Source organism: Rossellomorea pakistanensis (genome assembly GCF_016908495.1).
GTDB lineage: Bacteria > Bacillota > Bacilli > Bacillales > Bacillaceae_B > Rossellomorea > Rossellomorea pakistanensis.
Window position 1 is genome coordinate 865,072 of the sequence record NZ_JAFBDZ010000002.1, and the last position, 230,686, is coordinate 1,095,757.

The window sequence follows — 230,686 nt, forward strand, 5'->3', positions numbered from 1 at the left end:
CAAAAGGTAGCATTATGGTAAACGGCATTGATCTTGCAAAATTAAAAAGAAGTAGAGTGCCGTATTTAAGAAGAAATATCGGAGTTGTTTTCCAAGACTTCAAACTACTACCGTCCCTAACAGTCTATGAGAATATCGCATTTGCTCTTGAAGTGATTGAAGAGCAGCCGAAAAATATAAAAAAACGTGTTATGGAAGTACTAGATTTAGTTGGATTAAAACATAAAGCTAGAATGCTTCCAAATGAACTATCTGGTGGAGAACAGCAGCGTGTATCACTTGCCCGTTCGATCGTCAACACGCCAAAGGTTGTGATTGCGGACGAGCCTACCGGTAATCTTGATCCAGAAACATCCTGGGAAATTATGAACATATTTGAAGAGATCAATACCCGTGGAACAACTGTCGTAATGGCTACTCACAACCGTGAAATTGTCAACACAATTAAACATCGAGTGATTGCCATTGAAAACGGCAGAATTGTCCGGGATGAACTGAGAGGTGACTACGGCTATGAAAGCTAGAACAGTTGGTCGCCACTTCCGAGAAAGCTTTAAAAGTCTAGGGCGTAACGGTTGGATGACATTTGCTTCCGTTAGTGCTGTAACCGTCACCCTGTTACTTGTTGGTGTGTTCGTGGTATTAATGTTAAACATGAACAAAGTCGCAACAGATATTGAAAAAGACGTTGAAATACGCGTTTTAATAGAGTTAGGTACAGAGCAAGCCCAGATTGATGCAATAGAAGAAAAGATAAAAGTGATAAAAGGCGTAGAGAGTGTTGAATACTCTTCCAAAGAAGAAGAGCTTAGACATCTTGTAGAAGATATGGGAGAAGATTTCCGCCTATTCGAACAAGATAACCCTCTTTATGATGTCTATATAGTAAAAGCAGAAAATCCACGTGATACGAAGAGAATTGCTCAGAATATCGAAACGTTTAAATATATAAATGATGCGGTTTATGGAGAAGCAAAAATAGAAAAACTATTCAGCTTCCTGCAAATGAGTCGCAATGTTGGTTTGGTACTGATTATCGGACTTCTTTTCACGGCAATGTTTTTAATCTCCAATACTATCAAGATTACAATCGTTGCTAGAAGAAAAGAGATTGAAATTATGAAACTAGTAGGAGCGACAAATTGGTTCGTAAGATGGCCATTCATCCTTGAAGGATTATGGTTAGGAATTCTCGGAGCAATTATACCAATAGCTCTTGTTACATCAGGCTACTATTATGCCTATCAGTTCATTGAACCAAAATTGCGAAACCATTTTATTCAGATACTAGACTTTACCCCGTTTATTTTCCAAGTAAACGCTCTGATCGTGATTATGGGCTGCTTAATTGGGGCTTGGGGAAGTTTTATGTCCGTCCGTAAATTCTTAAAAGTTTAATAGGTTTATTGAGATCGAAAGGGGTATGCAGCTTGAACAGGAAAACATTGGTAACTTTGTCAATTGCCGCAACACTGACAATCGGAACGTTTGGCACGGCAAGTGCTCACTCATCTTTATCCGAATTAAAGGAAAAGAAAAGTAATATCCAACAAGAGAAAGCACAAGTAAACGAGAAAATTGATAGTAAAACTTCTGAAATCAATCAAAACATTACTAGACAAAATGAGATCCAAGCAGAAATTGCTGCTATCGATAAAAAAATTCTTGATACAAACGCAAAAATTCAAGAGAAAGAAGCAGATATTAAAAAGACAAATGATGAAATTGAGAAACTAAAGGTAGAAATTGAAGCTCTTAAGAAGAAAATCGAAGAGCGTAATCAGTTATTAGAAGAGCGTGCTAGAGCAATGCAGGAAAAAGGCGGTTCTTCCAACTACCTTGACGTTTTATTAGGTGCTGATAGCTTTGGAGATTTTATCAATCGTGTAACAGCGGTCAATACAATCGTAAATGCTGATAAAAAAATTATCGATGAACAAAAACGTGATCAAGCAGAACTAGAAAAGAAACAAAAAGAAGTAGAAGATAAACTAGCAGAACTTGAGAAATCAAAAGAAAATCTAGTTTCTCTTAAAAAAGACCTTGATAGTCAAAAAGGTCAAAAGAATGCATTATTTGACAAACTTGAAAAAGAACAATCAAAATTAAATGTAGAAAAAGAAGAGCTTGAAGCAAGTGCAAATGAATTAGAAGAGCTGGAAAAGCGAATTGGTGGGGAAATCCAAGCCGAGCAATCTAGATTAGCTGAACTAGCTCGTCAAAAAGAAATGGAACGTAAAAAGGCACAGGCGGCAGCTGCTCCTCAAGCTACAAGCAATTCTTCATCGTCAGGAAGTAGTAATTCATCTGCTTCTGTAGATGCACCAAGCGTGAGTGCGGGAACTTGGACAAGACCTGCAAATGGAGTTATTACGACTAATCATGGACCTGACATTTTAAACGGTAAGCCACGTATGCACTATGGAGTGGATATTGCTGCAAGAGGCAGTGTTCCTATCGTAGCAGCAGCTGATGGTTATATTATTAAAAGTGAGTATAGTTCAAGCTATGGTAATGTTGTTTATATGACACATTCTATCAATGGTCAGACCTTTACTACTGTTTATGCACATATGTCGTCATCACTTGTAAGTGGCAGTCAATATGTACAAAAAGGTCAACAAATTGGTTACATGGGTGACACAGGTTACTCTTTTGGACAACATTTACACTTTGAACTACACGCAGGCCCTTGGAACGCTTCAAAATCAAATGCTGTCGATCCAAGAAGATATATTAGTCTCTAATATTAATAGATTCCTGAATAATCATAAATTATGAAAAACACAACCTATTGATGACAGGTTGTGTTTTTCATTTTAATGGAACCTAGCACGTTAAGTGATGAATCATTCTAAAAGCACCATCTAAGCCTATAAGTTTAATAACTAGTCTCCTATTCCGATCCAAAATATGAAGAAAAAGATGGTATTCTTTGTCTTAAAATCAGTCCCAAACCACCACCGAATCACTTTTCTCCGTTATTTGAAGTGATAAAAATATCCTCTGCTTTTTTATTTTTTCCACTGATACCCGATTCCCCAAACCGTTTTTAAATGCTTTTCGATGGGGAAATCGGATCTTTTTAATTTATCTCTTAGATTGCGAATATGGGAGTCTATCGTGCGTAGCTCTGTATTCGTGTTCATATCCCAGACAACTACTAATAATTGCTCCCGAGTATAGACGCGGTCAGGATTTTTCATTAATACATTAAGAATCATAAACTCCTTAAGGGTTAGTGAAATAACTTTCTCGTTATATTTCAATGTATAAGACCCACTGTCTAGGATGAAATTTTCTCTTATTTGGTGACGGCTATCAATTTCAGACTGATGATTATGTCTGCGGAATATAGCATTTATCCTAGCTAGAAGTTCGCCTTCATCGAATGGTTTAGTGATATAGTCATCTGCCCCATGATTTAGTCCCTTAACGACATCTGTCTTATTGTTTCTAGCTGTCAGAATAATAATAGGAACAGTCGAGAAAGCCCGGATTTTTTCGCATGTTTCCCATCCATTCATTTCTGGCATCATGAGATCAAGGATAATTAAATCTATCGAAGCATTTTTCAACTTATTTAAAGCATCGTACCCACCCGTTGCTTTTAGACAAGAATAACCATTAGGTTGCAGGTACAGCTCTAATAGGTTTAACATTCTCATTTCATCATCTACTAGTAAAATTGTTTTCAAAAATGTAATCCTCCCTTGCTTTTTCGAATCTAATCTCGACACATGTCCCTTGATTCTCTTTACTGGTAATGGACACACTGCCACCATGAGCATCCATCAATTCTTTGACTATAGATAACCCCAGGCCAGAACCACCCAGCTCTCTTGAACGCGATTTCTCTACTCGATAAAGCCTATTAAAAAGATGAGGAATTTCTTTTTCCGGGATTCCGATCCCTTGATCTTGAATTGAAATTCTCACTTCTTCTTCTAATTCCTTCACCGAAATTTCAGTAGATGTATTAGGGTGTGAATACTTAAGAGCATTATCTAGTAAATTCATAATGATTTGCTCTAATCGCAAGGGGTCTGCGTTTATTAATAGTTCATTTTTGCAAATGAAGAGTATATCGATATTCTTACTTTTAAAAGCAGGTGTCACCTTCACTATCATCTTTTTAAGAAAGGGACAAATCATGATCGGTTCTTTTGAAATCGAAAAATTATTTTCATCGATTTTTGCCAATTCAAACAGATTCTCTATTAACGTCACGATTGTTTTCGATTCTTCCTGGATGATTTCTAAGTACGCTTTTCTCTCTGTATTCTTAATATCCTCTCGTAAGGCAACGTTCGTATATCCTTGAATATACGTTAATGGTGTTCTTAGTTCATGAGAGATGCTAGCAAGAAACTCCACTCTATCTTTCTTTATCATCTCTAGATCATTAGAAAGCATTTGAATAGATTGAGAGAGTTCCCCTAGTTCATCTTTACCTAATTCGGGTAATTTAACAGCAAAATCCCCTTTGCTTAATTTCTCTGTTGCTTCTTTCATTTTGATTAAAGGGCGGGTCAAAATCTTTGATAATAGAAAATAGATGATACCTAAAATAACCAAACTAGACAAACCTGCAAGTAAAAAGTGGACATTCAAGCGGTCAATCAATGTTCGTAAAGGTCCTGTATTTTTAAACATGTAAACATAACCATCTTCTGCTTCTGTACTGAACTCCGTCACAGTAGCAAGATAGTTTATTTCCTTCCAATTTGACTCTATTAATAAGCCGTTTCTATTTAATTGGTCAGGAGTGTAGCCGCGAATAATCTCTCTCATGCCTTTGGAAGGCTCTTTCGAACTAGCAATGATTTCTTTTTTAGAATTTGTTATGACAACTTCAGTATTTGTCTTCGTTTCCATCAGTGCGATATGATGGAGAGTCCCCTCGGAGTAGGTATCTTCTAGTACATCTCGATGACTATTTCCCCTTGAAATTAGTGATTGGAATTCCTCTTTCACCCGATTATCGACAATATTATCATGGAGATAAATCATTAATAACGACTCCATAATAAAAACAGCTATCGTGAAATATAAAGCCAATTTAGTAGAGATTTTTCTCATTGAGACGAATCCTCATTTCTATTCATTCTTCCATAATAGTATCTTAAATGTTTGAAGAAAATATGCAGAAAACTATTTTTTCATTCTATTAATCTCTAATTTATCAAAAGAATCTTTTTTAATCGATTAGTACGAAATAGGGAAAAGAAATTATATGAATCTTTTTACATAGAAGAAGGGATTTCACTAAAAATATCCAATACTTATTCTGGAACACTTTTTCTGGAGAGGAAGGAATAACATGGATATAAGAAAAGAAATTATAATTAATGCTGAGTTAAGCCTCGTATGGAAAGCTTGGACAGAGTCAGAGCGAATCATTAAATGGTTTGCACCTGCAGCGGAAATTGATCCGAGGGAAAATGGGAAATTTGAATTGTATTTTAGCCCGGATAATAAAGATATGATGAGTACTAAAGGCTGTCGAATCCTTCAATACAAAGAGCCGACATTACTAGAGTTTGAGTGGAAGGGACCTGATCCGTTTGCTGGTGTGATGAACGATGAGAACAATCTAACAACGGTTTCGGTTGAATTTGAATCTTTAAATGAAATGACGAAAGTAACTTTAATTCATCAAGGCTGGAAAGATACCGAGGAATATTCTCATGCAAGGGAGTGGCATGTGCAAGCATGGGAACAGATGTTAAAGAGCTTGAAGTCAAATATGGAATCAGGTGAAGGAATTCTTTGTTGTCAGTAATACTTAATGTGGATCCCCCTTGTGCTGGAGTTATTCGGTATAGGGGGGGTTTTTAGCTTTAAAGTGTAGTCTCCCAAGTTATTTTTAAACAAAGAATGGAATGATTTTTAGGATCGTTCTTATACTTTACCTGAATTGAGAAGTCGAGAGAAATCTGAGGAAAAGATAGAGTCGAGACGCTGAAACGGACTATATTCACGACTCCATCTATTTGATTGACTTTTTAATAAAAAATGAGATTATAGAGTATATTACTTTTATAATTTTCTGAAGTTATAAAGGGATGATCTTATGGATGGGTATTCCATTGGTGCTTTTACATTTCCAGCTTCATGGCTGGTTATTCTTATTGGATTGATCTTTACGGAGATATTTAGAATGCTATTTGGAAAATCAGCTTTATAATGGTTAAAGACATGGTCTAGCAGCTGGAAATAGTAAATCATTTAATACGGTAGTTGGATAAAGTATAATATGGGACAAAGTGAATAAAAGGCACGCTTACTATAGGGAGGGAAAAGACAGTATGAAGTTTGGCACAAAAGTAGTACATAGTTCATTATCACCAAACAAGCAAGTAAAGAGTAAGACAACACCGATCTATCAAACCTCGGCTTTTGCCTTTTCCTCATTAGAAGAATTAGAAGGCTTTTATCAAGGGGAGTCTCCCTATCTCTATTCACGTGTGGGGAACCCAAATACAGATGAATTAGGGATGACAGTCGCCCAATTAGAAGGGGCACCCGCTGGGGTGGCAGCTTCATCAGGTTTAGGTGCGATTCTTTCTGGTGTTGTGGCGCTTTGCGGACAAGGTGATCATATTGTGGCATCAGAGGATCTCTATGGGGGTACCTATCAATTATTAAAGGAAGAGCTCCAATCCTTTGGAATCACAACAAGCTTTGTTGATTTTAGCGATCAGCAAAAAATTGAGAAAGCCATCACTCCACAAACAAAGCTGTTATTCAGTGAAACGATTACAAATCCATTTCTTAGGGTAGAGGATATTGAGAATCTCGTTGCATTTGCCAAAACCCATCATTTGAAAACGATGATTGATAATACATTTGCGACTCCTTATTTACTACAGCCTTTTACAATGGGGGTCGACTTGGTGGTTCATAGTGCAACAAAATATATTGGCGGACACAGTGATATTACAGCAGGTGTCATCGTCGGTGCGGAAGAAATCATAAGCGCCGTAAAAACAAAAGTAGTGAATATGGGTGTCAATCTAAGTCCGTTCGAGGCATGGTTAACCTGTCGTGGGAATAAAACATTGGCTCTTAGAATGTCCAAGCAGTCAGAGAATGCTGAAAGGTTAGCAACCTATTTCCAACCCCATCCTCAGATTGAAAAAGTATTCTATCCGAAAAATGTCTCACTGAAAGGAAATGGAGCAATTGTTACGATTGAACTTTCTCGTGATTGTGATATTAGTACTTTCTTTCGTTCTCTTGGTTGGGTGAAAATTGTCCCTACTCTCGCAGGCGTTGAAACATCGGTTTCCTATCCTTTAGGAACGTCACACAGAGCACTTCCTCCACAGGCACAGGAAAAGCTGGGAATTACGACACATGTAGTAAGAATATCTGTTGGAATTGAAGAATTAGAAGATATTATTGAGCAATTCAAGCATGCATTAACATCTTCTCTCAAATAAATTTTTAAAAAATATCGAAAATTATGTTGACGTTTCAAAAAATTCTCGTTATAATCCAAAACATAGTCAATACAGTTTAATGTATTAAGCAAAAGTTATATCTCTTATCTAGAGTGGCGGAGGGACTAGGCCCGATGAAGCCCGGCAACCTTCAAGCAGTATTACGCTTGAAAAGGTGCCAATTCCTACAGATCCTAATGATCTGGAAGATAAGGGGAGGAGCCATTACTAATTAAGCCCTCTTCTTAGAGAAGAGGGCTTTTCTGCGTTTTATCCCTCTCTTCCTTCTTTCATTCATTTTTTCAGAAAAAATCTTTTCCTAATGGATTTGTTACCAGTAAACCTAGTATTCATATCTATTTAATAAAAATTTAGGGGGAATTTTTTATGACAGCGAATCAATACGATCTTGAAACTTTATTACTACACGGAGGGCAAGCGCCAGATCCGACAACGGGTTCAAGAGCTGTACCCGTTTACCAAACCACTTCCTACGTTTTCAATGACACGGACCATGCCCAAAACTTATTTGGTTTAGAAGAACCGGGAAATATTTATACAAGAATTGGAAATCCGACAGTAGATGTTTTTGAAAAAAGAATTGCTTTATTAGAAGATGGGGTTGCCGCTGTAGCTACCTCTTCGGGAATGGCTGCCATCTCTCTGGCCATTCTCAACATAGCCGGTGCAGGTGATGAAATTATTGCGGCTACAAATCTTTATGGAGGAACCTACAACCTATTTGCCGTAACCCTCCCGAAATATGGAATCAACGTGAAGTTTGTTGACCCAGAAGATCCGGAGAATTTTAGAAATGCGATTACTCCGAATACGAAAGCATTCTTTGCTGAAACGATCGGAAACCCAAGCCTGCATGTTCTTGATATAGAAGAAGTAGCAGATATCGCACACGAAAATGGAATTCCACTCATCATCGATAACACCTTTGCCACTCCATATGTTTCACAGCCGCTTTCATGGGGAGCAGATATTGTCGTTCATTCAGCAACAAAATGGATCGGTGGTCATGGGACAGCAATCGGAGGAGTTGTCGTCGATGGTGGGCGATTTAACTGGAACAATGATAAATTTCCAGGATTTACAGAGCCAGACCAGAGCTACAACGGAATTCGTTATGCTAATGATTTTGGAACACTTGCTTTTGCAACAAAATTACGTGTTCAATTACTTAGGGATTTCGGGGCGTGTTTGAGTCCACATAACGCATTCCTTTTACTGCAAGGCTTAGAAACACTTCATCTTCGAGTACCAAAGCATAGCGAAAATGCTTTAGCCGTTGCTAAATATTTAGAGGATCACCCATCTGTAGAATGGGTATCGTATCCAGGGCTTGAAAATCATCCAGCCCATCACCTTGCCAAAAAATACTTAAAGGATGGCTTCGGATCGATTGTTATCTTTGGAATTGTTGGGGGCAGGGATGCAGGAAAGAAAGTGATAGATAATGTCGCTCTTTGGTCACATGTTGCGAATGTCGGTGATGCTAAATCACTGATTATCCATCCCGCTTCCACTACACACCAACAATTAAGTGGAGAAGAACTAAAGCAAACAGGAGTAACGGAAGAGCTTATTCGTCTGTCCATCGGGTTAGAATCTGTTCAGGATCTAACAAATGACCTAGATCGTGCCATTTTTGAAGCGACAGGACAATCAAAAAATGGGAGTGCGAAAACGGAAATAACCGTAAATGATGAAGGAGTCATTCGTTGGGCACTTCAATCTCCTTTTGATCGCGAAGAGCAAAATGGGGGAGTCGTTCAACGTCAAAAAACTTTAGCCATCGTTGGTTTAAGCAGTAATCCTGCCCGTCCCAGTAACCGATTGGCGAGAAAAATGCAGCGATTAGGGTATAAAATCATTCCTGTAAATCCAAGGGAAACCGAGGTATTTGGGGAAAAGGCCTATCCAGACTTATCCTCCATTCCAGTCGAGATTGACATTGTTCAGGTTTTTAGAAGTCCAGAAGCAGCGATTGAAATTGCGATCGAAGCCGCTGCAGTACGACCAAAGATCTTCTGGCTGCAAGAAGGAGTCATCTCGGAAGAAGCGGCACAAATTGCAAAAGATGCAGGACTTGAAGTGGTTCATAACCGTTGCACCTATAAAGAAGCACAACGATTAAGAGGCACAATCGAGACATATGCAGCAGAGGTGAAATGAAGAAAAACTCTGAATGGGTTTATATAGAACATACGCTTAAATGATACTAGAAATAACAAAAGGAGGAAGACAATGAAGCACACAAGTACTGAACCATTGAAAAACCCACCCTATAACATTATAAAAGATGAAAAATTGGTTTCCTCCTTTCAATGGAAAAATTTTAAGAAGAGAGTTGAAGGCGAGTGAGCTTAAATAAATCGCTGTTACCTCATAGAGTCCATGAAACAGGGAAGGTGTTTATTGGGAATTTGGCACTTGAATCAGGTCAGGAGCTAGAAGAAGTTGAATTGGCCTATGAAAGGTGCGGGGCAGAGGGTGCTCCTGCTATTCTTATTTGTCATGCACTAACAGGAAATCAATATACAGTTGGAACGGATCAGGAACCTGGCTGGTGGCACGGATTGATCGGCGTGAACAAAGCAATTGATCTAAATAACTATCAAGTCGTGACATTTAATGTACTTGGAGGCTGTAATGGTTCAACAGGCCCGCTCTCAATTAATCCCTCTACAGGTGAAAAATATCGTACAAAATTTCCTAAGATAACGATTCGAGATATCGTAAATGCTCAACGAAAGGCACTGGAGAATCTAGAAATTGATGCATTATTAGCCGTCATAGGCGGCTCGCTTGGAGGAATGCAAGCATTAGAATGGGGTCTTCTTTACCCATCTTTCGTAGAGAAGATTATCGTATTGGCTGCAACTTCACAGCTAAGTGATTATGGAATTGCTTTTAATACGATTGGAACCACTGCAATCGAAAACGATCCAGGTTGGAAAGGCGGATATTATACACAACCTGAAGATGTGAAGGGATTAGAGGTCGCTCGTATCGCTGGAATGGTCACGTATCGTAGCCCGTATTTATTTGATCAGAGATTCCAGCGAAAAGAAAAAGAAAACTCTACTTTCGAAGTGGAATCCTATTTAAAATACCAAGGGGAAAAACTGACAAGGAGGTTCGACCCTAACAGTTATTTATATTTACTTCAAGCCATGAATTCACATGATATTGGCAGGGGAAGGGGAGGAATCGAAGAAGCGGCTCATTCATACAAACCTGAAGTGATTGGGATTGGATTTCAGCATGATCTAATTTACCCCCCAAATAAGATAAAAGAATTTACCGAACGTACCCCAAGAGGAACCTATTACTATATTCCAACCCAATTTGGACATGACGGGTTTTTAGTAGAGTTCGAGAGGTGGGCATCGCTTTTATCATCACATTTGGCAGACCATACAAGACAAAGGGAGGCTTAGGTAATGGGAACAATAAATGTTGCACTCCTCGGCTTTGGAACTGTTGGCCAAGGAGTCTATGAAGCAATCGATTCACATCAAGAACGACTGAAAGAATTATTAGGTAAAGAAGTAAGAGTAAGAGCGATTTTAATTAAAGACCCTTCAAAAGAAAGATTTGTAGACCCATCGATCACCTTAACAACTCAGTTTCAAGATATTCTTGAAACGCCTGATTTAGATTTCATTTTCGAGGCCATTGTTGGAGAAGAACCGAGCTATTCCTACTTATCTCAAGCCATTGACAAAGGAATCCACATCGTAACGGCTAACAAAGCGATGTTTGCAAAATATGGGCCGACACTTCTTGAAAAAGCAAAAGGGAAGAATGTAAAGTTGGGCTTTGAAGCGACAACAGCTGGTGGAATTCCAGTTATCGGTGCTATTAAGGAATTATTGAAAGTAAATGAGATTGAAAGAATACAAGGAATCTTAAATGGTACATCAAATTTCATCCTTTCCCAAATGAGAACAGGGGGACTTTCATTTGAAAAAGCACTCAAGCTTGCTCAAGAAAAAGGATATGCTGAGGAAGACCCAACAAGTGATATCGAAGGTTATGATGCTTTTTATAAATTATTAACCTTAAGTCAAACAGCCTATGGCCGCCAGCCATACCTATCAGATATTACGCGAAAAGGAATCACCAGTTTAACGAAACAATGGCTTCAAGCAGCCGACTCATTTGGTCTGCGATTCAAACATGTTGGTTCACTAGAACGAGATGAAGAAAACAATATCTATGGAAGTGTTGAGCCAGTTCTCGTCCACAATTCCCATCCTTTTTATGGAGTGGAAGAAGTGGAAAACGCCATTTCTCTCAAGGGGAGTCTGGTAGGAAGAGTGACACTCCTTGGGCCAGGAGCAGGAAAATTCCCAACAGCAAGTGCAATACTCGAAGATTTTCTTTCATTATTATATCAAGACCCAGCTCGCCAACAAGCTGAAAGCAAAACGGCTCAGGAACTCGAAGAAGAGGAATCTATAAGTGAATGGGTTGTCAAAGCTTCCAAACAGGAATCCGTTTTTGAATTATTGGAAACACATTTTATAATAAAAGATCGAATAAACCTAAAAGAAGAATTGTTCTTATTAATAGCAGGAAAGGATACTGACATCGAAACCATCCTCTCCTCCAAAAAGGAAGTACAGGCAATTCCAGTACTAAAAGAAATCCCCCTAGAAAACAAAGTAAAAAAGGTGGTCACCAGCAAATAAAACATAACCGAGTGTGCCAGGTACACATCTTTGGAACACATTTCCCTCTTTATATGAGGAATAAATGCAAGAGATAACTGGATAATTTCCTCGCGAATAATCATAACTTGTCCTTCTCCCACATATAGTGAGAGTAACAAAGACACCGCACCGTTTTTGTGTGGTGTCTTTGTTATGAAGAAAACCGAACAGTGTTTGATATGGAAAAGAGTGTGTAGTGGAGTGTGAATAGATGTCTCTGGAGACGGTATAAGGCAAAACAGGTAGGGTTTGGATCAGGCGTAAAACTGTGGAAATTGTTCCAGTCACAAAGAGGAGAAATTGTGCCAGGTACAAAAAGGCCAAAATGTACCAGGCACTAAAACACAGGTTCGTACCTGGCACAATCTTCTGCAGAGCATCTTCCATCAATCCGACACGCCACTACGACAACATATTTTCGGCACTTTGTGACTTCGACTTGGAGGGGGATATATGGAACAGAATGGGAAAAGGGTTTTAATATTTGTTATCATCGCTTTTCTGATCGGTGCGGGGGGCATGTACGGTGGAGTGAAGACATGGAATCTCGTGAGTGCTAGGGATGATGACGCGACTGCTAATGAGGAGACGGTATCAGATAGGCTTCATAAAGTAGAAGTAGCCTATGATTTGATAGCGGATAAATATTTTCAAAAAGTGGATAAGGGACAGCTAGTAGAAGGCGCGATTGAAGGGATGCTTCAAACTTTAGAGGACCCGTATTCTGTTTACATGAATGCTAATACAGCTAAGCAATTTAACAACTCTTTAGGATCTTCATTTCAGGGGATCGGGGCAGAAGTGACCGTGATGGATGGGAAGCTTTTGATTGTTGCTCCATATAAAAATTCTCCTGCTGAAGAGGCTGGTTTAAGACCAAATGATCAGATTTTAAAAGTAGATGGAGAAAGTGTAGTTGGATTAGACCTCTATGAAGCTACGACAAAAATACGCGGTAAAAAAGGGACGACCGTTCAATTGGAGATTGCTAGAGAAGGAGTTTCGAAGCCAATTAACGTCAGCGTGAAACGAGACGAAATTCCAGTAGAGACCGTCCATTCTGACTTGAAAAAGGACGGAAGTAAACCGGTTGGGTACCTTGAAATTACATCCTTCTCTGAAAACACATCAAAAGAGTTCAAGAAACAGTTATCCAAATTAGAGAAAAAGAATATCACGGGGCTTATTATTGATGTCAGAGGAAACCCAGGTGGTCTTCTGTCTAGTGTTGAAGAAATACTAAATGAGCTTGTAACGGAAGAGAATCCATTTGTCCAAATCGAAGAACGAAGTGGAGAAAAAATTAAATATTTTTCTGATAAAAAGAAGAAAAAGTCTTATCCGATTGCCGTTTTAGTTGATGAAGGAAGTGCTTCTGCTTCAGAGATTTTAGCAGGCGCATTACAGGAGGCGGAATCCTATCCACTCATTGGTATGAAGACATTCGGAAAAGGAACGGTACAGCAAGCCGTTCCTATGGGGGATGGAAGCAATATTAAATTGACCATGTTCAAATGGTTAACCCCAAATGGTCATTGGATCCATCAGAAAGGAATTCAGCCGGACATTCCTGTTCGTCAACCGTCTTATTTCTACGCACACCCTATTGAAGTAGAAAAGGAACTAAAGCAAGAGATGAACAATGACCAGATAAAAAATGCTCAAGAAATGCTGCAAGGCCTCGGCTATTTCCCAGGCCGAACAGATGGGTATTATAGCGAAAAAACAGAGGAGGCCGTGAAAGCCTTTCAATCTAAGAATAAGCTTGAATCGACTGGAATCATTGACGAAGAAACAGCTAGCAAGCTTCAAGAAGAAATTTTTCACTCAATAAAAAATGAAAAAAATGATTTGCAGTTTCAAGCAGCAATGGATTATCTAAAACGAGTGAACTAATGCTTTGATGGGGGATGTTTCGAGACATCAGCATTAATGAAGCGTTTCTCCAGTCTTTCTATGTGAAAACATCCTTCATCAGCTAAGTGAAGGGTGTTTCTCTTGCCTTCCTACAGATTTAGTCCTTCATAGGCTTAATGAAGGACATTTTTCTGTTTCCCTCCATGATTGTGTCCTTCATCGGCTTACTGAAAGTCCCAATCAATTTTTTGGGGACTATTTATTTCGTTTAATAATAAAATGGATTTATTTTACCTAAAATAAAGTTATATTTTTCATTTCTAACTAAAAATCTATTCAATTTGGGGTAATTAATTCCATCTAAAGATAGATGACAAAAGAAATATAACCATTATCTTCATTAAGAATCCGTGGATGAACGTTTTCTTTTTCCATCCTTACTAGGCCTTGTGACCCTTTTTTAATTGGGTGATTCTTCAGAAATATCCCAATTTACATACTATTTAACTACTGTCATGATAGAAGTAGAAACGAATAGAAAGGAGAGAAATAATAGAATCTCACCAACCATTCCCAATACCTAGAGTGATCGACTATAGAAAGGTGGGAAAACAAAATGAAAAGTAAATCATTGAGAAGAGTCGGACGAATCCTTTTGATTTTAGGTGCTTCCTTAGTAATCTATATTTTTTTCACCATCTATCAGTCCAATAAAACACCTGGGAAGCTCCCAAGCTTTTTTGGCTACACACCTCTGACTGTTCTCTCAAACTCTATGAATCCTCATTTAGAGAGTGGAGATTTAACGTTTGTAAAGAGGGTAGCTTTTGACGAAATATCAGTCGGAGATGTCATAACGTTTAGAGTAGAGACTGATAAGTTTATTACACATAGAATAATACAAAAGACCGAAAAAAATGGACAAGCAGCCTATGTTACAAAGGGTGACAACAACAATGCGGAGGATGCAAATCCAGTTCTAAAGGAACAGCTAATAGGCAAGCAGGTTTTCACGATACCCAAGGTTGGAATTCTTACACAGTTTATGTCAAAACCGTTAGGCTTTATGTTGTTCTTAGCAGTACCGTTTACAGGATATATTTGCTTGTCTGTTTATGAAAGACTGGCAAGAACAAGAAAAACTGAAACGAATACAATAGGGGGATCATAATATGAAAATAGTAGCGGCGAAAAAAGCACTTTTGGGTACTACATTAGCAGGAGCAATTGCTGTAGGAGCAAGCTTTGGAACTTATTCTTGGTTTACATCTGAGACGGCGGCAACAGGTGAAATTACGAACGGTGTCCTAGAAATAAATAATGGTGAAGATATAAGTGAAAAAATTGTAAACATTGATGAGTTTGCTCCATCTCAACTTATTTACGGAGATTGGATGACCTTGGATAATACGGGGTCAATGGACGCACATTTACAGGCGACCTTGCATCAAGCCATTGATAAAGAATTATCAGTCGATACATACAAAATGGGGTATGTAGCACTTAAATACAAAGTAAAGCCATCAGGTGATGTTCTGAAAAAATCGCAAATGATGCTTGAAGAACTTTTTGATGGCACGACGAATGAAGTAGGGAAAGCTGTCAAATCTGGAACTGAAATTGCGCCTGGAGTTGAAGTCATCACAGGTTATATCAATAGTCCTGGGGCCGGGCAACGTTCTGCAAATATTGGGGAGAAAACAGTCGTTCTTGGAGACGGAGCAGAGAGTGGTAACATCAATAAGTTCTGGCAATTAAAATCAGATGAGTACATTGATCTTTCCTTTGCGATTAAACTTGACGAACATGCAGGGAATGATTATCAAGGTGTTAAATACGACGCAGAACTTACTGTTAAAGCGAAACAAACGGATGACGGTTCACAGTACGAATAAATACTAAAAGAGTGTAATCGTTGGGGAAATCCCCTGATTACACTCTTATATTTTTCAAAAATTCATGTCACATGATAAAGTAAACTTACCTAATAAAGATATGCAGGGAGTGGATCAGGTGAGTGAATTAGAAGTTATTGTGTTAAATGAAGAAGATGCAAGGGTAGCGGAGGCTAGTGGGGCAGACCGGTTGGAGCTAGTAACAGCGATTGGTGAAGGTGGATTAACCCCTAGTTACAATGTGATCGACAAAGTTGTGAACAGAGTGAAGATTCCTGTGCAAGTAATGGTACGACCACATAGTTTCTCCTTCGTTTATAGTGAAACAGATATTCAACAAATGAGGAAGGATATTGAAATAGTCAAGCAGATTGGAGCGAATGGGATTGTCTTTGGTTCATTAACAGAAAATGGAGAGCTGAATACCTCCATGTTAAAGCAGGTTCTTGAGTTTTCAGATGGACTTTCGGTTACCTTTCACCGAGCGATCGACGAAGCAAATGACCCGGTGGCACTGTATAAGGATTTACAGTCCTCACATATGAAAGTCGATCGTATTCTCACATCCGGAGGGGCTGCTAATGTGAGAATGGGACTACAAAAGCTTAAGGCCATGCTAGAATCACAACAAAATGGAGGTCCTACCGTTATGCCTGGGGCGGGTTTAACATTAGATAATATTGAAGACATTCATGGAGAACTAAAGGCTAGGGAATATCACTTTGGTTCAGGGGTTCGAAAACAAAATCATTTTCAATTCGGAATTGAGCCAAAGAAAATAGAAGAGATAAAGGGGATTATTACGCAAAGGTGACTGTGGTTTATTTGAAATTACCATGATCATGTTGGGGTGTGAAAGAATAGAATAATGCAAATGGAAGGAACGGAGATGGAAGAAGACATGAATACATCCATATTTGTTGATCCTGATATTGATTTAAGTAGTAATGGGACCGTTTCAGTAATTGTTCATTTCAAAACGCAACCTGCCCGTGTTGCGATGGCGCTAGCAAAGGAGAAGGGTTATATGCTCTCTTTTGAACAAGCGGCACAGGAGGTTGAAAACAGTCATGCACGCTTCCTTAACGAGCTTGAACTAGGCTTATTAGGAAATCATGTAGAATATACAATCACACGTACCTATAAAACCGTTATTAATGGAATGGCGATGAAACTTCCTGCTAAATCAATCATAAATTTAATGAAATCATCGGAAATTGCCGCTATTTATGCGAATCAAGAAGTCCAGCTTGACCCACCCATTCAGTTCTATTAATCATTAGAAATATAGTGGGTCCGACATCATTCTTGGTGCCGGACTTGCCATTTTCACTCTAAATCATAATAGCTTTTTTCACTTATCATTCTATCGGCTGCTAGTTGAAACGCTTTTTCTTTTTGGTCTGTTTTAACATAATATAGAAAGAGCTTTTTTTCATAATGCTGCTTCATAAACTGATCCCCGTTGGCAATAAAATTGGGAAGGGCTGTCTTTTCAATATACTCATATAGTTCCTTCTCACTTTGATTGATCGTATGGAGGTGGATAACAAAATCGCTCAGTTTAGGATCCTGATTTTGCTTGGCCATTTTCAATCCTTTTTTCGATAAGTTGATAAGCTCTGCCTTGGGGAGGAGACCACCTCTATAGCAAGTGGAAATATATCCACTAAGCGAAATTAAATAATGGGGGGCTTCCTCTGTTATAAGCTCAAGGGCTTTTTCATACGCTTGTTTTGCCTCAGAGTATCGTTTTCTCCTGAAATATTCAAATGCTAGATTGTGATGGATCTTGGACGCCCGATCAATCGAGTTGACAGATTCACAGACTTTCAATAGCTTTTCATATTGTTGTTTGGTTTCTTCCATATCATGAGGTTCTTTGGAATTAAGCTGAACCAAGATTAAGGTTTCTGTATCAATGATTCGTAATATATTTAATGTTTTTTGGAAAAATTGCAATGCTTTCCTTCCATAATAATAAGCAAAAATATTTGAGCGAATCGAGTGGTAAGCGATTGCTAGATGATAGTAGAATTCTTCGTTTGGATAATCGTGATCAATTTGCTTTAAAATTTCAATGCAGGATTTAAAATTTTCCATTAGAAAAAGGTAAATTCCCTCGACATGTTTCAAGAAGTTCTGTTCATAGGGAGATAGGAGACTATACTGATCTTTGACCGTTTCTAATATTTCCTTTGTTTTCGACTTTTCATTTACAAATAAATAATATCTTGCCAGTATTAAATTGTATTGAATTTTAAAGTCAGCTAGAAATCGTAAAGGCTCTATCTCTATTTCGTTTTTAAGCTGGTGAATCTCATTTGAACGGACCATTATGATTGCGTTGTTCCATTTTTCCAGCTTTTCTTGTAAAAGACGATAACGAGAACGTTCACTATCCATGGTGATTTCAAGCTTATTTGCAAGCAAATCGGTAATTTCATGAGAATACTCTGTGATCCCACGTTCTATTTTGCTTAGGTGTGTAACCGAACAAATACCTTGAGCAAGCTGTCCTTGAGTTAATCCTGCCTCTTCGCGATGAAATTTAATCAATTTTCCCTCAATCATAATTCACCCCAAGTAAACGTTATTCTATCTATTATAGGAAAGACTATTTATTTATTCTATAGCGGAAAAGGAAGACGGAGGTCTGATGGCAAAAAAAGACATTCCTCAGTACTACAGGTGAACGGAATTCGTTTATATAATTCTGAAAATTATGATAAAATCACATTAATTCTGATAATTATTGACGACATTTTTTATATTTCCCGGGAAAGAACATTATTGCTGTCGAAAGAAGACAAAATTTCCTAACAGTTTGTGACAAATAGCAATAGGTTTTCCTAGTAGCTTTTGATAGAATGATTAAAAAGACTAGTTATTGGAGGATGGTGACACACATTGTTGCAGCTTTGGTTCCTCGATTTAGTAGAATCAGTTGGGAAATTTTTTATCCATCCCATTTTCTACTTTTCTATTATATTGGCATACATATTAGGGCTTGGACGTGTAAAACAGGAAAGGAAGCATTTTCATACGAGAGTATATGATCTTTATCATGAACTTCGATTTCTCTTTCCTTTAGGCTTACTGCTAGGGATTAGTTTTTCCCTTATTACAATCGCAACAGGATTAACAACTTCTATGGGAGCAATCATGTTAATAGCGGTTGTTACGCTGTTAATGGGAATCACTTTACGATTCCGACTACTTACACCTGCAATAACAATTGGGATTCCTTTTTTTGTGTTATTTATCTTAAAGCAATTTGAAATAAAGGTTCCCGTTTTTAGTCCTTATTTCAATCGTATCGATGAAAGTCTTTTAATTTCAGTAGGGATATTAACAGGGCTCCTTCTCCTAATCGAAGGAATTCTAATTAAGTCGAATGGTTGGAAAAAGACGACTCCGCTGCTTATTAAGAGTCCAAGGGGGTTAAACATTGGAGCGCATCGTGGAAAAAAGCTATGGATGGTCCCAATGTTTTTAGTGATTCCAGGTGGAGAGTTATCCATTCCATTTGAATGGTGGCCAGTTATTTCTGTTGGGGAACAATCCTATTCTTTAGTGCTGGTTCCATTTTTAATCGGGTTTCAACAATTAGTTAAGAGCACACTTCCTCAGATTTCCATCAAATACCTCGGAAATCAGGTGTTCTGGCTAGGAGCGTTTGTCATTACGTTAGCCATCATCGGTATATTTGTACCGTTGTTTATGATTTTTGCTGTCGTTACAGCGATCATCGGAAGAGAGTGGATTTCATTCCGTCACCGCTCAGAAGAAGAATCCAAGAGTTTCTATTTTTCTCAAAGGGAGAAAGGCTTAACGGTCTTAGCCGTCATTCCAGGATCGCCAGCCGAAAAAATGACCCTTGAAGTTGGAGAGGTTATTGAAAAAGTGAACGGTATCGAGGTTCATACGGAGAGAGGCTTATATGAAGCCATCCAGAATAACCGTGCTTATTGCAAACTGGAAGTAATCGACGTTAATGGACAAATACGTTTTGCTCAAGGGGCATTATATGAGGATGACCATCATGAGCTGGGGATTGTTGTCGTTGGTGAAGGGAAGAAGTGGTCGAGGGATGCTGTATGATTTTGATTAATCACAAGAAGCTGATTTAATTTTGATGGGAAAATTGATTAAAGAGACTTTGAATTAATTGAATTAAGTATTCTTTTAAAGATTGAGGAGTTAAAAATGGTCCAGAGCAATGGATAGGTATAATGCACTTACATTGGAAGACATTTAAAGAGAATTGGGTATTGAATAATCCTTAAGTTAAAAAGTTGGCTCATAGATCGTTGACCCGAGCCAACTTTTTTTATTGCTTTCATTTATAAAACTTGAACTATTTAATTCTATATTAGGTTGAGAGCTTAATAGATATAGATAACCCATGTATAATGAAAGTAAGTATAAAGGGGGAAGTGTTAAGATGTCTATCGGGAGGATTATCTACTACCATCGAAAAAAGCAAAATAAAACACAAGAGCAGCTTTGCCAAGGAATATGCTCACCGACCCATCTAAGTAAGATTGAGAATAATTCCAAAGAGGGAAATCTCGAAACCATGGAAATGCTTTGCTATCGACTTGGCATTTCAATTGAAGAGGAAAACAAGAAAACCCAATACTTAAAGAGGCAACTGGCTCAATTTTATGAAGCGATTGAGAGACTAAATAGAGATCATGCAGAAAGACTATATCAAGAGTTAGTTACATATAAAGAGTATATTCAATGTACAGAAATGGTTTACTTATATGAGCTTTATATGCTTAGGTATTTCCTATTTACAAATAACATTGCTGAATTTGAACATGTGTCCTATACGATGAAAAAAAACAGAAATAAATTCTCATCTTTTGAAAAATATCTTTGGGAATTTTTCCAAGGGATCTATTACGCTCAAATTCAGCAATATACTCAAGCGATTGAAATTCTAGAGAAAATTGAAGAAAAAGCTGAGCTATATAGCGAGAAAGTAACGGATTACTATTATTATAAAGCGGCCATCCATGGATACTTAAAACATTTTACCTTGTCTCTTCATTATGCCTATAAAGCTCTTCGTATCTTTCAGAATACAGGTAATATTTTACGTATTCTGCATGTGAAAATTGGGCTTGCTGTTAACTCTATCTACATTAATGATTTAGAGCGAGCAGAAACAATGCTTGATACAGCTCTAAACGACGCAGGAATGTTACGGGACAAAACGACAAAAACAACCGTCCTCCATAACCTAGGGCTATTATATAAGAAGAAAGAAAGACTTCAAGAATCGTTAGAATATTTCTTTCAATCTCTTGAATTAAAATCAAAAAATACAATTGGTTATTACAATACAGTGGTTGAAGTTGCACAGGTTCTCATAGACTTAAATGAAAACGAAAAAGCAGTAAATCTTATACAAGAAGTTCTAAAAGATTTTAAAGATGAGCAGTCTACTAAATATGTTGAATTGATGGTCTTGTATTTAGAAGCTATAAAAGATTTTAAAAGGCTAACCGATTATTTAATCAATCGTGGCCTCCCTATGATGAAAAAATTAAACCTTTATCAGGCGATAAAATATTCCGATCGATTAGCAGAGTACTTTAGAGAGAAAAATGACCTATCAACTGCTAATCAATACCTTAAATTATCAAATGAACTTTTAAAGAAATTACTCTTTAACCAAAATCATATTTGAAAATTACCTTTAAATAGTAACTGTTGTAACTGTTACTAGCAGGTACTTTTTTCATAATATTGAATTTTAATAGGACTTTTTACTTTATTCCAGCAGGGGCGAAAGGACTTTTTTAGAGTAGAAATGTCATGCTAAATAGGTATATTTTCTGTTATCTATAAAACTTTCCCAACTTTCCTGATCATCTTTTATATTGAATAGGTATTTATACACTAGTGAAGTTTTATTTCATCTTATTTTATATATAATTTTCCCAATTAACAAACTTTTTATTAAACAATAGAATATAGGTTGTATTTAAATTTATAACTTGGATTAAGGAATCAGAGGGGGAAGTTTATGAACAAGAAGAGTTCTGCAAGAATGTTGATCGTCGCACTGGCTACCAGTTTAATAGGAGCATCAGGAATTCCCATGAACGTGATGGCGGAAAGTACGCCTGGATTCAAACAAGTGAAAGACGTAGAGAAAGTTTTGATAAATCTATCAGATGAACAAAGAAAGGCCCTTAAACAGATAGAAGCAAAGCCTAACTTTGAAATCGCACCTACTATTAATACTAATAGTGACGGACTTGTCGATGTCATTGTTGAATTTAACCAAGCTCCAGCAAAGGTTGAAGTAATGAAGCAATCTGCAAAGGGAGTGCGTACCACGACGAAAGCAGCTGCTGCAAAGGTTGAGAAAGCACACCATGAATTTAAGGAAAGCTTCAACTCTATGAAAAATAAAAAAGGTGCCAGCCCTCAATTAAAAGAGGCAAAAATTACGAAGGAGTACCGCTCAGTGATCACAGGTGTGGCGATGACGATTCCAGGTAATGAGATTGAAGGACTACTTGCTTCTGGAGTAGTAAAACGCGTTTGGAAGGATGAAGTGGTTCAGCTTGATCTTCCTTCCAAAAAAGAGTATGCTTCTAAATCCAAAATGATGGATAGTATCCCACAAATCAATGTGGACAAGCTTCATGCAGAAGAAGTGACAGGTGAAGGCATTAAGGTTGGGGTTTTGGATACAGGAATCGACTACAATCATCCAGATTTACAGGATGCGTATGGTGGGTATAAGGAATCAAGTGATTCTGACCCTAAAACAGTTGATCCAGAAACGGTAAAGGGCTGGGACTTTATCGATAACGATGCAGACCCAATGGAAACTACATACGATGACTGGAAGAATTCAGGTCAGCCTGAAATCAATCCTTCATCTGGCACCGTCTATTATACAGAGCACGGTACCCATGTATCAGGTACCATAGCCGGAGAACAGAAAAACAATGTAGATTATGCGGTAAAAGGTGTAGCTCCAGATGTAGACCTATACGGCTATCGTGTTCTTGGGCCTTATGGTTCTGGAGCGACATCAGGTATTCTTGCTGGTATTGATAAAGCCATCGCGGACGAAATGGATGTCATTAATCTTTCGTTAGGAGCAGCTACAAATGATCCATTATATCCGACATCCGTTGCCGTTAATAATGCCATGCTTTCTGGAGTGGTAACGGTTGTAGCAGCAGGAAACAGTGGACCAAATGAAAAGACCCTCGGTTCTCCAGGTGCGGCTGCCCTTGGTATTACGGTTGGAGCAAGTGACTTTGCGATGAATATACCAACTTTTGAAAGCATGAGTGCAAATAGGCAGACATTCGAAAATGTTATGTTGTTAGGCAAGAACTTAACAGATGATTTAAAAGCTCTTCAAAACCAGTCGAAACAAGTTGTTTTTGCCGGCCTAGGATATGCTGATGATTTTGAAGGAAAAGATTTCAAAGGGAAAATCGCCCTGATTCAACGTGGAGAAATAGCTTTTGTTGATAAAATGAACCATGCGAAAGAAGCGGGAGCAGAAGCTGTTATCATCTACAATAACGTAGACGGAGAGATTCAGGCTTATATAGGGGAAGGATCAGAATTTATCCCGACCTTCCGCATGACAAAAGCAGACGGAGAGCGTTTAAAAGGGTTAGGTAATAACGTATCCCTTACCTTTGGAGAATTAGCAAGTGTTCAAACAGAGGGGGATAACCTGGCTGGATTCAGCTCAAGAGGGCCAGTTAATGGAAGCTATGATATTAAACCTGATGTTGTCGCACCCGGAGTAGCGATCTTCTCTACCATTCCGGAATACATCAATAGTCCTGAAGAGGGAGATAATTATACAGCAGCCTATGCTCGCCTACAGGGAACTTCTATGGCGACTCCACATGTGGCAGGAGTAGCAGCATTAATGCTTCAAGAGCATCCAGAGTATTCTCCATTTGATGTAAAAGCTGCATTAATGAACACAGCAGAGGACTTAAACGGTGACGTTTCTGTTTACGAACAAGGGGCTGGACGTGTAGATGCATATGATGCCGTTCGCACAGATGTATCCATTAAAGTGATGGACAAAACGGAGAATCTCGAAAACGGAGAAGTAGTAGAAATTAAAGAGGAAACAGCTTCTATCTCCTTTGGGAGTCATTATAAAACCGGAGACGCGATTCAAGACAGCAGTAAAGTGATCATTGAAAACCGTGGCAATGAAGAAAAGTCATTCAAGGTAGAAGTGGAGTATCATGGTGAACGCACGGGCATTAAAGATGGGGAGAAAAATGGTATTCAAGTAGAAGTGCCAGAGAGCCTCAAGATTAGTGGTGGTGGATCTAAGGAAGTATTACCAAAGATAACAGTACCCCAAAATGCCGAGGAAGGGCGTTATGAAGGCTTCATTCATATGACCAATACCAATGGCTCGAGTGAAACGTACCAGATTCCTTTTGCAATTCGTGTCACAGGAAAAGGGTTCGAATATTTCGAAACAGACAGACCTGCTGTAGCAAATAATACACCGAAGTGGCAGTATTACAATCCAATAGTAATGGGTACATTTGAAATGAAAAGTCCAATTAACATGATAGACATTATTGTGAAGGATAGTCAATCAGGTGAAGCTATAGGGCTTGTGAGTACCATCAAAGATGATACAGCAAAGCCTGATCAAAGATATTTCCTTAACCCTGCCTTCACAGGAGTTGTTTTTCCATTCACTAATGACCCAGACAATCCAATAGCAGAAGAGTATATAGAACTGCCTGAAGGAGAATATGTATTAGAGATTATTGGTCATGATAAGGAAGGTGGAACATATTCTGCTGACACACCTATAATTGTCGATAATACAAAGCCTGAAGTAAACTTTGACAAGGCTCCTGGTGTGTATGAAATAAGTGAAGAGATGTACACAGAAGAATTTGGGAAAAAAGCGTTCTGGATCCATGGAAATGTGCAGGATAAAACAGTGGATGTATTACAATCAAAAGGATTGGAATATGATCAATCTTCGAATAAATTTTTAATTGCTACTGGCTTCCGTGAGTACTTTAATTGCTGTTTCCCTCCAGCGGATTCAAAAGGGGATACAGAATTCGGTATTGAACCAACTGATATTGCTAACGGACCATTAAGATTAAGTCTAGCAGCTACTGACATAGCAGCGAATGTAAATTATCAAAGATATATTTTCATGCAAGAAGGTACTGAATACCTTACTTCTGATTACAACAAGAAAGAAGTAAAATTAGGCGATTCGGTTACGATGACGCTGAGCCTGAATAATGTAAAGAACCTTGTATCTGGAGAGTACTCTGTCGAATTTAAAGGGGAACAATACTCTTTTGAAACAGTCGAGTTGAATGATGCAGTGATGAACTATGCAAAAGAAAATGGACTGGAAGCATCGCTTAAAGAAGCTGAAGTGAAAGAAGGTAGTTTTTACTCAACAGTAAACGTCGGGGCTGAGATAAATGGGGAAGGATTTACTGGGCTGAATGAAGACATGCCGTTCTTAGATGTTACATTTAAAGTCATTAGGGATGATTGGTTCTATGGAAATGACAAATTAAAAGTAACAAATTCCAATTACACTAAAGCAGGTGAATCCGATCCAGTTTCTCTACCATATTATAGTACATCTTACTTTGATTTCGTATCTGAACATTCAAAAATAGAAGGGTATATTAAACCAGAAGCATTCCTGAAACCGGGTTCAATTACTTTACCATATGGTGTTGCCGAAGAAATTGGAGCAAAGGTATACGCTTTATCGCCAGATGGTGAGAAATATGAAGGTACGATTGACTCACGTGGAAAATACATTATTTTAGGTGTACCTGCTGACGGTAAGAAGTACAATGTAGTAGTAGATGTTCCAGGACACTTGAAAACATACACAAGTTTCACATCTGGATATTCATATAAAGGAAATCATTATGGAAAATTTATTTCAACAAACTTCAAGATAAACCTTGCTGGTGATGTTGATGGAAACAGTATGATTGATATTAGTGATGCCATTATTTCCGTATTTTCTTATGGTAAAGAAGGCGTCGGTGTAAATAAAGGGGACATCAACCAAGACGGAAAAGTGGATGAAATAGATATTCGTTTCATTGAGAAAAATTTCCTAGAAAAAGGACCAGATGCGAAAAAGAATAAAAAGCCAAAAGAAAAACATGGAAACGTGACATTGGAAAAATTATTGCGTTCAATTGGTCTAGATTTAAAAGGATAAATAAAGATGTCCTTAATGATTCTCAGAATGTGGAGAAACCTTTGCCGTTTCTCCACACTTTTTAATTTTGACTGTTTTAGATCGTTTATGAGTAAGTTTTACAACTAAAAGAATATCAGGACTAAAGAAACTCTGGATAAGATCTTCTAGGATATGAGACTTTTTACACAGCCTAAAAGTTTTTTCTTCACCTTATCCATCATCTTGTTTTCTAACGTAATTTTCATTTGCCAAAGTCATATAGTAGATTTTCATTCATTCGTCACTGGTCGACCGTACGATTGATTTTACTCTAGATGTAAAGCCATTAGCTAAAAATTTACCATTCCATTTATGGGTTTCTACGGTGAGTGGGATTCAATTGACAATATTGATGAGAGTTCTATTCAAAGGAGTTCCGTTCCTGGGATATACGGTTCTATGGAATGATTTTTTGAACTTGCCAATGGGTTACGACGCTTCAACAAATACTTACCATAAAGAGAAGGTTGGATATTCAGCAAGAGCCATTCCAACTGGTATCTATCTTTCATTCACTGCATTTCGTAATTTGAAAGAAATGTCTCTAAGTATTCAAGATGAGGATGGGAATACTTTTACAACCATCACCAAATTTAGTGAATTTACTGAAGATGGCAGTCCCTGTTCCTTTAAAAAGAATATCATGAGCTATGGGGATAATAATTATAAATTTGATAGTGTGTTTTGGAGTGGTAAGGATGATAAAGGAAACACTCTGCCAAACGAGAGTCCATTGAATTATGAGGGAGCAGAGCCTTAGCAAACAAAAATTCCTATTAAAATCGACTCAGTCTAACCTGTGGTAGAAAATCTTAAGGCAGAAGAGGAACAGGATGGCAAATATAAAATTACGTGGGATGTAAAAGAAGAAGGCAGCGGTTATATCGGAAGCATGATTTGGGTAAATGGAAAATCTCACAGTCTAGCTTCTATTAAAAATGAGTATGTTTCAGATGTTAAACCTGAGATTGTCATGGTTTCTGCTATTGATTATTTCCGCAATGTTGGAGACGAGGAATTGCTACATGCAGATCCATTTATCAATTATATTAGCGTTTCCGGTACGAATGTAAATGAAACAAAGCCTGTCTCCATCTTGGTATTTGGTTATAAAAGGTTGGATTGGTACACTGAGATTTCAGGTGCAGAGGGCAATGACTTAGATTATGAGGATATCAAAAATGATTAAAATGGTACCCAGATGCAGAATATCCAGGTGGAGATTACTTTGTAACCGTAACGGGGACGGATGAAACGGGATTATCGTTAACATCTGAGCAGAAGAAAATAACGGTCAAACATTAATAAAAATCAAAAACATGATTTATGAGCCCCTTTGTAAAAAAAATTTTAAAAAACTAAGCTGCTATAGAAAGATGACCTCTGTAATGAACAGGGGTCATCTTATTTAAATTTCATTGATATCTATAGTGGCTGTAATAAGCCTTATTGCTTTTTAGAAATGGTTGAACCCAAATTAATATTTATCGATATTACTTTAGTGGGTATGATTCTTTATGAAAATGTCGTCTTTTTGTATATCGAAAAACAAATGCCTTTTTGGAGAAGGAATATTCAATTTTTCACTACATCAATTTCCGAGTGTCTAAACATACGAGATCCGAAAAGGGCTGCCCAAGGCTGTTTTCTATTTTTAAAGAAGAAACGAATCGGTTCATCTTTGTTCTTCATGACGAGAGTATCTGGACCACTTGCTCTCAGGTCAAATTGCCTTCCATCTGATTCAGCTTTTAGTGTATCTCCATCTAAAAGTATCGTAAGTTCTCCTTGCTCTTCTGTCCTATATGTACCAACAAAGCGTTGTAGCTCTTGTAAAGAGGCATCATAGTGTGGTTCAATGCTTCGCTTTTGTTCTATCGGTAACCCTAATGCTGTATTTATGGCAGTAAGCCAAATTTCACTTACAGGAACAGCTGATCCATTCGTTAACACTGCTGCCACTAATTGTTTCTCAGGCACAAATCCAAAGTGAGAAGACACTCCAGGCTGGCTGCCACCATGTTCGACCAATGTTAGGTTGGAATAATGAGGTGTCATTCTTAAGCCATATCCATAAAATGTATTTCTACCGACCTGGTGAACGGGATTCCACATTTCTTTTAAATCTTCTTTGTTTAAGATGGATGCATCATTTGAACTTCCATTAACAAAACGTTGACCATATTTCAACAAATCTATTACCGTGGAACGAATCCCTCCACCAACTTCATAATTTCCTAAAGGTGGCCACGAACAGCATTCTAATTTTTCGGTTTCCGCATTCCATTCGTATGGTACAGACACATTGTGAAACTTCGACACTTCTTCAAGACTAAATGTCGAACGGTTCATGCTCAAGGGTGTTAACACTTGTTCTGTAACATATCTTCTAAAGAGCCGGCCTGTCAATCTTTCAATAATAGCTCCTAATAATAGAAACGTGTCATTACAATAGCTAAAATACTCTCCCGGCTCCCCTAATAGTTCGTACTGTTTTGTTGCTAAATATTCGAGGTGTTCATCAAACTTATTCAACTCTTCTCTACGTTTCATAGGGGGCAGTCCAGTTGTATGAGACAGTAGATGATGGACCTTAATGCTGGTTAAATCTTCTACCCCATGCAATTTGAACTCTGGAAGAAAGTTTGTTACCGGATCGTTGACTGAAAGCATTCCCTGTTTGGCTAGCTGCATGATCACCATTGCGGTAAATGATTTTGTAATCGAGGCTATGCCAAAAATGGTATCTGGTGTGACTCGTTGTTTAGTGATGATATCTCTCACACCAAATCCTTTTTGATATATGACTTCTCCGTTTTGTGAAACAGCAACTGCCGCGCCTGGTATGTTTTCCTCTCTCATTAACGTTTGTAGATGTTCTTCAAAATGATTCCATTTAATATTTTGCATAATTCCCTCCTATTTCCCTCTACTCTTCTCAAAATTATACAGTACGAACAGGGGTAACTAAGTACTTATTTATCCAGGTTATATTTTTCTGAAAATAATTCCATTAGACTATCAGGTTGATTAGGATTTTTTTGACAAAATTTGCGAACAGTTTCTTTAAAACACTAACGATAAATATAGGGGAATCCCCCTATATAAAAATCATTTTCTAAATATTACTATTAATAAGACAAATACTTTGTCTAAAGGGATTCATTTGAGTAGTACAAACTTTTTGAAGGAGGTCTTCTCATGAAATCACATTTTAAAGTAATTATTGTCGGGGGCGGGACAGCGGGTATTACTGTAGCTGCTCGCTTGCTACGACAGTCTAAAGCTTTTGAACAGGACATTGCTATTTTTGATCCGGCAGAGAAGCACTATTATCAGCCGTTATGGACACTTGTTGGGGCAGGTGTGGCCAAAAAGGAAACGACTTGCCGTGATATGAAGGGCTTAATCCCAGAAGGGGCTCATTGGATTCGACAAGCGGTATTTTCATTTGAACCAGAGGAAAACCAGATCACGACAACTAGTGGTGAAAGCTATACTTACGATTATTTAGTTGTAGGAGCAGGAATTCAGGTTAACTGGGATGGGGTTACAGGGTTAAAAGAGACTCTTGGGAAGAACAACGTATGTAGCAATTATTCATATGAACATGTTGATTATACTTGGGAGACGATTCGTAATTTTTCAGGCGGTAATGCCATTTTTACTCATCCGAATACTCCGGTCAAATGCGGAGGGGCTCCTCAGAAGATTATGTATTTAGCGGAGGATTCCTTTAACCGATCAGGAGTACAAGATCAGTCTACTATCATTTTTGGATCCGCGAATCCCGCCATTTTTGATGTTCCGAAATATCGAAAGGCGTTGGAAAAGGTCGTGCAACGAAAACAAATCGATCCTCATTATCGTCATAATTTAATAGAAGTACGTGGAGAACTAAAAGAAGCGGTTTTCGAAAATCTAGATACAGGAGAAACGAAAACATTAAGCTTTGATATGCTTCATGTCACTCCGCCTATGCAAGCGCCGGCATTTATAAAAGAAAGCCCGTTAGCGGATGAAAACGGGTGGGTGGATGTCCATAAGTATACATTGCAGCATCATCGCTATCCTAATGTTTTTGGACTTGGAGATTCTAGTAATCTTCCAACTTCGAAGACGGGTGCTGCGATTCGCAAGCAGGCACCTGTCGTGGTAGAGAATCTAATGGCAATCATCAAGGGTCAACCAATCAGTGCTCGTTATGATGGATATACATCCTGTCCTTTAGTGACGGGATACAACAGTCTAATATTAGCAGAGTTCGATTATGAGAAAAATCCTAGTGAATCAATGCCTTTTAATCAAGCAAAAGAAAGAAAATCTATGTATTTTCTTAAAAAGGATATGCTTCCTGTTATCTATTGGGATGGAATGCTAAAGGGTGTTTTATAATAACAAGTAAGGAGGGGATGTCATGGCTCCAGGCTATGCGGATCAAACACAGTCATATGAATGGTTAAATGAGCTAGAACGTCCAGAGGTACAAGAATCCTTAAAGAAATTAATTCAAAAATTACCTGAGATCCAGAGGTCAATGGATTCGGTAGGGAATCTCATTCAGTTCAGTGAATCTGTTGTGAAAGATCGTGAAACCATCGACAAACTCGAACAGCGCTTAACCTATTCATCCATCAATGCAGAGTCTATAGAAGCCCTAGTTCAATTGCTAGGGAAATTACCTGTTCTTCTTAAACTAGTGGAAAGGCTAGAGCAAGTAACCGTATTTCTAGAAAGTGTTTGGAAGGATAAAGAAACACTGGACCAGCTTTATCATTCCGCAATGGATTTCCCAGTAGTAGAGCGTGGGAAAGAAACGCTAGAGTTAGTCGATCGTATTAAGGAAAAAGCAGAATCTCAGCCACAGCAGCAAATCTCAATTTTTACTGTATTGAAGTGGATGAAGGATCCAAATGTCCAAAAGGGGTTACATTATATTCAGGCTACTTTAGATACGATTTCTGAAAAGAGTCGATAAGTGATTGTGAAGGGGGATTGTAGATGTTATTAAAGTACTTTTATGATGAGAAGCTGGCTCATGCCTCCTATATGGTGGGGTGCCAAGCTGTTAAAGAAGCGGTCATTGTTGATCCGGGACGTAATGTGGATCCATATATAAAAGCGGCGGCAAAAGAAGGGATGAAACTAGTTGGGGCGCTAGAAACCCATATTCACGCTGATTTTGTTTCAGGCTCTCGGGAATTGGCCGAGCGAATCGGTGTGAAAATGTTCCTTTCGGATGAAGGAGGCTCTGATTGGAAATATCAACATATTGATCACCTCCCTCACACACTCCTAAAAGATGGTGACATTATTAAAGTAGGGAATATAACGTTTGAAGTGATACATACTCCAGGGCATACGCCAGAGAGTATATCCTTTATCCTGATAGATGAAGGAGTCAATGCCGATATGCCGATGGGAATCTTTACAGGTGATTTTGTCTTCGTTGGAGATGTAGGACGCCCTGATTTATTGGAAAAAGCGGCAGGGGTTAAAGGGACATCTGTAACAGGTGCTTACGAAATGTTTGAATCTTTAAAGCATTTTAAGGAGTTACCTGAGTTTATGCAGGTTTGGCCTGCTCACGGGGCAGGAAGCGCTTGTGGGAAGTCTTTAGGAGCGATTCCTTCTTCGACTGTCGGATATGAGAAGCGGTTTAATTGGGCGATGCAGGATGAAGAGGCCGACCGCTTTGTAGAAACGTTATTAGAAGGACAACCAGAGCCACCGAAATACTTTGCTAGTATGAAGCACGTGAATAAAGTTGGAACCACTAGTGTGAGTGAATTACCTTCACCGGCCATTATTAAGAGTATAGAAGAGCTGGAAACCTTGATTCAAGAAGGGGCACAGGTAATCGATACGAGGAGCTCTAATGAATTCTCTCATTCTCATCTACCTGGAACAATCAACATTCCCTTCAATAAATCGTTCACAAATTGGGCTGGCTGGATTGTTGATTACCGTCGTCCGCTATATCTATTAACTGAACCGGAAACGACCGAAGAAGTCAAGATTGCTCTTCAATCGATTGGCGTTGACCAACTAGAGTCACATATGGATGTGAATAAGGCCATTCAATCAGCCTCCATGCTGGAATCCTATAAAAATATAAAATCCAATGAAGCGGAACACCTAATTAAAAATCGCGAGGTAGCCGTTCTTGATGTCCGGAGTCAGTCTGAATGGGATGCAGGTCATATTAATGGAGCCAAACACATTATGCTCGGAAATTTACTAGATCGTATTGAAGAAGTTCCGTTAGATATTCCTATATTGATCAATTGCCAAGCTGGTGGAAGGTCAGCGATAGCGGCAAGTATCCTCCAGTCTAAAGGGGTTAAGGATGTTCTTAATCTTACTGGAGGCTATACAGATTGGCAAACAGAAGTGAAGAAACAGAACGTTTAAATAGTTAAAAAAACTGGTTCCTTTCGTTCCAGTTTTTTTCATTAGCCTAAAAAAGTAAAATGGAGAAAACATGAAATGGATGGAGCGATCATCAACATGAAACCTTTTAATCTCGAAAATAAATATTTGCAAACCATTTTTGAGAGTATCCAGGATGGGATTATCATTATGAATCATGAGCGTGAGATCTTATTAATGAATCCAGCTGCAAAGCAAATGACGGGTTGGTTATTGCACGATAGTGTTCCATACTGCTCTTTCTGTGAAAGACGGACGCTTGCAGAAGGGGAGAATAAATGCTATTTGATTGCCAGAGAGGAAGTTCCCTATTTCCTCTCGGACATGCCGACTTATCATGGAAAGAAAATCAATGTGGAGATGAGCACTGCTCTCATGTATGAGGATGATGAATCCAATCAAAAGGAATACCTTTTAGTGTTAAGGGATCAGACGGTAAAAAGGAAAAAAGAAGAGGCGCGTGTTTCAAAGTTAATGATTCAAAGATTAATAGAAGCGAAGGAAACGGAACACAAACGTCTTGCACAGGAATTGCATGACGGTGTCGGTCAGTCGCTGTACACGATTTCTGTCGCCCTACAAGCAATTGAATCCTATGTTAAGGATGAGAGGCTGCAAAGTTATATTGATGAAGTCCGTAACGAGCTGGATCATGTGATGAATGACATTAAAGCCTATTCCTATCAGCTTCGTCCTCAAAGTCTGGATAGATTAGGACTCATCGCTGCTGTTCAAGGGCTGATTATAACGATTGAAAAAAGTAATCCGTCTTTGACCATCGACTTTCTCTCTAATATTGAGAATCGGTTACCAGCAGCCGTTGAAATTAATCTCTACCGCGTCATCCAGGAAGCGATGCACAATATTTCTAAATACGCGGAGGCGAAGCATGTTGCCATTCAATTAATGGAATATCGGTATAAAATTGAATTGCTTGTGATGGATGATGGGCAAGGCTTTGAGACGAAGCGAATCGATGAACGAGGACTAGGTCTTCAACATATGGAGGAGCGACTCGATCAATTAGAGGGCTCGTTTGTCATCGAATCAACTCTTGGAAAAGGGACAAAAATTGTAGCCTCCATTCCTAAAGGGGAGGGGTTTCTTTGATCCGTGTTTTAGTGGTGGATGACCATGTATTGATTCGTCGTGGAATTGTTTTGTTGCTAGAATCCTACCCGGAAATCGAAATTGTCGGCGAAGCAGATGGTGGGGATGAAGCAATCGTCATGGCGTCTAGTAAACGTCCTGATGTGATTTTAATGGACATTTCAATGCCAAATGGCCTTGACGGCTTTACAGCTGCTGAGGAAATATTGAGCTTTTATAAAGATATACGGGTTGTCTTATTATCCATGCATGATGAGGAAGTCTATATTCAGAAAGCTATTCAGCTCAACGTATGCGGTTATATCTTGAAAAAAAGTCAAGGCGGTGAATTGTTTGAAGCGATTCAAACCGTTCATCAAGGACGGCGCTACTATAAAGTAGGGATCCCAGACAAGCAAGTCGAAAAGCTTTTTCAACAACGGGAAAAGGAACGTTCGATTTTATCGATTCGAGAGAAGGAGATTGTCCGTTTAACGATCCTTGGCTACTCAAATAAGCAAATTTCTGAACGTCTCATTATTAGCCCTAAAACCGTTGAAAACCATAAAGCGAATATCATGAGTAAGCTTAATTTGAAATGTAAATCAGAGATGATTCAGTATGGGATCAACAATCATTATCTTGATATTAAGGCATAAGGCTGTCTCTATGTTATGTCAGAAACCACAGCCTCTGGACAAATCATGTGGTTTCGGGCATGTTCGGGACAGCTTATTTAAGGGGGAAACATAGTGGATATTGGATTTATCATGACCGTTTTTTTAATCGGGTTTATCGGTTCATATATTTCCGGGATGCTGGGAATTGGCGGATCGATTATTAAATATCCAATGCTTCTTTATTTCCCGCCATTAGTTGGAGTAGCGACATTTAGTGCCCATGAAGTTTCTGGAATCAGTGCTGTTCAAGTGTTTTTCGCTACCATTGGTGGGGTATGGGCATACAGGAAAGGTGGGTACTTAAACAAAACATTAATTGGCTATATGGGTGGAAGTATTTTGATAGGTAGTTTTATTGGAGGGTATGGTTCTAAACTAATGTCGGAAGCTGGGATAAATTTAACGTATGGAATCCTAGCGTCGATTGCGGCAGTGATGATGTTTATTCCTAAGAGGGGAATTGATGATATTCCACTAAATCAGGTTCGTTTCAATAAATGGCTTGCAGCATCCCTTGCTTTAATCGTTGGGGGCGGAGCGGGAATTGTAGGGGCAGCTGGTGCCTTCTTATTAGTTCCCATCATGCTGGTGGTGTTGAAAATTCCAACAAGAATGACGATTGCCACCTCGTTAGCGATTACCTTTGTCTCATCAATAGGCTCCACAATTGGAAAGGTATCGACAGGGCAAGTGGATTATTTGCCAGCTATGGTTATGGTGATTGCGAGTTTAATAGCCTCACCCTTAGGGGCGAATGCGGGTAAAAAAGTGAATACAAAAGTACTGCAAGTCATTTTGGCTGTATTAATATTCGCGACTGCCATAAAGATTTGGATAGACATATTAGCGTTTTGAATCCAGTGACAACCTGTCGAAATGGGAAAATTCAAAAAAAGGCATTGGATTTTTTCTTCAAAAAAGTTAATCTTAAATTAAAGAGAATGATGGGAAAGGGGGGAGATTGAAATGGGAGATAAGAAGGTAAATTGCTGTTCGGTGAGTAGAAATAATCATTCAGGTACTGATAAAGCAGTTGGCTTAAAGGACGTAGTCTCTAAATCTATTACTCAAAAAGATAATATGATTCTACTTCCTAGTGGAGAATTTCTGATGGGGACCGACGATCAAATCGGTTTTCCAAATGACGGAGAAGGACCTGTTCGTCATGTGAAAATAGACTCTTTTTATATCGATGCCTATGCTGTAACGAATGAACAATTTGCCGAGTTTATAAAGGAGACTCACTATGTAACGGAAGCCGAGCGATACCGTTGGTCATTTGTCTTCTATTTGTTTGTTCCTGAAGAAAAGAAGAAAGTGTCCAAGCAGCTTCCACAAACACCTTGGTGGTATGCGGTTGAAGGAGCTAATTGGAAATGTCCTGAAGGGGAAGGCTCTACAATTGAAACTAGATTAGATCATCCTGTTATTCATATTTCATGGAATGACGCTGTTGCTTATTGTCAGTGGGCGGGAAAACGACTTCCAACTGAAGCTGAATGGGAATATGCGGCACGAGGAGGTCTCCATCAGAAAACCTATCCATGGGGAAATAAATTAACCTATAAAGGAAAATATCAATGTAATATCTGGCAGGGCGAATTTCCTGTACGTAATAAAGAAACTGATGGATACGTAGGAACAGCCCCCGTAAATGCTTTCGCACCGAATGGTTTCGGACTCTATAATGTTTCCGGAAACGTATGGGAATGGTGTAGTGATTGGTTTAGTCCAACCCATGCTAGTAAAGATCATTATATGAATCCGAATGGCCCTTCAAGTGGTAAGGCAAAAGTGATCAAAGGTGGATCCTATCTCTGTCATAAATCATATTGTAATCGTTATCGGGTTGCTGCCCGATCCTCCAACACCATAGACAGCTCCACTGGAAATATGGGCTTTCGCTGTGCTGCAGATGCATGATTTTTAACCTTCGGCGACTTCGTTCATCATGCCAATATAATTTAACTTGATGGGTTGACAGGTTATCACGGGTGAGTGTATATTTTAAATAATTAAAACTTTCTGTAACATTTTTTCGGAATTCATTCATTAAAAGGGGAGGAGATATTTTTTTAGATTAACTTGTACCTACAACCCATTAATTGAGCGGAGCCAAAACTCACCCTTCGTTTACCTTAAAATAATGGAATATTCAAAAAGTAAAGCAGACAGATAATGATTTTTGTTATTCTAGGAAGTAAGCGTTTACTTTAATAGATTAGGGGAGTTTGACGAGTGACGAGATTAAAAGACATTGCAGAACATGTTGGTGTATCGATATCTACTGTATCAAGAGTGATTCAAAATGATCCAACTCGAAATGTAAATTCAGAAACAAAAAGGAAAATTTGGGATGCGGTGAAAGAGTTAGGGTATGTCCCTAATCAGAATGCAAGAAACTTAGTTACCAATAATCATCAAAAGAAAAAAAGAAGAACGATGAAAATTGGGTGGGTAGCAGACCCGAAGCTAGCAGAATTTTATCCGTATTTTTCAAGTGTATATGCAGGGATAAGCGAAGGATTAGTGCAAGCAGATTATACGTTAGTAAATATTTATAAGGAAGAGCTCCAAAATGAGGCATCCCTTCACAAGGCGATCCATGAATCTGATATTGAGGGCCTCATTTTAATTGATAACATCGATGATAGCATTTTGCAATACATCATGAAATTCCTGCCGGTAGTAGGGGTGGATTTCAATTATACAGATAAGGATATGACCGTTATCGATTTTGATCGTGAAGGGGCTGTTCGTACAGCAGTAAACCATTTGATCCAGTTAGGACATAAAGAGATTGGCTTTATCGGTGGCGGCATTGGTGGAAGTTTGCATGACGAAAAAAGATATACGGGCTACCGACATGCAATGGAAGAAGCCAAACTAGAGATACGTTTACAATGGGTTTTCAATACAGAGTGGGCGCTTAAGGAAAGCTATAACAGCATGAATAGACTTCTAAAAGAAAGCCGACATAGCTTACCAACAGCAATGGTTTGTGCAAGTGATATGCTTTCGATTGCTGCGATGAGAGCTGTTGTAGAGAATGGCATGCGAATCCCAGAGGATATTGCCTTTATTGGAGTAGATAATATTGAAATGTCACAATATTCATCTCCGCCACTTACAACCATTGATATTCCTAAATATGAAATTGGAGAGATGGCAGCGAAAGTGATGATCGATCAAGTGGAAGAGAAAATTACGCTTCCTATCAAAACGATTGTGCCTTATAAACTCATCGTAAGAGAGTCTACCTAAACCAAAAAGGTAAGATAAAATTTTTTATTAAATAGCGGAAAACGTTTGGATGGTCCTTTGGAAAACTAAACCAAATCTTGTAATCTGTTTGGTTTGATGTCATCAGATTATTTTATCATTCGACATTGGAAAACGTTTGGATAAAATAAGGAAACTTTTTTCCGATTATCATAGGGAGTGATTTGCCTAGTTTTCTGAAGGTGATGGAACCGAATTCTTTTCTAGAGTTACCATTTTTATGAATAGGAGTGAAATACAATGGAAAAAGTCAGAATCGGAATCATTGGAGCTGGACTTCGTAGTGGGATCGCGAAATACTGGCATGATCCTGATGGGAAATCAGTGGTTGTCGGTGCAGCAGATGTTTCAATGGAAAGACTTAAAGAGTTTCAAAAGAAAATCAATGAAGACGCTTATATTACAACCGATTATCAAGAACTGTTAGCGCGAAAGGACATTGATGCCATTGCTGTTTTGTCACCTGACCATTTACACGAAGAACATGCGATGGCAAGCCTTCAAGCAGGAAAGCATGTCTACTGTGAAAAACCATTGGCGATTACAGTAGAAGGCTGTGACCGAATCATGGAGACGGCAAAAAAGACAGGAAAGCACCTAATGGTTGGTTTCAATATGCGCTATATGAGTATGTACCAAACGATGAAGGGAATCATTGACTCAGGCGTGATTGGAGATTTAAAAGCAGTTTGGGTTCGACATTTTGTAGGCTTTGGCGGTTACTTCTATTATCACGATTGGCATGGAAACTCTAAGAATACGACATCATTATTATTGCAAAAGGGTTCACATGATTTAGATGTCATCCATTGGATTACTGGAAAGTATACGAAAAAGGTTTCTGCATTCGGAGGTCTCGATTATTTTGGCGGATCACAGCCTAATACCTTAACATGTCCAACTTGTGATATTAAGGATACTTGTCCAGAGGCGAGCCTACATACACTGACACAATGCGCGTTCCGTGAAGAGATTGATGTAGAGGATAATAATATGGTGATCATGGAACTAGAAGGCGGAATTAAAGCATCCTACTTACAATGCCATTTCACTCCAGATTACCAACGTAATTATACGTTTATTGGCACAAAGGGAAGAGTGGAAAACAATGATCAAGAAGGTAAAGTATACGTTCGTACTAGAAAATCAAATTCCTGGCATGAACACAGTGATGTAACCTACGATATGAAGCAGGAAAAGGGAAGTCATGGCGGAGCAGATCCAAAGATTACAAATGATTTTGTTGAATTAGTGTTAAATAATAAACAGCCGCTTACAACACCGTTTGCCGGAAGAATGAGTGTCGCAGTTGGATGTGCGGCAACAGAATCGATTCGCTCAGGCGGGAAGGTAATCGACGTCAGTCCGGGTCCAAGTATGACCTATGTCTAGTTAGAATTGCTAGGAGAAGGGGGGAGAGAGTTTGAGTAAAATTGTTCAAAATACACCTAGTATACAACCAGCTAGCGTTGCAGAATCAAGTATAAATACTTCTGTGTCAAAAATGACCAAGCTGAAGAAATCATTCCGTAAAAACTGGGATCTTTATTTATTAATCACCCCTGTTATTGCTTACTTTATTATCTTCCACTACGTCCCGATGTATGGGGTTCAAATCGCTTTCAAGGATTTTATTGCTACACAAGGAATTTGGGGGAGTGAGTGGGTAGGCTTAAAACACTTTGACCGCTTCTTCGATAGTTATTATTTTTGGAGACTTATCAAAAATACGTTAGGAATTGGTCTTTATACATTAGCTGTTGCGTTTCCGATCCCGATAATTGTTGCACTTATGCTTAATGAAGTAAGAAATTCAAAGTTTAAAAAGTTCGTTCAAACGGTCATTTATGCTCCCCACTTTTTATCTACTGTTGTTGTAGTCGGAATGATGATCTTGTTTCTGAAGCCTGATGGATTAGTGAATCAGCTGATTACCTTACTTGGAGGAACGCCGATTAGCTTTATGACGGAGCCTGCTTGGTTTAAATCGCTATATGTGATGTCTGATGTTTGGCAAACGATGGGATGGAGTTCGATTATTTATCTTGCGGCATTGACCGCTGTCGATCATTCCCAGCACGAAGCTGCCATGATTGATGGTGCTTCAAGGCTTCAGAGGATATGGCATATTAACATTCCGGCAATCATGCCGACCATTGTGATTTTATTTATCTTAAATGCCGGAAATGTTATGTCCGTTGGCTTTGAAAAAGTATTTCTAATGCAGAATACGCTGAATATGTCCACTTCAGATGTGATTTCAACCTTCGTTTATCGAAGCGGGATATTAGATGCTCAATATAGTTTTTCTGCTGCGGTTGGTTTGTTTAACTCCGTCATTAACTTCATCTTACTTGTCATGGTGAACCGTTTTGCCAAGAAAGTGAATGAAACAAGTCTTTGGTAGGTGGTGATTAAGATTGCAGGATACAAAGTCAGATAAAGTGTTTAGTTTTTTTAACTATTTTTTACTAGTGATTGTCGCACTGCTCGTAATTTACCCATTAGTGTTTGTTCTAAGTGCCTCTGTCAGCAATCCAGCTCAAGTGCTCAGAGGGGACATGTGGTTGATCCCTAAAGGATTCAATTTAGATGCTTATATTAAGGTGTTTAATAATGAAGATGTTATAAATGGCTTTATTAATACGATTAAATATACGACCTTTGGAACAGCTATAAACGTTGTGTTGACGATTATGGCCGCCTATCCACTTTCGAGAAAAGACTTTTATGGGCGGAACCTAATCATGGGAGTATTCGTCTTTACGATCTTTTTTAGTGGAGGATTAATTCCAACGTATTTACTGATTAAAGATCTTCAAATGCTTGATACGTTTTGGGTAATGGTAATTCCTAATGCCGTAGCTGTTTGGAATATCATCATTATGCGAACATTTTTCCAAACGACGATTCCAGATGAGCTTCGCGAGTCCGCTATGATTGACGGATGTGGAAATATTCGAATATTGCTAAAAATTGTCCTGCCATTGTCCATGCCGGTTATCGCAGTAATGGTGCTATTTTACGCAGTAGGACACTGGAATTCCTATTTTCAAGCTTTAATTTATCTCCAAGATCGAGAGAAATTCCCGCTTCAACTAATTTTGAGAGAAATTCTCATTCAGAGTCAAACAGACGATATGATTCAAGCTACCAGTGAAAGCTTTGCAAAGCAACAGTTAGCCGTAGAAGGGTTGAAATATGCAGTCTTAATCATTTCAACGATTCCAATGTTGATTTTATACCCATTTTTACAAAGGTTTTTTGTGAAAGGTTTTATGATTGGCTCTATTAAAGGATAACGAAGGGGGAATTCGAATGTTTGGTAAAAAGTATGGGAGAAAGTATTTAGCAGGTATTGTTGCTGGGGCATTATTTTCATCATTATTGTTAAGTGGGTGCTCTGATGAAGAGACATCTAAGAAGGTAGAGAAAAACCTCGATAATGTGAATAAAACAGGAATGCCAATCGTTAAGGAGAAAGTTGAAATTGATGCATTTGGGGCAAAGTTTTTTGCTTCACAGGATTGGGACGACCTTATGCTATGGAATAAATACGAGGAAATGACAAACATTGATGTGAATTGGGAAACCGTTCAAATTCAAAGCTTAGAAGAAAAACGTAACCTCATGTTGGCAAGTGGAGACTACCCTGATATGATTTTCGCAGCCGCATTTAGTCGATCTGATATTGCGAAATATGGGAAGCAAGGAGTGTTTCTTCCGCTGAATGATCTCATTGATGAATACGCTCCGAACTTAAAGAAGCTTATGGAAAAGTATCCTGTCATTGAACAAGGAATCACAATGGCAGATGGAAATATTTATTCACTTCCAGCTTTTTATGACCCAGAATTTATTGGGCTTTCAACGGGAACTTCGTGGATTAAAAGTGAATGGTTAGATAAATTAGGTTTAGAAGAACCTAAAACATTAGATGAATTTTATAACGTCTTGAAAGCATTTAAAGAACAGGATCCAAACGGGAACGGAAAAGCGGATGAAATTCCTTGGGGGGGAGGATATGGAATCGATCCATTAATCAATGAACTAGGCGGAGCTTTTGGAATTAACTCCCGAGGAACATCGAACAAGCATATTGACCTTGATATCGAAACAGATGAAGTAAGGTTCGAACCGACTTCAGACGACTATAAAGAATTATTGCAATATTTAAATAAGTTATACAAGGATGGACTAATCAACCAAGACATCTTTACAACGGAACCACATGAATTTAATGCAGCTGCTGGAAGCGGAAATTATGGGGTGCTTAGCTCTATCGATCCTAAAACACTGCTTGGACTCGATGGTTACGTTGGAATTCCTGTATTAGCCGGCGAGGATGGAAAGCAATTGCTCACTGGAGTCGGATCACGTTTAGGAAATATCGGTATGTTCGTGATGACGGATAAAAACGAAAATCCTGCTGCTACTTTAAGATGGATGGATCATTTTTATGGGGACGAAGGGTCGAAAATGTTCTTTATGGGCTTTGAAGGCGTAACTTTTGAGGAGAAAGATGGAGAGTTTGTATACACGGAAGAAATCACGAATAACCCTGATGGATTAAACCTAGACCAAGCGATTAGTAAATATTTAACATGGCCGGGTGGATACTATCCAGGATTCGTTCAAAAGAAGTATTTCCAAGGTGCCGAAGCAAAAGATGCACAGACAGCCAATTCTGAAAAAGCATTGCCGCATACCCTTAGCCAGGATAAAATATGGCCTGCTTTTAACTTTACCATTGAAGAACAAGATCAAATCTCGACGATGTCTACAGATATTGACACATTTGTGGAAGAATCCACAGCAGCATTTATTACCGGAGACAAGTCTTTCTCTGAATGGGATCAATATGTGGAAACTTTAGAGAAAATGGGCTTGAAAGATTATTTGAAAATTTATCAAGCGGCATACGAGAGATATAAAGAACAGAAGTAAGGACGAACTCTTACAGTTGTCCCAATTCTAAGGTGTCTGGAATTCCAAATACTAAATGGACATTTGTGATTCCAGACCCCATTTGGACAACTGTAGGAAGATTCTCTTATTATCTGCTTGAAAGGAGAAACCATCATGAATGTGCTAATGGAAAGGTTTTACCGCTTTTCGGAAATAATAATGAAAATCGCCCTTTTTCAGATCCTTTGGTTTGTCTTTTCCCTTTGTGGACTATTCATTTTGGGAATCCTGCCAGCTACTGTCGGACTTTATACGGTTATTCGTAAATGGCTGATGGGTAATGAGGGGAATCGTTCGTTGATGAAAATTTATTGGCGTACATTCCGTAAAGAATTCTGGAAAGCAAACGCGTACGGCTTTGCTTTATTTTCTATTAGTTTCTTACTCTATCTCAATTTTTCTCTCATTAAATTTACAGAAGGTCTATTCCATATCTCCCTTTTAGTTGGCCTATGCACCCTAAGTATTCTATTTATCATCCTCGTAATCTATTTTTTTCCAGTCTATGTCCACTTCCGTTTAAAGAAATGGACTCAGTATTTTACCATGTCTCTTTTAGTAGGAATATCGTTTCCTTTCCATACAATGGCTATGTTAATCGGAGGAATTGTCTTATATATGCTGTTTATGTGGATCCCTGGATTGATTCCATTTTTCTGTGTCAGTATGTTCGCTTTATTATTCATGTGGATGACTTTAAAGGTGTTTAGTAGGATGCAGGATCATCTAACCGCAAATAGAAAAAATGTTGAAGGATTTAGTAATACTGCTATACCTTCTAAAAACATGATGAATGAATGATAAAATTTTTTTAGAAAGGATCATCGAAATGAAGAAGCCGAATATTTTACTCATTACAAGTGACCAGCAGCACTTTGATACCATTGGGGCTTATAATGATGAAATCTCTACGCCGAATCTTGATCGGCTGGTGAAGGAAGGGACGACGTTTACCCGTGCCTATTGTCCAAATCCAACCTGTACACCGACCCGTGCCTCCATCATTACAGGTAGTTATCCGAGTCAGCATGGGGCGTGGACACTTGGAACAAAGCTGATGGAAAATGTTCATACCGTAGGGGAAGATTTTATCGAAAATGGTTATCGAACCGCTTTAGTAGGAAAAGCTCATTTTCAGCCAACAAAATCGACAGAAGAATATCCTTCCTTAGAGGCTTTACCACTCCTACAGGATATTGAATTTTGGAAGAACTATCAGGAAACCTTCTACGGATTTGAAAAAATTGAGCTGCTTCGAAACCATACGAATGAATATTGGGTTGGACAACATTACGTAGCATGGATGGAAGAAAAAGAATTTGATTGGAAACCGTACTATTTACCACCTGCAGGAACGATGGATAAAACGATCAAATACAAATGGGATCTCCCAGAAAAGTATCACTATAACGCGTTTATTACCGAGAAAACCAATGAGTTACTTCAACAGTATCAAGAAGAAGATGAGAGCTTTTTCCTTTGGGCTAGCTTTCCAGATCCACACCCTCCTTACCTTGTCCCTGAACCGTGGGCGTCGATGTATGACCCAGAAAAATTAACAATACCTGAAATGGTAGAGGGTGAACATGAGAATAATCCACCACACTTTAAAATGACGCAAGAAAAAAGCCCTGATTTCTCTGCTCTACGAGAAACAGGTGAGGGAATACATGGATACCATTCTCACCTGATACCGGATGAAGATAGAAAAAAACTCGTCGCAAATTATTATGGAATGATTAGCTTTATGGATAAGTATATCGGTCAGATTCTCGATAAATTAGAAGAACTTGATATCGCGGACAATACGATTGTTGTGTTTACAACAGATCACGGTCACTTTTTTGGACAGCATGGCCTGCAGTATAAAGGTGGATTTCATTATGAGGATTTAATTAAACTCCCTTTTATTGTTCGTTACCCAGGACATATTCCAGCCAATCGTCAAAGTGATGCTCTCCAATCCCTAGTGGACTTAGCTCCAACTTTCCTATCGTTTGCTAATATCGACATTCCTTGTTCGATGACAGGAGAAAACCAAATGGAGGTATGGTTGAATCAAGTAGAAAGAAAAAGGGAGCATGTTCTTTGTGAATTCCGTCATGAACCAACAACCATCCATCAAAAAACGTATGTAGATGACCGTTATAAGCTAACAGTTTATTATAATCAAACATATGGAGAGCTCTTTGATTTACTAGAGGATCCTGGAGAGGTGAATAATCTTTGGGATAACCCAGACTACCTACCCCTTCAAAAAGAGCTGCTGTTAAAATATGCATGGGCTGAATTGCACAAAGAGCCAATGCCAATGCCGCGAATCACACACGCATAAGGAGGAAGCCATGAAATCGACTATCTTCACTAATGCGCGAATTGTTTTAGAGAATGGGATAATGGAAGATGGGTATATTGGTATACAAGAAGATAAAATCAAAGAAATAGGAAGAATGCAAAGCTGCCCGACTCTAAAGGACTTCCACCAAGTCATAAACTGTGAAAATAAAGGATGGCTGCTCCCAGGTATGATTGATATTCATATCCATGGGATCGGAGGTAGTGATGTAATGGACGCTTCAATAGAGTCATTAGATAAGATGACGCATTTGCTTCCCCAAGAAGGGACGACAGCATTTCTAGCTACAACCATGACGAATCCAATCGATAAGATTGAAAAGGCAATTGAGAATGTTACGGAGTACATGGAGAACCATTGCCATAAAGGGCAAGCTGAAGTGCTAGGTATTCACCTCGAAGGACCATTCATTCATCCCAAGCAAAAAGGAGCTCAGCCTGAAAAGGACATAATTCCTCCAAATATTGAGCTTTTTAAAAAGTGGCAAAACCTTGCCCATCAACATATTCGTTTAGTTACGCTGGCACCCGAGCTAGATCCGAAGCATACTTTGATTCGCTATTTAAAGGAAACTGGAGTGATAGCATCAATGGGGCATACAGATGCCACATACAATGAAGTGAAAAAAGCGGTAGGGGCAGGATTAAGTCAGGCTACTCACCTATTTAATGGTATGCGTGGTTTACATCATCGTGAACCAGGTGCTGCTGGTGCTGCACTTTTATTAGATGAAATGACAATTGAAATCATTGCAGATGGTATTCATGTCAATCCTGCGTTGATGAAGCTGATTTATCGACTAAAAGGACCGGAAAATATGGTTCTTATAACCGATTCAATCCGAGCGAAATGCTTGAAAAACGGTACCTACGATCTTGGTGGTCAGGAGGTAGAAGTAACGGATGGAAGAGCATGGCTTACTGCACAAAATTCATTGGCTGGAAGTGTATTAAAGCTCCATGAAGGAAGGAGAAACATGGAGGAATGGCTAGATCTTGGGATTCAGGAGCTCATGAGGATGACCTCTTCAACTCCGGCCAAAAAACTAGGAATCTATGATCGCAAAGGCTCACTTACTGTTGGAAAGGATGCCGACCTCATCTTACTGAACGAAAAAGGAGATGTCCAATTAACTGTTTGCAGAGGTGAAATGGCCTGGTCATCCAGTCATAAATTCCTCAAACCAGTTTAGAAACTTGATGGATTGACACAACAACTATAGATAGATATAATTTAATTAAATTTTCAATCGATTTAAATAAATACAACATAGAGCCTTGTGAAAATGAGAATGAAGATGTGGAGGAAAGAAAAAACGTATGAAGCCTTTGCAGCACGATAGTGTAATCCCCTTATACCACCAGTTGAAAGAGCGACTGAAGGAATCAATCAAAAGTGGTAAATGGACATCCGGAGATAAAATTCCGTCCGAGAATCAACTAATGGATCAATATAATGTCAGTCGAAATACAGCAAAAAAAGCAATTGAGGAGCTAGTTCAAGATGGAGCCCTTTATCGAATTCAAGGAAAAGGGACCTTTGTAGCAAAGCCTAAGCTTCAGCAATCCCTTATGGGCTTTTACAGCTTTAGTAAGGTTCTGAAAGAAAAAGGAATGAATCCAAAGGACATTATACTTAACATTAGTGAGGTCAAACCATCGACGAAAGTCAAGAATGGCCTTCAGCTAAAGGATGATGAAAATGTAATCGTCATGGAGCGCCTGCGCTGTGCAAATGATGAGCCATACATCCTTGAATCATCTTATATGCCTAAAAGTATTGTTCCTGATATCGAGCCATTAAAAATGGTTGGACAAATTTCGCTTTATGATTTACTAGAACAGCAATTCAATGTTGTCGTAACTCGCGCACGAGAAGCTTTTGAACCCGTTTTAATTCGCGCTGATGAAAGTAAACATTTACAAACGGAGGAAGGTCTTCCAGCACTATTATTAGAACGTACGGCATATAATGATAGTGGATTGCCTGTAGAGTTTTGCCGCTCGATTGTTAGAGGAGATCGCTGTCGTTTTTACACAGAATTAACCTAAAAACGAATGCTCATAGCGAGGGATAAGCTATGAGTTTTTCTTCACATCAACTTGTACCAACAACCCATTGATAGGAGATGATGAAACATATGGCATTAGTATCGACGAAAGAAATCCTACAGGATGCATATCAAAATCATTATGCTGTAGGTGCATTTGGTGCGCATAATCTTGAAATCATTAAAGCCGTTATAGCTGGAGCAGAAAAAATGGATGCTCCTGTTATCCTGCAAACGACTCCCGGAACGATTAAATATGTTGGAATCCACTATATGAAAGCAATGGTTGAGGCAGCAGCAGAAACGGCTAAAGTCCCAATCGCAATTCATCTTGATCATGGCGACTCCTTTGATATTGTAATGAAATGTATTCGTGCCGGTTATACCTCCGTAATGATAGATGGTTCACACTTACCTTTCAATGAAAATCTTCAACTAGTAAAAAAAGTAGTGGAAGCTGCCCATGCCGCAAATGTACCGGTTGAAGCAGAACTCGGAACGATTGGCGGAGTAGAAGACGATCTAGAGGTAGAGGAAAGTTCAGCCTTTTACACAGACCCGGAATTAGCGGAACAATTTGTATTAGAAACACAAATTGATTCATTCGCACCAGCATTTGGAACGGCACATGGGATGTACAAACAAGAGCCTAAATTACAGTTTGACCTCTTAAACAGTATACACTCACGTATAGATTGCCCACTCGTAATGCATGGAGCTTCGGGTGTCCCAGCTGAAAGTGTTCAACATGCCTTAAATTATGGAATCGCTAAAGTCAACTTTTCTACAGAGTTAAAAGACGTTTTCGCAGAGGCTTTACGACTTTACTTTAGGGAAAACCCGTCACAAAATGATCCACGTAAATACTTTGTGCCGGCTTCAAATGCTGTGAAAGAGATTGTAGTAGAAAAAATATCGATGCTGCAAAGCCCCCTTAAGGTGTAATCCTATGATTACAACGATCACATTAAATGCTGCATTAGATACGACGTATTACCTTCCCTCTTTTACTTTAGGGCAAACAAATAGATTAAAAGATTTACATGTTGAGCCGGGTGGGAAAGGGATTAACGTAGCAAAGGTTCTTGATTCACTTGGAGAAAAAGTCGTTGCAGGCGGTTTTGTTGGAGGTAGTAATGGCAAGAAGATTGCTCATTTACTAGCCCATAGAAATATTCCCCATGAGTTTGTGACGATTCAAGGTGAATCACGAGTTTGCCTAACTATTCTCAATGAAGAACTTAAGGAAGAAACAGAAATATTAGAGCAAGGTCCCATGATTTTAGATGAAGAGTGGCTTAAGATTTGTGAGTTTGTAAAGAAGGCAGCTATGGAGAGTAAGATTATCACTTTATCTGGAAGCCTTCCTAAAGGAGTTCCCGTTAATGGCTACAGCCAATTAATTGAAATCATCCAGCAAAATGGAGCAAAAGCAATTCTTGATACAAGTGGTGAACCATTACGACATGGTTTATGTAGTGGACCATTTGCGGTCAAACCAAATGAACAGGAGTTAAAGCAATTAATCAAGAAAGAAATATTGACGCTAACAGATGCGATTGATGCGGGTAAGAACATACTGAAACAAGGTGTTCAATATGTATGTATTTCCCTGGGTAGGGAAGGAGCATTGCTCATTAACAAGGATGAAGTTTTTCATGTGAAAGCACCAGAAATAGAGGTAGTTAATACCATTGGATGTGGAGATGCCATGCTAGCAGGATTAGCATCAGGGTTTGAGAAGGAACTTCCAATCGAGGAAATCCTATCATTAGCTACAGCCTATGGAACGGCCAATGCTTTACAGCCTTTTGCAGGAAAGGTTGACGTAAAGGATATAGATTATTTACTGAAGGATATCGAAGTGTATAAGTTGAATCATATATAATCGATTAAAGGAGAATGTCAAATGTATACGTATCAAGAAATAGTAAATCAAGCAGAGCAATTACAGAAAACTTATGTAGAGGTCAATCAACAAACTTTTCAAGAGCAGCCATCAGATGTTTATCTTTTTATTGGCTGTGGTACTTCTTTTTATCTAGCTTCTTCAGCAGCTCGTTACTTTCAAGCAGTTACAGGAAAAATAGCTCAAGCACTTCCTGCATCGGAAATTTTTATCCATCCCGAATCATCTATTCTTGAAAAGAAAAATTATCATGTTATAGCGATATCACGATCAGGAACTACTTCAGAAGTAGTGGAAGCGCTGAAATTCTTACAAAAGCAAGCAAATGTAAAAACACTCTCTGTCACCTGTCATGGTGATAGCCCAATGGCAAAGCTTTCAGATCAAACAATATCATTAGATCATATTAACGAAAAAAGTGTCGTGATGACGCAATCCTTTACCAATATGCTTTATGCTCTTCAAATCTATGCGGCTAAATTAGTCTCTTCCGATAAGGACCTACATGAACTGGCAGAAGTACCGAGTTTGACTAGTGAACTTTTGAAAGATTGGGAGAACACAAAAGCTATAACAGATAACAAATCCTATAAACGCTTTATTTTCTTGGGCTCTGGAATTTACAATGGTATTGCGAAAGAAGCGACATTAAAATTAAAAGAGATGACACAGACAGAATGTGAGAGCTATTCAAATCTAGAGTTCCGTCATGGTCCCATCTCTGTTGTAGACGAATCGACCATTGTCGTCTTCATGACACAGGCGAATTCAGAAGGTTTGGATCAGGAGCTGGTTAAGGATATTCAGAGATTAAATGGGGAAGTATTAGCTATTGGTCCATTCTCTGAACAATTTTCAGCAGATCATCGTATTCGCCTTGATCCAAGCTTATCAGACCGTAATCGATTAGTCCTTTTTGTGCCCCACTTACAACTGCTTGCCTATCATAAAGCTTTGAGTTTAGGCTATAATCCTGATCAGCCGAGAAACTTAACGCAGGTCGTGACTTTGAATCTTTAATAAAAGGAGTGTAGCCTTTGCCTAATCTATTAATAGCAGATATCGGCGGAACGAAAATCGCGGCAGCATTAGCAGATCTTGATGGAGGAGTAAAACATCAATTACAAGTGAAAAGTGCCGTCCGTGATCCTGAATCTATGTTTGAGAGCCTTTGTATGTCTTTCTATGAACTTCTAAATCAAGAAGGAGCAAGCCCTAGGGATATAAAAGTAATCGGTTTAGGTGTCCCAGGTAAAGTGAACCCGGAAAAAGGGATTGCAATCTATCAAAATAATTTGCCATGGAGGAATTTTCCGCTAGCTTCTAGGCTGAAAGAAGTATTCCCCAAAGCAGAGGTCATCATGGACAATGATGTGTACTTGGCTGCATATGGGGAATGGCAGGCGAGAAATCTTAATGAAGAAACCTTTGTCTATTTTACCGTTAGTACAGGAATTTCCTCCTGCATTATCCATAAAGGTGAATTTATCCGTGGAGCTGGCATGGCCGGTGAAGTGGGTTTGACGATTCTGGAGAATGATCAATCAATAAGAACGTTAGAAAGTCTTGCTTCAGGACCTGCTATCGAAGCTGAGGCAAGACGACTATTAAAGGATCCAGTGATTACAACGAAACAGTTAATGGATTCACAGGATTCTCAATCCGTTTCCCTTATTCAAAAATCAGCAAAGCATATTGCTCAGGGGCTTCATCAAATCTTTTCAATCGTTGATCCTCATGTAATCGTTATGGGTGGAGGTGTCATCCATAACCAACCTGCATTTTTAGAGTTGATACAAGCTGAGCTTAAAGCACTTGTGCAAAATCCGGTTCATGAAGGGATTTTCGATCGAATTCAAATGAGCAAGCATAAGGGGGAAGCGGGTCTTCAAGGAGCACTTTACCTTGCCCTAATGCATAATAGAAAAAATACAATTGCTTAACTATAAAAAAGTCTTTAGAAAATAAGGGCTAGAATACTAGGCTAATAAGCACAATGCCAAATGGACAAGAGGACCGACCTAATGTATATAGAAAGGCAGGGGCCATCAAAATGAAACCGAATATTGTTCTAATTATGGTGGACCAAATGCGAGCAGATTGTTTAAGTATCCAAGATCATCCTGTAGTAGATACCCCGAACCTTGATCAGCTTGCAAGAGACGGCGTTTTGTTTCAAAACGCTTATTCGTCTACACCTACTTGTGTACCGGCAAGGGCAACAGTGCTAACAGGAATGTCGCAAACATCAACAGGAAGAGTTGGGTATCAGGATCAAGTTCCGTTTAACTATGAGCATACGCTTCCAGGAGAGTTAGCACAAGCTGGGTATCATACACAAGCTGTTGGAAAAATGCATGTCTATCCGGCAAGAAATCTATGTGGGTTCCATAACGTCGTTTTACATGATGGATACCTGCATTATAATCGCAATAAAAGCTGTAATTTGGAATCTGAATCGTTTAACCATAGTGGTGACGATTACCTCCCTTGGTTCAAACAGCAGGCAGGTTCTCAAGCTGACTTAAACGATTTAGGCCTGGATTGTAATGCTTCGACAGTTGCTAGGCCATGGCATCTTTCAGAGGCACTACACCCGACAAACTGGGTAGTAAGTGAATCGATTGATTTTCTTCGGAGGCGTGACCCTTCAAAACCATTTTTCTTAAAAATGTCATTTGTTCGTCCACATCCGCCATTCGATCCACCACAAGTGTTTTTTGATATGTATAAAGATTTAGACCTACCTGATCCAGCGATTGGGGATTGGGCGGAGTTAGAAGATCCAGAACAAAACGGGTTAAATCCAGTTACATTAAAGGGAAATGTACCAAGAAATCGATTTAAACGGGCACAGGCAGCTTACTATGCACTCATTACGCATATTGATTATCAAATAGGGCGATTTATGCAGACAATGGCAGAATATGGGGTAATGAATAATACGGTCATTCTCTTTGTATCAGACCATGGCGAACTGTTAGGCGATCATAACCTTTTCCGTAAAGCTCTGCCATATGAGGGCAGTGCTAACGTTCCCTTTATTTTATCTGACCCAGGAAATGTATTAAAGCTTAAGAAAAACCAATCAATTGAAGAAGTGGTAGAGCTGAGAGATATTATGCCAACGATATTGGATGCAGCAAATGTGGAAATTCCAAGAAGTGTCGATGGAATGAGTGTACTCCCACTATGCACAGGTGAAAAGGCAAAATGGCGTGAATATATACATGGCGAGCATGCATATGGAGCTAGTTCACATCAATTTTTAACAAATGGAAAAGAAAAATATATTTGGTATTCCCAATCTGGGGAAGAGCAATTGTTTAATCTTTTAAAAGATCCCAGTGAAACAATCAATTTAGTAAACAACCCAGAATATATAGACCGGTTAGTATTTTGGAGGGAAATCCTTATAAGAGAATTACATGGTCGCGAGGAAGGCTATACAGATGGTAAAAGGCTGATTGCTGGTAAAAAAGCGAAATCAACTTTGGAGCATTTATTAGTGTCTGTAAAGGAAACAGCTTATAACTAAAGCATCAACTATAAAGGGTTCAAGACTAGGTATTGATAAATAGTCTTGGATCTTTTTTTATGGAATAAATTAAACTGAATACAGAGCTAACGTTAAAGTCAATTTAGATCTGGAAACGGTGAAACTTGTCGTTACATGTCGATTGGTCAATAAATAGTAGATTTTGGACAAATAAACATAGATGACGGACAAATTAATGGAGTATTTGGACAAATAAATAACCAAACCGGACAAATGAATGCTCTAAAGGACTCTTAATATAGTTGAAACGGTAGACAATTAGATTGCTATTCCACTGAGTGTCTACTATTCTGATATCAAGTACATATTAGTTCGACTCTTTTCGTGAAGGTTTGTTTTAGAAGTTGAGGTTTTATAAATAAAGCGATTGGCAAATCGCCAATTGCCACGAGTCCGGGCGATCACTCCGACATCAAGCCCGCAAAGCGTTACAGAAGGCAATAATATTGGCGAAATAGCCTAAATAAAAGAGGTGTCTTTTATGAAAAACATTCTTGTTGTAGATGATGATCAGCATGTTAGGCATATTGTAAGAGACTTATTGGCAAAAGAAGGGTATCACGTCTTAGAAGCAGAGGAAGGGATAACCGCTCTTGACCTTCTTCAAAAAGAGGACTGCAACCTAGCGATTGTCGATATCATGATGCCTCATATGGATGGCTATCACCTGACAGAAGAAATTAGAAGAGATTATGATATACCGGTAATTTTATTAACTTCTAAGGGGGAGCTTGAAGATAAGGAAAAAGGCTTTTCCTCAGGTACAGATGATTATGTCGTAAAGCCATTTGAGCCCAAAGAGTTATTATTCAGAGTCAATGCGATTTTGCGTAGATATGGGATGGTTCATGAATCCAGTATAAAATTAGGGGATTTGTATATTGATAAAAAAAGCTATGAAGTGAAAGTGAATGATAAAACCTACATATTACCGTTAAAGGAGTTTGAGTTACTAGCATTATTGGCGTCACATTTAAACCAAGTATTCTCAAGAGAACTAATCATCGAGAAGGTATGGGGGCTGGACTATGAAGGGGATGATCGAACGGTGGATGTCCATATAAAAAGGCTAAGAGGGCGCTTTTCCTCCTATCAGCATTGCTTTTCGATCAAAACAGTCAGAGGGGTTGGCTACTGTATGGAGTTGAATGAAAATGAAAAGCCTTTACTTTAAATTTGCCGTCACAACGATTTCCATTATGCTCTTGAGTGGACTGATCTCTTTCCTTTTATCTAATTTTTATTACCAGATTAACTTAAAACAGAAAAATGATGAAAAGATTACGAACTTTGCCTTAGAGGTTTCCGAATACATAAATTATCATAATGAAATCGATTTAACAAAATACTTAGAGCATATTGGGTTATTAGGCTACCAGATTTATATCGTAGATGAACAAGGAGAAAGTCGATTCTTTGGGGCCACTTATCGTGATAAGAATCTATCTTCAACTACCGTCCAAAAGGTTTTAAATGGAGAAACGTATCACGGGATAAACCATTTCCCCCATACCCTATTTGTGACAGGCTTTTTTGCTAATGAACTTAAAAACACAGTCGGAGTGCCATTCGAATCTGAAGGAAAGGATTATGCCTTATTTATCCGGCCTGATATTAAATTGTTTTTTAACGAAATGCATTTATTATTCGCCTTTATGCTGGTATTAACAATTGCTTTAAGTATTGTGTTAGTCCTTGTCATCACAAAGTATCTCATTCGACCTATTAGTAAACTGAATAGTGCTACTAAGGATATTGCGAATGGGAATTTCTCGATATCACTTGATATTAACAGAAAAGATGAAATCGGTGATTTGGCAGCAAGCTTTGACGATATGACAAAGAAATTAGCCAAGGTAGAAGAGATGAGAAAAGAATTAATCTCTAATTTATCCCATGATATTCAATCGCCGCTTTCTAATATGAGAGGGTATGTTAATCTTCTAGATGCCCCAAGTGCTAAAGAGCGAAGCCGTTATATTGATATCCTAAATTCTGAAATGAATCGCTTATCAAGTTTAACAAAACAGATGCTTTTACTATCGACTATCGAAAGTAAAAAGGAAATCATGGAAGTTAAGGAATTTAATTTAGGGGGACAATTGAAGAAGGTTATTAACCAATATCAGTGGCAATTAAGTGAGAAAGGTATCATGGTGAGCTATTCATCGTATAATGTCATGATAAAGGGTGACCCTTCACTTCTCTATACCGTTTGGGAAAACCTACTCACCAATGCGATTAAATACAATCATGAATTTGGTGAAATTGAGATTTCTATAGAAGAGGACACTTCAAGTGTTCTCGTCAGTATGAAGGATACCGGAATTGGGCTCGAACCCAATCAACTGAAGAGAATTTATGACCGCTTTTATCGGGCAGATCATTCAAGAACACGCTCCGTTGATGGAACGGGCCTTGGATTATCTATTGTTCAATCCGTTATAGAGATGCATAATGGAGAAATTCAAGTCGAAAGTACGAAAGGAGAAGGGACGGTATTTAACGTTTCTTTGCCTAAATTGTAACTTGTTCCCAAGAGTGGACATAAACGGGTTGAAGTTGTGGTCCTTGAGTAGTACTTTTATGATAAATACTATATAAAAATAATATTGAAGATAATAGGAAAAGGCTGTTTTCTAATGGATGGTTGTTTTTTGATATTGTATATTTTTGTAAAAAGGTTAATTAGAGCGGAAACCTGCTAACTCCATCTCAAAACGAAAACACCCTAGGAAAATGATAGACGGGTTAACACAATAAATTTTTTCAAGGAAATTTTGAGGACACAGTAATCGTTTTCGTAATGAAGGGATTATTATAAAGTCAGGGTCCTAGCTTGGGGTTGATAAAGCTATGATCCTGGTTTTTTATTGTTAAATTATAAAATGAAAACATCTAAATAACTTTGAAAAGAGGTAGAGTAATCTAGCTCCAGCGCCCAACCCATCTATGGTCTAGCCGAGTCATGGAGGAAGGGAAAAACCATCCTTCCTTCATGACTCGTCTTATGCTTGTCGGGGCTAAACGGGGGCGCTTAAAGTTGTTCATTCCTAAATCGACTGGCTTAGAAACAATGAATTATTTTTGAGCCGTTTATCTTTTTAACTTCTCCAGAGATTGGGACAAAAAGTCTCCATAGAAGATCAGAGAAAAAAACATAGGAACGTTGTAAAGTTCATCTATAAACAATGAAAGCGCTTCATATCTTTTCTCTCAAAAAAGGACCGTTGACCTGCCATCAATGGCATCTTATAATGTTAAAATATTCAGATTAAACATACAAAGGTGAGGGATGTTTTGTGACTCGAGTTGCTAATTTTTCCGCAGGTCCGTCCGTTTTGCCAGTATCGGTTTTGGAGAGAGCTCAAAAAGAATTGCTGAATTATAATGGAACAGGAATGTCTGTTATGGAAATGAGCCATCGATCCCAGGATTTTCAAGAGATTATGGAAGAAGCAGAGGCATTATTGAGAGAATTATTAAAGATTCCGGACAATTTCCATGTTCTTTTTTTACAAGGCGGGGCATCTCTGCAATTTAGCATGGTTCCTTTCAATCTGCTTACTACGAACCATAAAGCAGATTATATTATGACAGGCTCTTGGGCGAAGAAAGCCATTGCAGAAGCAAGTAAGCTTGGGGATATTACTATCATTACCCCAACTAATCCTTTAACAGAGATTCCTTCTTATAATCAAGAATCCTTTCAATTCGATGCTGATTATGTACATATCACAACGAATAATACGATTGAAGGAACACGTTTCTCAGAACTACCTAACACAGGAACGATTCCGCTTGTCGCTGATATGTCCTCACATATATTATCAGAAGAAATTGACGTGAATCAATTCGGTCTAATCTATGCTGGTGCACAAAAAAATCTGGGTCCAGCAGGAGTTACCGTTGTCATTGTAAGAGAGGATCTTACAAATAAAGCCTTTACTAGTTGTCCAACAATGCTGAACTATCAAACATATGTCAAGAATCAATCCCTATTTAATACTCCTCCAACTTTTGCCATTTATATCATGAAAATGGTATTGGAATGGATAAAAGAATTAGGTGGAGTGACGGTGATTGAGCAACAGAATAAGAAAAAAGCAAAATGGCTTTATGACACCATTGATCAATCAAAGCTTTTTAACAATCATGTCCATCCAAAAAATCGATCCATTATGAATATCCCATTTACAGCAGATTGTGAAGATCTGAATAAAGAATTTTTACAGAAGGCAGATGAAAAGGGATTGAAGAACCTAAAAGGGCATCGTTCCGTTGGAGGGATGAGAGCAAGTCTTTATAACGCCATGCCTTTTGAGGATGTGAAAAAGTTAACAGATTTTATAAAAGAATTTGAACGAACTTATCAACAGGTGCTTACTTAATCATGTGGGTAAAATCAAAGACGATTAATATCCGTTTTAGTCATAAATGTTTAGTTCAGTCTCATTATAGGAGGGGTAGAGATGTATTCAATCCAGGCATTTAATGCGATTGCTGATGCTGGTTTAAAGTTAATTGAAGAAGATCTTGATTTTGTACTAAATTCTGAGACTCAGGAGCCAGATGGTTATATTGCTAGAAGCTTTAATTTTCATAACTATGCAATTGGGGAACAGGTGAAAGGAATTGCAAGAGCGGGTGCGGGGGTTAATAACATTCCAGTGGAACATTGTACGGAACGCGGAATTGTTGTGTTTAATACTCCAGGTGCTAACGCGAATGCGGTTAAAGAATTAGTTCTTACCTGCATTATGGCTTCCTCTCGAAATCTATTTGATGCCGTTAAGTGGACAGCGGAAATTGAAGATCGTGGTAAAGAGATTCCAGAGCTTGTGGAGAAAGGGAAAAAGCAGTTTGTAGGGACAGAAATTAAAGGAAAACGATTAGGGGTCATTGGAGTTGGTGCGATTGGAGTTCTTGTCGCGAACGATGCCCTAGAATTAGGAATGGAAGTTGTTGCGTTTGATCCTTTCATTTCGGTTGAAACCGCTTGGCGTTTATCCCAAAATGTGAGACGAGCGATTACCCTTGAAGAAATCTTCTCTACTTGTGATTACATCACTATGCATGTACCACTTAATGACAAAACAAAGGGTCTGCTAAATGAAAATGCCTTTAAACAAATGAAAGATGGAATTCGGATTCTTAATTTTTCACGAGGAGAGCTTGTCGATGAGCAAGCGTTGAAGCTAGCAATTGAAGAAGGAATTGTTGAAAATTATATTACCGATTTTCCAAATGAAAATATATTAGGCACCAATAAGGTCATCGGTGTTCCTCATCTAGGTGCATCCACTAAAGAATCTGAAGAAAACTGTGCCGTCATGGCTGCCCGTCAGCTTAAGCATTATTTGAAAACAGGTAATATTAAACACTCGGTGAACCTGCCAGATGTAGAAATTCCATTCTCAGGAAAAAGAAGACTCGCCGTTATGCATAAAAACATACCGGGAATGGTAGGGAGAATGACAGGGATTCTAGCTAAATTTGAAATGAACATCGCAGACATGATCAACCGAAGCAAAGATGCCTGGGCCTACACAATCATCGATATTGACAACGAAATCGATGAAACTACCGAACAAAACATCAAAAACAGCGTAAACGAAATTCAAGGAACCGTCTCAGTAAGACTGCTATAACCATCGCCTTTTCACCCAAGCCCTTTACCAATTTAAAGCACCGCGGGACGGTTCTCGAGTGGTTTAAAGGGATAAAGCGTTAATGCATCTTAAGAAAGACATGACCAAATTAAATAGATTTTTTTAAGGTTGACTAGATGATGAGTTTGGTACTACTTATACCGCAAACGCAAAAAGCTATTTTATGCTTAGATTGTGTCAAGTTAGTACCTCCTCACATTTGTCATCCTTTTTTTAAACTTAATGTGTATTTTTTATGTGTTTGCAAACAATAAAGAGTAGTTTGCAAACGAAGGAAGTGGATAAGATGGGGTATTGTACGTTTTTGCATAGACAATTATTCTTCGAAGACATGGGGGAAGGAACTCCCATCATCATGATTCATCCTCCTGGCATGGGGCGTAAAACGTTTATATATCAAACCCCACTTGCCGAAAAGTTTCGATTGATTTTACCTGATTTAAGTGGACATGGAGATTCTATTAATGAACATTCATTTGTAAGCATGGATACATACGTAGAGGAAATGAAAGCCATTGTGGACCATTTACAGCTAAAAAGCTGTATACTACTCGGATATTCCGCTGGCGGCATTATCGCGCAGGAATTTGCTCATAAATATCCTGGTTTTGTACAGGCCATTATTTTAGCTGGTGGATACCCTCGAGTCAAAACGATGAAGCTGAAACTCATGCACTTATTAGGAATGAGAATGGTAAGGGAGAGGCCTCAGCTTCTCATTAATACCTTAGCCAAAACACATGCTCATAACGAAGAAGAAAAGTTGATTTTTAAAGAGCATTTGGAGAAGGCGAACAGACGAATTTGGTACCATTTTTACAAACAATCTCTATACTATAATCGAGAAAAGGATCTAAAAAACTTAGATACACCGGTCCTTCTCATTTATGGTGGTAAATCTCAATGGATTAACAAACACTTGCCATTGTTTAAAGATCTACCACAGTATGAGATTGAAATGATCGATAAGGCATCACATCAATTACCAACAAAATATTCGGATGCATTTAATGAAATTATTTATTATTATGTTAAGAAAATAAATAACGGGGAAGTATGAAGGATAGTGAATTCAATAAGAAGGGAGAGGTCTTATGGGAGTCCATCACTATTTTAAAAGTTTGTCAGACTTAGAAAAATTATTTCGTTGTCCAGGTCGTTTTAAATATCATGAGCATAGTGTCGCTAGCCATTCTTTTAAAGTAACCAAAATTGCTCAATTTCTCGGGACAGTTGAAGAAGAACATGGTGAAGAAATTGACTGGAAGGCCCTTTACGAAAAGGCACTCAACCATGATTATGCTGAAATTTTCACGGGTGATATTAAGACACCTGTTAAGTATGCATCAGAAGAATTGAGGAAATTATTTAGTCAAGTGGAAGAAGAAATGGTAACAAAATTTATCGAACAAGAGTTTCCTCCTCAATTCCAGGATATTTATCATAATCGCTTTAAAGATGGTAAGGATGACACGATTGAGGGCAGAATTCTTTCAGTGGCTGATAAGATAGATTTATTGTATGAGTCATTTGGTGAAATTCAAAAAGGCAATCCAGAGTCGCTATTTTTTGAAATTTATCAAGAAGCACTATCGACGATTCTAAAATTCCAAGAGATGCATTGTGTTCAGTATTTCTTAGATACAATCCTACCTGACATGCTGGCTGAAAAGTTTATTCCTCATAGCCAGTTAAACGATATCACCAACAAGATCATTGATGATTCTCAAAAATAGCTTTTTCACTAAGATGATTTCAGTTAAGATAGAAGAAAAGGTTCAAAAAATGAGGAGAGAATGAAAGAATGGTCTCTAAAGTAATCCTGGCCCTATTTTTGCCGGCACTTCTAGTCGTTTTATTTACAAGAGTTACCTATAACCATTATGTTGGACTCATCTTAACAGTTGCTCTAATAACAGCATCGGTCTATAAAGGATACACGAACACATGGCTCCTAATAATCATTGACGCTGCATCACTAACCCTCGGGTTTTGGTATTCAAATCAGATGATGAAAAAGGCAAAAAAAAGTGCCTAAGAGAGATATATATACCTTATTCAAAAAGTTCTGAATTCTGAAGCGGTTAGCTAAGGCATTCGGAACTTTTTATTTGTGTACTATTGTGGTGCCTGGCACGCCCAGGTTTTTGTCGTACTATGTCATATAGCGGCATGATTAATCTTCTGCGAACTTTATTAAATATTTACATACTTAATAAAGATAATAAGATATGTGGATAACCTGGGTTTTCCCACAAAATTTATTCTGTAAATAACATTTATTCACAGGATTTATTATATTTATCAACAGAAATATCCACTTACTCACAAATAAATAAAATTATTCACATAATTACTCACAATTCTATCCACAGATTAAAATTAAAGTATTAATTCTCTAATGAAAGTCAATAGATATAAGAGATATCAGTTGAACTGGACAGCTAGTTTGTGGATAAATAAATATAGAATAGAACGAACTTTTGTTCGCTTTTTGTTGGTTAATCCTGTAGAATATGTGGTAGAATGTGAATAAAGAAAAACACAGAACGACGAAATTTACATAATAACACATATACGTTTTTGAATGGGAGGGAAAACGGTGAATAATCAGTTTCAGCTTAAATCAAAGTACATGCCTCAAGGTGATCAACCGCAAGCAATTCAAACCATAGTTGAAGGTATTAAAGAAGGAAAACGACATCAAACTCTTCTTGGAGCAACAGGGACAGGAAAAACGTTCACGATGTCTAATGTTATTAAGGAAATCAATAAACCAACGCTTGTCATCGCCCACAATAAGACCCTTGCCGGCCAGCTTTATAGCGAATTTAAAGAGTTTTTTCCTGATAATGCTGTTGAGTACTTTGTCAGTTATTATGATTACTATCAACCAGAAGCCTACGTTCCTCAGACAGATACGTTTATTGAAAAAGACGCCAGCATTAATGATGAAATTGATAAGTTAAGACACTCTGCGACATCAGCGCTTTTTGAACGTAACGATGTTGTGATCATCGCGAGTGTTTCTTGTATATATGGGTTAGGTTCTCCTGAAGAGTACCGTGACCTTGTAGTTTCTTTAAGAGTAGGGATGGAAATTGAACGAAACCAATTATTAAGAAAATTAGTCGATGTTCAATACGCACGTAATGATATTGATTTCCAACGTGGAACCTTTCGTGTAAGAGGAGACGTAGTCGAAATCTTCCCTGCATCTCGTGACGAACATTGTATGAGAGTTGAGTTCTTTGGGGATGAAATCGATAGAATTAGAGAAGTGGACGCTTTAACAGGAGAAATACTAGGCGACCGTGACCACATTGCCATATTCCCAGCTTCCCACTTCGTAACCCGTGAAGAAAAAATGAAACTGGCCATCGTAAACATAGAACAAGAACTAGAAGAACAACTTGAATTATTGAGATCTGAGAATAAACTACTAGAAGCGCAACGACTCGAACAACGAACGCGATATGATCTTGAAATGATGAATGAAATGGGATTCTGTTCCGGGATTGAAAACTATTCTCGTCACTTGACACTAAGACCTTCTGGATCTACCCCGTATACGTTACTTGATTATTTTCCAGATGATTTTTTAATTGTCATTGATGAATCTCATGTATCAGTTCCGCAAATTAGAGGGATGTACAATGGCGACCAAGCACGAAAAAAGGTCCTTGTAGATCATGGTTTCCGGCTGCCATCTGCAATGGATAACCGTCCGTTGCGTTTCGAGGAATTCGAAGGGAAAACCAATCAAATCGTGTATGTTTCAGCGACACCAGGCCCATACGAACAAGAGCATAGTCCTGAAATGGTGGAGCAAATCATTCGGCCGACAGGCTTGTTAGATCCTACATTTGATATACGGCCAATCGAAGGTCAAATCGATGATCTATTAGGAGAAATTCAAGAACGAACAAAGAATAATGAACGTGTACTCATTACGACTTTAACGAAAAAAATGTCAGAAGATCTCACAGATTATCTAAAAGAAATTGGGATAAAAGTTCAATACCTTCATTCTGAAATCAAGACATTAGAACGAATTGAAATCATTAGAGACTTACGATTAGGAAAATTTGATGTTTTAGTCGGAATTAACCTGCTAAGAGAAGGATTGGATATACCAGAAGTTTCTTTAGTAGCGATTTTGGATGCGGATAAAGAAGGATTCCTCCGATCCGAACGTTCATTAATTCAAACGATGGGAAGAGCCGCACGTAATGCCAATGGACACGTCATTATGTATGCTGATAAAGTGACAGATTCCATGCAAAAGGCAATGGACGAAACAGAACGTCGTCGATTCATTCAGCAAGAATATAATGAAAAACACGGAATTACACCACAAACCATTAAAAAAGAAATACGTGATGTTATTCGTGCCACTATGGCTGCTGAAGATCAAGAAGAATACGACACACCGAAAACAAAAGCCTCCAAAATGTCTAAACCGGAAAGAGAAAAGCTTATCACAAGCTTAGAGATAGAGATGAAGGATGCAGCAAAATCGTTGGATTTCGAGCGTGCTGCACAACTTCGAGATACGATATTGGAGTTAAAAGCGGAAGGATGACCGAGTAATGGCAATAGATCAAATTATCGTCAAAGGAGCAAGAGCTCATAATTTAAAAAATATTGATATAACGATACCAAGGGATAAACTTGTCGTATTGACTGGACTGTCAGGCTCTGGGAAATCCTCTCTTGCATTTGACACTATCTATGCTGAAGGACAGAGAAGATATGTTGAGTCACTTTCAGCCTATGCTCGTCAATTCCTTGGTCAAATGGACAAACCGGATGTAGATGCTATTGAGGGATTATCCCCGGCTATCTCCATCGACCAAAAGACAACGAGCCGTAACCCACGTTCTACGGTAGGGACCGTTACTGAAATTTATGATTATCTAAGGCTTCTTTTTGCAAGGGTAGGTCGACCGATTTGCCCTGTTCATGGTGTGGAGATTAGCTCTCAAACGATTCAACAAATGGTGGATCGCATCCTAGAATACCCAGAACGAACAAAGATTCAGGTTCTGGCACCTATTGTTTCTGGACGAAAAGGGACACATGTCAAAACCTTGGAAGATATAAAAAAACAAGGATATGTTCGTGTCCGAGTTGATGGAGAATTACGCGATCTTTCCGATGAAATTGAGTTAGAGAAAAACAAGAAACATTCCATTGAGGTTATTGTCGACCGAATCGTTATAAAAGATGGAGTAGAATCAAGACTATCCGATTCATTAGAAACGGCACTAAACCTTGCTGATGGCCGAGTTATTATTGATGTTATTGGTGAGGAAGAACTTCTCTTTAGTGAGCATCATGCTTGTCCACATTGTGGGTTTTCAATTGGTGAGCTTGAACCACGTATGTTTTCTTTTAATAGTCCTTATGGGGCTTGTCCAGAATGTGATGGATTAGGTACAAAATTAGAAGTAGATGAAGACCTGGTCATTCCAGACTGGGATCGAAGTCTAAATGAAAATGCATTTGCACCGTGGGAACCATCTAGTTCTCAATATTATCCACAGCTTCTTCAGTCTGTGTGTAATCATTATGGTATTGATATGGATGTGCCATTGAAGGATGTTCCAAAAACATTATTAGATAAAGTCCTTTATGGATCAAAAGACGAGGAAATTTATTTCCGGTATGAAAATGATTTTGGGCAAGTAAGAGAGAATTATATTGAATTTGAAGGGGTTATTCATAATGTAGAGAGGCGCTATAAAGAAACTAGTTCAGACTACATTCGTGAACAAATGGAGAAATATATGGCCCAGCAGGATTGTCCTCAATGTAAGGGCCATCGTCTCAAGCCCGAGACTCTCGCAGTTAAAATTGATTCACTTCATATTGGCGAGGTAACAGCATTTTCTATTGAAGAAGCTGATCAATTCTTTCGTAATCTTGATTTAACTGAGAAAGAAATGAAGATCGCTAATATGATTTTTAGGGAAATTCGTGAGCGTTTAGGTTTCCTTGTCAATGTAGGATTAGAATACTTAACACTTAGTCGTGCAGCAGGGACACTTTCAGGTGGTGAAGCACAACGGATTCGCTTAGCAACCCAAATTGGATCGCGTCTTACGGGCGTTCTTTATATATTAGATGAACCTTCTATTGGACTACATCAAAGAGATAATGACCGATTAATTGATACGTTAAAAAATATGAGGGATATCGGCAATACTCTCATTGTTGTAGAACACGATGAAGATACTATGCTTGCAGCTGATTATTTAATAGATATCGGTCCTGGTGCAGGGGTGCATGGCGGGAATATCGTTTCAGCTGGTGCTCCAGAAGAAGTGATGAATGATGCTCATTCATTAACTGGACAATATCTAGCAGGGAAAAAGTTCATCCCATTGCCAATTGAACGGCGAAAGAGCGATGGGCGTTTCATTGAAATTGTAGGTGCGAAGGAAAACAATCTTAAAAATGTAAAAGTAAAGCTGCCATTAGGAGTATTTACTTCTGTAACCGGAGTATCTGGCTCAGGGAAAAGTACATTAATCAACGAGATTCTTCATAAATCTCTTGCGCAAAAACTTCATAGGGCAAAATCAAAGCCTGGTCAACACAAAGAGATTAAAGGGATGGAACACTTAGACAAGGTCATTGATATTGACCAATCACCAATAGGGAGAACTCCGAGGTCGAATCCTGCTACTTATACCGGCGTTTTCGATGATGTTCGTGATGTTTTTGCCTCCACCAATGAAGCGAAAGTACGCGGTTATAAAAAAGGTCGATTTAGTTTTAATGTCAAAGGTGGACGTTGTGAAGCCTGCCGAGGAGATGGCATTATTAAAATTGAAATGCATTTCCTTCCAGATGTTTATGTTCCGTGTGAAGTGTGTCATGGAAAACGATATAATCGAGAAACCCTTGAAGTTAAATATAAAGGGAAAAACATATCAGATGTATTAGAAATGACAATTGAAGCGGCACTGGATTTCTTTGAAAATATTCCAAAAATAAACCGTAAACTACAAACCATTGCCGATGTTGGGTTAGGCTATATAAAGCTTGGTCAGCCAGCTACAACCTTATCGGGAGGAGAGGCTCAGCGTGTTAAGCTTGCGTCAGAGCTGCATCGGCGTTCTACGGGCCGATCCCTATATATTTTAGATGAACCAACGACTGGACTGCATGTTGATGATATCTCCCGCTTACTAACCGTTCTTCAACGACTTGTAGAGAATGGTGATACCGTTTTAGTCATTGAGCATAATTTAGATGTCATTAAAGCATCCGATTATATTATTGATCTAGGACCTGAAGGTGGAGACAAAGGTGGAACGATTGTCGCTCAAGGTACACCTGAAAAAGTGGCGGAAGTAAAGGCTTCTTACACCGGAAGGTATCTAAAGCCGATATTGGTAAGAGATCGAGACAGAATGAATAAACGGATAAAAGAAAAAGAGGAAGTAACCAGTTCTTAAAATATGGTTTCCTACGTGGGGAAGTGAGCAATTGCATGCCACTCCCATGTTAGGAGGCCATTTTTTATACCCTCTTTTTATAGTAAATCAACTAACGCTCAATTCTAGCTTGATTAAAAACACAGCTTCAAACCGATTTTTATTCCGTCTCTGGTAGGAGGGAGAAAGGTTTGATATGTGTAAAAATATTTATAAGTGAAATTGGAAAACTGATCTGCAAAATTTTCAACTCATTGAAACCTTCTTTAATGCGTAACGTAAATAGTAGTAAAGGAGTTGAAGTTGTAATGGAGACGAACAAACTACTATCTTCTCTCTGTTATTTCAGTATATTTTTCGCTGGTTTCATTTTTCCGATTATCGTCTATTTTATTGCCGAGGATCCAGAGGTCAAGAATCACGCGAAGGTTGCTTTTCTTTCTCATTTGCTGCCTGTAATAGCTGTTCCGTTGGTCATAGCTGGAGTGTTTTTTGACATTGGTATTCTTGCGACGGGAAGCGGTTTTCCGTTCTTTATGAGTATGGGGATAGGAATATCGATTTTATTGAGTATCGTAGTGATGATTTGGAATATTTATAGAGGAATTAAGATTCTACTTTAATTGGAGGAGTTAAAATATGAGTGAACAACGTAAACGTATATTGGAATTAGTGGAAAAGGGAACCATATCCGCACAAGAAGCATTAGCGCTTTTAGAAGCATTGGATAAGGAAAAAGCGACAGAAGAAGAAAAAGAGAAAGACCTCTTTAATGAATTGGTTGCGGATGCTCATGAAGAAAAGAAAAATGAAGAAAAATCAGAGAAGACTTCCTCACATAAGCAAAAGGATAAGCTCATGGATTTCATGCAATCGGCACTCAATAAAATTAAAAACTTTGATTTTGATTTTCAAATCAATCATTCTGTTGAAGTTTCACATGTTTTTCAACAATCAGAAGTGTTACTAAGAGAGGTTTCAGTGGATGTTGCCAACGGAAAGGTTGAGCTTTATCCGTGGGATCAAGATGAAGTGCGAATAGAATGTAAGGCAAAGGTTTATCGAACAGACGATGAGGAAGCAGCAAGAAGGAGTTTTCTAGCGAATACGACATTCTCGATTGAAAATGGCACTCTCCGCTACGGAACTGAATTAAAGTGGATGAAGGTTGATACGAAAATATACTTTCCTCAGCAGCAATATGAAAAAATGTATGTAAGAATTTTTAATGGGGGGATCAAAGCCAATACGCTTGATACCGAAACTCTTAAACTCAAAACAGCTAATGGCAGAATCGATGTAAATGGATTAAAAAGTAAAAAAGCGGAGATTGATACGTCAAATGGAGCGATAAAATTATTAGATGTTGTATCAGAAAAGATGGAAGTGGAATCGATTAATGGCAAAATTCTTGTTGAAGGAGATATCCACTACAGCGATCTCCAATCTTTAAATGGAAATGTTGTCCTCTCATTAACAGGTGAAAAAGCAGATACGATTCACACCAAAGCGGTTACAGGGAATATCGACTTGTATGTTCCTGAACATATGACGATTGAAGGGGAAGCGAAATCGAATTTGGGTAGTTTTAAGATGGCGATGAAGGGAATAGAAGTCATAGAGGAAAAAAATGAAGTCGTCCAAAAACACATTCGTTTTTCAAAACAAGGAGATTTAGCAGATAAGCTTCATATTTTTGCAGATACTAAAACAGGATCGGTCCTCATAAAAAAGTATGAACCGACAAATGATATATATGATGAAGCTTAAGAAATAGAAAGGTTGATGGTCATGAGAAACAAATTAGCTCGATCACGTTCAAATCGAAAGGTTGCAGGAGTATTGGGAGGGCTATCACATACTATCGGTATCAGTGCAACGATATTAAGGGTTATTTTTATTATTGCCCTGTTTCCAACAGGATTTTTTCCACTAGTCATTGTCTATGCTCTCTTAACCTTTGTGCTCCCGAATGAGGAGGATCAGATAGTCGAATGAGATGGATCATTGGGATTATTATTAATGCTGTATTGTTTTTAGCTATTGCTGGGTATTTCGAAGGGTTTGAAGTATCCGGCTTTGGTTCAGCAATTATCGCCAGCTTGATTTTATCTATATTGAACGTTTTGGTAAAACCCATACTCATTATCTTAACCCTACCTGTTACGATCTTGACTCTAGGTTTGTTTCTGTTCGTGATTAATGCCATTACACTACTGATTACTGATGGAATAATGGGGAGCTCATTCGAAATAGACGGATTTGGAATGGCTCTGCTGGCATCAGTCATTTTAGCACTTGTCAATTTAGTCATTCAAAAAGCGGTTATAGAACCGATGAAAGAAAAATAAAAAGAGTTGGCCTGTTATTTGTGGTCAACTCTTTTTTATTAACAAAGAACTCAAATCTTCAGCTCTTCTTGATAAAAGCATCAAATCCAGCATTTTTTAATTTTTTTAAAAGCGCCATGGCATTTTCGTAATTAGAAAAAGCACCTGTTTGAACCCGGTAAAGCTTGGTGGATTTCGTTAATGAATAGGTTGAGGCGATTCCCTTTACAATTGCTTCTGCACACAATTTTCTATAGGCACCTGATTTTAATAATGTGGCCTCATGTTTATTTGTCATAAAACCACACTCTACTAAGATAGAGGTCATCTTCGTTTCTCTTAAAACATGGAAATTAGCTCTTTTCACGCCGCGATTTCGTAGTCCTGTATGCTTGATGAGTTCATTTTGAACGTTCTTAGCAAGTCGTGATGCTTCAGCGGTTGGGGATGGATAGACATATGTTTCAATCCCACCAACGCCATTCCAACCTCGACCATAAGCATTGGCATGAATAGAAACAAAGCAACGTGCTTTCAAACTGTTTGCAAAATCTGTCCTTGTTTGAAGTGGAACATCGAGGTGATCAGAGTGTGTTATATTAACTTCAACATGATTATAGGATTCTAGTTTCTCCTTTGCATATTTTGCTACAGCCCTATTGAATTCGTATTCCCTCATTCCATCTGGTGTCCGCTTTCCAGGAGTCATTAAGCCATGACCCGCATCTAAGACAATAATCATTCCATCTCCTCCTTTTTGATCTTCATTTGTTATATAGAGAAGTGAACAAGAATTGGGACACCTTTAAAAAATCAGCAGGACTGGTCGTTTGAAAGGGAATAATGCTAAAATAGGAAAGTACTTAAACATATATAGATTTTTACCCTCATTAGAAGAAAAAGGAGGATGTCCCTTGGCGAAGGTCCGTACAAAAGACATATTAGAAAAATTCAATCTTGAACTTGTGAGTGGTGAAGAAGGATTACACCGACCAATCACTACGAGTGATATTTCAAGGCCGGGACTAGAGATGGCTGGGTATTTTAATTACTATCCAGCTGAGCGAATCCAGATACTTGGAATGACTGAGCTTTCTTTCTTAGAATTATTAAGTGATAAAGAAAGAGAAATACGAATGGAAGAGTTATGTACTGATATTACTCCGGGAATTATTATTTCGAGAGGATTAGACATTCCAGAAGAATTAATCACCGCATCTGAGAAACATTCTGTGCCAGTCTTGCGTTCTCCGATGAAGACTACTCGTTTCTCTAGTAGATTAACGAATTTCCTTGAAAGTAAATTAGCCCCTACAACGGCTGTACATGGAGTGCTTGTCGACATCTATGGGATTGGGGTCCTTATTACGGGGAAGAGTGGAGTAGGTAAAAGTGAAACGGCACTCGAGCTTGTGAAAAGGGGACATCGTCTTGTAGCAGATGATTGTGTTGAAATTAGACAAGAGGATTCTGACACACTCATTGGAAGTTCTCCAGAATTGATCGAACATCTATTAGAAATTAGAGGTCTTGGGATTATCAATGTGATGACTTTGTTTGGTGCTGGAGCAGTGAGAAGTTATAAACGAATCACTCTATGTATAAACTTAGAGCTATGGGACCAAACCAAACAATATGATCGTTTAGGTCTTGAAGAAGAAACAATGAAAATCATTGATACGGATATTACGAAATTAACGATCCCAGTTCGTCCAGGTCGAAATCTTGCCGTGATCATTGAAGTGGCTGCAATGAACGTCCGACTAAAGCGTATGGGAGTTAATGCAGCGGAGCAGTTCACAAATCGACTGAACGATGTCATTATAGATGGAGAACACGAAGACTTATAAGAAAAGGAGAACAGATAATGGAACAGACTATTACCCCGCTGAACCCAATAGCCTTTGAACTTGGACCTATTCAGGTGCACTGGTATGGGATTATTATTGGTCTTGGAATTGCACTGGCTCTCTATTTGGCTGTAAAAGAAAGTAAGAGGCTTGGGATGCCTGAAGATACGTTTATTGATTTAGTTGTATGGGCAATTCCTGCTGCGATTATTTGTGCGAGGATTTATTACGTTGCCTTTGAATGGGAGTATTATGTAGATAATCCTGGTAGTATTATTGCGATATGGAATGGTGGAATCGCCATCCATGGTGCTTTAATTGGGTCTGTTATTACAGCATTGATTTTTGCAAAGGTAAAGGGATTGTCTTTCTGGAAATTAACCGATATTGCGGCCCCAAGTATCATTCTAGGGCAAGCAATTGGTCGTTGGGGAAATTTTATGAATCAGGAAGCCCATGGTGGGGAAGTCACTCGTCAGTTTTTAGAAAATCTCATGCTTCCTGACTTTATTATTAATCAAATGTATATTGATGGTGCTTATTATCATCCAACCTTCTTGTATGAATCACTTTGGAATCTAGCTGGCTTTATTCTTCTGTTAATTTTGAGACGAAAGGTTAATTTACGTCGAGGAGAGCTGTTCTTAACCTATATTATTTGGTATTCGGTCGGCCGATTCTTTGTCGAAGGGCTACGAACAGATAGCTTGATGCTTACAGAGTATTTACGGGTTGCTCAAGTCCTCTCCATTGCTTTAATTGTTGTAGCTGTGGCCATTTGGATTTACCGTCGTACAAAGGGGCATGCCGCTAAAAAATATAATGAAATCGATGCATAGCCTTTAAGTTAGGAGAGAATCTTTTAAAGAGGGAGTAGGGAGAAATGCTTGGAACATCTGTGAAAAATGGTACCGTTGTTGGTTTAAAAACAACGTGGTCGCTCGGGAAAATAATTTTTCCCGTCACGCTAATTGTCGTTATCTTACAGTATACTCCAGTTCTTCCATGGGTGATGAAAGTGATTTCTCCTTTTATGAAGTTGCTTGGCCTTTCGGGAGATGCTGCAATACCGCTTGTACTCGGGAATTTTTTGAACTTATACGCGGGAATAGCTGGAATCCTTTCACTAGAGCTAACGGTGAAAGAAGTATTTATAGTGGCTGTAATGCTATCGTTTTCCCATAATCTTCTGATTGAATCGGGTGTTGCCACTAAAGTGGGCGTTAAAATGTGGGTCATTCTGCTTGTTCGGCTTGGATTAGCGTTTTTCTCCGCCATTGTGATTAATCTTGTATGGGATGGTGGAGGTGAGCTTGCGCAATATGGAATGGTTCCTCCACAAGAATCGATCCCAGATGGATGGGGAGAGATCTTATTGGTGGGTCTACAAAAAGCAGGATACGGAGTAGTGCAATTAGCGTTAATTGTGATCCCGCTTATGATTGTGATCCAAATTATGAAGGATAAGAAATGGCTTGAAGTCTTTTCAAAATGGATGTCTCCGTTTACAAGAGCGCTTGGAATGAATGAGAACACATCGACAACATTAGCTGCAGGATTGCTTATAGGATTGGCTTATGGGGCTGGTGTCATGATTCAAGCTGTTAAAGAGGATGGTGTAAGTAAGAAGGATGTCACCATTGCCTTTATTTTTCTTGTATCCTGTCACGCAGTTGTGGAAGATACCCTTATCTTCATCCCGTTAGGTATTCCAGTGCTTCCATTACTCATCATTCGACTAGTAACAGCTATTCTCTTAACACTAGTGGTCGCGTTTGTCTGGAGAAAACTAGAAGTGTCAAAAGGAAAGGAAGCAACATTATGAAGAAGCAAAACATTACAACGATTTTATTTGATTTAGATGGAACCTTAATTAATACGAATGAATTAATTATTTCCTCTTTTTTGCATACATTAGATTATTATTTTCCAAATAAGTATGGAAGAGATGATGTCCTCCCGTTTATGGGTCCGCCTTTAGAGGAGTCCTTTCAAAAGGTAAATCCTGATACGGTTGATGAAATGGTCAAAAGGTACCGTGCGTATAATTTGGAGAATCATGATTTGTTAGTTACGGAGTTTGAAGGGGTTTATGAAACGGTAAAGACTTTATATGAAAATGGGTATAAGCTGGCAATTGTATCTACAAAAACAAGGAATGGTGTCTTAAAAGGATTAAAGTTAACAAAATTGGATAAATTTTTTGATGTCGTGATTACCTTGGATGAAGTTGAACATGCGAAGCCGCATCCAGAACCAATTGAGAAAGCTTTGGAACAGCTTGGGGCTTCAGCAGGTGAAACCATTATGGTTGGTGATAACCATCATGATATTCTAGCTGGGAAAAATGCTGGGACTTTTTCTGCGGGTGTCGCTTGGAGTGCAAAAGGCCGTGAGCATTTAGCCGGCTTCGAGCCTGATTTTATGTTAAAAGAGATGGCTGATTTATTAGATGTTGTCGGAGTCGGACACTAATGAGAAGAACCACTCGGTACCCGGTCAGTGGTGGTAATTCGTTGTGGCATGTTTATAAAACAGTCCCTTTTGTAAAGGTCGTGAAAAATTTTGTTGTGATCCAACTGGCCAGGTACACCCCTTTTCTTGGAATGAAGAATTGGCTGTATCGGAATTGTTTAAAGATGAAGGTAGGCGAGCAGACCTCGTTTGCTCTAATGGTTATGGTAGATGTCATGTTCCCCGAAAAAATTTCAGTCGGTCGAAATACGGTGATTGGATACAACACGACAATTTTGGCCCACGAATATTTGATAAAAGAGTACCGTTTGGGGGAAGTGGAGATTGGCAGTGAAGTGATGATCGGTGCGAATACAACGATTCTTCCAGGTGTGGAAATCGGTGACGGGGCCATTGTATCTGCGGGCACTCTTGTACATAAGGATGTTCCTTCAGGCTCCTTTGTTGGAGGGAATCCGATGAAAGTGATTTATACACCTGAAGAGCTTTTAGCAAGATGGAAAGATGATCCGATTTATGGTAATGAAAAGGGATAGAAAGCCGTTCTCTGTGCATAATGCATGGAAGGACGGTTTTTTTGTATTTTTAGAGTTAAATGAAGTTGGGGAATTTTGGAGTGGTTTAAGGGAAGAAAGGTTTGCAGTGGCAAGCATAAGCGCCTAGCTCCTCGAGACATATGCCAAATCGTATAGAAAGGGAAAGATTACACCTTCTAGGTGACTCGACTTATGCTTGTCAGAGGCCCACAGGATGTGGGTTAGAAAGGCGTTGCCAAAGGAAGTGGAAAACTTAGCCTTTCATCCTCTATACGAGGCGCTTCTACTTTTCTGGTGTCCGACAAATTCCGGGTGGTGCCTTGAACCGTTCTATGTTAAACTACTAAATAACTTCAGTTCATTAGCGAAGTAAAGGATTTTGAATATTGGATATATACCAATCTCTAGATAAGAGAAAATTGATTAATAGAGAGTGGATTCTTTAGAGTAAGGTGGTCATTATGTCGAAGCTATTTATGTTTGAGAAGCCATTAGGGATGAGAGATACCTTTCCTCATTTATACGAAGCAAAACACACATTGAAAAAAATAATGGAAGAAACCGTAAATGGCTGGGGCTATCGTTTTATTGAGACCCCAACATTAGAATATTATGAAACGGTCGGCGAAGCATCAGCCATTCTTGATCAACAGCTTTTTAAATTACTAGATCAGCAGGGACATACACTTGTCTTAAGACCGGATATGACCGCACCCATAGCAAGGGTAGCGGCTTCAAAATTATTAAAGGATGAACGACCGCTCAGATTAGCTTATACAGCAAATGTTTTTCGTGCCCAACAGCGAGAAGGTGGCCGACCTGCTGAGTTTGAACAAGTAGGGATTGAATGTATTGGAGATGCATCCGTCAGTGCAGACGGAGAGGTCATTGCATTAATGGTATCTGTCCTGAGGGAAACGGGATTGAAGAATTTTAAGATTTCGATTGGACATATTGGATTTGTACACGCTCTGTTTAAGCAAATTTTAGGAACAGAAGAGCGAGCAAATATTCTAAGAAGATACTTATATGAAAAAAATTATGTTGGATACAGACGACATATAGAAAATCTTTCGCTTTCATCGATTGATAAGAAGCGCCTATTATCCTTCTTAAATTTGAGAGGAGAACAGGCATCATTAGATAAGGCTTTCCCATTATTAGAAGGAAATGAAGAAGGAAGAAAGGCTCTGGCACAGCTCCAAGAACTATGGGCCATTTTATGTGATTTTGGTGTTGAGGACTTCGTGAAATTTGACTTAAGCCTTGTCAGTCATATGAGCTATTATTCTGGCATTCTTTTTGAGGTATATGCCGATAATGTTGGCTATGCGATTGGGAATGGAGGACGTTACAACAAGCTTCTTGAGAAGTTCGGCAAACAGTCAGGGGCAACCGGATTTGCATTAAGAGTAGATTACACGTTAGAGGCATTAGGAACGTTATCTTTTGAATCTGATTTAGAGTGTGTCCTTTTTAGCGCTGAACGGAGAAAAGAAGCGATTGAACTGGCAGGTATACTACGTAAACAAGGTAAGAAGGTTGTCCTTCAAGATTGGAAAGGAATTGACGAGGTCGATGACTTTTCAAAACGGTTTAGCGATGTGCACTACTTTATCGGAAGAAGTCAAAGGCAGGTGGATGATGATGCGTGATTTAACGATTGCGATGCCGAAAGGGAGAATTTTTGAGGAAGCAGTTGAATTATTACGTAGATCCGGATATCAATTGCCCCCTGAATTTGAAGCTTCTCGAAAGCTCATTATCGAAGTGCCGGAAGAGAATTTACGATTTATTTTAGCGAAGCCAATGGATGTTCCTACATACGTTGAGCATGGGGTAGCAGATCTCGGGATAGCAGGGAAAGACGTGATGCTTGAAGAGGAACGGGATGTTTACGAGCTTTTAGATTTGAAAATTAGTGCCTGTTATTTAGCGGTGGCTGGACTACCAGGAGCACGGCTCAATGAAGTAGCTCCTAAGATTGCCACTAAATATCCGAATGTAGCATCGACGTATTTTCGTGAGCAAGGGGAGCAAGTAGAAATCATTAAACTGAATGGCTCGATTGAATTAGCACCATTAATAGGGTTGGCTGATCGAATTGTAGATATCGTGTCGACAGGCAGAACATTAAAAGAAAATGGATTAGTAGAAACAGAGAGAATTGTCGAAATTACTTCTAGGTTAATCGTTAATCCTGTTAGCTACCGAATGAAGGACGAAAGAATTGAAGAAATGGTGAATCGATTAACAGATGTGATAGAACAAAATGATTAAAGAAAAGGAGGGGACCAATGAAAATCCTACAAGTGAACGATCAAATTTCAATTAAGAGATCTGTTGACAATGGCACAGGTGAACAGCGTAAAAGTGTTGTCAACATTTTACAAGAAGTGAAAAAATCAGGTGATAAGGCATTGCATCATTTCACTTTGCGATTTGACGGTGTAAGTATAGAGAGACATAGGGTAACCGAAGTTGAAATAGAGAAAGCATTCGGTGAAATTGATTCGGAAATGATCGGAATTATTGAAGAGGCCGCCAATCATATTGAAGATTTCCACCGCATGCAAAAACGAGAGTCATGGTTTAAAACTTTAGATAACGGAACATTGTTAGGGCAAAAAATGACCCCGCTTGATTCAGTTGGCGTGTATGTTCCCGGTGGCACAGCGGCCTATCCGTCCTCTGTATTAATGAATGTTCTTCCAGCAAAGGTCGCGGGTGTAAAACGGATTGTCATGGTTTCTCCTCCTGATCAAGATGGAAAGATCCCTGCTGGTGTGTTAGTGGCGGCAAAGGTTGCTGGTGTAGAAGAAATCTATAAAGTCGGTGGGGCTCAAGCGGTTGGAGCCTTGGCATATGGAACAGAGTCAATCAAACCGGTAGATAAAATTGTCGGGCCTGGGAATATTTATGTTGCACTTGCTAAGAGAGAGGTATTCGGCGATGTTGATATTGATATGATCGCGGGTCCGAGTGAGATTGTCGTGTTGGCGGATGAGACGGCATCACCCGTTGAGGCGGCTGCTGATTTATTGTCACAGGCAGAGCATGATGAAAATGCTTCTGCAGTGGTGGTGACGACTTCTGAAGAGTTAGCTGGAGAAATTTCTAGGGAGGTTGACCGACAATTAGAAGATCTTCCAAGACGAGCTATTGCCGCAAAATCAATCGAACAGTTTGGAGCCATATATGTCGTTAAGGAGCTAGCGGATGCCATTGAGGTTGTGAATCAGTTAGCTCCCGAACATCTTGAAATTTTGACAGTAGATCCAATGGATGTAATGGCCAAAATCCGTCACGCCGGGGCGATCTTTCTGGGCCGTTTTAGCTCAGAGCCTGTAGGAGACTATTTTGCTGGGCCAAATCATGTATTGCCGACAAACGGAACGGCCCGTTTCTCAAGCCCGTTGAATGTAGACGATTTTATAAAAAAATCAAGCATCATATCCTATAGTAAAGCAGCATTGGAGCAAAATTATAAAAAAATCGCCGCCCTTGCAAGACTCGAAGGCCTCGAAGCCCATGCGAGAGCTGTGGAAGTAAGATTTACAAAAGATTAAACCGGGGATTTATTTATGTAACGCATTAAAGCGATCGGGGACGGTTCTCGATTGCATTAAAGCAATCGAGAACCGTCCCGCAGGACGTTAAAGGAGTGAAGTGGAATGGAGTTTGTGGATCGGAAATATGAGTTGTCGAGGAAGACGAATGAGACGGATATTAATTTGGCTTTTTCCGTTGATGGGGAAGGATTTTCAGATATTGAGACGGGTGTTCCGTTTATGAATCACATGCTGGACCTGTTTACGAAGCATGGTCATTTTGATTTAGCAATTGATGCTAAGGGAGATATTGAGATTGATGATCATCATACTACAGAGGACATTGGGATTGTCCTCGGACAGGCCCTGCTTCATTCACTAGGGGATAAACGCGGGATAAAGCGTTATGGAAACGCATTTGTCCCTATGGATGAAGCCCTTGCCCAAGTGGTTGTCGACTTGAGTAATCGTCCTCATTTAGAGATGAGAGCAGAATTTCCTTCTCAAAAGGTGGGGACATTTGATACAGAATTAGTTCATGAATTTTTATGGAAACTAGCCCTTGAAACGAGAATGAATCTTCATGTCATCGTTCACTATGGACATAACACACATCATATGATTGAAGCGGTTTTTAAGGCACTTGGTCGTGCTCTTGATGAAGCAACGATGATCGATCCTCGGATAAAAGGAGTACCTTCCACGAAAGGGATGTTATAGATATGATAGGCATCATTGATTACGGCATGGGGAATTTGTTTAGTGTCAGTAAGGCTCTTGAAAGGCTTGATATTCCTTATTTCTTAAGTGATTGTCCAAAAGAACTGGAAAAAGCGGATGGGTTAATTTTGCCAGGAGTAGGTGCATTCCGAGATGCCATGAAGCTTTTAAAGGAACAAAAGCTTGATCAATTTCTCCAGGATTATACGGCAGAAGGGAAGCCCTTGCTTGGAATTTGCCTGGGGATGCAGCTGCTTTTTGAAAAAAGTGAGGAAAATGGAGAGTGGCAAGGACTTGGTCTCCTACAAGGAAGAATTACAAGAATCCCTAGAAAAGAAGAACAATTGAAAATCCCTCATATGGGGTGGAATAAGATTACTTTTACACACGAATCGGCTATTTTAAATGAATTAGCAGAAGGCTATGTTTATTTTGTTCACTCCTATTATGCCTCTGATATGGAACAAAGGGATCAAATTGCAGTAACTTATTATGGAGAGGAAATCCCTGCTGTTGTGGGAAGAGGGAATGTTTTTGGAATGCAATTTCATCCGGAAAAAAGTAGTGAACTTGGAATGGGGCTGCTCCAAAACTTCACGAATATTGTTAAAGGATTGGAGACGATAAAATGAGCTTTACGATTTATCCTGCCATCGATATGCGTGGAGGTAAGTGTGTACGGTTAATCCAAGGTGATTATAACCAAGAAACAATCTACGGTGATTCCCCTTTTGAAATGGCAAAGCGTTTTGTAAATGAAGGAGCAGAATGGATCCATATGGTAGACCTTGATGGTGCGAAAGATGGGAAGCGAGTAAACGATGCTTTTGTGATCAAAGTGGCAAAGGAGCTTCCGGCTAAAGTGCAAATTGGAGGCGGGATTCGAATGAAAGAGGATATTGATCATTATTTAGAAAATGGCGTTGATCGCGTTATTATAGGAAGTATTGCCGTTTCACAACCGGACTTGGTAAAAGAGTGGTTAACCATTTATGGTGACAAGCTAGCGATTGGCCTTGATGCAAAAGATGGCTATGTCGCCACCCATGGCTGGTTAGAAACTTCAGGGGTCAAGGCCGTCCAGTTAGGAAAAGAGTTTGCTGAAGCCGGAGCTGAGACGTTTATTTTTACCGATATTGCAACAGATGGAATGCTTTCAGGACCAAACGTTCAGGCCGTAAAAGAACTTGCTCAGCATACTGGAAAAGAAGTGATTGCTTCAGGAGGAGTTAGTTCTCTGGATGATTTAAAAATGCTAAGGAAGTATGCTTCTGATGGAGTGGGAGGCGCTATCGTTGGAAAGGCGATTTATACGGGTAAAGTGTCTATTCGACAAGCGATTGAAGAGGTGAGGTCATCATGCTAACGAAACGGATTGTTCCATGTCTTGATGTCAAAGATGGACGTGTTGTGAAGGGGATACAATTTGTTGAACTAAGAGATGCTGGTGACCCAGTGGAACTGGCTAAAATCTATGATCACCAAGGTGCAGATGAGCTTGTTTTCCTTGATATTTCTGCGTCACATGAGGGTAGGAAAACGATGGTAGAAGTCGTTAAATCCGTTGCTTCTCAACTGGCGATTCCCTTTACGGTAGGTGGGGGAATTAATTCTGTTGACGATATGAAAAGAATTCTAAGAGCAGGTGCAGACAAAGTATCTTTGAATACAGCTGCTATTTTAAATCCGGTTTTAATCAAAGAAGGAGCCGATTATTTTGGTTCCCAATGTATTGTCGTGGCCATTGATGCGAAATACGATGGTAAGTCGAAAACTTGGAAAGTTTTTACTCATGGAGGTCGGAATACAACAGGGAAAAATGCCGTTGAATGGGCAGCCGAAGCGGAGAGATTGGGAGCAGGAGAGATTCTGTTAACGAGTATGGACAGCGATGGCGCCAAAAGTGGTTTTAACCTTGCGCTTACAAAAGCGGTAGCAGAAGCGGTGTCACTACCGGTTATTGCTTCTGGAGGGGCTGGGAATGCTGCGCATTTTGCTGAAGTTTTTACAGATGGAAAAGCGGATGCTGCTCTTGCGGCTTCGATTTTTCATTACAAGGAAACGAGTGTAGTGCAAGTGAAAAATTATTTAACGGAGAAAGGGGTACATGTTCGATGAAGGAAAATGTGCTAGGTAAGATTAAATGGGATCAAAACGGACTCGTACCCGCCATTGTTCAGGATGTATTGACGAAAGAGGTGCTAACCCTTGCCTATATGAATGACGTGTCATTAGGAAAGTCGGTAGAAAGTGGGGAAACTTGGTTCTATTCTCGCTCCCGTCAAGAGCTTTGGCATAAGGGGGCGACAAGTGGAAATACACAAAGAATAGTAGAAATGAAGTATGATTGTGACCAGGATGCTATACTCGTTCTGGTAAGTCCAATGGGCCCAGCCTGTCATAAGGGGAATAATAGTTGTTTTGAAGAGAGTATTTATCGGGGGGATGATGAAGTTTCCGGGTTTGACAGCTTCATGATTTTGCAAAAGCTTGAGAGGATTATCGCAGAGCGTTACGAGAAGCGCCCTGATGGAGCTTATACCACCTACTTATTTGAAGAAGGTGTCGATAAAATCTTGAAAAAAGTGGGAGAAGAATCAGCAGAAGTCATCATAGCAGCGAAAAACCGTGACAAGGAAGAGCTCAAATGGGAGGTAGCAGATCTTTTCTACCACACCCTAGTCCTCCTAAGGGAACAAAACCTCCCACTAAAAGAAATCTTAAACGTCCTGCAAAAACGCCACCAAAAATAACCTCGGGGACGGTCCTCGACCACTGTACCGCGTCACCGCACCCGGGGACGGTTCTCGATTGCGTTAATGCGCTAAATAAAATAGAATAGACGACATCAAATTCTGTGGGGATTGCCTGATTAAGTAAAATTTTTATTAACCAGACGATAACCTAAATGGCACTTAGTAGAAAACTAATTAAGGGACGGTTCTTGGTTGCGGTAAAGCTTTACCGCAACCAAGAACCGTCCCCGAGTGCTTTAACGCGTTATTGCATTTGTTTGCCTTGTTTGTCCATTACTTTGTTGTTTCGGAAGGTAATGTAGATGAAGGATTGTCCGCCTTTGTCTCCATCCCAAACGTATGCAAATTTGTGGTTGTTTGTTCCTTTACCGGATTCTTTAAATAATTTACCATCGCTCCCAATGATCTCTTTCACCTCATCGTAGCTCATTCCTTTTTCAATCGCTGCAAATTCCTTCACAGATGCAGTTGGTTGATTTTCCTCTTGAGCTGGTGATGTACAAGCTCCCATTATGAAGCCAGCCAACACAATCCCAGTAATCGCCATCCTTTTCAATTCCCACTCCCCCTTTTAATAGATGAAACGTTAGCAATACAAAATTTGTTTCACTTTAGGAATCAACATTTCCAAAAATTATCCTTTATAAGTGGTTTAGGAACACATCTATATGTGATATACTTTTGTAGTTAAAATTGTACGTTCGGAGGACTTTCATGAGAAAAGGTTCAAAGGCAAGACAGCAAAATACGAAGATATTGTCTTTTGTTCCTACGGGAGAATATTATTTTCACAAAGGAATGAAGGCGTATCAACGAAGAGAATTAATGAAGTCAAAAAAATACCTGCACCGGGCTCTTCAATTAGAACCTTTGGAACCAATGATTGCTTGTCAGTTATCCATTGTCTATACAGAGATCGGAGAATATAAACAATCTAATGAGCTGCTTCACACTATAGTGGATGATTTAGATCCTCATATGATTGAATGTCACTATTTCCTAGCAAACAACTACGCACATCTAGGTCTTTTTAAAGAAGCTTACAAACATGTAAGCACGTATCTGGAAAAAGAGGAGTTTGGGGAATTTTCAGAGGATGCAGAAGACTTGTTGGAATTACTTGAACTGGATTCGGATGACCCTCTTGAAGCGGTTTATGAACAGGACGAGTTAATTGTTAAACAAGAAAAAGCACGGGAACTTCTAGAGTCAGGAAACTTTCAAAGAGCGGTTGATTTACTACAAACGATTATTCAAGAATATCCTGAATTCTGGTCTGCTTATAATAATTTAGCCCTCGCTTATTTTTATCTTGGGGAAGTGCAGAAAGCGACAGATACTCTTGAAGAGGTCTTGGAAAAAAACCCTGGAAATCTCCATGCTCTTTGCAATACAGCCGTATTTTATTTTTACCAAAAAAGAAATGACGAGCTTGATGAACTAGTAAAGGGATTAGAAAAAGTCCGACCAATGCTACAAGAGCACCGTTACAAGTTAGGAGCGACATTTGCATTGATCGGGCAATATGAAAAGTCGTTTACATGGCTGAAGGCTTTGCAAAAACAAGGTTTTGAAGGAGATAACAGCTTTAATTATTGGTTATCTCATGCTGCCCACCATACGGGTCATACACAAACAGCACAACAGGCTTGGAATAGAGTTCTCAAAGAAACTCCTGAAAAAGAGGGGATGGAGCCTTGGAGTTCCGAAGACCATCACCCAGATGGGTTTGAAAACCATACCCCATCGATTTTGAAGAAGCTGAAAAGCGAATATATTGAAGAGAGACTCTTCGGCTTGTTTTTAATTTCTGTTTCACAAAACCCCAAGGAAATTCTGACCCATGCTGATTTTCGGGACATAGAGGAGTTTTCCTTGATGGAAAAGCTCTATTTGGCGGAGATATTGGAAGCGAACGCTAGAAAAGAGTTTAAGGGAAGTAATGAAATCAAATTGATTCATGAGACGGCGAAAATTCTCTATCAACAACATCATCCCATTGGTGCAGTCGACTCAGGCTTGTTTTTAACCTGGTTTGCAACAGGCTATCGCGGATTAAAAGAGGGAGAAACGTTTCAAAATACAAAAGCACTTGCAGCTGCTACAGAATTTGTTTGGAGTCGACTTCGTAGTGCGAAAAAAACGAAAAAAGAAATTTCCGCTCTATATCAAATATCAACAAGCACTCTTAATAAATATATTGGTATTATCGAGACCTATTTACCGTGAGCATATTTTTGGACGAATGAGCTCATAATTTTATAGGATATGGATAGGCAGGAAATACTATATAGAGTCGAAGGAAAATGATCAAGAAAGGGGATAACACCAGTAGGAACACGGCAAAATACTGTAGTTCCTTCTGAGTTATCTTCTGACTTAGACTCAGTTTTGAAGGAGTGTCGGATTGTGTCTGAAGAACAAATTTATGATGTAATTATTGCTGGTGCTGGTCCAGCCGGTATGACAGCTGCAGTTTATACATCTCGTGCAAGCTTATCTACTCTAATGATTGAGCGTGGAGTACCTGGAGGTCAAATGGCGAATACGGAAGAGGTTGAAAACTACCCTGGTTTTGACCATATTCTAGGCCCTGACCTCTCTAACAAAATGTTTGATCATGCTAAGAAATTTGGCGCTGAGTATGCTTATGGAGATATCAAGGAAATTGTAGATGGCGAAGAGTACAAAATCGTTAAAGCTGGATCGAAGGAATACAAAGCACGTACGGTCATCATTACAACAGGTGCTGAATATAAAAAAATCGGTGTTCCAGGTGAAAAAGAGCTTGGAGGTCGTGGAGTATCTTATTGTGCCGTATGTGATGGGGCGTTCTTTAAAGGGAAAGACCTAGTGGTTGTAGGTGGAGGAGATTCAGCTGTTGAAGAAGGAGTTTACTTAACTCGCTTTGCTAACAAAGTAACGATTGTTCACCGCCGTGATGAATTGCGTGCACAGAAAATCCTGCAGCAACGTGCATTTGATAATGAAAAAGTTGATTTTATCTGGAGTCATACAATTAAAGAAATTAATGATAAAGATGGTAAGGTAGGAAGCGTGACATTGGTTTCTACAAAAGACGGTGAAGAAAAAGAATTCGAAGCAGACGGTGTCTTTATCTATATTGGAATGCTTCCTTTAACAAAGCCTTTCCAAAACCTAAACATTACAAATGATATGGGCTATATCGAAACAAATGAGCAAATGGAAACACGAATTCCTGGGATCTACGCAGCTGGAGATGTTCGAGAAAAGTCGCTGCGTCAAATTGTCACAGCGACAGGAGACGGAAGCATTGCCGCTCAGGCAGCTCAGCATTATATCGAGGAATTAAAAGAGAAGTTGAAAGTTTAATCTAAAAAGGTAGGGGTCTGTAACCACACTTGTATTCATCTCATCTTTAAGGTTGATTTGAAAAATAAAGTGGTGGTTTAGACCCTTTTTTAAAGTCTTCAACAGTTGGTACATATTGGATTAACTTAGTGTGATTTATTTCGACAATGCTTGTCTAATCATTAGAGGAATTGTTGAGAAATGGTTAACAAAATCGTAACTGCCTTTTAAACCTCCTGTAACAATAGTGAAACAATTTTAGGGTATTATAGAGAATAAGAAATTGACCCCCTTTTAAGTAATAAATCCCGTTAACGACACAGGAATCGCCTGTGTCAATTTTTTTTGCCATTACTTTAGTGCGTTAATACGTTACTGAAATCGAGAACCGTCCCGCGGTGCGTTAATTCGACAGAGTCCTAAAGCCTGTCCATGCCTTTTAATGTTCATAGTTCTTTAACATTCTACCGAACGCGGAAACATTGTAGCTGTTCTTTAATCATAGTATAATAAGAGGAATGATAAGAGGTCTTGAGTCAAAATGAAGCGCCAGAGATCATAACGTCCAAAAATAGGCGGAATCTAACCTATTCAAAGACATTATGAAAGGTTTATAAAACCTTTTGAGGCAAGCCCTGATCGGAAGCTGAAGATTGAGGTGAAATAGATTGCAACGAGTGACGAATTGCTTATATTTAAAAGAGAATAAAGTACTCCTTCTCCAAAAACCGCGCAGGGGTTGGTGGGTCGCTCCTGGTGGGAAAATGGAACAAGGAGAATCGATTCGAGATGCTGTGATTCGTGAGTATCGAGAGGAAACAGGAATCTATTTACGAAATCCAAATGTCAAAGGGATTTTTACCTTTATCATCAAGGATGGAGACCAGGTAATCTCTGAATGGATGATGTTTACCTTTTTTGCTACAGAAGCGGATGGTGTTAATCTTCAGGAATCCGAAGAAGGAACCATTGAATGGCATAGCTTTGACGATATTAAAGACCTTCCGATGGCAGAAGGAGATTATCATATTCTAGATTATATGATCCATGGAAAAGGAGTCATATATGGTACTTTTACTTATACACCTGATTTTAAATTATTATCATACAAATTAGATCCTAGTTAAGTATATAGATAAAGGGGGAAGAGAGATGAGCAGCGGATCAACAAATGATGTTCAACTAGTAGTCATTACAGGTATGTCAGGAGCAGGAAAAACAGTGGCCATTCAAAGTTTTGAGGATTTAGGTTTCTTTTGTGTGGACAACCTACCTCCCACCCTACTTCCTAAATTTCTGGAACTGATGAAAGAGTCTGGGAATAAAATGAACAAGGTTGCTCTTGTCATGGATCTCCGTGGACGTGAGTTCTTCGATCATCTATTTCAAGCATTGGATGAATTAGCGGAAACCTCATGGGTAACCCCACAAATATTATTTCTGGATGCTGAGGATTCAGCTCTAGTAAGGAGATATAAAGAAACAAGACGTTCACATCCATTGGCTCCATCAGGTCTTCCTCTTGAAGGAATTAAGCAAGAACGTCAATTATTAGAGGAATTGAAAGGACGCGCCCAAACCATCTATACCACATCTACAATGAAGCCAAGAGAATTAAGGGAGAAAATCCTCACAGAATTCTCTGTTAATAAACAATCCATTTTCACTGTAAATGTTATCTCATTTGGATTTAAACATGGTATTCCTATTGATGCGGATTTAGTGTTCGACGTTCGATTTCTCCCTAATCCCCATTACATTGACCATATGAGACCTAAAACAGGATTGGAAGAAGAGGTTTCAACCTATGTACTCAAATGGACGGAGACTCAAAAGTTTATTGAAAAGGTGACCGATTTATTATCGTTTATGCTTCCACACTACAAACGAGAAGGAAAAAGCCAGCTCGTGGTGGCAATAGGATGTACAGGAGGACAGCATCGTTCCGTCACTCTTGCTGAATATATTGGCCATTATTTTGAAGAGGATTATCATACAAAAATTTCTCATCGTGATATAAAGAAGAGAAAGGAACCGACAACATGACCTTACAGAAACAGCCTAATGTTGTCATTATTGGAGGAGGAACAGGACTGCCGGTCTTACTCAGAGGGCTGAAAAAATTCCCTGTGGATATTACCGCTATTGTGACAGTTGCGGACGATGGCGGAAGTTCTGGCCGATTACGAGATGATCTACAGATTCCGCCTCCAGGTGACATTCGAAATGTATTAGCCGCTCTTTCAGAAGTCGAACCGCTAGTTGAACAAATGTTTCAGCATCGCTTTGAAACATCCAATGAGCTAGCAGGTCATTCCCTTGGTAATTTAATCATTGCTGCCTTAACGTCGATTACAGGTGATTTTGTTCATGCCATCCAAGAAATGAGCAGGGTATTGAATGTGAATGGGAAAGTTCTTCCGGCAGCAAATCAAAGTGTCATTTTAAACGCAGAAATGGAAGATGGAACAATCGTGTCGGGCGAATCTAAAATCCCATTTTCGGGTAAAAAAATAAAAGAAGTTTTTTTAACTCCGAAAACGGTAGAACCCGTTCAAGAAACGATTAATGCTATTCGAAATGCGGATCTCATTATCATAGGTCCTGGTAGTTTATACACGAGTATTTTGCCAAACCTTCTCGTTCCTCAAATTGGAAATGAAGTTCGAATGGCAAAAGCTCAAAAGGTTTATATCTGCAATATTATGACTCAAGCTGGTGAGACATTAGATTTTACAGCAAGTGATCATGTGAGGGCGCTTAATCAACATATGGAACGTCCATTTATCAATACGATTCTTGTAAACAATGAGCAGGTTCCGGAAGAAATTCAAATCCGCTATCAAGAAGAGAAAGCAAAGCCTGTCATTTTTGATATTGAAAAACTGACGGCTATGGGTTTAAATGTCCTTTTTGATGAAATCATTTCTTATGAAAATGGTTATATAAGACATGATACTGAAAGGGTAGCTGAAATCATATACTCTTTATTAGAGAAGGAAGACCAAAACATCGTATAGAAGTTTCAAGCGCAGGTCGTTTGTCTTTAGGAGGTGACGGGATGTCGTTTGCATCTGAAACCAAAAAGGAACTAACTAACTTAGAAGTGAAAGAATGCTGTTCGAAAGCTGAATTATCCGCACTTATTCGGATGAATGGTTCACTTTCATTTTCTAATCGTACACTGATCGTCAATATTCAAACAGAGAATGCTGCCATCGCACGTAGAATCTATATTTTATTAAAAAAAGGGTACGACACCCCTGTCGAACTGCTAGTAAGAAAGAAGATGCGGTTGAAAAAGAATAATGTGTACATCGTACGATTAAATGAAAATTCAAAAGAAATATTAGAGGATCTTCAAATTCTAGGAGAAGGATTTACCTTTGTCCACGACATCTCTGAAAGCTTAGTGAAAAAGAAATGCTGTAAACGTTCTTATTTAAGAGGGGCATTCCTGGCAGGCGGATCTGTAAATAATCCTGAAACGTCTTCCTACCATCTCGAAATTTTTTCACTTTACGAAGAGCATAATCATGCATTATCGCAGTTAATGAATAGCTTCGGACTGAATAGTAAGATTTTAGAACGTAAAAAAGGATTTATTACCTATTTAAAAGAAGCAGAAAAAATAACGGAATTTCTAAATGTAGTAGGAGCTCATAATGCGTTATTACGATTTGAAGACGTACGAATTGTGAGAGATATGAGAAATTCCGTGAATCGGTTAGTAAATTGTGAAACAGCCAATCTAAATAAAACGATTGGGGCTGCCTTAAGACAAGTAGAAAATATCCGATATATAGAACAAACCGTTGGATTACAAGTACTTCCGGATAAACTAAGGGAAATTGCTGAATTAAGAGTAACCTATTCAGATGTTACACTCAAAGAATTAGGGGAAATGGTATCGGGAGGTTCGATCAGTAAGTCTGGTATTAACCACCGTCTCCGTAAAATCGATCAAATTGCAGAGAAATTGCGGGCTGGTGAAAATATAGGGGCAAAGTAACGCGAACATATTGGGGAGGAGAATGAAGAATGGTTGAAAAACAAGTAGAAGTGAAATTGAAAACAGGCTTACAGGCAAGACCCGCTGCTCTTTTCGTACAGGAGGCGAACCGGTTTTCATCTGAAATCTTGTTAGAGAAATCCGGGAAGAAGGTCAATGCAAAAAGTATCATGGGATTAATGAGTTTAGCCATAAGTTCTGGGTCAACCATCACCCTTTTTGCCGACGGGAGTGATGAAGATGATGCCATTAGAGCATTAACGGAATTTATCCAAAAAGAAGATTAAAAGCAATAAGAAAGGAGGATGACACGATCTAGTCATCCTCCTTTTCATAAGCTTTTATTTGTTGTTTGTTTCATGACGTGTAATAATGCGGTCAATTAAGCCATATTCTAATGCTTTTTCAGCAGTCATGAAGTTATCACGATCTGTATCACGGGCAATTACATCAATTGGCTGACCTGTACGCTCTGAAAGAATAGTATTTAACTTTTCACGTAGAAAAAGAATGCGTTTCGCCGCAATTTCAATTTCTGTTGCTTGCCCTTGTGCTCCACCTAGTGGTTGGTGAATCATCACTTCACTGTTTGGAAGAGCTGAGCGTTTTCCTTCTGCACCGGCAGCCAATAAGAATGCTCCCATAGAAGCGGCCATTCCAATACAAATGGTATGTACATCAGGTTTAATGTACTGGATTGTATCGTAAATCGCCATCCCTGCCGTAATGCTTCCACCAGGACTATTAATGTAGATCGAAATGTCCTTTTCAGGGTTGTCAGACTCAAGGAAAAGCAATTGTGATACAATTGAATTTGCTACATTGTCATCAATAGCACTACCAAGCATAATGACACGGTCTTTAAGAAGACGGGAGTAAATGTCATATGCACGCTCACCGCGGTTTGTTTGTTCAATAACTGTCGGAATTAAGTTCATTCTTATTTCCTCCTCTTATCATATCAATTGAAGATTGTAATGTAATCATACACTGTTGGTCAATAAAGGTCAAACGAATTGCTGCCTATCTATGTACCTTTTTCTCAGGCATCCTCTCTCCATAATACCCATTTTTGCCCTTTTTAAACAGGTAAAAGCTATTGCAATAACGATTTTTCTCCATTATAATAGGTTATCGTACAGCAAAAAAACATGCCCTCGTGGTGCAACGGATAGCACGTAAGATTCCGGTTCTTAAAATGGGGGTTCGATTCCCTCCGAGGGCGTAAGAAAACTCAATGATATCAAGGGAAGTCCCTATGTTTGTAGTCTTATACTGCACTCATGGGGACTTTTTTCTTTGGGTGCTAATTAATAGCACGAAAGGAATGGTAGTAATGAAGCGAAGAAATATGGTAAGAAATATTGATATTATTGAAGACTTGCAAGGGGAAGAAACAAGATCATATGAACAAGCTTTTCATGATTTTTTGAAGCATTGTAAAATCAAAGGATTATCACATGACACCATCTTATTTTATGAGAAGGAACTTAAACAGATTAGCAAAGTATTTCTTCAACTGAATACTCCATTGGACAATGTAAAAATGATAAAGAAACACTATATTGAAAAGTTTATTGAAAATCAACTTGAGTTAAATCGTGCGATAAGCACAATTAATTCAAGGTTAAGAGCTGGACGTATTTTCTTCAATTATTGTTTAGAAAAAGGATACTCCAAAAAGAATCCATTTGACGGGATAAAGCAATTGAGAGCAAGACGTGAGATAGGAGAAACCTTTTCAAAGGATCAATTGAACAGGCACACTCAAGACTCCCAATATTACAACATTTATTGGTCTAAGAGACCTTGCGATAATGTTGACACTTGCACATACGGGAATAAGACTTAAGAGTTGACCTCTTTACACACACAAGACGTCTCCTTTGAGGGAAAGGGTGCCATAAATGTCCAACGTGCAAAGAATCGTTACGCAAGGAGAATACCCCTTACAAAGCGTTTGAGAGCGGTCTAGAGTGCATACATTAAGGAAAGAGGGGTGTTAGATACGGACTTACTTTTTATTAATGTTGAGGACAAACCTATTTCACCAAGGACGATACAACAACATTAAAGCATTATGGGAAAGTATCGAAGGTAGACAAGGAAGTGAACGTATCTCCCCATGCTTTTAGACGTACTTATTGTAGACTTAAGGTTGAAGCAGGTACGAATATATTTGTTCTCCAACGACTATCAGGCCATTCCTCCTTGGAAATCCTAAGAAGGTATGTCGAGATTTACGGTAGAAATTTAGAGGAAGCAATCGAAAAAGGATTTGAATGAAATTGTTCTTGACCAATAGAGAAGACATGGAGGAACGAGAAGCAAATATGATTCTTCAAGAATTTGTAGAAACAATCATATACACCAAACGGACAATGAAATGGAATTGAACATTGTTATGGAGGACTTGAGTTGAATTGACTTGAGTCATTTTTTTATTGACATAATACACTGAATTCTTACAATTGTGTGTTATATTAGAAGAGAGATTGGGGGAGAAGAATTATGGATTTTAAAATTGATATTCCAACTGATAGCGAAGGTTTTTATTCCCTTGAATGTCCTTATTGCAATGAACGATTTAAAGCCAATGCAGACGATTATGAAGGAGAAGACACATTAGAATTGTTTTGTCCTTCTTGTGGATTGGTTGGAGAAAGGTCAAGTTTTATTCCAAAAGACGTTATTGAGCATGCTGAAACTCTTGCAGCAAATTTCATGCAACAAGAAATCTTTAATTCTTTTAAGAAGACAAGTCGTAAGATGAAAGGGTCTGGAATTTCATTTGATATGAAAAGACCTAAAGCAGAAGAACCAAAGTTATTAACGGAAGATGAAGATTTAGTACAAATTGAGTTACACTGTTGCGATAAAATAATTAAAGTAAACATTGATCAGATGATATCAAATGTATATTGTCCATTTTGTGGGGTGAATTAAATGAGTCAAGAAGTACAACTTGATGAAAAAGAATACAAAAAGTTATCACTACATTTTAGAAAGGTTGCAAGTAGATTTTTAACAACAGATTTCCGAGAAGCAGATGACAACTTAGCAAGATTTTTGGCTTTCATTGATGACAATCCAATTATTAAAGACTTCATCAACAAAAATAATATTGTAAAGTACGATATGGAAGAAATTATTAACAGTCGGAATTACGGAGAAAAGTTCAAGTTACCAGTAAAAGATTCTGAGGAAATTGGATTCATTTATCAATTGTTGTCTCATGTAAATGAAACTGATCGCAGTATCTTTAACGTATCAATTGGATACAACATTGGGAGGAAATATCAAGAAGCAAGTGATAGGTTTAATCAGTTAGTTGTTAAACCTCTTGTGGATCACATTGTATCTTATTTGGGGGAGATGGCAATTGATATGGAATTGGATAAGAAGTCAACGACTCAATTCAACATTGGAGACTTTAGAGGACAACTAAACCATGCGGAAGGACATGCTTCAATTAGTGCAAATCAAACTTACAATGAGACTAATGTGGAAGAATTGAAGGACATTGCACAAAAGTTTGCACAAGCATTGATTGATGATAAGTCTATTCCAGATGATGATAAAAAAGATACAATTGAATTGGTAGAAGCTGCAGTTCAAGAGGTTGAGAGTGAGAAGCCCAAAAAAGTTATTGTAAGAACGGCAATGGATCAAGTAAGAACCGTAAATGACGTTGCAGGGGCTGGAGCCAACGTAATTACTTTGGGAACTCAATTACTTCAAATGTTTCAGGGAATCATTGGGTAAAGCTGGGACAAAACCAGTGAATAAATGAAAAGAGTCCGTGAGAAGGTGCAATTTTCTCACGGACTCTTTTTATAATGAAGTGAAATTTTTGTACAAATAAAAGGACAACCTCTGATAAAATTAGAGTTACCACACAATAACCATCGGAGGTGTCCTTATGTTTAAAAATTATAACATGAATCAGATTATTTTGCCCCTGGATTTATCGATTACTCTTCAAGAAAATGATATTGCCTTTACAGTTCATGACCTCGTTGAACAAATTCCTCAAGAAGCTTTCGCTTCATTTATTAAGGGAACGGGCTGTCCTGCCTACCATCCACGCATAATGATGAAGATTATTCTTTGTGCATATACACAATCGGTTTTCTCTGGCAGAAAAATTGAAGCACTGTTAAAAGATAGCGTGCGTATGATGTGGCTAGCTCAGAATCATCGACCAACCTACCGTACCATTAATCGATTCCGCGTCCACCCTGATGCAAAGGTACTTTTGCGTGAATGCTTCGTTCAGTTTCGTTGTCATTTGATAGAGAAACAACAAATTGATGATGAGGCCATTTTTATCGATGGCACGCAAATCGAAGCAAATGCCAATAAATTCACGTTTGTATGGCGTAAGCCTGTCGAAAAATACAGTCAGGCGCTAATTGAAAAATCGAATCTGATTTATGATGACTTAGTTCAACAGTCGATTCTTCCGGCTATTGAAAAGGAAAGTCCGGAAGAACTCTCTGCAGCAGAGGTTTCAGCAGTCACTGAAAAACTGGGTGAAGTCGTAGAGGAGCTGACTCAGAAAATCGAATCGAGTGATGATGTAGCAGAACGAAAGAAACTTCGTTCTGAACGGAAACAGCCTAAACAATGGTATAAACAATTTCAGGATTTCTTATTACGTAAACTTAAATACCAACAGGACATGGACATATTTGGTGACCGGAATAGTTATTCAAAAACAGATCCTGATGCCACTTTCATGAGGATGAAAGATGACTACATGAAAAACGGACAATTAAAAGCCGGGTACAACGTGCAAATTGCGATCGAAGGTCAATATACACTGGCTTATGATATATTTCCGAACCCAACAGATACTCGTACGTTCATTCCATTTCTAGATCAAATTGAACAACACTTCTTTCAATTGCCAGCCTATATTGTCGCAGACGCTGGATATTTGAAGTGAAGAAAACTATCAGGATGTGATTGTAAACCCCGAGTCTACACCTCTTATCACTTATAACATGCATCGAAAAGAACAAACGAAAAAGTATAAAAAAGATGAATTCAATATCGCGAACTGGCAATATGACGCGTTGAGTAATGCGTATACTTGCCCAAACGGGCAGCGATTAACATTTCGTCAGTTTCCCATAAGACGGATCGGTGTGGCTACACAAGAGAGTATAAGGTATACGAATGTGAGAGTTGTGATGGGTGTCCTCTTCGTGCGAATTGTACGAAAGCGAAAGAAGGAAATAATCGAAAGATCTTACATAATGAAAATTGGGAACAACAAAAAATGTTGATTCGAACACTGCTTTCAGAAGCAAAAACAGGTGAAATCTACGCAAGAAGAAAAATTGACGTAGAACCAGTTTTTGGATTTCTGAAGGCTAATTTAGGTTTCACACGATTTTCCGTGAGAGAAAAGAACGTGTGAAAAATGAAATGGGCTTTGCGCTAATGGCAGTGAACTTGAGAAAGTTGGCTGCCGCAAGTGTAAAAATAGATTAAGTCACATCGAATAATAATGAAAAAAAGTCCCTGACCATCTTTTTTGATGATCAGAGACTCTTATTTTTGTTTTCGGCTAGTTTTTGTCCCAGCCTCTTTTAGATTATTTAAAATGGATTATCCGATTCTTTTTTTTCCGTAATATCATATATAGCTTTAACTATAGTTTCCCTTCCATCTTTATTCTCAGTTATTTGAATGTTATATGTTTGAACGCTGAATATATAATTTTGATTATATTTTTTACCAGCAATATCTTCATATATAATCCTAATTTCTAGGTGCGGTAAATTTTCATGGCTAGTTGCATCAGGCTTATTAAAATAAAAATTAAACAATACCATAAAAAATGGAGGCAAAGTTACCTTGTAATCATTACCTTTCTCAACAGCAATAAATTTTGTTTCCTCACTTACATTCTTGTTATATATCTCAATTCCATTAGAATCAACTTTAATTTGAGATTCAATTTTTATTTTTTCATCTTCTAGTTCGCTTAATATTAAATACAAGTAAGGGTCGGGGTTTTTTGTAGTTCCCAAAGACCCAATAAGATTTTGTTGATTTTTAAGTTCTATGTTGATGACTACATTTTTAGCAATTCCATTGGAAATATTAGCTAATTCCAAATAGGTTACGTCTTTAATTGAATTTTCTTCAAGGTCATATGTCATTGTATCCCAATTTAACCAATGTGGTACTTCCTCATCTTTATATGTGAGATTGACTTCCTTGCTTCTTATTATTAAAAAAGGTTTTAAAGCCCGTCTATTATTCTCTGAAACTTCATTAAAATTGCTTCTTGCCGTTACGGCGTTTATTATTGCTGATATAGATGCTCCAACAGCTGCCATCATAGCAAATAATGAAACCATAAATTGTGCTGTATTCAACTTTAGAATTCTCCTTTTGGAAATAATATCTATTTTAACTCATTGTGCAGTTACAGTAAATGACATATTTCTCTTTATTGAAGGTTTATTATTTTTGTTGTCGAATATTGAATTTAAAAAAATTGAGAGGAGAGATAATTAAAATGATTAAATTTGACATTGTTGTTGTACCACCAGGTGGAGGAGAAGTCGAGTTTTCAGCATCGACAAAAGGACCTCGTATACCACAAGTTGGCGAATATGTTTAACTTCGTGAAGAAGATGGCGTATCATTTTTCTTGGTCAGAAACATCATTTCAATTTTTCAAGACAATGATGATACGCCAAACAAGGATTTCAACGATTGCTGGAATATCAGTGGAAGTTGAACTGGTGGATTATGAAATGCAATCAGAAACACAATCACGAATGATTGAGCGTTTCAAAAGTAAAGGATTGGATATTAAAGAGTGGATTCCATCTGGATATTAAATATAAACTTCACTAGCCGTCAGTGCTTCCACACTAGCGGTATTTTTCACATAGAAGCTAAGGAGGATTGAAATAGTGAGCATTAATGATGTTATGTGAATCTAAATATTCAATTTGGCGATATTCAAAGAATACATCATGCCATTGCAGATAGTATGGCCGAAGAAAAAAGAAAGGCGGCTGCAAATTGACTCAGCTGAATATCTCAGAGAAATATCCGAAAATACTAAAGGCTTAAATGATTTAGTCTAGCTCGTCCGCAAAGAATAACGAAGTAAATGAGAAAATATTTGAATTGATTCAAGAAATGTTTACAGTGATTAAATCTGAAACTCCCGAAGAAGCTGATGGTATTTTGAGAAAGGTTATGAACAAAGCGAATCTAGCCAATGAAGATTGGGGAACCATACAAACCATCATCAGTTACGGGAAATTGTTGGGGAAATTGACTTTTCCAGAAGCAGTCATTTTCAATTAAGCGCCTTTCGTGGTGCTTTTTGTTTTTCCTTCATTATATAAAATTTTAAGGTTCAGAATCAAAACAGACACTCTCTTTGATGTAGTAAGTTTCTGAAAACGTTGAGTGACTTCAAATGAAAGAGACCACAAAAACTTACGCCAATTAAAGGTTGGTACTTTTAAAATGCGATAAATTGCATCTTTCCTTGGAAGATCAACGGCTAATTCTACATAAAATAGGGAAAGAGAAAGAAATTAACCCTAAATACATTGTTAAGGACTTAGATAAACATTTTGATGAAAAAGTCAGCGAATATAAAGTTTCTATAAATCAGATAGAATTTGAAGATAAATACAAAGTATATGTTGAAGTAATTGAAAATGAAGTATCAATCTCAGGTCGATTTAATCTTGAACTAGTGGTTAATGGAAAATTCAAAAAGGGAGAAGAAACGATAATAAAATCAGTATTTATTATTATTGAAGGTGATTGTAATCTTAAATTACAAGTAAAGGAAGACTTTAGAGACTATACAATAATTCATGATGAAATTAACTCAATAAATGAAGGTACTTTAGCAGAGATTAGTGATGATATTGATATTTACGATATCTATGATGCAAAAAAGATTGTTGAAAGGGCCATAGCCTAGGATAATCTGGATAGTGTTAGTGATTATCACAATAAACTATATGAAGTTTTTTGGGATGTAGATATTCTTACATTGGATGAAATTGCTACCGATTTAGAAGGTTAGTTTTAAGAATATATCTTTTCCAATCTGTCACCTTAACAGGTGGCTTTTTATTTTATTCTTTGACCTTTTTCCTTTCAAGAGAAGAAAGTGTAAAATAGTTATAATTTGAAGGATTCTCTTAATTGAGATTCTTTTTATTGTATGTTAGAGCGGCTAATTACAAAATGTGTTCTTCAAACACGAAATTGTTAACAACTTAAAAAAACCGTCTTTTATATTGTTCTGCTATCGAATGGATTATGACTTGTATTGGGTTAAACCTTGATGTGAGAATTTAAATTTACAGGAGCAAGTATAAAACATTTTTACAGATAGTCTCTTTAAACACTAGTGTTGCATGAATGGTTGCAGAAAATTCAATTTATTTATTCTTATGGTTCAGAGCCAAAAAGGTAAACGCAGTAATAGAGGTGGTTCACCCATTTGGATATTATTCACAATTAGACTTTAGCGACAACGACCGTTTTCTTGGTAAGAGACAACTTTTCCTTCGATTATTAGAATCCAGGTTAAAAAACTGATACATACTTTGCTGAGAGGACTAATACATCCCTTATCCCAGTTTAAACTTAATCCAAAAATGTACATATTAGAGTCAATAAATAAAGAAAATAATGTAAAATAGAAGAGGAATGGGAAAATTATTAAATTATAAATGTCTTTCCTTCAAACATACTTTAACGAAATTCACTTTTATAATTAGAATGCACTTATTTAAAGATTTTTATGTTATGGAGAGAAATGTCAAGAAGGAGAATATATGTCAGGAATTAAATTCTATTCTGAGTATGATATGGCTTGTGGTTGGGAACTAGAAAAAATAATAGAAAAAATTAATAATGAGTCTATTGAATTAGAATGGGGTATCACTGATTTAATAGACTTTTATAATGTTTTAAAATATATAAACATTGAAAGATTTAGTGACCATATCATTCAAGAGACAAGTATTGATTTAAAAACTTATGAGAAGAAAATAAAACAAAAAATCGGTATCTTCGTTGGCTGTCACAAGAAAGTCTTCATTAATCTATATGATGAAGTTGCCTTTGATGCCACAGATGATTTCTTTGAAGTTCTTGAAAGTTACAAGTTATATAAAGAAATAGAAATTAATAATTTTAGACGATTTCTTGAAAAGGAAAATGTACATATTTATACAGTACTTAAGTTCAAGATACTGACTGATTATTTTAATGAAGCAGTTAAAGATGTGTTGTTATCTGACCCAAGGAATGCCGAAACCATTCTGTCAAAGTATTTAAAAGAAGATGATTTATATTTGCCACCATCTTTGAGTGAAACAGATACATTAAGTTTGATTGATAAATATATTGATTCACCACTTGTTAATTTAAATGAATTGAGAAAAATCATTAACTTTCCAACAAATAAGGGGTTAAGTATAACTGATAAAATTAAATTGCATGCCAAGAGGAAAGCTGAAGAAGAGGAAGAAAGAATCTTTAATAACGAAACAGGTATTAAATCTGGAGTAATGATTTCTTATCCGAAGGACCAAGATGAAGCCATATTATTTACCATGGGTGATAGAACAGCAGACATTAAGGTAAGTCGAAATTGGATTGAAGAAAATTTAGATTATCCTACACTATGGAACAATTTTATTTATCTATTTGGATTTGTAGATGGAACTATGAGATTAGAATTAGATTCTAAAAAAAGTGAAAGTAGCGCTCTAGAGTCAGCGTTTAGACCACAAGCAGCACACTTGTATTACCAATCTACCTCATTTTATTACAAAGAAATGTTGTCTGATGCTGAAATATATAGTTATGTTAATTTGTTAAATGTTCTTGGTGTAAGGTTGGAAGAAATGATTGAATGGTTTTTTGATGTCTATGTTAAAGATGAATTTGAAATTTCTGATTTCATAGTTCAAATGCCATCGAGGGAAGCAACGTATTTCGAAAAGTGTAGAACTATTCTTCCAGAGTTAGATAGAATTCTTAAACAGTACAATGCTCTAATTAAAGATGGGATGATAGACCAAGAACTAATCCAAATGTCATCTTTAAGTTTTAAAATTAAAGATATTAAGTCGTTTAATAGTAAGAAGTATGTTTACTCTTCTAGTGACTGGTATAAAACAGCTTCATTTCTGTTGTTTTCTGATCAGAGCAGCATATTTTATTTACCAAATAAAGAAGAATATAAGAATTTTTTCAAATTGATAATTTCTGAAAAGTTAACTAGAGGTGATTTTAAAGAGTATCAATTGAAAAGAATGCAATGGTTATTTGATAATAACTTAATCTGTGAAAGTAACTTGGGACACGTTGAGTTTGTTGACCAGAGAGTCATATATGTTCTTAAGGAACTGTATTATAAAGAAGTAATGAGTTATTGGCATTACCCTGAGGATATACAAGTGTTGATAGAAGAGTTAAGTGGTAGCAATCTCGTTGATTTTGAAACCAGCCTATTTTCAAGAAATGAACAAGATTATCTTGATTATTACCTCAATAAATCAAAATTCACCAATGGTCATGATATTCGTAATAAATATTTACATGGAACAAATACTAATGATAAGAAACAATATGAGAGAGATTACTACTCAATTCTTAAATTGTTCGTCATAATTGTAATTAAAATAAATGAAGATTTATGCATTAAAGAGGATAGACGTCAAAAATGAAATAGCAAAGACTAAAGCATGAAGAGATAGGTCTTATTTTACATTTATATACATGTTACAGTATCATTATTTTTAGGTATAACTCGCAATGAAAATTACAAAAACAAGCATAAACCATTGATATAACAACGTCCAATTACCTTTTGAACCGACCGTGGTGCAACGGATAGCACGTAAGATTCCGGTTCTTAAAATGGGGGTTCGATTCCCTCCGAGGGCGTACCTATTAGAAAACAAATTGAAAGTGAAAAGCCACGTACTGCTAAACAGAACGTGGCTTATTTTCATAAAAAGGAGATATCCTCTATTAGAGTTGTTTTTTTAACTTTCATCATGATTCACAAAAATTTTCTCCTGCCATCTGTGGTAGGCATAAAGAATAAGTGAAATAAATACGGTGATTAAAAAATAATGAAAGGGAGCGATATTTTTAAACTCAGCGACCCCAACCTTAAGTAAAAAACTTTTGATCACAACAAAGGATAAAAGAAAATCCATAACGATGTTGGCGAGCAAAAATGATAAAAAGCGGTGAGAGGTTAATCTGAACACCCAAAATGTGCCCATAGCGAAAATTCCATATGCAAAGCTTACGTCGGTGATATATCCCCAAGGAACGATTGATATATGTATAGTCCACCATTCGTAATGGTAAGCAATCTGAAAAATAATCGACATTAAGAAACAAGAGAAAATCGTTACGGGCATAAAACGTTTTATCGTATTTCGATGGACAAAAAATAACGAAAACCAAGGAAGTACAAGAATAATCCATAATATCATTTGAATACCCAAGCATTGCCACTCCTAAAAGAAGAATAACTATATTATTTGGTGTGATAAGAAAAACATACAATTTTATCAAATTTATTTTAAAGGATTTTATGACGAACTTAAATAACTGCCTCAATCGCATAAACATCATACTTATCATCATTTTATTTCCCACGGAAAGCGCGCTGTAACAAGTTATTTCCATACACGAAGCTATGAATCTAGTGTAAAATAAGTGTAGGGAGGGGATTATATGAAACTGCAGGCTGGATTATGGCAGCAGCAAACATTAAAACTTAATATGACTCAGGAGCTATCACAAGCCATTACCCTTCTTCAGTATACTTCCCTTGAGTTGAATGCTTTTTTAGAGAGTAAAGCCCTTGAGAATCCTTTAATCGATATTGACCTGCCTCAGACTTCAATTGTGGATTTGCCACAATATAGACGAAAAGCAACTTCCAATTATGATCATCAGGATTGGATTGAACAAATCTCTGTTAACCGTGAAACTTTAACAGACTATTTATATGCTCAATTAGATTTGAAATCGCTTTCAAATGAAGAAATGAAAGTCTTGTCTACTCTTTTCGAGGAGCTCGATGAGAATGGGTACCTCCCAAAAGAGATCAAAATAAAAGGATTACAGGATTGGGAGATAGAAGGCCTTATAAATATTCTCCAAGGCTTAGACCCGGCAGGAGTGGGGGCCCGAACATTGCAGGAATGCCTTCTCCTTCAAATTGATAGGGAAGAAAATGTGCCACCTCATACAAAAGAGGTCCTTCTCCATCATTTTATGGACTTCGGAGAAAAACGATGGAAAGAAATAAGCAAAAACCTAAACATAGAATTAACAGCTATTCAAACGATTGCCGATTATGTAAAGGAATTAAACCCTAGACCAGGTTCAGAATTTACTGTTGACCAGCCTCCCTACATTACACCGGAAGTACTTGTTAAGGTGGAAATGGATAGTATATTTGTAAAACTGTTTGATGGTACGCTGACTAAAGTAAAATATAATGAGGAGTATCGAAAGCTATTCCAACATAAAGAGGATCCTGCCGTAAAACAATTTCTAAAAGAAAAAGAACAAGATTTTGAATGGATTATCAATAGTCTAAGACATCGGAAAGAAACGATTCTAAAGGTAAGTCAGGCAATCGTGGAACATCAGCAGCCATTTTTCTTAAAGGGACCACAATATATACAGCCTCTTACCTTAAAGGATTTATCGAAAGAAGTCGGGGTCCATGAGTCAACCGTTAGCCGGGCTGTGAAGGGAAAATACATGCAGACTCCATTTGGAACGTTTGAGCTTAAATTTTTCTTTTCTTCTGCTATTAAAACGTCCTTATCTGATTTAACTTCATCTACAGGAGTAAAGAATGAAATCGTTCAAATGGTAAAAGAAGAAGATAAGAAGAAGCCGTTATCCGACCAGAAAATTGCTGATATCCTGAAGGGGAAAGGAATCGTAGTCTCTAGAAGGACGGTCGCTAAATATCGAGATCAATTAGATATCCCGTCTTCTTCCATAAGAAAAAGATACGAGTAAGGTGAAAATATGAGAACAGTTATCTTTTATACTAGAAATCAATGTCCTTTATGTGTAGAAGCCAAACAAATGCTGACATTAATAAAAGAAGATATCCCTTATAAGTTAATTGAAAAAGATATTAATGGGGACGATGATCTTACAGAACGATTTGGATTAATGATCCCAGTTGTTCAAATCGATGATCAAATCGTTCAATATGGGCAGATTGATTATTTTACTATTCGTAAACGTTTACAAGAAAAAACATGAGATAAGTTAGTTGAATTACGGTTCATCACCTGCTAAAATAAAAATTGAAGGCAGGGATGAATTTTTTTTGGAGGTCGCGGGACATAATATGTCTATACGGGACATTTTTTGACCAACGAACTTTAGCGAGGAGTTTTCTATGCAATCAATCATCGATATACAAAAAAGATTATTACCAGACCTGCTTGAAACTATGCAAAAGCGGTATCATATTTTGCGCTCGATTCGTTTTATGGAACCTGTCGGCAGGAGAAGCTTAGCAGGATCTCTTGGTTTAACAGAACGAGTTCTTCGAGGAGAAGTAGAATTTCTGAAGGACCAAGATCTCATTGACATTAAAACCTCCGGGATGACGATCACCGAAGAGGGAAACAAACTTCTTTTTCAACTAGAAGAAATGATGAGAGAGGTTTCAGGTATAAACGAATTGGAAGCAAAATTAAAAAGTTTGCTGCATCTCCAGGAGATCGTCATTGTTCCCGGGAATAGTGATGAATCACCTTGGGTAAAAGAAGAATTAGGAAGAGCCACTGCACAAAGTATGAAACAACGATTAATAGGAAAGAATATCATCGCTGTCACTGGTGGTTCAACGATGGCATCCGTTGCCAAAAAACTGACGCCTGATTTTTCGAAAAATGAAACGTTATTTGTCCCAGCAAGAGGCGGGATTGGAGAAGACGTAAAAAACCAAGCAAACACCATTTGTGCAAAAATGGCAGAGAGAACGAGAGAGAAACATCGTGTACTCTATGTTCCAGATCAAGTGAGTAAGGAAGTTTATCAATCTTTTTTAAAGGAACCTGCCATAAAAGAGGTTTTAAACTTAATCACCTCGGCTAATATTGTACTGCATGGAATTGGGGATGCGATTACGATGGCCGAACGTCGAAAGACTGATTTAGAAGATTTTAAGAAAATCCAAGAAGGAAAAGCAGTTGGAGAGGCATTCGGATATTATTTTGATGAAGAAGGAAAAGTCGTACATAAAGTGGCGACAATTGGCCTTCAGCTTGAACATTTATGTGAGATTCCTAATGTCATTGCTGTTGCAGGAGGCAGCTCTAAAGCAAAGGCGATTCAAGCCTACTTCAAGAGTGCTCCACACTCAACCGTATTAATCACGGATGAGGGAGCAGCTAAGCAGCTTTTAAAAGGTAACCCTTTTGAAATATAAATTTATATATAATCTTAAATCATTTAAGGAGGAAGTTATTCATGGCAACTAAAATTGGTATTAACGGATTTGGGCGTATTGGACGTAATGTATTCCGTGCAGCTTTAAACAACGAAAACGTAGAGGTAGTAGCTGTAAATGATTTAACAGATGCAAACATGCTAGCTCACCTTTTACAATATGATACCGTTCATGGAAACCTAAATGACAAAGTAACAGTTGACGGTGATTACCTTGTAGTAGGTGGTCAAAAAATTAAAGTTCTTGCAGAGCGCGATCCTGCTCAACTTGGTTGGGGAGATCTTGGTGTAGAAGTTGTCGTTGAATCTACTGGCCGCTTCACAAACCGTGCAGATGCTGCGAAACATTTAGAAGCTGGAGCGAAAAAAGTGATCATCTCTGCTCCTGCAAAAGATGAAGATATTACAATCGTTATGGGAGTTAACGAAGACAAATATGATGCCGATAACCATCATGTACTTTCAAACGCTTCTTGTACAACTAACTGTTTAGCACCATTTGCGAAAGTATTAAATGACAAGTTTGGTATCAAGCGTGGAATGATGACAACCATCCACTCTTATACAAACGACCAACAAATCTTAGACTTACCACATAAAGATTATCGTCGTGCGCGTGCAGCAGCTGAGAACATCATCCCAACTACAACGGGAGCTGCCAAAGCTGTATCACTCGTACTTCCAGAATTAAAAGGGAAATTAAATGGTGGAGCGGTTCGTGTACCAACTCCAAACGTATCATTAGTTGATCTTGTGGCAGAATTAGATAAAGAAGCAACAGCGGACGAAATCAATTCTGCTCTAAAAGAAGCGGCTGAAGGAGAACTTAAAGGTATTCTTGGCTACAGCGAAGAGCCATTAGTATCTAGCGACTACAATGGTAACCCAGATTCTTCTACAATCGACGCTTTATCTACAATGGTTATGGAAGGAAACATGGTGAAAGTCATTTCATGGTATGATAACGAAAGTGGTTACTCTAACCGTGTAGTAGACCTAGTAGAATATGTTGCTTCAAAAGGTCTTTAATTTTTAATTCCAAAAGTATATCCTATTTAAAGGATTGTGACACTCTTTTAAGACTTTTAATGGATAAATTGTGTTACAACCTCTATAATGAAAAGGGATGAAGGGGAGAGGGGTTGTTCCCTACTCCCCTTTTTGCTTTTTAACTATTCGGAAGCTTAATGCTTTCTAAGAACAAGAGGAGGGCCTTTTGAAATGAATAAGAAAAGTATTAAAGATGTTGATTTAAAGGGTAAACGTGTTTTCTGTCGTGTCGATTTCAACGTTCCAATGTCTAATGGGAATGTAACAGACGATACGCGAATCCGAGCAGCTTTACCTACTATTCAGTATTTAATAGACCAAGGTGCTAGAGTCATTCTGGCGAGTCACTTGGGCCGTCCTAAAGGTCAAGTAGTAGAGGAGTTACGACTAACTCCAGTAGCAAAGAGACTATCTGAGTTGCTTGACAAAAATGTGGCAAAAGCCAATGAAGCCTTTGGAGAATCCGTACATGCAGAAATTAAAAAGCTTGCTGAGGGGGACGTCTTGTTACTTGAGAACGTTCGTTTCTATGAAGGTGAAACAAAAAATGATCCAGAGCTTGCAAAAGAATTTGCTGCTTTAGCGGATGTATATGTTAATGATGCCTTTGGAGCCGCTCACCGTGCACATGCTTCTACTGAAGGAGTTGCCAAGCATATACCTGCGGTTGCTGGTCTATTAATGGAAAAAGAACTTGAAGTACTTGGAAAAGCCCTATCAAATCCTGAAAGACCTTTCACTGCTATCATCGGTGGTGCAAAAGTAAAAGATAAAATCGGTGTTATTGATCATCTTCTTGATAAAGTAGATAATCTGATCATTGGTGGCGGTCTTGCCTATACTTTCGTCAAAGCACAAGGACATGAAATCGGGAAGTCACTGCTTGAGGAAGATAAAATTGACTTAGCCAAGCAATTTATGGAAAAGGCCGAAGAGAAAGGCGTTAAATTCTACATGCCTATAGATGCCGTCGTTGCAGATGATTTCTCAAACGATGCGAATATTAAGAATGTGGATATTGATTCGATTCCATCTGACTGGGAAGCATTAGATATCGGACCAAAAACAAGCGAATTGTTTAAAGATGTAATCCAAAGCTCAAAGCTAGTGGTTTGGAATGGTCCTATGGGTGTATTCGAATTAGAATCCTTTGCGAACGGCACAAAAGCCGTTGCAGAAGCACTAGCTGATGCAACAGATACATACTCTGTCATCGGTGGGGGAGACTCTGCTGCCGCTGTTGAAAAATTTGGTCTAGCTGATCAAATGAGTCATATTTCAACAGGAGGAGGCGCTTCACTTGAATTTATGGAAGGGAAACAGCTTCCTGGAGTTGTCGCCTTAAACGATAAATAAGAAAGGATGATCGAAATGCGTAAACCAATTATTGCAGGAAACTGGAAAATGCATAAAACAATGTCAGAGGCAAAGGTATTTGCAGAAGAAGTGAATGGACTTACTCCTGACGTAGAAAAAATTGACACGGTCATTTGTGCTCCAGCCCTATTTTTAGAGCGTCTAGTCGATTGCACAAAAGACTATAAACCAGAAATTGGTGCTCAAAATATGCACTTTGAAGAAAGCGGAGCCTTTACGGGTGAAATCAGCCCAGTTGCGCTTGCTGACTTAGGCGTGAAATATGTGATTCTTGGTCATTCCGAGCGTCGTGAAATGTTCAATGAAACAGATGAATCAGTTAATAAGAAAACGTTAGCAGCATTTAAGCATAACTTAACTCCGATTGTTTGCGTAGGTGAAACGTTGGATCAAAGAGAAGCGGATCAAACAAAAGCGGTAGTAAGTGAGCAAGTTAAAAAAGCTCTTACTGGTTTAACAGAAGGTCAAGTGAAGGCTACGGTTATCGCTTATGAGCCAATTTGGGCGATTGGTACAGGAAAATCTTCCACTGCAGAAGATGCTAATGAGGTATGTGCTCATATTCGTAAAGTGGTGGCAGAGCAGTTTTCACAGGATGCGGCAAATGAGCTTCGCATTCAATATGGCGGAAGCGTGAAGCCGAACAACATTAAAGAATATATGGCTCAATCAGATATCGATGGAGCCCTTGTTGGTGGTGCAAGCTTAGAGCCGCAATCTTTCCTACAACTTCTGGAGGCAGGTTCTAATGAGTAAATCACCTGTTGCTTTAATCATCTTAGATGGATTTGCACTACGTGAAGAAGACAAAGGAAATGCGGTTACAGCAGCAAATAAGCCTAATTTTGACCGTTACTGGAATCAATACCCACATCAAACGCTGAAAGCATCTGGAGAAGCGGTTGGTTTGCCAGAAGGACAAATGGGAAACTCAGAAGTAGGACATTTGAATATCGGGGCAGGCCGAATTGTTTATCAAAGTCTAACCCGTGTGAATGTGGCAATTAGAGAAGGAGAATTTGAAAAAAATCAAACCTTCTTGGACGCCATTGACCATGTGAAGAAAAAAGGAACAGACCTACATCTCTTTGGTTTGCTATCAGATGGTGGCGTTCATAGTCACATCAAACATTTATTCTCTTTGCTTAAACTGGCTGCAGAAGAAGGAGTCAAGAACGTATATGTTCATGGTTTCTTAGACGGACGGGATGTTGGTCCAAAAACAGCAGATAAATATATTCAGGAAACACAAGAGAAAATGAGAGAATACGGTGTTGGAGAATTTGCTACCATTTCTGGGCGATACTATTCAATGGACCGAGATAAGCGTTGGGACCGTGTTGAGAAATCGTACCGTTCAATGGTTTATGGAGAAGGTCCAAGCTATTCGAACCCATTAGAGGTCGTAGTGGATTCCTATAATAATGGAATCTTTGACGAATTCGTTCTACCTTCCGTAATCAAGAGAGAAAATGGTGAGCCGGTAGCGACGATAAAGGATGAGGATGCAGTGATCTTCTATAATTTCCGTCCTGACCGTGCGATCCAAATTTCAAATACGTTCACAAACGAAGATTTCCGTTCGTTTGACCGCGGTCCAAAGCATCCGAAAAACTTACATTTTGTCTGCTTAACTCACTTTAGTGAAACGGTGGATGGCTATGTTGCCTTTAAGCCAACTAATCTGGATAACACCTTGGGTGAGGTCCTTTCACAAAACGGTTTAAAGCAATTAAGAATTGCTGAGACGGAAAAATATCCTCATGTTACGTTCTTTATGAGCGGTGGACGCGAAGATGAATTCCCTGGTGAAGAAAGGATTCTCATTGATTCCCCTAAAGTGGCGACTTATGATTTAAAGCCGGAAATGAGTGCATATGAAGTGACGGATGCATTGTTGAACGAAATTAATGATGACAAACATGATGCAATCATTCTCAACTTTGCCAATCCTGATATGGTTGGACATTCCGGAATGCTTGAGCCTACAATAAAAGCAATAGAAACAGTAGATGAATGCTTAGGGAAAATTGTTGATTTGATTTTAGAAAAAGGTGGGGCAGCCATCATCACCGCTGATCATGGAAATGCTGACGAAGTGGTTACTTTAGAAGGAAACCCAATGACAGCACATACAACAAACCCGGTTCCGGTTATTCTCACCAAAGAAGATGTCGAGCTTCGAGAAGGTGGAATTCTTGGAGACTTAGCCCCTACTGTTCTTGATTTACTTAATGTAGCAAAGCCGAAAGAAATGACAGGCCAATCTTTAATTAAAAAATAACGATCACAAGGAGAGATTTTCATGCCATTTATTACAGATGTTTATGCACGCGAAGTATTAGACTCCCGCGGAAATCCAACAATCGAAGTAGAAGTTTATACACAATCAGGCGCTTTTGGTCGCGCATTAGTTCCAAGTGGAGCTTCAACTGGAGAATATGAAGCGGTTGAGCTTCGCGATGGAGACAAAAGCCGTTACCTTGGTAAAGGTGTGCAGCAAGCCGTTGAGAACGTAAACGAAATCATTGCTGAAGAATTAATCGGTTATGACGTGACAGAACAAGTAGCCATCGACCGTGCGATGATTGAGCTTGATGGGACAGAAAACAAAGGAAAATTAGGTGCGAACGCGATCCTAGGCGTATCAATGGCCGCTGCACGAGCTGCTGCTGATTTCTTTGGTGTTGAGCTATACCAATATCTTGGAGGCTTCAACTCTAAACAGCTGCCAGTTCCAATGATGAACATTGTTAACGGTGGAGAGCATGCAGACAACAACGTAGATATCCAAGAATTCATGGTTATGCCTGTTGGTGCTTCCACTTTCAAAGAAGGTCTACGCATGGGCGCGGAAATCTTCCACAGCTTAAAATCTGTATTAAAAGAAAAAGGCTACAATACAGCAGTAGGGGACGAAGGTGGATTCGCTCCAAACCTTAAGTCAAACGAAGAAGCATTGTCCACAATCATCGAAGCAATCGAAAACGCTGGTTACAAACCAGGCGAAGAAGTGCTTCTAGCAATGGACGTTGCTGCTTCTGAAATCTACAATAAAGAAGATGGTAAATACCATCTATCAGGTGAAGGAGTCGTTCGTACATCAGAGGAAATGGTTGGCTGGTATGAAGAAATGGCTGCTAAATACCCAATCGTTTCAATTGAAGACGGATTAGACGAAAATGACTGGGAAGGTCACAAACTTCTAACAGAGCGTATTGGTCACAAAGTGCAACTTGTGGGAGACGATCTTTTCGTAACGAACACAAGCAAGCTTGCTCAAGGAATTGAACAAGGTGTTGGAAACTCTATCTTAATCAAAGTGAATCAAATCGGTACGCTCACAGAAACCTTCGATGCCATCGAAATGGCTAAACGTGCTGGATACACAGCTGTAATCTCTCACCGTTCTGGTGAAACAGAAGACAGCACAATCGCTGACATCGCTGTGGCAACAAATGCCGGTCAAATCAAAACGGGAGCTCCATCTCGTACAGACCGCGTAGCAAAATACAATCAATTACTACGCATCGAAGATCAACTGGCACATACTGCAGAATACCTTGGTGTGAAAACTTTTTATAATATTAAGAAGTAATGAATGAAAAAAGAGCTGATTCCAATTATTTTGGAATCAGCTCTTTTTAGTGTTTGGTGACGGAGGTAGCGGAGGCGTGTCGGGGTTGTAGCAGTAGCGAATTTTATATTAATTTGTCGAACGGTCAATATATGGCCTTCAACGGACAAATAAATGCTGATAACGGATGAATCAATTGGATCTGTGGACAAATTAACTCCTCTTTTGGACAAATAACTTAGACCGAAATCGATTATATTATATAGATTGTATGATATCAGCAATTATTGCATCGATATAAACCATAATTGCACGAGATTTTGATTTATTGTACGGAAAACTCCGTTAATTGTACAAAAGCGAAATAAATGGCATATTACACCCATTACATAAATCACCTAGCCCCAGCTAACAAACATTCTTCTAACTCACCGACACTATGAACAATTGTGGTCGATGTATACTCCGAAAGCTCTTCATATGTACCATACCCAAACGTAACCCCTATTGATGAAATTTGATTGTTATTCGCTCCGATGACATCATGCTTACGATCACCGATCATCAAAAACTGCTCATTTTCATATTCCGGATACTGATCCATCGCATACTTAATGATTTCCGTTTTTGAAATACGAGACCCATCAAGATTACTTCCGACTATTAGATCAAAGTATGGATCAATTTGAAAATAATCAACAATTTTTTCTGCAAAAAGAGTAGGCTTTGACGTTGCGATTACAATTAATTTATTATTAGTTTTTAATCGCTCTAGTAATTGTTGTATACCAGGATACAGGTGATTTTCAAACATCCCTTTCTCAACAAACCGTTCACGATAAAGCTCAATCGCTCGTTTAACCTCTTTCTCATTAAAGCCGTATTCCTCAGAAAAAGAGTCTTGTAACGGTGGTCCGATAAAAATTTCTAGCTTCGTAAGGTCGTTTACTGATATACTCATTTTTTGTAATGCATACTGTACAGATTTGGTGATGCCTACCTTTGGATCGGACAATGTACCGTCTAAATCGAATAAAATTACTTTTTTATTTCTCATAGTTTTCTCCTCCTGAGACGTTCAATATATTTTATCAGTAATACGAAACCTGTACTGATCCACATTCCTATTGTCCAATGTTTGACAATATGATAAACTTATCATATTGTCAGGTTCGTTTCAGGAGGTGGGTCTCGTGTATACATTAGCGGTTACTCTATTAGTGATTGTGTCAATTGCTCTAATTGTTGTCGTTTTACTACAATCTGGTAAAAGTGCAGGATTATCAGGTGCCATCTCTGGTGGTGCAGAACAGTTATTTGGTAAACAAAAAGCACGTGGAATTGATTTAATTCTACATCGCGTTACAATCGTGCTTTCCGTGTTATTTTTTGTTTTAACCATTGCTGTAACGTTCTTCTCTGATAAGTTATCATAAACTGGAACCTGGCCCGGAAATCGGGTCAGGTTTTTTTGCTTTATTAGAAAAATATGATGGTGCTTCTTACACTTGTCGAGTTAAACAGGCATTAATTGCCCCTTAGAAAATACGAAATTCTGGATTGTCACTCTGTACTTTGCTAAAAATAGAGAGTGAGCCTATAAATCAAACAAATTGTTTAAATTTACATAAAGGAGTTAATGATGATGAAAACAGTGTTACCAAAGCCATTTACGTTCGAAGCGGGTCCAAGAGCTGTCCTGCTCCTTCACGGATTTACTGGGAACTCTTCGGATGTAAGAATGCTTGGACGATTTTTAGAAAAGAAAGGCTACTCTTCCCATGCTCCCCATTATAAAGGTCATGGGGTTCCTCCTGAAGAGCTTGTCCATACAGGCCCAGAGGATTGGTGGCAAGACGTCTTAAATGGTTATGAGCACTTAAAAAGTAAAGGCTATGAAGAAATTGCTGTTGCAGGTTTATCTCTAGGCGGGGTATTTTCACTAAAATTGGGTTACACTGTACCTGTAAAGGGTATAGTACCAATGTGTGCGCCTATGTATATAAAAAGTGAAGAAGTCATGTATCAAGGTGTCGTCGACTATGCGCGAGAATTTAAAAAGTTTGAAGGGAAATCAGAAGACGTCATTGAAAAAGAAATAGAAGAGTTTAAGAACACGCCTATGAATACTCTTCGTGCATTACAGGAGCTTATCAGTGACGTCCGAAAAAATGTGGATATGATCTACTCTCCAACGTTTGTTATTCAGGCTAGAAATGACCACATGATTAATACGGATTCTGCAAATATTATTTATAATGAAGTCGAATCTGATCAAAAGAAAATTAAATGGTTTGAAGAATCAGGCCATGTGATTACATTAGATAAAGAAAAAGAACAATTACATGAAGATGTCTATCAATTTCTAGAGGGATTAGATTGGCAGGTTTAGTTGTATTGTCTAAGGAGGGATTTTTCGATGGATGAAAACATTCAAGAGCAGGTAGACCGACTTCTCACTTACATGAAGGACGAGGCATACAAGCCATTAACGGTTCAGGAGCTAGAAGCGGCATTTGGAATTGAAGGATCAACGAATTTTAAGGAATTTGTTAAAGCTCTTGTCGTCATGGAAGAGAGAGGTTTGGTCGTTCGGACCCGGAGCAATCGATATGGTTTACCTGAGAAAATGAATTTAATAAGAGGTAAGCTGACAGCCCATGCCAAAGGGTTTGCTTTTGTGATTCCAGAGGAGCAAGGTTTAGATGATATCTTTATCCCTCCTAATGAAGTCAATAATGCTATGCATGGTGACATCGTTTTAGCGAGAGTTTCGTCAGAATCATCTGGTTCACGCAGAGAAGGAACGATTGTAAGAATTATTGAAAGAGGAGTCCAAAAGATTGTTGGAACCTATACTGAAAGCAAACATTTTGGATTTGTGATTCCAGATGATAAAAAGTTTGCTAGTGATATCTTTATCCCGAATACAGCAAAGCTAGGGGCTGTAGAAGGGCATAAGGTGGTTGTCGAACTTACCTCTTATCCTGAAGGAAGAAAGAGTGCAGAAGGAGCCATCATTCAAATTCTCGGTCATAAAAATGATCCGGGTGTAGATATCCTTTCGATTATTCACAAGCATGGAATAACTATAGAGTTTCCAAATGAAGTCTTGGAGCAAGCGAATCAGACTCCAGACCAAATTGATGAATCAGAAATTAAAAATCGACGCGACCTGCGAAATGATACAATTGTGACGATTGATGGTGCCGATGCGAAGGACCTTGATGACGCTGTTACGGTCACAAAATTGGATAATGGGAATTTCAAGCTTGGTGTACATATTGCTGATGTCAGTTATTATGTAAAAGAAAATTCTCCCATCGATCAAGAGGCATTTGAAAGAGGAACAAGTGTTTATTTGGTTGACCGAGTCATTCCGATGATTCCACATCGTTTATCAAATGGAATTTGTTCTTTAAATCCAAAAGTCGATCGATTAACGCTCTCTTGTGAGATGGAAATTGACCCCCAAGGTGAGGTCGTTCACCATGAAATTTTCCAAAGTGTGATTCGAACCACAGAAAGAATGACGTATTCGGATGTAAGAGATATTTTAGTGGATAAAGATGAAGCATTAAGAGAACGTTATGCACCACTTGTTCCAATGTTTGAAAGAATGGAAGAGCTTGCATCGATTCTAAGGTCGAAGCGGATGAAGCGTGGCGCCATTGATTTTGACTTCAAAGAATCAAAGGTAATTGTCGATGATGAAGGACATCCAACAGACGTTGTCTTACGGGAACGATCTGTCGCAGAAAGACTTATCGAAGAATTTATGCTGATCGCTAACGAAACGGTTGCAGAACATTTTCATTGGATGGACGTTCCGTTTATTTACCGTATTCATGAAGACCCTAAAGAAGACAAGCTTCAACGTTTCTTTGAATTTATTACGAACTTCGGTTTGGTTGTGAAGGGGACGGCTAATTCGGTTCATCCAAGGGCTCTTCAAGAAATCATTGAATCGGTGGAAGGAAAACCTGAGGAAATGGTCGTCTCGACTGTTATGTTACGTTCGATGCAGCAGGCCAAATATTACCCTGAAAGCTTAGGGCATTTCGGGTTATCAACAGAGTTTTACACACATTTTACCTCCCCGATACGCCGTTATCCAGACTTAATTGTCCACAGGCTAATTCGTACGTATTTAGTGGAGGGGAAATTGGATGAGAGTACCCGTGAGAAATGGGATGCCCAGATGAGTGAAATTGCCGATCATACGTCAAGTCGTGAACGCCGTGCAGTCGATGCAGAGCGGGAAACGGATGAACTGAAGAAAGCGGAGTATATGGTCGACAAAGTTGGTGAAGAGTATGATGGAATTATTAGCTCTGTCACGAACTTTGGAATGTTCGTCGAGTTGTCCAATACGATTGAAGGACTTGTTCATGTAAGCTATATGACAGATGATTATTATCGCTATGATGAGCGGCATATGGCCATGATCGGGGAAAGAACTGGAAATGTGTTCCGTATTGGAGATGAAATTACGGTAAGAGTGGTGAAAGTCGACAAAGATGAACGGGCAATTGATTTTGAAATCGTGGGAATGAAGAGCAACAGGAGAGAAATCCCAGACGTCAAGAGCAGACCGTCCAACCCGAAGGAAAAGACAAGAAGTCGAACGAAAAATAATCAAAGGAATCGTGATGATGGGGAATGGTCTACACGACCTCCAAATGCCAAAAAGAAGAAGAAAAACAAACGCTTCTTCGAAAATGCACCCAAAAGCAAACGGAAAAAATAAGACATAGGACAGTAGACAGGAGCAAAGTCGCCTCTTCCCTTTGCTCCTTGTCCATTTTTCGCTATAATAGAAAGACTAGAGAGAGATGGGGGAGAGCATATGCCAAAAGGTGAAGGAAAATTAGTGGCACAAAATAAAAAAGCACGCCATGACTTTACCATTGAAGAAACCTATGAAGCAGGACTCGTACTTCAAGGAACCGAAATTAAATCAATTCGTGCAGGTCGAGTAAACCTAAAAGATTCCTTCGCACGGATTCGTAACGGTGAAGTCTATGTGTTTAATATGCATATCAGCACATATGAACAAGGAAATCGGTATAATCATGATCCATTACGTACACGTAAACTGCTTCTTCATCGTAAACAAATCAACAAATTAATCGGTGAAACCAAAGAAACAGGATATTCCTTAGTCCCGTTAAAGCTTTATATTAAAAATGGAGTAGCCAAGCTTCTAATTGGACTAGGAAAAGGGAAGAAGAAATTCGATAAACGTGAAGATCTTAAGCGTAAAGAAGCCAATCGTTCCATCCAACGTGAACTTGCACAAAGACAAAAAGGAAACTATTAAGACAGTCTCCTATAATCTTACAATTGCATTTTTCCGTAGATTTGTTATAATAATAAATGTCGACAGGTTAACCGCCTAACGACATGAACAATTGAATAGTTGACTTAAGACTCAACTACTCCCGTTCGCCCTTTCTAACATGGGGACGTTACGGATTCGACAGGGATAGTTCGAGCTTGAGTTGCGAGCCGAGGGGATCGTCCTCGTTAAAACGTCAAAGCCAATAATAACTGGCAAATCAAACAATAACTTAGCTTTAGCTGCGTAATAGCACTTTAGCTGTTCCTCCCTCCATCGCCCATGTGGTAGGGTCAGGGACTCACTCTTAGTGGGCTACGCCTAATTCCGCAGTCTGAGGATGATGGAAGAGACCAATCAGACTAGCTGCTCCAACGCCCGTCGATAGGCATAGGAGTTAGCGAACTCGCGAATATATCGACTACGCTCGTAGACGCTTAAGTGCCGATATGTCTGGACGTGGGTTCGATTAGTAAATAGTCGCCTTATGTGGTAACACATAAGTGAAAATTCGGCTTTATCGGTGAAACCTAAGTCACATCATTGTGATAAGGCAATGCCGAGCGGTATGTGGAGTAATCCAACAGCCGTGTATCGACTCATAGGCTGCCCTCTTATGGGGTGTAGTACTAGGATGCGAAAATCTGCCTGAGGTCTTTCAGGTAAATCTACCTTTCGCATAATACGCCGAAGGACCTGTAAACCAGGTTCAAGATATAGTCAGTGCCATGACGAAAGTATGGAATAGCACGTCCCACCGTCTCCACCAAATACATATTTGGTGGTTTTTTGATTTTTGTGACTTGAACCATATAATTATCGTGTTGCAAGCTTATGGTTCAAAAAACTTTTGGGAAAATTATGCTTTAATTCTTAAAACCCTATGTACAAACTAATGCCATGTTGTTGCTTTCATGTGACAACATGGTTTTTTTATGTTATTCAATAAATGTAGAGTAGTAGCAACACCAGGGCATATTCATTATATTTCCAAATTTAAAAAGTGATATTACAGGTGATGCAGCTGTAAAAAAAATCATGAATGAGTTGATGATAATCCACACTTTTGTTTAAATGTTGAGAAAGCATAACAGTCTTTAAATAAGATTAAAAATCTTAAAGCTGAAAATTACTATTGTTATCATGTTAGAAAATTTATAGGATAAACACGAATATTCGGCTCTTGAATTAAACAACTTTATTATCTCTACATACAAGCCTGGTTTAACAAAATAGATCTTTTGCAATACCAGCTATTAGGACTTGACAATCTATATACAGTACCAGTCAAAAAATCCATCAATAGGTTGATGCAATGCCCTTTTCCTATAGGTACCCGTGTGTATAGCTACAGTGGTTATGGACTTGACTTGTAGCCCTCTGTGGGGAAAGACTGAAGCAGTTGTTTCATCAGGCATACGAGTATCACCCCCCATTCATTGCTTGATTTATACAAGGCGTGAGCTGAACAAGGAGTTTGCGCTTTTCTTATTGCTTAGGAAACCTAAATGGTGTATTCTCGCTATTATCTAAAAAAAGAAAAAATTACTTCTGCAAAACTAATGGTGCAGGTTCATACATGTTCGTTTTCGTATACTTTGTTGTTCCGGTCAATAATTACAACCATACTGTATCCTTTTTGAGTGCTTGATGTCAGAAGGGAGAGGATGGATTTGAAAAAAATGGTGATAACCAATTTCTTTATTAAAAAGTCCCTCAACTCAAAAAATCTCAATTTATGCGAAAAGTACTTGAGAGATTCCATTTTCCGCAGGGAAAACTTGTAAAATATGAATAAATAAATTGATCATAAGGAGCATTCAACTATGAAAAAACCAGTACTATTCATCGTGACGAAAAAAATTATAGTTTATTATGCATTTCGTGACAAGCTTCGGCAAATTTTTGGAAATGATATTCAGATTGTAACGAATCACTTTCCTCCTGTGAATTTAAATGAGATTGATTTAATCCTGTCTTCTGGGTCAAAGGAGTTAGAAATGGAGTATATTGAGCCAGTTAGACATTTTAAGCCGGTTTTAATTGCTAATCGATCGATTGAGTTTTCGAAATTAGAAAAACTTATAGAACTACCGGAAGGAACACATTGTCTTTTAGTAAGCGATGAAAAGCATATGGCTGAAGACTCTGTAGAATTGCTGAAAAGAATGGGTTTTGATCAGCATGAAATAACATCCTATTCTCCAGATATGGATTGCTTACCTTCATTAGATGGAGTAGAAGTTGCTATCACACACGGTTTAAAGGAGCTTGTTCCGACGGATGTGAAGAAAATTATCGATTTAGGAGTCAGGAGCCTCGATTTATCAACGATTATAGAAATTTCAAGAGTCTTGCAGCTACCTGTTGAAAAAGTACCCCTACTTACAGCTGATTTTTTCCGAAATTTCGTTCGAATTGGAAAAAAGCTAGCCTATTCAAATCATAATGAAAGTCGATTGAATCAACATCTTGAAACGGTATTGAATGCCGTTCATGAAGGAATTATTTCGATTAATACGCAAGGGGTTATTACTGTCTTCAATGAACAAGCAGGACGGATTTTAGGTGTTATGAGTGAACAATGTATAAATCGGCACTATTCAAAGGTGATTAGTGAGTTTAACATCGATGAAATTTTAGAGTCTAGAAAAGAGATAGCAGATCAAATTATTCAAATTCACGAACGGCAACTATTGATGACCAAAACACCCATCATGTTAAATCAACATTTTATTGGTGTAGTGGTTACATTTCAAGATGTAACATATGTTCAAAGGTTGGAGCAAGAGATTCGAAGAAAGAAAACAGAGTCTGGATTAACGACGAAATATTGTTTTGAGGATATAATCAGCCGCAGTCAGGAAATGGACCGAACAAAAGAAATTGCGAAGAAAATTGCTAAAAGTGATTATACCGTTCTGATAAACGGGGAAAGTGGTACAGGTAAGGAGCTGTTCGCTCAGGCTATCCACGAATACTCTTCCAGAAAGGTAGGTCCATTTTTGGCTGTGAATTTTGCAGGGTTAACAGAGACGTTAGCGGAGAGTGAGCTTTTTGGTTATGAAGAAGGAGCCTTTACGGGAGCAAAAAGGGGCGGGAAACCGGGCCTTTTTGAGTTAGCTCAAAACGGAACGATTTTCTTAGATGAAATTGGTGATGCTCCTTTAAGTATTCAAGCTTCTTTATTAAGAGTGATTCAAGAACGGCAAGTTATGAGAGTTGGTGGTAATAAGGTGATACCAATCAATGTCAGAATCATTGCCGCTACGAACAAAGATCTTCAACAAATGATTGCTATAGGGGATTTTCGAGAGGATTTATTTTACCGTTTAAATGAGCTGCCATTATCAATTCCTCCGTTAAGGGAAAGAAAGCTGGATATTGAAATTCTCTTCAACTATTTTTTAAAAGAAAAGAATAGAAACAAGCATTTAACTACTGGTTTTGTTAAAGCGATGACAAGTTATCATTGGCCTGGAAATGTTCGGGAATTAGTGGGGGTCATTAATTATCTGACAGTAACGGTTGATGGGAATCAAATCGGAGTCGAGCATATTCCACAAAGAATCATGAAAACAGAGAATCAAGAACATGATCATCAAGTAGATAAGATCATAAAGTATTTGGATGGTTTAGGGGATTTAAAACGGTATATGGAAATATTAGAATGTCTAGCACTTTATAAGAATTATTCTTATGGGATTGGAAGAGGGACATTACGTTCGAATCTTAGATTTTCTATTAGTGATGGACAGCTTCGTACAAAGTTGGAAGCTTTAAAAAGAACAGGGTGCGTTATTTCAGGAATTAAGAGACAAGGAACAAAAATAACAGAATCCGGTTTAGCTGTTCTTGATACTTTAAATAGTCATTCCCTTTAGGTAATTATTCACCTAAAAACCATCCTAAAGATAACCTAAAAAGAATAAAGTGGTGGTTTCCCCTTAAAAAATGGGCATTCTAAAGTTGGCATAAAACTTGCTTTAAAAATACAAAAGGTCAACTTATTGTCAGATTCGTTAATTTGTGGACAAATATTTTGATCATAATAAGAGCAATTGTTTTATAATTTAAATTTTTTTACTAGGAAGGTGAATTTAGGATGATTACTTTAATTAAAAATGGTGAAATCTATTCTCCTGAGTATCTAGGCCGCCAATCAATCTTATTCATTAACAATAAAATTGTGAAGGTTGGTGATATTGATGAGAGTAAGTTTCTCGATTTAGAATTAAACGTTCAAATTATTGATGCAACAGATTGTATTGTAACACCTGGGTTTATTGACCCTCATGTTCATTTAATTGGCGGAGGGGGAGAAGGTGGATTTTCAACTAGGACTCCTGAAATTCAACTAAGTGATATTGTGAAATCCGGGATTACCACTGTTGTAGGATGTCTAGGAACTGATGGGACAACACGGCATATGACATCATTGTTAGCTAAAGCAAGGGGTTTAGAGGAAGAAGGTATTTCCACATTTATATATACAGGGAACTATCATGTCCCTACACCTACAATCACATCTTCTGTGAAAGATGATGTCATATTAATTGACAAGGTGATTGGTGCAGGTGAAATTGCGATATCAGATTCTAGGTCTGCACAGCCATCTGTACATGAAATTGCGAAATTAGTAGCGGAAGCTCGAATAGGAGGCTTGTTAAGTAATAAAGCAGGTGTTACACATTTCCATGTGGGCCCTGGTAGACGGAAACTTTCCTTCTTGCACACTCTTTTAGAAGATTATGAGATTCCTGCCTCTAAACTCTATGCAACCCATATAACTAGAAGTAAAGAGTTGATAGAGGATGCGATTACGTTATCACAAAAGGGTGGATTTGTTGATATCACTGCTGATGAGGAAACAGGTGAATGGATTAAATATTTCAAGGAAAAAAATGGTGATTTAAACCAGTTAACTTTATCATCTGATGGAAATGGCAGTTTGCCTAAGTTTGACTCAGACGGTGAGTTGATTGGCCTTGGGGTTGCAAGTCCTTACACTCTATATGAACAAGTAGTAATGGCTGTGAAAAAGTATAATTTTCCATTTGAAGAAGTTCTATCACTCGTAACACGTAATACGGCAAACGCTTTATGTATCCAACATAAAGGTAGTTTAAAAGAGGATAATGATGCAGATATCCTCGTTTTAGATAAAGATTCATTGGAGATTAACCATGTATTTGCAAAAGGGCGTCATATGGTAAAAAATCAAGAAATCATTGTAAAGGGAACCTTTGAGTAATATAAGAGTTTTCTATCAATCTATTCATGTGAAGTGAAAGGTAAACGTAAGAGAATGAGTTACCAAGCCTTTCATTTCACTAGACTAAACAAATGATATTGCGAAGGGTTCCATTAGATGAAAAATAATGTTTGTGAAAAGGGAGGATTTTAACATGAAAAGACAACCAACGTTTGCAGAAGCCGTTTTTCCCATTGCAGCAATGCTGGTCTTGCTTGCAATTGGCTTCGGATATTTTAAATTTCAACCAGAGCCGCTACTTCTACTTGCTTCTATTTGTGCTGGTTTTATCGCTTTAAGAGTAGGTGTAAAATGGGACGAGATGATGGAAGGAGTCCGTGAGAAAATAGATGCGGCAATGCCGGCGATCTTAATTTTAATCTCGATTGGAGTATTAATTGGTACATGGATGATCTCAGGTAGTATCCCGATGATGATTTATTTTGGAATTAAGATTATCAATCCTGCATTTATCATTCTAATTGCCTTTGTCGTATCAGCTATTATTTCGATTGTAACAGGTACCTCTTGGGGATCCGTAGGAACTGTTGGTGTAGCGCTTATGGGGATTGCAACGGGATTGGGTGCTTCTTTACCTGCAACGGCGGGGGCGATTGTAGCCGGTGCGTATTTCGGTGATAAACTCTCCCCTTTATCTGATACAACGAATTTAGCTCCTATTGCAGCGGGAAGTGAGCTATATGAACACATTAAGCATATGTTGTATACGACTATTCCAGCTGCTGTCATCTCATTAATTGTGTACACTGTCGTTGGATTTAACTTAGCAGAGGGGTCATTTGCCACTCCAGATACAACAGAGACGATGTTAAATACTTTAGAGACTATGTTTAGTTGGAATATTTTGTTGTTATTACCTCCAATTATTATCTTATATGGATCGATTAAAAAGAAACCGACTTTGCCTACCATTGTCGCTTCATCCATTGTTGCAGCTATTTTAGCGAAACTTATTCAAGGATTTACTTGGAGTGATATATTTGCTTCTACAGTTAGTGGTTTTAATGTTTCAATGGTGAAGGTTGAAGGATTTAACCCGGAAAATGTCATTTGGGAAGTAACGAGGCTTGTAAACCGGGGAGGCATGCAATCAATGACAAGTGTTATTTTAATTTCGTTTTGTGCCTTTGTATTTGCAGGGATTATCACAAAAGCTAGCTGCCTTGAAGTGATTATGACAACGCTAATGAAGAAAGTAAGAAGAACGGGAAGCCTTGTTCTTTCTACGGTTGTTTCAGGTATCACAATGGCACTTGTTACCGGTAATTCATACTTGTCAATAATTATTCCAGGTGAAATTTTTAAAGATGCCTATAAAAAGAAACGATTACATGCGAAAAACTTATCAAGGACATTAGAGGATTCGGGAACCGTTGTTGTGCCTCTAATTCCATGGTCTTCGGCTGGAGTTTATATGGCTGGGACACTAGGTGTTTCTGTACTAAGCTATGCTCCATGGGCAATCCTATGTTACCTCGGATTCTTTTTTGCCATCATACTAGGGTATACTGGAATCGGCATTGAAAAGTTAAAAGAGAATGATTTAAAAACTGATTATTCAGAAAATTATAAAGAGAATGTATTGTAAATAAATTTTTGTGTCGAGATTAGCTTGTAGTGAAAACGAATGTTTTTTACTGCAAGTTTTTTAATATTTTTAAATAAAAAAATTATTATTGGTGTTCAACAATCGGCAGATTGTGTAAAAGAAACCTAATTCAAACAATATTTATGGTAAAATAAGTAAGAGTTTATGATATCACCGTAAGGGGAGTAAACATGAAGGGACTTAGCAGACTACTTTTGTTTTTTTATTTATTAATCATGGTTCTTTGGGTAGTGAATTCACATTATTTATTTTCAATCTGGGGTGTAACTGTTTGGTTACTAATTATACTTTTAGGTTTTGTTATCTATAAAAAGTTAAATAATTTTTTTATATTCTTAAGAAATTCGTAAAGGTATCTAATGACATAATGTTACTATTAGTGGTTTTAACGGCTGCTATCTTCTATGCAACAAGTTCTATGCCTTAATGACAAGTATAAAATTACACAAGAATACACTAAGTATTTAGAGGAGTCTTAGGAGATATGCAGACATTTATATATATGGTTAGGCATGGAGATTCACCAAAAGAAGGAAATGAGAAAACAAGGGGATTAACTGAAAAAGGGGAAAAAGATGCTCAATTAGTGGTAAGAGTATTGCAACAGGAGGGTATTGATATCGTTGTCTCTAGCCCGTACAACAGATCAATTTTAACAGTACAATCACTTGCAGGGCAAATAGGTCAAGAAGTTTTAGTTGTTGAAGATCTTAAAGAGAGGGTTTTTACAACTGTAGAAAATAGGGTTTCTGATAAGGATTTATACCCTTTATTAAAGAAGTCATTCACCGATTCGAACTTTGCTCTAGCTGGAGCTGAATCAAATGCCACTTGTCAGAAAAGAGCAATAAAAGTTTTAAAAAAATTATTAAACGTCTACCAAGGAAGGAAAGTAGTATTAGGCACCCACGGAGCTATTATGACTTTGATGATGGGTTATTACGACCAAAAGTATGATTTAGATTTTTTGCTTAATACTTCTAAGCCGGATATATATCGAATGGAATTTAATGGGGATATTTTGGTAGAAGTGAAAAGATTATGGGACCCTCATCGAATCCATTCAAACTAATCTTTCACGATCAGACAGGATAGTAGAAGAGATTTTTGATTTACAATAATGTAAATGTCATTCACAAATGATACGAAAGTACCATTTTTTGTATTGTCATTAACAAATAAGATTGAAGTGTAATCATACATTAAAAAGTCATCACTAAAGAAACTAAAAATAAAAGGGGATAGGAATATGGGTTTTTGGTATTTTTTAATATTATTTATAGGATTGTTCCTAGTTATAAAAGGAATTCTTATGAAAAAACCAGTTAAAAAGATTAGCTTGGTATTTATGGGTTTACTCTGTATTTCATTCTCCATTTTTATGTTCTCACCAGGTAGTGCAGAGATAATTTCAGATTTACTGAACTTGAACTAGGTTCCCTATTTATTAGTCATTGTAAAAATTAACTTACATGTTTTCTCTTGAATTAAAATAAAACTATTAAACAATTGGGCGCTTATCTGTAATAAGCGTCTTGTATTGAACAACGATGGACTGTCTAAGCAGTCCATTTTCTTGGTTCTAAATCAGTTATATGACAGGATGGTAAAAGAAAGGGTTTTTTTGCTCTAACTTGAATATTTATGAAGTATAGTACGATTTAGGGGGATTCTATGAAGAAGAGTTTGCAATTATTTGGTTTTGTTTTATTTATTTCAGGCACTGTGTTATTTGGTATTATGCATCTGGCAATTGCTTTATTCATCCCTAATTTGGGAGGTTGGAGTGATCCTCCTGGTAAGTTCGTGGTGGTGCTTAATGAAATTATGGGATGGGTTCCCTATGTGTTAAGCATTATATTTATGTTGATTGGAGGATTTATTCTTATATATGATTTATGGGAAACTAAACAAAAAGAAACAGATTCAATTTCTCACTAATTGGGTTCGTTAATTCAAAAACTGATAACAATCGTACACAGCTTACTTCTTCCACAATCGGACACAAATCGGGAATAAGATTTGCCCTCTTTCTTGATTTTAAGGATCATTTAACGAAGCAATAGCGACAGACCATGAGTATCTTTTAGGATTATCTTGAAAACAAGCCTTTATGAAAAGGCCATATTCTTGAGCAACACTTTAAAGGAAGTTGGATCTTTTTGTTAGATTATAGAGGTGATAAACGATCGGGGCAGGATAGTTACACTATTTTCTTGAATTAAGTTATGAATGGGGGATTTTATTGAAAACACTTAACAAATTGCCAAAAAGTAACCCAAGTTTACATTTGGAACTAATTAAAAATGGATGGATTCCAATGAAAGAACCTAAGAATTTAATAAGTGCTATTTTGTTATCTACCCCTTTAATGATTGTCGCTGCAATCATCTCTATTGGAGTAATAAATATCTTTTCCACTATTTCTTTGAGCGAATTTGGACTGACATCTGATTCGATATCAATAACAATTAACTTAGGTATTATTTTTTTGCTAATCTTGCTTTTAATACTTCACGAATTACTTCATTTGATTTTTATTCCTAATTTTATTAAATCAGAAAAAACATATATAGGACTTACTCAGTTCGGGGGTTTTGTGATTACGGAAGAAGAGATTTCAAAATCAAGATATATCTTCATTACACTTGCTCCTTTCATGATTATTTCAATAATTTTGCCATTAATATTAGGTGTATTTGGACTATTAACAACGACATTGAAGTTTCTGATAATCCTAAACTCAATGGCATCCTCAGTTGATATGTTTAATCTTCTTCTTATAATTAAACAGGTACCGAAAAATGCAACTCTAAAAAGTAATGGACCAGACACTTATTGGAAAAACGTACAAATGAAAGAAAAGTAACGGAAGTCATTTCATTTAAAGGAAGCTTTTCTACAATATCTGTGCGGCATAATTATTGTAGAACGCTCTTTCGTATTAGAGAGCTTTTCAGGAATAAAAGTGCAGTCAACACAGTAAAACAATCTTCCGCAATAGGTCGCGATAATTTAATACGCGATTTTTGGATGAATTAAATCATTGTAAGGATTAAAAATTTTGAAATGAATGCGGTTAAAGTAAATTATAACTGCCGGTCACATATATGATAAAGTAATAAGTGAAAATTTGACAGTGTTTTAGGAGCTAAGTTATATGGAATATCTAAGTTATTCGCAAAAAAGAATGAGTGCAAAAGATATAATACCACTTTATAAAGACGTAAATTGGTGGCCAGAAAGAAAAGAAAGTGATATAGAAAAGATGCTCCAATTAGGAAGTTCTGTTGGTGCTTGGAAAGATGGAAGACTTGTCGGATTTGCAAGAGCAATAACAGACGGAAAATTCCGAGCCTATATTGAAGATGTAGTAGTAATTAGTAGTCTACAAAAAACAGGTATTGGAAAGATTCTTGTAGCTAAACTACTAAATGAACTGAATCATATTGATGTAATTAGTTTGTTTTGTAGCGAAGAGCTAATCCCTTTTTATGATCAAAACCATTTTAAATACAGCAAATCTCAATTTGTTATGCATAGAAAAAATTAATATTCTCATAGTAGAGGTACTCAAATGGATAAGAAAGTTATCATCGAAACTTATAAGGAATATTGGCAGATACAATTTGAAGAAGAGAAAAAATCTATAACTGAAATTTTGAGTGGCCAATTTATAGCTATTGAACATATAGGAAGTACCTCAATTGAAGGTTTAGGAGCTAAACCTATTCTTGATATTGCAATCGGAGTAGAGAAATTAAAAGTTACCAACGAATATATAAAACCGTTAGCAAAAATAGGTTATGAGTTTGTTGATCACGAGGAATTTCCTGAACGGAGGTTTTTTAGAAAAGGGGAATGGAGAGCTGGTACGCACCATGTACATATCTATGAATTCAAGAGTGAACATTGGAATAACCATATCTTGTTTAGAAACTATTTGAGAGAAAACACTGCAATACTTAAAGAGTATGAACAACTTAAGAAAAAACTAGCCAAAGAATTTACTTTTGACAGGGTTAAGTATACTCAAGGAAAATCAAATTTCATTCAAAATGTTATTAAGAAAGCAAAGAAGGAAGCAGAAACGTCAGTACACTAAGCGATAAGATTTTTGTTAGAGTTAAAGATTGACTTTTAACCAATCGAGGAAAATAGCTGAAGATCGGCTGGGTGATTTTTAGCTATTTTCTTTGTTTCGTTAAAGGACAGGTTTACTGGAACCAATTGATATTGTTCTATAAAATTAGGAGGATTAAATTGAAGAAGGAAGAATCAAATATGCCAAAGAAGATACTGTTTAATTTAATTCTTGTTATTATCCTCTTAATAGTTACAAAAATGTTTTATGATGAAAGACATTCAAATAATTACATAGGTTTGTTGTTATTGATCATTTTCTGGATGTTTAGAAGTATGTACGATTTTTCGAGAACATAAGAGAAGGGAAAAAGAAGTTAGCGTTGCTAGATTTATTTCTAGTAACTGTTGGTTTTGGCTTATTGCTTTGGCAAGCATCAAATTTCTAGCTTAATAGCTTTTTAGCTTATTTCATTATAAAGGCAAAATTGAAGATCCAGCCGGACGATTTCCGACTATTTTTTATTCAGCAATCGCGCCATTTAGGTTGCGAAATGTTCCTAGCTCAGATGAAATGTAGTCACACAATTTTGGTAAAGGTTAGGCAGTTTAATATTTCTAAAACTGAAGGGTTACTTCAAGGAGTCGAATAAGGAGGTAACGCTCGAAAAGGTTCCCCTTGCTAAACCTTTTCGAGGATATGCAAAATATCTTTATTGTAATCTTTTTGCTCATTACTCTAGGTGAGATTAGTCAGACATGAGTCTTTCAGATCATTGATTGATTAAGAATCAGCAGGAATTTTGGGAAGAAAATTGAATTAGTAATAAGCTCTCATCACTCCAACTACAAGACAAATTCAGTAAAGGGTTTGAAAAGATGAAAACTAAATTTATTATAATCATTATCCTTTTTTTATCCTTGTTAACATTGACTAGCTGTGTCAGCTCAGAGGGTGAAAAATTTATAGAACAATCTGAAACCCAAGAACAGGCTAAGAAAATGGTTGAAGAAGAACTTCTAGAATATGGCCTCCCTATTGAGATAAATGGTAATGTATTTTACAAGCATGCTGGTAAAAAAAGGTTAGAAAATAGGATTGCAGTTGATTATAAGACTTTGAACAAGCCTGAATTTTATGGAAGAGCCTTTGTTGAAGTGGATATAGAAAACAATCCACGTACACTACAAAAGGTTATTGATAAAGGAATTATAGAAGAAGCGGGCTATGATTTATATAATACGGCACTTGTACATGTCTTTCCTTTAGCGTACGAATCTTCCCTTAAAAAGACAAAGCAGATGAATCGTTATTTTCCGAAATTAGAATTCGTGGGCCATTCAGACATGGAAAATAAATTAAAAATATATGTTAAATTAAAGCTAGATAAAGGGCAGTTCATGCAAAAATCTTTATTGAAAGATTTAATCAGGGATTACTCAAAGAACAACTTTAATCAACCTAACGAAGAAGAAGCAAAAAAACTAATCGATAAATATATGATTCTAGCAGTTGATCCGAATGGCGGCACAAAGATTCTCCCGGAAATTAATCTGGAATACGCATACAGTGGAAACTTTAGTAACAAACAGATGGATAAGCTTTTAGATGAATTACTTTTAATAAATGGGCTGCCATATGGAATCTACTCTATAACTGTCAATGCCGATGGATTTTTAGAGGAGGAAAGCAAAACATATAATCAAGACGCATTTGGAAACAAGTATCCGCAATTTGTAGGATACTTAAAAATAGATAAGGAAAATAAACTGAAAAGTGTAATAAAGTATTTTCAAAACTGAATAGTAGCCTGTTCAATGGTGGTTTGTCGCAAGTAAGATAAAATTATCTTCAACGGGCGCATTTCCTAAAAAGATGCGTCTTTTTTGCAGGGATTGTAGGGTAATAGATGGAAAAAATTATGTGAGTATTTTAGATTTATGACATTGGTGAAGGGAACTTCCACAATATGGAGAACAATTACTCTAAAAAACTAAAGATTATATTGATGATTTAGTTGATTACAATTATTTTAATGGTGCTGTTCTTGTTAGTTATAAAGGAGATGTATTAATTAAGGAAGGGTGTGGAAGTTCGTCATTTCAGTATGACATTCCAAATAACCCCTCTACAAAATTTCGTATTGGTTCGTTGACAAAAGCTTTTACTGCAATGGCTATTTTAAAACTTCATCAGCAAGGTAGTTTGGATATTGAAAATTACTTTAATCGAACCTTAAATAATCAATGATATTTCACGTTATTCTCAATCGGGCGCATTTCTGCAACAAGAAATGCGCTCTTCTTAATGAACTTAGCCATTTAATTAAGGAACACCCTTGATAAACAGAACCCCATTGTTAGTAACTTAAATAGTCTTAGTAAAGGGTTGAAATTTAATCCATAACACATATCAAATTTATGTAAACTTTTTAATTAGTAATTCGTCTTATATCTGAAGGGTGGTAAAGAATGAATGGTCCGGATCAATTGAAAGAATTAAATACTGAAATGAATTTCGTTTATCGATATTTAAGGAAGTTAGGAATATCTCATGAAGATTCTCAAGATGTGGTACAAGAAACCGCATATAAATTCTTGATGTATTATGACTCTATTAAGACAAAAAAAATAAGAAGTTGGTTAATTCGGGTAGCGTTGAATTTTCATCATGACCAGTATCGAAAGAATAAACGGATACAACTGGGGTTTCAGGATGAGCAAATAATATTGCAATCAAAAGAGCTACCTGAAGATGTTCTAATTTCTAATGAAAAGTGGTCAGATATTGAACGAGTATTAAATAAATTAAAGCCACAGTATAAAGAACTAATTCTTCTAAAATATTTAAATGACTGTCGGCAACGTGATGAACCACTTGGCGAATGGTCCACCCATCAGAGCGATAAGCTGTATCTAACTGCTCATCGCTTAACTTTCCAAAGGATAACGCAAATCCATTCAAATAACCCCTCTCTATACTTAATAGTGGTATTGTAGATAAATAAATATTTAATTTTAACGTATATTCATTCGAATACAGGACGCATAAAGCTTCTCTCATAACTTAAAATACATTTAGTTTCTTCTGCAAATTTATAAGCTTCTTGACACTCTGCATCCAATGCCATTTTTACTCGGTACTCTTCATATGCTGCTAAACTTGGGAAAGTGAATAAGGCATAAGCAATATTATTAGCACCTTCATGTGGAAGGAAATAACCATGATGTGAAATAAGAACCATTTTTGGTTGTAAGGATTTCCCCCAACATATACGGTTGTTGCTCTTTTTTTACTGGTTTTCCATTAGTTGCCTCGGGTTCAGATGCTTATGTTTGGTTGACGACACACGTTTAGATGGTATAGATTAGACAATTATATAACGACTATAGATCCTCACCATCCATAGCTTCCTAGAAAGGGGATTTTTGAAGTGAATAGCATCCAAAGCCGTTTGTTACTGATGTTGCTCATATTTATCCTTTTCCCCTATTTCTTATCTGTGTTGCTCATTTATGGCTACACTAAAAATAGTGTAGAAAAGCATGAACTTGCCAATAGTCAGGAACAGATAGAAGAGAGCTTAGAAGAATTGCAGCAATACTTTAATGAAATGTTAGATCTTCCTTACCTATTGTACCGTGACGCAGATTTGTTCCGTATTTTTAAAAATGAGGTGGAAGATTCCAGTTATTTAGAAAAAAGCATTCAGAATTTTTATTTGATGCGTAAGGAAATCCGCCAAGTCCGCTTCTATATAGATAGAGGGAAAGAGTCATTCACAGTTTATAACGCTATGGTCAGTGTCCGTAAATCAAAGCCTGCCTTCTTAAAACAACCTTATATTAAACAACTATACCAGTCGAACGTCAAGCATATTATCGAACCGCCACATCCTATAAAGAATTATAATAATGCAGCAATTGTTCCCAAAACTGATCAAACAAAAGTGATTACCTTTCACCATAAAATAACCGATGTGTTTACAGGAGAATTTCTCGGTGTTATCTCCATGGATGTTGAACTGAATAAATTTGCTCAAATTGCCGATGACTTGATCAAAGAAAAAGAAGAGTCTGTGTATCTATTGAATGAAAATGATCAAGTGATTTACAGCAGTAACACTAAGCTGATCGGTCACTATGCTTCTACTGAGTTAAAAAAACAGCTACAACAAAAAGAAGGCGTGAACGACGATATCCTCCTATCTAAAACATTATCAGCCCCATTAAGTGAATGGAAATTGGTGGAAATTACCCCTAGTGAAGTTCTGTTCCATGAGGTTCGGCAAACCGCCTATACAAGTATTGTGGTCGGTTTGGGAGTCGGAGCCTTAGGGTTGATGATGATAAGTGTGATTACCTATAAAATCACCCATCCGATCAAGCGGCTAACCAGAAAGGTGCGTACCATTGACGGTGGTCATACCGAGATACCTTTTGATGACAAAAGGCATGATGAGGTCGGTTATTTGGAAAAGCATATGAAAGACATGATGGATCGCATTAACCTCCATATTGACCGGGAATATAAGTTGGAAATTGAAAATAAGGAAAACCAGTTTAAAGCTTTAAAATCACAAGTGAATCCGCATTTCTTATTCAATGCTCTTCAATCCATCGGTGCCGTGGCTTTAAGATCAAATGCCCCAAATGTGTATCAGCTGGTGACATCATTATCAAGGATGATGCGATATTCTATGAAGGCGAACGAATGGGTCCAAGTTAAAGAAGAAATGAATTATATAGAAAGCTACCTCTCCCTTCAAATGGAACGGTTTCGTAATAATATTTATTATTCAGTACAAATAAGCACTGAGGTTTTTGAGATGAAGATTCCCAGCATGATTTTGCAGCCACTTGTTGAGAATTTCTTTAAGCACAGTTATGAAGAGGGCTTTACCGATGCTCATTTAACAATTTTCGGGGGGAGAAAAGACGAATTTCTCCATTTTATAGTAGAAGATAATGGGGCAAGCCTAGCAGACAATGAGCTTCAGGCATTAAGGAAAAACATTTATACCTCCCCTCAAAAAGGAGAGTACGCAAAAGAACATATAGGTCTGAAAAATATTCACGACCGGCTTGTCCTTAATTACGGGGAAAAAGCGGGGATTAAAGTGGATACGAACCAAGGACAGGGTTTTGCAGTTGAGATTTTCATTCCTGTCAAAAACAAGATCACTGAATAACTCTCCCCCAATGGAAGTTCTTTTGATTGAAGGAGGAAAAAGGCGTGAAGGTGTTAATTGTCGACGATGAAGTAAATGTACTTGAAGTTATTCGATTCTTAGGTGAATGGGAAACTCACGGTATAACGGAAATCTTAGAAGCTAGTCAAGGGGAAGAGGCAAAAGTAATAATCGAAAAAGAAAATCCAGAAATAATTTTTACGGATATTAAAATGCCTGGTATGAACGGAATTGAACTTATACGATGGCTGGATTTTATCTCCTACCAAGGCAAAGTTATCTTTATAACAGGATATAATGATTACTCTTTCATGCGCCAAGCCATTATATACAATAGCTTTGATTATTTGTTGAAACCAATCGAGGCCGATGCTTTGAATGAAACTTTGCAGGAGGCTGTCGAAACCTGGAAGAGGGAAGAGCAAGAACGCCAATTAGATAAGCAGCTTGATGAGGATTATATAAAATCTCGGCTGGACCAGGTTGTCACGGCTGCATGCATGGGAGAACCTTTTGACGTAAAGGATCTTCTCTCCTCTCTGCCAGAAGCTGAACATTATGAAGTGACATTGCTGTCTTTTTATCATATGCATTATGCTGAACCTTACATGAAATCATTGGCAGATAAACTCACCCAGCAAAAATTGGGGAATGCATTTTCTCTTCAAAACGACCGTAACCTCTTTCTTGTCTTAAGTTGGGAGGACGAATGGTTAACCATTGAAAAATGGATGAACGAACATTTTGACATCCCCTTACGGATTGTGACCAGTGAAAAACCACAGCCTTTAAAGAATCTATCGAGTTCGTACCGGGTTCTTCAAGAAGCGATGGACCATCATCAATACCGATCTATTCATAGCTTGGGAGATTTAGATACCGCGCGCCGTATGCAAGACATCGTGGCTTATGTTGATACCTATTATATGGAGGAGGTGAGCTTGGAGAAGTTATCGAGTTTATTTTTTTTAAGCCGTGAGCATATCTCCCGGAAGTTTAAACAAGAAACCGGTTTGCCTTTATCCAAATATGTAACAAAGCTCAGAATCAACCAGGCAAAATGCTGGTTAAGTGAGTCTGATAAAACGATTTACTCTATTTCCTTAATGCTTGGTTATCAAGATGAGAAGTACTTTTCTAAACTATTCAAAAAGGTAACAGGGATTACACCTTTTGAGTTTAGAGATAGAAACGATAGGAAGATGCAAAAAAGCACGTTCAGCTAAAGCATAACAGTTCCGAGGTGATGGAATGAAAAAAAAGATACTTTATATCAGTTTGATGGGTTTACTTCTTTCTGCCTGTCACCCTAATTCGCCGGTGGAGGAAGCGCCCAAGGAACAACAAAAAGTAACTCTGAAAATTCGTAATCCTAAAATAGAAATCGCTTCTCCTTTTGAAAGAATGGTTCGTGTTTATGAAGAAGAGCACCCTAATATAGAAATCGAGGTTCATACGGTGGGTGGTGCTCTAGATGATTTTTCCGACTTGAAAGCCAAGATGGCGGCTGGAGATGGTCCGGATATTTTCACGAATCCAGGTTATGAAAGTGCGCGGAAATGGAAGAATTATTTAGCAGATCTCTCTGATCAGCCATGGGTGAATGAAGCTTATGAGGATGCTCTGGCACCGATAAAGTTTGATGGCAGTATTTACGGAATGCCGATGAATTTGGAAGGGTATGGGTTCATTTATAACAAAGACTTATTTGATCAAGGCGGCATCGAATCCCTTCCTTCTACTTTATCTGAATTAAAAGCAGCGGCAGAAAAATTACAAAAAGCCGGAATTACTCCATTTGCTACCGGTTATTATGAAAAATGGAAGCTAGGCGACCACTTGATGAATATTGCTTTTACTCGGCAAAACAATCCCGCTGCTTTTATAAAAGGGCTGAATAACGGAACGGAAACTATTGAAAACAATTCAAAATTCCGGGATCTTATTAAGTTACTTGATGTCACGGTTAAATACGGGGGGGATGATCCGCTATCTACTGATTACATCATGGAGATTCATACGTTCGCATCAGGAGAAGCAGCGATGATTTTACAAGGCAATTGGATCCAGCCGATGATTGATCAGCGTTCACCCGATATGAACATCGGCATGTTTCCGATTCCGATAAATGACGAGCAGGAAAAGATCCCCTTAGTCGTGAATACTCCTAGTTATTGGGTGGTCAACAATCAAAGTACTACAGAAAAAAAGAAAGCGGCGAAGAAGTTCTTGAATTGGATGGTCAACTCGAAACAAGGACAGCGGTTTATGACTGAAGAATTAAAGTTTCTCCCTGCTTTTGATCATATTGATGCGGACAACTCTGGTCAGCTAGCCAAGGAAATCATGCAATTTTACAATAAAGGACGGACAGTCTCTGCCAATTGGATCCATTTCCCTGCAGGAGTGCGGGAAGAGTTCGGCCACGCCACCCAACAATATATAAAAAACGAACTAAATTATGAACAATTGCTGCACGCCTATCAGGAATCCTGGGAGCACGCTCAAAAAGATTGAGTCTGTCCCGGGATTTTTTTATTTTCTCTATGCTTACCACCTCATCAATTTACGACTAAATTTATATCAATATTGCTCATATCCAATTTCACAAAAACTCTCTTATACTTTAATTAGTCAGGGCCCGACAAAAAACATTCTAGGGAGGAAGAACATGAATTTGAAACGTCTTGCTAAACAAGCGACGGTATTAGCGCTGAGCACAGCCATTCTAGCGGGGGGAAGCGGTCTTGCTCATGCGGAACCAAAAGCTTCAGAAGATTATAAAGAGGACTATGGCATTTCTCATATTACTCGTGCTGATATGAAGGCTATGATCAAACAGCATGGGGATGTGGATTACACGGTACCAAAATTCGACGCATCAACTATTCAAAACGTCCCCTCCGCAACAAGGATTAATGAACAAGGAAAAGAAATTAAATTGGATGTGTGGGATACATGGCCTCTTCAAAACGCGGACGGAACTGTAGCGGAATATAAAGGCTATCATATCCTTTTCGGTTTAGCCGGTAAACCTGGAGTTCCTGAAGACACATTTATTTATTTGTTCTATAAAAAAGCGGATGAAACATCAATTGACGCTTGGAAAAATGCTGGAAGGGTATTTGACGAAAACGATAATATCGAAGCAAACGATAAATACCTAAAAGATCAATCAGAAGAATGGTCTGGTTCAGCCACGTTAACTTCTGACGGGGAAATTCGCTTGTTCTATACAAACCGTACCGAATTTAACGTAGAGAAAGAGCTTTACGGAAAACAAACATTGACAACTGCACAAGTAAATATTTCTGAACCAAAAGCTGGAACTCTTCAAGTGGACGGTGTCGAAGATTATAAATCAATCTTTGATGGCGGCGACGGATCCGTTTATCAAAATGTACTACAAGCTTTCGGAGGCGATAAAATAAATTGGAAGGAAAATCATACATTCAGAGACCCTCACTATATTGAGGAAAATGGCGACAAATACCTTGTATTTGAAGCAAATACAGGAACAGACTATGGATACTCTGGAAAGGCGTCTCTCTACAATCAAGCCTATTACGGCAAAAGCAACCATTTCTTCCAAAACGAACAAGAGTGGCTTTTAAATAGTCCAGAAAAAGAATATGCTGAGATAGCGAATGGTGCTATCGGGATTATTGAAATCACAGACGATTATGAACTAAAAAAAGTCATGGAGCCTTTGATTGCTTCTAATACTGTAACAGATGAAATTGAACGACCGAACATTTTCAAAAAAGATGGTAAATGGTATCTTTTCACAAGTACTCGCGGATCTAAGATGACGATTGAGGGTGTTGATAACGAAGATATCTACTTGCTTGGTTATGTATCAAACTCTCTGACCGGTACATTTAAGCCAATGAACAAAACAGGTATTGTCCTTCACCACGACGTTGATCCATTTGATATCACTTGGACTTATGCGCACTACGTCATCCCACAAGAAGGTACGGACGAGGCCGTAGTTACTAGTTATATGACAAACAGAGGATACTTTGAAAACCACAAATCCACATTTGCTCCAAGCTTTAAGATAAAGATCAATGGTAAGAAATCTTCTGTCGTTGAAGATAGTATACTTCAGCAAGGTCAACTCACACTGCATGATTAAGAATAAAAAATTCGATGAAAAGAAAATGCCGGTATCATTCGGCATTTTCTTTTTCTTTATCATAAGCAAAAGATATGGAGGTAAGAAAACATGAAGGTTTTTAAAAAACATCCGAAAAAGCGGCTGGCAAGCTCCTTCCTTTTCTTTCTTTTTTTAGCCCTTGTACTTTACATAACGCAACAGGAGAATTCTAAACCAGTTCCTGATCCAGAGAAAGAGCCGTACTCCTCTCGAGCGGACTATCACTTCACAGTTCCTGACAATTGGAAAAATGACCCACAAAGACCCATCTATTATAATGGAAAGTATCACTACTATTACCTCTATAACAAAGATTATCCCAAAGGAAACGGCACGGAATGGCGACATGCGACCTCTGAAGATCTGGTCCACTGGAACGATGAAGGCGTCGCTATTCCAAAATACACGAATGAAAACGGCGATCCATGGTCCGGTTCTGTCGTGGTGGATCATCAAAATACAGCCGGTTTTGGAAAAGACGCCTTTGTAGCTGTTGTAACCCAGCCGTCTGCCAATGGTAAGCAAGAGCAATACCTCTGGTACAGTACAGATAATGGTCAACCGTTCTCCCGTTACAAAAGCGAACCCATTATGACCAATCCTGGAGTAGATGCTTTTAGAGACCCTAAGATCATCTGGGAAGAGCATTCAAAAAAATGGGTAATGTTAATGGCAGAAGGATCAAAAATTGGTTTTTATGAATCAGAAAACCTGAAAGATTGGCATTACACAGGTGGATTCCAGACTGAAAATATTGGACTGATCGAGTGTCCCGATTTATTTCAACTTCGTGCCGATGATGGCAGCATAAAGTGGGTTATGGGCGTTAGTGCAAACGGTCAGGCAAAAGGAAAACCAAATACGTATGCGTATTGGATCGGTGTTTATAATGGAGAGACCTTTGTTCCAGATCATGAGGAACCTAAGTGGCTTGACTACGGTTTTGACTGGTATGGGGGAGTCACCTTTGAAGACGGAAGGAGTAAAGATAAGCTTAATCACCGCTATGCATTCGCATGGATGAACAACTGGGCGTATGCGAATAACACCCCGACGTTAGGAGAAGGATTTAACGGCTTGGACTCGATTGTCAGAAAAATAGAATTGAAGAGTGATGAAAAAGACCGCTATTTTCTTGCTTCCAAGCCAATAAAAGAAATTGATCAATTGATTCAGTCTACCGATACTTATCATAAACTCAAAGTTGAAGGTTCAAAGGAACTTGAAACCAAGGGGGATGTCTATCAGTTAGAAGCAGATATCCACTGGTCAGAACTTAGGAATGTTGGGATTAGAATCAGGGAATCCAGCGACCGAACTCGTCATATCGATGTTGGGATTTTTCCAGAAGGCGGGTACTCCTATGTAAACCGCGGTTTTACAAATCATCCCGATGAGACCAATCAAATGCTGGAAAGCCGGGCACCGATAGATAAGAATAAAAGGTATGTTCATTTGAAGATACTAGTTGACAAAACAAGTATTGAAGTATTTGTCGGTGATGGGAAAGTTACCCATTCCAATCTGGTTTTTCCTCCCCAAAAGGATCAAGGTATTACTCTTTTCTCTGAAGGGGGTAGTGCTATTTTTGAAAATGTAGAAATTAAGCATATGGATTCTATCCATGATTGAACGTAAGACCGGGGAAGAGGTACAAAAAAGAGATTGCTAAAAGCGGAATCAATTATAAACCGTATCCGTGATCCTAAAACAGAACCAGTTCACGTTAGGTTGGATCCTGAATTAATTGTAAGAGAATCACTTTAATTTTTCGCCTTAGAATTGATTTTAAATAACAGTTTATTACCCCCCTTATCAAAATAGATACGGGGGGTTCTTTAGTAACCAATACTAAACAAGAGGAAGGAGGGGTTTCCTTCACTTAATTGTAAAAAAACAAAAATCCGCACCTTACCTTAACAACATGTGAAACTTAAGGTAACGTTACTATGTTTTTGGGATATTTATTATTTAGTACCCTTATGAATCGTTAGATCAGGGTGAAAAATTTAACAAGTCAATTTTATGAATTTTGACTAAAATGTTGTAAATGTAAAGCTGTAAGGACGGTTGTTTTCTCCAAAAATTCATTTAATAAATCGTTTTCAATTTCATTTGTAATAATTGTCGCCTCCTCAAGTTCTGCAACTTTTGAAAATGTGACTTCATTAAATTTTGTATGATCTGTTACAACATAAGCTTGTTGAGATAGTTGCATAGCTAAACTTTTAACAAATGCTTCTTCCGGATCAGGAGTGGTAAATCCATGTTCAAGGTGAATTCCATTAACACCCATGAAGCAACTGTCAAAACGATAATTTTGTAAGCTAGTTATTGCCCCACTTCCTATTAAAGCTCTTGTTTTTTGTTTTGCATAACCCCCAATTAGATAAGTTTTAACATTTTTTTCTATTAAAGCTTCAAGATGGGTTAAACCATTTGTAACAACAATTATATTTTTTGCTGTCAAATACGGAATCATTTGAAAGGTTGTCGTACCAGCATCTAAATAAATACAGTGTCCTTCACGGACAAGGGACGCGGCATACTTAGCAATTCGGTCTTTTTCTCCAATATTTTTCGTTGATTTCTCAATAACACTAAGTTCTTCTCCTATCCGTTGTAAAAGGGATGCCCCACCATGGATTCGTTTTAGCTTACTTTGTTTTTCGAGTTGACTTAAATCTCTTCGTATGGTCGACTCCGATGATGACGTCGCTTCGGCTAATTCTTGTATTTTAACAACTTTTTTTCCTTCTAATAGTTCCAAAATAATAAGGTGTCTTTCCGGGGTCAGCATAGTACCCACCTCCAGCCTGTTGTTTAGAATATTCGTAATTCCATGATTTAATCATAACGTAAGCCCTTTCAACTATCAATCATTTTCAGCTATTATTAAGCATTTCCGATCAATACACTAATGTGTGTTGAAAAACCAAAATTATTTTTGTTGTTTATATATCAGCACTCAATAAATTTTTCAGATAATTTAAAATATATTGACATTAAAACCAGGCTATATTATAATCAAATTCAGTCAAAACTTACCAAAATAAATTAAAATCTTCCACAAGCATTCAGAAAGAACTTTTAAACTTTAAAAGGTGTTAAATCGATAACAGGATGTGGTTACTTGTTGGTACCAATACCATCTTTAGGAGGTGATACAATAGGTAAGTTTGTAAGCGGTAACATTGTCTGTTGTATTTGATCTTTTTAAAATTTTTATCAGCCTAAGGAGGGTACATAGTGAAAAAATATACCAAACCATTATTTTCATTTTTTTTAGTGATTGTAATCGCATTAATGACCGCTTGTAGCAGTGCTGGTCCAGCTTCTAACGATACTTCATCTAATGAACCAGGAAAAAACAGTGATAATTCGTTAACTATTGCATTAACCGTCGGTACATTAGCCAACCCATTCTTTGTTTCAATGGGTGAAGGTGTTAAAGAGGCTGGAAAGAAACTGGGTGCAGAAGTAATTGTTGAAAGTGCGGATTATGACTTAGCAAAACAAATATCTCAAATTGAAAACTTTATTACGAAAAAGGTAGATTTAATACTATTAAATGCAGTTGATTCGAAGGGGATTGCTGGTGCGGTTCAGCAAGCAAAAGCCGCAGGGATTCCAGTAATTGCAGTTGACGTTAACGCAAAAGGTGGAGTTAACGCGACAGTGACCTCGGATAACTATCAAGCTGGTAAACTAGCAGGAGAATATGTGATTGAACAATTAGGCGGAGAAGGAAACATTGTCATCATTGACGGACCTCCAGTTTCAGCCGTTACAAATCGCATACAAGGATTTGAAGATGCAATCGAAAACTCAAATATCAAAGTTATTGCCAAGCAAAATGGGGAAGGTAGCCGCGGAAAAGCTTTAACAGTTATGGAGAGTATTCTTCAAGCAAATCCAGAAGGTACGATTGACGCTGTATTTGCAATCAATGATCCTGAAGCGATCGGTGTAGAGATTGCTCAAAAACAAGCAGGCCGCACTGATGAATTCTTTATCGTTGGGGTTGACGGTGCTCCGCAAGCTATAAAAGCAATGAAGAAAGAAGGAAGTACCATTGCTGCAACTTCAGCTCAACATCCCGATCAGATGGTGAAAAAAGCGGTTGAAACCGGATTGAAAGTCTTAGACGGTGAAAAGGTCGAGGAGCTTGTCAAAGTTCCTGTTGATCTTGTTACACAAGAAAACTTAAATTCCTATCAAGGGTGGTAACCTCTCTTGTAGGGAAAAGTGAGAAGTTAAAATAGATTGAATTGGTTGAAGAAGCAAAAACATACATTCTTATATTGAAAATGCGGTTCTTATTCGGAATCGCATTTTCAAAAGAAAAAAGGGTGATACGATCATATGCATGTTCAAGAATTTATTAGAGGTAGTAAACAAGAAGTAAAAATCCCTGTTTTAGAAATGAAAAACATCAGTAAGACATTTTCAGGGGTAACGGTTTTAGATAATGTGAAAATTCAACTTTATCCTGGAGAAGTCCATGCATTAATGGGGGAAAATGGTGCTGGTAAGTCAACTTTAATGAAAATCCTATCCGGTATTTATACCCCGGATGAAAACGATGGAACTATTTTTTATAAAGGCGAACAAATTTCCTGGAGGGGCCCAACTGATGCTCGAAACAAAGGAATCAGTGTAATACACCAAGAGCTAAGCCTCTCCTCTAACTTAACAATTAGTGAAAATATACTAATGGGATCAAAATTTCCAAGAAACCGCTTAGGCTTGGTTAAGTGGGAGGAGGTTCATGAACGCGCACAGAAGGTGTTAAACTCGATGGGCTCCAACCTTAATCCACGTGCATTCGTTTCTACTTTAAGCATCGCTCAACAACAAATGGTTGAGATAGCACGTGCATTATCCCATAAAGCGGAAGTACTAATAATGGATGAGCCAACAGCCTCTTTAACAGATAAAGAAACGACTAAATTATTCAAAATTGTAGAGGATTTAAAGAAACAAGGCGTTTCGATTGTCTATATTTCACATCGAATGGATGAAATATTTAAAATTTCAAATCGTTACACAGTATTACGAGACGGGCGATGGATAGATAGCGGGTTAATTGAACAGACGAGTCAGGATCATCTCGTAAGGCTAATGGTCGGTCGTAATTTAAAGGAATTATTCCAACGTCATCCATCCTCCACTACACCGAATTCAAAAAAATCGGTTCAACCAGTACTTGAGTTAAGAAATATCTCAGACAACACCATTGTAAAGAATGTCTCTTTTAAAATCTTTCCGGGTGAAATCGTTGGCTTGGCAGGATTAGTAGGTGCAGGCAGAACAGAATTAGTCCGAGCCGTTTTTGGTGTTTCAGAATTAAAAAATGGCGAAATTTACGTAGAAGGACAGCGTGTAGAAATAAACTCCCCGATTGATGCTATCTCTCAGGGTATTGCACATGTACCTGAAAACAGAAAGGAACAAGGATTATTTTTAACCATGTCTGTAAAAGAAAATATTTTAATGGCTGAACTTAAAAAATGTAGTAAAGCCGGACTTGTCAGCTGGAACAAAATTGATACGTTTGCCGATCAGTTTATAAAAGAGTTAGGAATAAAGGCAGCTACACCTGTACAGCTTGTTGCAAATTTGAGTGGCGGTAATCAACAAAAAGTCGTTATTGCCAGATGGTTATCGATTGCCCCTAAGGTTTTGCTTCTAGATGAACCCACGCGTGGTGTAGATATCGGTGCAAAAACAGAAATTCATAAAATTATTTCTAAACTTGCAGATGAAGGACTTGCCGTTTTAATGATTTCATCAGAACTACCAGAAGTTTTAGGAGTCAGTGATCGCATTCTTGTGATGAACGAAGGGAAGTTGAAAGGTGAATTGTCCAAAGAGGAGGCGAATCAAGAAAGGATCATGTACTTAGCTACAGGAGGGAGTAAAACAATATGAAGGGAAAAGTAAGCACTCAAACGGTGTCAAGTACAGAAGGCCTGAGAATAGGACAAAGCCTGCTTGCTGTATGGAACCGCCTTGGCATGATCATCATTTTAGTCTTATTGTGCATTGTACTGTCATTTACGGCACCGAACTTTTTAGAAGTGTCCAATATTTTAAATGTATTAAAGCAAGTTTCAATCATTGCAATTTTAGCTGCAGGGATGACAATTATCATATTAACTGGTGGAATTGATTTATCTGTAGGTTCAACTGTAGCCCTTTCAGGAGTCGTTTCAGTGATGGCTTCAGCAGCTGGAGTTAATCCAATCATTGCTATGCTGACAGGGGCATTGGTAGGTTATACTGTTGGACTTATTAATGGTTTTTTTACAGCCAAAACAAAATTGCCCGCATTTATTGTAACACTTGGGAGTTTTACATATGTACGAGGTTTAGCATATGTCATAAGCGGTGGATATCCGATTGCTTTACAATCAGAAACCTTTCAGTTCGTTGGAGCTGGAAGTATCTTTGGAGTTCCGACACCTATCTATATCATGCTCCTTGTTTATGTAGCTATGTTTTTCGTATTGAAATATACAATGTTTGGCCGCCATATATATGCGATCGGTGGAAACGAAGAAGCGGCACGCTTAACAGGTATTAAAGTTGACAGAACATTAATCAATGTTTATTCCATTAGTGGTCTATTGGCTGGTTTAGGTGGTGTTGTATTAGCAGGACGGTTATACTCTGGCCAGCCAACCGCGGGACAAATGTATGAGCTAGATGCAATAGCAGCAGTTATTCTAGGTGGAACGAGTTTTACAGGCGGAGTTGGAAAAATCCAAGGAACCATTATCGGAGTTTTAATAATGGGGGTTATCAGTAATGGCTTAACCCTAATGGACGTCAACTATTATTGGCAGCTGGTTGTAAAAGGTGCCGTTATTGTGGCAGCAGTTCTTCTAGATCGTATACGCGGTCATTCTGTATAGATTTCGGAAAACCGAATTTGAAAGGTTGGGGATTTATTGAAGAAAAAAATACCTTTATTCTTGGCAATTGTAATTTTGTTAACATTGCCATTCAGTACTTTCGCCACCGTGGAGGATCCAGGATATTACAATGAACAATATCGTAATCAATTCCACTTTTCCCCTGAAGCGAACTGGATGAATGATCCAAATGGAATGGTGTATTACAAAGGTGAATATCACTTATTTTATCAATACCACCCTTATGGTCGCACCTGGGGTCCAATGCATTGGGGACATGCTGTAAGTGAGGACCTTGTACATTGGAAACACCTTCCGATTGCCTTATCTCCCGATGAAAATGGCGCAATTTTCTCAGGAAGCGCGGTGATTGACTGGAACAATACGGCTGGTTTTGGAAAAGAAGCGATGGTTGCGATTTTCACACATGCTGGGGAACAAGGTCAAGTACAAAGCATCGCCTACAGCAATGACAAAGGAAGAACATGGACAAAATACGAAGGAAATCCAGTAATGCCTAACTCGCCAGTAGCTGATTGGCGTGATCCAAAAGTTTTCTGGCATGAAGAAACAACCAAGTGGGTTATGTCCTTAGCTGCTAAAAATAAAATAATGTTTTATACTTCACCTGATTTGAAACATTGGGAGTATGCGAGTGAGTTTGGCCCTGACGGCGGTATTCAGGCAAATGGTCAACCTGACACCTACTCGTATACATTATCTCCTCAAAGAGGCGGATCCTTTATTTATGAAGGTGATATCACTCTTGTCGAAAAGAATGGTCGGAAAGGTGCGGGAGGACTTGTTTTCCGTTCTGATAAAGATGTAACCAATGCATATTTCACCCAAATAGATGCAGAAAAGAATACTGTAACTTTAAACAAAACCGTTAATGGTGAAATAGTAGAAATTGCTTCAAAATCGATCAATTTGGAAACCTCTAAAACCTATCATGTCAAGGTCGAAGCCGTTTCAAGTCACTTAAAAGTCTTCTTAAATGGTGAATTAGTTGTCGAAGGAACAGATTCGTCCTTTGTTAACGGACAATTTGGATTAACAGCATGGAATTCAACTGCCGTATTCCGTAATGTCAAATTCCAAAACAAGTCGAACTTTATAACGAATTTGTCTGGATGGAAAGCAGTAAATGGTACATGGAAAGACACCATCAACGGAAAAAATGGAAGCTCAAATGGTAATGCTTTTATCATGAGTAAAAAAAGTGTGGAACAATTTATTTATGAGGCTGATATTAAAGTTGAAGGTACTGGTGGCGAAGTTGGAGGGGCGCTCGTTTTCCGAGCAGACGCTGATGCAAAAAATGGATATATTGCTAGCGTGGACGCTTTAAATGATTCGATTAAACTTATGAAAATGGAAAACGGAAATAACTCTGTTATTACTGAAAAAAGTATTGAGATCAAAACAGATCAAACATATCATCTAAAGGTTAGTGCTTCAGGTGAAAATATCAAAGTATATTTAGACGACACACTTATTCACGATGTGAATGATTCAACATTTTCAAGCGGGTTTCTCGGTTTGAAAATCAGGAATTCTTCAACTCTATTCCAAAATGTTCAATTGAGTAAGTACATCGTAACAGATGCAAAGAATATTCCAAACCATGATTTTGAAACAGGAGATTTGTCCGGGTGGAGGGCAGTAAGAGGAGAGGCGTTTACAAACGATCATGTGACTGACACAACTTCCTATTGGGGCGGGTTCTTTGAACAACAAGGAAAATATCATTTATGGGGGTTTTCTGACAAACATAAAGGGGACGATGCGACAGGGGAATTGCATTCTTCTTACTTTAAGCTTAGCGGTTCCGGTGAAATAAATTTATTAATCGGTGGTGGTAATGACATTTCTAACCGCTATGTTGCGTTAATAAGAGCTTCTGATGACAAAGAATTAATTCGCCAGGCAAATACGAAATTTGCTGATGAACAGTATCGCCGTTATGTGTGGGACGCGTCAAATTTTTTAGGAGAAGTGGTATATATTAAGGTGGTCGACAATGCTACAGGGGGCTGGGGCCATATTAATATCGATGATGTTAACGTGTATAATACAGGCGAAATGCCTCCAGAAGTGGACAAGGTAGTGCAAGAGCCTGAAGAAGTGGAACAAAGAGAAAGAGGAAAGCTAACCAACTGGAACACCGTCGCTGGTGACTGGGTACCATCTACTTACGGTAGCAACAATGGAATTTGGGAATGCCCTGCATTGTTTAAATTACCGATTGATGGTGATCCAAACGATACAAAATGGGTTCTTCAAGTAAGTATAAGCGATGGTGCTACAGCGGGTGGATCGGGTATGCAATATTTTGTTGGTGATTTTGACGGAAAAACATTTACAAGTCATAACCCGCCCGAAAAAGTTTTATGGTCTGACTATGGCGCCGATTTTTACGCAGGGGTTGAGTGGAGTAACCTTGAAGGTGAAAATGGAGAAAATTACTGGCTTTCGTGGATGAGTAACTGGCAGTATGCAAATCATACACCAACATCAACATGGAGAAGCTCGATGTCATTGCCTCGAAAACTAGAGTTAACAAATACAGAAGAGGGATTACGTTTAAAACAGACACCAGTGTTACAGGGGATTCGTAAACACCGAGAAAAAACAACATTCGAGAATCAAGTGATTTCCGGTAACACCGATCTTCTTTCAGGGTTATCTGGAAAAACATTTGAGATTATTGCGGAGTTTGATATTTCAAACTCAAAAGCAAACGAGTTTGGCTTTAAAGTTCGCAAAGGGAATGTTAAGCATGGTGACACTTATGAACATACAGCGATCGGGTATGATGTAAACGAGCAGAAGCTATTTGTAGACCGTACGAATTCTGGAAGCTTTGATTTTGGAAGGAATGTAAAGGGAAAGCATGAAGCACCGTCACGTCCTACTGATGGAACTGTGAAAATGCATATCTTCGTGGATCGATCATCCGTAGAAGTGTTTGGGAATAACGGAGTAAGCGTCATTACGGATCAAATATTCCCTCATGAATCAAGTAATGGTTTGGAACTGTACAGTAAAGGCGGCGACGTAACTCTAAAATCACTTGAAATATACCCATTAAAGTCGATCTGGGGAAAAAGTCCTGTTAAAACACAGCTTTCGGAATGGACAACCATTAGCGGTTCTTGGGCTGACACCATTGCTGGTAAACAAGGTCAAAGTGTCGGAGACGCCTTCATTCTTTCAAATGAAACAGGAAGTGACTTTTCGTATGAAGCGGACATAAAAGTACTTGATTCTGACTCACACCCAGATGATCCGAATAAGGACACAGTTAATAATCCGATTGGTGCCGGTGCGTTAGTCTTCCGTTCAGATACAACGGTTAAAAATGCATATTTTGCCAACGTTGATGTACGTAACAACGTTGTGAAATTGGTTAAGGTTGTAGACGGAAAAGCTACCGATCTTACTATTTACAATGATAATGGAAAATTAAACTTAAAAACAAACACTCCTTATCATTTGAAAGTAGTTACCGAAGGCCAAAATATTAAGGTGTACCTGGATAAAAAGCTTGTCATAGATACAACAGATCATACATTTACAGAGGGATATGTTGGGTTAAATGTCTGGAATTCAACAAGTGTATTCAATCATATAAAATACAAAAATAAAAAATGAATGATCGATTAGCAATACATTAACAATTTTAAATACTATTTTAAACCAAAGACGAAAACATTAGGCTGTCGATTCGTTGACAGCCTAATAATTTTACCTAAAAGGTTGGTTGATTTTCGCCGATTTAGAACATTTATTAGTGGGTAATATTTTGAGTGAAATGTTATCTTTTTTGTCTTTTTCATTCAAAATTGTGTTCCAAAGAACGCCTCTGTTATATTTCCTGTAAATAGTTCATTATTTATTTGCAACAAACTTATAACATTAACATTTAAATCACGAAGATATAATCTTTTCATAACTAAACCTCACCTTGTTTCATACTCCTTTACCAGTTTATAAAAGGTCGTCTTTTTTACACCTGCTTCTTCCATGGCTTTTACCGCGGTTATCTCTCCTGATTTCCAACGAGTATAGACTTGTTTGAACACTTCTGTAATAGTAGATTTCGGTCGGCCAAAGGTAACACCATTCTTAATCGCTGCATCAATTCCTTCACGCTGCCGTTTTCGAATCCTGTCCCGTTTCTCTTGTTCCATCCAGGAAAGAATCTGCAATACCAAATCAGCGATGAAGGTTCCAAAACCATCCTTAAATTGCGTGGTGTCTAACAAAGGCATATCCAAGATCACAATGTCCGCCTCAATATTCTTTGTAATGTCATTCCATTCCTGCAAAATCTCTTCCTTATTTCGACCAAAACGATCTAATGAATGAATGCTCTCCAATCTCTGAGATGATTGTTGCCGCAATCTTTTCTCCGATACCAGGGATAGATTGGATAATCTTATATTCTTCAATTTCTTTAGCGAGGGCATCTATTTCAGCTGCTAACTTCGATAGATGCTCTTCGTATTGAAGAATAATGCTGATTAATATCTTTAAGTTAAAGATGTGACTGTCATACATATGTTGTTGAAATGGATTTCTTCTAGCCGCCTCAATTAGTTTCTCTACTTTCTCTTTCGCCCATTGATCTGATCGACTACTACATAATGACGAAATCATATTTGTAAAATCCGTAAAGGAAATTTTTAAAACAGACTCTGAAGTAGGAAATGCTTCAAGTACTTTTAATGAGACTTTAGAATATAGGTTGCCAAAAACACCTCGATATTCTGGGAATACTTGATCCAATAGAGAATGTAATTGTAGCTTTGTTTGAGAAGTGACGCTCGAAATGGCTTCCTGTTGTCTCGTTAAATTCTCAAATTTGAAAGCTGAATTCCTCTTTTTCTATGAGGTTCTAACTCTTCCTTATAGAACAATTCACACAGTTGGTACGCATCTACGGGATCTGTTTTTACTTTTCTTAAATTGGCGCTTCTTGAACGGTGAGAAACCAGAGGGTTCACCATGATATACACATATTTATGGTCATCCAAGAACTGCACGACAGGGGAATGATAAGGGCCAGTCGATTCTAAGATAACTAAAGGTTTTATACCACCTGCTGCTCTCGTAACCTCTTCCAAGTAATCTAATACGCTATCTAACCCATCTAGAGTATACTTAACACTTAAGCTTTTACGGTACGGTTTTCCTCTATCTAAAAAGGCTTGTACCTGACTTTCTCCTTTTGACACATCCAGACCGATTACTGGATTCATCTATCAATCTCCTCCTAGAAATAAATTAGTCGGTAACCCCTAAGCTCCTTGTAATGTCATAGGTTCGCTTGTTAAACGGGATCCACGTCCCAACCAGCCAGAAACATGTTTATACAAGTAGGGGGCGAACAGTTTTGCTGACGGGATCAAGTCCCACGGGCGCTGTGTTCTACCCCGACTACCGCTATCATAAGACCATATGAAAAAAGGTCAACCAGAAAAAACTGGCTGATCTTATATTACGATCGGGCGCGATTGTGAAAGAGTTAAAAATGACTAACGAATTTATATCGTTAGTCATTTTTAACTCTTTCGTTAAGTACATGTCTACAATGATAGAACACGTTATAATTCTAATTTTTATATAAAAAGGTATTGATAACCAGCTGTATCCGAATAATGCTCTTCAATGGATAATTCTGATTCTAGATGAAGCAATCCATCGATGACATGTACAGCGTCCCTAGCGTTTGTGTTAATAACCTTTGTATAAAAGAAGAAAATTAATCGTCACTCTAGCATTAACCTTATTGGAACAGAAACGAAATGAAATATTATACAAAATAATCCGAGTACTGTAAATGGTGTTAATTAAGTAGGTAAATTTTCCTTGTTTGTTTTCAGTGGGTGAATTTATCTATTTAAAAACATTGTCAGATTCATATCGAATTATGTATGTTGTAAAATTCGAGTGTTTTCATTTGGGAAAGTCCATTTTATAAAGGGATTTTTCCATTAAAACTCTAACTATTACATTTAATGATGATCTTAGTTTGCTAGTTATTAAGTTTTCAAAATTGTTTTGGTAGGAGGTGTAAATGTTTTTTAGAAGGTATTAAAAACTTTATTAGACTTATACGAATAATCTAATAAAAATAAATAGACTGATGGGGGATAACAATGAAACGGAGAAAGAATATAGTCATAAAGGGATCTGTACTAGCGGTAAGTGCCATGTTATTAAATCCAGTCGACGGAATGACGACCTCTCATGCTGAGGCACAATCCAATATAAATGGAGAACAAACTTTACAAACAGGGGAGCCAGCTAACCTCGTTCACGGAGAAACTTCAACAAAAATCGATCAGTTTTTGAAGGAATTATCGCCAGAGCAGAGAAAAGCACTTCAAGATTTGAATACAACTAGCAAACCAGAACTAAATATCTCACCTGAGACGAATCTGAACAGCTCAGATGAAATTTCGGTTATTGTCGAGTTTAAGCAGCATACTGCAAACACCGCTATTATGCTCGAAAAGCTTAAAGGAAGGACCTTGACAAAAGAAGAAGCGAACAATAATTTAGAAGCTTCTCATAATCAATTTAAAAAGGACTTATCTCAACTAAAGGTAAAACATAGAGTAAAAGATACATTCAAACAAGCATTCAATGGTGTTGCATTGACATTACCGGCAAATCAAGTCGAAACCTTGCTTCAATCTGAAGTAGTTAAAAGTGTTTTCGAAAATAAACAAGTACAGTTAATCGAACCAACTCAAGAAAATACGAATACGTCGCCATACAGCGGAAGAACACCTCAAGAAATAATGGGAGTGGACAAACTGCATGAAGAAGGTTTAACAGGAAAAAACATAAAAGTCGGTGTACTGGATACTGGAATTGATTATAATCATCCAGATTTGAAAGATGCTTACATAGGTGGATATGACTTTGTAGATGATGATAATGATCCAATGGAGACGACATACGAAGATTGGGTAAAAGCCGGGAAGCCAGGAGGGTCTGCTTCGGATTATATTACATTCCACGGAACCCACGTTTCTGGTATTCTAGCTGGAAAGGGTAAAGCGGACTCGAATTACGCAACTAAAGGAGTTGCTCCAGATGCGGATCTCTATGTATATCGAGTTCTCGGTCCATACGGTTTTGGGTCTTTTGAAGGTATTATAAGTGGTATTGAAAAATCAGTAGAAGACGGGATGGATATTATTAACCTGTCACTGAGTGCAAATTCCAACGATCCATATTCTCCTGTAGCCATCGCGATTAATAATGCTGTATTATCAGGCGTTACATGTGTATTAGCAGCTGGTAATGAAGGTGGAGGAGAGTATACTCTCGGAACTCCTGCTGCTTCAGCACTTGGGATTACAGTTGGTTCCAGTAATCCAGAAGTTGCAGAGTTTAATTATACAGGAACTTTTAAAAGCAGCAGTACAGAAGTAGATTCTGAAATACGTTACTCTACACATGGCTATGGTGAAGATCCTAGAACATTAGAAGGAAAAACATTTGATATTATAGACGTTGGTAAAGGACTGGAAACTGATTTTAATAATATCGATGTAAACGGAAAGATTGCCCTGGTTTCGACTGGGACGAATCGGACTTATGAAAAAGTCAGGTTAGCAAAACAACATGGAGCAGCGGCTGTATTTATTTACGGTACATATAACGGCTTCATCGGAGATAAAATGGCAGTATCCATAGATAATACGTATGCCTATATTCTTAGTGGAGAGCAAGGAAAAGCGTTTAAAGAAATTTTACAGAACGAAAAAGCACAATATACGTTTACAACCCAAGAAAAAGAAGTGATTTTCCCAGAAGATTCACTTTCCTATTTCAGCTCGCGAGGACCGGCCTTATTTACGTATGATATTAAGCCAGAGGTGACAGCACCAGGGCTGGATATTATGTCAACGGTTCCTCCTTATTTACGCGGTGAGAAATATAAAGGACAGTACGAATATGGTTATGCCCGATTATCAGGAACCTCTATGGCGGCTCCACAAGTAGCGGGTGTGGCAGCGTTAATGCTTGAAAACAATCCAAAATCTACTCCATCTGATATTAAAACGTCTCTTATGAATACTGCAGGTGAAATGGCAGGAGAATACAGTGTTTTTGATGTGGGAGCCGGACGAATCGATGCTTATGAAGCCGTTCAATCAGAGATGAATTTCCAGGTCATTGATGAGACAAAAACCTTACTAAATGGCGAGGAAGTGATGATTGATGAACTGACCGGTGGTATGAGCTTTAGTTTGCAGCACGAAGGTCATTCACTCAGAGATCAACGGACGATCTTGATTGAAAATTCCGGGGGAAAAACCAAAACGTTTAATGGAAGTATAGAGTTTACAAACCACTCTCTTGACGCTTCAGAAAATGGAATTCAGCTAACCTTTGATACTAATCTTAAAGTAAAAGCAGGAAAGAGAAAGAATACAAACGTATTCTTGAATGTCCCTAAAACAGCTAAAGACGGTTACTATGAAGGGTATATCCGTTATGTGAATGAAGATGATCCTTCAGAGGAATATCAAATTCCGTTTAGTATACGGAAGGTAAAAGATGGGGTTGAATATCTGAATATTAGTTCAGGAATTACCACAATCAATAACGGGAATTTTAACTACAACAGCTTTGCTTCTGCTAATTTAAAATTAAATTCTCACATGCGCTCACTTGATATTTTCTTAGCAGATACAAACTCAGAAGATATCGGATATATTGGCTATTACGAAGGTATTGGAATGCCTGAAGGTAAAGATATTAAAATAAACCCTTTCTTCAATGGAGATTATTATCCTCTTGGAGCCACAGCCGAACAAGTTGAAGCAATGGAACCAACTGAAGTAAAACCGGGTACGTATAAGGTGAAGTTTGTCTTTACGAGAGAAAATGGAAAACAAATCATTATTGAAAAACCGATTACGGTTGATAATTCAAAGCCTGAATTGACAACGAATTTAGCTCATACCGTCATCGAAGTGGATCCTGACAGTCCAGATCCTGCAATCGACATCAATGGTAATGTTACGGATCAAGCAATAAAAGATTTAATAGCAGCCGGTTCCGATATCACACAAGCAATTAACACGGTCTATTATCAATACAACACCAATCATCCATCACGACTGCCTATTGATGCTGAAGGGAATTTCACTTTTGAAAGAAGTACGATACCAAGCTATTTTAAAGTGCTGCCTGTTGAATTTTACTCCACAGATCATGTAGGGAATAAATCCGCATCCTTCCAGTACTATTTTGTTAAAAAAGGTTCACCATATGTAACAAGTATCGCAAATCAAAAAGAAGTGACACAAGGAGAAACGATCACATTCGATGTAAATGCTGAAAATCAAGGGGTATTTAAAAAAGCAGAATTAGAATTCAAATATGACCCGAAAGTGCTATCATTTACTGAAATTGCTCTTGTTGAAACAATGAAGGATCGCTTCGATGCAGAAGTAACCAATGAAAATGGTACAATGAAGGTGACCTTACAAGCCAAGAATACAACTTGGACTGCAGAAGATGTACTCTCTCTGCTTCAATTAAAAGCAGAAGTGAAAAATGATAACTATTATAATGACTATGCAAAAGTGTATCTAACAAAAGCCGACTTTACGAACCTATCTGATGTGAAAACGGCTAGCGGACGAGTAGATCCATCATTTAAAATTAATGCTCCGAGTTCTCAAATTCTGGGTACCATGAATGGAGAAGCAGTCTATGAAGTTTCAGCATCTGGACCTGTACAGCTATTTGATTATTCCACAATGGGTGCTACAGTCAAGGTTATGGATGAGGAAGGCAATCAATATCCAGGGAAAGTACTGGAAGAGCCTGAGTTTGAAGTGGGTTCACTGCCATCCACAGGAGAAACATTAAAATTAGAATTTGATATTCCTGGACATTTTACTGTACACAAGTCCTTCTACATTGGTTTAGAAGGTAACGTAGGAGAAAAGAAATTTATTGATAAAAAGACAGCCAGTGCTGGAGATGTGAACAAAGACCATGTGATCGATATTCTTGATGCGATCTATCTAGAAGAGCATTGGGGTACAAACGATCGAAAGGGAGATATCAACTTTGACGGTACGATTGATATGATTGACATGAACTATATCAAACAAAACTTCCTAAAAGAAAATCCAACAGTACCACACGAAAACCATCCGAAGTCAACTGAGAATGGGAAAACATTAGAAAGCATTATCGATAGTCTAAGTTAATAGAATAATAGTATGAACTAGTCCTATGAAGTAGATCATCATTAGGACTAGTTTTTTGGTACGCCCGACATGGGCTACAACTTGGTGGTGAAAGTCCACTACAGGCTTGGCAGTAGGAACTGCTAGCTAGTGGCAAGGGTGTCTATCGTGAGGTGGAATCTGAAGGTACGAATTAACAGAAGAAGAAACAAAGGATTTTATTAATAGAAATATTGGTGATTCAGCTGAGAATTTTCCAGTAATATTAGTAGATGAAGATATTTTAATCGGGCATGTAGAGTTCTTCAAATATTTTGGAGAGCACTTTTATGAAATAGGATGGGTATTTAACCCTGAATATCAATAAAGGTTACGCTACCGAAGTTACATCTTAAATATAAAATATGGTTTTGAGGATCTAAAGTTACATAGAATTGTAGCTACATGTCGTCCAGAAAATATTCCATTTTATCGTGTCATGGAAAAGGTCGGCATGAGAAGAGAAGGTTATTTTACAAAATGCATCCCTTTTGGTGATCAATAATTCTCGTGCATTTACTCTAGGCTTTCGTGTATAAAATTCGATACCCGTGCACAAGTTAGCCATTCTCGTGCATAAATTCGAAAAGTCGTGCATATCCACTTCCTTAATAAGAAAAAGTGGGAATTCTGATGGACGAAGTGGCGTAGAACCGTAAAAAATAGCCAAGAAGAATAGGTTAAGCCCAAATAATAGAAAAATAGGACGATCTTTCAGTGAAAATAAACGAAAACACTAAGATATGCACGTGATCCGCCGTTACCTTCAGCACCAAAAATTAGAAAATGAACAACCGAATTGTACTTCTGGATACCTTTTTGGTCATCCCCTTAGTTCAAGAAGCAGCAAGCCCAATATGAAACAATCCGAGGGGCAACAAATATCATTCTCTTTTCTTTAATTGAATCTCTTTCACCTTTTGACGTAGATCAACTGGCCACCAGCAGCAACTCAAATTAATCAGAGAAAGAAATGATAACTCGTTTGTTGAATAATAAGTATAAAAGTAGGCATTGTTTAAAGTAAAGAATTGGAATAAGGAAGATTAATAAATGGGCTGTCCTAAATAGGTTTGGAACCGTCAATATATAGGGGATTTCTTCTACATGTTGAAGTTGTGGTTCCTCGTATCTCGATATTGGGTCAGTCTTTTTCTTTTTCATTAAAACGCCCGTTTACTTTGAATGGTAATAAAAGCGTCATCATTTTATCCCAAGCAGCCGTATTATCTATCCGTTATTAGTGAGATTATTTACAAAGATTTTTTTTAAAAAGTTATTTAAGCATTATGAAAGAACTTCATTTACTAATGTAACTATTTATTGATAAAATAAGTTAACTATTTTCGAGGGAATTTTAAGGAAATGGAGGCAAAACAAAATGTTTACTATTTCTACCTTAAGTGCGTTTGTCGTTATTGTACTTGGTCTATTTTTGATACCAGGTCCAGCTGTTTTTCTTACCATTACCCGTACAGTTCAAAGTGGGCGTAAAGCCGGTATTGTGACAGGTCTTGGAATCGCGACCGGCGATTTCATTCATACGTTATTTGCAGCAGTGGGCCTATCTGCCATTTTGATGACCTCTGCACTCGCTTTCAACTTTATTAAGTTTGCAGGAGTAGCATACTTGCTTTACTTAGGAATTCGGGCGATTTTGGAAAAGCCCAAGGATCCTCGACTACCAAAGGTTTCTTCAGGGACGACATTTAGTTCTTATGGTCAGGCAATCTTAATAGAAGTTCTAAATCCGAAAACATCTCTTTTCTTTCTGGCGTTTTTGCCCCAGTTCGTGCACCCGTCTCATGGAGCATCCTTTTTCCAATTCCTGATCCTTGGTTTAATTTTTGTATTGTTAGGTGCAATCTATACAACGTTTATTGCGATGAGCGTACGTTTACTTTCCAGGATGGTCAAGCGGATATCTTGGTTAGGTCGTTGGAGCGGTAAGGTCGTAGGAGTAATCTATATAGGACTCGGATTGAAAGTGGCTTTTCAGAGTCGGTGAAGTGATTGGTAAATGATTTTTTAGGCGACTTTATTGTTATTCATTATGGCAGGAAGTTCTTTTAACCCCTGATATCGCATATCAACAGACGCTTTTCTACACATGGAAAGGGTCTTTTTTAATGAAATTAAAGATTGAGTTAAATGACAAATTTTGAAATAATTGTAATTAAGCAATAGGACAGGGTTATGATGCAATGAATGGCTTAATTATCAAATTTTTTGGTCAAATAGAAAAAAGGGGAGACCCATTTTTGAAGAAACGATTCAAAATTTTGAGATTTACCTTATTAATACTTGCAGCATTCACTTTGACTGGCTGTGAAGAATCTTCAACTAAATCAGATGTAAAACGGCAACAAGAGAGAGTCTGAACTTGATAAACTGACATCTTCATATAAACATCCTCATACAGACCAAACATTTAAAATAGTAGAAGCATACAAATTGTTTGATAACTATGAAAGAGCGGTAGAAAATGATCCTGACACTTCACAAGCAGCTCTATATAAGAAAGAAGTAATCTCTCCAATTTATAATAGTTGTTTTAAAGGCACTAATAAAAGCTTCTAATCTTTTGCCTTATGATAAAGAAACAAGTTAGATGTTTCTAAAAGATCAAGCATAAAAAATCTATTAGTCTAAAAAAGACAGTAGTATTTAAAAAACATATAAAAAATAAAAAACAATCAAAATTCCATTTTAACTTGAAAGGAGCACCCCATGAATATTCAATTCATCAAATTAATTGAAGCAAGCTCAAGTCTTGTTGACGTATTTAACCGATGGGAAAACGATCCCACCTTAATTCCGTTGACCCGCCCAAGCAAAAATAAGCTAGAAATGGAACGCCAAGTCAAAATGAGCTTGGAAGAATTAACACAACGATTAGAAAACCATCACACCTACCTAATCTATCTGGATGAACAGTTAGTAGGCGAAATGAACTATATGGTCGATCCAAGCCATCTTTACAAAAAAGAGGCAGGAACCGCCTGGCTAGGGATTACCATTGGTGAGCCTGAAGGTCGGGGCAAAGGTGTTGGTTTTGTAGCGTTACAATATTTAGAGAACCAGATTAAGCAGCAGGGTCTCAATCGTATTGAACTGGGTGTATTTGAATTTAATAAACAAGCTCAGAAGCTGTATCAGAAGCTAGGTTACAAGGAAATCGGAAAGATTGATGATTTCACCTATTGGCAAGATAAAATGTGGTCTGATATTCGGATGGAGAAGGATTTAAAGAATAACTGAATTGAATTCAAGTAGACTAGAGTTATAGAACATGTATGTATTCAATTAAAAAGGACTTTTGTGCAGAACAGTAATCGATACCTATACAGGAATGGAGAAGGGGTTGAAGAAGAAAATTATTAGGAGGATCTGAATAGTGGGAAAAAACAGAAAGGGAAAGTTTTTCTATTTGTATCTGTAAGTTTGTTTACTATTATTGGTATCTTCTCAGTTTTGAATGACTTTCTATATACACCTTCCATTCCTATTTGGATACCGATATTACTTCTGTTCTCTACCATAGTTAATGTTATACAAAATATTAAAAATAGACGTCTATATTATGCTATCGGATCTACATTTATAAGTGTGGGAATCCTTTTATTTATTATAATTCCTGCGGTAATTAATTAGATACACTGTTCTCAATGCTATTATTATAAAAAATAGAATGCTCGCTCGCAATAAGGACCTATTAGTTGTTCCACAATAGGTGATGACTTATAAGGAAATTGTTCATTCTAGTAACAAGTGTAAATTATTCCTATTTTGTTAAATAGAACTATTTGAGTAGATTTGTCGCTTAATTCATTGATTCTGAAGTAAGAGAGGCATTAGGAAGGGTTTCACATTGTGATTATTAATAGTAAGGAGGTTTATCCCAAAATGATATGGTTTCTCGTTCCTTTGTGATAGTACTTGCATTTGCAGTATGGTACGACGTTAAAAAGGAAATCTTTTTTCAAAATTATCTTCATGCTAAAAGTATATACTCATGAAGTGGAACGAAATAATGCGATTTCACACTCTCAGAAACATGGATATAAGTGGTATACGGGAGGCTTGTAATTAAACTAACAGGTGTTCTATACAGTTTAAATGATAGGGACTGTCCAGAAATTTTGGGTAACTAAAATTCTGGACACCCTTTTTTAATGATGCCATTTATCGAGGGCTTGTTGAGATCCTGAATGCTTAAAAGATTGAATTTTTGGTTTAATTTTTATTAAGCAATAGGGGAATTTGTGAAGTAACAAAAATCAACTTCTAACTTTATAGTGTATAAAAATACTATATTTACTTTTGAGAAATGCATTAAAAATAATGCTTTGTCATCTCGTCAATAAGGTCTTGAGGGTTTCTAAAAACTTGCCGTAGACCATACCCGACATACAATGGTGTTGTTGCATATCGTGGAACAATCTTTATGAATATTTTACCAATCCAATGATAGAAAAATAAATTATAGCTTGAACATCCACGGCCATTAAAATGATGAACGACATAATGTACAGACTTTTGAATATAATCAGCTGCCTGTTCAATTTGATCCAAATCGTCAAGGACAATATTAAATTCCGTAAAGCCAATCATCGGCTTTGTGGAAAGGTTTAATTGAACTCCATTTGATGAATGGATTTCTAGTCCGATAAAATAATCTTCCGTCAGATTGTCCCTGTAATTCACATTGTTTAAGCCGATAATTTGCATATGCGGATGACGGATAGAGCCTCCTGACAGTGGTCCATGGTTTTTAAAGAACAAAACGGATTCGAAGCGATCCTCTTCCTCCATCTTTAACCACTTTTCCATACCGAATCTTATTACTTTATAGAGATGCGATTTTGGATACTCAGATAACTCGGACTCGCACTCATCTGTCTCTATTAATACGGTTTGAAAGGCATCATCTAGAACAGGATATTTATTTTTCACAAGAATGATAGAGTCATGGGTATCCAATATTTCTGCTAGTCCTCCACTTTCGCAAAATGGGCACAGGCTTTTCCTGTGAACACTGTTTGGCTTTTTACGGGCAACCGATGTATCAAACTGAAGAATCGTTTCTTTTTTCATATCATCACCTAAATGAATAGTTTTAAAGTACAAAAATGTTGTTCACACTATTATAAATCTACTCCGCTCTATTCGTCCATGTAAATACCTTTTCTACCTCTTAACTTAAACAGTATAATGAAAGTACATTTAGCACCTTGTCTTTGTGTAATGAAAAGGATTTGAGCAGAAAATTATGGAGACTTTAAGTAATATTAGATGAGAAAAATGAATTTTTTACATAATGGTTGAGAAAAGGAGACATAAACTATGGAAACGTCAAAGAAAAGTTTAAGGACCTGTAGCAAAGGGCACAAATACTATAAAAGCAGCGACTGTCCGACCTGTCCGGTCTGCGAGCAAGAACGGAAGCCTGAAGGTGGATTTCTTTCGCTCCTTTCGGCACCAGCTAGACGAGCGTTAGAAAACAACGGAATCACAACTTTACAAAAGCTATCAACCTATAGTGAAAAGGAGATTTTACAATTTCACGGTATGGGACCAGCTTCATTGCCTAAACTTAGGACTGCTTTGCAGACAAAAGGATTGTCATTTAAAAATTAAACATCAACAAGAATTATTTGTATTATGTTAGTATGGAAATAAATACCTGAGAAAATCATTGGATATCAATGGTTTTTTTTATATAAAAGTAAAAACTAGGATACAAAAAGACAAAAGAAGAAAAGGAGATACAATGACAAAAAACGAAACAGGATGGAATTTTGACAACAGTTATTCCCGTTTACCGAAATCATTATTTACTAAACAGGACCTAAACCCAGTACAATCACCGAAACTGATCATTCTTAATTCTCCATTGGTAAAAAAACTAGGTTTAAACGTAGAGGCGCTGCAAAGCAATGATGGTGTAGAAGTGCTTGCTGGCAACCAGATTCCAGAAGGTGCTACGCCTCTTGCTCAAGCTTACGCAGGGCACCAATTCGGACATTTTAACATGCTGGGGGATGGCAGGGCTCTGCTTCTTGGTGAGCAAATAACTCCCAAAGATGAGCGGTTTGATATCCAGCTCAAGGGTTCAGGAAGAACTTCATACTCCCGCGGAGGCGATGGGCGAGCGGCACTTGGACCGATGCTGCGTGAGTATATTATTAGTGAAGCCATGCATGCGCTTGAGATTCCGACCACTCGCAGCCTTGCGGTGGTGACAACGGGTGAGTCTATTATACGCGAAACGGAATTGCCTGGGGCGATTTTGACCCGCGTGGCTGCTAGTCATATTCGAGTTGGGACTTTTCAGTACGCTGTAAATTGGGGGACGACTGAGGAGCTACGGGCTCTCGCTGACTACACATTGGAACGACATTTTCCGGACATTGACGCGGCGCAGAACCGCTATCTTTCCCTCCTTCAGGAAGTGATTAAGCGTCAGGCTAAGCTGATTGCCAAATGGCAATTGGTAGGCTTTATCCATGGAGTGATGAACACCGACAACATGAGCATTAGTGGAGAAACCATTGATTATGGGCCTTGTGCCTTTATGGATACCTACGATCCAGAAACTGTATTCAGTTCCATTGACAGACGAGGACGTTATGCCTATGGAAATCAACCGCCTATTGCCGGGTGGAATCTTGCGCGATTTGCTGAATCCCTTTTACCGTTATTACACGAAAATCAGGATGAGGCTGTTGAGATTGCCCAGAAGGCGATTTCAGATTTTCCTGAGCTGTATCATTCTCATTGGCTCGCAGGTATGAGAGCCAAACTGGGAATCTTTAATGAAGAGAATAAAGATAAGTCTCTTATTGAAGATCTCCTAAATATGATGGAGAAGTATCATGCTGACTTTACTAATACATTCTTAGCGTTAACTTTTGAGAAACAGAAGGATACAGTTCTGTATGGGACAACGGAATTTACTAAGTGGTATGAACTGTGGCAGGAGAGACTGGGCAGGCAGGAGGAAACGAAGGAATCCACGCACAAGTTAATGCGGGAAAGCAATCCAGCCGTTATCCCGCGGAATCACCGGGTAGAAGAAGCACTTGAAGCCGCGGTGAAAAAAGGAGACTACAGTGTGATGGAGCGGCTTCTTGATGTACTTTCAAGGCCTTTTGCACACACGCCTGAACAGGCTGAATACTCCGTCCTGCCTGAACCATCATCCCGTCCCTATAGAACCTATTGCGGGACATGATAGATGGATGACTCTTTCAAACTGAAATGGTACGGAATTTGAAAAGAATGGTCTTAACCAAAAGACCTCCCCCTCAGAGTTAAGAGGAATTAGCTAACTCTGAGGGGCTTTTTATTTTTAAAAGAATGCCTTGTCTTTGAAGAAGGCTTGTTACTTAATGCCAATAATAAAATCATCCCAATGATACAAGCTGTACCAACCCATTGAAAAAATCCAAAAGGTTCTTCTAACCAAATGACCGTTGTTAAAACCGCTGCCAAGGGCTCTAAGCTGCTTAAAAGGCTTGTTTCTTTAGGGGAAAGACTTTGTAAACTTTCTATATAAAACCAAAAGGCAATCATTGTCCCAAATAGGATAACGAAAAGTAAGTAAAGATAGGTTTCTGTCGTTATGCTTGAAACATCTACTTGCCAAGGGGGATGGATAAAGCTTAATGCAAATCCACCGATGATCATAGCCCAGCCAACGATGACAAGAGAGTCATATTGCTTCAGTAAAGGGACGGCATATAATGTATAAAATGCTAACGCTATACCAGATAAAATACCCCAAACGATAGCAAGTCCCGGCACAGACAATTGAGAGATTGAGCCGTTGGTTAATAAGAAAAAGCAACCAACTAAAGCAAGGGACACAGTTAATAAATCCCGTTGTGTAAAAATCGTTTGCTTCCGTAAAACTAAGTAAATGATGATCATTACTGGGGCTAAATATTGTAATAATGTTGCAACCGCAGCATTACCATGATTAATGGATGCCATATACGTGTATTGAACAGCAAGCATGCCGAGTATTCCGAAGATTAACAGTGAAACGGCTGCCCTGCTTTTTTTCCAGACACCTAGGATTTGAGAACGATCCTTACCAAAAAATTGAACGGTTAATAATAAAAATCCAGCTATAAGTAGACGTGTCGTAACAAGCCAATTAACCTGGATTACATCTTGTTGAAAGAGCTTTTGGGCAACAGTGCCGCCGACACCCCAAAAGATTGCTCCCATTATTACGAGGAATAACCCTGTTCTTCTAGTAGGTCTATTCATGATTGATTCTCCACCTTTAAATATAATAATAGTGTTATAATAAGTGAAGATTTCGTTTAATAATACTCAAATTAAACAAAAAAATATAAGAATATTGAGGTGGGGAGTTGCAAATTAAAAATTTCGTGGTTGATCGAAGCTTAAAAGAGCTAACCATACATCGTACAGTCGAGCTACCGATTGCCTGTTACGAAACAACGATTAACCAAAATATTAATGGATATATCCCCCTTCATTGGCATGATGAGCTTCAATTTGTTCTGATTGTAAAAGGGGAAGCCGTCTTTCAAATAAATGAAGAAACTCTAGTGGTTCAAGAGGGTGACGGGTTATTTATCAATAGCGGCTGCCTGCACATGGCAGAAGAAAAGGAACAATCGGGGTGTGTCTATATTTGCTTAAATGTTTCCCCTTATTTCGTATTACCGCAAGAACTTTATACAACTTATGTATATCCCTATATTCAAGCGACGAATTTGCCTTACTTATATATAGATGTGAATGAGACTTGGGGGGGAAACATTTTAGATGCTATTATGAAAATTAATCAATTAATTCAACAAAAATCATCATACTTTGAAATCGACATTGCCATGAAGCTAATGTTTATTTGGCAAAACTTACTCATAAATGGCTTTCCATTAGAATACGATCAGATAGAAATGCAAAAAAGTAATCGAATGAAGCAAATGTTAAATTGGATCCATTTACACTATGCTAAGAAAATCATGTTAGACGACATTGCCAAAGCTGGACAATTAAGTCGTTCGGAATGCTGTCGATATTTTAAACGCATTTTAAAAACAACACCATTAAGATACGTAACCGATTATCGGATTCAAAAAAGCTTAAGTCTGTTGCAACAAGCAGAAGCGAATGTAACGGATGTGGCCTACCAAGTCGGGTTTAATAGTACAAGTTATTTTATAGATAAATTTCGAAAGTCGATGAACATGACACCTTTGGCATACAAAAAGTATAAAATGGAAGATGATTAATTTATTTTGGGTTTTACTTAAATATAAAAAATCGGCACCTTTTTCTTTTAGAAAAGGGTGCCGATTTTTGTTGAAAAAGCCTATACTTGTAATTCAAACTGCTTTGAATATAGAAGCGCATATGCTCCATCGCGTGCAAGTAACTCTTCGTGAGTACCTTGTTCTACTATCCCCTCCTCAGTTAGAACAATAATCCGTCCAGCATTGCGAATGGTCGAAAGGCGATGGGCAATAACGAGAGTGGTACGCCCTTTTGCCAGCAATTCAAGTGATTCCTTGACAATGCTTTCACTCTCGATATCTAGTGCACTAGTGGCCTCATCTAATATAAGCACTGGTGGATTCTTTAAGAATAAACGGGCGATACTAAGCCGCTGTTTTTGACCACCAGAAAGCTTGACCCCTCGTTGACCGATCTCTGAGTGGTAGCCGTTTGGTAAATTCATGATAAAATCGTGTGCATTAGCATGCTTGGCAGCTGCAATAATTTCAGCGTCGTTTGCTTGGGGTTTTCCGTAGCGAATATTATCTATCACCGTTCCTGTGAAAAGGTAAACATCTTGTTGTACAATCCCAATGGTTTTTCTTAAGGATGTCAAGTTGATATCACAAACGTTAACCCCGTCTAGGAACACGCCTCCATCTGTCACATCATAAAAGCGGGGGATAAGCGAGCATAATGTCGTTTTTCCCGCACCGGAAGGACCAACGAACGCAACGAACTCTCCCGGTTGTATATGAAGCGACAGGTTTTCCAAGACATTGTCTATGTGTTCATCATATCGGAAGGAAGCATTTCTAAACTCAATTTCACCGTTTACCTCTGATAGGGTCACGGCATTCGCATTGTTTTTAATGGACGGCTTAAGGTTCATAATTTCCATAAAGCGCTGAAAGCCAGTGATCCCTTCTTGAAACTGCATGCTCATATGAGTTAGCCGTTGAATAGGCTCTATCATAAAGCTGATATACAGTAAAAAAGTAATCAAATCTGCTAAATCTAACGTGTTGCCTACGATACTGGCACTTCCAAAGATCACTACTGTAATCGTAATCAGTTGGATAAATGTTTCAACACCATTGAAAAAATAGGCTTCGGCCTTGTACGTTTTCTTTCGACTATCGAGAAAACGTTGATTTTCCCGGTTAAACTTCTCAATCTCAACAGGCTCATTGGCAAACGATTTTACTACACGGATCCCAGCTAGACTGTCTTCTACCTGTACGTTTACGTCCCCGATCCGCTCTTTGTTGCTTCTTAAGGCCTTGTTCAAAATCTTATTAAAATATAAAGCAAAGCCACCTAAGAAAGGTAAAAAGCAAAATACAGCGATCGTTAATGGTGCATTAATAAAGAACAAGATGATAAATGCTCCAATAAAACGAACGAGATATTTGATATAGTCTTCTGGACCGTGATGATACAATTCGGAAAGCAGCAGCAAGTCATTCGTAATACGAGACATAAGCTGACCCGTCTTTTCCTTATCATAAAAGCTAAAGGAAAGCTTTTGCATGTGCGTAAACAGCTCGCTGCGCAGATCACGCTCCATGCGAGCACCGATTTCATGCCCCTTGTAATCCACAAAGAAGTTCCCGATATTCTGAATCGCGACTAATATAAGCATCAGCCCACCAATCCAATACACTTCATTTAATGCAGTGGACAAGTCTCCTTCCAAAACATCTTTCGTAATATACCGAACGAGTAATGGAAACACCAAAGTCACATTAGATACGATAAAAGCGCACGCCAATACCGAGAGAAACAACGTTAAATACGGCTTGTAATATGAGAAAAATTTTTTTACTGGAAAATCCATGATTTACCCCTTTATGTGTTATTTAAATAAACACATATAAGGGGGTACACCGTTTACAATTTATAAAAGTGTTCCACCCTTATATGTTTGTACGGTTTGATTCGTCATGTTTTTCATGTAAATTGCCTCCTTATTTGGTAATACTTCCATTGTATTCGATTTTATGCAGAAATGAACAGTGTAAATTCTTCATGGCAATATGAAGGGAATTTCTTCTGCTTTCCTTCGCCCTTCATCGGCAATATGAAGGTCATTTCTGCTACTTTTCTACGTGGTAACGTCCTTCACCGGTCTAATAAAAAACATTTTCCATGCTTTCCCTACAAAGTTTTAAGGTAACTTCCTTTCAAAAAATATATTCGAAATTGTTTCTAAAACTTGAAAATATAAGAAGGAAAAGAGGAGTAAATGGAGGATTATGGTATAATAAATTAGTCGAAAAATTCACTCATTAATTTTTTGATAGTCTTTGTAAAGGGAGGCGTTTTATTATGGCAAACAAAATGATTTTTACCAATTATAAATACAAGGGGATAACGCCATATTAACAATAATTTTTAGCGTTTCCCCGAATACGGAAGGGGAAAATTTGTGGAAAAAAGTAATGTGAAACTAGTAGAAGTGAATGCAGAAAACTGGTATGAATGTTGTGAACTAGAAGTTTCAGAGAAACAAGCAAAATATATTGAACCTAATGCTAATTCAATAGCACAATCAAAGTTCGAACCTACACTAAAACCTTATGCCATATACTTTGAAGAACAAGTAGTAGGATTTTTAATGTTTAATTCCGTCAAAGAAGAACTCGATGGTTATTGGATATATAGAATCATGATCGATAAGAATTTTCAAGGTAAAAATATAGGGAAAGCAGCAACTGAGTTAATGATTGCAGAAATGGCTAAATTACCGAATGCGGAGAAAATTGTAGTAGGTTACCAGCCGGAAAATAAGGGAGCCCATTATTTATATTCCGGTTTAGGGTTTATGGATCATGGCGATAGATTCGGGAAGGAAATGGCTGTAATCAAGTATTTAAAATGAGTTAACGAGAATGTAAGAAAGAGGGTTATCTGATAAGTCAATCATTCTACTATCAGATGTATGATTTTGATTTTAGAGATAAGATAAATAACGTTTCTATTCTTAAACTTGTTGGATTTCTCTCTATTTGGACAGCCCATGTTCTACTACTCTACATGAAAAAGATTATTTTTCTTTGTCTCGGATGTCGTAATGCACAATTTTTTAATTCTATGCACCTAATGGACTAGTAAATGCACAAGAATCTAATTTTACGCACGAAAATCCAGGAGAAATGCACGAGATTTTAAATATATGCATATGTTAGGATGTTGGGGAACAAATAAAAACACAGGGCTGTCCTAAAACCAAGGAGACTGGAACAATCATAGATAGAAACCTCTTGAGTATCTTCTATCTATGATTGTTCCAGTTCCCTTTTTAGACAGCCCCTTCTTATGCTAACGGTTGTGGAAATTCAAAGGAAACTAGTAATGGAAGGGGAATTATATAAATGAAAATGATCAGTTCCATTCCAGCTTTACCAGTGAGAAATATTAAGCAAAGCATTGATTTCTATTGCGATAAACTCGGTTTTACCTTGGGCTACCACGAGGGTGGATTCGCGGTCCTTCTTTTCAAAGAGGTTCGACTTATTCATCTTTGGGAGGCAAGTGATGAAAGCTGGCGATCTCGTAACAACTCAAATCCAATTATTTCAGGTGCCGAGTCGTTTATCGCAGGTACTTCCAGTTGTCGGATAGAAGTAGAAGTGGTTGATGAACTTTATAGTCGTATTCAATCATTGGGAATTTTGCATCCTAATGCACAGCTAAGAGATCAGTGGTGGGGTGTGCGTGAATTCGGAATAACTGACCCTGACAATAACCTCATGAATTTTTTGAGAACATTAACGGTAGTAAACCACATTATAATTAGAAGGATCTTTTGTTATTGTTTGATGACATGGGAGAAATCTAAAGCAGGATCATACTATACGAGATTGCTTTAGAAAAAAGGGAGTAATAGAGAGAAACATGCCTTAGTTGGCTTAGAAAATGCCAAAAGAATTTACTTAGAGAGGTATCATCCTGCTTCAAAAATATACCTAGAATAATGTTCCCCTGTTAAATATCCTGATCTGATCGTGAATAATAATGATTTGGATAAGGAACGGAAGGGCAGAAGTATAGGGAATCAGGTGCATTATACAAAAAATAAAGACGCTTTATAAAATTAAAGCAGGGACTTCACCAAGTAACGAGAATACATAGAATTAGAATATAATCAGGTAAACCTTTTTAGAATAACTAGTATTTCATCAAAAAGGAGAAATGATATGAATTTTAACATGAAGGAAGCGATTGAGGTACTTGAGCGCACACCACAAAGTTTAGAGTATTTTTTATCTGGTTTATCGAATAGTTGGCTGCAATCCAATGAGGGGGAAGGCACTTGGAATGTTTCTGAAGTAATTGAGCATCTCATTGATGGGGAGAAAAATAATTGGATGCCAAGGCTGGAAATGATCATGAAGGAGGGTGAAAAAAAGCCATTTCCCCCATTTGATCGTTTTTCGCACTTAAATAATAGGCATGATGGATCAATAGAAAACAAGTTGCTCGAATTTAAAGCGATTAGGTCCCAAAACATAACCAAACTTCAAAGGATGATTGAACCTGATTTGCATCTTGAGTTGACAGGCTCACACCCTGCATTTGGAAAAGTGCATTTAAGAGAATTGCTTTCTACGTGGGTTGTTCATGATTTAACACATATTGCTCAAATTTCTCGGGTAATGGCTGAGAGGTACAGGGCAGACGTAGGACCATGGCAAGAATATTTAGGTATATTGAAAAATGATGTTAACAGAAAAGAAGAGAGGCTTATATACACTTAAAAGGAATGTTTGACAATCATTCGTATTATTATATACTATAATTAAATAAATTTTACCGAGTAAATGGAGTGAACATATGAAGGATATTAAACTGTTGACTACCTATGAACAGTTGAAGGCTTTAAGTGATCCTTTTCGATCTCAGCTCATTTTACGTTTAATGGAAAAGCCTCAAACAGGTCAGCAACTTTCTGAAGTCTTTGACTTGTCACGGGCTCGAATTCATTACCATTTGAAAGAATTAGAAAAAAATGAGCTAGTCGAAATCGTAAAAAGGGAAGAAAAGAATGGGATAGTCCAGAAGTTTTATCAATCTGTAGCGGGGGGATTTGTTGCTGATCGAACCTTGCTGCCCAATTCGGGGGATTTAAGTGAGACAGTTCGGCAAATGATGGTGAATATGCTGGAGCGTTCAAAGATGAGGGTCTTATCTACACCGGAGGAAGCGTTGCAGGAGGAAACTGGTTCACAAGATCCAACTGATTGGAAGTACTTATCGAGTGCATTTGAAATCAAAGCAACTGAAGAGGACTTTAAAGCGTGGCAGAAGAAGTACTATGAACTTATGGATGAACTCGCAGATATACAAAAGAAAAATCCTACAGAGAATGCAAAGCTCTATTATTTCCATTCCCTTGGTATTCAAGTAGACGAATCAATGTTTGATAGGAAAAGGTCTGAAGAGGTGGAGTCCTAATTCAGACTCTTCTTTTAGCTAGTATGTAAAATTTATTTAACCGGACAAAATATTTTTATAGGGGTGTGATTGGATGCAAGAAGCAAGGGCACAAACGAGTGAATTAGAGAAGGAATCAGGCTTATTTCAGGAGAGGTCGTTTGTATTGTTATGGGTGGCGACCATCTTTTCAAGCTTAAGTATGTCGATGTTCATGTTTGTTCAGTCCTGGTACATCGTAGAAGAGTTAGGATTAAGTGCTGCGTTAGGGATTGTCCTGATTTCATTATCGATTCCCCGGATTATTTTTATGATGATAGGTGGGGTGCTTTCTGATATTCGTGACCAATCGAAAATGATGTATTTTTCCGATATATCGAGAGGAATACTTGCTCTTGGGATGGCTGGTCTGTTTGTCTTCACTCATCCTTTACCGATTTGGGTGCTTGCTGTAAATGCCATGCTTTTTGGAATACTAGGTGGGTTATTTGAACCTGCGAGGGACTCGGTTTTACCAATGATCGTAAAATACGAGCAGCTTACACGAGCAAATTCCGTCATTCAGGGTACTATTCAAATCGCATTGTTTTCTGGACCGCTACTTGCAGGCATTGTCCTCAGTTTAACAGGGTATGAATCATTATTTATCATCATTAGCTTATTGTTATTAACAGGTGGGTTCTGTGTACGTCCCATAAATGTAATTAAACCGGAAAGCACAAATACCTTATCATCAAAAGGTTTTGGTCCTCAGCTTAAAGAAGGGTTTGTGTATATATGGAGATCCCGTTTACTAAAATCATTATTTATCATTGCCGTTGTCGTAAATTTTTTTCTTACGGGACCGATGTTCATGGGGCTTCCGATATTTGTTGAAAGTGTTTTACAGGGAAAAGCGAGTGACTTCAGTTATGTACAGGGTGGGTTGACCTTCGGAATGATTGCCGGGTCGATTATAATAGGTGTTTTGAATCTTCGCCGTAAGCGAGGGGCATATGCATTATATCTAATGGCCGCACAAGGCATGGTGATGTTGGCTTTCAGTCAGACAACCACGGTTTGGATGGCCATTGCCGTTATTATTTTTATTGGGATTTTGAATCCTGCCGTCAATATCCCATTAATCGCGATGATTCAGGAACATACAGACAAAGAAAAAATCGGGCGGGTAATGGGCTTGATTCGGATGGCGTCCCTAGGGTTGATGCCATTATCGTATGCGGCGACCTCGGGGGTTCTAGGTCTGGGTGTTTCGATTAGTACCATCATGTTCTGGAGCGCATTCCCATTGATCATGAGCGTAGTGTTGTTGTTTATTTGTTTCCCTTTGTTGCGTGCGGTAGACTAAAAATGGCAAAAAGATCATCGCTTATTTGTTCTTCTACGTATTGGCTCTGGGTAAATAGAAGATTCTTAAGAATATAAATATTTAAGTGGTTTGTATCATATATTTGTCATGATTTTAAAGAAGTTATAGCCTTATTATATAGATCCCAATTTCCCATGATAATGAGAGATTGGGATTTTATTTTGGTAATTCTTAAGTAGATAACGAAAATATGCAGTACTCGCCTAATCCTAAAAACATCTGTGATTCCTCCGGATTCCCATTTATTGATATTCACCTTTAGCAAATCGAGTTTACTTTTCAATCAATCTAGTAATTTTTCAGAATCGAAAATGATTCATTTGTATCGAAATCGAATCATTTATGATGTGGAATGATAGGATTTTTAATTATACCTATCATTCATTCTTTTAATCACCTATTTATTTCGATGAAAAAAGTTGGCACAGATTTTGCAGTTATAAACCATGAGAAGGCTTAAGTTGGTAGAGCCATTAGCTAACTTCTACTAGTGATGAAAGGAGAGTAGGGAAAAAGAGAGAGTTAGCACGTTATTGTTATCGTTCACTGTTAAAAGATTATGAATGGATGTGCAAGTGAAAACAAAATGGTAACAAAGTATTGGATGGGGTTATGGGATTTTTCACTTCAAATGAGTTTTATTTATGGTTTGCAATAACTATATTTTTGAAGAGAGAGTAGGAGGAGAATGTTATGAATATCGGTGTACCTAAGGAAATCAAAAATAATGAAAATCGTATCGCGATTACTCCAGCGGGTGTTATTACGCTTATCAAACAAGGTCATAGAGTGATTGTTGAAGAAGGGGCTGGTAAAGGGAGCGGGTTTGACGATGCCGCTTATCAACAAGCAGGGGCGATCATTGAACAGGATGTTGCTAGGGTTTGGTCAGAGGCTGAGATGATTTTAAAGGTTAAGGAACCACTAGCTTCAGAATTTAAATATTTTCGGAAAGGTCTTATTCTATTTACTTACTTACATTTGGCCGCAGAACCTGCGCTAGCCAAGGCGCTTGTAGAAAATGAAGTAACAGCCATTGCGTATGAAACCGTTCAAGTTGGAGGTGCATTGCCACTGCTTACACCGATGAGTGAAGTAGCTGGGAGAATGGCTGCTCAAATTGGCGCGCAATTCCTTGAAAAGACAAAAGGGGGAAGAGGGATCCTTCTCTCAGGAGTTCCGGGGGTTAAGCGTGGAAAAGTAACGATTATCGGCGGGGGAGTTGTAGGAACAAACGCTGCCAAACTAGCAATGGGGCTTGGTGCTGATGTAACGATTATTGATTTAAGTGCAAATCGTTTACGTGAACTTGATGATTTATACGGGAATGATTTACAAACGTTAATGTCCAATCCAATCAATATTGCTGAGGCTGTTACACAGTCAGATCTTGTGATTGGTGCTGTATTAATTCCGGGGGCTAAAGCTCCTAAGCTCGTTACAAAGGAAATGGTTAAGAGTATGAAAGAAGGTTCTGTTGTGGTGGATGTTGCTATTGATCAAGGCGGAATCATTGAAACGGTTGATCAGATTACAACTCATGATGCACCAACCTATAACAAATATGGTGTTGTTCATTACGCAGTTGCGAATATGCCAGGTGCTGTTCCTAGAACATCAACGATTGCTTTAACAAATGTTACGGTTCCGTATGTATTGGAGGTTGCTTCGAAGGGAGTAGAACGAGCTATAAAAGAAAATCATGCTCTTGCTCTAGGGGTAAATACAGTAAATGGCTCTGTAACTTGTGAAGCCGTAGCGAATGATTTAGGGTATGAGTATGTTGAGCCATTGAAATCGTTAAATATAGTTATGAGTTAATATATTCTGATGTTGAAACAAAGAAAGAGGGTCTGAATTGATCAGACCCTAAGCTTGTAGAGAAATAACATGGGGTTTTTCTACAAGCTTAAAAGCCAGGAAACACCGTAAACGGGGTTCCTGGCTTTCTTTTATTGATGCTTTACTGTAATTTTCTTCGGTTCGGATGTCAGTGACAACCCTTTTTCATCTGTTGCGGTTACGGTTACAAAGTAGTCGCCATTCGGATATTCTTTATTCGGATACCACTTCAGTCCGTAGATAGAATGTTCATTTTCGATATCTGTATATTCCAGCCTATTTCCTTCTGAGTCAGAGATTTCAATGTGCCAGTCCAATCGCTTGTAACCGAAGATGAGCATCGAAGCCGGTTTTGTTTCATTAATGTTGGTTCCGGATACATGCCAGTAATTGATGAACGGATCTGCGTGAAGCAGTTCTTCATTGCCCCAATAGTTTACTCCTATATTTCGGACACCGTCAATCGCGGATATCATTACTACTTCCGGCTTCACATCAGATACATACTCCTTTGCACCATCAGGAAGTGACTTCGGCTTGCCGTTCACCCAGAAAAGGCTGCCAAGATAACCCGTACTATTTTCTTGTACATCCCAAGTGATTTTATAATTACCGTCTTCTTGTTCTTGTACTTGGATGTTTTCCACATCAGGGGCAGCTCCGTCCATTTTGAATGGGATTTTCGTCTGCTGCGGTTCTGCTCCTTCATAGTTTAAAGTGCTTTCATACACATAATAATAATCGCCATTTGGAAGGATGTTACCTTCATCATCAGTTCCGTCCCATAACATCCCATCAAATCCATAGTAGTAATCACGGTATGCCATGATATTTTTACGGAACGCATAAGGGCTACCGTCTTCAGTAAATTCACTGAAGTTTGAAATATTGGCTACTGTATTTCCTTCTTTATCCTGGATGCTTAGTGACATCTCTTTTAGGTTTCGGAATGCGGTAAACGAAGGGTAGACACCTGTCACAACCGAGTTTGGCGAGTATCCAACTTCATCTGGATTGAAATTACCTGTTTTGCTGTCATAACCCAATGGAAGGTTGAGCATGTCGTTCCAAAGTACTGTATATCCAAGGAAAGGATCGCCGTTCACAGGGCTTTCATCAATATTATCAAGGGAATCCCAATCGCCGTAGAAGCCCATGAATGGAACCGTTAAATCCTTCAAATCTTTTACAGAACTTCCTTTCGGTACGAAGCGGACAAATCCTTCTACAAAGCGGTTTTTACTTAAGGAATCTGGAAGTGTAACTGAGATTGTTACTTCGTCATCACGGCGAGGTTTATATTGGATCTTGCTATCTTCACTGAGGATTTTTCCGTTCACCTTGATAACAGCGTCTTCAACCGGGATGCTGTTTAATGTCAAGTACTCTTTTTCCTTGCCATTTATAGATCTCGTTTCTGATTCATCCGTCAGTACATCTACTTGGATTTCAAATTGATGATTCGCTTTTTCCAGCTTTTTAGCCAGAGGTTCTACATCCAGTGTAAAATCGAATGTGCGCCCGACTTCTTTAAGTGCTACAGAAGCTGCCTTCTCGAGCGGTACACCTTCTTGTTTTACTAAATAAGGTGTTTCCACTGCCTTTTCAATTTTCATGATTCCAGACCCTTGTCTTCTCGGTGAGTACGGTGTATTTTCATGATTTGGATTCTTTAAAATATCAGATGTGTTCATAAGAGCCATTTTTGCTTTCAAGATAGTCTCTTCATTTTTCGGCAGTCCCAACTCCTGGTAGTATTTCTGCAGTAACAGCGCTGCCCCTCCCGCTACTTGCGGACTCGCCATGGATGTTCCGCTCATCGTCTCATATTGGTTATTTAATACCGTTGACGAAATTTTGCCGCCTGGGGCCGTGATTTCTGGTTTGAAGCTCAAGTCTGTCGGTGCCCCGTAAGAAGAGAAATGCGACATTGGCTCTGTCGCAGGGTTTTGGACCCACATGCCTTCATCTGAAAGCTTGACCTTAATTTCTTCACCGTCTTGAAGTCTTTCCATCAACCTGTTTCCTGATTCCTGTCCAGTCGTGACAGCGGGGATGAAATTGCGTGAGAACAACAGATTTGGATAGTCTGAAAGTTCGTCTGGAGGAATAACCATGATTGCCACGGCACCCTTCCTTGCCGAATCACGTTGTAAGCTGGAATAGATAGAATAGGATTGAGCTGGTTTAGCGACCACAATTTTGCCTTCAAGGTCTAAGCCCTCAAGATGGCTGCCAAATCCCTCACCCGCAAAAACAAGCTCATATTCCTGACCTGCTTCAAGTTCCTCAGTTAGCTTTTTAGAAGATGACTGGTTTTGGTATCCTAGCATTGTTCCATCATTTAGAGTAAGCGATTCTACTCGCATCAGGTCTGCTTCAGAGGAAGCCACTTGAAGCGCTGAAGGAGTAATCCCCGGGTCACCTACTACGCCGATATCCGGATTTTTCGCCAATGGCAGGTCAGAATCCGGCAACAAGTTCTGCTTCGTGCTGTAAGAAGAATTACCTGCGGAAGCGACTACAAGCACACCGTGATCAGTCGCATACTTGACCGCCCGCTGAACAGGATCATTCGGGTCAACAATTCCTGCATCAGATCCCAAGCTCATGTTAATGACATCTGCGCCAACTTCCACTGCATGATAGATTCCTGCTGCAATGTCATCGTCGTATGCGTATCCTCGGCTGTCCGAAAACACTTTTTCCGCAATCAGCTGGACATCAGGCGCCACACCGACTGCTTTTTTCTGAGATTCTTCAAAGGCTCCTACGATACCGGCGACATGGGTTCCGTGGGAATTACTGTCCGGGATGACATCGGTATCTTTATCAGCCCAGTCATAACCTGTAGGGACTTTATCGGTATACCAGATGTCGTTTGCTTCTGTCTCATTCAGTGTAGACTGGATGTTGTCTTCATTATATTTCGCGTGTTCTTTCCCATTTTCGGTAAGCTGCAGAGCTTCGTGTCTGTGATCGATGCCCGAATCCACGATCGCGACAACCATTCCGTCACCTGTGTAATTGTATTCCGTCCAAACATTCATCGCCTCTACAAGTTCATTGCTGTTCAAATCGTGGTGCTCATAGGTTTTCGCAATACGGATATCTTTTACACCATCAACTTTCTTAATTTTTTCTGCTTCCTCAATGGTTGTCTCCATACTGAAACCGTAAAAACCTTCAGAATATGTATGGATGATTTCAGAACCGCCGCTTCGTTTTTTCATGAAGCTGCTCTTTACTTGTTCTACCTTCTGTTCAGGCTTATCTTTTTTGTCTACATCTACTTCTACTATCAATCTGATATTCTCTTTTGGATCAAAATCTTTCTGCTTCTGCCCGTATAGAGGATGGTCTCCTGCACTATCCTTCCATAGGTTATCTACTTTAGCCTTAGACTCCTTTAACAGAGGAATTGCCTGTTCTGCTTGTCCATTCTCCTTTGGCAGTTCAAATGTTGCCCCAGCCGGCGCTGCGATGCTTCCGGCAATCAAAGCAGACATACCGATTGCCGATAATTTTTTCTTCATGGATCTCTTCATCTTCTCACCCTTTCTCATAGATTTTTTGTGAAGATTCATAGAGGCTTTATTTCCCCTTGGATTCACCCCTTTACATTCAGTTCACATAATACATTTCTTTCTTTATCGAAAAATCCCTATTGGGGGAATTTTTTTGAAATTCTGTCAAAAGACAGTCTATAGTTCCTTATTAATCTGAGAGAATAGTTGTTTTTATTCCTTGAAAAGTGAAGAAAGGCGGATAAAATACTGTATAAATTGGGAAAATTCCCACGGATCAGCCTGGAATTATGAGGTGGAAGGGGTTATCTCCTGATGAAAATGAGGAAATTTTCCTATTAAATATTTAATGGCGGTCTCCTGCTTACTAAGTAAGAGATCCGCCAATAATTAAAATAATGATATTAGAGCACCGTTCTTATGAATGACATTTACCATAGGGCCTGAATTTTTTGATCATCATCTGCTGTACCATATGGAACTTTCTGCTTCTGTGATTTCGGCTTCGCTCGGAACCTGGTTTTGTCCAATAAGCACCATTTCCTTTTTCAATCCTTGACCTTTACTACTTCTTCATGCTCAGGGTCTGAATTGATCAGACTCTCTTTCTATTAGACATTTTTTATAAGATGTATCAAGTTTCCGCAAGAAGACGAATTAGGGCAGCGGCTGCTGTTGAGTAATACAGTGAATATTCCCCCCAGCAACAGATATTTCTCTTGTGTTAACAGGTACAATTTCTCTATCGGGGTACATTTTTTTAAAGGATTCAATCGCGACCTTGTCTTGTGGGTCATCAAATACAGGTAAAATGACTCCGCCGTTACATAGATAGCAATTAATATAGGTGGAAATAAACGTTACTTCGCTGGACCGGCGAAAACTATTATGGGCAAAATCGATTTCTTCACTTTCTGATTGAGTTAAGGTGATTTGGTCAGGTAGGTGAATTTTGTGGATTTTGAGCTTCCTCCCTTTTGCATCGGTTGCGTTTTTTAGAATATTGTATGCATCCTGGAGGACTGAATATTGAGAGTGATTAGGATCATCTGTCCAGCCTATTGCAACCTCTCCTGGACGTACAAAAAACACCACTTCATCCACATGTCCGTCGGTTTCATCCCCTACTAACCCATCCTTTAACCAAATGACTTTTTCGATCGTTAAATAGTCATCTAGCTTCTTTTCAATTTGTTCTCTTGAGAGTGAAGGGTTACGGTTAGGGTTTAAAAGGCATTGCTCTGTCGTAATTAATGTTCCTTCACCGTCTACAGTTATGGCGCCGCCTTCTAATATAAGCTCGTTGGCATCATATCTTTTAACCTGCTCAATTTCTAGTACCTTCTTTTTAACATGTAAATCGAGGTGCCAAGGGAAATAAAGGCCTTCAACTAAACCTCCCCATGCATTGAATCCCCAATCTATGCCACGGATTTCATCTTTGTCATTTTTTACAAATGTCGGTCCCATATCTCTCATCCATGCATCGTTGGAAGACAATTCGATTACCCGAATATGATTTGGCAATTGGGCACGTGCATTTTCGAATTGGTCTGCGGATACGCACATTGTGACGGGTTCAAATTTGGAGATCGCTTTTGCCACTTCAACAAATACGCGTTGCGCTGGTTTTGCTCCAGCTCTCCATGTATCCGTCCTTGTCGGCCAAAGCATCCATGTCCCTTTATGTGGTTCAAATTCCCCTGGCATTCTAAATCCATCTTGTTTTGGTGTACTGGTAGTCGTTGCAACAACCATTTTATATCCTCCTCATCCCGCTTGTCTTTTTCTATGACGATTTATTCGATATGCTCTTAACTTGACTGCATATCTCTATTGAATAACATGCAAAAAATGTGCCAATCCTTATGCATAAGGTGATTGCTCGTTTAAATAGTGAGATGTGCATAAATCTGATTACTTGTGCATTTATCCTGAGTTTTTGCGTAAATTTAGAATCTCGTGCATTAAATAGTTATTTTCGAGCATAAAAATTCAAAAGTAGTGCATTTTCCACTACTAGCTAATCCAAATTATTTAAATGGTACTTTTTGATTCTTCTCGAAATAGAAGATTGTGTGATTCCTAAGGACTTCGCTGCTTTTCTGGTTGTTCCGTGTTCATTTAAGGCGTTTTCAATTAGTTTTTTCTCAATGCTTTCCATATACTGAGGGAGAGACTGATTTTTTAATTGTAATAGATTGTTCTCTTGTTGATGCTGGTCAATAGCAGTAGTGGATTCATTTAGAATTTTATCCGGTAAATCCTCCAGAGTAATGACATTTTTAAGAGAAGTTATCACTAATCTTTCAACTGTATTTTCTAGCTCTCTAATATTCCCCGGCCAGTCGTAATCCTGTAATAATTCTACGGCTTCTTTGCTGAAGGATACGTCACGGGTATATTTTGTTTTAAAGATGCCTAGATAGTGATAGAGCAGCGGCAGAATGTCATCCTTTCTGTCTTTAAGTGAAGGAATTGTAATGGTAATGACGTTTAAACGATAGTATAAATCTTCTCTAAATCTTTTCTGTTTGACCATCTCAAGGAGGTTCTGATTGGTGGCGGTTACAATCCTAATATCAGCCTTTTGGACTTCGGTCCCTCCAATCGGAATATAGGATTTATTCTGTAATAAATGGAGTAGTTTAGGCTGTAGTTGAAGGGGCAATTCCCCGATCTCATCTAGAAAAAGTGTTCCCCCATCAGCTTTCTTGACTAATCCTTGTTTTCCTTTGCTGTTAGACCCTGTGAAAGCTCCCTTCATATAACCAAACAATTCGGACTCCATTAATGTCTCTGGAATTGCACTACAATTAATTTGAACGAAAGGCTTGTCAGATCGAGTGCTTTTTTTATGTAATTCTTCTGCGATCATACTTTTTCCAACCCCGGTTTCTCCATTCAATAAAACCGTCGCATCGAAACTAGCGACGCGATTCATTAACTCGAACATTTCTGTATGCTGCTTGCTTTTACCAATAATTAATTTGCCGTCATTTTCTTTTTTTTGTGTAAATTTCATTTCTTGTAGCTGCTGCCAGTACTGTTTCATTAATGCTTCGGTTTTTTCTAACTTAAACGAAGCTTTTACCGTTTCTGTTATATCTTTTACATGAACTAAAACATACTCTGTGTTTTCTAATTTTATTAATAGTCCGGTAGCAAGGTATTGCCGTCCTTTTGAGGTTTGAACTTTGGTAGTTGTTTCTCTGTTCTTTAATACTATTTTCGTTACAGATGGAGTGAATAACCCGATACTCTCTAATTCCTCCACTGTTTTTCCGATGATCCCTGTGCGATCGATTCCCAATTGTTTTGTGCTCATATCATTAACCCATAGAGCGACACCTTTAGTATTTGCTATAAAAACACCATCATTTAAATGGTTTAAGACCGCTGAAAAATGTTCTGTTGGAAAATTCATAGAAAGCCTCCCTTAGGTGATCAAAATCGACTCACATAGGCGAAATCGATTCAAATTTGAAGCGGATCTGATTCAAACTAGCGTCAATATTATCATTTTTCTGAATTTATGTCCAATTGAACTTTGGCATAGTTTTTGCAAATAAAAAGAGCGAGGAGGGAAAATGATTGGAATCCACTAAACTGAATATTAACAAAAGCAGATTACTAGAAACCATTAACATTAGTTCGTCCATTGGTTCTACAAGAAATGGGGGGCTTAATCGCCTAGCTCTTTCTGGAGAAGATAAAATAGTTAGAGATCAATTTTGTGATTGGTTAATTGACGAAGGTCTAGAGGTAAGAGTTGATGATTTGGGAAACATCTATGGAAGAAGGGCAGGCAGAAACAATTCAGGACCTGTTACCGCGGTGGGCTCCCACTTAGATACTCAGCCGTGTGGGGGGCGGTATGATGGTGTTCTAGGGGTTTTAATTGCATTGGAAGCCATTCGTGTCCTTAACGAACAAAATATTGAAACAGAGAATCCGATTGAAATCATTAACTTTACGAATGAGGAAGGGGCAAGGTTTTCCCCTCCTATGCTTGGCTCAGGTGGAGTAGCAGGGGTTTTTACGAAAGAATTTATTTACAATAGTAAAGATATTAATGGGAAATCTTTCAAGCAAGCACTACAAGAAATCGGGTACATGGGAGAAGAAAAAAATCGAATTAAAACAGTAAAAAATTTTGTTGAACTCCATATTGAACAGGGCCCCATTTTAGACCAAAAAAATAAGACGATTGGCATTGTGGAAGGAATTCAAGGAATGAGCTGGTTAACCGTAAAAGTCATTGGAGAAACCAACCATGCTGGACCAACCCCAATGGAGAATCGAAAAGACGCCATTGTTCCTGTTGGAAAAATGATTACGAAAATCAATGAGATTACACAGGAAATCGAAGGATTAAAAACCACTATAGGTCAATTGAATGTAAGTCCAAATATCTCTAATGTTATCCCTGGGGAAGTGGAGTTTACGATTGATATTAGACATAAAAATGATGAAATTCGAAACCATGCTATTGATAGGTTGAAAGAACAATTAAGTACAATTGCGCTTCTTCATAAAGTTGAGTTAATTATACAAACTTCCTGGGACTCAGATGCGGTTATCTTCTCTCCAGTGATTACTAATATGATTTCTGAAGCAGCAGATCAATGGAATTATTCTTCCATGCATTTATTTAGTGGACCGGGACATGATGCGAAATATATGAGCTTCTTAGGGGATACTGGAATGATCTTTTTACCGAGTATTAATGGAATCAGCCATAATGAAGCGGAATTAACACTAGATGATGACATTGAAAAAGGGGCTAATCTCCTTTTATCCGTTCTATTAAAATTGGCCAATACGAAGTAACGACTATTATAAGATAAGGAGTGTTTAATTATGACTTATAGTAAAGAACAACTTTTAACCAATACAGAAGGATTAACTTCAGAACTAAGTGATTTAGATAAAAAACATTTAATTCACCCTGTAGCCGTTCCGAAACACCATGCTTCAAAGGGACCGAAGATTATTTTTTCTAAAGGTGACGGAATTAATGTGAAGGATCTGAATGAACATACCTATATTGATGGTGTTTCCATGCTTTGGAACGTCAATGTAGGGCATGGCAAGAAAGAATTGGCGGATGTTGCTCACCACCAAATGTCTAAAATGGCTTATAGCTCAACCTTTTATGGTTATGGCAATGAACCTGCCATCCGTCTAGCAGAGAAAATCTCACGGTTAACTCCAGGAGATTTAAATACCGTTTTCTTTACATCAGGAGGTTCAGAGTCGAATGATACTGCATTTAAATTATCGCGTTTCTACTGGCAGCTGAAAGGTTTTAAGGATAAGAGAAAAATTATCTCTTTAAGACGAGGCTACCATGGTGTAACGGTTTCCGCACAAAGAGCTACCGGTATTGATGCCTTCAGAAATTTCTCTGGTTCAACAGACCCAGATATTGTGAATGCAAAGGCTCATCTTACAGAATGTGAGCTTGGAGATAAAACACATCCAGAATATTCTGGTTGTATCCGAAGCGTGATCGAAGAATTGGGGGCAGATAAGATTGCCGCGGTTATTGTAGAGCCTATTCAAGGGGCAGGTGGAGTTCATGTACCGCCTGAAGGCTATTTAAAAGCTGTAAGAGCGCTTTGTGATGAATTTAATATTTTACTGATTGCGGATGAGGTCATCTGTGGATTTGGACGAACAGGTGAGATGTTTGGAGTGAGTCATTGGGACATCACACCGGATCTAATGAGCATTGCTAAAGGGATCACTAGTGGTTACGCTCAGCTTGGGGGGGTGGTCATGAATGATAGAGTTGCTGACACTATCAAAGAATATAACGACATTCTTCCCCATGGCTTTACGTATAGTGGACATCCAACCGCTTGTGCTGTCGGACTCAAAAATATCGAAATTGTCGAGAGAGAAGGGCTTGTTAAGAACGCTTATAAGATGGGAAAAGAACTTGAAAAGGGCTTTACCTATTTAGAAGAAAAGCATGAGTTTTTTACAAACCCAAGAACAGTTGGTTTATTAGCAGGGTTTGATTTAATGAAAGATCCTGTCGTAAATATTCCTTTTGATTCTTCGGTTCAAGCCGCGGTTTCAGTGGTAGAGGAATGTTATCAGCGGGGGCTGCTCATTAGATGTTTTGACTTTGAACCTGGAATGAATATCGTAGCCGTAGCCCCTCCGTTAATAATTCAGAAACAAGAGATCGAAACCATTATCTCTATTTTGGATGAGGCTATGACAGCATTTTCGCAAAAAGTAAAATGGTAACAAAATTTGTATATGTAAGGAGGTCTTTATAGTGGTTAAGATACATTCGGAAGTGATTGAATTTCTTAAGGGTCCTAAGAAATTATTTATAAACGGGGAATGGAAAGAGTCGATCGAAGGGAATACGTTTGAATCAATAAATCCCGCAACCGGCGAGGTGCTTGGACATGTCTGCGAAGCTGGGGTCCAGGATGTTGATTTGGCAGTAGAAGCGGCTTATCAGGAGTTTGAATTTGGAGAATGGTCTTCCATTAGCTCGTACGAACGTTCAAGGCTAATGGACAAGCTGGCCGATTTGATGGAACGTGATATTGAAATTCTTGCTCAAATCGATACATTGGACAATGGAAAATCCATTAATGAAATGTTATCGGCGGATCTTCCCAATGCGATTGAAAACTTACGATATTTCGCAGGATGGACAAACAAGCATTATGGAGAGACAATCCCGATCTCTGAAACCTATTTCAACTATACAAGACACGAACCGGTAGGGGTGGTTGGTCAAATCATTCCATGGAATTTTCCGATTATGATGGCGATTTGGAAAATCGCTCCTGCGCTGGCGACGGGATGTACCATCGTTCTTAAACCAGCAGAACAAACGCCTTTATCAGCGATTTACTTGGGAAAACTAGTTGAAGAGGCCGGTTTCCCTAAAGGGGTCATTAATATCATCAATGGCTTCGGCAAAACCGCAGGGGAAGCTTTAGTGAAACATCCAAAAGTGAATAAAATTGCCTTTACTGGTTCGACACCTGTTGGTCAAAGAATTATGAAGGAGGCTGCCAATACGTTAAAACGTGTGACGTTAGAACTTGGTGGAAAATCCCCTAATATAATCTTACCTGATGCTGACTTGGATAAAGCCATACCAGGTGTATTTTCAGGGATTATGGTGAATCAGGGGCAGGTCTGCTGTGCAGGGTCGAGAGTGTTTATCCCGAGGCATATGTATGAAGACGTTACAAAGAAATTGGTGGAATACGCTGAGAACGTCACATTAGGAAATGGATTAGAAGAGTCCACCACAATGGGCCCATTAGTTTCAAAAAGGCAGCAGGAGATTGTTATCTCTTACATTAATAAAGGCATTGAAGAAGGAGCAAAATTACTGACTGGTGGAAAACCTCTAGAGTCTGGTTTTTATGTTACTCCTGCCGTTTTCGCCGAGGTAGAAGATGGTATGGCGATAGCAAAAGAGGAAATATTCGGTCCTGTCGTTGTAGCTATGCCTTATGATAGTTTAGAAGAAGTCATCGAGCGAGCGAATTCAACAGTGTATGGGTTAGCCGCAGGGATTTGGACAGAGAATTTAAGGAATGCTCATAAGGTTACGAATCTATTAAAAGCCGGAACTGTATGGGTTAATTGTTATAACCTTACCAACGCGGCTGCTCCATTTGGTGGTTTTAAAGAATCAGGCTTTGGTCGTGAAATGGGGTCTTATGCACTTTCTAACTATACGGAAGTGAAAAGTGTTTGGATTAATCTTGAATAAGCTGCTGAGTTAGCCGCCCTCTATGTGGCTAACTATACTAAAAAAAGTAAGCGTTTTCTATAGCTTAATAAAATGGGATTCTTCCTTGTCTTATCTACTTATGAAAAGTAGATAAGACAAGGGGATTTCATACAAGCAAAGATTATACACTTAGCTATTCGTTCGTTAAAAGAGTGGACAAACAAAAGGCTAAACGGCTTTTTAAACCCAAAGTTAAATCGATCCATAAACACATCATTATTATTGGAAAGGATGATTTATATTGAGTGATAAAACAAATGACTCGAAGCTTCAGCGAAGGCTAAAGTTGATACATGTCATAGCCATTGGAATTGCCTACATGTCCCCATTCGCTGTATTCGATACTTTCGGAATTGCTTCTCAAGCTTCAGGAGGATATGTTCCGGCATCCTATATATTAGTGTTTACAGCCATCCTATTTACAGCGTTAAGTTACGGAAAATTGGTTAAAAGATTCCCGGTTGCAGGTTCAGTTTATACCTATACAAGAAGTATTATGAACCCTTACTTAGGGGTGCTTGTAGGTTGGGTTACATTCATTGCCTACCTAGCATTACCGATGATCAATGCATTATTAGCTAATATTTACTTATCATCTGGATTTCCAAATATTCCAGGGTTTGTTTGGATCATAGGATTAATCTCATTAACTACTATTCTCAATATTTTTGGCGTTAAGATCGCGGCATCCATCAATATTTTACTAGTGATCTTTCAATTTTTAGTTTGCACCATTTTTATCTATTTAAATATCAAATCCATTAATAGTGATGGCGTTCACCAATATATAACATTCCAAACCCTTTTTCCAGCTGATTTGGAGTTCTCCCCATTACTCGCTGGTGCTGCATTGCTTGCTTTATCCTTTATCGGCTTTGATGCCATAACGACTCTTTCAGAAGAAACCATTAACCCTAGAAAGACGATTCCAAAAGCGATATTAATAGTAGCTTCAATAGGTGGTTTGTTTTTCTTTACCGTGACGTATTTTATGCAATCCCTTTTTCCTGATGTTAGTGTATTCAATGATGTTGCAGGTGCTTCTCCAGAGATAGCTTTCATTATAGGTGGGAACTTGTTTCTTTCCTTATTTATTAGCGGGGCATTAGTTTCAGTATTTGCATCCGGATTGGCTGCCCAATTAAGTGCTTCCCGGTTATTATTTGCAATGGGGAGAGACAAAGTATTACCTAAAGCTTTCTTTGGCTATATTCATCCAAAGCAAAATACACCAATTCCAAATATCATTTTAATAGGACTGCTTGCCTTATCCGCTTTGTTTTTAGATCTAGAATCAGCTACATCTTTAATAAACTTTGGTGCTTTTACTGCTTTCTCTTTTGTCAATCTATGTGTCATCGCAATGTTTGTAAAATCACAGCGAGCCCGCTCAGTAAAGAATGTTTTAAGTCATTTTATAGCCCCATCTTTAGGCTTGTTTTTTGTTGTCTATTTATGGATAAATTTAGATTTTTTCTCGATTAGTATTGGTTTAATATGGACAGTGCTAGGAGTAATATATTTAGCTTTTTCCACGAACTTTTTTAAGATTGCTCCACCAGAAATTAAGTTTGAAGAGCTAGATATGTAATCAAAGTAGCCGTGAAGGAAGGGGAAAGTACTCCTCTTTCATGGCTAAGAACTTACTTCAGTTATTTATGTATTCCAAATAGTAACATATGAATAAATTTGAAATCTCGTGCATTTCCTCTTGGTTTTCGTGCATGAATTTTGATTCTTGTGCATTAACTAACCGTTCCCATGCGTAAAATCAAAAAAGTTGTGCATTGCACTATTTTGACACGGAAAAAACAAATCCTAGTACAGGAGAATCCCATTAATAAGCAAAACTTATATGTATTCTTTAAATAGGAGCTGGATAAATGATAAAAAAGAAAGGATATACCCGTCCGAATTCAAAAGTTAGAAGCATTACAACGGAGATTGCCCCTACATCACCCAAAGATGCCTCATCATTCAACACTCCCAAAAAAAGTAATCCATAGCGCGAATTTAATCGAGAAAATGAATGCATTTGAAAAAGTTCATCAACAACCATCACTAACTCATAAAGAGCAGAAAAAATTTTCATCGATGCTCATCAAAAAGCATGAGAGGGAGAGCATAGATATATTACAAAAATATGAAATCGATTGTAATGAGCTTTTAAAAGGGGGGCACTGTCCAGCGTATTTGGCCATTCCCGGAGAGATTATATAGTACATGGAAATGCCAATCATGTCAGGCTGTATCTAAAGTGGCATATATCGAATCACTAAATGATGATGCTCATTTAGTGAAAATTACGATTTCAAATAGAGAATTCAGGGATTTCCTCAATATATCCTCAAGGTCAATTGCTTATAACCTTCTGAAGTCTATGAATCTTCAACCCATTGGACAAAGAAGGTCTCATCAATACATGCTCACACCTCAATAAACACTATTAATAGTCTTAGAAATTAATCTTCATATTTCAGATCTTTTTCTATCGAAATAGCAATCACAAAAAATTCTCGCTTCGAGGGAGAACGCACATTCAGCTTGCTGACTATAAAAAGGCCTAGAAGATTATGTTGACCTTCTAGGCTTTATTGAGAGATAAAAACCGAGGGTGAGTATCTTTTATTCCTGGGTGTAAAAAGTATGTCGTAGATGCATCTTATTTACTACGTCCAATATTATACTTCTTAAATTTATAAATAACGGAAGGTTGACTTATTCCTAAGGCTTCTGCTATTTCATAGGTGGAATTGTAATGATTATATGCATCGGTCAGGATCTGCACTTCAAGCTGCTCTAAAGCGTGTTTTAAACTCTGTTTTTTAAAGTCTTCATTTTCCGAGTTTTGGATTGGATGATTTATATGATTCGCATCTTTCATTACTTTTGGAAGGTCACTTGGGTAAATAGTGCTTCCTTCAGATATAAGCAGGACCCGTTCCATTACATTTTCTAGCTCTCTAATATTCCCAGGCCAGGAATAATTCAAAAGGTTTTCATAGGTAGTAGAATGGAATTGTTTATTTAGATTATATTTATGATTAAGCTTTTCGTAATAATGTTGAATTAATAGAGGAATATCCTCAAAACGTTCTCTTAAAGGAGGGATTTGAAGCGGTATTACGTTTAGTCTATAAAATAAATCCGAACGGAACTTTTTTTGTTCAACCATCTCTGATAGATCTTTATTGGTGGCTACGATTAAACGAAAATCAATCTTTTTCTCCTTTTTCCCGCCTACCCGCATAATTTTTTTATCTTGTAATGTCTTTAATAGTTTTACTTGCATGGAGAGAGGAAGATCCCCTACCTCGTCTAAAAATAGTGTTCCACCATCTGCCTGTTCAATCAACCCCTGTTTCCCTTCTTTAAGGGCTCCAGTAAAGGCCCCGGCGTCATAACCAAACATTTCCGATTCAAAAAGGCTTTCCGGGATTGTACTGCAATTAACCTCAATAAAGGGTTCTTTCCTTCGGTGACTTTGGTTATGGAGAGTGTGGGCTAGTGCGCTTTTTCCTACCCCTGACTCACCTAGAAATAATACGGTAACATCAGTTTGCGCAACCCTAGAAACCGTTTTCATTAATTGGGTCATTTGCTTACTGCGGATGACCATTCCACCTTTGCCATACTCTTTTTCCCTCAACTCTTGAACCTCTGTTTGAACGATTTTTATTTTTCTTTGTAAACGTTCGTATTGCTCCTGAAGATTTTTGATTTCTGTCTGATCTTGCGCATAACTGATAATGTTGCTCATATTCCCTTCGTCATCAAAAACAGGGAAAGCGGTTGACATAACAACTTTTCCCGTTTTGGTTTGTTGAAGAATTTGGATCGGCTTTTGATTTTTAATAACAGAAGCAGTAATGGAAGGAGATAATACGCCCTCATCCTCTAAATCCAAAACAGATTTCCCAATATAGTGGTTTGCTTCAATCCCATAAAGGGACCAATGAGCAGGGTTAGAGTTTAAGATGATACCATGCTTATCAGTGATCGTTATATTGTTATTGGAAGTTTCAACTATCTTATTTAAAACATGATTTAAGGATTCGGTCATTTCCATTTTTCCCCCTAAACTTCTAATCTAGTTGATTTAAATTTTAATCAAATCCTTCTTGGTAATCAATAATTTAATCGAAAATCACCAGAATAATGCCCTTTATCAACTTGAAATAACATGGCACGAATCTTGCAATAGATTAAGTAAAGACAAAGGTAGCTCTAATAACGGACTATTTTTGTTCAATCAATGATAAAGGGTGATGATTGATGGTAAATACAATGAACGACCTGCAGCAATTAGAAGAGCTAGATAAAAAACATTTTTTACATCCCACCTCTCCAATAAAGCAACAACAAGAATCAGGACCGTCTTTTATCTTTAAGGAAGGTCGTGGCATTTTTCTTGAAGACTACAAGGGAAATGTCGTCATTGATGGGATGTCATCTCTTTGGAATGTAAATATAGGTCATGGAAGAGAGGAGTTGGCGGAAGTTGCGGCGGAGCAAATGAAGAAGCTTGCCTTTAGTTCCTGCTTCGCAACGTATAGTAATGAGCCAGCGATCCGCTTAGCTGCAAAGCTAGCCCAATTGGCACCGGGTGATTTAACGACAACATTTTTTACTTCTGGGGGCTCAGAGGCAAACGATACCGCTTATAAACTGGCAAGGCATTATTGGATTTTAAAAGGGGAACCAGAAAAGAAAAAAATCATTTCTAGAACAAAGTCGTATCATGGTGTTTCGATGGGAGCAACGAGTGCAACTGGATTAAAACCGTTTCGAGATTTTTCAAGCTCCATTGCACCTGACTTTCTTCATGTTGACCATTTTAATACCGATGCTTTAAGAGAAAAAATTTTAATAGAAGGTCCTGAAACGATTGCCGCCTTTATTGCTGAGCCGGTCCAAGGTGCTGGAGGGGTTCATATTGCTCCCGATCATTATTTTAAGGAAATTAGAGATATCTGTGATTTTTACAATATTTTGTTTATTACGGATGAGGTTATCACAGGATTTGGACGTACAGGTGAATGGTTCGGGATGAATCATTACGGAGTCACTCCAGATATGATGTGCTTCGCAAAAGGGGTAACAAGTGGCTACGCACAATTAGGAGGCGTCATGTTATCAGAAAAATTGCATCGGGATTTTTCAAACTTTTCCTCGGGTACTCTACTACACGGGTATACGTATAGCGGTCATCCAATGGCTTGTGCGGTTGCATTAAAGAATATTGAAATCATTGAACGAGAAAATTTAGTTCATCAGGCAAAAGAGGCTGGTGAATGGTTGAGGAAGGGAATGAAGTGGATACAATCTGAGAGAAAAATAGTAGGAAATGTACGGAGTCTAGGGTTAATGGGAGCTGTTGAAATCAAAAATGCAGGAGAGGCGAATTCTAAAGGTGCAAATCCGAAATCTCCGTTAATCGTGAACGAAGCAGCAAAACGCGGCTTAATTTGTCGTTCTGTCGTCTTTGATCATCAGGATACATTAGTTTTTGCTCCGCCCCTTACAATTCAGAAGGAAGAAATTGAAAAAATGATCGCAATTTTAAATGATGCCATAAAGTCAATTGAGGAAAGATCATAATTTAAAGGAAGGAGGGGTCCAAATGAAAAAGAATCTTTTTATAGATGGAAAATGGATTGAACCAAAATACTATACTGAATTGTACTCACCTTATGACGAAAGGATGATAGCAGAGATCCCTGCTGCTACACCAGATGAAGTGGAATCGGCGATTGATTCTGCATACCAAGCTACATCTATCATGAGAAAGATGCCTAGCCACCAAAGGGCAACAATACTCGAAAACCTCACTCATCTTTTAGAGGAAAGGAAAGAGGAAGCAGCCAGAATTATCGCAATGGAAGCTGCAAAGCCTATCAATACAGCGAAAGTGGAAGTCGAAAGAACCATCCAGACCTATAAATTCGCAGCGGAAGAAGCAAAGCGGATTTATGGTGAAACACTTCCAATGGATGCAGCTCCAGGTGGAGAGGGGAGAGTGGCTTATACAGTCCAAGAGCCATTAGGTGTGGTTGCAGCCATTACACCATTTAACTTTCCAATGAATCTTGTTGCCCATAAAGTAGGTCCTGCGATTGCAGCTGGAAACACGGTGGTATTAAAACCTGCAGCTCAAACCCCACTTTCAGCTTATTTCCTTGCAGAGTTATGTAAAGAGGCTGGGGTGCCTGATGGAGGTTTAAATGTTGTCACTGGAAGTGGTTCGGTCATTGGAGACATCCTTGTAAAAGATGAACGAATTCAAAAGATATCCTTTACAGGAAGCCATGCGGTTGGATTGCAAATTCGTAATAAAGCGGATTTAAAAAAAGTAACCTTGGAACTAGGGTCTAATGCAGCGGTCATCATTGATGAAAATGTTAATGTTGAGAAAATCATTCCTCGCTGTGTGTCGGGAGCATTTGCGTTTCAAGGGCAAGTGTGTATATCGCTCCAGCGAATTTATGTTCATGAAAAAAATTATGAAAGGTTTGTAAAGGAATTTGTTGAAGCGACTAAAAAATTGAAGCTTGGTGCGCCGCTAGACCCCGAGACTGATATTTCAGCTCTGATTAGCCCAAAAGATGTAGAGAGGACACTTGATTGGATTGAAGAAGCGAAGCGGTCTGGAGCAGAGGTTGTTGCAGGGGGAATAAGTGAGGGGAATGTTTTACAACCAACTATTCTAATCGATGTTGATCCTTCTGCCAAAGTCTCCTGCCAGGAGGTGTTCGCCCCAATCGTGGTTATCAATCGTGTTCAATCTGTAGAGGAAGCCATTAACGCAGTGAATGATTCTCGTTACGGCCTTCAAGCTGGAATTTATACTGAAAATATTCATACAGCCTTAAATGCGTCATCTGAATTACATGTTGGAGGTGTCATTATTAATGATATTCCAACCTACCGTGTCGATCATATGCCTTACGGTGGTGTTAAAGAAAGTGGTGTAGGTCGTGAAGGAATAAAGTATGCCATGGAAGAAATGATGGAGATGAAATTGGTAGTAATAAACAAAAATAAGTAGTTCAATGATCATAAATAACAATATCGAGGTTGGTTCAACTCAAAACAGAGTCGGAATAAAATCAAACGAATTTTTATAAAATATTAAAAATATATCAAGAGCTTGTTTTGATTAAATTTTTTTCAAAACGGGCTCTTTTTTATTTTGTTTAAAGAAAATCAAAAATTTGTTTTGTCATTCCCCACTTGAAGCTCTATCTAAAACCCACATCTCACATAAGAAACTCCTTCTGTTCATATGAATTGAAGAGAGGATAAGGGGGGATTGGGGTGAGTACGGAAAGAGTGAATGACTATTCTATATTGACCTATCCAGATGACTTGCTATCTATTATTAGAAAAGGGTTAGGTAGAGAGGGGCTGCCAAAAAAGGTTCTGATCATAGGAGCTGGCTTATCAGGATTAGTAGCGGGGTCATTATTAAAGCAGGCTGGACATCATGTGACCATTTTGGAAGGGAATAATCGAGTAGGCGGAAGGGTTTTTACAGTAAGAGATCCTTTTACCCCCGGAAATTATATGGATGTTGGAGCGATGCGTATTCCAAACAGCCACGAGCTTGTATTTGAGTACATTCATCGTTTTAAACTTCCTGTAAATCTATTTATAAATTCATCTCCGCAGGATTTAATCTTTGTTAATAACATTCTTACAACGCGTAAAGAGTATGAAATGAATCCAGATATTCTAAGGTTTCCGGTTGAAAAGTGGGAAAAGGGAAAAACTGCGACTGAGCTCTTTCTCACAGCAACCCAACCATTTCTTGACCTTTATTCCAGCAGTACACCAGCACAACAGGAACAATTAAGAGAAGAATATGCTCAGTATTCTATGGGGGAATATTTGCGGTATAATCCCCTAGGCCCATCTCTGTCATTAAATGCGATCCGAAAAATAAATGTTATGCTTGGGATGGAAGGGTTCCCAGAGTTCTCGTTTGTGGACATTTTAACCGATATCATTTTTCCGATATTTAGTGAAAAAACTGAATTCTATGAAGTGACAGGAGGAAATGACCAGATTCCCCTCGCATTTATGAAGGAACTCCAAAATGAAACGTATATAAAGCAAAAAGTAGTAAAGATCATTCAAGGTGATCAAGGAGTCATTCTCAAAACGAAGAACCCAATCACTGGGCAATTCCGAAGTTTTGCAGGTGATTTTGCAATTATAACGGTCCCTTTTCCAGTGTTGCAGTTTGTCGATATCATTCCATATCATTCAATTTCCTTTAAGAAATGGCAAGCGATTAGAGAACTGAACAATGTACCATCCGTTAAGATTGGGGTTGAATTCAGAACCCGCTTTTGGGAAAAGTTGAATGTAGGGAATGCCATTTCGGATCTGCCCACCCGCTTTTCGTACATTCCTAGTCATAATATAGGTAGTGGGGGACCAGGTGTCTTGTTAGCCAGTTATAGCTGGGGACAAGATGCAATGTTATGGAGTAGTTTATCTAAGGATGAGATGATCTCTTATGTCTTAAAGGATCTATCGAAAGTGTATGGTAAAGTCGTATATTCAGAGTTTATTAAAGCAATTTCTTATAACTGGAGTCAAAATCCATATTCTGCAGGTTGTTTTACGTTATTTACCCCTGGACAAGAACTAGATTTTGCGGATTATATCCGTCAACCTGAAGGAAGACTTCACTTCGCTGGAGAACATACTTCCTCCTTTCATGGTTGGATGGAAGGTGCAATAGAATCTGGTATTCGGGCGGCGTATGAAGTGAATGGAAGAGGATAAAAAATAAGACATATAGCTAGTAAAAACACAGAAGAAGCTTATCTAGGGATGGGATGAAAATTCAATTTAAAATATAAATGCTATTACTCTAAACTAAGGTAAGTTGATAATAAACCTCGTAATTATTCTTAAGTGTTTTAGAAATTCCACTTATCTATACCTCATTCCTGGTTATCAAAAAAAATACGAATTAATAATGTCACTATAGGAGTTATTATGTATCTATTTTAAACGTTATTTTGCACTATAAGGTAATATAAAAAAACCCAATTTCTCAGCATTAAAGTTGAGAAATTGGGTTTTATCTTACTCCGGAAAAGCATCCGATAATTGAAATAACTTTTATGACAATAAGTAACGAATCAATCCTAATATAGCAAAACAAAATAAAACTGTGCCAGATCCTATACCAGTAATTGCACTGTTGGCTACTTCCAATCTTTTGGATAGCCACGGTGATATTACTGCAATTACTATCATAAGTATCGCTAGCGCATACAAACCAGGGTCTTTAAAGATATTTACCAACGGGAAAAAGTGGGTTCATACGCCCATTTTAAGTTTATTAAATAGTTTTTTCTTCGAGTTTCCTTTCTTCTAATACATCAATATTTGTCGGGACAAAATAAATTACATCAATTTTGAATAGTTGTTCGTTCGCTAAATTTGTGTAAAACATCCCAGGTTTTTGTCGGAAAAACCTAGCTAATCTTTTCATGTGAAGGTAGCTGGGTTTTATAGTTGGATGTGAAAAATAGCACTTAAAATAAGCACAAAATACCTCCTAAAGTGACATAATAATTAGTCAAGAATTTCCTCTCTTAAATAAAAAATAATTATAAAACTTTTGACAATTCTGTGAATTGATTTAGAATAATAGAAAAGGGAGATGAAAATATGGAAGCTAATTCGAAGAAAATATTAGATGTTGTGAAAAAGTTCGCAGGTATTGGGTGTGCCATCGGAATCGCCATTTTTGTATTCAGTCTATTTGCAAGCGGTTACAATGAAAATTATGTATTATCGTATGTAGGTGCAACGATTGCCTTTAACGCTATTCTTGTATTTTTGATTGGCGTATTTTTCGTTGTAACGGAAGAAATGATTGGTAATACACGAAAAGGGAAGAAGTTAGAACGAAATCCTTTTCAAGAAAAAAAACCTGAGCATCGGTTAAGACACTCAAGTTTTATATAATCATTTTTATTGGTAACCCCAAATCATCGTTAACAATGTTCCCAAGATCGTAACGATTGCCACGAATAGGGCGTACCAAATATTCGTATAGATTGATTTTTTATCTTCAGACTCTCCAGCATGCATGAACATGACTAATTGAACGCCTGCTTGCATAAATGCTGTGACTAGAAGAATGACTACTCCTGTTTTAGGAGAAAGGTCGAACATAAGAACAGAAAGGGCGACAGCCGTCAGAATGAGTGAGAAGGCATAGCCCATCACGTGTCCAACAGGAAATAATTGTTTACTATTCATCTTACATCATTCCTTTCAAGTAGACGAAGCTAAAGATGAAGATCCAAACTACGTCTAAGAAGTGCCAGTATAAAGAGAAAATGAATGATTTATTCGCCGTTTCCGGAGTTAAGCCACGTTTCTTTACTTGCATAAGGATGAAGATCCCCCAGAATAACCCTAGGGTAACGTGTGCTCCGTGAGTTCCTAGTAAGGTTAATAAGCTAGATGTAAAAGCACTTACCTGTAAACCTGCTCCCACGTGAACATAGTGAGTAAATTCATAAATCTCAACGCCCAGGAAGCCGGCTCCAAGGATAAGGGTGACGATGAAGAAGCCCATCGTCGCTTTTTTATTGCCAAGACGCATGGCGTTAACACCTAAGCCAATGGTGAAGCTACTTGTTAATAATAAAATTGTTTCAATCAATACAGGTGTTACTTCAAAAATTTCAGATCCTGCTGGACCGTTGCCTGTACGATCTACTAGTGTAAAGTATGTGGCAAAGAGCGTTGCAAATAACGCAATTTCCGCTCCTAAAAAGATCCAAAATCCTAATATTTTTAATCGATTTTCTTCTGTACTATATTCAAGTGGCAGCGAGTGATCTATTTTCATGCGGAAGCACCTCGCAATTTCTTTTCAGTTTCTTCAATTTCTTCGACCGAGATATAATGGCCATGATCTTTTTCAAATGAACGATGGATCATACAAGCGAATATTCCGATCGTCGCAATGATGGCTGGAATAAACATGCTAAATACCATACAGAATCCCCAGATAAAGAAGACGGCACCTAGGATAAACGGCATTCCACTATTGTTCGGCATATGAATCGGCTCATATTTGCCTTTAAACAATTCCACACCTTTTTTCTTAGAATCCCAAAATGCTTGAATGGAGTCCACTGTTGGCGTAATCGCAAAGTTGTATTCTGGAATTGGACTGTGTGTCGCCCATTCCAATGATCTAGCGTCCCAAGGATCAGCTGTCACATGCCTTGGTGCATAACGAATACTCCAGTAAATATTGTAACAAATAAGCGCGAACCCAATGGCCAAACCTACTGCTCCGATAAAGGAAATCATGTTCATAAGACTAAATCCAGATGACTCGGAATAAGTGTACATACGACGAGCTTGCCCATCTAGGCCCGAAATGAACATCGGGAAGAATGCTACATTAAAGCTGATCGTAATGAACCAGAAAGCCCATTTTCCAATTTTTTCGCTTAAACTGAAACCGAAAATTTTTGGCCACCAATACGTAAATCCAGCTAATACAGCAAATACAGTACCAGGAATCAAGACATAATGGAAATGTGCCACAAGGAACATTGTATTATGGTATTGATAATCGGCACTTGCCATTGCAAGCATTACCCCTGTAACTCCCCCAATGGTGAAAATCGGGATGAACGCTAAAGAGTAAAGCATTGGGACTGAAAATACGATCTTTCCTTTGTACAGGGTGAAAAGCCAGTTAAAGATCTTAACCCCTGTCGGGACAGCAATCGCCATCGTAGTGATCGAGAAGATACCGTTAACCATTGCACTGTGCCCCATTGTGTAGAAATGGTGGGCCCAAACAATGAAAGATAAAGCTGAAATAGCAACCATACTAATGACCATTGATTTATACCCGTAAAGGTTTCTGCGGGCAAAGGTTGAAATGATTTCACTATAAATACCAAATGCAGGCAGGATAACAATATATACCTCAGGATGTCCCCAAACCCAGAAGAGGTTTGCCCAAAGCATATCCATACCGCCATTACTCATCGTAAAGAATTGTGTACCGAAGAGACGGTCCATTGTCATTAGTGCAAGAGCAACTGTTAGAACAGGGAAAGCAAAAACGATAATAATGTTTGTGATCAAGATTGACCATGTAAACATTGGCATTTTCATTAATTTTAACCCTGGTGCTCTCATTTTCAAGATGGTGACGATAAAGTTAATACCTGTCATTAACGTACCGATCCCGGCAATTTGTATCGCTATTGCGTAATAGTTACTTCCAACGCTTTTACTGAACTCATTAGCAGCTAGCGGGAAGTAAGATGTCCAGCCCGCATCTGGGGAGCCCCCGACGACGAAGGAAATATTAAATAACATCGCCCCGAAAAAGAATAGCCAAAAGCTTAGTGCATTCAATCGAGGGAATGCAACGTCACGTGCCCCAATTTGCAGGGGAGTGACAATATTCATTAAGCCTATGATAAAAGGCATCGCCATAAATAAGATCATAACGACCCCATGAGTAGTGAAAATTTCGTTATAGTGCTGCCCATCTAGTAATCCATTTTCAGGGACCGCTAATTGAGCACGCATTAATAGGGCATCAGCTCCACCACGGAAAAGCATTAGTAGAGCAGAGATAATATACATGACACCGATTCGCTTATGGTCAACAGTTGTCAACCATTCACGCCAAAGGTAACCCCATTTTTTAAAGTAAGTAAGTCCGAGTATGATGGCTAAAATTGTCACGCCAATAGCAATTTGCGACATAACAATCATTGGACCACTGTGGGGTACAGCAAATCTATCGAAATAATCCATTGCTTTGTAACTCCTTTCGAATATATTCATGAACAAGAAGTGAATTCTAATGATGATTAGTGATGACTATGTTCAGATTCCTGACCGTTTTGATCGTGTGAATCTGATTTTTGCTGGTGTTCATCATGGGATCCAGATTCTTCTGGTTTATCATCCGTTGAACTTCCGTGATGATGTCCAGCGTTCTCCCCTTCAGGAGCAGGGTAAAAGGCTTGATGTGTTCCGTTGAACGTCTTCCGTCCAATATGTCCATCTTCTAATAAATGATCAAACTCTTTTTTAGTGAGCTTATCAGCAGTGCTTTTAACATCTGAAACCCACTCATCATATTCTTTCTGGGTCATAGCTAATGCCTCAAATTGCATTTCAGCAAAGCCTGCACCGTTAAAGTTAGAATTTCGTCCCATATAGGAACCTGGAACGTCTGCTAATAAATGTAAAGTGTTGACCATATCACTCATCGCATATTTTTGTCCGCCAAGCTGTGGAATCCATAAACTTGTAATTGTTCCATGGGAATACAGCTTGAATTCAACTGGACGATCTATTGGAATATTTACGTAGTTAACAGTTTCGATATTTTCTTCCGGATAACTAAAATGCCACTTCCAGTTAGAAGAGGAAGCATAGATGATTAATGGTTCCTTATCTTCATACCCTTTCGGAGTAGCCTCGACCTCATAAGTCGATTGAACAGTGACAACGGAGAGAAACGCCACGATAAGTACTGGGATTGTCACCCATATTATTTCCAGTGTCTTACTCCCCTCAATATGAGGAGGTTCATAGTCTTTATCTGCTTTTGAAGCACGATATTTCGTTAGCATGAAGATGAAGAGACCAGTAACCACTAGCACAATAAAGGCCATTGTCCACATTGATAATTTAATTACATCTGCTTGAGTTTGAGCGACAGGACCTTTAGGATCTAGTACGGCTAATTCACAGCCTGAAAGCACTGTGAAAATGGTAAAAACGATAAATAGCAAAGCCCATTTCATTTTCATACAGATTCCCCTTTCTTTTTGGAGTATGGATAATAATAGCTATTTGAAAAAATGGTAAGCTTTCATCAGACTGACGTTTTTATTATAGTAAAACAAAAATCATTAAATGTGACGCATTTCACAAAATGTTCACGAAGAAGTATATGGTAAACGTCAAAAATTGTTCATAAATAAGCGATTAATAAAAGGAAGCGGAGTATGAAAAATCAAATTTTTCTAAATATATGGCAAGAAAAACAGTTATTAATAATATTCTAATATAATAAAAAAGAAACCGATTCAAAGTCAGTGTTTCATTAACAATGACTGAAGTCGGCTTATTATTATGGAACTTTAACATTATGTAGAGAGGGGGAGGGAGAGGCTGATTTAAAGAATTTTGAAGTTAATTTTGAAGGTTTTTCCCTGGCTGCTGCCAGCTTGATATTTCTTAGATCTATTACTCTTTTAAAAAAACATATAATAATCTTTCAACGATTTCATTGATTTCCTATTTTATTTCTAGTTTTTCTAAAAGTTCCTCATATCTTTCGATTATGACAGGTTTTTTGTTTATGACGGTAAAACTCTTTGTCATGCATTGTCCGCAGTTACCTAGACAGTAATCTTCTTCAATTGTAATAGTAGGGTTTTTCTCTGCCATTTCCTTAATTTCTAACGATCCATTCATGTAATTTGAAGTGCAAAATTTTACTAGATAACTCAACATCAATTCCTCCTTAAGCAAATTTTGGAGCTAATTATATTCAGAAAAATCCGTCAATGCAAATGCATACACCAAAGCAGGAACGCTTTAACCTAGTAACGCTTTAGTGTTTTTTGACTTTAATGGGAGTTTTTGCACGAAAATATTTTTCGAATTATAATAACAACATTATTAGAAAATTTAAAACGTTTTCAATTATAGAAATAGTAAAAAATGTGCATCCTCCAAACACAAGAAGACTCGAAATAGGATTCTACTAATCTTACATTCATGAAGGAATGAACACCATGTTTTTTAAAAGATTGATTGAAAACGCTTTCTGTCTGTGAGCCATTGAAGCCTTTAAGATGCCAAACCTCATAAAGAAGATAAAGGAGAAGATAGATGAAAAAACCTTCATTTTTAGCCTCAATCATCGTTGTACTATTCGTAATTACTTTGTTAGGGATAAGCATTCTTCATTATGGTGTCGCACCTCAGATTCCGATTGTCGTGGCAGCGATTTTCGTTGCCTGCTATGGCCTGACATTAGGTTATAAATGGAAAGAGTTAGAAAGTGCTATGGCAAAAGGGATATTTTATGGAATTCCGTCGATCCTCATTCTCTGTTTAATAGGAATGTTAATAGGGGTTTGGGTTTTAAATGGGACCGTCCCGACGATTACGTATTACGGCTTACATACCTTATCCCCTGACCTCTTCTTAATGTCAACCGTTCTAATCTGTTCAATTGTCTCGGTGGTTTGTGGAAGCTCTTGGAGTTCGATTGGGACGATCGGTGTTTCCTTAATGGGTGTTGCCTATGGTTTGGACATCTCGCCAGCCATGACAGCAGGTGCAATTGTTTCTGGAGCAATCTTTGGGGATAAGATTTCGCCACTCTCAGATACTACGAACCTTGCATCGGCTACAGCAAAAGTTAATATCTATGAACATATTAAACATATGTTATGGACAACGATTCCGAGTTTTATCATTACATTAGCTGCCTTTACCGCCATCGGCTTTTTTCTCGATAGAGGCAATGAAGATAATAACCAGATTGAAACGATTATTAATGTTCTAAGTGATGAATTTATGATTACACCCATCACACTGATGTCTCCATTGTTAATCATTATTCTTGCTGTAAAACGTATGAATCCTATTCCATCTCTTGTCATTGGTTTAATCGTGGCGATTTTAACCACTTTCTATACGGTTCCAAATGTAGCAATTGGGACGATTATGGAAACAGCTCATAATGGCTTTGTTGCCGAAACAGGGGTAGAAGCAATCGATCAATTGCTCTCACTTGGCGGGCTGAGCAGTATGTTATTTGGAGTTTCACTTATTATCATCTCGCTTGCCTTTGGGGGGATCATCCAACAAATAGGAATTGCCCATTCGATTATTGAGGGCATTCAAAAAATGTTGAAAAGCAGAGGGAATGTGATCACATCAACCGTTTGTTCCTGTCTAGGGATTAACTTAACTGTAGGGGAACAGTATCTATCCATTATTTTACCTGGGCAGTTATTTGAATCAGCTTTTAAAAAGGTAAGGCTTCATCCTAAAAATTTATCTAGAACCTTGGAGGATGCAGGAACAATCATTCATCCGATGATCCCATGGGGAGTAACAGGGGCCTTTATCATGTCCACATTAAATATAGGCATGGAATACGTTCCTTATGTCTTTATTAGTATGATTACGCCGGTTGTGGCCATTATCTATGGATATACCGGAATTGGCTTGGCTCCATTGCAAGAAGAGGGGAAACAAGAGATAGAAACAACGGAAAGCAGAAGTGAAGTAACTAGAAAGACAATGGAAGGATAATACATATACTAGGAGGAAATTAAAATGACATTGACACTACCAACAGAAAATCCAAACATCCAATCAACAGGTTCATTCGACATGTTTACAAAAATCCAAGACCATGAACAAGTCGTATTCTGTAATGATCCAGAAACAGGCTTAAAAGCGATCATCGCGATTCATGATACGACCCTTGGACCAGCATTAGGCGGGACGCGAATGAGACCGTATCACACATTTGAGGATGCCTTGGAAGACGCTCTACGATTATCAAAAGGGATGACCTACAAAAATGCGGCAGCTGATAATGACTTCGGTGGTGGGAAAGGAGTCATTATTGGAGACCCGATGAAGGATAAGACTCCTGAATTATTCCGTGCCTATGGACAATTTATCGATTCCTTGAAGGGCAGATTCTATACTGGAACAGACATGGGGACCGTTCTTGATGATTTCGTCCATGCCCATAAAGAAACAAATTGTATTGCTGGCTTACCAGAGGAATATGGTGGAGGCGGTGAAACATCGATTCCTACAGCACTTGGAATTTTATACAGTATCCAGGCAGTAGCCAATACATTATGGGGACATGAGAATTTAACAGGAAAAAGATTTGCTATTCAAGGACTAGGAAAAGTTGGTTACAAAGTAGCGGAACATCTACTTGAGCATGGAGCTGATTTATATGTTACAGATGTTTCCGAAGAAGCAATCCAGGCATTGGTAGAGAAAGCCGGTGGAAAAGCAAAAGCAGTCAAGAATGATGAGATTTATGGAGTGGATGCCGATGTGTTTGTCCCATGTGCCATTGGGGGCATTATCAATGATCAAACCATTGATCAACTAAAAGTAAAAGGAATTGCGGGTGCCGCTAATAACCAGCTTCTTCATGAGAACCATGCTAAAATTTTAAAAGATAAAGGGATCCTTTATGCTCCTGATTATATTGTCAATAGCGGTGGCGTCATCCAAGTAGCGGATGAATTATACGGACCGAACAAAAGCCGAGTATTAAGTAAAACGAAAACGATTTATCGTTCAATTCTCGAGGTTCTAAAGCAATCAGAAACTGAAAATATCACGACGTTAGAAGCAGCAAACTTGGTATGTGAAAAAAGATTAAATGTAAGAAAGCAAAGAGCAAGCTTTTTCTCTCCTAATAAACGACCGAAATGGGAGGTTCGTTATTAATTGAAAATACTGATTCCAAGAAGAAATGTCCTTTATAAAACTAAAGGCTGAAACATCATAGTGAATCATCAAAAAGGTCCGTCATAAAGCCGGGAAGGCCAAAATCAATCAAATGTAAGTGAAATGCCGTTATATTCACTTGAGAAAACCTATTTGAATTATTCAATGAATGAGTCTGTTATTTGTATTGATTTTCCTTTTTTGAAACTTTCAAGTAAAAACCGTTGATAAAGAATCAGCATTGAGAAATGAATTCTCAATGCTGATTCTTTTTTATAAATATCAATGAACTCCCTTATGTTTTGTATCTAAATTTGTAACCACTCGTTCATCATCCGTTCATATTCCACTTATATACTAGAAGAGGAAGTGAAGGAGGAAAAGATATGAAGATAGCATGGAAAGAAATCCAAAAAAATAAAGCTCGTTTTATGATTTTAGGATCGATTATATTCTTGGTTAGTTTCTTAACGTTTATTATTTCAGGGTTATCGAACGGGTTATCACAAGATAATGCCGCGATCATTAAAGATCTACCAGAAGGGCATTTTTATATGAATTCTGATGCAGAAGAAACGTATAATGCGTCTAAGATTGATGAAGAACTTGAGACCAAAATTTTAAAGAATGATCCAGAGTCAGCAGCTTTTTCAATTCAAATGGGTTTTGTTAATGATAAGGAAGATAAACAACATAGTGTGGCATTTGTGACAGCAACCGAGTCGAAAATGTTTGAAGAGGTTGGAAAGGGTGAAGTCATTTTAGATTCTTCATTAAAAAATGAAGGAATCAAAGTGGGAGATAAGCTAAAGAACAATCAATTTAGCGGTGAATTTGAGGTAATAGGCTTTGTCGATCAGAAAAAATTCAGTCACGCCCCTGTAGCCTATATCCATACAGAAAATTACGAAGAGATTTATAGAGTGAAAGAAAAGCAATTACTATTTATCCCTGGTGAAGGGGATGCGCCTTCCTATTCAGGATTACAGTCATTTACTAAAGATGAGTTTTTAAACACGATTCCAAGTTATAGTGCTGAACAATTATCCTTAAATATGATTACATGGTTTTTAGTTGTCATTAGCGGAATGTTATTTGCAATCTTCTTTTATATGATGAATGTCCAAAAAATCGGATTGTATGGAATATTGAAAGCTATAGGTTTTAAAACCATTTCCTTATTCCAAATGATGTGGTATCAGATGATTTTCATTACACTGGTCGCTCTTGGATTATCAGTCACATTAAGTCAAGGTTTTGGGGTCATCGCCCCTGAAGGATTGCCATTTGATTTAACGGCGCAAACAAGTATTCAATTGTCTATTATCTTTATCGTCATTGGATTTGTGGGAGCAACACTTTCTGGCCTGCAAATCAAGAAAGTGGAGCCATTACAAGCGATTCAACAAGGAGAGGTTTAATATGACATTATTTCAAATAGATTCTGTTAAAAAAACATTTAAAAATGGAGAAGTAAAAGAGCAGGTTCTAAAAGGAATTAACCTTACGCTGAATGAAGGTGAAATCACGGCATTAATAGGTGCATCTGGCTCTGGTAAAAGTACGATTCTAACGATCGCTGCAGGACTTCAGCGTGCTTCAGAGGGACAAGTGGTTTTCCAAGGAGAAAACTTAAGTGAAATGAAACAGGAGGATATTCGAAAGGTGAGAGCCAAGCAGTTCGGTTTTATTTTTCAATCGTCCCATCTTGTCCCTTTTCTCACGGTTCAAGAACAACTAAAGGTGATGCAAGAAGTGGCAGAATCAAAGCTTAAAAAACAAGATCAAAAAAGAGAGGTAGAAAGATTATTAGAATTAGTGGACATGAACCATCGAAAGGACGCTTATCCATCGTCATTATCAGGAGGAGAGAAGCAGAGAGTTGCGATCGCTAGAGCATTAATACACAAACCGAAGATGCTATTTGCAGATGAGCCAACGGCGAGTTTAGACTCAAGGAGATCAAAGGAAGTCATGACCTTAATTAGAGATTTAACGAAAACCCTGAATACCACAACACTTATGGTCACCCATGATGAAGAGATGCTTTCCTATGCGGATCAGATCATCACAATGAAGGATGGGTTAATCCAGTAGTAATCAAATTTATTTGATAATAGGCTGTCCAAAAGGGATCTGGAGCCACTCAATAGATAGAAGATTTACTTCTCCTTATTGATGTTATGGTTCCTGACTCCTTGGTTTTTGTTCTTAATATCCTAATGATAAAGTTTAAGTTCCTTTTTGTTTTGTTCCCGTACATTATTAAGAAGTGCATAAATTTAAAATCTCATGCACTTCCTTTAGAGTTTGGTGCATAAAATTTGATTCTCGTGCACAAAATCAAAAAGTTGTGCATTACCACATTTAAGTTAAGTGCAAAATCCAAAATTAAAAATTAGAAACCGATTATAGTACTTTATGAAGGTTAAATTACTTTATATCTCGTTAAAAACTACTTTAGTTGGTAAATATATAATGATAACCTAATCGAAATTTTCCCTACAACTTGAATTTTATTAACGTTCAAGCTATAATGAATGACAATCAGTCATTTAAGTGAGGTATGATTCTAATTGAGTAAACATGATAAGATCATCGACGCTGCCATGGAGGTCATCTCTGAAAAAGGCTTTGAGAAGACTTCAATATCAGAAATTGTAAAAAGAGCCGGAATTGCCCAAGGAACATTCTATCTTTATTTTAAGACTAAGAGTTCTTTAATACCTGCAATTGCAAGCAGACTTCTTTCTATTACTCTTGAACGAATTAAAAGTAAGGATACTGAAGGGGAAAGCTTTTGGTACTTTTTAGATAATTTAATTGAAGAAACCTTTACGATTACAGAAGAACATAAAGAGGTCATTACTCTTTGTTATTCTGGATTAGCTATAGAACATTCAATGGAAAAGTGGGAAGCCATTTATGAACCTTACTATCACTGGATGGAGAGCACCATTGAAAAAGCCATTAGTAAGGGTGAAATTCAAGAACAGATTAATATCAATTTAACTGCACAGTTCATCATTAACATGATTGAAAATACAGCAGAGCGATACTACATGACAAGCGAACACGAAGATTCAGTTGGGATGCATAAAAAGGAAATATTTACATTTATCAAGAGATCTTTATGCAACGCTTAAATGGAATGTTGAAGGTTATCAATATTCCATATTTTTTATATTCGGAAAATGACTGACATTCATTCATAATTAGGAGAGGAGAAACCATGAATTGGCTTTTTGTTTTTATTGCGGGTCTATTGGAAATAGTGTGGGCATCGTATCTAAAGTATGCAGATTCCTATTTTGATTGGATCATGACCATCCTATTAATAGGAATCAGTTTCATTCTATTAATCCGTGCGTATAAAACGATTCCGGTAGCGATTGCTTTTACTGTTTTTGTTGGAATTGGTACGATTGGTACCTATATTGTCGGTGTCATTCTAGGAGAACCCTATACAATTCCTCAGTTATTATCATTACTTGTATTAGTAACTGGTGTAGTAGGAGTAAAAGTTTTTACTAAAAGTGAGCAAGCGGCAGTTAGGAGTGATGACTAATGGTATGGTTCTTATTAATTCTTGCTGGTATAGAGGAAGTAGTGGCTACGATTGCGATGAAGTATGTTGACGGTCTAAAGAAAAAGTCGCCAATCATTGTGATGGTCGCCGGTTTTGCTTTTTCGTTCTACTGCCTCTCTAGAGCTATGATTGTTTTACCAGCAGGCGTTGCTTATGCAGTATGGACGGGGATAGGAAGTTTTGGAATCATCATGGTGGGAAGGTTTTGGTTTAAAGAAAAACTGAACCCATATCAGTATGTATCATTATCCCTTATTTTATTAGGAGTCATTGGATTAAAGATAACTACTTGATTAATAGACACAACAAATGAAAGTCTAGAGTAAAAGAATAAAAGAAAAAATGGCCTGCCCTATTAGCAATAGGGCAGGCCATCTCTTATTTTCTCCGAATTCCAATTTTTCGTCCGGCTTTTTCCGGTCTTGGAAGATTTTCATGAGCATTTCCAAGAGCTTCAACTTGTGATTGGATTTCCAGTGGGAAGGGAGCAGGACGTCCTTCGTTCATGTCCATTCCCATCAGCATTTGCTCACTTGTTGCAAGAATATCGCCATGACCATTCTCCATTACAAAGAATACATGCAATCGCTTTGTGTCATAGTCCAATAACTGGACGGTGACACGAAGGTCCTGTCCTTCATGAGCCTCGTCTAAATAACATAAATGGGTTTCCAATGTGTAAATCGAATATTGATAATGATTACGGAAATCAGCGTCAATTCCTAACTCTACCATCAATTGGTCGACGGCGAGGCTGAACACTGTGGCATAGGCGGAATCGGTCATATGCCCATTGTAGTCGATCCATTCACTGCGGACGGTTTCTGACAAAAGCGGGTTTTCAATACGGGACATTATGTTTCCTCCTTTACTTGTTTAATTTATTCTTAAGTAGCTCTAAGATAAAATGAAGATGAGCTATCCCAATAAAGGGTCCGAAACCACCACTATGTTCGTATCTATCTTGAATAGCATAAGATATGTTTCCTCACCTTGTTTTTGGAACAGCCTCTCTATTTAAATTTTTCCGTTCAAGTTCGCTCCAGGCCAATATTTTTCAAGCAATTGCATAAGTTCGATCAAGAATTCGTCCCGGCGTTCTTCGAGTTGAGCAATTGTATGACCAGTGGTTTGAGCTTCGCAACCTTCAACAACTCGATCAGTAAGCTCCTCTGTAAGTTCAGGCGCGACTAATTTTGTCCAAGGGAGCTTTAGGGCTGGTCCGAATTGCTCAAGCATATGTTTCATGCCCTGTTCACCGCCTGCGAGATGTAGGGTTAAGAATGGCCCCATAAGTGCCCAACGTAATCCAGGACCATAAATGATGGCTGCGTCTACTTCTTCCGTTGTTGCGACTCCGTCATTGACAAGATGAAGGGCCTCGCGCCAAATGGCTTCCATCAGGCGGTCGGCAACATGTCCTTCGATTTCAGTTGAGATCACCAGTGGCTTCATATTGAGAGATTGATAGAATTCCTCTGCTTTTTTTATCGTTTCAGAAGCAGTATCCTTCCCGCCCACTAATTCTACGAGTGGAATTAAGTAAACGGGATTGAATGGATGGGCGACAATAACCCGTCCTGGCTTTGAACAATCTGCCTGTAAGGTACTTGGCTTGAGTCCTGATGTACTAGATGCAATGATCGCATCTGGTTTAGCGAAACGGTCGATTTCAGCTAGTACCTTTCTCTTTAATTCCTCGCGTTCAGGTACATTTTCTTGAATAAGGTCAGCGTCTGCAACCGCCTTTTCAAGATTTGGTTCGAACTTGAGCTTGTCCTTAGATGCCCCTTTAGCTAATCCTTGTTTTTCAAGTGCTGGCCATGCTTGGTCAATACTAGCACGCATACGTTTTTCTGCATTTTCTGCAGGATCCGTTGCGATTACATCATAGCCTTGGGATAGGAAACGAGAAATCCACCCGTTTCCAATAACGCCTGTTCCGACAACGGTTACTTGCTTAATCGTAGTTGATTCCATATTAATCAGCCTTTCCGTATGGATTTCGTAATCCTAGATGTTTTCGTGCTTCTTGTGGTGTCATTGGCTTAGCCCCTAGGCCACCCATGGTTGTGACAACTTTGTCTACTAATTGTGCATTTGTTGCAAAAACACCTTTATCTAAGTAGAGGTTGTCCTCTAGGCCTACACGGACGTTTCCTCCAAGGAGCATCGACTGAATAGCCATTGGCATTTGCATCCTTCCAATTCCAAATGCGGACCAGTGAGCATTATCAGGAAGTTTATCGCGCATATACAGCATGGTTTCTGCGTCGGCATCTGCTCCCCAAGGGATTCCAAGGCAAAATTGGAACATTGGATCGCCATCAATGAGACCTTCGTCAATTAATTGTTTAGCAAAGCGAACATGGCCAGTATCAAAGCATTCCATTTCGGGCTTCACACCGCTTTCCTGAATGAGGCGAGCTTGTTTGCGCAGCCAATCAGTTGGACTGATGTAAAGTTGGTCACCGAAATTCAAACTTCCGCAATCAAGCGTACAGATCTCAGGTAACAAGTCTCCAATGGGTTCATGGCGTTCTTCTGGTGTTTGGATATCTGTACCAGGGCCACCCGTTGTTGGATCTTCTTGGCTAGGAATCCAATCTCCACCGCCACCAGCCGTTAGATTAAGGATGACATCTGTTTCCGATTCACGGACCCTTTCTACAACCTCTCTAAATAATGCTGGATCATGACTGAGAGATCCCGTTTTCGGGTCACGTACATGGATATGAGCAATGGTTGCACCGGCCTTTGCGGATTCAATAGCAGATTGAGCAATTTCTGCTGGTGTGACTGGGACATGTGAACTTTTTTTAGTCGTTTCCCCGGCACCTGTTACAGCGGCGGTCACGATTACGTTTTTATTCATAGAATTTCCTCCTTCTTGATAAAAAAGACTGTTTTCGCATAGATTGTTGCTTTTCGAACAAGAATAGAAACCCGTAAGTATTAAGGTTTCGGGGCATCTTTTCGTCAAAGCAATAAATGTTTCACTAAAATTGAATATTTAAGATGTTTATAATTGACCAAAAGCAACACAGTTACGAAAAGAGCCTTTAAAAATGAATAAAAAAAGAAAATGGTTTTGTTCTCCATTTTCTTTTTTTAAAAGATAGAAAATATAAAATAATATGGAGTGTTTACGGATAAAGGTTTATCCGTATCCAGCTCCAGCGCCTAGCCCCTCGAGGTCATAAGCCGAGTCCTGAATGAAGGGAAAGGCCACCTTCATTCAGGACTCGGCTTATGCTTGTCGGGCTGAACAAGGCGTTTACTCTTTTCTTTCATTCATACATGAATATGATTGTTCATCTATGGCTTTGGAACATGCTTGAATATTTCCCCGCTATCGAAGAATTCCACTAGGTTGCTTATCCATTGGTAATAATTTAACCATTCCTTCGTTTCTTCTAGCAGAGCATTTATCTTCTGTTCGGTTTCCTCATCAATGTCTCCACTTTGAAGTGCCTCTGATAATTCTCCAGAAAGCTTTTTCTCGAACAACTTGTTTTTGTTTATGACTTTTTGCCAGTTGGATGTGAACAACGAAATAAAGGTTTGGTAATAGTCCTGTTCAACATTATATAAGTCTTTACGGACTCCTTTTTCGAAAACCTTTTCCGCAATATTGAGATCAAGCATTTCGCGCATCACCTGGCTCATACGTGTCTTGCTCATCCCGGTTGCTTCCGACAATTCATCAAGGGTCATAGGCTTTCTATTCATATAGATAATTCCGAGTACTCGTCCGACTGTTGTTGAGACCCCAAATGTGCGCATGTTGTCAGCAATCTTCTCTGTAAATTGATCTTCAACCTGTTTGATTTTCATTAATGGTTTTTCATCCATATGGATCACCCTTCCACTAGCCAGCTTCATAAGTCAATGTACCACATTTGGAAGTGAAACGGAAAATGAGGATTTAGCAGGAAAGGGAGAAAAGAAGGAGGAAACTTAAGAAAACACCATTATAAACTTTGTACAATAAAAATTTTACGTAAATATTGTACAATATGTAAAGTTTATAAACTTTTTATTTTACAAACTTTATTCTATACTTAAAACTGCAGCTAATTAAAACGTGCATTTTTTACTTGCTAATCGTTAAGAAAAATTTGGAGGTGGCTACATTTGCTGAAATTTGACCATGTTTCGAAAGTGTATAAAGGAGGAAAAAAAGCGGTTGACGATTTGTCATTAGAATTTGAAAAAGGAGAATTCATCTGTTTTATCGGACCAAGTGGCTGTGGTAAAACGACGACAATGAAAATGATTAACCGATTAATCGAACCTTCCGATGGAACCATTTATATCAATGGAAAAAATATTCGTGATAAGGATCCGGTTCAGCTTAGAAGGGAAATCGGATATGTGATCCAACAAATTGGTTTGTTTCCTCATATGACCATTCAGGAGAACATTTCTCTTGTTTTAAAATTGCTGAAATGGCCAGAGGAAAAACGTCGTGCACGGGCTAGAGAACTTCTCGACCTTGTCGACATGACGCCAGAATACCTTGATCGTTACCCACATGAATTAAGTGGAGGACAGCAGCAGAGGATAGGAGTTTTACGTGCACTAGCAGCGGATCAGTCATTGATTTTAATGGATGAACCCTTTGGAGCCCTCGACCCGATTACAAGGGATTCTTTACAAGAAGAGTTTAAAAAGCTGCAGCAAAAACTGGACAAAACGATAGTGTTTGTCACTCATGATATGGATGAAGCGCTGAAGCTTGCTGATCGAATTGTGATTATGCGTGATGGTCAGTTAGTGCAATGCGGATCACCAGATGAGATTTTACGCAATCCTGCTGATGATTTTGTCGAAGAATTTATTGGGAAAGATCGTCTCGTTCAAGCGAGACCGAATATTCAAACAGTCGAGCAAATCATGAATCCAAAACCGATTACGATCACAGCGGAAAGAACATTATCTGAAGCGATCCAATTAATGAAGGATCACCGGGTGGATTCGTTGCTCGTTGTCGATGAACAGCAAGTGCTTAAAGGGTATATTGATATTCAAATCATTGACCAGAAACGGAAAAAGGCAAATCTTGTAGGGGATGTCCTTGAAACTGAACTGACCGTTAATAAAGATACGTTAGTAAGAGATACAATTCGTAAAATTTTGAAAAAAGGGATGAAGTATGTCCCTGTTGTAGACCGAGATCATCGTCTTGTCGGAATTGTGACAAGAGCAAGCCTTGTTGATATTGTCTACGATTCTATTTGGGGCGAAGAGGAAATCTCACAATAAGGATGAATAGGAGGGAGATGAGATGGACACAATTTTACAATTTTTAAGTACGTATGGAAGTGAGATGGTCCTAAAGACATGGGAGCATTTATATATTTCAGTCATTGCTGCATTATTAGGAATCATTGTAGCGGTACCGCTCGGGATTGCTCTAACGCGATTCCCAAAGGGAGCAGGTTTTGTTATGGGAATTCTAGGTGTGATTCAGACGTTTCCTAGTTTTGCTATCTTAGCCTTTTTCATTCCTATTCTAGGTGTAGGAAAAATTCCTGCCATTATTGCGTTATTTTTCTATTCAGTCCTACCCATCTTGAGAAACACGTACACAGGTGTCAATGGTGTGAAACGAAGTTTACTTGAAGCAGGGCGCGGGATGGGTATGACTGGATGGGAACGGATCCGGTATGTGGAAGTACCGCTTGCGATCCCTGTTATTATGGCCGGAATTCGCCTATCGACTGTCTATTTAATCGGCTGGGCAACGCTCGCTTCCTATATTGGAGCAGGAGGTCTAGGAGATTACATTTTTGGCGGTTTAAGCTTGTATCAGGCCGAATTTATTATTGCCGGTGCTGTACCGGTTACCATTTTAGCCTTATTAATCGATCTTCTTTTAGGTCGAATTGAAAAATCGGTAACACCTAAAGGAATGAGAAAGATCAAAGAAGCGGCATAGGAAGGAGGCACATTTGTCATGTTAAAAGTAAATCGTTTACTCGTCATCTTGGCTGTTACAATGTCTATTTTGATAAGCGGCTGTGCTCTTCCAGGGTTGAGTGGGCCGTCCAAGAATACGATCGCAGTTGGGACGTTAAGTACGTCAGAATCACAAATTATGGGCAACATTGTCCGTCAAATGATTGAACATTATACAGATGTACAAGTTGAAATGGTGAATAACTTAGGCTCATCCATTGTTCAGCATAAAGCGATGATGAACAATGATGTCGATATTACAGCAACACGTTATACAGGGACAGATCTTGCTGGGGCATTAGGGATGGAACCGGTAAAAGATCCAGAAAAAGCCCTAGAAATTGTCCAACGTGAGTTTGAAGAAAGATTTGATCAAACTTGGTTCGATTCCTATGGTTTTGCCAATTCATATGCCTTTACTGTAACAAGGGAATTGGCTGAAAAACAAAACCTGGAGACTGTATCGGACTTAGAGTCAATTGCATCTGATTTGAAATTAGGAGTAGATAACGCTTGGTTAAAACGAAAAGGAGACGGATATCAAGGGTTTGTCGGAGAGTATGGCTTTGAATTCGGAAAAACTTTTCCAATGCAAATCGGTTTAGTCTATCAAGCAGCAGCAAACGGGAAAATGGATGTGGTGCTCGCCTATACAACGGATGGTCGTATTAAAGCATATGACTTAAAAGTTTTAGAGGATGATAAGCACTTTTTCCCACCTTACGATACATCATTGGTGGCGCGTAATGAAGTTCTTAGAGAACATCCCGAACTCCGAGAAGTTCTTCAAAAGTTAGCAGGCACCATTAATACGGAAAAAATGCAGGAAATGAATTATCAAGCAGATGGAAAAATGAAAGAGCCTACCGTCATTGCGAAAGAATTTTTAGAAGAAAATCATTACTTTGAAGACCAATAGGGGGGTGTCAATAATGGAAACGATCCAAGACGTTTTGTATTATTATACGCAAAATGGGAGTTATGTTTGGGAACAGTTCTATCGGCACTTTTTAATGTCCGCATATGGGGTGTTGTTTGCGGCGATCGTCGCGATACCGGTGGGAATATTAATCTCTCGTTATCACAAATTGAGTCCATGGGTGATCTCTCTTGCAAACATCATTCAAACGATTCCAGCCTTGGCAATGCTTGCTGTCCTTATGCTAGTTATGGGTCTTGGAACGAATACGGTTGTGTTTGCACTCTTCCTTTATTCGCTTTTACCGATTATCAAAAATACCTATACAGGAATTCGAAATGTTGATCATGCATTACTGGATTCTGGAAAAGCGATGGGAATGACGAAATTTCAAGTGCTTCGAATGGTGGAACTTCCCCTTGCCCTATCCGTCATTATGGCAGGGCTGCGAACCGCTCTTGTCATTACAATTGGAATTGCAACCATCGGTACTTTTATCGGAGCTGGGGGATTAGGAGATATTATTCTTCGTGGAACCAATGCTACAGATGGAACAGCGATTATTTTAGCAGGTGCGATACCGACTGCATTAATGGCAGTCATTGCGGATGTCGTCATGGCATGGCTCGAGCACAAATTGTCCCCGGCGAAAAATAAAAAGAAGGGTGCTTTAAAAGAAGACCCTGTGGTGTAGACTTTATGTATAAAAAATCCATCCGGGTGTTTTGCCAGGATGGATTTTTAATAGAGAAAAACTGAACCGGAAGCGTAGCTATTATGAAAATAAACGAATAGGATTTCAGGAAAACGGAAGAGTCATCATTTGTCGAATGGCCGATATAATTAGTTTCGACCGGTAAAAAAGCGAATCCGATCGATATATCAAAAGAGTAGACTTATAAAAATAAGTAACTAACTGAAAGATGAAGAAAGCGATTGATATACTAATTAATTAAAAGGGAGTGGAATTTATGGAGGAGGTTCAACAAGTTATACTCGAGAAAAATGTCCCTTGCCCAATGAGAGACGGTACAGTTCTATATGCAGATATTTACCGTCCAAATATAGAAGGGGAATTCCCCGTGTTGTTAACGCGTTTGCCTTATAATAAAGATTTGCCAATGTATTCTCATCGATACCTTGATACAAATCGCCTTGTTCAAAATGGATACATCGTTATTATTCAGGATGTCAGAGGACGATTCGCCTCAGAAGGGGAGTTTTATCCATTTTTCTATGAAGCAGAGGACGGATATGACACCGTTGAATGGGCGGCACAATTACCTTACGCATCAGGGAAAGTCGGCATGTTTGGTTTATCCTATTATGGGTTTACACAATTGCTGGCAGCTACAGAACGTCCACCACATCTTAAAGCCATTGTTCCAGCGATGACCTTGAGCAATTGGCAAAATGACGCTGTTGAATATCAAGGGAAGTTTTTAGTTGGTTCATCTGAAACGTGGGCACTTGAATCTATCGCACCCGATCTATTAAAGCGAAAATATAAGGACCCGGAAGAATATGCGTCGATGATGATGGAAATGGCAGAGCATTATAACAACATTGAAGAATGGTACCTTTATAAGCCTATTGAAAAATGGCCTCCGCTTCAGAAGCTAGGAGTGGCTGAGTTTTTCTATGACTTTCTCAATGGTCAGTTATCTGATAAGGATATGGAACGAATGAGTATCTTGAACAAATATGAACACGTAAACGTTCCTGCATATCATATTGCCGGCTGGTATGATAACTTTTTACAAGCTACTATTCGAAATTATACACAATTAAATGAAATGGCAGATTCAGCTTCACAAAAGTTAATCATTGGTCCATGGGGGCATGGTGTATTCAGTTCAACACTAGGTGAGAGATCCTTCGGTATTCATGCATCCGGTGACTGGATCGATTACGAAGAAGATTTAACGGGTCTTCATATCCGTTGGTTTGATAAGTTTATAAAAGAGAAGAGCTCTTCGAATTCGCAAGAGGCTCCTATTAAATTATTTGTTATGGGGATCAATGAGTGGCGAGATGAATATGAGTGGCCGTTGGCGCGAACAACCTACACACCTTTTTACTTTCATAGTGAGGGCAGTGCAAATACAGGTTTCGGCAATGGGTGTTTAAGTGTGGAAAATCCTGATATGGAACCATACGATTCATATGTTTATGACCCATCTAATCCAGTTCTTACAAATGGGGGCGGCACTTTATTTGCTGGTGTTAATACAATGGGACCTCGTGATCAGCGTGATATCGAAACAAGAGAGGATGTATTAGTCTACACCTCTGAACCATTAACGAAACCACTTGAAGTAACCGGTCCCATCAAGGTCAAGCTTTGGGCGAAAACAGATGCAACGGATACAGACTTCACAGCTAAACTAATCGATGTCATGCCAGATGGGAAAGCATACAATTTAACAGACGGTATCGTTCGTGCAAAATATCGGGACGGCTACAAGCAGGAAAGCAGCATAAAAGATGAAATAATCGAATATGAAATCGACCTTTGGGCCACTAGCAATGTATTTCTTCCTGGGCATTGTATTAGAGTTGAAATTTCATCGAGTAATTTTCCTCGTTATGATACCAACTTAAATACAGGAAAAACGATGGTAAATAGCAAAGAAAAAAAGAATGCAAGGCAAACCATTTTTCATCAAGAAGAGTATCCATCTCATATTTTGCTGCCAGTGATCTGTATGGATCCAAAATGAATGGCGCTAGAAATACGAGACTATCTGATGGATCATTTTGATAAATTAACGCATCTATTTTTTTATGGATTTTGCCGTTTGCGGACAGCCTAACTTTATACTACACCACACAATTTGTTGTCTTTAGCTAACTTTTGATAAATCTATCATTCATTCTTTGTTTTTCCCTAATCAGTACTAATTTTCACTCCATGGCTAGGGAGAATCATCATTTTCTATGTCTTGAATGTGGTAATGCTCAACTTTTTGATTTTATGCTCGAAAATTTTAAAGAAATTCACAAGAATCAAATTTTATGCACGAAAATGAAAAGGAAACGCACGAGATTTCAAATGTATGCACATGTTAATATGAGGGGAACGAATCAAAAGGAACCAAAATAGTCGTTCTGATATTATTAATAAAAACAAAAACGAGCTGTCCTAAGTCAAGGAGTCAGGAACCATAGCTTTAATGGATAGAATCATCTTCTATCTATGAGCAAACATAGTGTTTCCTGATTCCCTTTTGGACAGCACCATCTTATCCCGTAAAAATATCGATTAATTTTATAATACCTAGATAACTAAACATAATTAAGCAGCCTATAAACACGAGGTTAGGGACCCATTTATTACGGAAATCCAGATTTACTTGTTTTGAATTCAACAGTATCAGTAAGGAAACCGCTAAAAATGGCATAAAAAGTGCTCCCAATGCACCATAAATAATAATAAGCTCAACAGGTTTTCCGAAGTAAAACAATATCATTGGCGGGAATGTAAGCCAGGCCAAATAGGCGCGATAAGCAGGTTCTGTTTCTGAAACTGGTTGTTTTCCTTCTTTTTTCTTTTTACGAACGGTTTTAACAAAGTCCGCAAACAGGTAAGGGACTCCATTCCATACACCGAGAAGGGAAGAGTAAGCCGCTGACCAAAAGGCAATTAAAAACAGCCATCTCATTGGAGTTCCAAACTCCGCACCAAGCATTTCAGCTAGAGTGATAAGACCTTCATCATCTCGAATACTTACACCTGTACCAGCAAGGAATTGTGCTCCAATAATTAATCCAGCTAGGGTGAAAATAGCCGTAAGAGTATAGGCTACCTTGCCATCAGTCCGCATGGTTGCAATCCACCCTTTGCCACTCCAGCCTTTCTCACTAAGCCAATAGCCGTAAGAAGCCATCGTAATGGTTCCTCCGACACCACCGATTAATCCTAGCATTAACAGGAAGGAGCCATCAGGTACACGTGGTACAAACCCTAATGCGAAATCTCCTATACTAGGTAAGAATAGAAAGGCTGTACCAATAATGGTGATAAACATAATACCAATTAATACGGTCATGACTCTTTCGAATAAAAGATAACGTCCTGTCCAGACTAATAAAAATCCTACAACAGAATGAATGATTGCCCAAGCCCAGAGCGGCATGATTGGAAACATTGCGTGCATCGCCATTGCTGACGTAGAGGCTGCCGCTGCCCCATAAACAAAGCCCCATATTACGGAATAGACTCCAAAATAACCCGTTGCCCATTTTCCTAGGGAGTGCCATCCATCGAGCATCGTTTTTCCAGTAGCTAAATACCAGCGACCAACCCCTTCATTTAAAAAGTATTTTAAAATTCCACCGATAATAATGGCCCATACAAAGGTCATACCAAACGATGTACCAATAACAATGGAAGTAATCAAGTCTGCGGTTCCAACACCAGTAGCTGCCACAACAATCCCCGGACCTACTTTTTTAAGTTTATCACTCAATGTTACCGGAGCTGCTTGCGGCTTATTCATCTCTGTTTTCATCTGCAAAACCTCCTTGTATTTTGTGAGAACATTCTTCGTCATTTACGTATCTAGTGATTCCAGCAAAATGGCCATTCCTTGCCCACCACCGACGCAGAGTGTAGCGATTCCAAATTGTTCTTGTCGTCTTTTCATTTCATATAGCAGCTTCGTGATTATAATTGCACCGGTGGCTCCTAATGGATGGCCTAATGCAATGGCTCCTCCATTAACATTGACCTTATCTTTATCCATTTTGGTTTCCCGAATAACAGCAAGGGACTGAGAAGCAAAGGCTTCATTCAATTCAATCAACCCAATATCCTGAATCTGTAAACCGGCTTTCTTCAATAAACTTTCCATTGCTGGAATTGGACCGATTCCCATATAATGAGGGTCTACACCGGCTATCGCCCAATTTTTTATTTTCACGAGAGGTTTAAGTCCTAATGAAACCGCTTTCTCTTTTGTCATTAATACCAAAGCACTCGCGCCATCGTTACGTCCGCAAGCATTTCCAGCTGTGACTGTTCCATCTTTCTTAAAGACTGGCTTTAATTGGGCTAACTTTTCTAATGTCGTGTCTCGCATGTGTTCATCTTTGTTAAATATAGAGCTTTCCTTTTTAGTAAGAACCTCGATCGGAACGATTTGTGAATCAAAATACCCTGATTCCCATGCATACTTAGCTCTTTGCTGACTTTCTAAAGCAAAAGCATCTTGATCTTCTCTAGAAATATTATATAATTCTGAAACATTTTCAGCTGTAACGCCCATTCCTAAATCTTTTCCATACATTTCAACAGGCTGTTGACCATTCTCAAGGTTAGAATCTACTACATATGGATTTCCTTCCCCAAACTTAGAGTTTCTTAAGTACATAGGTGCCCCGCTCATGTTTTCTGCGCCACCGGCAATGACAATTTCATGGGGATTAAAAGCTAGATGCTGTACCCCTGAAACAACCGCTTGGATGCCTGATGCGCAAAGTCGATTTACGGTATAGGCAGAAGCATGATGGGGGATGCCAGCCTTCAACGCCGCAACCCGTGCTAGATTAGAAGATTCTGTAGACTGTCTTACCTCACCGAATATCACTTCATTTATTTGTTCCGGATCCAATCCAGTCCTTTCGAGGGCATCTTTTATCACAGATGCTGCTAAATCGCCAGAAGAGATCTTTTTTAATTGTCCACCAAATCGGCCTATTGCTGTTCGATTTGCGCTCACAATGACGTATTCATTTGTCATCATTAGAACCTCCTCACTTTATTTGATTAATCTACTTGATATACCTCTAATGTTGGCGATACTGAAAATTGTGCAGGTGTGATTTTCTTTAATTGTTCAACTGTCCAGTCTTCTGCCATTTCTACTAAAACCATTTCCTTTTCGAAAAAACGAAAGACGGCGTATTCGGAAATGATGGTGCTGACGACATTTTTGGCTGTCAATGGAAAATCACAGCGTTTCACGATTTTGGGCTTACCATCGTTGGAGCAATGCTGAGTAGTAATAATTACTTCCTTTGCTCCAACGACTAAATCCATTGCGCCACCTACTCCTAATACATCCTTTCCTGGCACTGCCCAATTGGCCAAGTCTCCATTTTCGCTGATTTGCAGTGCGCCTAGAACGACTGTATCAACGTGTCCTCCGCGAATCATGCCAAAGGATTCTGAAGAGGAAAAGTAAGATGAACCTATTTTTGCAGTAACTGGAAGTTTGCCGGCATTTATAATCTCAGAATCTACTTCTTCTTTAAGAGGAGTAGGACCGACACCAAGCAAACCATTCTCTGTATGAAGAAAAATTTCTTTATCATTGGGGATGAAATCAGCTACCAAAGTGGGGATTCCAATCCCTAAATTGACAATCGTTCCTTCTTTGATTTCTTTAGCTGCTCTTTTGGCAATGAATTCTTTTGCCTGTTGTGTCTCCTTCAACAGTTATCCCTTCCTTTCTACAATGAAATCAATATACAAATGGGGGGTTATGATTTGTTCAGGATCAAGTTCGCCTGCATCAACAATCTCCTCTACTTCAACGATTGTGATTTTTGCCGCCGCCGCCATATCTGGATTGAAGTTTCTCGCTGTCTTTGAATACACTAGGTTTCCTAGCATATCCGCTTTTTTTGCTTTAATAAGGGCTACATCAGCAAACAATGGATATTCCAGAACATATTCAATATCATTAATGATGCGGGATTCTTTGTTTTCTGCTAATAAAGTTCCTGCTGACGTTTTTGTGTAAAAAGCACCAATCCCGGCACCTGCAGCCCTTAATCTCTCCCCGAGTGTTCCCTGTGGGACGAGCTCCACTTCTAACTTCCCGTCCTTAACATAACGGACGGCATCTACGTTACTTGTAAAATAGGAACCTATTGCTTTTTGAATTTTATTTTGTAATAAAATTTTTCCTAGGCCCTTTCCTCCTGGTTCACCTACATTATTGCTTATAATGGTCAGCCCTGAGACAGGGTGATCAGCCAGTGCCTCAACCAATGTAAGTGGACATCCAACTAAACCAAACCCTCCAACGGCTACAGTATGTTCGTCTTTAATATGAGCCGCCGCTTCTGCCGGACTAATAATCTTATCCAATGTTCATCCTCCTATATATGAAAGGTCAGGGAGTGTAACCCTTTACTATTTAGTATTGAAAGTTATTTTAATTAATAGTACACTATTCGTACATAAGTACGTTATATGTAACTGGTCTTATTATAATTATTATTTTCAGAAAAATCAATACTTTATATTTTTTAAGAATCGCATTTTGCTTATCATTTATGAAAGAAAGAGGTAAAGAAGATGACAAATGTAAACAATAACTCGAATTACTTTGTCCAGTCTGTAGCTAAAGGATTTGAAGTATTAAAAGCATTTGATGCTCGTTCTTCAACTCTCTCACTTGGAGAGTTAGCTCAAAAAACAGGGATCAATAAGGCGACTGTTAGACGTTTCGCACTGACATTGGTTGACCTGGGGTATTTAAATCTGATGAACGATAACCGTTTTCAACTCAGTCCAAAAGTGTTGGATCTAGGACACCACTTTATTGAATCTTTGAATTTGCCGGATCTTGTCCTTCCCATTCTTGAATCAATGGCAACAAAGCTAAAAGAATCGACCAATCTTGCAGTCCTCGATGGTTCAGAAGTGGTGTATGTAGCGAGAGTAAATGCAGCGGAAAGAATTGTAGGGGCAAATCTTAGAGTCGGATCACGGCTTCCTTTTTATGCAACCTCGCTTGGGAAAGCCCTTGTTGCATGGATACCTGCAACGTATAGAAGACAAATATGGGAAAATACGAATATAGAGGCTTTTACTGAAAAAACATTGGTCACATTTGAGAAATTTGAAGAAAACCTATCCAAATGCCGTTTACAAGGTTTTGCCTATGGAGATGGTGAATTAGATGAGGGACTTCGATCTATCGCAATGCCAATATTCAATCGAAAGGGAGAAACGATTGCGGCAATGAATATTTCTACTCACACGCTTAGAACAACGAAGGAATCAATCTTTGAAACCTACTTACCTGTACTGAAGGAGGGGGCCGAAAAATTAAATAGACAAACAGCCTATCAAGGGTAAATTATAGAGGGGTAGTAACATAACAGAAAACGGGCTTGTAGTAAGTGGAATGAAAATGAAGATGAAAAAAACAAGAGCAGGAATCAAATATTGCCCTTATAGTGATGATTATTTGGTTCCTGCCTGTGAAAAATCCCTTATTCCATCGGTTCAGTTCGATCTTTGAATCTTTGCATAGCTGCATAAATGAATCCCCATGACTGTCGTATTTCTTTTATGGTCGCACCAATCCTCCTAGCTTGTTCCTCATAATTGTCCTTTATCATCAAATCCTTTTGTACGTGGTCGATTACAAGGAAAACTAATTTAAATGGAGTGTTTTCAATGTTAGTACTTAATACTTTGTAAGAGCCTGCATTTATTTTTTTGATTGCCCCGTATTGCTCTAAATACTTGAGTCTCTTCGAAACTGTTCTCGTTGATTTGTTAATCCTTTTGGCTAATTCATATTGTGAGATATAAGAAACTCCATCAGGATACTCTTCTTTTTCAATCATTTCTAAAAGCTGCCCATATTCATAAATCATTCTATTTAAACCAATCATTATGTTTTTGTCCATAAAAAATCTCCATTTAAATTATTTTTTTAAAAAGTAAATGTTGAAGTTCTTATTTCAGCATTAGAAAAAGGAGGTATAAAGAATTAGGATAATATACTCATTCCTCTTCATGATATACATTCAGACTGCCTTTTCACAACTGAGTATTAGGTAGGTATCTGTTTAAATCGTTGATAAAATCGAGGGTATATTTCATTTTTTTTCTAATAGCATATATTTTTATGCTTTTGAGCATGTTAAACCTCTACCAGTCAATTATGCTTGGATTAATAGAGAGTAGAAGAATCTCTAAAATGTTTCCCAAATTGATTACTCATATTAATAAGGTTTTAATCATTTATATTTGAACAAAAATAAACACATATATAATAGAAGAAACTCGACTTTTTTACTGGAATAAGGTAATGGAAAGACTAGTTTAATAGAAAAAATAGAGTCCTATTCTTTAATAAGAATTTTCAAGTCTGGAATAATTATGAAAAGAAGTTATAATATATGTGAGTTAGTAATAATAGTAAACCTTAAGTTATAATGCTGCCTGTTTTATCTTTAATCATATTCTAGGGAAAGGGGATTTCCTATGAACGATAAATTATTACTAGTTGAAGATGATCAATCAATAAGTGAAATGGTTAAAACGCAATTAATGAAAGAAGGCTTTACGGTCGAAGTTGCGTTTGACGGTGAGGAAGGAATTGAACGTTTTTCAAAAGAATCATTTGATTTGATTCTCTTGGATTTGATGCTTCCGAAACTCGATGGGATGGAATTTTTAAAAATGATAAGAGAAAAAAGTAAAATCCCCATTTTAATCATGTCTGCTAAAGATGGGGATGTAAATAAAGCATTAGGTCTTGGATTTGGAGCAGATGATTATATTACTAAGCCGTTTTCAATGATCGAACTGACAGCTAGGATTAAGGCTGTCATGAGAAGAGCGAATGAATATTCAGGAGGAGCAAAAGAAAAAGAGAGTGCGATTAAGCAACTTGGTAAACTAGTTATCGATATGAGTAATTTTTCTGTGCATAAAAATGGCGTGGATACAAAACTAACATCTAAAGAATTTCATATTCTTAAATTGTTTTTAATGAATCCAAATCAGGTTTTTACGAAGGCTCAAGTTTATCGCGCAATCTGGAATGAAGAATATTTCGGAGATGAAAATGTCATTAATGTTCATATTAGAAGATTAAGAGGAAAGATAGAGGATAATCCCTCTAACCCTCAATATATTAAGACATTGTGGGGAATCGGTTATAAATTAGGAGAATTTTAACGATGAACATTATATTAACCTTTCTTATTATTGCCTTGTTTACTCTTAATCTAATCCAGTATCGTTCTCAACAAAATCAAAGCGATCGGTTGAACTATGCTTATAAGAAATTGAAAAGCATAGTAGATGAAAAAACTGATGAAAAGCTTTTACTTTATACAGAAGATGAAGATTTCAAAAAACTGTTAATTGAAATTAATCGGTTGTTAGAACACAATCAAAAAATCATTGCCACACATCACCAAATGGAGAATTCAATGAAAAAAATGCTTTCAAATATCTCACATGACTTAAAAACTCCTTTGACAGTGGTGTTAGGTTATATGGAGGTTATATTATATGAGCCGAATCTTAGTAAAGAAGAAACCGAGGATTTATTGAAAAAGGTAAATAATAAAACCATTGAAGTTTTAAACCTAATTAAAAAATTTTTTGAATTGGTTAGATTGGAATCGGGAGATAAGGAGTTTCCAATTACTAGAGTCAATATGAATGAAGTTTGCCGAAAAAATATTCTAGGTTTTTATGATATCTTGACGAAAAAAGGCTTTGATGTTGTTGTTGAAATTCCTGATGTCGACCTTTATGTCTGGGGGAACGAGGAAGAATTAAACAGAGTATTGAATAACTTAATATCCAATGCAATACAGTACGGCGGAGATGGAAAGGTCCTTGGGCTATCCTTACGTAATAATGATGATTCTGTCTTTGTTGATGTTTGGGATAAAGGAAAAGGGATAAGCGAGCTGCATAAAGATCGAGTTTTTGAGCGAATGTATACCCTTGAAGATTCAAGAAACAAACGTTATCAGGGAAGTGGTCTTGGGTTGACGATTACAAAAAGGCTTATCGAAAAATTAGGAGGAGAGATCTTCCTTAATAGCAAGCCATTCCAGAAGACTACGTTTACCTTTAAATTAAATCGATTTAATTATTAATCTCATATTTAGAGGCTGACTCACTACCAAGGTGTCAGGTACCACAACTTCATTTTGGAGAAGAAACCATTCAATCCTCTTCTGCATTTTGATCGACGTTTGTGGCTCCAATCCCTTTTGAGTCAGTTTCTTTTTTTGTAGGAAAGGAAAAACTTAAGATTTTTGTAAGATTTGAGTAAGGGAAAAGACAACAATTGTGACTAGAATAGAAGTAGTTAATGAGAAAGGGAGCTGGACTATGTCATATATCATTCAAACGAATCAGCTTACAAAAACCTATAAAGGGAAGGATGTCGTTAAGAATGTAAACATGAAGGTGAAAAAAGGTGAAATCTATGGATTTTTAGGACCGAATGGTGCCGGTAAAACCACCGTCATGAAAATGTTAATGAATCTGGTTAAGCCCACTAGTGGTGAAATTGAACTCTTTGGAAAAAGGTTAACCTCTACTTCGTACGAGATGCTAAAAAGAATGGGGAGTATTATTGAATATCCAGTTTTCTACGACAAGATGAGTGCAAGAGAGAATCTGGATTTACACTGTGAATATATCGGCTATTACAATAAGAAAGCGATTGATTCTGCTTTGGATCTTGTCCAATTAAAAAATATTGAGGGGAAATCAGTTAAAGATTTTTCTCTTGGGATGAAACAGAGACTGGGTCTTGCAAGAGCTATTATTACAAAACCAGAACTTCTGATTTTAGATGAACCTATCAATGGATTAGATCCAGTAGGAATCAAAGAGTTGCGAAAGTTATTTAAAATGCTTTGTGAGGATTATGGAATCACGCTATTGATTTCTAGTCATATTTTAGGCGAAATTGAACAGATTGCCCATACAGTCGGAGTGATCAGTGATGGAAACCTGGTAGAGGAAGTATCCATTGATAATATTCGAGAAGAAAATACAGAGTATATTGAATTGAAAACAAATAATATTAAAAAGGCTGTCTATGTCATTAGAGAACATCTGCGTTTAACCAACTTTAAGGTAATAGAAGAATCACGAATCCGAATCTATGAATTGACCGTTTCACAAGGTGAGATTTCACAAGCCCTTATTTTAAATGGCGTAATGGTTGAGGAAATGAATAAAAAGAGTCATTCACTCGAAGATTACTTCATGACATTGATCAATGGAGGTGGCATTAGTGCTTAAATTAATTAACTTGGAAATCAAGAAATTTAAGCTCTATCATTATTTAAAAGGAGTTGCATTTGCAAACCTTGGTTTTATTGGGCTACTTTCTTTAATCTATTTTTTAGAAAAAAATGATGGCAATGTCCCTTTTGAAAGTTACGATATGGCTTTTACCATCATTGGAACAATGGTGAGAGCAACCTTTATTATTTTTGCGTCTGTTCTACTTGTAAGATTGATTATCGATGAGTACAAGACCAAATCGATTGAAGTAATGTTCACGTATCCAATTAATCGGAAGAAAATCATGATTGCAAAACTTAGTATTGTAATGTTTTTTACGTTCTTTACAGTCCTTTTATCTTCCCTTTTTATTGGAGGACTATTTTATGTTGCGGATTCCATCGTGCAATTTGTTCCAGAGGAGTTAACTACAGAAGCTTTAAATGATCATTTAATAAGTATGTTCTTAGGATCATTAGCTACTGCTGGACTAAGTTTAATTCCACTATTTTTTGGATTGAGAAAGAAATCTGTCCCAGTAACAATTGTTTCTTCGATATTGCTTGTAGCGCTAACTAATTCAACTAGTAATGACTTTACTTTGTTTTCCATAATTGCTATTCCGCTATCATTAGCGGCAGTGGGAGTATTGATTGCTTTTCTTTCCATTAGGAATATTGAAAAGGTAGATGTGAATTAAAAGTAAACAAACAGCAATGCCCCCATTTCAAAAAAATTTTCATTATATTTTTTGGTTTTTTTCAACCGCTAATCTGAAAAAAACTATTTTGCAACGCTATTGAACTATATCTAGTACTTAACATTATTCATGTAGGGGGTAGCCTTTTTTGAATGCCCAATTTAAAAAAGGAGCGCTGGAGATATGTGTCTTAACCTCCATAGCTTCAAAGGATCAATATGGCTATGAACTTGCCCAAAGAATCTCGAGAAAAATTCAAATCGCAGATGGTACACTTTATCCTTTGTTAAGAAGATTGACGAAGGAGGAGTATTTAACAACATACTTTACTTCTTCATCAGAAGGACCTCAAAGAAAGTACTATTCACTTACAAGTAGGGGCCAAAAACGTATGAAAGCTCTAATAGATGAATGGAAGCATTTTACTCATTCAGTCAATCTGTTAATAGAGGAAGGGATAACCAGTGAATAAAAATCAATATTTTTCGGAATTGCTGGAGTTGTTACAAAAGATGCCTCATGAGGATAGAGAGGCACTGTTATATGATTATAAAGAATACTTTGAAGCTGCCTCAGCTGAAGGGAAAACAGATGCAGAGGTCATTGAAGAGCTGGGATCTCCTAAGGTAATCGCGAGAGAATTACTAGCCAATTATAATATTTCAATAGCTGAAAAAAACTGTTCGATAAAAAATATAATGAACGCCATCATAGCATCTCTAAGTCTTGGTTTTTTTAATGCAGTCCTTATTGTAGGTCCTGCGATCGGAATACTTGGGGTATTTCTTGGATGCTGCGTTCTCGCTATTGCTTTATCTTTATCACCTTTAATTCTGTTTAGCGGATTATTTTTCGACGGAACCATGAATATTTGGTTAACATTGTTTAGTTCGTTCATTTTATGCGGGTTTGGGGTGATGTTTTGTATAGGCTTAATGAATATCGGAAGATTCCTTTATAACATTTTAATTCGCTATATAAAACTTAATGCAAATATTGTAAAAGGAGCGAATCATTCATGAATAAAGTTTTTTTGGTTGCTTTATTAATTTTAGGTATTGGAACAGTAGGAGTACTAGCTGTGACGTTTTTCCAATCGTCTTTTTCTAAAGTAGATATTCATAAAGAAGAGAGGGTGGAGAGCAGTAAGGTTGAAGACATTGAAATAAACACTTCTTCAGCAGACGTTGAGATTGTTCCATCAGAAGGCAATGAGGTCGTTATCCTTTTAGATGGCAAAATCAATAAAGATTTAGAAGATAAATATGAGTTTCAAGTTTATCATAGCGGCAACAAATTAAATATTGACTATCTTATTGATGAAAATACAATCGGGATTAAATTGGGGAGTGTTCAGGATACAAAACTTCAAGTTAAGGTACCGAGTAAGGTTTTGAATCATCTCCAGGTTACAACTTCATCAGGGGACATATCAATGGATGATTTAAAAGCGAATCAAATCATCGTAAAATCTACATCTGGTGATCAATCAATCATTGGTACTGAAACTCAGGAACATATCGCATTAAGTTCAACAAGCGGGAAGATAAAAACAAGAGAAAATTCAATGAACACAGCAGATTTTATTACAACAAGCGGAAATATCGATGTAAATGATCTAAGTTCAAAAAATGCTGTATATGAGACATCATCAGGGGATATTGTCTTTAACGGTGAACAATTAAAAAGTGATATGGAATTTACAACTTCAAGTGGTGATGTTGCCATCAAATTCTCTCAAACCCCCAAGTCAGTAAAGGTGGATTTCAAAGGGAGCTCTGGAGAACCTGATATTAGTGTAGATGGTTTGTTATTTGAAGATAAAAGTGAAAATAGTGCAGTCGGAGTAAAGGGAAATGGCGATTATGAAATTAAAGTAAGAACAAGCTCAGGAGATTTAACGTTAGAATAAAAATTAGTTTACTTTGATAATCAAATCTTTACGTAAACTTAATCTCCCTGATGAAGAGTTTAAGTATCTTAACATGGCAGCTCCACTAAAATTCTCACGTCTATTATAAAAGGAGCTGTAAGGAATGAAACGAAAAAGGCATAATAAAGAGTTTAAGATACAAGTTTCTCTGGAAGCGATTGATGAAGGGAATGCTGCATCTGTTGCCCGCCGGTATGATCTAAGTTCAACAATGGTGAACCGCTGGGTAAACGAATATAAGCTAGGGAAATATGGAATGGACGAAGGGACGACTATTTCATATAAAAACTTATCCCTTGAAAATGAGAAACTAAAACAGTTACTTGGCGAAAAAGATTTAGAAATGGCTATTTTATTGGATTTGATAAAAAACGAATCCCCACATCTTTTAAAAAAGTTTAATAAACAAGTAGGATCTAACTACTGAATTTTCTAAAGAAATTACCATTTCAAAAGAGAGATAATTCTTAGGGAACATACCCGTATTCCATTTATGGGTCTATGTTCCCTTTTTTTATCTCTTTTTTTACTCCTTGAAGATGTTATTTATAGAATTTTTCACAGCTATTAATGTGATTAGAATTCTTAAATAATTAATTATCTTTAAATAATAATAATTGATTGCATTATATGAAAATCCAAGGAGGAGTTTTCTGTGGATTTAGAAAGTTATTTTATTTATATAATAATTTAGAGATTTTCTTCTAGCTTTGTGATTGATAAATAGGAGATAAAATCCGATTCAGGATTTGAATTTTCTAGCATAATTACCAAAATTATATAATTTAGTAAAATCTTGATATTGGAAAAAATTCCTGATAATATTAGCCATTGTTGGAACTCAAAAGAAAATAGGAGGGGGTACAATATGCTAAATAACACCGATCATTTATCTAAAATAGCCTATCTTGAGAAGAAACTTGCAATGGTAAAAAGTAAGAAGGACGGTAATAAAAGCTTAAAGAAATACAAAGGTCTTAAAGAATCTAGACTGTCTTTATCACAGAAAAGACTTTGGTTTTTAAATAAACTTTATCCTGAATCATCTGCTTACAATATTCCCGAAGCCGTTCAATTAGTAGGTACCCTTGATATTAAACAGCTTGAAGAGTCAATTAATACGATTATTGAACGACATCAAATTTTAAGAACAGAATTTATCGATGATGTTGAAGAACCAAGACAAAAGGTAAAAGGTTTTAACTATAAGAAACTCAGAAAAATCGATTTAAAAAGGTTCCCCTCTCAGATTAGGGAAGGATTGGCGATGGAGTTAATTAAGAAACATGCAGCTAAACCGTTTAGACTTACGAACGATCCGTTATTCACATATAGAATTTATTGTATTCATGAATCCTGTCATATTTTATTTTTAAACTTTCATCACAGTATCTATGACGGATGGTCTTCAGGACTATTTTGGAAGGAATTATGCACTCTTTATAATTCGAATGGGAAAAAGGATTTACTTCTAGAATTAGATATTCAATTTACAGGGTATGCTGAATGGGAACATGAAGAGGTAATGAAACCTTATATGCATGAACAAATAGAATATTGGCGAGAAACATTACATAATGCAGAGGTTTTAGATATAGCAGCAGATAAAAGAAGAGAAACAAAGGATGAAAAAAACCGCGGAAATATTGTTGAACGATTCTTACCTGAAGATTTAAGGGAAGAAATTATATCCTTTTGTCATCAAAACGAAGTGACACTATATATGTTTTTACTTACTGCTTATAAGGTTCTATTACACAAATATACAGGTAAGAATGACCTAATAGTTGGTTCTCCAGTTGCTGGTAGAAAAAATAAAGAGTTTGAAAGTTTAATAGGATTTTTTGTCAATACATTAGCGATTCGAACGAAGCTAGATAGTAAACAGAATTTTATCGACCTTTTGAACCAAGTCAAAGAAACGATGTTAAGGGCTATGGATCATCAGGATATTCCATTCGATAAAATCGTCAATGAACTGAAGCCTGATCGAGATATTGGGGTTAACCCCTTTTTCCAAACGACCTTTACTTATCAACCCGCAGGTGAAGAAATCGCTTTAAATGGTATAGAGATGTCCCCCTTGGAAATAAATAATTATACTTCAAAATTTGATATTAGTTTATTTGCAATAGACTCAAGCAATAAAGATTTAAAGATTATTACTGAATACAATGATAGTTTATTCCATCAGACGACTATCGAAAGATTCACAACTCACTTTATTACTTTATTGAGAGGTATTGTCGAACAACCCACCACAGCGATACATAAGTTATCAGTCCTCACAACCTTAGAAAAAAAGCAACTTATAAACGATTGGAACAATAATGAAGTTCACTATGACCACACTGAGTATATCCATGAAATGTTTGAGCAGTGTGTTCAGAAAAACCCTCAAAGAAAAGCTCTCTTAGTTAATGGGAATGAGTATACCTATCAAGAAATAAATAATGAAGCGAATAAAATAGCAAACTATCTTAAAAAGATAGGTGTCAGGAACGAGGATTTTGTCGGGATTAATATTAAGCGCTCTAAGGATATGATAGTCAGTATTCTAGGAATCTTAAAAGCAGGTGGAGCGTATATTCCGTTAGATCTTAACTATCCTCAAGATAGAATTCATTACATGTTAGATAAATCTAAATTAAATTATTTAATTACACAAACACCTGAACAATTTAAGTCAGAAACTATCAGAAAGATAGATTTAAGAGAAGTAGAGAATGAGTCCAGTGAGTTTGTTGATGATTCTGATCATGTCGCTTCTAGTAGTGATGCAGCTTATATGATTTTCACTTCTGGTTCAACAGGAAAGCCAAAAGGTGTTGTGATTGAACATAAAGGTCTATGTAATTTAGTTCAAGCGCAAAAAGAACTGTTTACGATACAAGAAGAAGATCGAATACTACAATTCGCTTCCATGAGTTTTGATGCTTCCGTTTGGGAGATATTTATGGCACTCGCAAACGGAGCGACACTGTGTTTAATGCCTGAAGATTTTAAGGATTTGGAGATAGATTTTATTAGCTTCCTTACAGCAAAAAGAATAACAATTGGGACATTCCCAGCCTCATTTTTGGCAAATGTAAATCCACAAGATGTTCCGGAATTAAAAAAAGTTATTGTTGCTGGTGAAAGATGCCCAATAAATGTAGCCAAGGAATGGTCAAAACATAAGGATTTTTGGAATGCTTATGGCCCTTCAGAAACAACTGTTTGTGCGACAGTACATAAATATCAAAACGAGGATATCATCCCCATTGGTAGACCTATACCGAATAGTGAGGTATACGTTTTAGACGAACAAATGGAGTTAGTGCCTGTTGGTGTTCCTGGAGAATTATATATAGGTGGGTCAGGGCTTGCGAGAGAATACTTTAATGATCAAGAGTTAACAAACAAGAAATTTGTGTTAAACCCATTTAAAGAAGATAATCAACGGCTTTATAAATCTGGAGATAGAGTGAAATTTTTACCAGATGGAACAATAGACTTTTTAGATCGAATCGATAATCAAGTGAAAATCCGCGGCTTTAGAGTGGAGTTAGGTGAAATTGAAAATACTCTTTTAGAACTAGATGGAATATCAAATGCAGTTGCCGATTTGAAAACGATGGGAAATGGCACTTCAGCATTAGTAGCTTATATTACCTTACAAAAAGGGGTGACCGTTTCAACAGAGGGAATCTTGAAACGATTAAAGGATCTATTACCAGGATATATGGTTCCAGTATCCATCATTGAACTAGAACAATTTCCTTATACCCCTAATGGAAAAGTCGATCGAAAGAAGCTTCCTGTTCCTAAAGGGATTGTAAAGGTAAGTGGTAAAAATAATGATTCAATTTCACCAGTTCAAAGCAAATTAAAGGATATTTGGGAAGAGGTACTTGATAAAGAAATCATCCATATAGAAGACAACTTTTTCGAGCTCGGGGGAGATTCATTATTAATCCTTAAAATTATTACTCTGTCAAAAGAGAAAGGATTATTTTTTACCCCGCGTGTACTTTACCAGAACCCGACGATCAAAGGGCTATCAAAATATGTAAAAGAAAACAAGGAAACCGATCTTCATTTGTCATCTTTGGAGGGGGTATTTTCTTTATCACCGATTCAGAAGTGGTTTTTTGAAAGGAATCTAACGGATGAACATCATTGGAATTTCTCGATGCTATTTAATATTTCTTGTCATATCGATGAAAGCTTAGTAGAGCAGGCGGTCAATAGATTATATTCCCATCATGACGCTCTGAGGCTGAAGTTTAAAAAAGTAGGTAGCCAAATCAAGCAATATTATGGTGATGAATCCTATGAAATCCCATTTGACATTGTAGAGGTAAGGGAAGGCCAAGATATTGATACTGAGGTGAATCGGATAGGATCTCTTTATCAATCTAAGTTAGATGTACAATCCGATTTAATCAGAGCCGTGTTTATTAAAACAGAAAGTAATGAAAATAAACTTTTATTAGTCATCCATCATCTGATAACCGATTGGATTTCAGGAAGAATCATTTATGAGGACCTTTCTCAAATAATTCAAAGCTTATCACGAGGGAATGAAATCAATTTACCTGAAAAAACTAATTCATTTAAAGAGTGGATCGAAAAGCTTCAGGATTATGCTAAAAGACCAGAACTGTTGAGTGAGACAGAATATTGGTCAAAGATTGATGTCCATAATCTTCCTAGAATCCCCGTTGATTTTTCAAAAGGTGAAAATATAAGAGATTCAGTAGATGAAATCAGTATTGTGATAGATAGGGAGACTACTAAGGAATTGCTTCGTGTAGGGCTAGAGGAATTTAATAGTAAGCTTGATAAGGTTTTATTAGCAAGTGTAATGAAATCGGTTATGGATTGGAGTCATCAAACATCTGTATTAATTGATATTGATAGTCATGGGAGAGAGGACATCTTTGATGATATTGATCTATCTAGAACGGTAGGATGGTTTACAAATCTTTATCCATTTCTTTACAAGGGAATGGAAGATTATTCTATCAAAGATATAGTATATTCAGTGAGTAGAAAGATAGATAGTATACCTAATAATGGTTTAGGTTATGGGGTTTTAAGATATTTAAATAATTCAATCAAATTCAATCATCTTGATTCTGAAATTCTCTTTAATTTTTTCGGCAATGGATATCAGGAAAACGAAAATAGTAATAACTCTTCTCAGCCTCCCCTAGAAATGGCTGAAGAGTTTGCAGGAAGTCTAAATAGCAGTAGGCAGGAAAGAGCCCATGTGTTTGAGGTTTTAGGGGTAGTCAAAAACGGTGAACTTATTGTTAGCTGGCACTACTCACGTCACTTGCACAAAAGGGATACGGTCGAAGAGCTCATTGGAAAGGTAAAAGATAATTTAGAAGGCATCGCTTTAACTTATGTTAACTAATAGTATCAATACTTTACCTTAGTCTATCTTAGAAAAAGATAAAACAGTTCATTATGGAGGTATTGTTGTGACGTTAATCAATCAGACGATTAAGACCCTTAATAAAGACTATGCTGGTTCAAAAGGGGATCAACCCCTTATAACGATATTTAAAGAGCAAGTCATTCAAAATCCAAATGCTATTGCATGTGAATCAAGCAAAGAAAAAATCACTTATAAAGAATTGGATGAGCAATCCACCGATATTGCCTGTAATTTAATTCGTTTGGGTGTAAAGCCTGGAACAATTGTTGGTACATTAATGAGTCGCTCGATCGATTTATTTGTCTCTTGGCTAGGTGTGCTCAAAGCAGGAGCAGCATATCTTCCCATTGATCCAACAAATCCGAAAGAGCGAATTCAATACATCTTACAAGACTCAAATGTGAATCTGCTGATTACAGGCTCTGATGCAAGTATTGATATTAAATCAAGTAATTTGAAAGATGTCACCGTCCATGATTTGCGAACAGAACAAGATTTTCAAGAGCTTGTTGAACTTCCGGCTTCTACCTTAGATAGCTTATCTTATCTTATTTATACCTCAGGTTCAACGGGTAAACCTAAAGGGGTCCCCATTAAACAAAAAGGGATCATAAGACTAGTAAAAAACACAAACTATGTAAATATTCTTCCAAGTGAAAATGTTGCTCAAGTATCCAATGCCTCCTTTGATGCGATTACATTCGAGGTGTGGGGAGCATTGCTTAATGGAGCAAAGCTGGTAATAGCAGAGCAAGCGCTCATCCTATCGCCAAACAAACTAAGTGATTGGCTTATAGAAAATGAGATTAAAACAATGTTTATTACAACCGCTCTCTTTAATAAAGTGGCCGAAGAGCTACCAACCGCCTTTTCAAATCTGAGCAATCTATTATTTGGAGGAGAGGCTTGTAATAAAAAGTGGGTACAGCAGGTGTTAGAAAAAGGGGCACCTGAAAAGTTACTTCATGTGTACGGGCCAACTGAATGTACAACCTTTGCTTTAAGTTATTGTGTGAATTCTTCTAAAGAATTTACACACTCAGACACCATTCCAATTGGAAAACCGATTACAAAGACAGAGGCTTTTGTGCTTGGGGCGGATCTGAAGCCTGTGGAAATAGGGCAGCCTGGTGAATTGTATATTGGTGGGGACGGCCTGGCAATAGGGTATTGGAATCGTCCTGATTTAACAAAGGATAGGTTTATTGAACATCCTTTTAGTACAGAAATAGGCTCAAAGCTTTATAAAACAGGAGATATCGTTAAAGCTTTACCTGATGGCAATATTGAATTTATCGGACGTTCTGATTTCCAAGTAAAACTACGCGGGTTTCGAATAGAATTAGGGGAAATTGAAGAAACGTTAAGACAAAATAAAGTAATCAAAGAATCGGTGGTCCTACTTAAAGAAACGAAAAATAGTGATAAGAAATTAATTTGTTATTACACAACAGAAGACAGAATTTCTAAAAGGGAAATAAGAACAGACCTAAGTGAGAAATTACCGCATTATATGATTCCATCTGTCTTTATTGAAATGGAAAAATTCCCGCTTACTTCTAATGGGAAAATTGATCGGGCAAAACTTCCTGCCCCCAAAAAGGAGGACTTGGAGCTAGAGGAGTATGTTTCCCCAAGGAATGAGCTTGAAGAAATCTTGGCAAGTATTTGGGAAGATGTATTAGATATCGAGAAAATTGGTATTCATGATCATTTCTTTGAGCTTGGAGGACATTCCTTACTAGCTACACAAGTTATTTCTAGAATACATAGAAAGCTAAAAAAGAAAATCACGATTCAAGTATTATTTGGATCTCCAACAATAGCGAAATTGGCAAAACATTTAATGGGGTGTGAACAAATAAATGAGGGCAGCCTGATCGCAAAAAATTTGAATTCAGATGGTCGCTCCCCACTCTCCTTAGCACAAAAAAGATTATGGTTTCTTAATCAGTTGGAGCCTGAAAATGTAGCTTATAATATTCCATTCGCCTATCAAATAAAGGGCTCATTAAGCTACGAACACTTAGAAAAAAGCCTAAACAGAGTAATGGAACGGCATGAATGTTTGCGTACGACGTTCATGGAAGAAAAAGATGGAGCTATACAAGTGGTTCAGAGTGAATTCTATGCAGCCATTGAGGTCATCAATATTTCAGAGCTTTCCTCCAAAGAAAGAGAAATACCTAATATTATCAGGAAAGAATCGTGGGTTCCCTTTGATTTAAAGAAAGGACCACTGCTTAGAGCGAAGGTTATAAAAACCTCTGCCACTTCTCATATCCTTCTTTTGGTCGTTCACCATATTGCCTTCGATGGGTGGTCAGAAACGCTATTTTTAGAAGAACTAAATGAGATCTACTTCTCATTGGAAAATGGTCAGTCACCTAAATTACCTGAGCTGATGATCCAATATTCAGATTACGCCAATTGGCAGCAAACCTTTCTGGATGGAGAAAGTATCGAAAAACAAAAAGCCTATTGGAAAGAGAAGTTAAAAGGCGAGCTGCCAGTACTTGAGATACCGACTGATTATCCACGACCATTAGAACAAACGACAAATGGAAACAGTATTCCTTTTGAACTACCGGAAAAATTGTCGATTCAATTGAAGGCATTGAGCCAAAAGGAAAGTACTACATTGTATATGACTTTAATGGCCGCCTTTAAAGTCCTATTATATCGCTATACCGGACAAAAGGACCTATTAATCGGTACCCCGGTTGGTGGTAGAAATAGAGAAGAAATTGAAAGGTTAATTGG

General features: G+C 38.0%; 186 protein-coding genes, 1 tRNA gene, 1 other RNA gene, 10 pseudogenes and 1 riboswitch (2 of these 199 running past the window's edge). Of the genes and pseudogenes, 161 read left to right on the forward strand and 37 right to left on the reverse strand.

Going from position 1 to position 230,686, the window contains the following annotated elements; all coding sequences use genetic code 11:
* The 3 genes in view from ftsE to JOC86_RS11955 are tightly spaced (at most 32 nt apart) and all read left to right on the forward strand, a layout consistent with a single transcriptional unit that may run on beyond the window.
* Positions 1-524 carry the 3' portion of a cell division ATP-binding protein FtsE gene (gene ftsE / locus JOC86_RS11945; protein WP_205172807.1) on the forward strand. 163 nt of this gene lie to the left of the window's left edge, so the window shows 524 of its 687 coding nt (coding positions 164-687); its start codon lies off the left edge, out of view; its stop codon occupies positions 522-524.
* Positions 514-1,398, forward strand: a complete 885-nt coding sequence (ftsX, locus tag JOC86_RS11950; RefSeq protein WP_205172809.1) for a permease-like cell division protein FtsX — start codon at positions 514-516, stop codon at positions 1,396-1,398. The genes ftsE and ftsX overlap by 11 nt, the downstream gene beginning before the upstream one ends.
* A gap of 32 nt (positions 1,399-1,430) precedes the next feature.
* The gene (locus tag JOC86_RS11955) at positions 1,431-2,747 is read left to right on the forward strand and encodes a murein hydrolase activator EnvC family protein (protein ID WP_205172810.1); all 1,317 of its coding nucleotides are present in this window, start codon (positions 1,431-1,433) and stop codon (positions 2,745-2,747) included.
* A 267-nt stretch (positions 2,748-3,014) separates the two neighbouring features.
* Here the strand turns inward: JOC86_RS11955 and JOC86_RS11960 are convergent, their stop codons facing one another.
* Entirely contained in the window at positions 3,015-3,698 is a 684-nt protein-coding gene (locus JOC86_RS11960) for a response regulator transcription factor (RefSeq protein ID WP_205172812.1), read from the reverse strand.
* Complete coding sequence (locus JOC86_RS11965; RefSeq protein WP_205172814.1) at positions 3,673-5,082, reverse strand: sensor histidine kinase; 1,410 nt, start codon at positions 5,080-5,082, stop codon at positions 3,673-3,675. Before JOC86_RS11965 ends, JOC86_RS11960 begins: the two co-directional genes overlap by 26 nt.
* A gap of 241 nt (positions 5,083-5,323) precedes the next feature.
* Between JOC86_RS11965 and JOC86_RS11970 the strand changes: the two genes are divergently transcribed.
* The 10 genes from JOC86_RS11970 to JOC86_RS12015 all read left to right on the forward strand — a co-directional run bounded on the left by JOC86_RS11970 (position 5,324) and on the right by JOC86_RS12015 (position 17,206).
* The gene (locus JOC86_RS11970) at positions 5,324-5,785 is read left to right on the forward strand and encodes an SRPBCC family protein (RefSeq protein WP_205172816.1); all 462 of its coding nucleotides are present in this window, start codon (positions 5,324-5,326) and stop codon (positions 5,783-5,785) included.
* A gap of 526 nt (positions 5,786-6,311) precedes the next feature.
* Entirely contained in the window at positions 6,312-7,448 is a 1,137-nt protein-coding gene (locus JOC86_RS11975; protein WP_205172819.1) for a trans-sulfuration enzyme family protein, read from the forward strand.
* Positions 7,449-7,549: 101 nt separating this feature from the next.
* A riboswitch (SAM riboswitch) is annotated at positions 7,550-7,664 on the forward strand.
* A 171-nt stretch (positions 7,665-7,835) separates the two neighbouring features.
* Positions 7,836-9,632 carry a PLP-dependent aspartate aminotransferase family protein gene (locus JOC86_RS11980; RefSeq protein ID WP_205172822.1) on the forward strand — a complete coding sequence of 599 codons (1,797 nt, stop codon included), beginning with the start codon at positions 7,836-7,838 and terminating at the stop codon, positions 9,630-9,632.
* A 185-nt stretch (positions 9,633-9,817) separates the two neighbouring features.
* Positions 9,818-10,900, forward strand: coding sequence for a homoserine O-acetyltransferase MetX (gene metX / locus JOC86_RS11985; protein WP_338021744.1), 1,083 nt, complete (start codon positions 9,818-9,820; stop codon positions 10,898-10,900).
* A gap of 3 nt (positions 10,901-10,903) precedes the next feature.
* Positions 10,904-12,157, forward strand: coding sequence for a homoserine dehydrogenase (locus JOC86_RS11990; RefSeq protein WP_205172825.1), 1,254 nt, complete (start codon positions 10,904-10,906; stop codon positions 12,155-12,157).
* Between the two features lie 474 nt (positions 12,158-12,631).
* Positions 12,632-14,074 (forward strand): S41 family peptidase, encoded by a 1,443-nt coding sequence (locus tag JOC86_RS11995; RefSeq protein WP_205172829.1) that lies wholly within the window; start codon positions 12,632-12,634, stop codon positions 14,072-14,074.
* Positions 14,075-14,651: 577 nt separating this feature from the next.
* Positions 14,652-15,206: a signal peptidase I gene (locus JOC86_RS12000; RefSeq protein ID WP_205172832.1), complete on the forward strand. Its 555-nt coding sequence runs from the start codon at positions 14,652-14,654 to the stop codon at positions 15,204-15,206.
* Between the two features lies 1 nt (position 15,207).
* Entirely contained in the window at positions 15,208-15,930 is a 723-nt protein-coding gene (locus JOC86_RS12005; protein ID WP_205172834.1) for a hypothetical protein, read from the forward strand.
* Between the two features lie 64 nt (positions 15,931-15,994).
* Complete coding sequence (locus JOC86_RS12010; RefSeq protein WP_205172836.1) at positions 15,995-16,744, forward strand: copper homeostasis protein CutC; 750 nt, start codon at positions 15,995-15,997, stop codon at positions 16,742-16,744.
* Positions 16,745-16,819: 75 nt separating this feature from the next.
* A complete protein-coding gene (locus JOC86_RS12015) occupies positions 16,820-17,206 on the forward strand; it encodes a protease inhibitor I9 family protein (RefSeq protein WP_239587535.1) in 387 nt (128 codons plus the stop codon).
* A 53-nt stretch (positions 17,207-17,259) separates the two neighbouring features.
* Here the strand turns inward: JOC86_RS12015 and JOC86_RS12020 are convergent, their stop codons facing one another.
* A complete protein-coding gene (locus JOC86_RS12020; RefSeq protein ID WP_239587536.1) occupies positions 17,260-18,489 on the reverse strand; it encodes a helix-turn-helix domain-containing protein in 1,230 nt (409 codons plus the stop codon).
* A 351-nt stretch (positions 18,490-18,840) separates the two neighbouring features.
* Here JOC86_RS12020 and JOC86_RS12025 point away from each other — a divergent pair, with 351 nt between their 5' ends.
* The 5 genes from JOC86_RS12025 (at position 18,841) to JOC86_RS12045 (ending at position 27,395) form a co-directional block, all read left to right on the forward strand.
* Complete coding sequence (locus JOC86_RS12025; protein WP_205172840.1) at positions 18,841-20,034, forward strand: PDZ domain-containing protein; 1,194 nt, start codon at positions 18,841-18,843, stop codon at positions 20,032-20,034.
* A 343-nt stretch (positions 20,035-20,377) separates the two neighbouring features.
* Positions 20,378-21,634, forward strand: a complete 1,257-nt coding sequence (locus JOC86_RS12030; protein ID WP_205172842.1) for a helix-turn-helix domain-containing protein — start codon at positions 20,378-20,380, stop codon at positions 21,632-21,634.
* A 339-nt stretch (positions 21,635-21,973) separates the two neighbouring features.
* Complete coding sequence (locus JOC86_RS12035; protein WP_205172843.1) at positions 21,974-26,185, forward strand: S8 family serine peptidase; 4,212 nt, start codon at positions 21,974-21,976, stop codon at positions 26,183-26,185.
* A 373-nt stretch (positions 26,186-26,558) separates the two neighbouring features.
* Entirely contained in the window at positions 26,559-26,966 is a 408-nt protein-coding gene (locus tag JOC86_RS12040) for a hypothetical protein (protein WP_205172845.1), read from the forward strand.
* Positions 26,967-27,005: 39 nt separating this feature from the next.
* Positions 27,006-27,395, forward strand: a complete 390-nt coding sequence (locus JOC86_RS12045; RefSeq protein WP_205172847.1) for a hypothetical protein — start codon at positions 27,006-27,008, stop codon at positions 27,393-27,395.
* 386 nt (positions 27,396-27,781) lie between these two features.
* Here the strand turns inward: JOC86_RS12045 and JOC86_RS12050 are convergent, their stop codons facing one another.
* Positions 27,782-29,116: a serine hydrolase domain-containing protein gene (locus tag JOC86_RS12050; protein ID WP_205172849.1), complete on the reverse strand. Its 1,335-nt coding sequence runs from the start codon at positions 29,114-29,116 to the stop codon at positions 27,782-27,784.
* Between the two features lie 291 nt (positions 29,117-29,407).
* Between JOC86_RS12050 and JOC86_RS12055 the strand changes: the two genes are divergently transcribed.
* From JOC86_RS12055 to JOC86_RS12220, 34 genes are all read left to right on the forward strand, one after another.
* Positions 29,408-30,601, forward strand: a complete 1,194-nt coding sequence (locus tag JOC86_RS12055) for an NAD(P)/FAD-dependent oxidoreductase (RefSeq protein ID WP_205172852.1) — start codon at positions 29,408-29,410, stop codon at positions 30,599-30,601.
* A 22-nt stretch (positions 30,602-30,623) separates the two neighbouring features.
* Complete coding sequence (locus tag JOC86_RS12060; RefSeq protein ID WP_205172855.1) at positions 30,624-31,184, forward strand: helical membrane plugin domain-containing protein; 561 nt, start codon at positions 30,624-30,626, stop codon at positions 31,182-31,184.
* Positions 31,185-31,207: 23 nt separating this feature from the next.
* Complete coding sequence (locus JOC86_RS12065; RefSeq protein WP_205172861.1) at positions 31,208-32,620, forward strand: MBL fold metallo-hydrolase; 1,413 nt, start codon at positions 31,208-31,210, stop codon at positions 32,618-32,620.
* Between the two features lie 75 nt (positions 32,621-32,695).
* Positions 32,696-33,748, forward strand: a complete 1,053-nt coding sequence (locus JOC86_RS12070; RefSeq protein WP_239587537.1) for a sensor histidine kinase — start codon at positions 32,696-32,698, stop codon at positions 33,746-33,748.
* On the forward strand, positions 33,745-34,386 hold the full coding sequence (locus JOC86_RS12075; protein WP_205172863.1) for a response regulator: 642 nt from the start codon (positions 33,745-33,747) through the stop codon (positions 34,384-34,386). Before JOC86_RS12070 ends, JOC86_RS12075 begins: the two co-directional genes overlap by 4 nt.
* A gap of 93 nt (positions 34,387-34,479) precedes the next feature.
* The gene (locus JOC86_RS12080) at positions 34,480-35,262 is read left to right on the forward strand and encodes a TSUP family transporter (RefSeq protein WP_205172865.1); all 783 of its coding nucleotides are present in this window, start codon (positions 34,480-34,482) and stop codon (positions 35,260-35,262) included.
* 111 nt (positions 35,263-35,373) lie between these two features.
* Positions 35,374-36,330, forward strand: coding sequence for a formylglycine-generating enzyme family protein (locus JOC86_RS12085; protein WP_205172867.1), 957 nt, complete (start codon positions 35,374-35,376; stop codon positions 36,328-36,330).
* Positions 36,331-36,645: 315 nt separating this feature from the next.
* Entirely contained in the window at positions 36,646-37,671 is a 1,026-nt protein-coding gene (locus JOC86_RS12090) for a substrate-binding domain-containing protein (protein ID WP_205172869.1), read from the forward strand.
* A gap of 258 nt (positions 37,672-37,929) precedes the next feature.
* Positions 37,930-39,081 carry a Gfo/Idh/MocA family protein gene (locus JOC86_RS12095; RefSeq protein WP_205172871.1) on the forward strand — a complete coding sequence of 384 codons (1,152 nt, stop codon included), beginning with the start codon at positions 37,930-37,932 and terminating at the stop codon, positions 39,079-39,081.
* 112 nt (positions 39,082-39,193) lie between these two features.
* Entirely contained in the window at positions 39,194-40,096 is a 903-nt protein-coding gene (locus tag JOC86_RS12100) for an ABC transporter permease (protein WP_205173511.1), read from the forward strand.
* Between the two features lie 13 nt (positions 40,097-40,109).
* On the forward strand, positions 40,110-40,991 hold the full coding sequence (locus JOC86_RS12105; RefSeq protein WP_205172873.1) for a carbohydrate ABC transporter permease: 882 nt from the start codon (positions 40,110-40,112) through the stop codon (positions 40,989-40,991).
* 16 nt (positions 40,992-41,007) lie between these two features.
* Positions 41,008-42,636: an extracellular solute-binding protein gene (locus tag JOC86_RS12110; protein ID WP_205172876.1), complete on the forward strand. Its 1,629-nt coding sequence runs from the start codon at positions 41,008-41,010 to the stop codon at positions 42,634-42,636.
* A gap of 135 nt (positions 42,637-42,771) precedes the next feature.
* On the forward strand, positions 42,772-43,458 hold the full coding sequence (locus JOC86_RS12115; protein WP_205172878.1) for a YesL family protein: 687 nt from the start codon (positions 42,772-42,774) through the stop codon (positions 43,456-43,458).
* 28 nt (positions 43,459-43,486) lie between these two features.
* On the forward strand, positions 43,487-44,992 hold the full coding sequence (locus JOC86_RS12120; protein ID WP_205173512.1) for a sulfatase family protein: 1,506 nt from the start codon (positions 43,487-43,489) through the stop codon (positions 44,990-44,992).
* Between the two features lie 10 nt (positions 44,993-45,002).
* A complete protein-coding gene (nagA, locus tag JOC86_RS12125) occupies positions 45,003-46,205 on the forward strand; it encodes an N-acetylglucosamine-6-phosphate deacetylase (protein WP_205172888.1) in 1,203 nt (400 codons plus the stop codon).
* A gap of 127 nt (positions 46,206-46,332) precedes the next feature.
* On the forward strand, positions 46,333-47,064 hold the full coding sequence (locus JOC86_RS25015) for a GntR family transcriptional regulator (RefSeq protein ID WP_205172891.1): 732 nt from the start codon (positions 46,333-46,335) through the stop codon (positions 47,062-47,064).
* Between the two features lie 89 nt (positions 47,065-47,153).
* On the forward strand, positions 47,154-48,008 hold the full coding sequence (gene fba, locus JOC86_RS12135) for a class II fructose-1,6-bisphosphate aldolase (protein WP_205172894.1): 855 nt from the start codon (positions 47,154-47,156) through the stop codon (positions 48,006-48,008).
* A gap of 4 nt (positions 48,009-48,012) precedes the next feature.
* Complete coding sequence (gene pfkB / locus JOC86_RS12140; protein WP_205172896.1) at positions 48,013-48,951, forward strand: 1-phosphofructokinase; 939 nt, start codon at positions 48,013-48,015, stop codon at positions 48,949-48,951.
* 21 nt (positions 48,952-48,972) lie between these two features.
* Positions 48,973-49,992 (forward strand): SIS domain-containing protein, encoded by a 1,020-nt coding sequence (locus JOC86_RS12145; protein WP_205172899.1) that lies wholly within the window; start codon positions 48,973-48,975, stop codon positions 49,990-49,992.
* Positions 49,993-50,009: 17 nt separating this feature from the next.
* Positions 50,010-50,915 (forward strand): ROK family protein, encoded by a 906-nt coding sequence (locus JOC86_RS12150; protein ID WP_205172902.1) that lies wholly within the window; start codon positions 50,010-50,012, stop codon positions 50,913-50,915.
* A 110-nt stretch (positions 50,916-51,025) separates the two neighbouring features.
* Positions 51,026-52,510, forward strand: a complete 1,485-nt coding sequence (locus tag JOC86_RS12155) for an arylsulfatase (protein WP_205172905.1) — start codon at positions 51,026-51,028, stop codon at positions 52,508-52,510.
* Between the two features lie 502 nt (positions 52,511-53,012).
* Entirely contained in the window at positions 53,013-53,705 is a 693-nt protein-coding gene (locus JOC86_RS12160) for a response regulator transcription factor (protein ID WP_205172908.1), read from the forward strand.
* Positions 53,686-55,059, forward strand: coding sequence for a sensor histidine kinase (locus JOC86_RS12165; protein ID WP_205172911.1), 1,374 nt, complete (start codon positions 53,686-53,688; stop codon positions 55,057-55,059). The genes JOC86_RS12160 and JOC86_RS12165 overlap by 20 nt, the downstream gene beginning before the upstream one ends.
* A 774-nt stretch (positions 55,060-55,833) precedes the next feature.
* Positions 55,834-56,922 carry a 3-phosphoserine/phosphohydroxythreonine transaminase gene (gene serC, locus JOC86_RS12170; protein ID WP_205172914.1) on the forward strand — a complete coding sequence of 363 codons (1,089 nt, stop codon included), beginning with the start codon at positions 55,834-55,836 and terminating at the stop codon, positions 56,920-56,922.
* Between the two features lie 81 nt (positions 56,923-57,003).
* Entirely contained in the window at positions 57,004-58,182 is a 1,179-nt protein-coding gene (locus JOC86_RS12175) for a phosphoglycerate dehydrogenase (RefSeq protein ID WP_205172917.1), read from the forward strand.
* A 325-nt stretch (positions 58,183-58,507) separates the two neighbouring features.
* Positions 58,508-59,263, forward strand: a complete 756-nt coding sequence (locus JOC86_RS12180) for an alpha/beta fold hydrolase (RefSeq protein WP_205172920.1) — start codon at positions 58,508-58,510, stop codon at positions 59,261-59,263.
* Positions 59,264-59,297: 34 nt separating this feature from the next.
* Positions 59,298-59,939, forward strand: a complete 642-nt coding sequence (locus tag JOC86_RS12185) for an HD domain-containing protein (RefSeq protein ID WP_205172923.1) — start codon at positions 59,298-59,300, stop codon at positions 59,937-59,939.
* A 68-nt stretch (positions 59,940-60,007) separates the two neighbouring features.
* Complete coding sequence (locus JOC86_RS12190) at positions 60,008-60,241, forward strand: CsbA family protein (RefSeq protein WP_205172925.1); 234 nt, start codon at positions 60,008-60,010, stop codon at positions 60,239-60,241.
* Positions 60,242-60,790: 549 nt separating this feature from the next.
* Positions 60,791-62,788 (forward strand): excinuclease ABC subunit UvrB, encoded by a 1,998-nt coding sequence (gene uvrB / locus JOC86_RS12195; protein WP_239587538.1) that lies wholly within the window; start codon positions 60,791-60,793, stop codon positions 62,786-62,788.
* Positions 62,789-62,795: 7 nt separating this feature from the next.
* On the forward strand, positions 62,796-65,672 hold the full coding sequence (uvrA, locus tag JOC86_RS12200; RefSeq protein WP_205172939.1) for an excinuclease ABC subunit UvrA: 2,877 nt from the start codon (positions 62,796-62,798) through the stop codon (positions 65,670-65,672).
* 287 nt (positions 65,673-65,959) lie between these two features.
* Positions 65,960-66,274 (forward strand): magnetosome magnetite crystal formation protein family, encoded by a 315-nt coding sequence (locus tag JOC86_RS12205; RefSeq protein ID WP_205172941.1) that lies wholly within the window; start codon positions 65,960-65,962, stop codon positions 66,272-66,274.
* A gap of 16 nt (positions 66,275-66,290) precedes the next feature.
* Positions 66,291-67,421 (forward strand): DUF4097 family beta strand repeat-containing protein, encoded by a 1,131-nt coding sequence (locus JOC86_RS12210; RefSeq protein WP_205172943.1) that lies wholly within the window; start codon positions 66,291-66,293, stop codon positions 67,419-67,421.
* Positions 67,422-67,442: 21 nt separating this feature from the next.
* Positions 67,443-67,649, forward strand: a complete 207-nt coding sequence (locus JOC86_RS12215; protein WP_205172945.1) for a PspC domain-containing protein — start codon at positions 67,443-67,445, stop codon at positions 67,647-67,649.
* On the forward strand, positions 67,646-68,002 hold the full coding sequence (locus JOC86_RS12220) for a phage holin family protein (RefSeq protein WP_205172946.1): 357 nt from the start codon (positions 67,646-67,648) through the stop codon (positions 68,000-68,002). Before JOC86_RS12215 ends, JOC86_RS12220 begins: the two co-directional genes overlap by 4 nt.
* A gap of 58 nt (positions 68,003-68,060) precedes the next feature.
* On the opposite strand, the gene JOC86_RS12225 is transcribed toward JOC86_RS12220, so the two are convergent.
* A complete protein-coding gene (locus JOC86_RS12225) occupies positions 68,061-68,723 on the reverse strand; it encodes an N-acetylmuramoyl-L-alanine amidase (RefSeq protein ID WP_205172948.1) in 663 nt (220 codons plus the stop codon).
* 172 nt (positions 68,724-68,895) lie between these two features.
* Between JOC86_RS12225 and hprK the strand changes: the two genes are divergently transcribed.
* The 13 genes from hprK (at position 68,896) to hisIE (ending at position 79,866) form a co-directional block, all read left to right on the forward strand.
* Positions 68,896-69,831, forward strand: coding sequence for an HPr(Ser) kinase/phosphatase (hprK, locus tag JOC86_RS12230; RefSeq protein WP_205172949.1), 936 nt, complete (start codon positions 68,896-68,898; stop codon positions 69,829-69,831).
* A 17-nt stretch (positions 69,832-69,848) separates the two neighbouring features.
* The gene (gene lgt, locus JOC86_RS12235) at positions 69,849-70,670 is read left to right on the forward strand and encodes a prolipoprotein diacylglyceryl transferase (protein WP_239587539.1); all 822 of its coding nucleotides are present in this window, start codon (positions 69,849-69,851) and stop codon (positions 70,668-70,670) included.
* 44 nt (positions 70,671-70,714) lie between these two features.
* Positions 70,715-71,656 carry a nucleoside recognition domain-containing protein gene (locus tag JOC86_RS12240; RefSeq protein ID WP_205172950.1) on the forward strand — a complete coding sequence of 314 codons (942 nt, stop codon included), beginning with the start codon at positions 70,715-70,717 and terminating at the stop codon, positions 71,654-71,656.
* Complete coding sequence (ppaX, locus tag JOC86_RS12245) at positions 71,653-72,306, forward strand: pyrophosphatase PpaX (protein ID WP_205172951.1); 654 nt, start codon at positions 71,653-71,655, stop codon at positions 72,304-72,306. The genes JOC86_RS12240 and ppaX overlap by 4 nt, the downstream gene beginning before the upstream one ends.
* Positions 72,306-72,842 carry an acyltransferase gene (locus JOC86_RS12250; RefSeq protein ID WP_205172952.1) on the forward strand — a complete coding sequence of 179 codons (537 nt, stop codon included), beginning with the start codon at positions 72,306-72,308 and terminating at the stop codon, positions 72,840-72,842. The genes ppaX and JOC86_RS12250 overlap by 1 nt, the downstream gene beginning before the upstream one ends.
* Before the next feature lie 461 nt (positions 72,843-73,303).
* Complete coding sequence (locus JOC86_RS12255) at positions 73,304-74,497, forward strand: ATP phosphoribosyltransferase regulatory subunit (protein WP_205172953.1); 1,194 nt, start codon at positions 73,304-73,306, stop codon at positions 74,495-74,497.
* Complete coding sequence (gene hisG, locus JOC86_RS12260; protein ID WP_472925690.1) at positions 74,490-75,122, forward strand: ATP phosphoribosyltransferase; 633 nt, start codon at positions 74,490-74,492, stop codon at positions 75,120-75,122. Before JOC86_RS12255 ends, hisG begins: the two co-directional genes overlap by 8 nt.
* A gap of 17 nt (positions 75,123-75,139) precedes the next feature.
* Positions 75,140-76,411, forward strand: coding sequence for a histidinol dehydrogenase (gene hisD, locus JOC86_RS12265; protein ID WP_205172966.1), 1,272 nt, complete (start codon positions 75,140-75,142; stop codon positions 76,409-76,411).
* A 105-nt stretch (positions 76,412-76,516) separates the two neighbouring features.
* On the forward strand, positions 76,517-77,113 hold the full coding sequence (gene hisB, locus JOC86_RS12270; protein ID WP_205172969.1) for an imidazoleglycerol-phosphate dehydratase HisB: 597 nt from the start codon (positions 76,517-76,519) through the stop codon (positions 77,111-77,113).
* Between the two features lie 2 nt (positions 77,114-77,115).
* Positions 77,116-77,745 (forward strand): imidazole glycerol phosphate synthase subunit HisH, encoded by a 630-nt coding sequence (hisH, locus tag JOC86_RS12275; protein WP_205172971.1) that lies wholly within the window; start codon positions 77,116-77,118, stop codon positions 77,743-77,745.
* Positions 77,742-78,479, forward strand: coding sequence for a 1-(5-phosphoribosyl)-5-[(5-phosphoribosylamino)methylideneamino]imidazole-4-carboxamide isomerase (gene hisA / locus JOC86_RS12280; protein ID WP_205172973.1), 738 nt, complete (start codon positions 77,742-77,744; stop codon positions 78,477-78,479). The genes hisH and hisA overlap by 4 nt, the downstream gene beginning before the upstream one ends.
* Complete coding sequence (gene hisF / locus JOC86_RS12285; protein WP_205172975.1) at positions 78,473-79,231, forward strand: imidazole glycerol phosphate synthase subunit HisF; 759 nt, start codon at positions 78,473-78,475, stop codon at positions 79,229-79,231. The genes hisA and hisF overlap by 7 nt, the downstream gene beginning before the upstream one ends.
* Positions 79,228-79,866 (forward strand): bifunctional phosphoribosyl-AMP cyclohydrolase/phosphoribosyl-ATP diphosphatase HisIE, encoded by a 639-nt coding sequence (hisIE, locus tag JOC86_RS12290; RefSeq protein ID WP_205172986.1) that lies wholly within the window; start codon positions 79,228-79,230, stop codon positions 79,864-79,866. Before hisF ends, hisIE begins: the two co-directional genes overlap by 4 nt.
* A gap of 247 nt (positions 79,867-80,113) precedes the next feature.
* Here the strand turns inward: hisIE and JOC86_RS12295 are convergent, their stop codons facing one another.
* Positions 80,114-80,416 (reverse strand): DUF3862 domain-containing protein, encoded by a 303-nt coding sequence (locus tag JOC86_RS12295; protein ID WP_239587603.1) that lies wholly within the window; start codon positions 80,414-80,416, stop codon positions 80,114-80,116.
* A gap of 167 nt (positions 80,417-80,583) precedes the next feature.
* Between JOC86_RS12295 and JOC86_RS12300 the strand changes: the two genes are divergently transcribed.
* The 7 genes from JOC86_RS12300 (at position 80,584) to JOC86_RS12330 (ending at position 87,501) form a co-directional block, all read left to right on the forward strand.
* A complete protein-coding gene (locus JOC86_RS12300) occupies positions 80,584-82,098 on the forward strand; it encodes a tetratricopeptide repeat protein (RefSeq protein WP_205172989.1) in 1,515 nt (504 codons plus the stop codon).
* Positions 82,099-82,278: 180 nt separating this feature from the next.
* The gene (gene trxB, locus JOC86_RS12305; protein ID WP_205172991.1) at positions 82,279-83,223 is read left to right on the forward strand and encodes a thioredoxin-disulfide reductase; all 945 of its coding nucleotides are present in this window, start codon (positions 82,279-82,281) and stop codon (positions 83,221-83,223) included.
* Positions 83,224-83,870: 647 nt separating this feature from the next.
* Positions 83,871-84,329 carry an 8-oxo-dGTP diphosphatase gene (locus tag JOC86_RS12310; RefSeq protein WP_205172993.1) on the forward strand — a complete coding sequence of 153 codons (459 nt, stop codon included), beginning with the start codon at positions 83,871-83,873 and terminating at the stop codon, positions 84,327-84,329.
* 25 nt (positions 84,330-84,354) lie between these two features.
* Positions 84,355-85,248: an RNase adapter RapZ gene (gene rapZ, locus JOC86_RS12315; RefSeq protein ID WP_205172995.1), complete on the forward strand. Its 894-nt coding sequence runs from the start codon at positions 84,355-84,357 to the stop codon at positions 85,246-85,248.
* On the forward strand, positions 85,245-86,222 hold the full coding sequence (locus tag JOC86_RS12320) for a gluconeogenesis factor YvcK family protein (protein WP_205172997.1): 978 nt from the start codon (positions 85,245-85,247) through the stop codon (positions 86,220-86,222). Before rapZ ends, JOC86_RS12320 begins: the two co-directional genes overlap by 4 nt.
* A 41-nt stretch (positions 86,223-86,263) precedes the next feature.
* A complete protein-coding gene (whiA, locus tag JOC86_RS12325; RefSeq protein ID WP_205172999.1) occupies positions 86,264-87,214 on the forward strand; it encodes a DNA-binding protein WhiA in 951 nt (316 codons plus the stop codon).
* Between the two features lie 29 nt (positions 87,215-87,243).
* Positions 87,244-87,501 (forward strand): HPr family phosphocarrier protein, encoded by a 258-nt coding sequence (locus tag JOC86_RS12330; RefSeq protein ID WP_205173001.1) that lies wholly within the window; start codon positions 87,244-87,246, stop codon positions 87,499-87,501.
* Between the two features lie 54 nt (positions 87,502-87,555).
* Here the strand turns inward: JOC86_RS12330 and clpP are convergent, their stop codons facing one another.
* Positions 87,556-88,152: an ATP-dependent Clp endopeptidase proteolytic subunit ClpP gene (gene clpP / locus JOC86_RS12335; protein WP_205173003.1), complete on the reverse strand. Its 597-nt coding sequence runs from the start codon at positions 88,150-88,152 to the stop codon at positions 87,556-87,558.
* A gap of 215 nt (positions 88,153-88,367) precedes the next feature.
* Between clpP and JOC86_RS12340 the strand changes: the two genes are divergently transcribed.
* From JOC86_RS12340 to JOC86_RS12365, 6 genes and pseudogenes are all read left to right on the forward strand, one after another.
* A tRNA-Arg gene (locus JOC86_RS12340) sits at positions 88,368-88,439 on the forward strand.
* Positions 88,440-88,550: 111 nt separating this feature from the next.
* Positions 88,551-89,066, forward strand: coding sequence for a hypothetical protein (locus tag JOC86_RS12345; protein WP_205173006.1), 516 nt, complete (start codon positions 88,551-88,553; stop codon positions 89,064-89,066).
* Positions 89,067-89,293: 227 nt separating this feature from the next.
* Positions 89,294-89,500, forward strand: a pseudogene (locus tag JOC86_RS25315) (tyrosine-type recombinase/integrase); the annotation flags it as partial.
* 225 nt (positions 89,501-89,725) lie between these two features.
* A complete protein-coding gene (locus JOC86_RS12355; RefSeq protein WP_205173009.1) occupies positions 89,726-90,160 on the forward strand; it encodes a hypothetical protein in 435 nt (144 codons plus the stop codon).
* Positions 90,161-90,979 carry a hypothetical protein gene (locus JOC86_RS12360; RefSeq protein ID WP_205173011.1) on the forward strand — a complete coding sequence of 273 codons (819 nt, stop codon included), beginning with the start codon at positions 90,161-90,163 and terminating at the stop codon, positions 90,977-90,979.
* Positions 90,980-91,136: 157 nt separating this feature from the next.
* Positions 91,137-92,698, forward strand: a pseudogene (locus JOC86_RS12365) (IS1182 family transposase); the annotation flags it as partial.
* 125 nt (positions 92,699-92,823) lie between these two features.
* Here the strand turns inward: JOC86_RS12365 and JOC86_RS12370 are convergent.
* Positions 92,824-93,609, reverse strand: coding sequence for a hypothetical protein (locus tag JOC86_RS12370; protein ID WP_205173013.1), 786 nt, complete (start codon positions 93,607-93,609; stop codon positions 92,824-92,826).
* 240 nt (positions 93,610-93,849) lie between these two features.
* Between JOC86_RS12370 and JOC86_RS12375 the strand changes: the two genes are divergently transcribed.
* The 4 genes from JOC86_RS12375 (at position 93,850) to JOC86_RS12390 (ending at position 97,959) form a co-directional block, all read left to right on the forward strand.
* Positions 93,850-94,080, forward strand: a complete 231-nt coding sequence (locus JOC86_RS12375; protein ID WP_205173015.1) for a hypothetical protein — start codon at positions 93,850-93,852, stop codon at positions 94,078-94,080.
* Between the two features lie 307 nt (positions 94,081-94,387).
* On the forward strand, positions 94,388-94,558 hold the full coding sequence (locus JOC86_RS12380) for a hypothetical protein (RefSeq protein ID WP_205173017.1): 171 nt from the start codon (positions 94,388-94,390) through the stop codon (positions 94,556-94,558).
* A 151-nt stretch (positions 94,559-94,709) separates the two neighbouring features.
* Entirely contained in the window at positions 94,710-95,192 is a 483-nt protein-coding gene (locus JOC86_RS12385) for a hypothetical protein (RefSeq protein ID WP_205173019.1), read from the forward strand.
* 865 nt (positions 95,193-96,057) lie between these two features.
* A complete protein-coding gene (locus tag JOC86_RS12390) occupies positions 96,058-97,959 on the forward strand; it encodes a hypothetical protein (protein WP_205173021.1) in 1,902 nt (633 codons plus the stop codon).
* Positions 97,960-98,280: 321 nt separating this feature from the next.
* Here JOC86_RS12390 and JOC86_RS12395 read toward each other — a convergent pair whose 3' ends face one another.
* Positions 98,281-98,754, reverse strand: a complete 474-nt coding sequence (locus JOC86_RS12395; RefSeq protein ID WP_205173023.1) for a hypothetical protein — start codon at positions 98,752-98,754, stop codon at positions 98,281-98,283.
* Positions 98,755-98,986: 232 nt separating this feature from the next.
* Between JOC86_RS12395 and rpoN the strand changes: the two genes are divergently transcribed.
* The 8 genes from rpoN to eno all read left to right on the forward strand — a co-directional run bounded on the left by rpoN (position 98,987) and on the right by eno (position 107,768).
* The gene (gene rpoN / locus JOC86_RS12400; RefSeq protein WP_205173026.1) at positions 98,987-100,294 is read left to right on the forward strand and encodes an RNA polymerase factor sigma-54; all 1,308 of its coding nucleotides are present in this window, start codon (positions 98,987-98,989) and stop codon (positions 100,292-100,294) included.
* 9 nt (positions 100,295-100,303) lie between these two features.
* Positions 100,304-100,546 (forward strand): glutaredoxin family protein, encoded by a 243-nt coding sequence (locus tag JOC86_RS12405; RefSeq protein ID WP_205173029.1) that lies wholly within the window; start codon positions 100,304-100,306, stop codon positions 100,544-100,546.
* Positions 100,547-100,685: 139 nt separating this feature from the next.
* Positions 100,686-101,723: a sugar-binding transcriptional regulator gene (locus tag JOC86_RS12410; RefSeq protein ID WP_205173032.1), complete on the forward strand. Its 1,038-nt coding sequence runs from the start codon at positions 100,686-100,688 to the stop codon at positions 101,721-101,723.
* Between the two features lie 41 nt (positions 101,724-101,764).
* Positions 101,765-102,772, forward strand: coding sequence for a type I glyceraldehyde-3-phosphate dehydrogenase (gap, locus tag JOC86_RS12415; protein WP_205173035.1), 1,008 nt, complete (start codon positions 101,765-101,767; stop codon positions 102,770-102,772).
* 192 nt (positions 102,773-102,964) lie between these two features.
* A complete protein-coding gene (locus JOC86_RS12420; RefSeq protein WP_205173038.1) occupies positions 102,965-104,149 on the forward strand; it encodes a phosphoglycerate kinase in 1,185 nt (394 codons plus the stop codon).
* Between the two features lie 15 nt (positions 104,150-104,164).
* Positions 104,165-104,926 carry a triose-phosphate isomerase gene (gene tpiA / locus JOC86_RS12425; RefSeq protein ID WP_205173041.1) on the forward strand — a complete coding sequence of 254 codons (762 nt, stop codon included), beginning with the start codon at positions 104,165-104,167 and terminating at the stop codon, positions 104,924-104,926.
* Positions 104,919-106,454 carry a 2,3-bisphosphoglycerate-independent phosphoglycerate mutase gene (gpmI, locus tag JOC86_RS12430; protein WP_205173044.1) on the forward strand — a complete coding sequence of 512 codons (1,536 nt, stop codon included), beginning with the start codon at positions 104,919-104,921 and terminating at the stop codon, positions 106,452-106,454. The genes tpiA and gpmI overlap by 8 nt, the downstream gene beginning before the upstream one ends.
* Before the next feature lie 21 nt (positions 106,455-106,475).
* On the forward strand, positions 106,476-107,768 hold the full coding sequence (eno, locus tag JOC86_RS12435) for a phosphopyruvate hydratase (RefSeq protein ID WP_205173047.1): 1,293 nt from the start codon (positions 106,476-106,478) through the stop codon (positions 107,766-107,768).
* Positions 107,769-108,141: 373 nt separating this feature from the next.
* Here eno and JOC86_RS12440 read toward each other — a convergent pair whose 3' ends face one another.
* A complete protein-coding gene (locus tag JOC86_RS12440; RefSeq protein ID WP_205173051.1) occupies positions 108,142-108,804 on the reverse strand; it encodes an HAD family hydrolase in 663 nt (220 codons plus the stop codon).
* 136 nt (positions 108,805-108,940) lie between these two features.
* On the opposite strand from JOC86_RS12440, the gene secG reads away from it, so the two are divergent.
* From secG to JOC86_RS24715, 17 genes and pseudogenes are all read left to right on the forward strand, one after another.
* Positions 108,941-109,183, forward strand: a complete 243-nt coding sequence (gene secG, locus JOC86_RS12445; RefSeq protein WP_205173054.1) for a preprotein translocase subunit SecG — start codon at positions 108,941-108,943, stop codon at positions 109,181-109,183.
* Positions 109,184-109,392: 209 nt separating this feature from the next.
* The gene (locus JOC86_RS12450; protein ID WP_205173057.1) at positions 109,393-110,139 is read left to right on the forward strand and encodes an alpha/beta hydrolase; all 747 of its coding nucleotides are present in this window, start codon (positions 109,393-109,395) and stop codon (positions 110,137-110,139) included.
* A gap of 27 nt (positions 110,140-110,166) precedes the next feature.
* The gene (gene rnr, locus JOC86_RS12455; protein ID WP_205173060.1) at positions 110,167-112,497 is read left to right on the forward strand and encodes a ribonuclease R; all 2,331 of its coding nucleotides are present in this window, start codon (positions 110,167-110,169) and stop codon (positions 112,495-112,497) included.
* A 99-nt stretch (positions 112,498-112,596) separates the two neighbouring features.
* Entirely contained in the window at positions 112,597-113,070 is a 474-nt protein-coding gene (gene smpB, locus JOC86_RS12460; RefSeq protein WP_205173063.1) for an SsrA-binding protein SmpB, read from the forward strand.
* Positions 113,071-113,219: 149 nt separating this feature from the next.
* Positions 113,220-113,560, forward strand: a transfer-messenger RNA (tmRNA) gene (gene ssrA, locus JOC86_RS12465).
* A 454-nt stretch (positions 113,561-114,014) separates the two neighbouring features.
* Positions 114,015-114,254 (forward strand): annotated as a pseudogene (locus JOC86_RS24710) (MBL fold metallo-hydrolase); the annotation flags it as partial.
* 660 nt (positions 114,255-114,914) lie between these two features.
* Complete coding sequence (locus JOC86_RS12470; protein ID WP_205173066.1) at positions 114,915-116,972, forward strand: sigma-54 interaction domain-containing protein; 2,058 nt, start codon at positions 114,915-114,917, stop codon at positions 116,970-116,972.
* A 221-nt stretch (positions 116,973-117,193) separates the two neighbouring features.
* Positions 117,194-118,342, forward strand: a complete 1,149-nt coding sequence (gene iadA / locus JOC86_RS12475; protein ID WP_205173069.1) for a beta-aspartyl-peptidase — start codon at positions 117,194-117,196, stop codon at positions 118,340-118,342.
* A 154-nt stretch (positions 118,343-118,496) separates the two neighbouring features.
* Positions 118,497-119,951, forward strand: a complete 1,455-nt coding sequence (gene nhaC, locus JOC86_RS12480) for a Na+/H+ antiporter NhaC (protein ID WP_205173072.1) — start codon at positions 118,497-118,499, stop codon at positions 119,949-119,951.
* Between the two features lie 505 nt (positions 119,952-120,456).
* A complete protein-coding gene (locus JOC86_RS12485) occupies positions 120,457-121,044 on the forward strand; it encodes a histidine phosphatase family protein (protein WP_205173075.1) in 588 nt (195 codons plus the stop codon).
* A gap of 602 nt (positions 121,045-121,646) precedes the next feature.
* A complete protein-coding gene (locus JOC86_RS12490; RefSeq protein WP_205173076.1) occupies positions 121,647-121,913 on the forward strand; it encodes a hypothetical protein in 267 nt (88 codons plus the stop codon).
* Positions 121,914-122,217: 304 nt separating this feature from the next.
* The gene (locus tag JOC86_RS12495; RefSeq protein WP_239587541.1) at positions 122,218-122,841 is read left to right on the forward strand and encodes a DUF3267 domain-containing protein; all 624 of its coding nucleotides are present in this window, start codon (positions 122,218-122,220) and stop codon (positions 122,839-122,841) included.
* A gap of 291 nt (positions 122,842-123,132) precedes the next feature.
* Positions 123,133-123,525, forward strand: coding sequence for a GNAT family N-acetyltransferase (locus JOC86_RS12500; RefSeq protein ID WP_205173078.1), 393 nt, complete (start codon positions 123,133-123,135; stop codon positions 123,523-123,525).
* A 24-nt stretch (positions 123,526-123,549) separates the two neighbouring features.
* Entirely contained in the window at positions 123,550-124,077 is a 528-nt protein-coding gene (locus JOC86_RS12505; RefSeq protein ID WP_205173080.1) for a GrpB family protein, read from the forward strand.
* Positions 124,078-124,934: 857 nt separating this feature from the next.
* A complete protein-coding gene (locus tag JOC86_RS12510; RefSeq protein ID WP_205173081.1) occupies positions 124,935-125,858 on the forward strand; it encodes a hypothetical protein in 924 nt (307 codons plus the stop codon).
* Between the two features lie 202 nt (positions 125,859-126,060).
* The gene (locus JOC86_RS25320; RefSeq protein ID WP_205173517.1) at positions 126,061-126,306 is read left to right on the forward strand and encodes a serine hydrolase; all 246 of its coding nucleotides are present in this window, start codon (positions 126,061-126,063) and stop codon (positions 126,304-126,306) included.
* A gap of 260 nt (positions 126,307-126,566) precedes the next feature.
* Positions 126,567-126,863, forward strand: a pseudogene (locus JOC86_RS24715) (RNA polymerase sigma factor); the annotation flags it as partial.
* Positions 126,864-126,900: 37 nt separating this feature from the next.
* On the opposite strand, the pseudogene JOC86_RS24720 reads toward JOC86_RS24715, so the two are convergent.
* Positions 126,901-126,993, reverse strand: a pseudogene (locus JOC86_RS24720) (DinB family protein); the annotation flags it as partial.
* Positions 126,994-127,084: 91 nt separating this feature from the next.
* Positions 127,085-127,300, reverse strand: a complete 216-nt coding sequence (locus JOC86_RS12525) for an NIPSNAP family protein (RefSeq protein WP_205173083.1) — start codon at positions 127,298-127,300, stop codon at positions 127,085-127,087.
* Between the two features lie 189 nt (positions 127,301-127,489).
* Here JOC86_RS12525 and JOC86_RS12530 point away from each other — a divergent pair, with 189 nt between their 5' ends.
* The 5 genes from JOC86_RS12530 (at position 127,490) to JOC86_RS12550 (ending at position 135,041) form a co-directional block, all read left to right on the forward strand.
* Positions 127,490-129,247 carry a histidine kinase gene (locus tag JOC86_RS12530; RefSeq protein ID WP_205173084.1) on the forward strand — a complete coding sequence of 586 codons (1,758 nt, stop codon included), beginning with the start codon at positions 127,490-127,492 and terminating at the stop codon, positions 129,245-129,247.
* Positions 129,248-129,291: 44 nt separating this feature from the next.
* A complete protein-coding gene (locus tag JOC86_RS12535) occupies positions 129,292-130,473 on the forward strand; it encodes a response regulator (protein ID WP_205173085.1) in 1,182 nt (393 codons plus the stop codon).
* A 25-nt stretch (positions 130,474-130,498) separates the two neighbouring features.
* Complete coding sequence (locus JOC86_RS12540; RefSeq protein WP_205173086.1) at positions 130,499-131,764, forward strand: ABC transporter substrate-binding protein; 1,266 nt, start codon at positions 130,499-130,501, stop codon at positions 131,762-131,764.
* 154 nt (positions 131,765-131,918) lie between these two features.
* Positions 131,919-133,388, forward strand: coding sequence for a glycoside hydrolase family 68 protein (locus JOC86_RS12545; protein WP_205173087.1), 1,470 nt, complete (start codon positions 131,919-131,921; stop codon positions 133,386-133,388).
* Between the two features lie 90 nt (positions 133,389-133,478).
* Complete coding sequence (locus JOC86_RS12550) at positions 133,479-135,041, forward strand: glycoside hydrolase family 32 protein (RefSeq protein ID WP_205173088.1); 1,563 nt, start codon at positions 133,479-133,481, stop codon at positions 135,039-135,041.
* 391 nt (positions 135,042-135,432) lie between these two features.
* Here the strand turns inward: JOC86_RS12550 and JOC86_RS12555 are convergent, their stop codons facing one another.
* Positions 135,433-136,209 (reverse strand): DeoR/GlpR family DNA-binding transcription regulator, encoded by a 777-nt coding sequence (locus JOC86_RS12555; RefSeq protein WP_205173089.1) that lies wholly within the window; start codon positions 136,207-136,209, stop codon positions 135,433-135,435.
* 449 nt (positions 136,210-136,658) lie between these two features.
* On the opposite strand from JOC86_RS12555, the gene JOC86_RS12560 reads away from it, so the two are divergent.
* The 4 genes from JOC86_RS12560 (at position 136,659) to JOC86_RS12575 (ending at position 143,986) form a co-directional block, all read left to right on the forward strand.
* Positions 136,659-137,639 carry an ABC transporter substrate-binding protein gene (locus JOC86_RS12560; protein WP_338021745.1) on the forward strand — a complete coding sequence of 327 codons (981 nt, stop codon included), beginning with the start codon at positions 136,659-136,661 and terminating at the stop codon, positions 137,637-137,639.
* A 135-nt stretch (positions 137,640-137,774) separates the two neighbouring features.
* The gene (locus tag JOC86_RS12565; protein WP_205173091.1) at positions 137,775-139,343 is read left to right on the forward strand and encodes a sugar ABC transporter ATP-binding protein; all 1,569 of its coding nucleotides are present in this window, start codon (positions 137,775-137,777) and stop codon (positions 139,341-139,343) included.
* Between the two features lie 86 nt (positions 139,344-139,429).
* Positions 139,430-140,329, forward strand: coding sequence for an ABC transporter permease (locus tag JOC86_RS12570; protein WP_239587606.1), 900 nt, complete (start codon positions 139,430-139,432; stop codon positions 140,327-140,329).
* A gap of 36 nt (positions 140,330-140,365) precedes the next feature.
* The gene (locus JOC86_RS12575; RefSeq protein ID WP_205173095.1) at positions 140,366-143,986 is read left to right on the forward strand and encodes a GH32 C-terminal domain-containing protein; all 3,621 of its coding nucleotides are present in this window, start codon (positions 140,366-140,368) and stop codon (positions 143,984-143,986) included.
* Positions 143,987-144,294: 308 nt separating this feature from the next.
* On the opposite strand, the pseudogene JOC86_RS12580 reads toward JOC86_RS12575, so the two are convergent.
* The 3 pseudogenes from JOC86_RS12580 to JOC86_RS25325 form a co-directional block, all read right to left on the reverse strand.
* Positions 144,295-144,705: pseudogene (locus JOC86_RS12580) on the reverse strand (recombinase family protein); the annotation flags it as partial.
* 1 nt (position 144,706) lies between these two features.
* A pseudogene (locus JOC86_RS12585) lies at positions 144,707-145,596 on the reverse strand (IS110 family transposase); the annotation flags it as partial.
* 378 nt (positions 145,597-145,974) lie between these two features.
* Positions 145,975-146,091: pseudogene (locus JOC86_RS25325) on the reverse strand (Tn3 family transposase); the annotation flags it as partial.
* Between the two features lie 405 nt (positions 146,092-146,496).
* On the opposite strand from JOC86_RS25325, the gene JOC86_RS12595 reads away from it, so the two are divergent.
* The 4 genes and pseudogenes from JOC86_RS12595 (at position 146,497) to JOC86_RS12610 (ending at position 153,864) form a co-directional block, all read left to right on the forward strand.
* On the forward strand, positions 146,497-150,585 hold the full coding sequence (locus tag JOC86_RS12595; protein ID WP_205173098.1) for a S8 family serine peptidase: 4,089 nt from the start codon (positions 146,497-146,499) through the stop codon (positions 150,583-150,585).
* Between the two features lie 175 nt (positions 150,586-150,760).
* Positions 150,761-151,108: pseudogene (locus JOC86_RS12600) on the forward strand (GNAT family N-acetyltransferase); the annotation flags it as partial.
* Positions 151,109-151,984: 876 nt separating this feature from the next.
* Positions 151,985-152,611: a LysE family translocator gene (locus JOC86_RS12605; protein WP_205173099.1), complete on the forward strand. Its 627-nt coding sequence runs from the start codon at positions 151,985-151,987 to the stop codon at positions 152,609-152,611.
* A 722-nt stretch (positions 152,612-153,333) separates the two neighbouring features.
* Positions 153,334-153,864, forward strand: a complete 531-nt coding sequence (locus tag JOC86_RS12610) for a GNAT family N-acetyltransferase (RefSeq protein ID WP_205173100.1) — start codon at positions 153,334-153,336, stop codon at positions 153,862-153,864.
* Between the two features lie 1,074 nt (positions 153,865-154,938).
* Here the strand turns inward: JOC86_RS12610 and JOC86_RS12615 are convergent.
* Positions 154,939-155,733 carry a DUF4931 domain-containing protein gene (locus JOC86_RS12615; protein ID WP_239587543.1) on the reverse strand — a complete coding sequence of 265 codons (795 nt, stop codon included), beginning with the start codon at positions 155,731-155,733 and terminating at the stop codon, positions 154,939-154,941.
* Positions 155,734-155,949: 216 nt separating this feature from the next.
* Between JOC86_RS12615 and JOC86_RS12620 the strand changes: the two genes are divergently transcribed.
* Positions 155,950-156,243: an RNA polymerase alpha subunit C-terminal domain-containing protein gene (locus JOC86_RS12620; protein WP_205173101.1), complete on the forward strand. Its 294-nt coding sequence runs from the start codon at positions 155,950-155,952 to the stop codon at positions 156,241-156,243.
* Between the two features lie 133 nt (positions 156,244-156,376).
* Complete coding sequence (locus JOC86_RS12625; RefSeq protein ID WP_205173521.1) at positions 156,377-157,840, forward strand: protein adenylyltransferase SelO; 1,464 nt, start codon at positions 156,377-156,379, stop codon at positions 157,838-157,840.
* A gap of 89 nt (positions 157,841-157,929) precedes the next feature.
* On the opposite strand, the gene JOC86_RS12630 is transcribed toward JOC86_RS12625, so the two are convergent.
* Positions 157,930-158,883, reverse strand: coding sequence for an EamA family transporter (locus JOC86_RS12630; RefSeq protein ID WP_205173102.1), 954 nt, complete (start codon positions 158,881-158,883; stop codon positions 157,930-157,932).
* A 107-nt stretch (positions 158,884-158,990) separates the two neighbouring features.
* Here JOC86_RS12630 and JOC86_RS12635 point away from each other — a divergent pair, with 107 nt between their 5' ends.
* The gene (locus tag JOC86_RS12635; RefSeq protein ID WP_239587544.1) at positions 158,991-159,881 is read left to right on the forward strand and encodes an AraC family transcriptional regulator; all 891 of its coding nucleotides are present in this window, start codon (positions 158,991-158,993) and stop codon (positions 159,879-159,881) included.
* 80 nt (positions 159,882-159,961) lie between these two features.
* Here JOC86_RS12635 and JOC86_RS12640 read toward each other — a convergent pair whose 3' ends face one another.
* Positions 159,962-161,704 carry an ABC transporter ATP-binding protein gene (locus JOC86_RS12640; RefSeq protein ID WP_205173103.1) on the reverse strand — a complete coding sequence of 581 codons (1,743 nt, stop codon included), beginning with the start codon at positions 161,702-161,704 and terminating at the stop codon, positions 159,962-159,964.
* A gap of 591 nt (positions 161,705-162,295) precedes the next feature.
* Between JOC86_RS12640 and JOC86_RS12645 the strand changes: the two genes are divergently transcribed.
* The 6 genes and pseudogenes from JOC86_RS12645 (at position 162,296) to ald (ending at position 168,493) form a co-directional block, all read left to right on the forward strand.
* Positions 162,296-162,748, forward strand: a complete 453-nt coding sequence (locus tag JOC86_RS12645; protein ID WP_205173105.1) for a GNAT family N-acetyltransferase — start codon at positions 162,296-162,298, stop codon at positions 162,746-162,748.
* 493 nt (positions 162,749-163,241) lie between these two features.
* Positions 163,242-163,640, forward strand: a pseudogene (locus tag JOC86_RS12650) (bleomycin resistance protein); the annotation flags it as partial.
* A gap of 426 nt (positions 163,641-164,066) precedes the next feature.
* Positions 164,067-164,627 carry a DinB family protein gene (locus JOC86_RS12655; protein ID WP_205173106.1) on the forward strand — a complete coding sequence of 187 codons (561 nt, stop codon included), beginning with the start codon at positions 164,067-164,069 and terminating at the stop codon, positions 164,625-164,627.
* A gap of 76 nt (positions 164,628-164,703) precedes the next feature.
* Positions 164,704-165,324: a winged helix-turn-helix domain-containing protein gene (locus tag JOC86_RS12660; RefSeq protein WP_205173107.1), complete on the forward strand. Its 621-nt coding sequence runs from the start codon at positions 164,704-164,706 to the stop codon at positions 165,322-165,324.
* A 73-nt stretch (positions 165,325-165,397) separates the two neighbouring features.
* Positions 165,398-166,651 (forward strand): MFS transporter, encoded by a 1,254-nt coding sequence (locus JOC86_RS12665; RefSeq protein ID WP_205173108.1) that lies wholly within the window; start codon positions 165,398-165,400, stop codon positions 166,649-166,651.
* 714 nt (positions 166,652-167,365) lie between these two features.
* Complete coding sequence (gene ald, locus JOC86_RS12670; RefSeq protein WP_205173109.1) at positions 167,366-168,493, forward strand: alanine dehydrogenase; 1,128 nt, start codon at positions 167,366-167,368, stop codon at positions 168,491-168,493.
* 131 nt (positions 168,494-168,624) lie between these two features.
* Here ald and JOC86_RS12675 read toward each other — a convergent pair whose 3' ends face one another.
* From JOC86_RS12675 to JOC86_RS12685, 3 genes are all read right to left on the reverse strand, one after another.
* Complete coding sequence (locus JOC86_RS12675) at positions 168,625-172,101, reverse strand: S8 family serine peptidase (protein WP_205173110.1); 3,477 nt, start codon at positions 172,099-172,101, stop codon at positions 168,625-168,627.
* 597 nt (positions 172,102-172,698) lie between these two features.
* Positions 172,699-173,799 carry an agmatine deiminase gene (gene aguA, locus JOC86_RS12680; RefSeq protein ID WP_205173111.1) on the reverse strand — a complete coding sequence of 367 codons (1,101 nt, stop codon included), beginning with the start codon at positions 173,797-173,799 and terminating at the stop codon, positions 172,699-172,701.
* 265 nt (positions 173,800-174,064) lie between these two features.
* On the reverse strand, positions 174,065-175,468 hold the full coding sequence (locus tag JOC86_RS12685; protein WP_205173112.1) for a sigma-54 interaction domain-containing protein: 1,404 nt from the start codon (positions 175,466-175,468) through the stop codon (positions 174,065-174,067).
* A gap of 167 nt (positions 175,469-175,635) precedes the next feature.
* Between JOC86_RS12685 and JOC86_RS12690 the strand changes: the two genes are divergently transcribed.
* The 5 genes from JOC86_RS12690 to JOC86_RS12710 all read left to right on the forward strand — a co-directional run bounded on the left by JOC86_RS12690 (position 175,636) and on the right by JOC86_RS12710 (position 182,047).
* On the forward strand, positions 175,636-176,874 hold the full coding sequence (locus JOC86_RS12690) for a M20 family metallo-hydrolase (RefSeq protein WP_205173113.1): 1,239 nt from the start codon (positions 175,636-175,638) through the stop codon (positions 176,872-176,874).
* A 30-nt stretch (positions 176,875-176,904) separates the two neighbouring features.
* Positions 176,905-178,305 (forward strand): aminotransferase family protein, encoded by a 1,401-nt coding sequence (locus JOC86_RS12695; RefSeq protein ID WP_205173114.1) that lies wholly within the window; start codon positions 176,905-176,907, stop codon positions 178,303-178,305.
* A gap of 28 nt (positions 178,306-178,333) precedes the next feature.
* Positions 178,334-179,806: an aldehyde dehydrogenase family protein gene (locus tag JOC86_RS12700; protein ID WP_338021757.1), complete on the forward strand. Its 1,473-nt coding sequence runs from the start codon at positions 178,334-178,336 to the stop codon at positions 179,804-179,806.
* A gap of 262 nt (positions 179,807-180,068) precedes the next feature.
* On the forward strand, positions 180,069-181,418 hold the full coding sequence (locus tag JOC86_RS12705) for an APC family permease (protein ID WP_239587545.1): 1,350 nt from the start codon (positions 180,069-180,071) through the stop codon (positions 181,416-181,418).
* A gap of 434 nt (positions 181,419-181,852) precedes the next feature.
* On the forward strand, positions 181,853-182,047 hold the full coding sequence (locus JOC86_RS12710; RefSeq protein ID WP_205173117.1) for a hypothetical protein: 195 nt from the start codon (positions 181,853-181,855) through the stop codon (positions 182,045-182,047).
* 442 nt (positions 182,048-182,489) lie between these two features.
* On the opposite strand, the gene JOC86_RS12715 is transcribed toward JOC86_RS12710, so the two are convergent.
* On the reverse strand, positions 182,490-183,890 hold the full coding sequence (locus tag JOC86_RS12715; protein WP_205173119.1) for a sigma-54 interaction domain-containing protein: 1,401 nt from the start codon (positions 183,888-183,890) through the stop codon (positions 182,490-182,492).
* A 212-nt stretch (positions 183,891-184,102) separates the two neighbouring features.
* On the opposite strand from JOC86_RS12715, the gene JOC86_RS12720 reads away from it, so the two are divergent.
* The 4 genes from JOC86_RS12720 to JOC86_RS12735 all read left to right on the forward strand — a co-directional run bounded on the left by JOC86_RS12720 (position 184,103) and on the right by JOC86_RS12735 (position 189,820).
* Complete coding sequence (locus tag JOC86_RS12720; protein ID WP_205173121.1) at positions 184,103-185,428, forward strand: aminotransferase family protein; 1,326 nt, start codon at positions 184,103-184,105, stop codon at positions 185,426-185,428.
* 22 nt (positions 185,429-185,450) lie between these two features.
* The gene (locus JOC86_RS12725; protein ID WP_205173123.1) at positions 185,451-186,875 is read left to right on the forward strand and encodes an aldehyde dehydrogenase family protein; all 1,425 of its coding nucleotides are present in this window, start codon (positions 185,451-185,453) and stop codon (positions 186,873-186,875) included.
* A 269-nt stretch (positions 186,876-187,144) separates the two neighbouring features.
* A complete protein-coding gene (locus JOC86_RS12730; protein ID WP_338021746.1) occupies positions 187,145-188,623 on the forward strand; it encodes a flavin monoamine oxidase family protein in 1,479 nt (492 codons plus the stop codon).
* A gap of 897 nt (positions 188,624-189,520) precedes the next feature.
* Positions 189,521-189,820, forward strand: a complete 300-nt coding sequence (locus tag JOC86_RS12735) for a hypothetical protein (protein WP_205173125.1) — start codon at positions 189,521-189,523, stop codon at positions 189,818-189,820.
* A 6-nt stretch (positions 189,821-189,826) separates the two neighbouring features.
* Here JOC86_RS12735 and qoxD read toward each other — a convergent pair whose 3' ends face one another.
* The 5 genes from qoxD to JOC86_RS12760 all read right to left on the reverse strand — a co-directional run bounded on the left by qoxD (position 189,827) and on the right by JOC86_RS12760 (position 194,374).
* A complete protein-coding gene (gene qoxD / locus JOC86_RS12740; protein ID WP_205173127.1) occupies positions 189,827-190,117 on the reverse strand; it encodes a cytochrome aa3 quinol oxidase subunit IV in 291 nt (96 codons plus the stop codon).
* A 1-nt stretch (position 190,118) separates the two neighbouring features.
* The gene (qoxC, locus tag JOC86_RS12745) at positions 190,119-190,715 is read right to left on the reverse strand and encodes a cytochrome aa3 quinol oxidase subunit III (RefSeq protein ID WP_205173129.1); all 597 of its coding nucleotides are present in this window, start codon (positions 190,713-190,715) and stop codon (positions 190,119-190,121) included.
* Positions 190,712-192,661, reverse strand: coding sequence for a cytochrome aa3 quinol oxidase subunit I (gene qoxB / locus JOC86_RS12750; protein ID WP_205173131.1), 1,950 nt, complete (start codon positions 192,659-192,661; stop codon positions 190,712-190,714). The genes qoxC and qoxB overlap by 4 nt, the downstream gene beginning before the upstream one ends.
* A 56-nt stretch (positions 192,662-192,717) precedes the next feature.
* Entirely contained in the window at positions 192,718-193,668 is a 951-nt protein-coding gene (gene qoxA, locus JOC86_RS12755) for a cytochrome aa3 quinol oxidase subunit II (RefSeq protein ID WP_205173133.1), read from the reverse strand.
* A 490-nt stretch (positions 193,669-194,158) separates the two neighbouring features.
* Positions 194,159-194,374: a DUF1450 domain-containing protein gene (locus JOC86_RS12760; RefSeq protein WP_205173135.1), complete on the reverse strand. Its 216-nt coding sequence runs from the start codon at positions 194,372-194,374 to the stop codon at positions 194,159-194,161.
* A 384-nt stretch (positions 194,375-194,758) separates the two neighbouring features.
* Here JOC86_RS12760 and nhaC (JOC86_RS12765) point away from each other — a divergent pair, with 384 nt between their 5' ends.
* From nhaC (JOC86_RS12765) to JOC86_RS12795, 7 genes are all read left to right on the forward strand, one after another.
* Positions 194,759-196,195 carry a Na+/H+ antiporter NhaC gene (gene nhaC / locus JOC86_RS12765; protein WP_205173137.1) on the forward strand — a complete coding sequence of 479 codons (1,437 nt, stop codon included), beginning with the start codon at positions 194,759-194,761 and terminating at the stop codon, positions 196,193-196,195.
* 24 nt (positions 196,196-196,219) lie between these two features.
* On the forward strand, positions 196,220-197,368 hold the full coding sequence (locus JOC86_RS12770) for a Leu/Phe/Val dehydrogenase (protein ID WP_205173139.1): 1,149 nt from the start codon (positions 196,220-196,222) through the stop codon (positions 197,366-197,368).
* Positions 197,369-197,754: 386 nt separating this feature from the next.
* On the forward strand, positions 197,755-198,789 hold the full coding sequence (locus JOC86_RS12775) for an ABC transporter permease (protein WP_205173141.1): 1,035 nt from the start codon (positions 197,755-197,757) through the stop codon (positions 198,787-198,789).
* A 1-nt stretch (position 198,790) separates the two neighbouring features.
* Positions 198,791-199,465 (forward strand): ABC transporter ATP-binding protein, encoded by a 675-nt coding sequence (locus tag JOC86_RS12780; protein WP_205173143.1) that lies wholly within the window; start codon positions 198,791-198,793, stop codon positions 199,463-199,465.
* A 479-nt stretch (positions 199,466-199,944) separates the two neighbouring features.
* Positions 199,945-200,514: a TetR/AcrR family transcriptional regulator gene (locus tag JOC86_RS12785; RefSeq protein ID WP_275583400.1), complete on the forward strand. Its 570-nt coding sequence runs from the start codon at positions 199,945-199,947 to the stop codon at positions 200,512-200,514.
* Between the two features lie 86 nt (positions 200,515-200,600).
* Positions 200,601-200,936, forward strand: coding sequence for a DMT family transporter (locus JOC86_RS12790; protein WP_205173145.1), 336 nt, complete (start codon positions 200,601-200,603; stop codon positions 200,934-200,936).
* A complete protein-coding gene (locus tag JOC86_RS12795) occupies positions 200,936-201,250 on the forward strand; it encodes a DMT family transporter (protein ID WP_205173147.1) in 315 nt (104 codons plus the stop codon). The genes JOC86_RS12790 and JOC86_RS12795 overlap by 1 nt, the downstream gene beginning before the upstream one ends.
* An 85-nt stretch (positions 201,251-201,335) precedes the next feature.
* Here the strand turns inward: JOC86_RS12795 and JOC86_RS12800 are convergent, their stop codons facing one another.
* The 4 genes from JOC86_RS12800 to JOC86_RS12815 all read right to left on the reverse strand — a co-directional run bounded on the left by JOC86_RS12800 (position 201,336) and on the right by JOC86_RS12815 (position 204,812).
* On the reverse strand, positions 201,336-201,812 hold the full coding sequence (locus tag JOC86_RS12800) for a thioesterase family protein (protein WP_205173149.1): 477 nt from the start codon (positions 201,810-201,812) through the stop codon (positions 201,336-201,338).
* Positions 201,813-201,974: 162 nt separating this feature from the next.
* Positions 201,975-202,937 carry an L-carnitine dehydrogenase gene (locus JOC86_RS12805; protein ID WP_205173151.1) on the reverse strand — a complete coding sequence of 321 codons (963 nt, stop codon included), beginning with the start codon at positions 202,935-202,937 and terminating at the stop codon, positions 201,975-201,977.
* Between the two features lies 1 nt (position 202,938).
* Positions 202,939-203,832, reverse strand: coding sequence for a beta-keto acid cleavage family enzyme (locus tag JOC86_RS12810; protein ID WP_205173153.1), 894 nt, complete (start codon positions 203,830-203,832; stop codon positions 202,939-202,941).
* Between the two features lie 443 nt (positions 203,833-204,275).
* Positions 204,276-204,812: a GbsR/MarR family transcriptional regulator gene (locus tag JOC86_RS12815; RefSeq protein WP_205173155.1), complete on the reverse strand. Its 537-nt coding sequence runs from the start codon at positions 204,810-204,812 to the stop codon at positions 204,276-204,278.
* Positions 204,813-205,094: 282 nt separating this feature from the next.
* Between JOC86_RS12815 and JOC86_RS12820 the strand changes: the two genes are divergently transcribed.
* From JOC86_RS12820 to JOC86_RS12840, 5 genes are all read left to right on the forward strand, one after another.
* Positions 205,095-206,225, forward strand: a complete 1,131-nt coding sequence (locus JOC86_RS12820) for a betaine/proline/choline family ABC transporter ATP-binding protein (RefSeq protein WP_205173157.1) — start codon at positions 205,095-205,097, stop codon at positions 206,223-206,225.
* 22 nt (positions 206,226-206,247) lie between these two features.
* Complete coding sequence (locus tag JOC86_RS12825; protein WP_205173159.1) at positions 206,248-206,901, forward strand: ABC transporter permease; 654 nt, start codon at positions 206,248-206,250, stop codon at positions 206,899-206,901.
* An 18-nt stretch (positions 206,902-206,919) separates the two neighbouring features.
* Positions 206,920-207,840, forward strand: a complete 921-nt coding sequence (locus tag JOC86_RS12830) for an osmoprotectant ABC transporter substrate-binding protein (protein ID WP_205173161.1) — start codon at positions 206,920-206,922, stop codon at positions 207,838-207,840.
* A gap of 13 nt (positions 207,841-207,853) precedes the next feature.
* Positions 207,854-208,534 carry an ABC transporter permease gene (locus tag JOC86_RS12835; RefSeq protein WP_205173163.1) on the forward strand — a complete coding sequence of 227 codons (681 nt, stop codon included), beginning with the start codon at positions 207,854-207,856 and terminating at the stop codon, positions 208,532-208,534.
* A 277-nt stretch (positions 208,535-208,811) separates the two neighbouring features.
* Entirely contained in the window at positions 208,812-210,563 is a 1,752-nt protein-coding gene (locus JOC86_RS12840) for a CocE/NonD family hydrolase (protein WP_205173164.1), read from the forward strand.
* A 522-nt stretch (positions 210,564-211,085) separates the two neighbouring features.
* Here the strand turns inward: JOC86_RS12840 and JOC86_RS12845 are convergent.
* The 4 genes from JOC86_RS12845 to JOC86_RS12860 are packed head-to-tail and all read right to left on the reverse strand — an operon-like array spanning position 211,086 to position 214,939.
* Complete coding sequence (locus JOC86_RS12845; protein ID WP_205173165.1) at positions 211,086-212,354, reverse strand: Nramp family divalent metal transporter; 1,269 nt, start codon at positions 212,352-212,354, stop codon at positions 211,086-211,088.
* Between the two features lie 42 nt (positions 212,355-212,396).
* Positions 212,397-213,584, reverse strand: coding sequence for a thiolase family protein (locus tag JOC86_RS12850; RefSeq protein WP_205173166.1), 1,188 nt, complete (start codon positions 213,582-213,584; stop codon positions 212,397-212,399).
* A gap of 26 nt (positions 213,585-213,610) precedes the next feature.
* Positions 213,611-214,279 (reverse strand): 3-oxoacid CoA-transferase subunit B, encoded by a 669-nt coding sequence (locus JOC86_RS12855; RefSeq protein ID WP_338021747.1) that lies wholly within the window; start codon positions 214,277-214,279, stop codon positions 213,611-213,613.
* Positions 214,280-214,282: 3 nt separating this feature from the next.
* A complete protein-coding gene (locus tag JOC86_RS12860) occupies positions 214,283-214,939 on the reverse strand; it encodes a CoA transferase subunit A (RefSeq protein WP_205173167.1) in 657 nt (218 codons plus the stop codon).
* Between the two features lie 210 nt (positions 214,940-215,149).
* Between JOC86_RS12860 and JOC86_RS12865 the strand changes: the two genes are divergently transcribed.
* Positions 215,150-215,935 carry an IclR family transcriptional regulator domain-containing protein gene (locus JOC86_RS12865; RefSeq protein WP_205173168.1) on the forward strand — a complete coding sequence of 262 codons (786 nt, stop codon included), beginning with the start codon at positions 215,150-215,152 and terminating at the stop codon, positions 215,933-215,935.
* A gap of 137 nt (positions 215,936-216,072) precedes the next feature.
* Here the strand turns inward: JOC86_RS12865 and JOC86_RS12870 are convergent, their stop codons facing one another.
* Positions 216,073-216,495 (reverse strand): HTH domain-containing protein, encoded by a 423-nt coding sequence (locus tag JOC86_RS12870; RefSeq protein ID WP_205173170.1) that lies wholly within the window; start codon positions 216,493-216,495, stop codon positions 216,073-216,075.
* A 580-nt stretch (positions 216,496-217,075) separates the two neighbouring features.
* On the opposite strand from JOC86_RS12870, the gene JOC86_RS12875 reads away from it, so the two are divergent.
* The 10 genes from JOC86_RS12875 to JOC86_RS25170 all read left to right on the forward strand — a co-directional run.
* Complete coding sequence (locus JOC86_RS12875; RefSeq protein WP_205173172.1) at positions 217,076-217,774, forward strand: response regulator transcription factor; 699 nt, start codon at positions 217,076-217,078, stop codon at positions 217,772-217,774.
* Between the two features lie 2 nt (positions 217,775-217,776).
* Positions 217,777-218,712 carry a sensor histidine kinase gene (locus tag JOC86_RS12880; protein WP_205173174.1) on the forward strand — a complete coding sequence of 312 codons (936 nt, stop codon included), beginning with the start codon at positions 217,777-217,779 and terminating at the stop codon, positions 218,710-218,712.
* Positions 218,713-218,950: 238 nt separating this feature from the next.
* Positions 218,951-219,874, forward strand: a complete 924-nt coding sequence (locus tag JOC86_RS12885; protein ID WP_205173176.1) for an ABC transporter ATP-binding protein — start codon at positions 218,951-218,953, stop codon at positions 219,872-219,874.
* The gene (locus JOC86_RS12890; RefSeq protein WP_205173178.1) at positions 219,867-220,559 is read left to right on the forward strand and encodes an ABC transporter permease; all 693 of its coding nucleotides are present in this window, start codon (positions 219,867-219,869) and stop codon (positions 220,557-220,559) included. The genes JOC86_RS12885 and JOC86_RS12890 overlap by 8 nt, the downstream gene beginning before the upstream one ends.
* Before the next feature lie 148 nt (positions 220,560-220,707).
* Positions 220,708-221,031, forward strand: a complete 324-nt coding sequence (locus tag JOC86_RS12895; RefSeq protein WP_205173180.1) for a PadR family transcriptional regulator — start codon at positions 220,708-220,710, stop codon at positions 221,029-221,031.
* The gene (locus JOC86_RS12900; RefSeq protein WP_205173181.1) at positions 221,024-221,581 is read left to right on the forward strand and encodes an HAAS signaling domain-containing protein; all 558 of its coding nucleotides are present in this window, start codon (positions 221,024-221,026) and stop codon (positions 221,579-221,581) included. The genes JOC86_RS12895 and JOC86_RS12900 overlap by 8 nt, the downstream gene beginning before the upstream one ends.
* Positions 221,578-222,471, forward strand: coding sequence for a DUF4097 family beta strand repeat-containing protein (locus JOC86_RS12905; protein ID WP_205173182.1), 894 nt, complete (start codon positions 221,578-221,580; stop codon positions 222,469-222,471). The genes JOC86_RS12900 and JOC86_RS12905 overlap by 4 nt, the downstream gene beginning before the upstream one ends.
* A gap of 124 nt (positions 222,472-222,595) precedes the next feature.
* Positions 222,596-222,919: a transposase gene (locus tag JOC86_RS12910; RefSeq protein ID WP_205173183.1), complete on the forward strand. Its 324-nt coding sequence runs from the start codon at positions 222,596-222,598 to the stop codon at positions 222,917-222,919.
* Positions 222,920-223,360: 441 nt separating this feature from the next.
* Positions 223,361-227,899 carry a non-ribosomal peptide synthetase gene (locus tag JOC86_RS12915; protein ID WP_205173184.1) on the forward strand — a complete coding sequence of 1,513 codons (4,539 nt, stop codon included), beginning with the start codon at positions 223,361-223,363 and terminating at the stop codon, positions 227,897-227,899.
* Positions 227,900-227,966: 67 nt separating this feature from the next.
* Positions 227,967-230,686 carry the 5' portion of a non-ribosomal peptide synthetase gene (locus JOC86_RS25170; protein WP_205173185.1) on the forward strand. 2,326 nt of this gene lie beyond the right edge of the window, so the window shows 2,720 of its 5,046 coding nt (coding positions 1-2,720); its start codon is at positions 227,967-227,969; the stop codon falls past the right edge of the window.

What these genes read in the sequence shown, in the direction of transcription:
- ftsX (WP_205172809.1), top strand. Translation starts at nt 514, where the DNA reads ATGAAAGCTAGAACAGTTGGTCGCCACTTCCGAGAAAGCTTTAAAAGT.
- JOC86_RS11965 (WP_205172814.1), bottom strand. Translation starts at nt 5,082, where the DNA reads ATGAGAAAAATCTCTACTAAATTGGCTTTATATTTCACGATAGCTGTT.
- JOC86_RS11970 (WP_205172816.1), top strand. Translation starts at nt 5,324, where the DNA reads ATGGATATAAGAAAAGAAATTATAATTAATGCTGAGTTAAGCCTCGTA.
- JOC86_RS11975 (WP_205172819.1), top strand. Translation starts at nt 6,312, where the DNA reads ATGAAGTTTGGCACAAAAGTAGTACATAGTTCATTATCACCAAACAAG.
- JOC86_RS11980 (WP_205172822.1), top strand. Translation starts at nt 7,836, where the DNA reads ATGACAGCGAATCAATACGATCTTGAAACTTTATTACTACACGGAGGG.
- JOC86_RS11990 (WP_205172825.1), top strand. Translation starts at nt 10,904, where the DNA reads ATGGGAACAATAAATGTTGCACTCCTCGGCTTTGGAACTGTTGGCCAA.
- JOC86_RS11995 (WP_205172829.1), top strand. Translation starts at nt 12,632, where the DNA reads ATGGAACAGAATGGGAAAAGGGTTTTAATATTTGTTATCATCGCTTTT.
- JOC86_RS12000 (WP_205172832.1), top strand. Translation starts at nt 14,652, where the DNA reads ATGAAAAGTAAATCATTGAGAAGAGTCGGACGAATCCTTTTGATTTTA.
- JOC86_RS12005 (WP_205172834.1), top strand. Translation starts at nt 15,208, where the DNA reads ATGAAAATAGTAGCGGCGAAAAAAGCACTTTTGGGTACTACATTAGCA.
- JOC86_RS12010 (WP_205172836.1), top strand. Translation starts at nt 15,995, where the DNA reads ATGTCACATGATAAAGTAAACTTACCTAATAAAGATATGCAGGGAGTG.
- JOC86_RS12015 (WP_239587535.1), top strand. Translation starts at nt 16,820, where the DNA reads ATGGAAGAAGACATGAATACATCCATATTTGTTGATCCTGATATTGAT.
- JOC86_RS12030 (WP_205172842.1), top strand. Translation starts at nt 20,378, where the DNA reads ATGTCTATCGGGAGGATTATCTACTACCATCGAAAAAAGCAAAATAAA.
- JOC86_RS12035 (WP_205172843.1), top strand. Translation starts at nt 21,974, where the DNA reads ATGAACAAGAAGAGTTCTGCAAGAATGTTGATCGTCGCACTGGCTACC.
- JOC86_RS12040 (WP_205172845.1), top strand. Translation starts at nt 26,559, where the DNA reads ATGAGAGTTCTATTCAAAGGAGTTCCGTTCCTGGGATATACGGTTCTA.
- JOC86_RS12050 (WP_205172849.1), bottom strand. Translation starts at nt 29,116, where the DNA reads ATGCAAAATATTAAATGGAATCATTTTGAAGAACATCTACAAACGTTA.
- JOC86_RS12055 (WP_205172852.1), top strand. Translation starts at nt 29,408, where the DNA reads ATGAAATCACATTTTAAAGTAATTATTGTCGGGGGCGGGACAGCGGGT.
- JOC86_RS12060 (WP_205172855.1), top strand. Translation starts at nt 30,624, where the DNA reads ATGGCTCCAGGCTATGCGGATCAAACACAGTCATATGAATGGTTAAAT.
- JOC86_RS12065 (WP_205172861.1), top strand. Translation starts at nt 31,208, where the DNA reads ATGTTATTAAAGTACTTTTATGATGAGAAGCTGGCTCATGCCTCCTAT.
- JOC86_RS12070 (WP_239587537.1), top strand. Translation starts at nt 32,696, where the DNA reads ATGGATGGAGCGATCATCAACATGAAACCTTTTAATCTCGAAAATAAA.
- JOC86_RS12085 (WP_205172867.1), top strand. Translation starts at nt 35,374, where the DNA reads ATGGGAGATAAGAAGGTAAATTGCTGTTCGGTGAGTAGAAATAATCAT.
- JOC86_RS12095 (WP_205172871.1), top strand. Translation starts at nt 37,930, where the DNA reads ATGGAAAAAGTCAGAATCGGAATCATTGGAGCTGGACTTCGTAGTGGG.
- JOC86_RS12100 (WP_205173511.1), top strand. Translation starts at nt 39,194, where the DNA reads ATGACCAAGCTGAAGAAATCATTCCGTAAAAACTGGGATCTTTATTTA.
- JOC86_RS12110 (WP_205172876.1), top strand. Translation starts at nt 41,008, where the DNA reads ATGTTTGGTAAAAAGTATGGGAGAAAGTATTTAGCAGGTATTGTTGCT.
- JOC86_RS12115 (WP_205172878.1), top strand. Translation starts at nt 42,772, where the DNA reads ATGAATGTGCTAATGGAAAGGTTTTACCGCTTTTCGGAAATAATAATG.
- JOC86_RS12120 (WP_205173512.1), top strand. Translation starts at nt 43,487, where the DNA reads ATGAAGAAGCCGAATATTTTACTCATTACAAGTGACCAGCAGCACTTT.
- nagA (WP_205172888.1), top strand. Translation starts at nt 45,003, where the DNA reads ATGAAATCGACTATCTTCACTAATGCGCGAATTGTTTTAGAGAATGGG.
- JOC86_RS25015 (WP_205172891.1), top strand. Translation starts at nt 46,333, where the DNA reads ATGAAGCCTTTGCAGCACGATAGTGTAATCCCCTTATACCACCAGTTG.
- fba (WP_205172894.1), top strand. Translation starts at nt 47,154, where the DNA reads ATGGCATTAGTATCGACGAAAGAAATCCTACAGGATGCATATCAAAAT.
- pfkB (WP_205172896.1), top strand. Translation starts at nt 48,013, where the DNA reads ATGATTACAACGATCACATTAAATGCTGCATTAGATACGACGTATTAC.
- JOC86_RS12145 (WP_205172899.1), top strand. Translation starts at nt 48,973, where the DNA reads ATGTATACGTATCAAGAAATAGTAAATCAAGCAGAGCAATTACAGAAA.
- JOC86_RS12155 (WP_205172905.1), top strand. Translation starts at nt 51,026, where the DNA reads ATGAAACCGAATATTGTTCTAATTATGGTGGACCAAATGCGAGCAGAT.
- JOC86_RS12160 (WP_205172908.1), top strand. Translation starts at nt 53,013, where the DNA reads ATGAAAAACATTCTTGTTGTAGATGATGATCAGCATGTTAGGCATATT.
- JOC86_RS12165 (WP_205172911.1), top strand. Translation starts at nt 53,686, where the DNA reads ATGAAAAGCCTTTACTTTAAATTTGCCGTCACAACGATTTCCATTATG.
- JOC86_RS12175 (WP_205172917.1), top strand. Translation starts at nt 57,004, where the DNA reads ATGTATTCAATCCAGGCATTTAATGCGATTGCTGATGCTGGTTTAAAG.
- JOC86_RS12185 (WP_205172923.1), top strand. Translation starts at nt 59,298, where the DNA reads ATGGGAGTCCATCACTATTTTAAAAGTTTGTCAGACTTAGAAAAATTA.
- JOC86_RS12190 (WP_205172925.1), top strand. Translation starts at nt 60,008, where the DNA reads ATGGTCTCTAAAGTAATCCTGGCCCTATTTTTGCCGGCACTTCTAGTC.
- uvrB (WP_239587538.1), top strand. Translation starts at nt 60,791, where the DNA reads ATGGGAGGGAAAACGGTGAATAATCAGTTTCAGCTTAAATCAAAGTAC.
- uvrA (WP_205172939.1), top strand. Translation starts at nt 62,796, where the DNA reads ATGGCAATAGATCAAATTATCGTCAAAGGAGCAAGAGCTCATAATTTA.
- JOC86_RS12205 (WP_205172941.1), top strand. Translation starts at nt 65,960, where the DNA reads ATGGAGACGAACAAACTACTATCTTCTCTCTGTTATTTCAGTATATTT.
- JOC86_RS12210 (WP_205172943.1), top strand. Translation starts at nt 66,291, where the DNA reads ATGAGTGAACAACGTAAACGTATATTGGAATTAGTGGAAAAGGGAACC.
- JOC86_RS12215 (WP_205172945.1), top strand. Translation starts at nt 67,443, where the DNA reads ATGAGAAACAAATTAGCTCGATCACGTTCAAATCGAAAGGTTGCAGGA.
- JOC86_RS12220 (WP_205172946.1), top strand. Translation starts at nt 67,646, where the DNA reads ATGAGATGGATCATTGGGATTATTATTAATGCTGTATTGTTTTTAGCT.
- JOC86_RS12225 (WP_205172948.1), bottom strand. Translation starts at nt 68,723, where the DNA reads ATGATTATTGTCTTAGATGCGGGTCATGGCTTAATGACTCCTGGAAAG.
- lgt (WP_239587539.1), top strand. Translation starts at nt 69,849, where the DNA reads ATGGAACAGACTATTACCCCGCTGAACCCAATAGCCTTTGAACTTGGA.
- JOC86_RS12240 (WP_205172950.1), top strand. Translation starts at nt 70,715, where the DNA reads ATGCTTGGAACATCTGTGAAAAATGGTACCGTTGTTGGTTTAAAAACA.
- ppaX (WP_205172951.1), top strand. Translation starts at nt 71,653, where the DNA reads ATGAAGAAGCAAAACATTACAACGATTTTATTTGATTTAGATGGAACC.
- JOC86_RS12250 (WP_205172952.1), top strand. Translation starts at nt 72,306, where the DNA reads ATGAGAAGAACCACTCGGTACCCGGTCAGTGGTGGTAATTCGTTGTGG.
- JOC86_RS12255 (WP_205172953.1), top strand. Translation starts at nt 73,304, where the DNA reads ATGTCGAAGCTATTTATGTTTGAGAAGCCATTAGGGATGAGAGATACC.
- hisG (WP_472925690.1), top strand. Translation starts at nt 74,490, where the DNA reads ATGCGTGATTTAACGATTGCGATGCCGAAAGGGAGAATTTTTGAGGAA.
- hisD (WP_205172966.1), top strand. Translation starts at nt 75,140, where the DNA reads ATGAAAATCCTACAAGTGAACGATCAAATTTCAATTAAGAGATCTGTT.
- hisB (WP_205172969.1), top strand. Translation starts at nt 76,517, where the DNA reads ATGGAGTTTGTGGATCGGAAATATGAGTTGTCGAGGAAGACGAATGAG.
- hisH (WP_205172971.1), top strand. Translation starts at nt 77,116, where the DNA reads ATGATAGGCATCATTGATTACGGCATGGGGAATTTGTTTAGTGTCAGT.
- hisA (WP_205172973.1), top strand. Translation starts at nt 77,742, where the DNA reads ATGAGCTTTACGATTTATCCTGCCATCGATATGCGTGGAGGTAAGTGT.
- hisF (WP_205172975.1), top strand. Translation starts at nt 78,473, where the DNA reads ATGCTAACGAAACGGATTGTTCCATGTCTTGATGTCAAAGATGGACGT.
- hisIE (WP_205172986.1), top strand. Translation starts at nt 79,228, where the DNA reads ATGAAGGAAAATGTGCTAGGTAAGATTAAATGGGATCAAAACGGACTC.
- JOC86_RS12295 (WP_239587603.1), bottom strand. Translation starts at nt 80,416, where the DNA reads ATGGCGATTACTGGGATTGTGTTGGCTGGCTTCATAATGGGAGCTTGT.
- JOC86_RS12300 (WP_205172989.1), top strand. Translation starts at nt 80,584, where the DNA reads ATGAGAAAAGGTTCAAAGGCAAGACAGCAAAATACGAAGATATTGTCT.
- rapZ (WP_205172995.1), top strand. Translation starts at nt 84,355, where the DNA reads ATGAGCAGCGGATCAACAAATGATGTTCAACTAGTAGTCATTACAGGT.
- JOC86_RS12320 (WP_205172997.1), top strand. Translation starts at nt 85,245, where the DNA reads ATGACCTTACAGAAACAGCCTAATGTTGTCATTATTGGAGGAGGAACA.
- whiA (WP_205172999.1), top strand. Translation starts at nt 86,264, where the DNA reads ATGTCGTTTGCATCTGAAACCAAAAAGGAACTAACTAACTTAGAAGTG.
- JOC86_RS12330 (WP_205173001.1), top strand. Translation starts at nt 87,244, where the DNA reads ATGGTTGAAAAACAAGTAGAAGTGAAATTGAAAACAGGCTTACAGGCA.
- clpP (WP_205173003.1), bottom strand. Translation starts at nt 88,152, where the DNA reads ATGAACTTAATTCCGACAGTTATTGAACAAACAAACCGCGGTGAGCGT.
- JOC86_RS12345 (WP_205173006.1), top strand. Translation starts at nt 88,551, where the DNA reads ATGAAGCGAAGAAATATGGTAAGAAATATTGATATTATTGAAGACTTG.
- JOC86_RS12355 (WP_205173009.1), top strand. Translation starts at nt 89,726, where the DNA reads ATGGATTTTAAAATTGATATTCCAACTGATAGCGAAGGTTTTTATTCC.
- JOC86_RS12360 (WP_205173011.1), top strand. Translation starts at nt 90,161, where the DNA reads ATGAGTCAAGAAGTACAACTTGATGAAAAAGAATACAAAAAGTTATCA.
- JOC86_RS12375 (WP_205173015.1), top strand. Translation starts at nt 93,850, where the DNA reads ATGTTTAACTTCGTGAAGAAGATGGCGTATCATTTTTCTTGGTCAGAA.
- JOC86_RS12380 (WP_205173017.1), top strand. Translation starts at nt 94,388, where the DNA reads ATGTTTACAGTGATTAAATCTGAAACTCCCGAAGAAGCTGATGGTATT.
- JOC86_RS12390 (WP_205173021.1), top strand. Translation starts at nt 96,058, where the DNA reads ATGTCAGGAATTAAATTCTATTCTGAGTATGATATGGCTTGTGGTTGG.
- rpoN (WP_205173026.1), top strand. Translation starts at nt 98,987, where the DNA reads ATGAAACTGCAGGCTGGATTATGGCAGCAGCAAACATTAAAACTTAAT.
- JOC86_RS12405 (WP_205173029.1), top strand. Translation starts at nt 100,304, where the DNA reads ATGAGAACAGTTATCTTTTATACTAGAAATCAATGTCCTTTATGTGTA.
- JOC86_RS12410 (WP_205173032.1), top strand. Translation starts at nt 100,686, where the DNA reads ATGCAATCAATCATCGATATACAAAAAAGATTATTACCAGACCTGCTT.
- gap (WP_205173035.1), top strand. Translation starts at nt 101,765, where the DNA reads ATGGCAACTAAAATTGGTATTAACGGATTTGGGCGTATTGGACGTAAT.
- JOC86_RS12420 (WP_205173038.1), top strand. Translation starts at nt 102,965, where the DNA reads ATGAATAAGAAAAGTATTAAAGATGTTGATTTAAAGGGTAAACGTGTT.
- tpiA (WP_205173041.1), top strand. Translation starts at nt 104,165, where the DNA reads ATGCGTAAACCAATTATTGCAGGAAACTGGAAAATGCATAAAACAATG.
- gpmI (WP_205173044.1), top strand. Translation starts at nt 104,919, where the DNA reads ATGAGTAAATCACCTGTTGCTTTAATCATCTTAGATGGATTTGCACTA.
- eno (WP_205173047.1), top strand. Translation starts at nt 106,476, where the DNA reads ATGCCATTTATTACAGATGTTTATGCACGCGAAGTATTAGACTCCCGC.
- JOC86_RS12440 (WP_205173051.1), bottom strand. Translation starts at nt 108,804, where the DNA reads ATGAGAAATAAAAAAGTAATTTTATTCGATTTAGACGGTACATTGTCC.
- JOC86_RS12450 (WP_205173057.1), top strand. Translation starts at nt 109,393, where the DNA reads ATGAAAACAGTGTTACCAAAGCCATTTACGTTCGAAGCGGGTCCAAGA.
- rnr (WP_205173060.1), top strand. Translation starts at nt 110,167, where the DNA reads ATGGATGAAAACATTCAAGAGCAGGTAGACCGACTTCTCACTTACATG.
- smpB (WP_205173063.1), top strand. Translation starts at nt 112,597, where the DNA reads ATGCCAAAAGGTGAAGGAAAATTAGTGGCACAAAATAAAAAAGCACGC.
- JOC86_RS12470 (WP_205173066.1), top strand. Translation starts at nt 114,915, where the DNA reads ATGAAAAAACCAGTACTATTCATCGTGACGAAAAAAATTATAGTTTAT.
- iadA (WP_205173069.1), top strand. Translation starts at nt 117,194, where the DNA reads ATGATTACTTTAATTAAAAATGGTGAAATCTATTCTCCTGAGTATCTA.
- nhaC (WP_205173072.1), top strand. Translation starts at nt 118,497, where the DNA reads ATGAAAAGACAACCAACGTTTGCAGAAGCCGTTTTTCCCATTGCAGCA.
- JOC86_RS12485 (WP_205173075.1), top strand. Translation starts at nt 120,457, where the DNA reads ATGCAGACATTTATATATATGGTTAGGCATGGAGATTCACCAAAAGAA.
- JOC86_RS12490 (WP_205173076.1), top strand. Translation starts at nt 121,647, where the DNA reads ATGAAGAAGAGTTTGCAATTATTTGGTTTTGTTTTATTTATTTCAGGC.
- JOC86_RS12500 (WP_205173078.1), top strand. Translation starts at nt 123,133, where the DNA reads ATGGAATATCTAAGTTATTCGCAAAAAAGAATGAGTGCAAAAGATATA.
- JOC86_RS12505 (WP_205173080.1), top strand. Translation starts at nt 123,550, where the DNA reads ATGGATAAGAAAGTTATCATCGAAACTTATAAGGAATATTGGCAGATA.
- JOC86_RS12510 (WP_205173081.1), top strand. Translation starts at nt 124,935, where the DNA reads ATGAAAACTAAATTTATTATAATCATTATCCTTTTTTTATCCTTGTTA.
- JOC86_RS12525 (WP_205173083.1), bottom strand. Translation starts at nt 127,300, where the DNA reads ATGGTTCTTATTTCACATCATGGTTATTTCCTTCCACATGAAGGTGCT.
- JOC86_RS12540 (WP_205173086.1), top strand. Translation starts at nt 130,499, where the DNA reads ATGAAAAAAAAGATACTTTATATCAGTTTGATGGGTTTACTTCTTTCT.
- JOC86_RS12545 (WP_205173087.1), top strand. Translation starts at nt 131,919, where the DNA reads ATGAATTTGAAACGTCTTGCTAAACAAGCGACGGTATTAGCGCTGAGC.
- JOC86_RS12550 (WP_205173088.1), top strand. Translation starts at nt 133,479, where the DNA reads ATGAAGGTTTTTAAAAAACATCCGAAAAAGCGGCTGGCAAGCTCCTTC.
- JOC86_RS12555 (WP_205173089.1), bottom strand. Translation starts at nt 136,209, where the DNA reads ATGCTGACCCCGGAAAGACACCTTATTATTTTGGAACTATTAGAAGGA.
- JOC86_RS12565 (WP_205173091.1), top strand. Translation starts at nt 137,775, where the DNA reads ATGCATGTTCAAGAATTTATTAGAGGTAGTAAACAAGAAGTAAAAATC.
- JOC86_RS12570 (WP_239587606.1), top strand. Translation starts at nt 139,430, where the DNA reads ATGATCATCATTTTAGTCTTATTGTGCATTGTACTGTCATTTACGGCA.
- JOC86_RS12595 (WP_205173098.1), top strand. Translation starts at nt 146,497, where the DNA reads ATGAAACGGAGAAAGAATATAGTCATAAAGGGATCTGTACTAGCGGTA.
- JOC86_RS12605 (WP_205173099.1), top strand. Translation starts at nt 151,985, where the DNA reads ATGTTTACTATTTCTACCTTAAGTGCGTTTGTCGTTATTGTACTTGGT.
- JOC86_RS12610 (WP_205173100.1), top strand. Translation starts at nt 153,334, where the DNA reads ATGAATATTCAATTCATCAAATTAATTGAAGCAAGCTCAAGTCTTGTT.
- JOC86_RS12620 (WP_205173101.1), top strand. Translation starts at nt 155,950, where the DNA reads ATGGAAACGTCAAAGAAAAGTTTAAGGACCTGTAGCAAAGGGCACAAA.
- JOC86_RS12625 (WP_205173521.1), top strand. Translation starts at nt 156,377, where the DNA reads ATGACAAAAAACGAAACAGGATGGAATTTTGACAACAGTTATTCCCGT.
- JOC86_RS12630 (WP_205173102.1), bottom strand. Translation starts at nt 158,883, where the DNA reads ATGAATAGACCTACTAGAAGAACAGGGTTATTCCTCGTAATAATGGGA.
- JOC86_RS12640 (WP_205173103.1), bottom strand. Translation starts at nt 161,704, where the DNA reads ATGGATTTTCCAGTAAAAAAATTTTTCTCATATTACAAGCCGTATTTA.
- JOC86_RS12655 (WP_205173106.1), top strand. Translation starts at nt 164,067, where the DNA reads ATGAATTTTAACATGAAGGAAGCGATTGAGGTACTTGAGCGCACACCA.
- JOC86_RS12660 (WP_205173107.1), top strand. Translation starts at nt 164,704, where the DNA reads ATGAAGGATATTAAACTGTTGACTACCTATGAACAGTTGAAGGCTTTA.
- JOC86_RS12665 (WP_205173108.1), top strand. Translation starts at nt 165,398, where the DNA reads ATGCAAGAAGCAAGGGCACAAACGAGTGAATTAGAGAAGGAATCAGGC.
- ald (WP_205173109.1), top strand. Translation starts at nt 167,366, where the DNA reads ATGAATATCGGTGTACCTAAGGAAATCAAAAATAATGAAAATCGTATC.
- JOC86_RS12675 (WP_205173110.1), bottom strand. Translation starts at nt 172,101, where the DNA reads ATGAATCTTCACAAAAAATCTATGAGAAAGGGTGAGAAGATGAAGAGA.
- aguA (WP_205173111.1), bottom strand. Translation starts at nt 173,799, where the DNA reads ATGGTTGTTGCAACGACTACCAGTACACCAAAACAAGATGGATTTAGA.
- JOC86_RS12685 (WP_205173112.1), bottom strand. Translation starts at nt 175,468, where the DNA reads ATGAATTTTCCAACAGAACATTTTTCAGCGGTCTTAAACCATTTAAAT.
- JOC86_RS12695 (WP_205173114.1), top strand. Translation starts at nt 176,905, where the DNA reads ATGACTTATAGTAAAGAACAACTTTTAACCAATACAGAAGGATTAACT.
- JOC86_RS12710 (WP_205173117.1), top strand. Translation starts at nt 181,853, where the DNA reads ATGAATGCATTTGAAAAAGTTCATCAACAACCATCACTAACTCATAAA.
- JOC86_RS12715 (WP_205173119.1), bottom strand. Translation starts at nt 183,890, where the DNA reads ATGACCGAATCCTTAAATCATGTTTTAAATAAGATAGTTGAAACTTCC.
- JOC86_RS12720 (WP_205173121.1), top strand. Translation starts at nt 184,103, where the DNA reads ATGGTAAATACAATGAACGACCTGCAGCAATTAGAAGAGCTAGATAAA.
- JOC86_RS12725 (WP_205173123.1), top strand. Translation starts at nt 185,451, where the DNA reads ATGAAAAAGAATCTTTTTATAGATGGAAAATGGATTGAACCAAAATAC.
- JOC86_RS12735 (WP_205173125.1), top strand. Translation starts at nt 189,521, where the DNA reads ATGGAAGCTAATTCGAAGAAAATATTAGATGTTGTGAAAAAGTTCGCA.
- qoxD (WP_205173127.1), bottom strand. Translation starts at nt 190,117, where the DNA reads ATGAATAGTAAACAATTATTTCCTGTTGGACACGTGATGGGCTATGCC.
- qoxC (WP_205173129.1), bottom strand. Translation starts at nt 190,715, where the DNA reads ATGAAAATAGATCACTCGCTGCCACTTGAATATAGTACAGAAGAAAAT.
- qoxB (WP_205173131.1), bottom strand. Translation starts at nt 192,661, where the DNA reads ATGGATTATTTCGATAGATTTGCTGTACCCCACAGTGGTCCAATGATT.
- qoxA (WP_205173133.1), bottom strand. Translation starts at nt 193,668, where the DNA reads ATGAAAATGAAATGGGCTTTGCTATTTATCGTTTTTACCATTTTCACA.
- nhaC (WP_205173137.1), top strand. Translation starts at nt 194,759, where the DNA reads ATGAAAAAACCTTCATTTTTAGCCTCAATCATCGTTGTACTATTCGTA.
- JOC86_RS12770 (WP_205173139.1), top strand. Translation starts at nt 196,220, where the DNA reads ATGACATTGACACTACCAACAGAAAATCCAAACATCCAATCAACAGGT.
- JOC86_RS12775 (WP_205173141.1), top strand. Translation starts at nt 197,755, where the DNA reads ATGAAGATAGCATGGAAAGAAATCCAAAAAAATAAAGCTCGTTTTATG.
- JOC86_RS12780 (WP_205173143.1), top strand. Translation starts at nt 198,791, where the DNA reads ATGACATTATTTCAAATAGATTCTGTTAAAAAAACATTTAAAAATGGA.
- JOC86_RS12790 (WP_205173145.1), top strand. Translation starts at nt 200,601, where the DNA reads ATGAATTGGCTTTTTGTTTTTATTGCGGGTCTATTGGAAATAGTGTGG.
- JOC86_RS12795 (WP_205173147.1), top strand. Translation starts at nt 200,936, where the DNA reads ATGGTATGGTTCTTATTAATTCTTGCTGGTATAGAGGAAGTAGTGGCT.
- JOC86_RS12800 (WP_205173149.1), bottom strand. Translation starts at nt 201,812, where the DNA reads ATGTCCCGTATTGAAAACCCGCTTTTGTCAGAAACCGTCCGCAGTGAA.
- JOC86_RS12805 (WP_205173151.1), bottom strand. Translation starts at nt 202,937, where the DNA reads ATGGAATCAACTACGATTAAGCAAGTAACCGTTGTCGGAACAGGCGTT.
- JOC86_RS12810 (WP_205173153.1), bottom strand. Translation starts at nt 203,832, where the DNA reads ATGAATAAAAACGTAATCGTGACCGCCGCTGTAACAGGTGCCGGGGAA.
- JOC86_RS12815 (WP_205173155.1), bottom strand. Translation starts at nt 204,812, where the DNA reads ATGGATGAAAAACCATTAATGAAAATCAAACAGGTTGAAGATCAATTT.
- JOC86_RS12825 (WP_205173159.1), top strand. Translation starts at nt 206,248, where the DNA reads ATGGACACAATTTTACAATTTTTAAGTACGTATGGAAGTGAGATGGTC.
- JOC86_RS12830 (WP_205173161.1), top strand. Translation starts at nt 206,920, where the DNA reads ATGTTAAAAGTAAATCGTTTACTCGTCATCTTGGCTGTTACAATGTCT.
- JOC86_RS12835 (WP_205173163.1), top strand. Translation starts at nt 207,854, where the DNA reads ATGGAAACGATCCAAGACGTTTTGTATTATTATACGCAAAATGGGAGT.
- JOC86_RS12840 (WP_205173164.1), top strand. Translation starts at nt 208,812, where the DNA reads ATGGAGGAGGTTCAACAAGTTATACTCGAGAAAAATGTCCCTTGCCCA.
- JOC86_RS12845 (WP_205173165.1), bottom strand. Translation starts at nt 212,354, where the DNA reads ATGAAAACAGAGATGAATAAGCCGCAAGCAGCTCCGGTAACATTGAGT.
- JOC86_RS12850 (WP_205173166.1), bottom strand. Translation starts at nt 213,584, where the DNA reads ATGACAAATGAATACGTCATTGTGAGCGCAAATCGAACAGCAATAGGC.
- JOC86_RS12865 (WP_205173168.1), top strand. Translation starts at nt 215,150, where the DNA reads ATGACAAATGTAAACAATAACTCGAATTACTTTGTCCAGTCTGTAGCT.
- JOC86_RS12870 (WP_205173170.1), bottom strand. Translation starts at nt 216,495, where the DNA reads ATGGACAAAAACATAATGATTGGTTTAAATAGAATGATTTATGAATAT.
- JOC86_RS12875 (WP_205173172.1), top strand. Translation starts at nt 217,076, where the DNA reads ATGAACGATAAATTATTACTAGTTGAAGATGATCAATCAATAAGTGAA.
- JOC86_RS12880 (WP_205173174.1), top strand. Translation starts at nt 217,777, where the DNA reads ATGAACATTATATTAACCTTTCTTATTATTGCCTTGTTTACTCTTAAT.
- JOC86_RS12885 (WP_205173176.1), top strand. Translation starts at nt 218,951, where the DNA reads ATGTCATATATCATTCAAACGAATCAGCTTACAAAAACCTATAAAGGG.
- JOC86_RS12905 (WP_205173182.1), top strand. Translation starts at nt 221,578, where the DNA reads ATGAATAAAGTTTTTTTGGTTGCTTTATTAATTTTAGGTATTGGAACA.
- JOC86_RS12910 (WP_205173183.1), top strand. Translation starts at nt 222,596, where the DNA reads ATGAAACGAAAAAGGCATAATAAAGAGTTTAAGATACAAGTTTCTCTG.
- JOC86_RS12915 (WP_205173184.1), top strand. Translation starts at nt 223,361, where the DNA reads ATGCTAAATAACACCGATCATTTATCTAAAATAGCCTATCTTGAGAAG.